The organism is Actinomadura sp. 9N215 (assembly GCF_044326345.1).
GTDB lineage: Bacteria > Actinomycetota > Actinomycetes > Streptosporangiales > Streptosporangiaceae > Spirillospora.
Window position 1 is genome coordinate 57,672 of sequence record NZ_JBIRBA010000013.1, and the last position, 194,058, is coordinate 251,729.

The 194,058-nt window shown below is 73.7% G+C and carries 166 protein-coding genes and 3 pseudogenes (1 of these 169 cut by a window edge); 95 read left to right on the plus strand and 74 right to left on the minus strand.

Annotated features, from left to right (window positions below; all coding sequences use genetic code 11):
* The 8 genes in view from ACH34T_RS22060 to ACH34T_RS22095 are tightly spaced (at most 46 nt apart) and all read right to left on the minus strand, a layout consistent with a single transcriptional unit that may run on beyond the window.
* Positions 1-1,751 carry the 5' portion of a bifunctional aldolase/short-chain dehydrogenase gene (locus ACH34T_RS22060; protein ID WP_395994085.1) on the minus strand. 301 nt of this gene lie to the left of the window's left edge, so only the first 1,751 of its 2,052 coding nucleotides appear in the window; the start codon lies at positions 1,749-1,751; its stop codon lies beyond the left edge, outside the window.
* A complete protein-coding gene (locus tag ACH34T_RS22065; protein WP_395994086.1) occupies positions 1,751-4,861 on the minus strand; it encodes a family 78 glycoside hydrolase catalytic domain in 3,111 nt (1,036 codons plus the stop codon). The genes ACH34T_RS22060 and ACH34T_RS22065 overlap by 1 nt, the downstream gene beginning before the upstream one ends.
* Positions 4,861-6,027, minus strand: coding sequence for an L-rhamnose isomerase (gene rhaI / locus ACH34T_RS22070; protein ID WP_395994087.1), 1,167 nt, complete (start codon positions 6,025-6,027; stop codon positions 4,861-4,863). The genes ACH34T_RS22065 and rhaI overlap by 1 nt, the downstream gene beginning before the upstream one ends.
* Before the next feature lie 10 nt (positions 6,028-6,037).
* The gene (locus ACH34T_RS22075; protein ID WP_395994088.1) at positions 6,038-6,367 is read right to left on the minus strand and encodes an L-rhamnose mutarotase; all 330 of its coding nucleotides are present in this window, start codon (positions 6,365-6,367) and stop codon (positions 6,038-6,040) included.
* Positions 6,368-6,374: 7 nt separating this feature from the next.
* Entirely contained in the window at positions 6,375-7,460 is a 1,086-nt protein-coding gene (gene rhaS / locus ACH34T_RS22080) for a rhamnose ABC transporter substrate-binding protein (RefSeq protein ID WP_395994089.1), read from the minus strand.
* A gap of 46 nt (positions 7,461-7,506) precedes the next feature.
* Positions 7,507-8,499 carry an ABC transporter permease gene (locus ACH34T_RS22085; RefSeq protein WP_395994090.1) on the minus strand — a complete coding sequence of 331 codons (993 nt, stop codon included), beginning with the start codon at positions 8,497-8,499 and terminating at the stop codon, positions 7,507-7,509.
* Positions 8,496-9,587, minus strand: a complete 1,092-nt coding sequence (locus tag ACH34T_RS22090; protein ID WP_395994091.1) for an ABC transporter permease — start codon at positions 9,585-9,587, stop codon at positions 8,496-8,498. The genes ACH34T_RS22085 and ACH34T_RS22090 overlap by 4 nt, the downstream gene beginning before the upstream one ends.
* A 5-nt stretch (positions 9,588-9,592) precedes the next feature.
* Complete coding sequence (locus ACH34T_RS22095) at positions 9,593-11,131, minus strand: sugar ABC transporter ATP-binding protein (RefSeq protein ID WP_395994092.1); 1,539 nt, start codon at positions 11,129-11,131, stop codon at positions 9,593-9,595.
* Between the two features lie 297 nt (positions 11,132-11,428).
* Between ACH34T_RS22095 and ACH34T_RS22100 the strand changes: the two genes are divergently transcribed.
* The 8 genes from ACH34T_RS22100 (at position 11,429) to ACH34T_RS22135 (ending at position 23,941) form a co-directional block, all read left to right on the plus strand.
* Positions 11,429-12,490, plus strand: coding sequence for a LacI family DNA-binding transcriptional regulator (locus ACH34T_RS22100; RefSeq protein ID WP_395994093.1), 1,062 nt, complete (start codon positions 11,429-11,431; stop codon positions 12,488-12,490).
* The gene (locus ACH34T_RS22105; protein WP_395994094.1) at positions 12,490-13,203 is read left to right on the plus strand and encodes a (Fe-S)-binding protein; all 714 of its coding nucleotides are present in this window, start codon (positions 12,490-12,492) and stop codon (positions 13,201-13,203) included. The genes ACH34T_RS22100 and ACH34T_RS22105 overlap by 1 nt, the downstream gene beginning before the upstream one ends.
* 29 nt (positions 13,204-13,232) lie before the next feature.
* Complete coding sequence (locus tag ACH34T_RS22110; RefSeq protein ID WP_395994246.1) at positions 13,233-14,678, plus strand: LutB/LldF family L-lactate oxidation iron-sulfur protein; 1,446 nt, start codon at positions 13,233-13,235, stop codon at positions 14,676-14,678.
* Positions 14,675-15,295 carry a lactate utilization protein C gene (locus tag ACH34T_RS22115; RefSeq protein ID WP_395994095.1) on the plus strand — a complete coding sequence of 207 codons (621 nt, stop codon included), beginning with the start codon at positions 14,675-14,677 and terminating at the stop codon, positions 15,293-15,295. Before ACH34T_RS22110 ends, ACH34T_RS22115 begins: the two co-directional genes overlap by 4 nt.
* Positions 15,292-16,737 (plus strand): rhamnulokinase family protein, encoded by a 1,446-nt coding sequence (locus ACH34T_RS22120; RefSeq protein WP_395994096.1) that lies wholly within the window; start codon positions 15,292-15,294, stop codon positions 16,735-16,737. The genes ACH34T_RS22115 and ACH34T_RS22120 overlap by 4 nt, the downstream gene beginning before the upstream one ends.
* A gap of 271 nt (positions 16,738-17,008) precedes the next feature.
* The gene (locus tag ACH34T_RS22125) at positions 17,009-19,996 is read left to right on the plus strand and encodes an AAA family ATPase (RefSeq protein ID WP_395994097.1); all 2,988 of its coding nucleotides are present in this window, start codon (positions 17,009-17,011) and stop codon (positions 19,994-19,996) included.
* A 230-nt stretch (positions 19,997-20,226) separates the two neighbouring features.
* The gene (locus ACH34T_RS22130; protein ID WP_395994098.1) at positions 20,227-21,321 is read left to right on the plus strand and encodes an alpha/beta fold hydrolase; all 1,095 of its coding nucleotides are present in this window, start codon (positions 20,227-20,229) and stop codon (positions 21,319-21,321) included.
* Between the two features lie 49 nt (positions 21,322-21,370).
* On the plus strand, positions 21,371-23,941 hold the full coding sequence (locus ACH34T_RS22135; RefSeq protein WP_395994099.1) for a GMC oxidoreductase: 2,571 nt from the start codon (positions 21,371-21,373) through the stop codon (positions 23,939-23,941).
* A 275-nt stretch (positions 23,942-24,216) separates the two neighbouring features.
* On the opposite strand, the gene ACH34T_RS22140 is transcribed toward ACH34T_RS22135, so the two are convergent.
* Positions 24,217-24,645, minus strand: a complete 429-nt coding sequence (locus tag ACH34T_RS22140; protein ID WP_395994100.1) for a PPOX class F420-dependent oxidoreductase — start codon at positions 24,643-24,645, stop codon at positions 24,217-24,219.
* Between the two features lie 74 nt (positions 24,646-24,719).
* Complete coding sequence (locus tag ACH34T_RS22145) at positions 24,720-25,508, minus strand: hypothetical protein (protein WP_395994101.1); 789 nt, start codon at positions 25,506-25,508, stop codon at positions 24,720-24,722.
* 295 nt (positions 25,509-25,803) lie between these two features.
* On the opposite strand from ACH34T_RS22145, the gene ACH34T_RS22150 reads away from it, so the two are divergent.
* The 3 genes from ACH34T_RS22150 (at position 25,804) to ACH34T_RS22160 (ending at position 27,953) form a co-directional block, all read left to right on the plus strand.
* Positions 25,804-26,403, plus strand: coding sequence for a sigma-70 family RNA polymerase sigma factor (locus ACH34T_RS22150; protein ID WP_395994102.1), 600 nt, complete (start codon positions 25,804-25,806; stop codon positions 26,401-26,403).
* A complete protein-coding gene (locus ACH34T_RS22155; protein ID WP_395994103.1) occupies positions 26,400-27,152 on the plus strand; it encodes a zf-HC2 domain-containing protein in 753 nt (250 codons plus the stop codon). Before ACH34T_RS22150 ends, ACH34T_RS22155 begins: the two co-directional genes overlap by 4 nt.
* 90 nt (positions 27,153-27,242) lie before the next feature.
* Positions 27,243-27,953 carry a hypothetical protein gene (locus ACH34T_RS22160; protein ID WP_395994104.1) on the plus strand — a complete coding sequence of 237 codons (711 nt, stop codon included), beginning with the start codon at positions 27,243-27,245 and terminating at the stop codon, positions 27,951-27,953.
* A gap of 45 nt (positions 27,954-27,998) precedes the next feature.
* On the opposite strand, the gene ACH34T_RS22165 is transcribed toward ACH34T_RS22160, so the two are convergent.
* On the minus strand, positions 27,999-28,793 hold the full coding sequence (locus tag ACH34T_RS22165) for an ABC transporter permease (protein ID WP_395994105.1): 795 nt from the start codon (positions 28,791-28,793) through the stop codon (positions 27,999-28,001).
* Entirely contained in the window at positions 28,790-29,767 is a 978-nt protein-coding gene (locus ACH34T_RS22170; RefSeq protein WP_395994106.1) for an ATP-binding cassette domain-containing protein, read from the minus strand. The genes ACH34T_RS22165 and ACH34T_RS22170 overlap by 4 nt, the downstream gene beginning before the upstream one ends.
* Before the next feature lie 94 nt (positions 29,768-29,861).
* Here ACH34T_RS22170 and ACH34T_RS22175 point away from each other — a divergent pair, with 94 nt between their 5' ends.
* A complete protein-coding gene (locus tag ACH34T_RS22175) occupies positions 29,862-30,614 on the plus strand; it encodes a TetR/AcrR family transcriptional regulator (protein ID WP_395994107.1) in 753 nt (250 codons plus the stop codon).
* On the opposite strand, the gene hrpB is transcribed toward ACH34T_RS22175, so the two are convergent.
* Positions 30,598-33,198, minus strand: a complete 2,601-nt coding sequence (hrpB, locus tag ACH34T_RS22180) for an ATP-dependent helicase HrpB (RefSeq protein ID WP_395994108.1) — start codon at positions 33,196-33,198, stop codon at positions 30,598-30,600. The genes ACH34T_RS22175 and hrpB overlap by 17 nt on opposite strands.
* A 299-nt stretch (positions 33,199-33,497) precedes the next feature.
* Here hrpB and ACH34T_RS22185 point away from each other — a divergent pair, with 299 nt between their 5' ends.
* The gene (locus tag ACH34T_RS22185) at positions 33,498-34,268 is read left to right on the plus strand and encodes an NERD domain-containing protein (RefSeq protein WP_395994109.1); all 771 of its coding nucleotides are present in this window, start codon (positions 33,498-33,500) and stop codon (positions 34,266-34,268) included.
* A 46-nt stretch (positions 34,269-34,314) separates the two neighbouring features.
* Here the strand turns inward: ACH34T_RS22185 and ACH34T_RS22190 are convergent, their stop codons facing one another.
* Both ACH34T_RS22190 and ACH34T_RS22195 read right to left on the minus strand, forming a co-directional pair.
* Positions 34,315-34,773 carry a hypothetical protein gene (locus ACH34T_RS22190; protein WP_395994247.1) on the minus strand — a complete coding sequence of 153 codons (459 nt, stop codon included), beginning with the start codon at positions 34,771-34,773 and terminating at the stop codon, positions 34,315-34,317.
* Between the two features lie 43 nt (positions 34,774-34,816).
* Positions 34,817-35,179: a hypothetical protein gene (locus tag ACH34T_RS22195; protein ID WP_395994110.1), complete on the minus strand. Its 363-nt coding sequence runs from the start codon at positions 35,177-35,179 to the stop codon at positions 34,817-34,819.
* A gap of 55 nt (positions 35,180-35,234) precedes the next feature.
* On the opposite strand from ACH34T_RS22195, the gene ACH34T_RS22200 reads away from it, so the two are divergent.
* On the plus strand, positions 35,235-35,963 hold the full coding sequence (locus ACH34T_RS22200) for a histidine phosphatase family protein (protein WP_395994111.1): 729 nt from the start codon (positions 35,235-35,237) through the stop codon (positions 35,961-35,963).
* A gap of 23 nt (positions 35,964-35,986) precedes the next feature.
* On the opposite strand, the gene ACH34T_RS22205 is transcribed toward ACH34T_RS22200, so the two are convergent.
* The gene (locus ACH34T_RS22205; RefSeq protein ID WP_395994112.1) at positions 35,987-37,459 is read right to left on the minus strand and encodes a GAF domain-containing protein; all 1,473 of its coding nucleotides are present in this window, start codon (positions 37,457-37,459) and stop codon (positions 35,987-35,989) included.
* Positions 37,460-37,824: 365 nt separating this feature from the next.
* On the opposite strand from ACH34T_RS22205, the gene ACH34T_RS22210 reads away from it, so the two are divergent.
* The 3 genes from ACH34T_RS22210 (at position 37,825) to ACH34T_RS22220 (ending at position 39,829) form a co-directional block, all read left to right on the plus strand.
* A complete protein-coding gene (locus ACH34T_RS22210; protein WP_395994113.1) occupies positions 37,825-37,995 on the plus strand; it encodes a hypothetical protein in 171 nt (56 codons plus the stop codon).
* Positions 37,996-38,079: 84 nt separating this feature from the next.
* The gene (locus ACH34T_RS22215) at positions 38,080-38,718 is read left to right on the plus strand and encodes a hypothetical protein (RefSeq protein ID WP_395994114.1); all 639 of its coding nucleotides are present in this window, start codon (positions 38,080-38,082) and stop codon (positions 38,716-38,718) included.
* Between the two features lie 43 nt (positions 38,719-38,761).
* Positions 38,762-39,829, plus strand: coding sequence for a threonine aldolase family protein (locus ACH34T_RS22220; protein WP_395994115.1), 1,068 nt, complete (start codon positions 38,762-38,764; stop codon positions 39,827-39,829).
* A 34-nt stretch (positions 39,830-39,863) separates the two neighbouring features.
* On the opposite strand, the gene ACH34T_RS22225 is transcribed toward ACH34T_RS22220, so the two are convergent.
* Positions 39,864-40,505, minus strand: coding sequence for a hypothetical protein (locus tag ACH34T_RS22225; protein WP_395994116.1), 642 nt, complete (start codon positions 40,503-40,505; stop codon positions 39,864-39,866).
* Positions 40,506-40,545: 40 nt separating this feature from the next.
* A complete protein-coding gene (locus ACH34T_RS22230) occupies positions 40,546-41,202 on the minus strand; it encodes a TetR/AcrR family transcriptional regulator (RefSeq protein ID WP_395994117.1) in 657 nt (218 codons plus the stop codon).
* A 159-nt stretch (positions 41,203-41,361) separates the two neighbouring features.
* Between ACH34T_RS22230 and ACH34T_RS22235 the strand changes: the two genes are divergently transcribed.
* Entirely contained in the window at positions 41,362-42,288 is a 927-nt protein-coding gene (locus ACH34T_RS22235) for an oxygenase MpaB family protein (RefSeq protein ID WP_395994118.1), read from the plus strand.
* A gap of 172 nt (positions 42,289-42,460) precedes the next feature.
* Here the strand turns inward: ACH34T_RS22235 and cqsA are convergent, their stop codons facing one another.
* Positions 42,461-43,660, minus strand: a complete 1,200-nt coding sequence (gene cqsA / locus ACH34T_RS22240; protein ID WP_395994119.1) for an alpha-hydroxyketone-type quorum-sensing autoinducer synthase — start codon at positions 43,658-43,660, stop codon at positions 42,461-42,463.
* Positions 43,661-43,932: 272 nt separating this feature from the next.
* On the opposite strand from cqsA, the gene ACH34T_RS22245 reads away from it, so the two are divergent.
* Positions 43,933-45,027 (plus strand): YbhN family protein, encoded by a 1,095-nt coding sequence (locus ACH34T_RS22245; RefSeq protein WP_395994120.1) that lies wholly within the window; start codon positions 43,933-43,935, stop codon positions 45,025-45,027.
* A 35-nt stretch (positions 45,028-45,062) separates the two neighbouring features.
* Here the strand turns inward: ACH34T_RS22245 and ACH34T_RS22250 are convergent, their stop codons facing one another.
* The 4 genes from ACH34T_RS22250 to ACH34T_RS22265 all read right to left on the minus strand — a co-directional run bounded on the left by ACH34T_RS22250 (position 45,063) and on the right by ACH34T_RS22265 (position 49,210).
* On the minus strand, positions 45,063-45,878 hold the full coding sequence (locus ACH34T_RS22250; protein ID WP_395994121.1) for an SGNH/GDSL hydrolase family protein: 816 nt from the start codon (positions 45,876-45,878) through the stop codon (positions 45,063-45,065).
* Between the two features lie 204 nt (positions 45,879-46,082).
* Positions 46,083-46,946, minus strand: coding sequence for an SDR family NAD(P)-dependent oxidoreductase (locus tag ACH34T_RS22255; RefSeq protein ID WP_395994122.1), 864 nt, complete (start codon positions 46,944-46,946; stop codon positions 46,083-46,085).
* Positions 46,943-48,304 (minus strand): cation:dicarboxylate symporter family transporter, encoded by a 1,362-nt coding sequence (locus ACH34T_RS22260; RefSeq protein ID WP_395994123.1) that lies wholly within the window; start codon positions 48,302-48,304, stop codon positions 46,943-46,945. The genes ACH34T_RS22255 and ACH34T_RS22260 overlap by 4 nt, the downstream gene beginning before the upstream one ends.
* A 129-nt stretch (positions 48,305-48,433) precedes the next feature.
* A complete protein-coding gene (locus ACH34T_RS22265) occupies positions 48,434-49,210 on the minus strand; it encodes an IclR family transcriptional regulator C-terminal domain-containing protein (protein ID WP_395994124.1) in 777 nt (258 codons plus the stop codon).
* Between the two features lie 140 nt (positions 49,211-49,350).
* Between ACH34T_RS22265 and ACH34T_RS22270 the strand changes: the two genes are divergently transcribed.
* The 4 genes from ACH34T_RS22270 to ACH34T_RS22285 all read left to right on the plus strand — a co-directional run bounded on the left by ACH34T_RS22270 (position 49,351) and on the right by ACH34T_RS22285 (position 52,946).
* On the plus strand, positions 49,351-50,010 hold the full coding sequence (locus tag ACH34T_RS22270; RefSeq protein WP_395994125.1) for a hypothetical protein: 660 nt from the start codon (positions 49,351-49,353) through the stop codon (positions 50,008-50,010).
* A gap of 26 nt (positions 50,011-50,036) precedes the next feature.
* Positions 50,037-50,600 carry a carboxymuconolactone decarboxylase family protein gene (locus ACH34T_RS22275; RefSeq protein ID WP_395994126.1) on the plus strand — a complete coding sequence of 188 codons (564 nt, stop codon included), beginning with the start codon at positions 50,037-50,039 and terminating at the stop codon, positions 50,598-50,600.
* 190 nt (positions 50,601-50,790) lie between these two features.
* Positions 50,791-52,308, plus strand: a complete 1,518-nt coding sequence (locus tag ACH34T_RS22280; RefSeq protein WP_395994127.1) for a hypothetical protein — start codon at positions 50,791-50,793, stop codon at positions 52,306-52,308.
* On the plus strand, positions 52,305-52,946 hold the full coding sequence (locus tag ACH34T_RS22285) for an NUDIX hydrolase (protein ID WP_395994128.1): 642 nt from the start codon (positions 52,305-52,307) through the stop codon (positions 52,944-52,946). The genes ACH34T_RS22280 and ACH34T_RS22285 overlap by 4 nt, the downstream gene beginning before the upstream one ends.
* Here the strand turns inward: ACH34T_RS22285 and ACH34T_RS22290 are convergent.
* Complete coding sequence (locus tag ACH34T_RS22290) at positions 52,912-53,211, minus strand: PGPGW domain-containing protein (RefSeq protein WP_395994129.1); 300 nt, start codon at positions 53,209-53,211, stop codon at positions 52,912-52,914. The genes ACH34T_RS22285 and ACH34T_RS22290 overlap by 35 nt on opposite strands.
* Before the next feature lie 311 nt (positions 53,212-53,522).
* On the opposite strand from ACH34T_RS22290, the gene ACH34T_RS22295 reads away from it, so the two are divergent.
* The gene (locus tag ACH34T_RS22295) at positions 53,523-54,035 is read left to right on the plus strand and encodes an NUDIX domain-containing protein (protein ID WP_395994130.1); all 513 of its coding nucleotides are present in this window, start codon (positions 53,523-53,525) and stop codon (positions 54,033-54,035) included.
* Between the two features lie 36 nt (positions 54,036-54,071).
* Here the strand turns inward: ACH34T_RS22295 and ACH34T_RS22300 are convergent, their stop codons facing one another.
* The gene (locus tag ACH34T_RS22300; RefSeq protein WP_395994131.1) at positions 54,072-54,851 is read right to left on the minus strand and encodes an excalibur calcium-binding domain-containing protein; all 780 of its coding nucleotides are present in this window, start codon (positions 54,849-54,851) and stop codon (positions 54,072-54,074) included.
* Positions 54,852-55,004: 153 nt separating this feature from the next.
* On the opposite strand from ACH34T_RS22300, the gene ACH34T_RS22305 reads away from it, so the two are divergent.
* Positions 55,005-55,433 carry a PPOX class F420-dependent oxidoreductase gene (locus ACH34T_RS22305; protein WP_395994132.1) on the plus strand — a complete coding sequence of 143 codons (429 nt, stop codon included), beginning with the start codon at positions 55,005-55,007 and terminating at the stop codon, positions 55,431-55,433.
* Here ACH34T_RS22305 and ACH34T_RS22310 read toward each other — a convergent pair.
* Complete coding sequence (locus ACH34T_RS22310) at positions 55,430-56,194, minus strand: AraC family transcriptional regulator (protein ID WP_395994133.1); 765 nt, start codon at positions 56,192-56,194, stop codon at positions 55,430-55,432. The genes ACH34T_RS22305 and ACH34T_RS22310 overlap by 4 nt on opposite strands.
* Positions 56,195-56,249: 55 nt before the next feature.
* On the opposite strand from ACH34T_RS22310, the gene ACH34T_RS22315 reads away from it, so the two are divergent.
* Positions 56,250-57,428, plus strand: a complete 1,179-nt coding sequence (locus ACH34T_RS22315; RefSeq protein ID WP_395994134.1) for an MFS transporter — start codon at positions 56,250-56,252, stop codon at positions 57,426-57,428.
* Positions 57,425-58,243 carry an alpha/beta fold hydrolase gene (locus ACH34T_RS22320; RefSeq protein ID WP_395994135.1) on the plus strand — a complete coding sequence of 273 codons (819 nt, stop codon included), beginning with the start codon at positions 57,425-57,427 and terminating at the stop codon, positions 58,241-58,243. Before ACH34T_RS22315 ends, ACH34T_RS22320 begins: the two co-directional genes overlap by 4 nt.
* On the opposite strand, the gene ACH34T_RS22325 is transcribed toward ACH34T_RS22320, so the two are convergent.
* Positions 58,215-58,379 carry a sigma factor gene (locus ACH34T_RS22325; RefSeq protein ID WP_395994136.1) on the minus strand — a complete coding sequence of 55 codons (165 nt, stop codon included), beginning with the start codon at positions 58,377-58,379 and terminating at the stop codon, positions 58,215-58,217. The genes ACH34T_RS22320 and ACH34T_RS22325 overlap by 29 nt on opposite strands.
* Before the next feature lie 133 nt (positions 58,380-58,512).
* Between ACH34T_RS22325 and ACH34T_RS22330 the strand changes: the two genes are divergently transcribed.
* Positions 58,513-59,955: an ATP-binding protein gene (locus ACH34T_RS22330; RefSeq protein ID WP_395994137.1), complete on the plus strand. Its 1,443-nt coding sequence runs from the start codon at positions 58,513-58,515 to the stop codon at positions 59,953-59,955.
* A 76-nt stretch (positions 59,956-60,031) separates the two neighbouring features.
* The gene (locus ACH34T_RS22335; protein ID WP_395994138.1) at positions 60,032-60,187 is read left to right on the plus strand and encodes a hypothetical protein; all 156 of its coding nucleotides are present in this window, start codon (positions 60,032-60,034) and stop codon (positions 60,185-60,187) included.
* 121 nt (positions 60,188-60,308) lie between these two features.
* Here the strand turns inward: ACH34T_RS22335 and ACH34T_RS22340 are convergent, their stop codons facing one another.
* Both ACH34T_RS22340 and ACH34T_RS22345 read right to left on the minus strand, forming a co-directional pair.
* On the minus strand, positions 60,309-61,565 hold the full coding sequence (locus ACH34T_RS22340) for a cytochrome P450 (protein ID WP_395994139.1): 1,257 nt from the start codon (positions 61,563-61,565) through the stop codon (positions 60,309-60,311).
* Positions 61,566-61,582: 17 nt separating this feature from the next.
* The gene (locus ACH34T_RS22345; protein ID WP_395994140.1) at positions 61,583-62,455 is read right to left on the minus strand and encodes an SAM-dependent methyltransferase; all 873 of its coding nucleotides are present in this window, start codon (positions 62,453-62,455) and stop codon (positions 61,583-61,585) included.
* A gap of 594 nt (positions 62,456-63,049) precedes the next feature.
* Between ACH34T_RS22345 and ACH34T_RS22350 the strand changes: the two genes are divergently transcribed.
* Both ACH34T_RS22350 and ACH34T_RS22355 read left to right on the plus strand, forming a co-directional pair.
* Positions 63,050-63,541 carry a hypothetical protein gene (locus tag ACH34T_RS22350; protein WP_395994141.1) on the plus strand — a complete coding sequence of 164 codons (492 nt, stop codon included), beginning with the start codon at positions 63,050-63,052 and terminating at the stop codon, positions 63,539-63,541.
* 724 nt (positions 63,542-64,265) lie between these two features.
* Positions 64,266-65,633 carry a PQQ-binding-like beta-propeller repeat protein gene (locus ACH34T_RS22355; protein WP_395994142.1) on the plus strand — a complete coding sequence of 456 codons (1,368 nt, stop codon included), beginning with the start codon at positions 64,266-64,268 and terminating at the stop codon, positions 65,631-65,633.
* A 37-nt stretch (positions 65,634-65,670) separates the two neighbouring features.
* Here the strand turns inward: ACH34T_RS22355 and ACH34T_RS22360 are convergent, their stop codons facing one another.
* The 4 genes from ACH34T_RS22360 to ACH34T_RS22375 all read right to left on the minus strand — a co-directional run bounded on the left by ACH34T_RS22360 (position 65,671) and on the right by ACH34T_RS22375 (position 70,274).
* Complete coding sequence (locus ACH34T_RS22360; protein WP_395994143.1) at positions 65,671-66,654, minus strand: phosphotransferase family protein; 984 nt, start codon at positions 66,652-66,654, stop codon at positions 65,671-65,673.
* Positions 66,651-69,116, minus strand: a complete 2,466-nt coding sequence (locus ACH34T_RS22365; protein ID WP_395994144.1) for a hypothetical protein — start codon at positions 69,114-69,116, stop codon at positions 66,651-66,653. Before ACH34T_RS22365 ends, ACH34T_RS22360 begins: the two co-directional genes overlap by 4 nt.
* A 154-nt stretch (positions 69,117-69,270) precedes the next feature.
* Positions 69,271-69,465: a DUF397 domain-containing protein gene (locus ACH34T_RS22370; protein ID WP_395994145.1), complete on the minus strand. Its 195-nt coding sequence runs from the start codon at positions 69,463-69,465 to the stop codon at positions 69,271-69,273.
* Complete coding sequence (locus ACH34T_RS22375; RefSeq protein WP_395994146.1) at positions 69,462-70,274, minus strand: helix-turn-helix transcriptional regulator; 813 nt, start codon at positions 70,272-70,274, stop codon at positions 69,462-69,464. The genes ACH34T_RS22370 and ACH34T_RS22375 overlap by 4 nt, the downstream gene beginning before the upstream one ends.
* 108 nt (positions 70,275-70,382) lie before the next feature.
* On the opposite strand from ACH34T_RS22375, the gene ACH34T_RS22380 reads away from it, so the two are divergent.
* Positions 70,383-70,808, plus strand: a complete 426-nt coding sequence (locus ACH34T_RS22380; protein ID WP_395994147.1) for an ATP-binding protein — start codon at positions 70,383-70,385, stop codon at positions 70,806-70,808.
* A gap of 191 nt (positions 70,809-70,999) precedes the next feature.
* Here ACH34T_RS22380 and ACH34T_RS22385 read toward each other — a convergent pair whose 3' ends face one another.
* The 6 genes from ACH34T_RS22385 to ACH34T_RS22410 form a co-directional block, all read right to left on the minus strand.
* Complete coding sequence (locus ACH34T_RS22385) at positions 71,000-71,263, minus strand: helix-turn-helix domain-containing protein (protein WP_395994148.1); 264 nt, start codon at positions 71,261-71,263, stop codon at positions 71,000-71,002.
* 20 nt (positions 71,264-71,283) lie between these two features.
* On the minus strand, positions 71,284-71,604 hold the full coding sequence (locus ACH34T_RS22390; protein WP_395994149.1) for a helix-turn-helix transcriptional regulator: 321 nt from the start codon (positions 71,602-71,604) through the stop codon (positions 71,284-71,286).
* Positions 71,601-72,227: a hypothetical protein gene (locus ACH34T_RS22395; RefSeq protein ID WP_395994150.1), complete on the minus strand. Its 627-nt coding sequence runs from the start codon at positions 72,225-72,227 to the stop codon at positions 71,601-71,603. The genes ACH34T_RS22390 and ACH34T_RS22395 overlap by 4 nt, the downstream gene beginning before the upstream one ends.
* A gap of 575 nt (positions 72,228-72,802) precedes the next feature.
* Positions 72,803-73,522: a DUF6082 family protein gene (locus ACH34T_RS22400; protein WP_395994151.1), complete on the minus strand. Its 720-nt coding sequence runs from the start codon at positions 73,520-73,522 to the stop codon at positions 72,803-72,805.
* 14 nt (positions 73,523-73,536) lie between these two features.
* The gene (locus ACH34T_RS22405; protein WP_395994152.1) at positions 73,537-74,142 is read right to left on the minus strand and encodes a DUF6879 family protein; all 606 of its coding nucleotides are present in this window, start codon (positions 74,140-74,142) and stop codon (positions 73,537-73,539) included.
* Positions 74,135-74,269 (minus strand): hypothetical protein, encoded by a 135-nt coding sequence (locus tag ACH34T_RS22410; protein WP_395994153.1) that lies wholly within the window; start codon positions 74,267-74,269, stop codon positions 74,135-74,137. The genes ACH34T_RS22405 and ACH34T_RS22410 overlap by 8 nt, the downstream gene beginning before the upstream one ends.
* Positions 74,270-74,786: 517 nt before the next feature.
* On the opposite strand from ACH34T_RS22410, the gene ACH34T_RS22415 reads away from it, so the two are divergent.
* From ACH34T_RS22415 to ACH34T_RS22455, 9 genes and pseudogenes are all read left to right on the plus strand, one after another.
* Positions 74,787-79,052 (plus strand): AAA domain-containing protein, encoded by a 4,266-nt coding sequence (locus tag ACH34T_RS22415; protein ID WP_395994154.1) that lies wholly within the window; start codon positions 74,787-74,789, stop codon positions 79,050-79,052.
* Between the two features lie 11 nt (positions 79,053-79,063).
* Positions 79,064-82,183 (plus strand): BTAD domain-containing putative transcriptional regulator, encoded by a 3,120-nt coding sequence (locus ACH34T_RS22420; protein ID WP_395994155.1) that lies wholly within the window; start codon positions 79,064-79,066, stop codon positions 82,181-82,183.
* 67 nt (positions 82,184-82,250) lie between these two features.
* Positions 82,251-83,798, plus strand: a complete 1,548-nt coding sequence (locus ACH34T_RS22425; protein WP_395994156.1) for an MFS transporter — start codon at positions 82,251-82,253, stop codon at positions 83,796-83,798.
* 100 nt (positions 83,799-83,898) lie between these two features.
* Positions 83,899-84,825, plus strand: a complete 927-nt coding sequence (locus ACH34T_RS22430; RefSeq protein ID WP_395994157.1) for an SPFH domain-containing protein — start codon at positions 83,899-83,901, stop codon at positions 84,823-84,825.
* Positions 84,826-84,837: 12 nt separating this feature from the next.
* A complete protein-coding gene (locus ACH34T_RS22435) occupies positions 84,838-85,101 on the plus strand; it encodes a hypothetical protein (RefSeq protein WP_395994158.1) in 264 nt (87 codons plus the stop codon).
* 2 nt (positions 85,102-85,103) lie between these two features.
* Positions 85,104-85,730 (plus strand): GPP34 family phosphoprotein, encoded by a 627-nt coding sequence (locus ACH34T_RS22440; protein ID WP_395994159.1) that lies wholly within the window; start codon positions 85,104-85,106, stop codon positions 85,728-85,730.
* A gap of 182 nt (positions 85,731-85,912) precedes the next feature.
* On the plus strand, positions 85,913-86,614 hold the full coding sequence (locus ACH34T_RS22445; RefSeq protein WP_395994160.1) for a lysophospholipid acyltransferase family protein: 702 nt from the start codon (positions 85,913-85,915) through the stop codon (positions 86,612-86,614).
* Between the two features lie 84 nt (positions 86,615-86,698).
* Positions 86,699-87,061, plus strand: a pseudogene (locus ACH34T_RS22450) (ATP-binding protein); the annotation flags it as partial.
* Between the two features lie 81 nt (positions 87,062-87,142).
* Entirely contained in the window at positions 87,143-87,547 is a 405-nt protein-coding gene (locus ACH34T_RS22455) for an ankyrin repeat domain-containing protein (RefSeq protein ID WP_395994248.1), read from the plus strand.
* A gap of 112 nt (positions 87,548-87,659) precedes the next feature.
* Here the strand turns inward: ACH34T_RS22455 and ACH34T_RS22460 are convergent, their stop codons facing one another.
* Positions 87,660-89,129, minus strand: coding sequence for an MFS transporter (locus ACH34T_RS22460; RefSeq protein ID WP_395994161.1), 1,470 nt, complete (start codon positions 89,127-89,129; stop codon positions 87,660-87,662).
* A gap of 115 nt (positions 89,130-89,244) precedes the next feature.
* On the opposite strand from ACH34T_RS22460, the gene ACH34T_RS22465 reads away from it, so the two are divergent.
* Positions 89,245-89,823 (plus strand): TetR/AcrR family transcriptional regulator C-terminal ligand-binding domain-containing protein, encoded by a 579-nt coding sequence (locus ACH34T_RS22465; protein WP_395994162.1) that lies wholly within the window; start codon positions 89,245-89,247, stop codon positions 89,821-89,823.
* A 69-nt stretch (positions 89,824-89,892) separates the two neighbouring features.
* On the opposite strand, the gene ACH34T_RS22470 is transcribed toward ACH34T_RS22465, so the two are convergent.
* Positions 89,893-90,972 carry a mechanosensitive ion channel family protein gene (locus ACH34T_RS22470; protein WP_395994163.1) on the minus strand — a complete coding sequence of 360 codons (1,080 nt, stop codon included), beginning with the start codon at positions 90,970-90,972 and terminating at the stop codon, positions 89,893-89,895.
* Between the two features lie 186 nt (positions 90,973-91,158).
* Between ACH34T_RS22470 and ACH34T_RS22475 the strand changes: the two genes are divergently transcribed.
* Positions 91,159-92,823 carry a CocE/NonD family hydrolase gene (locus ACH34T_RS22475; RefSeq protein WP_395994164.1) on the plus strand — a complete coding sequence of 555 codons (1,665 nt, stop codon included), beginning with the start codon at positions 91,159-91,161 and terminating at the stop codon, positions 92,821-92,823.
* A gap of 15 nt (positions 92,824-92,838) precedes the next feature.
* Here ACH34T_RS22475 and ACH34T_RS22480 read toward each other — a convergent pair whose 3' ends face one another.
* Both ACH34T_RS22480 and ACH34T_RS22485 read right to left on the minus strand, forming a co-directional pair.
* Positions 92,839-93,294: a peroxiredoxin gene (locus tag ACH34T_RS22480; RefSeq protein ID WP_395994165.1), complete on the minus strand. Its 456-nt coding sequence runs from the start codon at positions 93,292-93,294 to the stop codon at positions 92,839-92,841.
* Between the two features lie 10 nt (positions 93,295-93,304).
* On the minus strand, positions 93,305-93,913 hold the full coding sequence (locus ACH34T_RS22485) for a histone deacetylase (RefSeq protein ID WP_395994166.1): 609 nt from the start codon (positions 93,911-93,913) through the stop codon (positions 93,305-93,307).
* Between the two features lie 166 nt (positions 93,914-94,079).
* On the opposite strand from ACH34T_RS22485, the gene ACH34T_RS22490 reads away from it, so the two are divergent.
* From ACH34T_RS22490 to ACH34T_RS22515, 6 genes are all read left to right on the plus strand, one after another.
* The gene (locus tag ACH34T_RS22490) at positions 94,080-95,336 is read left to right on the plus strand and encodes a glycosyltransferase (RefSeq protein WP_395994167.1); all 1,257 of its coding nucleotides are present in this window, start codon (positions 94,080-94,082) and stop codon (positions 95,334-95,336) included.
* 247 nt (positions 95,337-95,583) lie between these two features.
* Positions 95,584-98,562, plus strand: coding sequence for an AAA family ATPase (locus tag ACH34T_RS22495; RefSeq protein ID WP_395994168.1), 2,979 nt, complete (start codon positions 95,584-95,586; stop codon positions 98,560-98,562).
* A 212-nt stretch (positions 98,563-98,774) separates the two neighbouring features.
* Positions 98,775-101,330 carry a class III lanthionine synthetase LanKC gene (gene lanKC / locus ACH34T_RS22500; RefSeq protein WP_395994169.1) on the plus strand — a complete coding sequence of 852 codons (2,556 nt, stop codon included), beginning with the start codon at positions 98,775-98,777 and terminating at the stop codon, positions 101,328-101,330.
* Between the two features lie 5 nt (positions 101,331-101,335).
* Positions 101,336-101,446, plus strand: a complete 111-nt coding sequence (locus ACH34T_RS22505; RefSeq protein WP_132170370.1) for a SapB/AmfS family lanthipeptide — start codon at positions 101,336-101,338, stop codon at positions 101,444-101,446.
* A gap of 61 nt (positions 101,447-101,507) precedes the next feature.
* Positions 101,508-103,190, plus strand: a complete 1,683-nt coding sequence (locus tag ACH34T_RS22510; protein WP_395994170.1) for an ATP-binding cassette domain-containing protein — start codon at positions 101,508-101,510, stop codon at positions 103,188-103,190.
* Positions 103,187-105,076 carry an ATP-binding cassette domain-containing protein gene (locus ACH34T_RS22515; protein WP_395994171.1) on the plus strand — a complete coding sequence of 630 codons (1,890 nt, stop codon included), beginning with the start codon at positions 103,187-103,189 and terminating at the stop codon, positions 105,074-105,076. Before ACH34T_RS22510 ends, ACH34T_RS22515 begins: the two co-directional genes overlap by 4 nt.
* On the opposite strand, the pseudogene ACH34T_RS22520 reads toward ACH34T_RS22515, so the two are convergent.
* Both ACH34T_RS22520 and ACH34T_RS22525 read right to left on the minus strand, forming a co-directional pair.
* Positions 105,008-105,532: pseudogene (locus ACH34T_RS22520) on the minus strand (response regulator); the annotation flags it as partial. The gene ACH34T_RS22515 and the pseudogene ACH34T_RS22520 overlap by 69 nt on opposite strands.
* Before the next feature lie 289 nt (positions 105,533-105,821).
* On the minus strand, positions 105,822-106,775 hold the full coding sequence (locus tag ACH34T_RS22525; protein ID WP_395994172.1) for an ornithine cyclodeaminase family protein: 954 nt from the start codon (positions 106,773-106,775) through the stop codon (positions 105,822-105,824).
* A 294-nt stretch (positions 106,776-107,069) separates the two neighbouring features.
* On the opposite strand from ACH34T_RS22525, the gene ACH34T_RS22530 reads away from it, so the two are divergent.
* Together ACH34T_RS22530 and ACH34T_RS22535 are read left to right on the plus strand one after the other, a co-directional pair.
* Positions 107,070-108,050: a S1 family peptidase gene (locus ACH34T_RS22530; RefSeq protein ID WP_395994173.1), complete on the plus strand. Its 981-nt coding sequence runs from the start codon at positions 107,070-107,072 to the stop codon at positions 108,048-108,050.
* A gap of 201 nt (positions 108,051-108,251) precedes the next feature.
* The gene (locus ACH34T_RS22535) at positions 108,252-109,322 is read left to right on the plus strand and encodes a S1 family peptidase (RefSeq protein WP_395994174.1); all 1,071 of its coding nucleotides are present in this window, start codon (positions 108,252-108,254) and stop codon (positions 109,320-109,322) included.
* A gap of 154 nt (positions 109,323-109,476) precedes the next feature.
* On the opposite strand, the gene ACH34T_RS22540 is transcribed toward ACH34T_RS22535, so the two are convergent.
* The gene (locus ACH34T_RS22540) at positions 109,477-110,217 is read right to left on the minus strand and encodes a thioesterase II family protein (RefSeq protein WP_395994175.1); all 741 of its coding nucleotides are present in this window, start codon (positions 110,215-110,217) and stop codon (positions 109,477-109,479) included.
* Positions 110,218-110,454: 237 nt separating this feature from the next.
* On the opposite strand from ACH34T_RS22540, the gene sbnB reads away from it, so the two are divergent.
* Positions 110,455-111,480, plus strand: coding sequence for a 2,3-diaminopropionate biosynthesis protein SbnB (sbnB, locus tag ACH34T_RS22545; RefSeq protein WP_395994176.1), 1,026 nt, complete (start codon positions 110,455-110,457; stop codon positions 111,478-111,480).
* A gap of 73 nt (positions 111,481-111,553) precedes the next feature.
* Here the strand turns inward: sbnB and ACH34T_RS22550 are convergent, their stop codons facing one another.
* From ACH34T_RS22550 to ACH34T_RS22560, 3 genes are all read right to left on the minus strand, one after another.
* Positions 111,554-113,227, minus strand: a complete 1,674-nt coding sequence (locus ACH34T_RS22550) for a hypothetical protein (protein WP_395994177.1) — start codon at positions 113,225-113,227, stop codon at positions 111,554-111,556.
* A 160-nt stretch (positions 113,228-113,387) separates the two neighbouring features.
* The gene (locus ACH34T_RS22555) at positions 113,388-114,302 is read right to left on the minus strand and encodes an NADP-dependent oxidoreductase (RefSeq protein WP_395994178.1); all 915 of its coding nucleotides are present in this window, start codon (positions 114,300-114,302) and stop codon (positions 113,388-113,390) included.
* Between the two features lie 103 nt (positions 114,303-114,405).
* Entirely contained in the window at positions 114,406-114,990 is a 585-nt protein-coding gene (locus tag ACH34T_RS22560) for a Uma2 family endonuclease (RefSeq protein ID WP_395994179.1), read from the minus strand.
* 146 nt (positions 114,991-115,136) lie between these two features.
* On the opposite strand from ACH34T_RS22560, the gene ACH34T_RS22565 reads away from it, so the two are divergent.
* The 4 genes from ACH34T_RS22565 (at position 115,137) to ACH34T_RS22580 (ending at position 118,510) form a co-directional block, all read left to right on the plus strand.
* Positions 115,137-115,379, plus strand: a complete 243-nt coding sequence (locus tag ACH34T_RS22565; protein ID WP_395994180.1) for a hypothetical protein — start codon at positions 115,137-115,139, stop codon at positions 115,377-115,379.
* Between the two features lie 89 nt (positions 115,380-115,468).
* Positions 115,469-116,557: an acyl-CoA dehydrogenase family protein gene (locus ACH34T_RS22570; protein ID WP_395994181.1), complete on the plus strand. Its 1,089-nt coding sequence runs from the start codon at positions 115,469-115,471 to the stop codon at positions 116,555-116,557.
* 80 nt (positions 116,558-116,637) lie between these two features.
* Positions 116,638-117,654 carry an ADP-ribosylglycohydrolase family protein gene (locus ACH34T_RS22575; protein WP_395994182.1) on the plus strand — a complete coding sequence of 339 codons (1,017 nt, stop codon included), beginning with the start codon at positions 116,638-116,640 and terminating at the stop codon, positions 117,652-117,654.
* 55 nt (positions 117,655-117,709) lie between these two features.
* Complete coding sequence (locus ACH34T_RS22580; RefSeq protein ID WP_395994183.1) at positions 117,710-118,510, plus strand: alpha/beta fold hydrolase; 801 nt, start codon at positions 117,710-117,712, stop codon at positions 118,508-118,510.
* A gap of 21 nt (positions 118,511-118,531) precedes the next feature.
* Here the strand turns inward: ACH34T_RS22580 and ACH34T_RS22585 are convergent, their stop codons facing one another.
* Together ACH34T_RS22585 and ACH34T_RS22590 are read right to left on the minus strand one after the other, a co-directional pair.
* Positions 118,532-118,951, minus strand: coding sequence for a TIGR03668 family PPOX class F420-dependent oxidoreductase (locus ACH34T_RS22585; protein ID WP_395994184.1), 420 nt, complete (start codon positions 118,949-118,951; stop codon positions 118,532-118,534).
* 26 nt (positions 118,952-118,977) lie between these two features.
* Positions 118,978-119,622 (minus strand): class II aldolase/adducin family protein, encoded by a 645-nt coding sequence (locus ACH34T_RS22590; RefSeq protein ID WP_395994185.1) that lies wholly within the window; start codon positions 119,620-119,622, stop codon positions 118,978-118,980.
* A gap of 69 nt (positions 119,623-119,691) precedes the next feature.
* On the opposite strand from ACH34T_RS22590, the gene ACH34T_RS22595 reads away from it, so the two are divergent.
* Positions 119,692-120,669: a carbohydrate kinase family protein gene (locus ACH34T_RS22595; RefSeq protein WP_395994186.1), complete on the plus strand. Its 978-nt coding sequence runs from the start codon at positions 119,692-119,694 to the stop codon at positions 120,667-120,669.
* Positions 120,670-120,682: 13 nt separating this feature from the next.
* Here the strand turns inward: ACH34T_RS22595 and ACH34T_RS22600 are convergent, their stop codons facing one another.
* Positions 120,683-121,384: an ACT domain-containing protein gene (locus ACH34T_RS22600; RefSeq protein ID WP_395994187.1), complete on the minus strand. Its 702-nt coding sequence runs from the start codon at positions 121,382-121,384 to the stop codon at positions 120,683-120,685.
* Positions 121,385-121,577: 193 nt separating this feature from the next.
* Between ACH34T_RS22600 and grpE the strand changes: the two genes are divergently transcribed.
* The 10 genes from grpE to ACH34T_RS22650 all read left to right on the plus strand — a co-directional run bounded on the left by grpE (position 121,578) and on the right by ACH34T_RS22650 (position 137,794).
* Positions 121,578-122,354: a nucleotide exchange factor GrpE gene (gene grpE, locus ACH34T_RS22605; protein WP_395994188.1), complete on the plus strand. Its 777-nt coding sequence runs from the start codon at positions 121,578-121,580 to the stop codon at positions 122,352-122,354.
* A gap of 7 nt (positions 122,355-122,361) precedes the next feature.
* On the plus strand, positions 122,362-123,945 hold the full coding sequence (locus tag ACH34T_RS22610) for an Hsp70 family protein (protein WP_395994189.1): 1,584 nt from the start codon (positions 122,362-122,364) through the stop codon (positions 123,943-123,945).
* Between the two features lie 14 nt (positions 123,946-123,959).
* Complete coding sequence (locus tag ACH34T_RS22615) at positions 123,960-126,587, plus strand: hypothetical protein (protein ID WP_395994190.1); 2,628 nt, start codon at positions 123,960-123,962, stop codon at positions 126,585-126,587.
* Positions 126,584-127,849, plus strand: coding sequence for a hypothetical protein (locus ACH34T_RS22620; protein WP_395994191.1), 1,266 nt, complete (start codon positions 126,584-126,586; stop codon positions 127,847-127,849). Before ACH34T_RS22615 ends, ACH34T_RS22620 begins: the two co-directional genes overlap by 4 nt.
* Before the next feature lie 2 nt (positions 127,850-127,851).
* Complete coding sequence (locus ACH34T_RS22625; RefSeq protein ID WP_395994192.1) at positions 127,852-130,119, plus strand: hypothetical protein; 2,268 nt, start codon at positions 127,852-127,854, stop codon at positions 130,117-130,119.
* A 4-nt stretch (positions 130,120-130,123) separates the two neighbouring features.
* The gene (locus tag ACH34T_RS22630) at positions 130,124-131,884 is read left to right on the plus strand and encodes a hypothetical protein (RefSeq protein WP_395994193.1); all 1,761 of its coding nucleotides are present in this window, start codon (positions 130,124-130,126) and stop codon (positions 131,882-131,884) included.
* Positions 131,885-132,190: 306 nt separating this feature from the next.
* Entirely contained in the window at positions 132,191-133,420 is a 1,230-nt protein-coding gene (locus ACH34T_RS22635; protein ID WP_395994194.1) for a multidrug effflux MFS transporter, read from the plus strand.
* Positions 133,421-133,683: 263 nt separating this feature from the next.
* The gene (locus ACH34T_RS22640) at positions 133,684-134,769 is read left to right on the plus strand and encodes a S1C family serine protease (RefSeq protein WP_395994195.1); all 1,086 of its coding nucleotides are present in this window, start codon (positions 133,684-133,686) and stop codon (positions 134,767-134,769) included.
* A gap of 58 nt (positions 134,770-134,827) precedes the next feature.
* Entirely contained in the window at positions 134,828-137,116 is a 2,289-nt protein-coding gene (locus ACH34T_RS22645; protein WP_395994196.1) for an FdhF/YdeP family oxidoreductase, read from the plus strand.
* A 9-nt stretch (positions 137,117-137,125) separates the two neighbouring features.
* Positions 137,126-137,794 (plus strand): DUF1707 domain-containing protein, encoded by a 669-nt coding sequence (locus tag ACH34T_RS22650; protein WP_395994197.1) that lies wholly within the window; start codon positions 137,126-137,128, stop codon positions 137,792-137,794.
* An 18-nt stretch (positions 137,795-137,812) separates the two neighbouring features.
* On the opposite strand, the gene ACH34T_RS22655 is transcribed toward ACH34T_RS22650, so the two are convergent.
* Positions 137,813-138,511, minus strand: coding sequence for a TetR/AcrR family transcriptional regulator (locus ACH34T_RS22655; RefSeq protein WP_395994198.1), 699 nt, complete (start codon positions 138,509-138,511; stop codon positions 137,813-137,815).
* A gap of 103 nt (positions 138,512-138,614) precedes the next feature.
* Between ACH34T_RS22655 and ACH34T_RS22660 the strand changes: the two genes are divergently transcribed.
* Complete coding sequence (locus tag ACH34T_RS22660) at positions 138,615-139,628, plus strand: alcohol dehydrogenase catalytic domain-containing protein (RefSeq protein ID WP_395994199.1); 1,014 nt, start codon at positions 138,615-138,617, stop codon at positions 139,626-139,628.
* On the opposite strand, the gene ACH34T_RS22665 is transcribed toward ACH34T_RS22660, so the two are convergent.
* Both ACH34T_RS22665 and ACH34T_RS22670 read right to left on the minus strand, forming a co-directional pair.
* Positions 139,612-141,009 carry an amidase gene (locus ACH34T_RS22665; protein ID WP_395994200.1) on the minus strand — a complete coding sequence of 466 codons (1,398 nt, stop codon included), beginning with the start codon at positions 141,007-141,009 and terminating at the stop codon, positions 139,612-139,614. The genes ACH34T_RS22660 and ACH34T_RS22665 overlap by 17 nt on opposite strands.
* Positions 141,010-141,011: 2 nt before the next feature.
* Positions 141,012-142,034, minus strand: a complete 1,023-nt coding sequence (locus ACH34T_RS22670) for a D-2-hydroxyacid dehydrogenase (protein WP_395994201.1) — start codon at positions 142,032-142,034, stop codon at positions 141,012-141,014.
* A gap of 305 nt (positions 142,035-142,339) precedes the next feature.
* Between ACH34T_RS22670 and ACH34T_RS22675 the strand changes: the two genes are divergently transcribed.
* The 5 genes from ACH34T_RS22675 (at position 142,340) to ACH34T_RS22695 (ending at position 146,452) form a co-directional block, all read left to right on the plus strand.
* Positions 142,340-142,822 (plus strand): DUF3830 family protein, encoded by a 483-nt coding sequence (locus tag ACH34T_RS22675; RefSeq protein ID WP_395994249.1) that lies wholly within the window; start codon positions 142,340-142,342, stop codon positions 142,820-142,822.
* Between the two features lie 16 nt (positions 142,823-142,838).
* Positions 142,839-143,600: an Asp/Glu racemase gene (locus ACH34T_RS22680; RefSeq protein ID WP_395994250.1), complete on the plus strand. Its 762-nt coding sequence runs from the start codon at positions 142,839-142,841 to the stop codon at positions 143,598-143,600.
* A 29-nt stretch (positions 143,601-143,629) separates the two neighbouring features.
* On the plus strand, positions 143,630-144,427 hold the full coding sequence (locus ACH34T_RS22685; RefSeq protein ID WP_395994202.1) for a maleate cis-trans isomerase: 798 nt from the start codon (positions 143,630-143,632) through the stop codon (positions 144,425-144,427).
* A gap of 17 nt (positions 144,428-144,444) precedes the next feature.
* Positions 144,445-145,104: a GntR family transcriptional regulator gene (locus ACH34T_RS22690; protein ID WP_395994203.1), complete on the plus strand. Its 660-nt coding sequence runs from the start codon at positions 144,445-144,447 to the stop codon at positions 145,102-145,104.
* A gap of 94 nt (positions 145,105-145,198) precedes the next feature.
* Positions 145,199-146,452, plus strand: coding sequence for an aspartate aminotransferase family protein (locus tag ACH34T_RS22695; protein WP_395994204.1), 1,254 nt, complete (start codon positions 145,199-145,201; stop codon positions 146,450-146,452).
* 52 nt (positions 146,453-146,504) lie between these two features.
* On the opposite strand, the gene ACH34T_RS22700 is transcribed toward ACH34T_RS22695, so the two are convergent.
* Together ACH34T_RS22700 and ACH34T_RS22705 are read right to left on the minus strand one after the other, a co-directional pair.
* A complete protein-coding gene (locus ACH34T_RS22700) occupies positions 146,505-147,650 on the minus strand; it encodes a CaiB/BaiF CoA transferase family protein (RefSeq protein ID WP_395994205.1) in 1,146 nt (381 codons plus the stop codon).
* A gap of 100 nt (positions 147,651-147,750) precedes the next feature.
* The gene (locus ACH34T_RS22705) at positions 147,751-149,229 is read right to left on the minus strand and encodes a hypothetical protein (protein WP_395994206.1); all 1,479 of its coding nucleotides are present in this window, start codon (positions 149,227-149,229) and stop codon (positions 147,751-147,753) included.
* Positions 149,230-149,654: 425 nt separating this feature from the next.
* On the opposite strand from ACH34T_RS22705, the gene ACH34T_RS22710 reads away from it, so the two are divergent.
* Positions 149,655-151,418, plus strand: a complete 1,764-nt coding sequence (locus ACH34T_RS22710) for a protein kinase (protein ID WP_395994207.1) — start codon at positions 149,655-149,657, stop codon at positions 151,416-151,418.
* Here ACH34T_RS22710 and ACH34T_RS22715 read toward each other — a convergent pair.
* The 3 genes from ACH34T_RS22715 to ACH34T_RS22725 form a co-directional block, all read right to left on the minus strand.
* Positions 151,415-153,490 carry a fibronectin type III domain-containing protein gene (locus tag ACH34T_RS22715; RefSeq protein WP_395994208.1) on the minus strand — a complete coding sequence of 692 codons (2,076 nt, stop codon included), beginning with the start codon at positions 153,488-153,490 and terminating at the stop codon, positions 151,415-151,417. The two genes, ACH34T_RS22710 and ACH34T_RS22715, sit on opposite strands and share 4 nt — an antisense overlap.
* 89 nt (positions 153,491-153,579) lie before the next feature.
* Positions 153,580-154,518 (minus strand): threonine/serine dehydratase, encoded by a 939-nt coding sequence (locus ACH34T_RS22720; protein WP_395994209.1) that lies wholly within the window; start codon positions 154,516-154,518, stop codon positions 153,580-153,582.
* Complete coding sequence (locus tag ACH34T_RS22725; RefSeq protein WP_395994210.1) at positions 154,515-154,715, minus strand: hypothetical protein; 201 nt, start codon at positions 154,713-154,715, stop codon at positions 154,515-154,517. Before ACH34T_RS22725 ends, ACH34T_RS22720 begins: the two co-directional genes overlap by 4 nt.
* A gap of 18 nt (positions 154,716-154,733) precedes the next feature.
* Between ACH34T_RS22725 and ACH34T_RS22730 the strand changes: the two genes are divergently transcribed.
* Positions 154,734-155,387: a hypothetical protein gene (locus ACH34T_RS22730; RefSeq protein WP_395994211.1), complete on the plus strand. Its 654-nt coding sequence runs from the start codon at positions 154,734-154,736 to the stop codon at positions 155,385-155,387.
* On the opposite strand, the gene ACH34T_RS22735 is transcribed toward ACH34T_RS22730, so the two are convergent.
* From ACH34T_RS22735 to ACH34T_RS22750, 4 genes are read right to left on the minus strand one after another with little or no spacing between them, the layout of a single operon-like run.
* Positions 155,368-157,569: a DUF3488 and transglutaminase-like domain-containing protein gene (locus ACH34T_RS22735; protein WP_395994212.1), complete on the minus strand. Its 2,202-nt coding sequence runs from the start codon at positions 157,567-157,569 to the stop codon at positions 155,368-155,370. The genes ACH34T_RS22730 and ACH34T_RS22735 overlap by 20 nt on opposite strands.
* A complete protein-coding gene (locus ACH34T_RS22740) occupies positions 157,566-158,696 on the minus strand; it encodes a DUF58 domain-containing protein (RefSeq protein WP_395994213.1) in 1,131 nt (376 codons plus the stop codon). Before ACH34T_RS22740 ends, ACH34T_RS22735 begins: the two co-directional genes overlap by 4 nt.
* 1 nt (position 158,697) lies before the next feature.
* Positions 158,698-159,681, minus strand: coding sequence for an AAA family ATPase (locus tag ACH34T_RS22745; RefSeq protein WP_395994214.1), 984 nt, complete (start codon positions 159,679-159,681; stop codon positions 158,698-158,700).
* Positions 159,681-161,717, minus strand: a complete 2,037-nt coding sequence (locus ACH34T_RS22750) for a fibronectin type III domain-containing protein (RefSeq protein WP_395994215.1) — start codon at positions 161,715-161,717, stop codon at positions 159,681-159,683. Before ACH34T_RS22750 ends, ACH34T_RS22745 begins: the two co-directional genes overlap by 1 nt.
* Before the next feature lie 375 nt (positions 161,718-162,092).
* Here ACH34T_RS22750 and ACH34T_RS22755 point away from each other — a divergent pair, with 375 nt between their 5' ends.
* From ACH34T_RS22755 to ACH34T_RS22780, 6 genes are read left to right on the plus strand one after another with little or no spacing between them, the layout of a single operon-like run.
* Positions 162,093-162,851: a M50 family metallopeptidase gene (locus ACH34T_RS22755; RefSeq protein ID WP_395994216.1), complete on the plus strand. Its 759-nt coding sequence runs from the start codon at positions 162,093-162,095 to the stop codon at positions 162,849-162,851.
* Between the two features lie 47 nt (positions 162,852-162,898).
* Positions 162,899-164,197 (plus strand): SWIM zinc finger family protein, encoded by a 1,299-nt coding sequence (locus ACH34T_RS22760; protein ID WP_395994217.1) that lies wholly within the window; start codon positions 162,899-162,901, stop codon positions 164,195-164,197.
* The gene (locus tag ACH34T_RS22765) at positions 164,194-165,702 is read left to right on the plus strand and encodes a DUF5691 domain-containing protein (RefSeq protein WP_395994218.1); all 1,509 of its coding nucleotides are present in this window, start codon (positions 164,194-164,196) and stop codon (positions 165,700-165,702) included. Before ACH34T_RS22760 ends, ACH34T_RS22765 begins: the two co-directional genes overlap by 4 nt.
* Entirely contained in the window at positions 165,699-166,829 is a 1,131-nt protein-coding gene (locus ACH34T_RS22770) for an AAA family ATPase (RefSeq protein WP_395994220.1), read from the plus strand. Before ACH34T_RS22765 ends, ACH34T_RS22770 begins: the two co-directional genes overlap by 4 nt.
* Entirely contained in the window at positions 166,790-169,126 is a 2,337-nt protein-coding gene (locus tag ACH34T_RS22775) for a DUF5682 family protein (protein WP_395994221.1), read from the plus strand. The genes ACH34T_RS22770 and ACH34T_RS22775 overlap by 40 nt, the downstream gene beginning before the upstream one ends.
* On the plus strand, positions 169,123-170,313 hold the full coding sequence (locus ACH34T_RS22780) for a VWA domain-containing protein (protein ID WP_395994222.1): 1,191 nt from the start codon (positions 169,123-169,125) through the stop codon (positions 170,311-170,313). The genes ACH34T_RS22775 and ACH34T_RS22780 overlap by 4 nt, the downstream gene beginning before the upstream one ends.
* 11 nt (positions 170,314-170,324) lie before the next feature.
* Here the strand turns inward: ACH34T_RS22780 and ACH34T_RS22785 are convergent, their stop codons facing one another.
* Positions 170,325-171,824 carry a serine/threonine-protein kinase gene (locus ACH34T_RS22785; RefSeq protein ID WP_395994223.1) on the minus strand — a complete coding sequence of 500 codons (1,500 nt, stop codon included), beginning with the start codon at positions 171,822-171,824 and terminating at the stop codon, positions 170,325-170,327.
* Positions 171,825-171,958: 134 nt separating this feature from the next.
* On the opposite strand from ACH34T_RS22785, the gene ACH34T_RS22790 reads away from it, so the two are divergent.
* The 3 genes from ACH34T_RS22790 to ACH34T_RS22800 are packed head-to-tail and all read left to right on the plus strand — an operon-like array spanning position 171,959 to position 174,502.
* Complete coding sequence (locus ACH34T_RS22790; RefSeq protein ID WP_395994224.1) at positions 171,959-173,035, plus strand: DUF6777 domain-containing protein; 1,077 nt, start codon at positions 171,959-171,961, stop codon at positions 173,033-173,035.
* Positions 173,036-173,054: 19 nt separating this feature from the next.
* A complete protein-coding gene (locus ACH34T_RS22795; protein ID WP_395994225.1) occupies positions 173,055-173,462 on the plus strand; it encodes an ArsR/SmtB family transcription factor in 408 nt (135 codons plus the stop codon).
* Complete coding sequence (locus tag ACH34T_RS22800; RefSeq protein WP_395994226.1) at positions 173,459-174,502, plus strand: cation diffusion facilitator family transporter; 1,044 nt, start codon at positions 173,459-173,461, stop codon at positions 174,500-174,502. Before ACH34T_RS22795 ends, ACH34T_RS22800 begins: the two co-directional genes overlap by 4 nt.
* A gap of 159 nt (positions 174,503-174,661) precedes the next feature.
* Here ACH34T_RS22800 and ACH34T_RS22805 read toward each other — a convergent pair whose 3' ends face one another.
* On the minus strand, positions 174,662-175,549 hold the full coding sequence (locus ACH34T_RS22805) for an amidohydrolase family protein (protein WP_395994227.1): 888 nt from the start codon (positions 175,547-175,549) through the stop codon (positions 174,662-174,664).
* 75 nt (positions 175,550-175,624) lie between these two features.
* Positions 175,625-176,572 carry an alpha/beta hydrolase gene (locus tag ACH34T_RS22810; RefSeq protein WP_395994228.1) on the minus strand — a complete coding sequence of 316 codons (948 nt, stop codon included), beginning with the start codon at positions 176,570-176,572 and terminating at the stop codon, positions 175,625-175,627.
* Positions 176,573-176,724: 152 nt separating this feature from the next.
* Here ACH34T_RS22810 and ACH34T_RS22815 point away from each other — a divergent pair, with 152 nt between their 5' ends.
* Complete coding sequence (locus ACH34T_RS22815) at positions 176,725-177,711, plus strand: diacylglycerol/lipid kinase family protein (protein ID WP_395994229.1); 987 nt, start codon at positions 176,725-176,727, stop codon at positions 177,709-177,711.
* Positions 177,712-177,822: 111 nt separating this feature from the next.
* Here the strand turns inward: ACH34T_RS22815 and ACH34T_RS22820 are convergent, their stop codons facing one another.
* Positions 177,823-178,932: a P1 family peptidase gene (locus ACH34T_RS22820; RefSeq protein WP_395994230.1), complete on the minus strand. Its 1,110-nt coding sequence runs from the start codon at positions 178,930-178,932 to the stop codon at positions 177,823-177,825.
* On the minus strand, positions 178,929-179,564 hold the full coding sequence (locus ACH34T_RS22825) for a TetR/AcrR family transcriptional regulator (protein WP_395994231.1): 636 nt from the start codon (positions 179,562-179,564) through the stop codon (positions 178,929-178,931). Before ACH34T_RS22825 ends, ACH34T_RS22820 begins: the two co-directional genes overlap by 4 nt.
* Before the next feature lie 149 nt (positions 179,565-179,713).
* Here ACH34T_RS22825 and ACH34T_RS22830 point away from each other — a divergent pair.
* Positions 179,714-181,000: pseudogene (locus ACH34T_RS22830) on the plus strand (APC family permease); the annotation flags it as partial.
* Positions 181,001-181,056: 56 nt separating this feature from the next.
* On the opposite strand, the gene ACH34T_RS22835 reads toward ACH34T_RS22830, so the two are convergent.
* Both ACH34T_RS22835 and ACH34T_RS22840 read right to left on the minus strand, forming a co-directional pair.
* On the minus strand, positions 181,057-181,719 hold the full coding sequence (locus tag ACH34T_RS22835; RefSeq protein ID WP_395994232.1) for a PadR family transcriptional regulator: 663 nt from the start codon (positions 181,717-181,719) through the stop codon (positions 181,057-181,059).
* A gap of 68 nt (positions 181,720-181,787) precedes the next feature.
* Entirely contained in the window at positions 181,788-182,660 is an 873-nt protein-coding gene (locus ACH34T_RS22840; protein ID WP_395994233.1) for an aldo/keto reductase, read from the minus strand.
* Between the two features lie 80 nt (positions 182,661-182,740).
* On the opposite strand from ACH34T_RS22840, the gene ACH34T_RS22845 reads away from it, so the two are divergent.
* Positions 182,741-183,406, plus strand: coding sequence for a DNA-binding response regulator (locus ACH34T_RS22845; protein ID WP_395994234.1), 666 nt, complete (start codon positions 182,741-182,743; stop codon positions 183,404-183,406).
* A gap of 25 nt (positions 183,407-183,431) precedes the next feature.
* Here the strand turns inward: ACH34T_RS22845 and ACH34T_RS22850 are convergent, their stop codons facing one another.
* On the minus strand, positions 183,432-183,824 hold the full coding sequence (locus ACH34T_RS22850) for a hypothetical protein (protein ID WP_395994235.1): 393 nt from the start codon (positions 183,822-183,824) through the stop codon (positions 183,432-183,434).
* Positions 183,824-185,740, minus strand: coding sequence for a DUF4132 domain-containing protein (locus tag ACH34T_RS22855; protein WP_395994236.1), 1,917 nt, complete (start codon positions 185,738-185,740; stop codon positions 183,824-183,826). The genes ACH34T_RS22850 and ACH34T_RS22855 overlap by 1 nt, the downstream gene beginning before the upstream one ends.
* 111 nt (positions 185,741-185,851) lie before the next feature.
* On the opposite strand from ACH34T_RS22855, the gene ACH34T_RS22860 reads away from it, so the two are divergent.
* The 4 genes from ACH34T_RS22860 to ACH34T_RS22875 are packed head-to-tail and all read left to right on the plus strand — an operon-like array spanning position 185,852 to position 189,458.
* The gene (locus ACH34T_RS22860) at positions 185,852-187,321 is read left to right on the plus strand and encodes a flavin-containing monooxygenase (protein WP_395994237.1); all 1,470 of its coding nucleotides are present in this window, start codon (positions 185,852-185,854) and stop codon (positions 187,319-187,321) included.
* Positions 187,322-187,364: 43 nt separating this feature from the next.
* Positions 187,365-188,132 carry an SDR family NAD(P)-dependent oxidoreductase gene (locus ACH34T_RS22865; protein ID WP_395994238.1) on the plus strand — a complete coding sequence of 256 codons (768 nt, stop codon included), beginning with the start codon at positions 187,365-187,367 and terminating at the stop codon, positions 188,130-188,132.
* Between the two features lie 50 nt (positions 188,133-188,182).
* Positions 188,183-189,127 (plus strand): NAD-dependent epimerase/dehydratase family protein, encoded by a 945-nt coding sequence (locus ACH34T_RS22870; RefSeq protein WP_395994239.1) that lies wholly within the window; start codon positions 188,183-188,185, stop codon positions 189,125-189,127.
* A 10-nt stretch (positions 189,128-189,137) separates the two neighbouring features.
* Complete coding sequence (locus ACH34T_RS22875) at positions 189,138-189,458, plus strand: GroES family chaperonin (RefSeq protein ID WP_395994240.1); 321 nt, start codon at positions 189,138-189,140, stop codon at positions 189,456-189,458.
* A 99-nt stretch (positions 189,459-189,557) separates the two neighbouring features.
* Here ACH34T_RS22875 and ACH34T_RS22880 read toward each other — a convergent pair whose 3' ends face one another.
* Positions 189,558-190,610 (minus strand): SMP-30/gluconolactonase/LRE family protein, encoded by a 1,053-nt coding sequence (locus tag ACH34T_RS22880; RefSeq protein ID WP_395994241.1) that lies wholly within the window; start codon positions 190,608-190,610, stop codon positions 189,558-189,560.
* Positions 190,611-190,713: 103 nt separating this feature from the next.
* Here ACH34T_RS22880 and ACH34T_RS22885 point away from each other — a divergent pair, with 103 nt between their 5' ends.
* From ACH34T_RS22885 to ACH34T_RS22900, 4 genes are all read left to right on the plus strand, one after another.
* A complete protein-coding gene (locus ACH34T_RS22885; RefSeq protein WP_395994242.1) occupies positions 190,714-191,166 on the plus strand; it encodes a MarR family winged helix-turn-helix transcriptional regulator in 453 nt (150 codons plus the stop codon).
* Between the two features lie 91 nt (positions 191,167-191,257).
* On the plus strand, positions 191,258-191,626 hold the full coding sequence (locus tag ACH34T_RS22890) for a PH domain-containing protein (RefSeq protein WP_395994243.1): 369 nt from the start codon (positions 191,258-191,260) through the stop codon (positions 191,624-191,626).
* Between the two features lie 126 nt (positions 191,627-191,752).
* Positions 191,753-193,222, plus strand: a complete 1,470-nt coding sequence (locus ACH34T_RS22895; protein WP_395994244.1) for an MFS transporter — start codon at positions 191,753-191,755, stop codon at positions 193,220-193,222.
* A gap of 20 nt (positions 193,223-193,242) precedes the next feature.
* Positions 193,243-194,022 carry an RNA polymerase subunit sigma-70 gene (locus ACH34T_RS22900; protein WP_395994245.1) on the plus strand — a complete coding sequence of 260 codons (780 nt, stop codon included), beginning with the start codon at positions 193,243-193,245 and terminating at the stop codon, positions 194,020-194,022.
* The last annotated feature ends 36 nt before the right edge of the window (positions 194,023-194,058 follow it).

Sequence of the window (194,058 nt, forward strand, 5' to 3'; positions counted from 1 at the left end):
ACCTGGTGCGCCTGGTCGGCCTTCGTCGCGCCGTAGGCGATGTTGTTCGGCCCGGCGAACACCCCGTTCTTGGAAGAGACGTACACGATGTCGCCGCCCATCCCCTGCTCGACCAGCACGCGGGCGGTCTCGCGGGACACGAGGAACGAGCCGCGCGCCATGACGTCGTGCTGGAGGTCCCAGTCGGCGGCGGACGTCTCCAGCAGCGGCTTGGAGATCGACAGCCCGGCGTTGTTGACGACGAGGTCGACGCCGCCGAACGCCAGCACCGCGTCCCGGACGGCCGCCGCGATCTCGTCCTCGGAGGTGACGTCGGCGGCGACCGCGACGGCCGCGTCGGCGGCCCGCGGCGCATTCGCGCCGATCTCGGCGGCGACCTTCTCGGCGGCCGCGGCGTCCCGGTCGGCGACGACGACGCAGGCGCCCTCGGCGGCGAGGCGGCGGGCGGTGGCCGCGCCGATGCCGGAGCCGCCGCCGGTGACCAGCGCGACCCGCGCGGCGAGCGGCTTCGGCGCGGGCATCCGGCGGAGCTTGGCCTCCTCAAGCTCCCAGTACTCGATGCGGAACTTCTCCGCCTCCGGGATCGGCGCGTACTCCGACAGCGCCTCCGCGCCGCGCATCACGTTGATCGCGTTGACGTAGAACTCTCCGGCGACCCGCGCGGTCTGCTTGTTCGCGCCGAAGGAGAACATGCCGACGCCGGGGACGAGGACGATCGCCGGGTCCGCACCCCGCATCGGCGGGGAATCGGCGGCGGCGTGGCGCGCGTAGTAGGCGGCGTACTCCTCGCGGTAGGCGGCGTGGAGTTCCTTGAGCCGGGCCTTGGCGTCGTCGAGCGGCGCGTCCGGCGGCAGGTCCAGGACCATCGGGGCGACCTTCGTCCGCAGGAAATGGTCCGGGCAGGACGTGCCCAGCGCGGCGAGCCGCGGATGCTCGGCGCGGGACACGAAGTCGAGCACCGTCTCGCCGTCGGTGAAATGCCCCACCTGCGGACGGTCCGTCGACGCCAGCCCGCGCAGCAGCGGGAACAGCGCGGCCGCCCGGGCGCGCCGCTCCTCCTCCTGCAGCGCCGGATGGACGACCTCGCCGAACGGGTCGGGCCTGCCGTGCTCGGCGATGTACGCCTCCGCGGTGCGGATGATGTCCAGCGAGTTGGCCTGGCACTTTTCGCTCGTCTCGCCCCACGCGGTGATGCCGTGCCCGCCGAGGATCACGCCGATCGCCCGCGGGTTCGCCCGCTTGATCTCGGCGATGTCGAGGCCGAGGCGGAAGCCGGGACGCCGCCACGGCGCCCACGCCACCCGGTCGCCGAAGATCCGCCGGGTCAGCTCCTCGCCGTCCGCCGCCGTCGCGATCGCGATGCCGGAGTCGGGATGCAGGTGGTCGACGTGCGCGGCGTCGACCAGGCCGTGCATGGCGGTGTCGATCGACGGGGCCGCGCCGCCCTTGCCGTGCAGGCAGTAGTCGAACGCGGCGACCATCTCGTCCTCGCGCTCGATCCCCGGATAGACGCCGGTCAGCGCGCGCAGGCGATCCAGGCGGAGGGCGGCAAGGCCGCTCTCGGCCAGCGTTCCCAGGTCGCCGCCGGACCCCTTCACCCACATCAGCTCGACCGGCGACGCGGTCACCGGGTCCTCCACCACCGCCTTGGCTGACGCGTTCCCGCCGGCGTAGTTGGTGTTGCGCGGGTCGGACCCGAGCGCGTGCGAACGCTCGATCAGCTGCCGGACCTCGGGCGGACTGCCCGTCATCAGCCTCTCCTCACCTGGAATCGATGGGTGCCGGGACCGGCCTCGAAACGGCCGGCGCCGAGCGCGCGTGCGCCGTCCAGCGCGACGGCGGTGGCCGGCAGGCGCACCTCGGCCATCGCGCCGACCGGCACCTCGGCGCGGAACGCCAGCCGCCCGCGTTCCCGCCGCCAGCTCACGGCGGCGCGGCCCCGGACCGTGTCGACCGACGCCTCCGCGTGGGCGAGCCCGGCGGGCAGGCAGGGCCGCATCAGGATCCGCCGGAACCCGGGCGCGGCCGGCTCGATGCCCGCCACGTACCGGTAGAACCACTCGTCGACCGTGCCGAGGAAGCCGTGGCCGCGCGAGCGCGAGCCGAGGTGCCACATCTCCCACAGCGATGTCGCGCCGTTGGCGAACCAGAACCCCCAGCTCGGCTCGGTCGTCTGCGTCGCCACCCGGTACGCGAGGTCGGCGTGGCCGTGGTCGCACAGCACCGGCAGCAGGTACTTGGTGCCGAGCACGCCGGTGTCGAGGTGGCCTTCGCGCGTCTCGGCCACGTCGTGGACCAGGTTCGCCACGACCGCCTTGACGTGCTCGGACGGCACCAGCCCGAACGCCAGCGCCAGCACGTTCGGCGTCTGCCGGTAGGCGTCGTCGGCCCGGTAGAGGCCGCGCCCGGCGTCCAGGTACGCCGCGTTGAACGCGCGGGACACCTCGGCGGCCTTGCCGCGCAGCCGCCGCGCGTCGGCGTCCTTGCCCAGCTCAGCGGCGATCTCGGCGAGCTGGACATGCGTGCGGTACACGTACGCGGTGCCCATGAGCGCGTTCACGGCGCCGCTCTGCGCGGACGGCGCGTTGTAGTCGCCCCACTCGTCGGTGCTCAGGCCCCGGCCGTCGAGCCGTCCCGCCTCGTACGCGGCGTACCGGACGAGCGAGTCGTAGTACTCGGCCAGCGCCCAGCGGGCGTCGTAGTACCGGTGCAGGTTCCACACGGTCGCGACGTACTGGTTGGCCCAGGACGGCGACGGCGGACGGAACCCGGGACGCGGCTGCGGCGCCCACGACGCGATGTTGCCGTCCTCGCCCTGGGTGTCGCGGATGTCGGTGAGCCACTTGGCGTAGAAGCGGCGCATGTCGTAGTTGGCGAACGCGGAGTCCTCCATCAGGCCCGCGTCGCCGGTCCACGGCAGCTTCTCCTCCATCGAGCCGTCGGTCGGCACCGACACGTGGTTGTTGAGGAGGGTGGAGCGGGCGGCCTCGTGGATCTGGTTCAGCAGGCCGTTCGCGCAGGTGAAGCGGCCTGTACTGGCCACGGCGGTGTGCAGGCGCAGGGCGCGCAGGGCGTCCCGTCCGGGCGTGCCGGGGTAGCCGCGCACCTCGACGAACTGGAAGCCCTTGTAGCTGAACGACGGCTGCCAGACCTCGGTGCCCTTGCCGCTCAGCACGTAGGTGTCGGTCTGGTCGCGCCCGCCGGGGTGGACGGTGCCGTCCGCGGTGAGCCGTTCGCCGTGCCGCAGCCGGACCTCCGTCCCGGCCGGGCCCCGGACCTTCAGCCGGACGATGCCCGCGATGTTGACGCCGAAGTCGTACACGTGCACGCCGGGCGCGGGATGGGTGATCTCGACCGGGCGGATCGAGTCGGTGATCTTGATCGGCTCGATCGCCTGGGCCCGCACCTCGACTCCGGCGGTCTTGATCGGCTTGGCGGGCGTCCAGCCCTTGTCGTCGAAACCGGGCGCCGACCAGCCGGGGACGGCCAGCCGCGCGTCGTAGTGCTCGGTGTCCGGGGTGACCGCGCCCGCGAACGCCGGGCCCGGGGCGGTCTTCCAGGTGCCGTCGCCGACGACCGCGGCGCCGTCCGCGACCAGCCGGAACAGCAGCCGCTGGCGGCCGTCCCAGCCCGTGCCGGGCTCCGGCACCGGATCGCCTGGCCCCATCTTCCCGGTGCCCATCCCGCCGAACCAGCCGCGCCCCAGCGCCACCCCGACCGCGTTGCGGCCCCTGACCAGGTGGCGCGTGACGTCATGGGTGACGTAGCCGACGCGGCGCGCGTAGTCGGTCCACGCCGGGTCGAGCATGTGGTCGCCGACGCGTTCGCCGTTGACGAACAGCTCGTGGTATCCCAGCCCGCAGATGTACGCGCGCGCCCGCGACGGCCGCGCCCGCAGCGTGAACTCCTTGCGCAGCAGCGGGTTGAACGGCCGGGGGAACGCGACCCCGTTGGTGATCTTCAGCTCGCCGTCCGCGACCGTGCCGCCGCTCCACCGGTACGGCGCGCGGCCGGTGAAGTCGTCGTCGAACGGCGCGCCGCCGGTGACGGTGATCCGCCGCAGCACCCCGGCCTCGCGGCCGTCGGTGCGCAGCCCGATGGTGCCGGACGCGAACGTGTCGTCGGACAGGGTGTCCACGAGCGTGCCGTCCACGTAGGTGCGGATGGTGCCGCCTTGCGCGTCGATCGCGACCTTCAGCGGCGTGCCGATCAGCCGGTCGACGGGGACGGGCACGCTCTTCAGCACGCTCCAGGAGCCGTTGACCAGCTTGTGCGGCCGCAGCAGCGACCCCTCGGCGAGCTGCCACATGTAGCCGTTGGACCCGCCGTCGGCGCGGAAGAACAGGCCGAACGCCAGCTCGGTGACGGTGAGGTCGGCCTCCAGGCGGAAGTCGTCCCAGAGCGGCGCCGAGGAGCCCGGCCAGATCCAGCCCGTCCCCCAGTCGCCGACGCCCGTCTCCCACCAGCCCCGGTCGCTCCAGCCGGACGCGCCGCCCGCCGCGTCCCAGGCGCGCACCCGCCACTCGTACCGGCGGCCGGGCACCAGCCCGGGGCCGCCGTACACGATGTTCCGCGTCTGGGCCGAGGCGACACGGCCGCTGTCCCAGACGACGTCCCGGCCGGACGAGACCACGACCTGGTACGCCGTCTGCGCGTCGCCGCGGCGCGACGACGCCAGCAGCCAGCCGAGGCGGGGCGCGGGCTCGTCCATGCCCAGCGGGTTCGGCGCGTCCTGCACGTCGAGCGCGGTCACCCGCAGCCCGCCACCGGACGCCGCCGACGCCGCCGACGCCGTCCCGGGGGCGCCGAGCGCCGCCCCGGTCACGGCCGTGGCCCCCAGGAAACCTCTTCGTGAGATCATCACGCGCCCCATCCCGCCGCCTGCCCGGCCGTCCGCTCGGCGCGGACCTTCTCGAAGTAGCCGGACGCCTTGTACGCGGCGACCGGGTCCGGATGCAGCCCCATCTCCTCGCGCAGCTCCGCGAGCAGCGGCCGGACGTCGGTGTCGTAGGCGTCCATGAACACCGCGTTCGCGGCGAGCACGTCACCCGACGCCTGCGCGGCGGCCAGCGCCTCGGCGTCCACGAGCAACGCCTTCGCCGTCGCCTCCTGGACGTTCATCACCGAGCGGATCTGCCCCTGGATCTTCGGCTCGATGTTGTGGCACTGATCGAGCATGAACGCCACGCCCGTCTCGGCGTCGTAGCCGCCGCCCCGCACCACCTCGTACATGATCCGGAACAGCTGGAACGGGTCGGCCGCGCCGACCATCAGGTCGTCGTCGGCGTAGAAGCGGGAGTTGAAGTCGAACCCGCCGAGCTTCCCCTCGCGCAGCAGGAACGCCACGATGAACTCGATGTTCGTGCCCGGCGCGTGATGCCCGGTGTCGACGACCACCTGCGCCTTCGGGCCGAGCTTCACGCAGTGCGCGTAGGACGCGCCCCAGTCCGGCAGGTCGGTCATGTAGAACGCGGGCTCGAACAGCTTGTACTCCAGCAGGAACCGCTGGCCGTCGCCGAGCCGCTCGTACACGGCGGCGAGGGCCTCGGCCAGCCGGTCCTGGCGGGCGCGGATGTCGTCCTGCCCCGGATAGTTCGTGCCGTCGGAGAACCACAGCTTCAGGTCGCGGGAACCCGTCACGTCCATGATGTCGACGGCTTCGAGCAACTGGTCGAGGGCCTTGCGGCGGACGGCCGGATCGGGGTTGGTGACGCTGCCGAGCATGTAGTCGTCGTCCTGGAAGACGTTGGTGTTGACGGCGCCGATCCGCACCCCCCTCTCCTCGGCGTGCGCGGCCAGCGCGGCGTAGTCGTCCACCCGGTCCCAGGGGATGTGGACGGCGACGCGCGGCGCGACGCCGGTGAAGCGGTGCACCTGCGCGGCGTCGTCGATCTTCTCCTGCGGGGTGCGCGGCACGCCCTGCTGGGCGAAGACCTTGAACCGGGTCCCCGAGTTCCCGTACGCCCAGGAGGGAGTCTCGATCTGCTGGCGGCGCAGGGCGTCCTTCACCGCGCTGGAGTCGTTCACGTGTGACCTCTCAATCCAGGTGGAAGATCTCGGGGAGCGGCCGGATCCCGTCGTCGGGACGGCCGTCGAGGTCCTCGAAGTACGGCGCCATCTCCGCCTGCCAGCGCGCGTTGACCTCCGTGCGGGCCATCGCCTCCTGCGCGGCCTCGAAGTCGTCGGTCTCCAGGTAGCCGACGAGGAGGCCGTCCTCGCGCAGGAACAGCGAGTAGTTGTGCCAGCCGGTGTCGCGCAGCGCGTTGCGCAGGTCGGGCCAGACCGCCTGGTGGCGTCGCTTGTACTCCTCCAGGCGGTCCTGCCTGACCTTCAGCAGGAAGCAGACGCGCTTCGTGCGTTCGGGCATCGACGGGTCAGAAGTGGTACTGGTCGATGTTCTTGGCGTCGAACACGGTCGGCGGGCCGAGGATCACCTCGCCGTTGGCGCCGATCGCGCGCTCGCCGAGCCTGCCCGCCTTGAACTTCTCGCCCTGCGCGCCGGTGATCTGGCCGGACGCCAGCGCCGCCGCCGCGTAGGACGCGAGGTAGCCGAGGTTCTTCGGGTCCCACAGCTCGAACTGCTTGACGGTGCCGTCCTTGACGAACTTGCGCATCTGGTCGGGGGTGCCGAGCCCGGTCAGCACGACCTTGCCCTTGTACTTGGACCCGGAGATGTAGCGGGCCGCGGCGGCGATGCCGACGGTGGTGGGCGAGATGATGCCCTTCAGGTTCGGGTACGCCTGGAGCAGCCCCTGCGTCTGCTGGAACGACTTCTGGTCGTCGTCGTCGCCGTAGGCGACCTTGACGAGCTTCATGCCGGCGTACTCCGGCTTCGTCAGCTCGTCCTTCATGAACTTGATCCAGGTGTTCTGGTTGGTGGCGTTCGCGGTCGCCGACAGGATCGCGATCTCGCCCTTGTGGCCGAGCTGCTGGGCGAGCAGCCGGACCTCGCTGCGTCCGATCTCCTCCGAGCTGGCCTGGTTGATGAACAGGTCGCGGCACTGCGGGTTGGTGTCGGAGTCGTAGGCGACGATCTTGATGTCCTTGGACATCGCCTGCTTCAGCGGTCCGCACACCGCGTTCTCGTCGTTGGCGGCGATGAGGATCGCGTCGTGCCGCTGCTGGATGAGCGTGTTGATGTAGGACACCTGCGAGGACGCCGACGCGTCGGACGGCCCGACCTCCTTGGCCGCCGCCCCGAACTCCTTGGCCGCCGCGATCCCGGCGTTGTCGACGATCGTCTCGTACGGGTTGTTGACCTGCTTCGGCAGGAACGCCAGCTTCAGGTCCTTCTTCAGCGGCGCGTTCGGGTCGGCGGACGCCTTCCCGCCGGCCTTGGCGTCCCCGGAGCCGGACGAGGAGTCCTTGGTGGTCCCGCCGCAGCCGGCCAGGCCGAGCGCCAGGACGCTCGCCGCGGCGACGGCCGCCAGCCGGCGCGGGGCGCGCAGACGAATGGTCATCAGGGTGCCTTTCGATCTCTACGGGGTGGGATGAACGCGGCGGGGGTCATGGGGTCGCGGCCGGTCTCGCCGCCGGTCGCGCGGCCTGGCGTCTGCCCTGCGTCTCGCGGACGACGGCGATCAGCCGCGGGGTGAGGACGCTGACGATGAGCAGCAGCCCGGTCACGATCGACTGCACCTCGGTGGACACGTCGTTGAGCATCAGCAGGTTGCGGAGCAACCCGATCAGCAGCACGGCGGCGATGACGCCGCCGAGGGTGCCCTTGCCGCCGTCGAAGTCGACGCCGCCGAGCAGCACCGCCGCGATGACGGTGAGCTCCAGGCCGAGGCCGTTGTCGGCGCGGGCGCTGCCGTAGCGGAGCGTGTAGACGATCCCGGCGAACCCGGCGACCAGCCCCGACACGACGAACAGGAGTAGCTTGATCCGCTTGACGCGGATGCCGGCGAAGTAGGCGGCGTCCTCCTGCGCGCCGATCGCGAACAGGGACCGTCCGATGCCGGTGGCGTGCAGCACGACGCCGGTCACGACGGCGAGCAGCACGAACAGCGCGATCGGGTACGGGATCGGCGTGCCCGGGATGGACGACGTCGCAAGGTCGGTGTAGGTGGCCGGGAACTCGGAGATGGCGCCGGTGCCGAGCGTCACGTACGCGAGGCCCCGGTAGAGGGTCATCGTGCCGATCGTCACGGCCAGGGACGGCAGCCCCAGCTTCGTGACGAGCAGCCCGTTGACGAGCCCGCAGACGACGCCGACCGCGAGCACCAGCGGGATGATCGCCTCGATGGCCATGCCGCCGTCCCACAGCTTGCCGGTCAGCGCGCTGCACAGCCCGAGGACGGACGCGACCGACAGGTCGACCTGGCCGCAGACGACCAGCAGCGTCATCGGCAGCGCGATCAGCGCGATCTCGCTGAGGTCGTCGAGCGCGAACGACAGGTTGTCGTTGTTGGCGAAGTCGGGCGAGAACCCGGCGCCGCCCGCGAACACGACGACCAGCAGCGCGGTGACGGCGGTCTCCCACCGCAGCAGGCGGCTCATGACCGGCCCTCCCCCTTCGCGTCGGCGCGCACGTCCCGGTGCGCGGTGGATTCAAGGGATCGCTGTCTCAGCGCCCGGGTGACGCGGAGCGCCAGCAGCCGGTCGACGCTGATGGCGAGCAGCAGCAGGACGCCGGTGATCGCGTCCTGCCAGAACGAGTTGACCTTCAGCACCACCAGGACGCTGCCGATGGTGGTGAGCAGCAGCGCGCCGAGCGCGGCCCCGTACACGGTGCCGACGCCGCCGGTGATCGCGACGCCGCCGACGACGACGGCGCTGACGACGGTCAGCTCCCAGCCGTGCGCGGCGTCCGCGACGACGGTGCCGAACCGGGCGAGCCACAGCACCCCGGCGAGCCCGGCGAGCGCGCCGCTGACCAGGTAGGCGGTGAGGACACGGCGGCGGATCGGGACCCCGGCGAGCATCGCCGCCTCCGGGCTGGACCCGATCGCGTAGAACTCGCGTCCGGACGAGTACGACCGCAGGTAGTACCCGACCGCCAGCATCACCACCACGGTGATGATCGGCAGGTACGGGACCCCGAGGACGCCGTCGTTGCCGAGGCTCAGCACCGAGGACGGCAGGTCGGCGGCGCCGATCTGCTCGCCGTGCGCGATGCGGTAGTCGAGCCCCTGGATCACGTACAGGGTGCCGAGGGTGACGACGAGGGCCGGCACCCGGCAGAAGCTGACGAGCAGCCCGTTCACCAGGCCGCACGCGAGCCCGATCCCGACGCCGACCAGCACGACGAGGACGACGTTGCGGTCCCCGGCCGACGCGAACTTCCCGGACGTGAACGCCACCAGCCCGACCACCGACCCGACCGACAGGTCGATGTTGCGGGTGACGACGACCATGCTCTGCCCGACGGCGAGCAGCACCAGGATCGAGGCGTTGAGGAAGATGTCCTCGACGCCCTGGTGCGACAGGAACCGCGGGTTCGCGATCGTGGTGGCCACGACGAGGACGGCGAGCGCGCCGAGGATGCTCAGCTCGCGGGCGCGCAGCACCGTCTCGACCAGGCGCCGGCCGCCGCCCGGCGGCCCGCCCGAGCCCGGCTTGGCCGTGGACTGTGCGAGTGCGGTCATCGGTTTCAAGCCGCCTTTCCGGTGCCGGCGCGGCCGGTCGCGGCGGCCATCACGCTCTCCTCAGTCGCGTCCGCGCGGGGGATCTCGGCGGTGAGCCGGCCCTCGTGCATGACCAGGACGCGGTCGGCCATGCCGAGCACCTCCGGCAGGTCGGACGAGATCATCAGCACCGCGAGGTCCCGCGCGGCGAGCTCGGACAGCAGCCGGTGCACCTCGGCCTTGGTGCCGACGTCGATGCCGCGGGTGGGCTCGTCCACGATCAGGACGGTCGGCTCGGTGGCCAGCCACTTGGCGAGCACGACCTTCTGCTGGTTGCCGCCGGACAGGACGCCGACGGCGTCGCTCAGCCGGGCGTACTTGAGCTGGAGCCGCAGCCCCCAGTCGGCGGCGCGGTCCCGCTCGACCCTCCGGGAGATCAGACCGCCGCGGCCGGTCTCGCGGCGGAGCGCCTTCAGCCGGGTGAGGCCCATGTTGCGCTCGATGGACATGTCCATGACGAGGCCCTGCTGGCGGCGGTCCTCCGGGACGAGCGCGAGCCCGGCCGACATCGCGGCGGTGGGGCTGCCCGGCGGCAGCGCGCGGCCCGCGACCTCGACGCCGCCAGCGTCCCAGCGGTCGACGCCGAAGACCGCGCGGGCGACCTCGCTGCGGCCGGCGCCGACGAGCCCGGCCAGCGCGACGATCTCGCCGCGGCGGACCTCGAAGGACACGTCGGTGAACGCGCCCTCGCGGGTCAGCCGGGAGACCTTCAGCGCGACCTCGCCCGGCGTCACGTCCTGCTTGGGGTAGAGGGCGTCGAGGTCGCGGCCAACCATCCGGCGGACGAGGTCGTCCGGCGTGATGTCCGCGGTCGGGTCGGTGCCGACGTAGGCGCCGTCCCGCAGGGTCGTGACGCGCTGGCAGAGCTCGAAGATCTCCTCCAGCCGGTGCGAGATGAACAGGACCGCGCAGCCCTGCTCCCGCAGCGTGCGGGTGACGGCGAACAGCCGGGCGACCTCCTGGCCGGTGAGCGCGGCGGTCGGCTCGTCCATGATCAGGACGCGCGCGTCCCGGGAGATGGCCTTGGCGATCTCGACGACCTGCTGGTCGGCGATGGACAGGCCGCGGGCGGGCTGCCGCGGGTCCAGCGCGACGCCGAGCCGGCCGAACAGCGTCGCGGTCTCGGCGTGCATGGCGCGGCGGTCGACCCGGCCGAGCGGGCCGCGCGGCTGGCGGCCCATGAAGATGTTCTCGGCGACCGACAGGTCGGGGAACAGCGTGGGCTCCTGGTAGATGACGGCGACCCCGGCGGCCTGCGCGTCGGCGGGCCCGCCGAAGGCGACGGGCGCGCCGTCCACCCGTACCTCGCCCGCGTCCGGACGATGCACGCCTGCGAACGTTTTTACGACCGTCGACTTGCCCGCGCCGTTCTCCCCGGCCAGGGCGTGCACCTCGCCCGCGCGCAGCTCCAGCGTCACGCCCTGCAGGGCGCGCACCGCGCCGAACGACTTGCTCACGTTGACCAGCGCCAATGTCGGCGGCGCCGACCGGGCGGGTGCACTCATCGCGGCCCTCCTCGCGGAGCACGTCGGAAACGTTCCGATGAAAAACGTTTTAACAAGATGTTGCGGAGGACGCTAGATGTGAGCCGAAGCACTCGTCAAGAGGGAACCCGGCGGCCGGGCGGTCTAAGATCACCGGAAGCCCCGTGTTCACGGGGCCGAGGGAGTTTTGCAAGTCGTCCGCGGCCGGGACGGCCGCCCCGGTTTCCGGCCTCGTGGTCCCGACAGCGGGGTTGACACGTTTTAATGCGATGACCCAAAGTGAGCCGCACACCAGCGGACGGACCGGGAGCGAGCAGAGTGGGCACAGACGGCGCCGGGCGTCCTGAGAACCTCAGCAGGACGGTCGGCATCAAGCAGGTCGCGGCGCACGCCGGCGTCTCGCCGGGCACCGTGTCCAACGTGCTCAACCGTCCCGAGCGGGTGGCCGAGTCGACCCGGACGCGGGTCGAGGAGTCCATCAGGGAGCTCGGGTTCGTCCGCAACGGGTCGGCGTCCACGCTGCGCGCCGGGCACAGCAGCACGATCGGGCTGATGGTCCTCGACCTCGCCAACCCGTTCTTCACCGACGTGGCCCGCGGCGTCGAGGACACCGCGAGCGAGCGCGGCTACGCGGTGATCCTGTCGTCGTCCGGCGAGTCGGACGCGCGGGAGCAGCGCAACCTGCGGGTGTTCGCCGAGCAGCGGGTCCGCGGCGTGCTGCTGACGCCGGTCGGCGACGACGGCGAGGCCGCGTGGCGGCTGCGCGAGCGGAACGTCCCGGTGGTGCTGCTCGACCATCCGACGCCCCGCGCGAACCAGTGCTCCGTCGCCGTCGACGACGTCTCGGGCGGCGAGCTGGCGGCCGGCGAGCTGCTGGCCGGCGGCGCCCGCACGCTGGCGTTCGTCACCGGCCCTCCGGTGCTGCGGCAGTGCGCCGACCGGCGCAAGGGCGCGCTGCGGGCGCTGCGCGCCGCCGGGCTCGGCCGCGAGGCGATGCGGGAGGTGGCCGTCGGCGCGATGAACGCGCGGGCCGGGCAGGAGGCGGCGCGGCGGCTCCTGGAGGCGGGCCCGCCGCTGCCCGACGGGATCTTCTGCGCGAACGACCTGCTGGCGCTCGGCGTCCTGCGCGTCCTGCTGCAGGCGGGGCTGAAGGTGCCGGCTGACATCGCGCTGATCGGGTACGACGACATCGAGTTCACGGCCGCCGCAGCGGTCCCGCTGAGCTCGGTGCGGCAGCCCACCTACCAGCTCGGCAAGATCGCGACGGAGCTGCTGCTGGAGGAGTGCGACGACCCGGCCGGGCACGCCCACCAGCAGGTCATGTTCCAGCCGGAGCTGGTGGTGCGCGAGTCCAGCCGCCGTGCGGGAGGAGGCGCCTGATGCGGGTCGCGCTGTTCCTGACCTGCGTGAACGACACGCTGTACCCGGGGACGGGCAAGGCGGCGGTGCGGCTGCTCCGGCGGCTCGGCCACGACGTGGAGTTCCCGTCCGGGCAGACGTGCTGCGGGCAGATGCACCTCAACACCGGGTACCGGCGGCAGGCCCGGCACATGGTGAAGGGGTTCGCGGAGACGTTCGAGCCCTACGACGCGGTCGTGACGCCGTCCGCGTCGTGCGGCGCGATGATCCGCGACTGGCATCCGCGGCTCGCGCCCCGCTCCGCCGGGGTCGCGTCCCGCGTCTACGAGCTGTCGGAGTTCCTGGTGGACGTGCTGGGCGTCACCGACGTCGGCGCGTACTTCCCGCACCGCGTCACGTACCACCCGACCTGCCACTCGCTGCGGATGCTGCACGCCGGCGACCGTCCGCTGCAGCTGCTGCGCGAGGTCCGCGGCATCGACCTGGTCGACCTGCCGGACGCCGCCGAGTGCTGCGGGTTCGGCGGGACGTTCGCGCTGAAGAACGCCGAGGTGTCGGCCGCGATGTGCGCGGACAAGGTCACCGCCGTCCGGGAGACGAGGGCGGAGGCGCTCTGCGCGGCCGACAACTCCTGCCTGATGCACATCGGCGGCGCGCTCACCCGCACGCGCGCGGGGGTGCGGACCGTCCACCTGGCCGAGATCCTCGCCTCCACCGAGGAGGACCCGTCATGACCTCCTCCGCGATGCCGACCTATGTGGGGATGCCGTCGTTCCCGGACGCGGCGCGCCGCGCGGTCGCCGACCCGCGCCTGCGCGGCAACCTCGCGCACGCGACCACCACGATCCGGGGCCGCCGCGCGGCGGCCGTCGCCGAGCTGGACGACTGGCCCGCCCTGCGCGAGGCGGGCAAGCAGATCAAGGACCACGTCCTGGAGAACCTCGGCCACTACCTGCGGGAACTGGAGGCGAAGGTCGCTGAAGCGGGCGGAACGGTCCACTGGGCGCGGGACGCCGCCGAGGCCAACCGCATCGTCGCCGACCTGGTGAAGGCGACGGGCGAGACCGAGGTCGTCAAGGTCAAGTCGATGGCCACGCAGGAGATCGGGCTCAACGAGTTCCTCGCCGAGGAGGGCGTCACCGCCTACGAGACCGACCTGGCGGAGCTGATCGTCCAGCTCGGGGACGACCGCCCGTCGCACATCCTCGTGCCCGCCATCCACCGCAACAGGTCCGACATCCGCGACATCTTCCTGCGCGCCATGAAGGACGCGCCGCCCGGGCTGACCGACGCGCCCGCCGAGCTGGCGGAGGCGGCGCGGCGGCATCTGCGCGCCAAGTTCCTGTCGGCGAAGGTCGGGGTGTCGGGGGTGAACTTCGCCGTCGCCGACACCGGGACGCTCGTCGTCCTGGAGTCGGAGGGCAACGGCCGGATGTGCCTGACGCTCCCCGAGACGCTGATCTCGGTGATGGGCGTGGAGAAGATCGTGCCGTCCTGGCGGGACCTGGAGGTCTTCCTGCAACTGCTGCCCCGCTCGTCCACGGCGGAGCGGATGAACCCGTACACCTCCGCCTGGACGGGCGTCCATCCCGGCGACGGGCCGCGCGACTTCCACCTCGTCCTGCTCGACAACGGCCGCACCGCCACCCTCGCCGACGAGGTGGGACGGCAGGCGTTGCGCTGCATCCGCTGCTCCGCGTGCCTGAACGTGTGCCCCGTCTACCAGCGGGCGGGCGGCCACGCCTACGGGTCGCCGTATCCGGGGCCGATCGGCGCGATCCTGTCGCCGCAGATCAGGGGCATCGGGTCGGCGGTCGACGCGTCGCTGCCCTACGCGTCGACGCTGTGCGGGGCGTGCTTCGAGGCGTGCCCGGTCGCGATCGACATCCCGGAGGTGCTCGTCCACCTGCGGGCCCGCGCGGTGGAGAAGGGGCCGCGGCACCCGCTCGAAAAGGTCGCGATGACCGCGGCCGGATGGACGCTCCGCTCCCCCACCCGGCTCGCCCTCGCGCAGCGGGCGGCGTCGGCGAGCCGCCGCGTCGTGGCGCGCGGCGGCCGGATCCGGCGGCTGCCCGGGCCGCTGAGCGCCTGGACGGAGACGCGCGACGCGCCCGCCCCGCCGCCCGAGTCGTTCCGCGCCTGGTGGGCCCGGACGGACGGCGGCCGCACGGAGACGGACGGCGGCCGCACGGAGGAGGGCGAAGGGTGAGCGCCCGCGAGGAGATCCTGCGACGGGTCGACCGGGCGACGCCGGCCCGCCCGGCCGCCGAGGTCGCCGCCGCCTACGCCCGCATCGACCGCGGCTACCTGCGCCGCCACCACGATGACGCCGTCCTCGACCTGTTCGCCGAGCGGGTCGCCGACTACCGCGCGACGGTCCTGCGCGTCCCGGCGTCCGACGTGCCGGGGACGGTCGCGGAGCTGCTGGCCGCGCGGCCCGGCCCCTACGGCGTCCCGTCCGATCTGCCCGGCGAGTGGATCTCCGCGTCGGACGCCTCGTTCGTGCGCGACCCGTCCGTCGCCGCGCTCGACGGCCTCGCGGGCGCGGTCACGGGCTGCGCCGCCGCGATCGCCGAGACCGGGACGATCGTCCTCGACCACGGCGCGGGCCAGGGGCCGCGTGCGCTGTCGCTCGTCCCCGACCGCCACCTGATCATCGTGCTCGCCGGGCAGGTCGCCCCGGACGTGCCCGAGGCGCTGGAGCGGCTCGACCCGCTCCGGCCGCTGACGTTCGTGTCCGGGCCGTCCGCGACGAGCGACATCGAACTGTCCCGCGTGGAGGGCGTGCACGGGCCCCGCACGCTGGAGGTGCTGGTCGTCCAATGAGCGAGGCGACTTTCGCGGCGGTCGACCTGGGGGCGTCCAGCGGGCGGGTGATGGCCGGACGCGTCGGCCCCGGCACGCTCGAACTGGACGAGGTCCGCCGCTTCCCGAACCGTCCCGTCCGGGTGAACGGCACGCTGCACTGGGACATCCTCGGCCTGTACAGGAACGTCCTCGACGGGCTGCGCGCCGTGCCGTCCGGGCTGACCTCGGTCGGCATCGACTCGTGGGCCGTCGACTACGGCCTCCTCGATGCGGGCGGCACGCTGCTGCGCAACCCCGTCCACTACCGCGACGCCCGCACCGAAGGCGTGCTGGACCGCGTCCGCGCCGAGGTGGGCGACGACGTCCTGTACCAGGCGTCCGGCGTGCAGTTCCTCCCGTTCAACACGATCTACCAGCTCGCGGCGGACGACCTGACCGGGGCGAGCATGCTGCTCCTCGTCCCCGACCTCCTCGCCTACTGGCTCACCGGCGAGATCGGCGCGGAGCGGACGAACGCGTCCACGACCGGTCTCCTCGACGTCCGCACCGGCGCCTGGTCGCGGGACCTCATCACCCGCCTCGGCCTCCCCGCGCGGATCTTCCCGCCGCTCCGCGACCCGGGCGACGCCATCGGAACCCTCCGCAAGGACGTGGCCGACGAGACGGGCCACCCGTCCCTCCAGGTCACCGCCGTCGGCTCGCACGACACGGCGTCCGCCGTCGCCGCCGTCCCGGCCGAGACCGGCCGGTTCGCCTACATCTCCTGCGGCACCTGGTCGCTGGTCGGCGTCGAACTGGACGCGCCCGTCCTGACCGAGGCGAGCCGCGAGGCGAACTTCACCAACGAGGGCGGCGTCGACGGGACGGTCCGCTACCTGCGCAACGTGATGGGCCTGTGGCTCCTCCAGGAGTCGCTGCGGGCGTGGGGCAGCCCCGACCTGCCCGCCCTGCTCTCCGAGGCGGCACGGGCGCCGGGCCTGCGGTCGCTCATCGACCCCGACGACCCGGAGTTCCTCCCGCCCGGCGACATGCCCGCCCGCATCGCCGCGCACTGCCGCCGCCGCGGCTTCCCCGAGCCGGCCGGGCCCGCCGCTACCGTCCGCTGCGTCCTGGACAGCCTCGCCCTCGCGCACCGGGCCGCGCTCCGGCAGGCCGCGGCGCTGTCCGGCGCCGGGATCGAGGTCGTCCACCTGGTGGGCGGCGGCAGCCGCAACGACCTGCTGTGCCGCCTCACCGCCGACGCCGCCGGGCTCCCCGTGGTCGCCGGGCCGGTGGAGGCGACCGCGCTCGGCAACGTCCTGGCGCAGGCCCGCGCGCACGGCGTCGTCGGCGGGCTCGCCGACTCCCGCGCCCTGGTCGCCGCGACCCAGCCGCTGCGCCGCTACGTCCCGTCCGGCGGCGGCGCCCGCTGGGACGAGGCCGCCGCCCGCCTCGGGCTGGAGCGCCGGCGCGTAAGGTAGCCATGTCACGACGGCGGAACGATTTACCGCATCGAGGTTGACAGGCGGCCCGTCAGGACTGTTGATAGCAGGGAGACATCACGCTGAAGGACAGGGTGGGACGACAGGGTGACCGAAGCAGGACCGCCTGTGGTGTGCCAGGTGGGCCGAAGCGTGCTGTCCCTGCTTATTGACGTTCGACCCGATAGGGTAAAACCCGCCAATTCTCAGTAACCGCAACGAGAAGCATGATCACGGCGTATCGACCGCCTGTCACTGTTGGGGTGTGGACATGGAGGGTCGTACCGGCCACGGCGACATAGCGTCCCTTGACAACGCGGCGTTGCCGGACGGCGTCCCGCTCGTCGGACGGCAGGACGTCCTCCGCGCGTTCGAGGAGGCCCTGGACGCGACCGCGGCCGACACGTTCCGTTTCCTGGCGCTGGTCGGCGAGCCGGGCGCGGGCAAGACCCGCCTGCTCAACGAGCTGTCGGGCGCCGCGGAGAGCCGCAAACTCCGCGCCCTCGCCGGCCGCGCCGCCGAGTTCGAGCAGGAGATGCCGTTCGGCGCCGTCGTCGACGCCCTCGACGACCACCTCGAAGAGCACATCGGCGACCTCAGCCCCAGCAGCGTGCGGCTGCTGGCGCCGGTGTTCCCCGCGCTGTCCGCCGCCGCGCTCCACGACGGGCACCCCGCCGGGCCTGCCGGTCCCGGCGGCCCGCCGGTCACCACCCCGGTCGCCCGCTACCAGCTGTACCGCGCCGTGCGGCACCTGCTGGACGAGGTCGCCGCGCCGTCGGGCCTGGTGCTGATCCTCGACGACGTCCACTGGGCCGACGACGCCACGATCGAGCTGCTCGACCATCTCGTCCGGCATCCGCCGCGCGCCCGCGTCCTGATCGCGCTCGCCTACCGGCCCGCGCAGGCGTCGGCCAGGCTCGGCGCGCTCGTCCAGGCGTCCCTGCAGGCCGTCGGCGGGAACCGGCTGCCGGTGCGGCCGCTCACCCAGGACGAGGTCGCCGAGCTGCTCGGCCCCGGGGTCAGCGGGACGCGCTGCCGCGAGCTGTACAAGGCCAGCGGCGGCAACCCCTTCTACCTGGAGGCGCTGGCCCGCACCCGGGAGCCGCTCGCCGCGGGCGACACCGAGGGGGAGCTGCCGCCCGCCGTCCGCGCGGCGCTGCAGCTGGAGCTGAGCGGTCTGTCGCCGAACGCGCTGCTGGTCGCGCAGAGCGCGGCGGTCGCGGCCGACGAGTTCACCCCGCTCCTCGCCGCCGCCGCGGCCGAGGTCGGCGAGGGCGAGGCGCTCACGGCGCTGGACGAGCTGGTCGCCCGCGACATCGTGCGGCCCCGGGCCGAGCGGTTCCGGTTCCGGCATCCGCTCGTCCGGCACGCCGCGTACCGGTCGGCGGCGGCGGGGTGGCGGCTCGCAGCGCACGGCCGGATCGCCGCCTACCTCACCGAGATCGGCGCGCCCGCCGCCGTGCGCGCCGGACACCTGGAGCGCTCTGGCCGCGTCGGCGACCGGGACGCCGTCGCGACCCTGGTCGAGGCCGCGCGCGCGTTCGCCACGCAGGCCCCGACGACCGCCGCGCACTGGCTGAAGTCCGCGCTCGGCCTGATGCCGACGACCGGCGCCGCCGCGGAGGAGGCCGAGGACGCCGCCGACCCGGCGCTGCCGTCCAGGCTGGAGCTGATGATGGAGCTGGCGCGGGTGCAGACGGTCGGCGGGCACCTCACCGAGGGCCGCGAGACCGCGCGGAACGTGCTGCGGATGCTGCCGCCCGACGACTACGAGCGGCGCGCCCGCGCGGCCCGGCTCGCCGCGCTGATGGAACGGCAGCTCGACCGCCCGCACGAGGCGCGCGCGCTCCTGCTCGACGAGCTGCGCCGCATGCCAGACCCGCGCTCCCCCGCCGCCGTCCCGCTGCGGATGCGGCTCGTCGCGGAGCGGATGATGCGCATCGACTTCCGCGCCGCGCAGGCCGTCCTGGACCTGATGCCCGACAACTCCGACGACTGGGAGCCCAGCCTGAAGCTGGCGGTCGCCTCGCTGCGCCCGATGCCCGCCCTGGCCGCCGGACGCATCCAGGACGCGCTCCGCTACCTGGAGGCCGCCGACCGGCTCGTCAACGCCGCCCCCGACGAGCACGTCGCCGAGTGGATGGACGCGATCGCCTGGCTGTGCTGGGCGGAGACGTTCATGGGCCAGTTCCACAACGCCGCCGACCGGTTCCAGCGCGCGGTCACCATCGCCCGCGCCACCGGGCAGCTGTACATCGTCACGAACCTGATGTCGGGCCTCGCCCGCGCCTACGGGATGCTCGGCCGCCTGGAGGAGGCGGCGGCCGCGGCCGAGGAGGCGGTCGAGGAGGCCCGGCTGCTGAACTCCGGGCAGCAGCTGGTGTTCGCGCTCACCCAGCAGAGCCTGGTGACGGGCTGGTCCGGCGACAACGACACCGCGCTGCGGCACGCCGATGAGGCCATCGAGGTCGGCGCGGGCGTCGGCGAGTGGTGGGGGTCGATGGCCCGCTACGCGCGCGCGACCGCGCTGATCGGGCTCGGCCGGCTCGACGAGGCGGCCGAGGCGGTGGAGCGCGCGGTCAGCGGCCCCCTCGACCAGCGCACCCAGCTGTCGCTCAACGAGATGATGGCGGGCGTCGAGGCCGGGCGGGGCCGCGCCGACGCGGCGGCCGACTGGGTGAAGCGCTCCGAGCACCTGATCATCCCGGGCATGGAGGCGCACAACGCGCTGGCCCGGCTGGCCCGCGCGCACGCCCTGCAGCCCACCGACGCCGCCGAGGCGGCGCGGGAGGCGCTCGCCGCGGCGGAGACGTTCGAGGAGGCCGGACACCGGATCGACGTGGGCCGGGCGCGGCTGCGCGCGGCGCAGGCGCACGCCGAGGCCGGCGACCGGCCCGCCGCGCGCGAGCAGCTGCGGCTCGCCGCCGAGATCTTCTCCGGGTGCGGTGCGCGGGCGCTGCACGCGCAGGTCGTCCGGGAGCAGCGGCGGCTCGGCGTGCGGGTGCCGGCCAAGGGCGGCTCGGGCGGCCGGAACTCCCGGCTGCCCGGCGGGCTGTCCAAGCGCGAGTACGAGGTCGCGTCGCTGGTCGTCGAGGGCTGCACGAACTCGCAGATCGCCGACCGGCTGTACGTCAGCATCCGCACGGTCGAGACGCACCTGTCGCACATCTTCGCCAAGTTCGGGGTGAGCTCGCGGGTCGGCGTGGTGAACGCGCTCACCCGCGGCGTCCCCGATCCCGGCGCCCCCGGCCCCGAATAGGCGGCCTGGTCCCGGAAGCGGCGGTCACGGATGATCTCGTCCTCCGTGACCAGGTTGTCCGGTTTCAGAACTTCCGCGCGGCGCGGGCCGTCACAGTACTAACGGATGTCGACACGAACCCGTCCCGTCCCTGCTCATCAGGTTCCGGGGAAGAAGTACGGGTTTACCACGATGCCCCGTATCGGCGGCTCACAGCATCATCGTTGCGAGAAAAGTGGAGGTGACCAGAGATGGAACGAGTGATCCCCCGGTTCACGTTCGCCGGCGTGAAGGATGCGGACATATCGACGTATCCGGTCACGACCGAGGACGGCCTCGGGCTGCAGCTGACCCGGTTCCTGCGCGAGAAGAGCGAGGACGTCGTCCTGCTCGTGCACGGTCTCACCTCCTCCAGCGACCTGTTCATCATGCCGGAGATCCCCAACCTGGCGTCCCACCTGCTCGACAACGGGTACACCGACGTGTGGGCGCTCGACTTCCGGATGAGCGGCCGCTACCCGTACGACACCGAGACGCACCGCTTCAGCCTGGACGACATCGCCCTGTACGACTTCCCGCCGGCGCTCGCGGAGCTGCGCCGGCACATCGGGGACCGCAGGGTGCACGTCATCGCGCACTGCCTCGGCGCGGTGTCGTTCTCGATGGGCCTTTTCGCCGGGACGGTCACCGGCGTCACCACCCTGACCTGCAACAGCGTGTCGCTGACCCCCCGGGTGCCGGCGTTCTCGAAGCTCAAGCTCGGCCTCGGCACCTGGTTCATGGAGTACGTCGTCGGGCTGCCGTTCCTCGACCCGAGGTTCGGGGAGGCGCCGCGGTTCACGCGCCCGTGGATGGTGTCGCAGACGGTGTCGCTGTTCCACCGCGAGTGCGACGTCCGCGCCTGCCACATGCAGAGCTTCCAGTGGGGGGCGGGCAAGCCGGCGATGTACGAGCACGACAACCTGCTGCCCGAGACGCACCAGCGGGTCGCCGACATCTGCGCCGCGTCCGGGCTGAACTACTACCGGCACGTCCGCAAGATGGTCAAGGCCGGCCGCTCGGTGAAGTTCGCGCCGGGGGACGCGCGCTACGCGAGGCTCCCGGACGACTACCTGACGAAGGCGTCCGACGTGAAGACGCCCCTGCTGCTGCTCGCGCCGGGCAGCAACCGCGTCTTCACCGACTCCAACGTCCACCTGCACAGGATCCTGGAGAAGGCCGCGCCGGGACGCCACGAACTGGCCGTGCTGCCCGGCTACGGGCACCTCGATCCCCTGATCGGCAAGAACTCGCACATCGACGTCTTTCCGCGGATCGTCGACTTCCTCAAGCGCCACAGCGCATGAAGACGCCAGCGACGACGACGCCCACGACGGCAGTGGAAGGTTCGGTTCGATGAGTGACGACATCAAGGGTGACGACGTGGAGCACGTCGACGCGGTCGTGGTCGGGTCCGGGTTCGGCGGATCCGTCGCCGCGTACCGGCTGGCGGAGGCCGGACGGTCGGTCGTCCTGCTGGAGCGCGGGCAGCCGTACCCGCCGGGCTCCTTCCCCCGCTCGCCCGCCGAGATGGGCCGCGCGTTCTGGGACCCGGACGCCGGGCTGTACGGCATGTTCGACGTGTGGAGCTTCAAGGGCTGCGACTCGGTCGTGTCCTCGGGCCTCGGCGGCGGCTCGCTGATCTACGCGAACGTGCTGCTGCGCAAGGACGAGCACTGGTTCGTCACCGACGGCCCCGGCGGCTCCCAGGAGCCGTGGCCGATCTCCCGCGCCGACCTCGACCCGCACTACGACGTGGTCGAGGAGATGATGGGCGCGACGCCGTACCCGCTCGACCAGGTGCCGTTCGACGACACCCCGAAGACGCACGCGATGCAGGACGCGGCCGCCGAGCTGGGGCTGCAGTGCACGCTGCCGCCGCTCGCGGTGAGCTTCGCCGCCCACCCCGGCGGCAGGCCCGCGATGAGCCTGCCCATCGTGGACGCCGGGTACGGCAACATCCACGGCGCCCAGCGGCGGACGTGCCGGATGTGCGGCGAGTGCGACATCGGCTGCAACGAGGGCGCCAAGAACAGCCTCGACCACACCTACCTGTCGGCCGCGGCGCACCACGGCGCCGACGTCCGCACGTCCCACGAGGTGAAGGCGCTGCGGCCGCGTCCCGGCGGCGGGTACGAGGTCGACTACGTCCAGCACGAGCCGCCGCCGGCCCTGTCGCTGCGCAAGCGGCGCCGCCTGCCCCTCCGGACGATCACCTGCGACCGGCTGGTCCTGGGCGCCGGGACGTACGGCACGACGTTCCTGCTGATGAAGTCGCGGGACGCGTTCCCGGGGCTCAGCGACGCGCTCGGCACCCGGTTCAGCGGCAACGGCGACCTGCTGACGTTCCTGATGCGCGCCACCGACCGCAACCGGGTCCGGCCGCTGAACGCCAGCCGCGGCCCGGTGATCACCACTGCGATCCGGCTGCCGGACGAGCTGGACGGCGTGCCCGGCGCGGGCCCCGGCGCCTACATCCAGGACGGCGGCTACCCCGGCTTCGCCGACTGGATCGTCGACGGCTTCGACGTCGGCAACGACCTCGAACGCGCCGTGAAGTTCCTGTGGGACCGGTTCACCGCGCTGTTCCGGGAGGCGCCCGACACCAACCTGTCCAAGGAGATCTCGGACCTGATCGGCGACGGCGCGCTCACGGTCAGCTCGCTGCCGCTGCTCGGCATGGGACGCGACACCGCCGACGGCCGGCTGCGGCTCAAGGACGGGCGGCTCGCCGCCGAGTACACGGCGGAGACCAGCGAGGAGCTGTTCACCCGGGTCCGCAAGACGATGCGGGGCATCGCGGACGTCCTCGGCGCCGACTACTCCGACAACCCGATGTGGTTCCGCAAGCGCATCATCACCGTCCATCCTCTCGGCGGCGCCCCGATGGGCGCCCACCCAGGCGAGGGCGTCTGCGACGCCTTCGGCGAGGTGTTCGGGTTCCCGGGTCTCTACATCGCCGACGGGGCGGCGATGCCGGGGCCGGTGGGCCCGAACCCCTCGCTCACCATCGCCGCGCAGGCCGACCGCCTGGCCACGCGGCTGCTGGAGGACGCGTCCGCACAAGGGCGTGCGGGCGGCCCGGCCGCCACCGCCCCGTCTGCCACGGGGGCCGAGCCGGCTGGGGGATCCGGCTCGCCAGGCGGGGCGGGGCAGGATCCGGAGGGGCAGGATCCGGAGGGGGAGGATCCGGAGGGGGAGGATCCGGAGGGGAACGTCCCGGCCGAGCACGGCTCGGCGGGGCACGGCTCGGCGGCGTACGGTCCGGTCTCGGGGGACCGCGGGGGGTCGCGGGGACCCTCTACCGCGGCACCGGACCGTACGTCGCTGTGGTTCACCGAGGAGATGAAGGGTCACGTCACCTACGGCGAGACCGATCCGCGGACCGGCGCGAAGTCTCCGGATCGGCGGCCGCTGTCGTTCCGCCTGACGATCACGGCGGACGACACCGACCGGTTCGTCCGCGAGCCGGAGCACGAGGCGCGCGCCGAAGGCTGGGTCGACGCGCCCGGTCACGGGGACCGGCGCCACGTCGAGCACGGCACGTTCAACCTGTTCGTCGACCCCTCGCCGGGCGCGAACGACGAGGACAGGCGGCTGATGAAGTACCGCCTGTTCTACGTCGACGGCGACGGCAACCGCCGCACGCTGAGCGGCGTGAAGAACGTCCTGCACGGCCCGCCGACGCGGATCTGGCCGGACACGTCGACGCTGTACGTCCGGCTCCTGGACGGCCACGTCGGCGCGGAGGAAGAGGACGGCGCGGAGATCGTCGCGGCGGGTGTGCTGCACATCCGGCTGACGGACTTCGCCCGCCAGCTCACCACGTTCCGGACCTCGGGCCCGGACGGCGCGGAGACGCTGCTGAACTTCGGCAGGTTCTTCGCGGGCGAGCTGTGGGAGGTGTACGGCCCGGATCCCGCCTAGGCGGGGGCGGGTTCCACTGGGAAAGGCTCCGTGGGGGGGCCAAGAACGTGCAGGCCGAGGGAACTGCGGGGTGCTCTCGGCCTGCACCCTTTTTCGCCGGGGGTCGCGCGGGGGGTCGCGCGGCCTCCGGCCCCATTCCGCAATCAGCACCCGCGACGCGGCGAGACCGCAGAACCTCCAGCGCGGCGAGGCCGTCCGGGACGCGGCCCCTGAGCGCGTCCCGGACGGCCTCGTGCAGGCCGAGGTCCGGCAGGGCGGACGGGCGGGGACCCGGGTCAGCCTCGGACCTGCCCGTAGAGGCGTTCGACGTGCAGGCGGACGACGAGGCGGCCGTCCTCGGCCATGACGCGCCGGTACTCGTCCCAGTCGGGGTGGTCGCCGCGGATGTCGCGGTACACCTCGACGAGCTCGGCCACCGCGGCGTCGCCGGGGTCGGCGGCGACGGCCGACAGCTCGGCGGTGCCCTCGGCGACCGCGTACGACCCGCCGTCCTGGGTGCTGACGTGCAGGCTCGCCCGCGGGTCCCGGGCCAGGTTGCGGGCCTTGGCCCGGTTCGCCGTGATCGAGATCCGGACGAGCCGCCGGTCCACGTCGAAGTGGTAGTTGATGTTGGACGACTGGGGCCGCCCGTCCCGCTTGAGGGTGATCAGCACCCCGAGGTCGTGCCCCGCCACCAGCTTGGCCAGTACAGCGTCGTCCGCCATCGTCCGCCTTCCGCAGAATTCCGGTTCGCAGGCGTCAACCGCGCGCCGGCCCGATCGCTTCCCGCCGGGCGGGCCTATCTGGCGGCGAGGGCCGGGAAGTCGAGGACGCGGGCGTCCGGGGCGGGCCGGTCGCCCGGCGGCGCGCCCCGTCCGTCCCCGCCTTCGCCCCGCTCGTCCGGCAGGCCGTTCCGGCGGACCGTGCGGCCGGTCAGGATGTGGCCGCGGAAGGCCGCGCCCTTCGCGGTCACCTTGATGGCCTGGAACGCCTCCGGCGGCAGCGCGCAGAACCCGGTCCGCACGACGTCCTCGAACAGCGAGTCGGAGACGATGTAGGCGAGGTCGCGTGCCGCGTCGTCGACCAGCAGGCGGCGCAGCGGCGCGGCGTCCAGCAGCCGCTGGACGACGATGGGCGCGTCGCCTGCGGGCCCGAACGGCCCGGCCGTCAGCGTGCCGTGGTGCAGCGAGAGCCGCACCCGCAGGCGGCGCCGGCCCACCGCGCCGTGCTCGCCGCGGTCGTCGTCGTCGTGGTCGTCGTCGTGGTCGTCGCCCGTCTCGCGGTTGAGGTCGCGCAGCGCCTCGGCGAGGCCGATGACGAACTCGCCGGCCACCGCGGCGGGGTCGGTCCCGTCCGGCAGCGTGGCGAGCTCCCCGTCCCCGCCGACCTGCTTGTCCCAGCGGCCGCGGTCGAGCCCGGCGCCGTGCGCGGCGCGGTCGAGCGCTTCGGACAGGTCGCGCTGCGCGAGCAGTTGCTCGCGGGTGTCGCGCTTGCTGTACCCCTGGATGTCCACCGCCAGCAGCAGGCGGTAGCTCAGTCGTGTGTTGCCGTTCCCTTTCACTATGCCGATCCGCCCCTCGGTCCTCATCTGGGCAAATGGGCCTGATGCCCGCATTCGCTCCAATGTGTGGAGTGAGCGTTGCCCTTCCGTGGACCGCCGCGACGGATTCCCGTGCCGACCGTCGGGAGTAGGACGCGGCGCGCCCGCCGTCCGCGCCAGGGGGAAGGAAAAGGTGTCGAACCAGTAAGGCTCGGGTTGGAAAATCCTCCCCGGCAGGGGCCCCGTTGAACCTCCGCCGACCCGGGGCCCGTACTGCCTCCCAACGTGACACCTGGCTCACGGTCACCGCGCCGTCCGCCCCCGCTTCAGCCGGAGACCCCCGATGGCCCACAGATCACCGACCGCCGTGTCGGCCCCGCGAGAACGTCCCGCCGGACCGTGGAGCTGGTTCCGCGGCCCGCAGCCCTCGGGCGCCGTGGACGACCAGGTGATCGTGACCGAGCTGTACCGCGTGTATGGCCGTCCGCTGCTGTCCTTCGTGCTCCGCCTCACCGGCGGGGACCGGCACTGGGCCGAGGACGTCGTGCAGGAGACCATGATCCGCGCATGGCGCAGCGCCCACCAGCTCGACGAGAACGCGACCTCGCTGCTGCCGTGGCTGGCGACGGTCGCCCGCCGGATCGTCATCGACGACCAGCGCCGCAAGAACGCCAGGCCGCAGGAGGCGGGCGAGGGCCCGCTGGAGAACATGCGCGTCCCCGACGGGTTGGAGGATCTGCTGCGCTCCGTCGTCGTGTCCGAAGCACTCCTCGCGCTGTCCCCGGCCCACCGCGAGATCCTCAACGAGACCTTCTTCCGGGACCGCTCCGTGAACGAGGCCGCCAAGCAGCTCGGCATCCCCGTGGGCACGGTGAAGTCCCGGGTCTACTACGCGCTCAGGGCGCTGCGCGTCGCCCTGGAGGAAAGGGGCGTGACGCCATGAGCGCGGACATGCTGCACATCGACGTCGGCGCCTACGCCCTCGGCCTCCTGGAGGAGCCCGACCGGCGCGCCTTCGAGACCCACATGGCGGGGTGCGCCGCCTGCCGGACGGAGCTGAGCGAGCTGCGCGGCATCGCGCAGACGCTGGACGGCATCGGCCCGATCGCCGAGCCGGCGGACGCGCCGACCGCGCCCCCGCCGCCCGAGCCCGCGGTGGTGTCCGACCTGCTGCGGCACCGGATCCGCCGGGAGCGGCGGCACCGCTCGACGCGGGTGCTCGCCGCGGCCGCCGCCGGGGTCGTGCTGCTCGGCGGGGCGCTCGGCACCGGGTACACGCTGGGCGCCGACCGCGGCCGCGCCGCGTCCGGGCCGGACGCCGGGACGGCCGCCCTGATGCGCGACGCGCACCGCATGTCGGCCACCGACGCGGGCACCGGCGCCGCCGGCACGGTCGCGATGCAGGACAGGGCGTGGGGCAGCCGGATCGGGCTGGACCTCAGCAAGGTCCGCGGTCCGCTGGAATGCGAGCTGGTCGCCGTGGACCGGTCGGGCCGCGCGCACACGGTCGCGGGCTGGGCCGTCCCGGCGGCGGGGTACGGGCTGCCCGGGTCCGCGCAGCCGCGCCTCACCGTGCAGGGCGGGACGGCGCTGCGGGCCGGCGAGATCAGCCGGTTCGAGGTCCGCACGACGGGCGGGACGACGGGCGGGACGGCGGGCGCGGGCCGGACCCTGCTGACGATCCCGGCCTAGCGCCCGCCCAGAGCTTGCGGCGCGTCCCCACGGCTCGGCCGCACCGGCCGCGGGGGCGCGCCGCTCCTTCGCGTCTCATACGCTGGCGTCGTGAGTGCGACCAGGCCGTCCGCCGGTCCGGGGCTGATGCTGCCGGGCCTCCGCGAGGTGTACGCGGCGTTCGTCCGGGAGGCGGACGCGCTCGCGGCGCTGCCGGGCCCGCTGGAGGCGGAGGCGTGGACGTCCGCGCGGCTCGGCGCCCTGGAGGCCGCCGCCCCGGACGCGCGGGCGCGGCGCGCCGCGCTCGGCGACCTGATCACCTGCCTGCGGGCCGCCGCGACGCCCGGGGCGCGGGCGTTCCTGAGCACGCTCGCCGCGATCGGCCCCGTGGAGGGGCGGAAGGCGGCGGGCCGGGCGGCGGACGGGCTCGGCGACGTCCCGGCGGCGCCGTGGGAGGGGTCGCTCGGACGGGTCGTCCCCGGCCAGGCGTGGCTCGTCCAGGAGGGGCCGCTGGACGGCGACCGTCTCGTCTGCGAGTTCCGCTACGAAGGCGCGGGGACTTCGGGCCTGCATGCGGTGGCGGTTCGGCTCGGCCACGGCGACGCGGCCGCCGAGGTCGTCATCGTCGGGGACGTCCCGGCGCTGATGGCGGCGGCGCGGCAAGCGATGCGGGCCGAGCTCTGCGTCGTCCAGCCGTACGAGGCCGCGGCGGTGGGGCCGAGGCTCCGCGCCGCGCTGAACCGCGACGACGCGGAGCCCCTGCCCGAGGCGTCCTACCCGGCGATGGCGCTCGCCCGCCACCGCGCCGCCCTGCTGCCCTAGCCCGCTGCCGCCCATGGCCGCTTGCGCAGCGGCGGCGGCTGCCGCCTAGCGGCCCAGGGCGTGGTAGCGGCGGACCGACAGCGGGGCGAACACCGCGGCGATCACCAGCGGCCACACCACCGCCATCAGGACGCTGTGCTGCGCCGCCCACGACCCGCCGGACACCGGGTCGCCGAACAGGTCCCGGCACGCCGTCACGGTCGCCGACATGGGGTTCCACTCGGCGATCGCGCCGAGCCAGCCCGGCATGGTGCTCGGCGCGACCAGCGCGCTGGACAGGAACCCGATCGGCCACACCAGCAGCTGGACGGTCGCGACCGACTCCGGCCCCTTCGCCATCAGGCCCAGGTAGATCCCGAGCCAGATCAGCGAGAACCGCAGGAGCAGCAGGAGCCCGAGCCCGGCGAGGGCCTTGGCCGCGCCGTCGTGGACGCGCCAGCCGATCGCGACGCCGCACGCCGCCATCACGGCCAGCGCGACGACCGAGTGCAGCATGTCGGCGGTGGCACGGCCGACGACGACGGCGGACGAGGCCATCGGCATCGCGCGGAACCGGTCGGCGACCCCCTTGGCGGCGTCGCTCGCGATCGCGGTGAACGTCGTCTCGACGCCGAACGCCATCGTCAGCGCGAACATGCCGGGGACGATGAACTCCCGGTAGTTCCCGCCGCCCGGGACGTCCATCTGGCCGCCGAACAGGTAGCCCATCATCAGCACGACCATGACGGGGAACAGCAGCGCCATGGCGACCTCGCCGGGCCGCCGCGCCCAGTGCGCGAGGGCCCGCGCGGTCAGGACCCGGCCGTCGGCGACGGCCCAGCGGAGCGTCTGGACGCTCACGAGCGCACCTCCTGTTCGTCGGTGTCGGTGAGGTGCAGGAAGACCTCGTCCAGGGTGGGGCGGCGCAGGCCGATGTCTGCGACCCGCAGGGCGGCGTCGTCCAAAGCCCGGACGGTCTCGGTGAGCGCGGTCGCCCGTCCGGTCACGGGGGCGCCGACGCGCAGGGCCTCGGCGTCCACGTCGACCTCGCCGGACGCGACCCGTCCGACGATCTCGGCGGCGGCGGTGAGCGAGGCGGGATCGTCCAGGACGACCTCGATGCGGTCGCCGCCGAGCCGCGCCTTGAGGGCGTCCGGGGTGCCCTCGGCGATGACGCGGCCGTGGTCGATCACCGAGATGCCGTCGGCGAGCCGGTCGGCCTCCTCCAGGTACTGGGTGGTGAGCAGCACGGTCGTGCCGCCGCCGACGAGGGTGCGGATCGCGTCCCACACCTCGTTTCGGCCGCGCGGGTCGAGGCCGGTGGTCGGCTCGTCCAGGAACAGCACCGGCGGCGCGAGGATCATGGACGCGGCCAGGTCGAGGCGGCGCCGCATGCCGCCGGAGTACTCGCCCGCGGGCTTGGCGGCGGCGTCGGTCAGCCGGAACCGCCACAGCAGCTCGTCGGCCCGCCGCCGCGCCTCCTTCGCGCCGAGGTGGTAGAGGCGGCCGAACATGACGACGTTCTGGCGCCCGCTCAGCAACTCGTCGACCGCCGCGTGCTGCCCGACGAGCCCGATCCTGGTGCGCACCTCGGCGGCCTCGCGCAGGACGTCGTGCCCGGCGACGCGGGCGGTGCCGCCGTCCGGCCTGGCCAGCGTGGCCAGGACGCGGACGGCGGTGGTCTTGCCCGCGCCGTTCGGGCCGAGCAGCCCGTGCACGGTGCCGGCGGGCACGTGCAGATCGAGCCCGGCCAGTGCTTCCGTGCCGTTCTTGCCGGGGTCGCCGTAGCGCTTGCGCAGTCCTTCGGCGACGACCGCGAACCGTGGTTCCGCCACGCGTCCTCCAAAACTATGTACGCAGTACGGATTTACCATCGCGGACAATATAACGTACGACGTACAGAGTTTCATCCCTGAGAGGATCGGCGGTGTGACGACCGAGTACAGCGGGGGCGGCGACCCCAGGCGCAGCCTGGAACTCCTGTGGGGCGTGCGGGAGCGGCCGAAGCGCGGCCCGAAGCCGCGGCTGACCGCCGACCAGATCGTCCGGACCGCGATCGAGGTGGCCGACGCCGACGGCCTGGACGCCCTGTCCATCCGCCGCATCGCCGACGAGCTGGGCGTCTCCCCCATGTCGATCTACACCTACGTGCCCGGCAAGGCCGAGCTGATCGACGTCATGCTCGACCGCGCGTTCGGCGAGCTGACCCCGCCGGCCCAGGACACGTGGCGGGCCCGGCTGGAGCACATCGCGCGCGAGAACTGGGCGCTGTTCCACCGCCATCCGTGGCTGCTGCAGGTCACGGTGGTGCGGCCGCCGATGGGGCCGAACACGATCGGCAAGTACGAGTTCGAGCTGCGCGCCGTGGACGGCGTCGGCCTCACCGACCTGGAGATGGACCAGGTCGCCGCGCTGATCACCGGCTTCGCCGCGAGCGCCGCCCGCGTCTCGGTCAACGCCGCCGAGGCCGAGCGCCGCAGCGGCATCAGCGACGCGCAGTGGTGGGAGGCCACCGCGCCCTTCCTCGACAGGTACGTGGACGAAGCCGACTACCCCGTCGGCACCCGCGTCGGCACCGCCGCCGGGCAGGAGTACAACTCCGCCGTCGCCCCGCGCCGCGCCTTCGAGTTCGGGCTGGCCCGCATCCTGGACGGCATCGAGGTCCTCATCGACTCCCGCTAGAGCGGCGCCCGCTGGTGCGCTTCGTGGGCACGGCCTGGGTCGGGTCTTCGGGCCAGGGATGCTTGGGATAGCGTCCGCGCAGCTCCGCCCGGACCGCCTTGTAGCCCTCGCGCCAGAACGACGCGAGGTCGGCGGTGACCGCCGCCGGGCGTCCGGCCGGGGACAGCAGGTGGACGACCAGCGGCACCCGCCCGTCCGCGTGGCGCGGCGCCGCGTCCCACCCGAACAGCTCCTGGAGCTTGACCGCCAGGACGGGCCGCTCCTGCGCGTAGTCGACCCGGATCCGCGACCCGGACGGGACCTCGACCCGCTCGGGCGCGTACTCGTCCAGCCTCCTCGCCTGCTCCCACGGCAGCAGACCGCGCAGCATGGCGGCGACGTCGACCCTGGCCAGGTCGGCCCGGCGCCGCGCGCCCGCGAGCCATTCCGGGACGCGTTCCAGCAGCGCCGCGTCGTCGACCGGCGGCCACGGCTCCCCCAGCGCCGCGTGCAGGAACGCCAGCCGGTCGCGGAGGGCGCGGGCGGCGGGCGTCCAGGTCAGCACGCCGAGGCCGTCGGCGCGGACGCCGTCCAGCAGCGCCGCCCGCACCAGCTCGGGGTCGGGGTCGCGCAGGGGCCGGGCGTCCAGTTCGATCGCGCCGAGCCGCTCGACCCGGCGGGCCACGACGTCGCCGTCCCGCCAGGCGACCTCCTCGGCCGTCTCCAGCAGCGGCGCGGCGGCGAACCGCGCGACGTCCTCGTCGATCACGACGGCCTGCCGGACGCGCGCCGACGCCGCCCCGGCGGGCCGGTCGGCCGCCGCGACCGCCAGCCACTCCGGCCGCGCCCCGGCCAGCGCGGACCCGTCCGCGAGCAGCGCGCCCGTCCCGGACGCCATCAGGTGGCCGCTCCCCCGCCGCGCCCGCGCCACCCGTTCCGGGAACGCCAGCGCCACCACGATCCCCGCCGCGTGATCGTCTCCGCGCTCCGCCCGGGGCTCCGCCGTGGTCGTGACGGATCTGTGCAGGCGGCGGGCCTCGTCGCGCCAGCGTCCCGCGTGGGCGTCGGCGGGACGGCCTGAACGGCGCAGGTCACGCCACACGGCGGTGAGGTCGTCGCCGGACGCGCGCGGGGGCGGCTCGGACAGCAGCGCGACGATCTCGGCGGCGCGCCGGGCGCCGACCTCGGGCGCGCCGTCGATCAGCGCACGGGCCAGCCGGGGATGGAGCCCGACGCGGGCCAGCCGGCGCCCGCGATCGGTGACGTGCCCGTCATGGACTGCGTGGTCTCGGGAGACGCGGACGGCGCCGGAGGCGCCTCGGGGGGCGTGGGGGGTCGACCCCCCTCGGGAGACGCGGACGGCGCCGAGGGCGTCGAGGGTGGCGCGGGCGGCGTCGAGCGCGGCGCGCGGCGGCGGGTCGAGGAGGGCGAGGCCGGACGCGTCCGGGTCGCCCCAGCAGGCGGCCTGGAGCGCGAAGCCGGTGAGGTCGGCCAGTTCGATCTCGGGGCGGGGCCTGGCGGGCAGGCGGTCGTGCTCGGCCTGCGTCCAGCAGCGGTAGACCGCGCCGGGCGCCTCCCGTCCGGCGCGGCCGGCGCGCTGGTCGGCGGTCGCGCGGGACGCGCGGACGGTGGTGAGCGCGCCGAGGCCGCGGGCGTGGTCGGTGCGGGGCTCGCGGGCGAGGCCGGAGTCGACGACCGTCCGGACGCCGGGGACGGTGAGGCTCGACTCGGCGACCGACGTGGCGAGGACGATCCGCCGCCGGGACGCGGGCGCCAGCACCGCGTCCTGCACCGGCCGCGGCGCCTGGCCGTGGACCTGCAGGACGTCGGCGGGCACGCCGCCGAGCAGCCCGGCGACGCGGGCGATCTCACCGGCGCCGGGCAGGAAGCACAGCACGTCGCCGTCGCGTTCGGCGAGCGCGCGGCGGACGGTGGCGGCGACGTGCGCGAGGAGCGCAGGGTCGACGCGCATGCCGTGCGGCGGCGGGACGGGACGCGGCGGCGGCGCCCAGACCGTCTCCACCGGATGCAGCGCCGCGTCGGTCTCGACGACCGGGGCGTCGCCGAGGAGACGCGCCCACGGGCCGGTGTCGGCGGTCGCGGACGCGGCGACGATCCGCAGGTCGGGCCGCAGCGCCGCGCGGACGTCGAGCAGGAACGCCAGCGCGGTGTCGGCGTCCAGGTGCCGTTCGTGGCACTCGTCCAGGATCACCGTGCCGACGCCGCCGAGTTCGGCGTCGGATTGGAGGCGCCGCAGGACGACCCCGGTGGTGACGACGTCGACCCGGCTGCCAGGCCGTGTCTCGCCGCGGACGGTGAGCCCGACCCGTCCTCCGACGCGTTCGCCGAGGAGCCACGCCATGCGGCGGGCGGCGGCGCGGGCGGCGAGCCGCCGGGGCTCCAGGACCAGCACCTTCCCCGCGGCGGGCGAGCCGCCGAGGGCCAGCCCGGCGAGGGCGAGCGGGACCAGGGTGGTCTTGCCGGTGCCGGGCGGCGCCGCCAGCACCGCCGTGCCGTGGCCGTCCAGGGCCGCGCGGAGGGCGGGGACGGCGCGGGCGGCGGGAAGGCTCTCGGCGGCGTCGATGTGCACCGCCCCAGTCTGCACTCCCCGGGTCCTGGACCGTGCCGTGCGTCATCGCCCATGCGGGGAATGCGACGACAAATGAAAAAGGCTCTGTTCGTTGCGGGGTAAGTTGCACCGACCCTTTCAGCCATTCACGGGAAGCCATCTGAAGTTTTCCCCGGATTCGACGCGGCAACCCCGCCAAAAGGCCAGGTCGGCAATGCTTTCAAGGGCTAGAAGTTGCTTCCACGTTTGATTTACGTCACCTCGTGAACTGTGGCGGCATTGCGCGGGTATCCCCATAATGAGGGCGTCATAGCAGGGTGCTGGGGAGGTTCGTCATGATCGGCAGCTCGATCTATCTGAGGGACAGGGCGGCGTTCACCGGCGGTTCACCTCAGGCGGTATACGAGGAGCTCTGGCAGCGCGGCCGTAAAGGCAGATTGCGGACCCGCGCAATTCTGGCGGCCGCGACGCTGATACTGTGCGGGCTGCTGGTCAACGCCGTATTCGGAATCGTGATGGCCCTGCTGGTGGCGTCCGCCGACCTGTTCGTGCATTGGCGCGTGCATCACGCGTCCAGTGTGTGGCGGCGCGGGCTGCGCGGCGAGGAGCGGATGAACCGGGTGCTGCGCCACACGCTGGAGCGGCGCGGGCACCGGGTGCTGTACGGGCGGATCGTCCCCGGCCACGGGCCGGCCGACGAGCTCGTGGTCGGGCCGGGCGGCGTGTGGCTGGTGCACAACGAGGCCTGGCATCCCGACGCGGAGATCTCCCACCACGGCGGACGGCTGTTCATCGACGGCCGGACCCAGACCAAGCTGGTGGGCGGGCTGACCGCGCGGGCCGACGCCGCCGCCGAGCTGATCTCACGGGTTGCGGAGGTGCCCGTGAAGGTGAGGCCGGTGCTGGCCGTGCACGGCGGCCGCCTCGTCCGGACCCCGTTCGCCGCGGACGGGATCACGTTCGCGCCGCCGCTGCGGCTGATCCGCTGGATCGGCCGCAACCCGTCCGCCGACTTCTCCGACGACGAGGTGGAGGCGATCGCCAGGGCCGCCGTTCGCGTGCTGCCGATCGGCGGCCGGCTCACCCCGCCCGCGACCGCCGCCTGACGTCCCGCCGACCGTGACGGTCATCAGACACCTGTGGCCGGAGGGCTCACTCGCCGCCGCCCACAGGGCGCCCACCGCCCGCCTCGGGCCCGCCACCCAGGCGGGCGGTGCGGCGCAACCACAGCAGGCCCACGACCGGCAGCACCAGCGGGACGAACCCGTAGCCGCGCCCGTACCCGGACCAGACGGTCTCGTCGGGGAACGCGCCGGAGTCGGCGATGCTGAGCGTGCCCACCACCAGCACCCCGGCCAGCTCGGTCGCGCACGCGGCGACGGCGACCCTGAACGACGTCCGCCCGCCGCGCGCCAGCGCGACCGTCGCCAGGACGTAGACGGCCGCGGCGAACGCCGACAGCGCGTAGGCGACCGGCGCGTCGGAGAACCGGGTGGCGATCTGGACGCCCGCCCGCGCGCCCGCCGCGAGCGCGAAGACGGCGTAGACGGCGACCAGGAGCCGTCCCGGCCCGCGTCCGGTGCCGGGACGCGCCGTGCCGCCCGTGCGGATCTCGGCGCCGGCGCGGGCGTCGTCGTCCGCACGGGCCCGGCGGTCAACCACCGCCGCCCCACAGCTGATCGAGCCGGACGACCATGACCGCGACGGCGACCCCGGCGACGACGAGCACGGCGGAGCCCCACCGGGTGCGCTCCAGCAGGCCCCATCCGGCGCCCGCGACGGGAATCAGCAGCACGCCGAGCAGGTAGCCGACGAACGTGGCGGACCCGTCGGGCCCCTCGTCGCCCGACAGCTTGACGAACCCGACGACGGCCTGCGCGACCAGCAGGACCTCCAGGACGCCGAGCGCGGCGAGATGGCCGGCGTCCATCGCCCGGTTGCGCAGGGCGGTCACCACGGCGTACGCGGCGGTCAGCAGCGCCACCGCGATGATCGCGGTGGTCAGGACGTCCGTCACGGACAAAAGAGTACTACCGGCTGTAGAGGACGGCGCACGCGGTGGGCATGGCAGCATGGCGGGCGTGAACGCGCTGCAGTGGCTGACCCTGACCCGGCACGGTGAGAGCACCGGCAACCTCGCGTACCAGGCGGTGCTCGGCACCGACGCCGAGGAGGCCGGCATCCAGGAGCGGGACGCGGACGTGCCGCTGTCGGACGCCGGCCGCGCGCAGGCGGCCACGCTCGGCCGCTGGCTCGCCGCGCTGCCCCCCGACGAGCGCCCGACCATGGTCGTCGCGTCGCCCTACCTGCGCACCCTCGACACGGCGAGGATCGCGCTGGCGCAGACGCCGTACGCCGCGCCGCACGACCCGGACGGCCTGCGCCCGGTGGTCGACGAGCGGATCCGCGACCGCGAGCAGGGCGCGCTGCAGGGCCTCACCGAGCTCGGCGTCCGCCGCCGGTTCCCGGACGAGGCCGACCGGTTGCGCCGCCTCGGCAAGTTCTACTACCGGCCGCCGGGCGGCGAGTCGTGGGCCGACCTGGCGCTGCGGCTGCGCAGCTTCTACCGCGACCTGGAGGCCGACGCGGCCGGCGGCCGGGTGCTGGTCGTCACGCACGACGCGATCGTGGTGATGACCCGCTACCTGGTGGAGGGCCTGTCGGAGCGGGAGATCCTGGAGATCGAGAAGACCCCGATCGCGAACGCGTCGGTGACGCGGTGGCGGCAGGACGGCTCCGGCCTGCGGGCCGTCACCTACAACGACCGCGCGCACCTCGTCGACGCGGGCGTCTCCCCCTGAGCCTCCAGGCGTCCCCTGAACCTCTAGGCGTCGCCGTTGAGGAGGCGGTCGCTGCGGGAGGCGACGGCGGGCAGCCGCGAGTCCCCGGGCGGGAGGACGGCGCGGAGCCGTTCCAGGGCCTCCAGGTCGGCGCGGCCGGGTTCGGTCTGCGCGTAGGTCCACAGCGCGTCGGCGCCGCCCCGGTCGAGCGCCTGCCGCCGGACCCGCACGGCCAGCTCGTCGCGTTCGGCGCGGACGGCGGGCGCGTCCGAGCCGGGCAGCAGCTCCCCGGTGTAGATCCGGACGGCGCCGGCGACGTCGCCGTCGTCCAGCAGCCGCCGGAGGGTGAGGAAGTCGGCCTCGACCGCGCAGTCGAGCCGGTAGGGGCGGGCGCGGACGACGTCGCCGAACTGCTGGCGGAGCCGGTGGATCTCGGGCCGGACCGTCGAGGGGCTGCCGTCGTCGCCGTACAGGCACAGCGCCAGCCGGTCGCCGGTCAGGCCGCGCGGGTGCAGCGCGAGCAGGGCGAGGATCTCGGCGTGCCGCAGCGTCAGCGTCAGCGGACCGCCGTCGAGGCGGGCGTGCGGGCGGCCGTCGCCGAGGAAGGACAGCGTCAGCAGCGGCCCTTCGCCTGCGGGTAACACCGGGCCGTCGTCCGGCGCCGCGTCCGGGGCGCGCGGCGCCGCCCCCCGCCGCGGGCGGACGGCCGGCGGGCGCAGCAGGAACGCCCCGCCGAGCGATTCGGCGACGGCGGCGCGGCCGTCCGGCAGCGTGATCGTCGCACCGCACTCGGGGGCGGGCACGCGCCGCCCGCGCCACCCGGCCAGGTCGGGTTCGCCGGGGGCGGCCCCGATGATCCGCCCGGTCGCGGTGACGAGGACGCCGCCCTCCCGCAGGCCCCGCAGGTGCGGCAGGAGCCGTTCGCGGAGCCGCTCGTCGCGCTGCCGCATCTCGTTCTCCAGCCGGGACTCGGCGAGCCTGGCGGCCGCGGCGACGAGCGCGACGGTCGCCGGATGCAGCGCCTCCACGGTGGCGCTGACGTCGATGCAGCCGATCACCTGCCCCGAGTCGGGGTCGGTGATCGGCGCGCCGGCGCACGACCAGCGGTGCAGGACGTGCGCGACGTGCTCGGCGGCGTACACGTACTCGGGCCGCCCGGTGGCGAGCGCGAGGCCGATGCCGTTGGTCCCGACGGCGTCCTCCGACCAGCGGAAGCCCTCCGTCAGGCCGATCGCGTCGGCGGCGCGGCGCACGGCGCGCGGGCCCTGCGTCCACAGCACGTGCCCGGCGTCGTCGGTGATCACCATCAGGTGCTCGGTCTCGTCGGCGACGTGCCGGAGCAGGCCCTCCAGCAGCGGCAGGTGCGGGTCGAGCGGATGGGCGACGCGGGCGTCGGCGAGGACGTCGCGGTCGAACACCAGCGGCGCCGCCCGCACGCCGGCGTCGACGCCGGCGCGCCGGGAGCGGCGCCACGAGTCGGAGATCGGCGGCCGGACGGCCACCAGATTCTGCGTCACCAGCAGTCCTTTCCCCCGGAGAGAACCTGGCGTGTCTGAGGATCGGCCCATCGGCGGGGCGGCGCAACCGCTTTCTGAGATTCTCTCGCGACCACTTCCGGCACGGTGAGTGACAGGTTGATCGCAACGTGCATGCAACGTGGGAGCGCCTAGGGTACCGGCACTGGGAGCCGAGGGGCTGTCCAGGGGCCTCGTCGTCCCGTACGCGTGTCCGGGGGGAACGCGCGCGGGACGGCGGGGCCAGGGGCCGTACGACGGAGTGACTCGCGTGCGGCCGCCACACTCCGGGAGACGCGGGGGGCGTCTCCCGGACGCGCCGCGCGATTCCGGCAACCCCCCGGCTTCACGGGGAGGACGAAGAACGCATGCTCTGCCTGACCTGTCACCGGGTGCGCCCGGCGCTCGACCGGACGGACTACACCGCCGAACGCGCCCTGCTCATCGTCCGCCGCGGGCTGTGCACCTGCCGGACGCCGATGCCGGTGGAGCGGGTGATCCCCGCCGCCGTGCGAAAACAGGCCGGGACGCCGAAATAAACCCTATGAGTCCACAAATGTTCATAGGCGGTTCGCCTAGAGTTTAGGGGGATTCCATCCGAACCGTCCCCTGGAGGGAGCGCCATGACCGTGATCCTGGGTCTCGTCCGCCGCGCCGCCGCCGAGGCGGAGCGTCATCTGCGCGAGGGCGTGGGCCTTCTCGCCAGACTCGGGCGGGATCTGGAACGGTCGGCGGAACTCGGGCGGATCCTCCCCGCCCTCACCGAACGCCTCAAGATACTAGAGGACGCCGTCCGCGACCAGGACGCCGAGCTGCGCGCGGTCCGGGCCGAGCTGCGCGGGGTGCGCGGCGAGCTCGACTCGCTGGTCGGACAGCTCAACGACCGGCTGCTGCCGCGCATCGACGAGCGGATGGACGACGCCGAGCGCGACCTCGCCGCCGTCGCCACCAGCCTGATCCGCACCGGCCGCGACACCGCGGGCAACGGCAACCGGCTGGAGGCCGCCGAACGGCGCATCGCCGACCTGCGCACCAAGATCGCGCAGCTGGAGCAGCGGACCGGGCTGTGGCGCGACCTCCAGGCCAACATGGCCCGGCTCGGCGATGACCTGGACTCCATGCGCGCCCGGATGGCGCTCCGCGCCGCCGACCCGCCCACCGTCCTCCAGCCCCCACCCACCACCAGTCAAACGACGAGCTCCGCTCGGCCTTCCGCTGACGCGCCCGCGCCGGTGCAGAACATCACCGACCGTCCCGCGTAGCCCGCGCAGCGGGGACGGAGCGGACGTCCTGGACAATGAACGCATGACGCAGCCGCCGAGCGATCACAGCAGCCGTCCGTCCGCCGCCCGGGCGTTCGCGAGCGACAACCAGGCGAGCGTCCACCCGGACGTCCTCGCGGCGCTGGCCGCCGTCAACGACGGGCACCAGCCCGCCTACGGCGACGACGCCGTCACCGCCCGGCTCCGCGACGTCGTCCGGCGGCACTTCGGCGAGCAGGCCGAGGTGTTCCCGATGTTCAACGGCACGGGCGCCAACGTCGTGTCGCTGCAGGCCATGTCGGAGCCGTGGAGCTCGGTGGTCTGCCCGGAGTCCGCGCACATCGCCACCGACGAGTGCGGCGCCGCCGAGAAGGTCGCGGGCCTGAAGCTGGTCACGGTCCCGGCGCGGGACGGCAAGCTGACGCCCGAGCTGGTCGAGGCGCACGCCACCGGGTTCGGCAACGTCCAGCGGCGGCAGCCCGCCGTCGTGTCGATCACCCAGAGCACCGAGCTGGGCACCGTCTACACGCCGGCGGAGACCGCGGCGGTCGCGGCCGCGGCGCGCGAGCGCGGCATGTCCCTGCACATGGACGGCGCGCGGATCGCCAACGCCGCCGCCTCGCTCGGCGTGCCGCTGCGCGCCGTCACCACCGACGCGGGCGTGGACGTGCTGTCGTTCGGCGGCACCAAGAACGGGCTGCTGCTCGGCGAGGCGATCGTCGTCCTGAACCCGGACGCGGTCCGCGGGATCCTCTACCTGCGCAAGTCGAGCATGCAGCTGGCGTCCAAGATGCGGTACGTGTCCGCGCAGCTCGTCGCGCTGCTGGACGGCGACCTGTGGCGGCGCAACGCCGCCCGCGCCAACGCCATGGCCCGCCGCCTCGAGGCCGCCGCCCGCGCCGTCCCGGGCGTCGAGATCACGCAGTCCGTGGACGCGAACTCGGTGTTCGCGATCGTCCCGAAGGACGCGGCGGAGCGGCTCCGCAAGCGCTTCCCGTTCTACACCTGGGACGAGCGGACGGGCGAGGTCCGCTGGGTGTGCTCGTTCGACACCACCGAACAGGACGTCGACGCATTCGCCGCCGCGCTCGCCGAGGAGCTGTCCGCCTGACCCGCCCGCCTTTCCCTGCGGGCGGCGGGCCGTGTCACGCGATGGGCTGCCTCCGGCAGGCCCTGCCGCGGACAGCGGCGAGACCCGCCAACCAGCCCCGCCTCCGGACCCGCCCCGGCGGCGTTCCCGCCGGAGACGTCCCGCACGTCCGCCCCGTCCCGACCTCCGCTGCGGGCGACCGTCCGGCCTCCGCGGCGGAGGGCCACCCGGACTCCGCGACAGGCGGCCCTTCGGACTCCGCGACAGGCGAGCGTTCGGTCTCCGCGTCCGGGCGCGCCCACAGGTCCGGCGGCAGTGCCCGCGACGCGTGCTCGGCCTGCTCCGGTGTCATGCCCAGCCGGTGCCCGCGCTCGACGGCGGCCGCGAGCCGCGGGTTCTGCGCGTGCGCGCCCAGCACCGTCCGCAGCGCCGGGTGGCGCTCCGCGGTGCGCCGCCACGCGTTCCGCACGGCGGCGGCGAGATCGCCGGCGGCCGCCTCCAACTCGTCGTCCAGGTTGGCGCCGAACGCGTGGAACCAGCGCGCGTACATGGCGAGCAGGAGCCCGTCCTCGTCACCGAAGACCGCTTCGATCTCCGCGCGGCGGCGGGCGGGGAGCCGTCCGGTCCGGGCGGTGGACGGGTCGGCGAGGATCCCGTCGATCACCGCCTTGCGCCGGCGGTATTCGTCCAATGACATCGATGCACCAATCCGTTCTCCGACCGGACGCCGGACGGGTTCAAGGCTCGCGGCCCGCGACCAGGTGTGCGGGCAGCGCGTCGTCGCGCAGGCATAGGTGGAGGATGATCCTCGTCACCGTCTGCGCCGCCTCCTCGTCGCCGAGGAGGCTCCAGGGCGGGCGGTGCAGGCCCTCGATGAGCCCGCAGATCACGATGGCGAGCCGGGCGAAGTCCACGTCCGGCCGGAGGCCGGGCAGATCCTGGAAGGCGGTCAGCGTCTCGCGCAGCCGGGCGATGAGGTCGTCCCGGATCCTCTCCTCAAGCCCGCCCAGCTCGGGATGGTCGATGCAGGCGTCCGACCAGGCGTGCAGCAGCCCGGCCGCGCCGCGCCTGCGCCGCACCGCGAACCGCATCGAGTCGATGAGCACCGCGACGGGGTCATCGGCCAGGTCCGCGGCGTTCACCACCTCGGTGATCTCGCCCACCCGCTGGGCGACCACCGCCAGGAGCAGGTCGCGCTTGCTGCCGAAGCGCGCGTAGACGGTGCCCACCGAGGTGCCGGCCGCCGAGGCGATCCGCTCGACGGACGTTCCCCGCCAGCCGGTGTCGCCGAAGCACTCGTCCGCCGCCCGCAGCAGGGCGACGTGGCTCCGGCGGCTCCGCTGCTGCCGGGGAGCGCCGGCTCCCCGCGGGAAGATCCAGTCGTCGGTGTCCACCGGGCTCCCGTCACAGAATATGAACTCGAATCCAGAATACGGATTCAGGTTTTGCGGCGTCAACCGGCGCCGGTCAGCGCCACTAATTGGACGTGCGACAACTCTTGTTTCTTGTCTCAACTCCGCTACGCTCGGAGCAAGTGAGCATCAGGAGGTGCGATGCCCGCCACGCCCCCGCCGCGCGCGACCGCGCCCGCCCCGCACACCGCCGCCCGCGCTCAGCGCGCCGCCGCCCGCGCCCCGCTCGGGCCCGGGACGCTCCTCTGGCGTCACGCCGCCGACCTGCGGTCGCTGCTGCCCGGGGCCGCCGCCGGGCTCATGCAGCTCATGCATCCCGCGATCGGCGCCGGCGTGAGCGAGCACTCCGCGTTCTTCGACGCGCCGTTCGACCGCATCCACCGGTCCGTCCCGCAGATCTGGGCGACGATCCTCGCCCCGGACGGCGACGCCCGCGCGCACGCCGTCCGCGACCTGCACCGCGCCATCGGCGGCGTCGACGAGCACGCGCGCCGCTACCACGCCCTCGAACCCGAGACGTTCTGGTGGGCGCACGCCACCTTCACCTGGGAGATCTTCAAGGCGGCCGAGACGTTCCACCCCGGCACCCTCACTGCCGAGGACCACGAGCGCATGTACGCCGAGACCGTCACCTGGTACTCCCGCTACGGCGTCAGCATGCGTCCCGTCCCCGCCGACTACGCGGCCTTCCAGTCCAAATTCTGGCACGTCTGCGCCGAACGGCTCGAACTCACCCCGGCCGCGGCCCGCGCCCTGGAGATCGCCAAGCACGGGTCCGACACCGTCACGCTGCTGCCCGTCGGCGGGCCCCGCGTCGACCGCGCCGGACGCCTCGTCATCGAGCGCCCGCTCCGGCTGATCACCTTCGGCTGCCTGCCGCCGATCGTCCGGGGCCGCTTCGACATCCCGTGGAGCGCCCTCGACCAGGCCAGGTTCGCCGCCCTCGCGCTGGCCCACCGGCACGGCTACCGCATGATGCCCACCGGCATCAACCACTGGGCGCTGCGCAGCATGCTCCGCTACATCGGCGCCCAGACCCGCCAGGACCGCTACCAGCCGGCGGCCTGACCCGTCCGCGATCACGAACGCGCCCGCCGGTCACGAACGGCCCCCGCCGGGTCAGGAGCGGCCCCCGCCGGTCAGAAGCGGCCCGCGCCGATCAGGAGCGGCCCCCGCCGGTCACGAACAGCCCCCGACGGTCAGAAGCGGTGCCCGCCGGTGACGAACGGGGCCCGCCGGGTCAGGAGCGGCCCGCGCCGTGGCGGGCGGACCGGCCGGTCCGGCCCGCGCGCGGCGGGGCCTCCACCTGGTTCCGCACCTGCGCGAACACCGACAGGATCCGGCGGACGTCGCCGTCGGTGAGGCCCGCGTGCGCGGACAGGCGCACCAGCGTCCGGCCCGCCGACGCCGTCGGCGGGAACAGCGCCGCGGTGTAGATCCCGCGCGTGACCAGCGCGTCGCGGAGGACGGTGGCGTCGGCCTCCGACCCCTTCTCCAGCGCGATGATCGGCGTGTCCGACTCGACGAGCCGGTAGCCGAGCTCGGCCAGCCCGTCCCGCAGGCGGCGCGTGACGGCGTGCAGCCGGTCGCGGCGGCGGTTCTCGTCCCGGACGACCTTCAGCGCGGCCGCGAGGCCCGCGACGTCGTGCGGCAGCAGCGTCGAGCTGAACACGGACGGGAGCGCGGTGTGGGTGAAGTAGTCGGCGAAGCCGGGACGGTCGCAGGCGATCAGCCCGGCGCGCCCAGGCAGCGCCTTGGCCAGGCTCGCGGTGCGGAAGTCGACGCGGCCGGTCAGCCCGAGCGCGGCGACGAGGCCCTCGCCGCGCTTGCCGTGCGTGCCGAGCGAGTGCGACTCGTCCACGACGAGGAGGCAGCCGTGGTCCTCGGCGATCTCCACCAGGCCGGGCAGCGGGGCCACCGTGCCGTCGGTGCTGTAGACGGCGTCCGCGACGATCACCCCGGAGCCGCCCAGCTCGATCCGGCGGCGCAGGTGGGCGAGGTCGTTGTGGCGGAAGTACGCCAGCTCGGCGCCCGCGGCGCGCGCGCCCTCCCACAGCGACATGTGGGCGAGGACGTCCAGGTAGACGGGCACGTCCGGGCCGGCGACCACCTGCAGCAGCCCGGTGTTGGCCGCCCAGCCCGACGGGCACAGCACCCCGGCGCGGGCGCCCATGTGCCGGGCGAACTCCGCGCCGAGGGCGATCTGGGGGTGGTCGTCGGGCAGGCACGGGCCCGGCACCGGCGCGGCGCCGTCCGCCGACCGGAGGCTGGCGATCATGGCGTCGGCGATCGCGGGATGTTCGGCGATCGCGAGATAGTCGCTACAGGTCAAGACGATCGCCCGGTCGCCGGGGGCCTTGGCCGGCCAGGGCCTGCGTCCGCCCCTGCTGCCCCGGAAGTCCCTGATGCGTTCGCCCAGGCGCTGGTGAGCGCTGGTCATGGTCGTCACTCTCCCCCGGTCGTCCCAATCCTCGGCCATGCGACCGTCACTTCCTGTAGTCGATCCTAACCATAGTGTGAAAAGAATTGATGACGTGGACCAAAGAGGCGTGCCGGGCGGGAAAACTTCCCACAGGCGCCCTATGGACGGCGGGGCCTCCGGCGGGCCCCGGCGGGCCCCGGCGGGGCGGCGGGCGTGAACGTCCTCCATCGTTCGCGTCGAGCAGGCCTGGCGGTCGCGTACTCTTCAACCAAATAGCCGATCACTGAGGTGTGGAGACGATCGCCGCCGGCGCTGAACGCGCGGCGCCCGCCGAACTCCCCGGCCCCGGCCCCGGCGGAGGCGCCGCGACACCCGCCCCGCTCCAACGCGTCCGCAGGTCCCGTTGGACCGTTCTCGGGGTCCTGCTCGCCGCTGTCGCCGCCTCGGCGCTGCTGACCGCCGCCCCGCCGAGCCCGACGGTCGTCGACGGCGCCATGTCGGCGCTGACGCGGATGCGGTGGGAGTTCCTGCCGGTGCTCGTCCTGCTGTCGGTGCTGCACTTCGTCTGCTCCGCGGTCGCGCTGCGCGGCGCGTCCGGACGGCCGATCCCGCTGTACGAGACGACGCTGGCGCAGTTCACCGCCGCGGCCGCCAACCGTGTCACGCCGGGCGGGCTCGGCGCGGTGGCCGTCAACACCCGCTACCTCGTCTGCCGCGGGCTGCCGCTGCCGCGGGCCGCGATCGCGGTGGGCGTCCTGCAGGTGGCGGGCGTCCCGGCGGACCTGCTGCTGATGGGCGCGGTCGTCGGGCTCGGCGGCGGCAACGGCCGGGTGCTGGACGCGCTGGGCCGGCACGCGGCCGAGGCGGCCGGGCTCGTCCCGCCCGTCCCGCTGCTCATCGCCGGGGGCGTGCTGGCGCCGGCCGCGGTGCTGCTGGGCCGCCGCGCCGCCCGCACCGCCGCGGCCGGACGCGACGACGGCGGGCCGGACACCGGCGGGCGGGGCATGGTCGGACAGGCCGTCGGCGGCCTCACCGACCTGTGCCGGCGTCCGCGCGACCTCGCGGTGACGCTGGCCGCGTCCGCCGCGACCACGTTCGTCCTCGGTCTGGCGTTCGCGCTCAGCGTCCTCGCCGTGCCCGGGACGGGCGCGGGCCCGGCCGACGTCCTCGCGCTGGTCGCCGCCTACCTGGTGGGCGCCGCGGCGGGCTCGGCGATACCCGCGCCCGGCGGCGTCGGCTCCACCGAGGCGGCGCTGGTCGCCGCGCTGGCGGCGCTCGGCGTCGCGGCCGGACCGGCGCTGCACGCCGTGCTGCTGTTCCGGGCGGTCACGTTCTGGGCGCCGGTCCCGGTGGGCCTGCTCACCTGCCGGACGCTCCGCAGGTGAGCGCCTTTACGTTGTAGATCACTAAGGGTCGCGGATCAGGCGTCCTGTTCCACGGCCGCCCGGGCCGAGGCCTTCAGGGCGGGGAGGTAGCCGAGGCGGTGACCCAGCGCGGTCGGGTGGTAGGAGTCGTCGATCGGGATCGTGACCGAGTTCAGCCAGTCGTCGCCGGAGCACAACTCGTGCCCCGAGAACTCGTCGCGGACGTCCGACCAGGTGAAGCCGGCGCCGCCCGCGGCCTTGGCGATCACGCCGTCCAGCGTGTCGGCGGCCTGGTTGAGCGCGGTGCGCTTGGCGTTGCTCAGCCCCACGCACACGTTGACGATCTTGTAGAGCCGGGGGTAGCCGAGCACCACCACTCGGGCGGACGGCGCCTTGGCCCGGATCTGCGAGTACACCGAGTCGAGGCGTCCGGGCAGCGTGCCCTTCATGTAGGTCTCGGCCTGCGCGACCCTGCTCTTGCAGGTCGAGTCCGACCCCAGCACGCAGGTCTGCATGACGTCGGCGAACCCGGCGTCGTTGCCGCCGACCGTGATGCTGACCAGCGTGGTCGAGGAGCTGAGCGCGCCGAGCTGGCCGCTGGCGACGGTCGCGGTCGTCGCACCCGAGCAGGCGACGAACTTGAACGACGACGTGCTGTTCGCCGCCGCCCACAGCTCCGCGTAGGCGTTGGCGCTGCGCTTGCACGCGCCGCTGGCCGGGTCGTAGCTGCCGGCCCCGGTGCCGGACGAGTAGGAATCACCGAGCGCGACGTAGTTCGGGCCCGCCGCCGAGGCGGACGCGGGCCAGACAAGTGAACCGGCGGCGAAGGTCACCGCACCGAAAGCGGCGAGACAGTGGCGGGAGAGGCGCATCTGCACTCCGGACGACGTATCGAATTGTGTCGCCCGCCTTATACCCTGCGCGCCATTCTCCGAAGCCCACGAACTGATCAACTTGATTTGTCACTATTCGCCATTGAAATCATGATTTATTCGGAATGGAACGGCCGTGCGGAGGTCGCTGGCGTCCCGTCCGTCCTCCGCGGTCTCTGGCGGCGCTCCGGTCCCGCGCCGGTGTCAGTCGCAGCGGGCGGTCATGCCGCCGTCCACGACCAGTTCGGTACCGGTGATGAAGCGGGCCTCGTCGGACGCGAGGAAGAGCGCGGCGCGGGCGGTGTCGCGTCCGTCGCCCATGAAGCCGAGCGGAATGCGGCTCTGGCGTTGCCTCAGCAGTTCCTCGACGTCGCCTCCGGCGCGCTGCCGGGCGAGGCGCGCCTCGACCAGCGGCGTGTGCAGCTGGCCGGGGACGACGGTGTTCACGCGGATGCCGTCCGCGGCGTGCTGGACGGCGGTGACACGCGAGAGCTGGACCACCCCCGCCTTCGCCGCGGCGTAGGCGACCTGCGGCGAGCCGGTGTAGCGGATGCCGGACGTCGAGGCGACGTTCACGATGGCGCCTGAGCGCTGCTCGCGCATGACGGGGATGACGTGCCGGCAGGCCAGGTAGGCGGTCTTGAGGTTGAGGTCGAACTGGGCGTCCCACGCGTCCTCGTCGAGTTCGGCGGGGCCGCCGGGACGGGACCCGCCGACATTGCTGACCAGGACGTCCACCCGGCCGAAGGACGCGCGGCACGCCTCGACCATCCCGCGGACGGCCTCACCGTCGGTGACGTCGCATTCGTGCGGCAGGACCTCTCCCGCCCCTCCCCCGGCGTCGCGGACCAGGTCCATCGTGCGGGCGAGGGCCTCGGCGTCCTTGTCGACGGCGAGCACCCGGGCGCCCTCGGCCGCGAAGATCACCGCGGTGGCGCGGCCGTTGCCCCAGCCGGGGCCGACGCTGCCCGCGCCGGTGACGATCGCGGCCTTACCGCTCAGCCGTCCGGTGCCGCTGGGCTGTGCAGTGCCGCTGGGCTGTGCGGTGCCGGTCGGACGTCCGGTCACGCGCTGCCCCCGGCGGCGGCCGGGGCGCTTCCGCCGGCCGCCGTCGGGACCGGGTCGGTGGGCGCGGAGTCGTCGGCGGGGGTGCCGCCGGCGAGGATCAGCCTGGCCCGGTCGCGGTCGAAGACGCCCTCCCACCTGCTGACGACGATGCTGGCCAGCATCTGCCCGCACAGGCTCACCAGGCCGCGCCCCATGGACAGGAACCGGTCGACGCCGAAGATGAGCATGATCCCGGCGATGGGGATGACGCCGGTGGTGGAGAGGCTCGCGGCGAGCAGGACGAACCCCGCCCCCGCGATCCCCGCGCCGCCCTTGGACGTGATCAGGAAGACCGCGAGCAGGCCGAGCTGCTGCCAGACCGACATGCTGATGTCGAACGCCTGCGCGATGTAGAGGCCGGCGAACCCCATGTAGAGGCAGACGCCGTCGGAGTTGAACGCGTACCCGGACGGCACGACCAGCCCCACGATGGGCTTCGGGCAGCCGAGCCGCTCCAGCTTCTCGATCAGCTGCGGCATGACCGCCTCGTAGTTGGCCGTGCCGAGGGTGATCAGCAGCTCGTCCTTGAAGTAGCGGTAGAGCGGGAGGATGCGGATGCCGCACAGCCTGGCGACCACGCCGAGGACGACGAGGCAGAACACGAACCCCGTGGCCCAGAACAGGCCGACGAAGGTGCCGAGGCTGGTCAGCGTCTTGGTGCCGAACTTGCCCGTGGTGTAGGCCATCGCGCCGAACGCGCCGACCGGGGCCAGGTACATGATCAGCCGGACGATGCCGAACACCGCCTCGCCGACCCGCTCCACGCCGCGGGCGATCGGGGCGGCGCGCTCGCCCATCATCTTGAGGGCGATGGCGAACAGCACGGACACGAGCAGGATCTGCAGGACGTTGCCGTCCACGAAGGCGCTGACGACGCTCTCCGGGATGATGTTGACGAGGAAGTCGTACCAGTGCTGGTTCTGGCCCTCGGCGGCGTACTCGCTCGCCTTGCCGGTGAGCTTGATGGCGTCCGGGTCGGCGTGGACGCCGTCGCCCGGGCGCAGCACGTCCATCACCACCAAGCCCATGACCAGCGCGATCGTGGTGATGACCTCGAAGTAGACGAGGGCCTTGACGCCGACGCGGCCCATGCCGGCGAGCGCGCCCGCGGAGGCGATCCCGGTCACGATGGTGCAGAAGATCACCGGGCCGACGAGCATCCGGATCAGCGAGATGAAGCCGTCGCCGAGCGGCTGCATGGCCGCCCCGGTGTCCGGCGCGACGAGCCCGAGCAGGGCCCCGAGCGCGAGGGCGACCAGCACCGTCAGCCAGAGCTTCGTGGTGAAGGCGGCCCGCAGGGCGGACGTGGCACTGGACATGACAGTACTCACCTCTGTTCGTCAGTCGCACAGGTGTACGCCGGTTAGAGAGCGAGTGTGACCGACACGCCGACGCAGGTCAAGACTTCGGCAGAGCCTGTATGCCTCGGCTTCAGCCGCCCGTACGCCTCAGCTTGAGGGGACGAAATCGATGTCGCGGGAGATCGCGTCCGCCGCCTGGACGACCAGCGGGACGAACCGCTCGTGCAACTCGGCGACCGAGACCCGGCCCGCGTTGGCCGACACGTTGATGGCCGCGATCACCGCGCCGGACCCGTCGCGCACCGGCGCCGCCGCCGAGCGCACGCCCTCCTCGCGCTCGCCGTCCACGACCGCGTAGCCCTGCTCGCGCACCTTGGCGAGCTCGGCCGCCAGCGCGTCCGGGTCGGTGATCGTGTGCGGGGTGAGCTGGTCGAGCCGCATCTCGCGGAGGCGGTCGCGGAGGCGGTCCGGCGGGAGCGCGGCGAGCAGCACCCGTCCCATGGACGTCGGGTGGGCCGGCAGCCGCGAGCCCACGTTCAGGACGATCGACATGCTGCGCTTGGCCGGCACGCGGGCGACGTAGACGATCTCCTCGCCGTCCAGGGTGGCCGCCGAGCACGACTCCCGCACCTCCTCCGCCAGCCGGCGCATGTGCGGCTGGGCGCGCTCCCAGATCGGCAGCGAGGCGAGATACCCGTACCCGAGGCGCAGGACGCGCGGCAGGAGCCGGTACCTGCGGTCGTCCACCTCGGCGAACCCGAGCCGGACGCAGGTCAGCAGGATGCGCCGGGCGGTCGCCCGGGACAGGCCGGTGAGCTCGGCGGCCTCGCTCACGGTCAGCATCGGATGGTCCGCCGAGAAGGCCTCCAGTACGCGGAACGCCTTCTCGACGGAGTCGATCACATCCGGGTCCTGCCTTGACATTCCTTGACTCCCGACTCCAAAGTAATCTACCGACGCACGAACGTTCGTCAGTAGAACAGATTCCGGCGGACAGCATCCAGTCTCCGGCACCCGGGACGATCCCCGGCACCGGAACGCCGCCGAACGACGGAAGGCCCATCGTGACGGAAGGTCTGCTCTACGTCCTGTCGCAACCGCGCGACGGCGACGAGGCCGGGTTCCACGACTGGTACGACAACGAGCACGGCCCCGCCAGGCTCGCCCTGCCGGGCGTCCATCGAGGTCACCGGTACCGCGCCGCGGACGGCGAGGCGCCGTCCTGGCTCGCATGGTACGACCTCGACCTGGACGTTCTCCAGACGCCCGGCTACCGGCGGCTGCGCGAGGAGCGCAGCGCGCGGGAGACCGCCGTCATGTCCGCGCTGGAGACCCTCGACCGCCGCGTCTACGCGCTGCGGGACGACCGGGGCACGCCGTCCGCCGCGCCGCCGCCGCTCCTGGTGGCGCGGGCCATGACGATCGAGCCCGCGCGGGAGCCCGACTTCCACGCCTGGTACGCCGAGGAGCACATCCCGACCCTGCACGCGCTCCCCGGCTGGCGCAGGACCCGCCGCTACGTCCTCGTCGACGGCCGGGCGCCCCGCTTCCTCGCCCTGCACGAGATCGACGACCCCGGCGTCTTCGCCACCGACGCCTACCGCGCCGCGACCAGCACCCCGTGGCGCGCCGAGATCATGCGCGCCGTCACCGCCGAGGAACGCCGCACCTTCGCCTACCACAGCACCTTCCGGACCAGCGGCACACCCGCCAACGCTCAATGAACCACCACACTCACCGGGGGACCTTCATGCCTGCACGCGTCGACGCGTTCCGGCCGGCGGACCTGACCGCCGAACAGCGCGAGCTCTACGACCGGCTGCTCGACAGCGCCCGCGCCACCGGCAGCCGGCCGTTCCCGCTCGCCGACGAGGAGGGCCGGCTGCGCGGCCCGTTCAACGGCATGCTGCTCAGCCCGGAACTCGGCAACGCGCTGCAGGAGCTCGGCACCGTCGTCCGCTACGGGACGGGTTTCACCCCGCGGCAGAAGGAACTGGCGATCCTCGCCGTGGCCGCGCACGAGCACTCGGAGTACGAGTGGGCCGTGCACACCCACGCGGCGGTCCAGGCCGGCCTCACCGAGGAGCAGATCGCCGCCATCCGCGCGGACGCCGACTGCCGCCTCGACGACCCGCTGGAGTCGACCGTCCTCGCCGCCGCCCGCGAGCTCGTGGCCAGCGGCGACCTCACCGACGACAGCTTCACCGCGGCCACCGGCACCCTCGGCCTCACGCGCCTGTACGAGCTGGTCACCCTCGTCGGCTACTACCGGATGGTCGCCGACCAGCTCCGCGTCCTCCGCGTCACCGATTGACGCCCGACTCTCCCCCGGCCCCCGGCCGCCCGAAAACGCGTCGAGAATCATTCGCCCGCATTCATGAGAATTCGGTGCGGACCGCGACCGGATGGCCACGGCCGGTCATAGACGGCGAACGCGGCACAGCGCGGGCATCCGTCGACTTAGGGTTGTCGGGCGATGTTTCCGGGACCAAAGGGAGTGCCAGATGTCGGTCGCGCATGTCGGGAACGTCAGCTTCAAGAGGTTGATGTCCGGGGATCTGCGCCAGACGATCACGGCCGTGCCGCAGTCGCTCGACAATCAGTGGTTCGACCGGGAACTCCTCGACCGGGCGCGGCGGGAGGGCGGGGTCGGCAGGGCCATTCTGCGGGAACAGGCCCGGAGGTCGCGGCGCGAATACCTGCGCGCCCTCCTGAACGCCGAGAAAGTCCTGATCAACCGCGCCTTTCTCTACAACAACCCGCAGGTCTACCAGGATTTCGCGAAGCGGGGACGCGACCACGACGCCTTCCGCCAGATGCTGGAACGCGAGGCGATCATCCCGCTGCTGCTGACGGAGGACGGCCCGCTCCCCGCGGAGAATCCGGACTTCCAGGTCACCGAAGGGCTCGCGGCCTGGCGCGAGGTGGCGGAGAACACCATGATGTCGTGCCTGCGCATGTCCTGGGACGACACCGAGAACGCCGCGCTCACCAAGGCCGTGTACAAGGCGTTCGGCGCGTTCTTCACGGGCTTCGTCCAGTTCGAGGTACCGGCCCTGCAGCGTGACTTCGACCTCGCCGAGGACGAGGCGGTCAGCGCGCTCGCCCGGCTCAAGGAGGTCGGACGCTGGGTGTACGACGAGCTGGACGCCGGGCGGCCGGTGGTGCGGCAGGGGCTCTACGAGAGGTTCGTCGTCGGCGAGGGCGGCGACGTCGCGGCGCGCCAGTACGACCCCGGTCAGCCGCACATGGCCATCGTGAAGCAGCTGATCGACCTGAAGTACGCCACGAACCTGGCGGACGCGATCGACGTCTTCACCCTGACGCCGAGCGACTCGCCGCGGCGCACCGCGCTGCAGGAGGCGCTCCAGTTCCGGCGGCGGCAGGCCGACCCCGCCGGGGAGACGGACGCCGAAGAGCTCATCACGCTGCTGCGGAACCTGGCGTTCGAGAACGTCCAGGCGCTGCTGGAGGCGGTGCCCACGCTGGACCGCCTGTCCCTGGCCGACATCTGGCAGGTCCGCAACGAGGAGGAATGGCGGACGTACAACGCGGCGCTGGCGGGCGTCATCAACGCGCCGTCCATCGAGGCCCTCGCCGACCCGGTCACCGGGATCGTCGAGATCAGCCGGGCGTACCTCACGATGCTCAACAAGGCGGAGCAGATCCGCGACGACCGCTCCGGCGAGCGGTTCGGCGGCCTGACCGAGATCGCCATCGACATCGGCTCGCTCACCGTGAACGTCCTCTACCTGCCCGACAACAGCATCGACCATGAGATCATCGGCGAGGTCGCCCACCTGGCCGGGAAGCGGGCGGCGAGGGTCACGCTCCGGCTGGGCCTCGGCAGGCTCCTGGCGAACAGGTCGCGGCACCGGATCGAGACGACCGCGCAGCTCCTCGACCTGCGGATGGACGACCCGTACCGGGAGGCGAAGAAACTGATCGAGTACCTGACGACGCGGGGGTCGGCGCGGGGCGGCAACGACGACGGCACGGACCTGTCGAACGAGGGTCAGTGACCACCCCGCACGAGGAGTACGAGAAGCTCCGCCGGGACTGGCCAGACCTGTTCGCCAACCCGCCGGGCGCGTGGACCCCGATCCTCGACGACTTCCCGTCCGAAGGCGGCCCGTACGGCGTCTGCTACCGCGACCAGTACGTCCTGCTCCTGCGCGACCCGGTCACGTTCCCGGACGGCCGGACCGGCGGCTACCTGCGGGCACTGCACTCCACCGGGCAGGCGGGGGCCGCCGTCCTCCCGTCGTGCGACGGCGGCGTCGTCCTGATGCGGCACTTCAGGCACGCCACCCGGCAGTGGCACTGGGAGATCCCCCGCGGCTCGCCGCAGCCGGGCGAGACGCCGGAGCAGACGGCCCGCCGGGAACTGCACGAGGAGATCGGCGTGCCGGCGCGGTCGATCGAGTTCCTCGGCGACCTCTACGCCGACACCGGCGTCGCCGGCAGCAAGGCCGGTCTCTTCTGGGCGGACGTCGACCACCCGCACGACTCGCACCTCGAAGAGGGCATCGACCGGATCGAGCTGGTGGCCCCGGCGCGGCTCGACCTCATGCTGGACCGCGGCGAGATCACCGACTCGTTCACCCTGGCGGCCCTGCTGCACGCTAGGCGGCGTGGCCTCGCCCCGTTCGCGTCCTGACCCGGTGCCAGCCGGCGCGGGCCCAGCCGTTCACGCGCCGGCTGATCCGGCGGGCGGTGGGGAACTCGGTGCCGAGCAGCCCCAGCCCGGCGAGGATCGCCACCACGCCCGGTCCCGGCAGCACCAGCATCACGACGCCCGCGACGATCATCGCCGTCCCGGCGACGGCGACCGCGGCCTTCCGCAGCAGCCGCACCGGCCCCGCGCGCCGCGGCGCCGCCGGTTCGGACTCCGCGTCAGGCGGGTGCGTAGCGATCGTGGTCATGGCGCCTCCCCCGTCACAGGCTCTGCCCTATCGACGAACCGGAACGCCCCCGAAGATCCCGAACCCCGTCCGCTGTGGCCAGGACCACAGCGCACGGCCCGGCGGGCGCGGCATGCGGGCGCGGCAGGCGCGCGCGGCAGGCGGGCGCGGCAGGCGGGCGCGGCAGGCGGGCGCGCGCGGCGGGCGTACGGGCGTACGGGCGTGCGCGCGCGGCGGGCGTACGGGCGTGGCGGGCGTGGCGGGCGTGCGCGCGCGGCGTCCGCGGCGGGCGCGGCGGGTGGCGGTCGGGGGTGGCGGCTAGCATTCGGGCAATGAAGATCCGGTTCGCCGCTCTGCGGGCGCGTGGACGCGGCGGCCCGGTGGCGCACCGGCTGGCCGCGCGCGCCTGGCTGCGGCTCGGCGGGCGGGCGCAGTGGCGGCTCGCCCGGCTCCGGCACCGGACGTTCCTGGTGTACGCGGGCGGGATCGTCCGGGACGACCGGGGGCGGATCCTGCTGCTGCGGCACCGGCTCTGGCCCGCGTACCGCGCGTGGGGCCTGCCCGGCGGCTACGTCGACGCCGGCGAGCGGCTGGAGGACGGCGTCGCCCGCGAGGTGCGGGAGGAGACGTCCCTGGACGTGAAGGTCACCGGCCCGCCGGCGGCGATCGCCAGCGGCTTCCGCCACCGGGTCGAGGCGTACTACGAGGCCCGCGTGATCGGCGGGCGCCTCGCCCTGGACGCGGCGGAGATCCTGGAGGCCCGCTGGTACCCCCTGGACGACCTGCCGGACAAGATGTCCCCCCGCCTCCGCACCCTGATCACCTCACTCACCCCACCCCCCTAGGCCCGGCGCGCGGGGCTGCGGCGGGCGCGGCCGCGGCTACCCACCGGAATTCGGCGCTGAGGGCTCTTCGCTCGTCCCGGGCTCCGAAGGGCCCGGGTCGGACGGCGGCTCGCTGGGTTCCGACGGCTCCTCGCTGGGCACGTCGCTCGGCACGTCGCTCGGCTCCTCGCTGGGCGGCTCGCTCGGCGGCGTGCTCGGCTCCTCGGTCGGCTCGTCGCTCGGCGGCGTCCCGCCGAACCCGGGCTCGCAGTCGATACCGTCATGATCGCGATCTTGGTACCAGTCGTACTCGGGATCCACGCCCCGGTAGTAGGGCCCGTACCCGTGGGCGTTGGCCTCCGCGCACGTGTCGAAGCGCGGGTCGAGGCCGTCCGCCGGGCCCGGCGGCGCGACGGCGCCGGGCTCGCAGTCGACGCCGTCGTGATCACGGTCGTGGTACCAGCTGTATTCGGGGTCCCAGCCCTTGACGTAGGGACCGTACCCGTGGGCGTTGGCCTCCGCGCAGGTGGCGAAGCGCGGGTCGACGCCGTCCGCCGCGCCCGGCAGCGGAGTCGACGGATCGCGGGGCTCCCTCGGAGCCGGTGTCGGCGGGGTCGGCGGCGGGGAGGCGGGCGGCGCGCTCGTCTCGCGCGGGGCGGTCTTCTCGGCGTCCTCGGAGTCCGACCCGCACGAGGTGAGGAAGCCGAGGAGCAGGATCGCGGCTAGGGCGGCGAGAACCGGCAGAAGACCCCTGCGCCTTGGACGACGGCCGCGGAAGCGGAAGCGGAGGCGGGGGTGCGCGGCGCGGCCGGGCGGTGGATGCGATGGCTCTGGCATGGTGCGACCTTGTGAGTGGAGTCCGCCGCACCCTGAATCTCAGTTCATCGCAAACTTCCCGATAGTGACAGAAGCGGCGGGCCTCGCGGCGGCCAATATTCCGCCAATTGCTCCGCTTGACCTCAAGATGAGTCGAGGTTCCATCCTGGGGCAATGATCCTCACAGAGCTCGAACGCGAATATCTCGCCACCCAGCGCCTCGCCCGGCTGGCCACGGTCGGGCCCAAGGGCGACCCGCAGAACAATCCCGTCGGATACGAGTACAACGCCGATCTGGGCACCTTCGACATCCGGGGCTGGAACCTCGCGAAGTCCCGCAAGTACCGCAATCTCCGCGGCAACGACCAGGTGGCGCTCGTCATCGACGACCTGGCGTCCGTCCAGCCCTGGCGCGTGCGCGGCATCGAGGTCCGCGGGCGCGCCGAGACGCTCGTCGAGGACGCCCCCGAAGGCTCCTACTTCGGCGCGGACCTGATCCGCGTCCACCCGCTGACGATCTTCAGCTGGGGCATCGATCCCGCCGTCGAGGGCATGACCAAGCGCACCTTCCAAGACCGCGCCGCCGAGGAGCGCACCGCCTAGGGACGACGGCCCGGCGCGTCCGGCGGACGGGACGCGACGCGTCCGGGCGTCGCGCCGAAGGCGTGGCGGAAGGCCTCGATGAAGGCGCTCGGGCCGGCGTAGCCGCAGGCCGCGGCGACGCCGGTCACCGACGCGCCGGTCGCGAGAAGGATCAGCGCGCGGTGGAGGCGGACCTGCGCCCGCCACTGCGGGAACGTCATCGACGTCTCCAGCCGGAACAGCCTGCTCAGGGTCCGCTCGGACGCGCCGACCGCGCGGCCGAACTCGGCGAGGGTCCGCCGGTCGGCGGGGTCGTCGGCGAGCGCGGCGGCGATGGAGCGGAGCCGGTCGTCCACCGGGACCGGCAGGTGCAGCGGGAGTTCCTCCACGCGGCGCAGCTGGTCCAGCGCGACCCGCTCCAGGTTGCGCCGGGGCCCGGCGGTCAGGCCGTCCTCGGCGGTCAGCGCGATGATGACCTCGCGCAGCAGCGGGGACACCGCGAGCACCGTCGGCCCGCCGAACGCCGGCTCGTCCCGCGTGAAGTTCACGGTGCGCAGCTGGGTCGGCCCGTGCGCCTGGTGGGAGTGCGGCACCCCGGACGGCAGCCACACCGCCCGGTGCGGCGGCACGACCCACATGCCCGCGCCGGTCGACACCTGCAGGACGCCGTGACTGGGGTAGACGAGCTGGTGGTGCTCATGATCGTGCCAGCCGACGCGCTCCCGGTGAGCGAGCGGCAGCAACGAGGCGGGCCGGTCGGCAGGTTGGCGGGTTTTCGACATATGCCAGCAGAATACCGATAGCCCCCACCCGTGAGCGTTCACGATGCTGGACGGCATGGCAACGAGCATGCGGCGCACCGAGACGGCCGAGCACAGCGCGCCGCCGGTGGTGCGGCGGATGTGGCTCTGGGCCGCCGCCCACGCGGTCGACGACTTCTACCAGGGCCTCGTGCCCGCGAGCGTGCCCTACTTCGTCCTCGAACGGCATTACAGCTACGTCGCCGCGAGCGGCCTCACCCTCGCCGCCACGCTGGGCAGCGCCCTGCCGCAGCCGCTGATCGGCATCGCCGTCGACCGGCTGCGGCTGCCCCGGCTCGCGGCCGCGGGGGTCCTGCTGGCGGGGGCGGGGTTCGCGCTGTCCGGGACGGCCGGGTCGTACGCGGTCGTGTGGGTGCTCCTCCTGCTGTCCGGGCTCGGGGTGGCGATGTTCCACCCGGCGGCGGGCAAGGCCGCCCGGGAGGCCGCCGGCGACAGCGTCACGGGGATGAGCGTGTTCGCCGCGGGCGGCAGCGTGGGCTTCTTCCTGGCGCCCGTCCTCGCGACGCCGGCGCTGGTCGCCTGGGGGGCGGGCGGCACCGTCGTGTTCCTGCCCCCGGCCGTGCTGGTCGCGTTCGTCCTGGCCAGGAACGTCCGCCGGGCGCGGGACGGCGCCGTCCCGGCACCGGACGGGCCCGCCCTGTGGCGGCCGTTCGCCGTCCTCACCGCGATCTCGGTGGTCCGCTCCGCCGTGTTCGCGGCGGTCGCCACCTTCATCGGCCTGTACTGGATCCGGCACCTGGACGGGTCGCAGGCCATGGCCGGGACGGCGCTCGCGTGCTTCCTCGGCGGCGGCGTCGCCGGGACCGTCCTCGGCGGGCGCCTCGCCGACCGGATCGGCCTCGTCCGGACGGTACGGCTCGGCGCCGTCCTGGTCACGCCGGCGCTGGCCGGCCTGCGGCTGGCGCCGGGGCCGCTGCTGCCGCTGCCGTTCGCCGTCCTGGTGGGGCTGACGCTGAACGTCCCGTTCGCGGTCCTGGTCCGGCTCGGCCAGGACTACCTGCCCGGACGTCCCGGCACCGCGGCCGGGGTGACGCTCGGGCTCAGCGTCAGCGCCGGCGGCCTCCTGACCCCGGTCTTCGGGCTGGCCGCCGACGCGCACGGCGCGCAGGCGGTCTTCACCCTGCTCTGCTTCGTCCCCGCCGTCGCCTACCTGCTGGGACTGTTCCTGACCCCGCCTCCAGAAAGGCTCACATGACCCCGTTCGCCTTCCACGGCGGAGACGGCCACGGCGGCCACGCCCTATTCGCCGACATCGACGGTTCCGGGCGGCCGCTCGTCCTCCTGCACGCCGGCGGCCCGGACCGGCACAGCCTCCGTCCCCTGGCCCGGCTGCTCGCCGACCTGGCCACGGTGATCCTGCCGGACGTCCGCGGCTATGGCGCGTCGGTCTGCGCCGACCCCGCCCTGCACACCTGGGACCAGTACACCCGCGACCTGCTCGCCCTGCTCGACGCGCTCGGCCACCGCCGCGCCGTGCTGGCCGGCGCGGGCCTCGGCTCGACGATCGCGCTGCGCACCGCCCTGCGCGTCCCGGACCGGGTGGACGCGGCGATCCTGCTCGGCGTCGAGGACATCGAGGAGGACGCCGCCGCCAAGGCCGCCGAGATCGCCTTCCTCGACGCCTTCGCCGCCCGCGCCGCCGCCGACGGCCTGGAGGCCGCGTGGGAACCGATCCTGGAGCGGTTCCCGCCGGTCGTCGGCGCGATGGTGCGCGACGCCGTCCCGCGCAGCAACCGGGCCAGCGTCGTCGCGGCCGCCGCCATCGCGCACGACCGCTCTTTCGCCTCGGTCGCCGACCTCGCCGGCGTCGCCGCCCCCGTCCTGGTGTTCCCGGGCACGGACGCCCGCCACCCGCGGGCCCTCGCCGAACGCTGCGCCCGGACGATCCCCCACGCGACCCTCACCCCGGTCTCCATCTCAAATCAACTGAAAACAGCGGAAGACCTAGCCACCGCCACCGCCCCGACCATCCGATACTTCCTCACCTCCCTACCACCCGAACCGCCCTAGCCCGCGCGCCCTCCCGCTCGCGGTAGCGCGCCGAGCCGCGCCACAACGCCAGGAAGGTCTCTCGCACCACGTCGTCGATCAGCGCCTGGTCCGCGCAACGATTGCGCAGCCGCAGCCGCGAACGACGAGCTCGCATCCCGAACGGACCGGGGAGAAATCCTGTCGCAGCGCGTGGACGCCGCCCTTACGCTGGGCCCGCGTCCGCGGACGACTCGGGCGGTTGCCCCACGGCCCCGCGCCACCACGGAACCCGACCGATCGGGGGGATCATGTCCGACTCCGGCACCGGCGACCGGCAGCTCGACCTGGCCGGCGCGCGATCGCTGGCGGCCAGCGTGCAGCGACTGCTGAGGGCGGCCGGGGAGCAGGTCGAAGAGGCCAATGCCCGATCGCCGCTGGTGACCCGGTTGACGGATCATCTCGGCTGTCCGTTCCCCGACGTCCTCACGGTCGAGCAGACGTACAGGATCTGGGAGCACGCCAGCCTGCAGCGCGGTATCGACGCCTACCTCGCCGGGCATTCGCCGGACGCCGAATGGTTCGGAATCTCGGGCGCAGACCGGCGTTTCGAGAGCCTCGACAGCATGCTCACCGGAGCTCTGCGCACCGGCGGGTTCCAGCTCGGCCGGCCCGACTACGCGACCGCGGCGACCGGCGCGGCGGAGACCATGGAGGTCGTCGAGCTCGGCCTGGTCACGACCGCGGGCCCGGACGGCACCCCGATCGTGGTCGGGATGCAGAGCACCGCCGCCTACGACGAGCAATGCGTGCTGACGGTCTTCGCCAAAGAGCGGGCGACCGCCAGGGCCGTGCGGGACGAGGTGGATCGGCTCAAGGACGAGCACGACGTGCTCCGCGGCCGTTTCGTGAGCTTCACCGCCAGCGAGCACAACGAGAACGAACTCGTCACCTTCCTGCCCCGGCAGGGCCCGGCCGCGACGGACGTGATCCTGCCCGACGGGCGCCTGGAGGGTATCGAGTCGCACATCGTGGGCATCGCCGAGCACGCGGAGCGGCTGCTGGCGGCCGGGCAGCATCTCAAGCGGGGCCTGCTGCTGCACGGGCCGCCGGGGGTCGGGAAGACGCACACGGTCCGCTACCTCATCGGCCGGCTGTCCGGGTACACGGTCGTCCAGCTGACCGGTCACGCGGTGCGGTTCCTTGACCAGGCGGTTGCGCTGGCCCGCAGGCTCCAACCGGCTGTGATCGTGCTTGAGGACGTGGACCTGGTGGCGGAGGGCCGCGAGTCGCACGACAGCTCCCCGCTGCTGTTCTCCCTGCTGGACGCGATGGACGGCCTCGCCGAGGACGCCAACGTGGTGATGGTGCTCACCACCAACCGGGTCAACGTGCTGGAGCGGGCGCTGACCGAGCGGCCAGGACGGGTCGACCTGGCGGTGGAGATTCCCCGTCCGGACGCCGCGGGCCGGTTGCGGCTGCTCCGGCTGTACGCCCGCGACCTGCGGATCGAGGCCGACCTCGACCGGATGGTCACCGCGACCGAGGGGGTGACCGCGTCCTTCATCAAGGAGATGCTGCGCCGCGCCGTGCTGACGGCGCTGCGCGAGGCGGAGACCGTCGAGGCCCTCACGGACGCGCACTTCGAGGCGGCGCTGGCCGGGATGACGGCTCCGGGACAGTCGCTGACCCCGGGCCTTCTCGGCGCCCCCCTCGACGACCCGGACGACCTCCGACACGAGGACGACAGCTGAGCCCGCCCCCGCTGACAGACGCCCGGGATCCGTGAGACCACCGATATGGACCTGTGATCTGAGACTGGGGCGATGGGTGCGCGACGCCATCCCGCGCGGCGACCGGGTCAGCGCCGTCGCGGCCACCTCCATCGCGCACGACCGATCCTTCGCTACGGTCGCCGAACTCGCCGACGTCGCCGCCCCGGCCATCCGGGATTTCCTCGTCTCCCTGCCAGACCAGCCGAGCTAGTGCGCAAAGCTCCTGGACGCCACCGTTCGCGGCTTCGCGAAGCGCCGCTTCAGCGCGTTCGGCGTATGGGCAATTGATGCTCCGGTAGAGCCGGATCGCCTCCCGGGAGCGGCGCCTTCCTCTAGGCGGCCCCGTCCGAGAGGGAGGCGGGTAAGTGTTTGATGCCGTTGAGGAAGTTCGACCGCAGCCGGTCGGGAGGGCCCGCGGCGTGGACGGCGGGCGCACGGCTGAGCAGTTCCCGGAAAATGGCGGTGATCTCGCTGCGCGCCAGATGCGCGCCCAGGCAGTAGTGCGGTCCGGGGGCGCCGAAGCCGAGGTGCGGATTGGGCGAACGGGTGATGTCGAACCGGTCGGGGTCGTCGAACACGGTCTCGTCGCGGTTGGCCGACCAGTAGTACAGGAGCAGTTTGTCGCCCGTGCTGAAATGGTGGCCGTTCAATTCGCAGTCCCGGGTCGCGGTGCGCCTCATGTAGATGATGGGCGAGGCGACTCGGACGATCTCGTCCGCCGCCGTGGCCGCGTACCGTTCGAAGTCTCCGGCCCACAGCCGTTTCTGCTCCGGATGCTCGGTGAGGAGCATGAGCCCGTGCGAGATCGCCGTGCGGGTGGTCTCGTTGCCGGCCTGCAGGAGAATGCCGAAAAAGGAGCCGAGTTCCCCGCCGGTCAGTTTCTCGCCGTCGACATTGGCGTTGACGAGCCTGGACGTCAGATCGTCGCCGTCGGGGGCGCCGGCGCGTTCGGCGGCCAGGTCCTTGACCATGTCCGCCAGTTCGGCGGCGGCCGTGAGGAGGGTGACGGGCTCGGTCTCCGTCCTGTCCGGGGTGTACTCGGGGTCGCCCGCGCCGAGAATGATGTTGGTGCGCTCGGCGACGAACCGGTGCCGGCTCTCCGGGACGCCCATCATCCCGCAGATGATGGTCAGCGGCAGCCGCTCGGCGACGTCGGTGACGAAGTCGAACGTGCCGTGCTCCGGCAGCCCGTCGACGATCTCGGCCGCCACCTGCCGGATCTGGGCGTCCAGCCGCTGGATCATGCTCGGGGTGAACGCCCGGGACACGATCCGGCGCAGCCGGGCATGCCGCGGATCGTCCATGTTGATCATCGAGTCGAAGAACTCCATCAACCGCGGCGGCCGATCGAACACCATCACGCCCTCGGCGCTGGAGAAGTCCTCCGGCCTCCGGCTGGCCTCCGCGACGTCGGCGTGGCGCGTCACCGCGTAGAAGCCCGGCCCCGGCCTCGCCCACCGAATCCGCGGCTCCGCGAAGAACGCGATCGGCCTCTCCCGCCGCAGCACGCGGAACGCCGCCGCGCGATCGGCGTACGGCGCGGCCCAGAAGGCACCCTTGGACAGATCGATGTCGGACAACCCGGGCACATCGCCTCCTCGTACCGTCAGGGTTTGCGGCCCACTCCCGCGTACACCGGGATCCGGCCGCCGTAGCCGGGCGCCTCCTCGACCGTCCGCTCCGGCGGGGCGGTGAGCCGGACGACGTCCGATCCGTCCGGGTCGGGCTCGTCGGGACGCCGGTCGGTCAGCCACACCAGCCCCGGGTCGACCAGGTCGTCCCCCTTGAACAGGTCCTCGATCTCCTGATGCGTCCGCAGGTGGACGGGGCTCGCGGTGCGCCGGTAGATCTCCCTGGCCCGCTCGGTCTGTTCGGGCCGGGCCTTCTCCACCAGGTCCCCGGTCAGATGGGAGACGACCAGGTGACTCCCCGCGGCGGTCGCGTCGCGGTACTCCGCCACGATGGCCCACGGGTCGTCGGCGCCGTCGACGAAATGCAAGATCGACACCAGGATCACCGCCACCGGACGGCTGAAGTCCAGTAGCTCCCGTGTCGTCTCGTGCCGCAGGACGGTGTCCGGCCGCCGCAGGTCCGCCTCGATCACGCCGACGTTGCCCGGATCGCGTATCAGCGCCCGGCTGTGCGCGCAGACCATCGAGTCCCAGTCGACGTAGACGACGCGGGCGTCCGAGTTCGCCGCCAGCGCCACCTGGTGCACGTTGCTCCGGGTGGGCAGTCCGGCGCCCAGGTCGAGGAACTGCGTGATCCCCGCCTCCGTGGCCAGATACCGGACGGCCCGCATCAGAAACGCCCGATTGGCCCGCGCCGCGACCGGCGATCCCGGCAGCACGGCGATGACCTTCTCGGCTGCCTCTCTGTCGGCGGCGTAGTTGTCCTTTTCGCCCAGGTAGTAGTCGTACATCCGAGCGACGTTGGGCACCGTGACATCGACACCCGACGGCGGGCTGTCTTCCCCCATGGACGGACCCTTTCGTCCAAGCAGAGCGGCAGACACTGACGAACTCATCATGGCAGGGACACCAAACCCCAACAATCTAAAAGATGAGGCTGGAATTGCGGGTCTGCGGAAATCGGGCTGACGAGGTCGGCGCCTGGTGGTCCGCGGCCCCCGTGGCCACCGCCCGCAGTGGCCTGGGGGCCCGTTCGCGGTGGCCCGCACCGTCCCGAGACCACGAGATCACCATGGCCCCCCACCACGCGGGCGGCTCTCCCACAGGGCGGCGATCGGACGGGACCGCCCAGTGAGGCTCACCTCGCAATGGGTCACAACTCGCAGGCCGTCATGGACGCGAACGACCCAGGAAAGGACGTCGAAGGGCGAGTGGCCCCGTATCGCCCGGCGGCGCGACAACCGCGCAGGGTGGCCGCGGTGGCCGCACCGGGCCGCGAGAACTTTACGAACAAAGCGCGGACCCCGACAACGACCGTGGTAAGAAGGGCAAGGCCACCACAAATCACGAACCGCCAACGATGGCGGCGCTCCCGACTGTGATTCGGTTTCGGCGAGCGCACTGTTCGATACGGCAGCGAGGCGAAAGAGATACCCGGATCAATGAACTATTCGCTCGTTGAGATTCGCGATAACAACATCCTGGCCTTGCGGTACTTCCTGCTGGAAGGGCCGGAAGCGTGGGCGCCGCTGCAACGCGAGCTGCAGGAGGACGACGAGACCGCGGCCGGTTACGTGTCGCTGCTCCTCGGGGCGTTCAGCGTCGCGGTGCGCCGGAGGTTCCCCGCGACCCCCACCGCGGCGGAGATCATGCGCTTCGTCACCGACTTCCGGATCAGCCGCGAGGACGCGGACCTGATCAACCCGCTCGTGGTCGAGGACGTGATCCGCCGCGCCGTCGACACGTCTCCGCTGGACGAGGACGAGCCGGAGGACCTGACGGCCGTCCTGAGCATCAAGGCCCACATCCTGCTCTTCCTCGTCGCCGAGGCCGACTTCTCCGCGACCGAGCTGGAGCGGTTCATCGAGGAGGTCGTCGACTACACCAGGGAGTGGCTCGTCGCACGCCGGGCCGAGATGCTCGCGGGGCGGTGAGACAGGAAAGATTCCGTCGCGCCGGGTGGGCGCCGCACTTGCGCCGGGCCCGCGTCCCCGGACGTGCGCGGCGCCGAGCGGACGACCTCCAGCGGTGCACAGGACGGTCGACACCGACCTGCCCCGGCATCGGAACCCGACCGGGCAGAGAGATCCTGTCCGATTCCGGCACCGGCGACCGGCGGCTCGACCTGGTCGGCGCGCGAAGGCCGGCGGCCTCACCACCGACCGGTCAAGCTGCTGCCGGAGCGAGCCCTGACCGAACGTCCCGGGCGGGTCGAGCAGGCGGGTCGACCGGGCGGGTAGACGAATGAGCCGCCCGCCGATGACGCCCCGGGGATCATGCCCTGAGTGACTCGTTGGGTTCCAAGTCGGCGAGTATGCCGATGCCCCTCGTCGAGCCGCGACTAGTATTCCTGCCGCCCATTCGGGAAAGCCCCTCGCCGGCGAGCGCGGAAGCCGCGCGGCGGCCGGAGATGGCCGCGGCCAGATGATCGCTCGCCCCAGGCTGAGAACAATGGGGCCGGTGCCCGAACCGGAAGAGTCTCGTCCAGACCACGGCACTCCGGGCGGCGACCGTGGTAGGAAAGTTCGGTGCATCGCCCGGCCCCCGCCGGGACGATCGGCCCGCCATTCAGCGACATGCTGGAAATCCAAGCCTAACGAGACCCGGGTCGCCGGCACGACCGGATCACTGTTCTTCGAGCGGTCATAGGAACTACGGATGCCTTCGCAATTTACGGACTCCCCTTACCTGGCTCCTCCTCCGCCGTCAAAGGCGTGGGGCAAGTGGCGGCTGATTTACCTGGCCTTTCCGGCGTTCATGATCTTCGTCGCGGTCATGGTCGTGCGGAGCGTCGTGTTCGGCGGTGAGGAGTCTTCGGGTCCCAAGGGCGAACTGCTGTGGTGGCTGGACGCCAAGGCGGCGCCGCTGCAGCCGCATGGGCCGGTGGGGTGGCCGTCCGGGGACGTGTTCGCGATCGCCGCCGGGCGGCAGGTCACCGGGTACGGGATCGCGGACGGGAAGAAGCGGTGGGCGGTGCCGCTCCCCGGGGACGTTTGCGCCGCGTCCACGCAGATGGCGAGCGGACGGGTCGCTGTGCTGCACGGTGCCGGGGGTGGCACGTGCGACCGCGTCCAGGTCGTGGACGTCCAGCGCGGGAAGGCCGTGTGGCAGCGGCCGCTGCCGCTGTGGGACTCCAGCGGGACGAAGGGCACCCAGGTCGTCATCGCGAACGGCGCCGTCGCGGTGCAGCGGGAGGACGAGGGCATCAACGCGTTCCGGCTCCGGGACGGCAGGCCCCTGTGGCGGCGCATCGGTCTCTTCAACGGCTGCCTGTACTCGGCCGTCGGCGGCGGGCGGGCGCTGGTCGCCGAGCAGACGTGCGGGGGCGGCACGTCCGGCGCCGTCCAGCTGCTCGGCGCGGCGGACGGGCGGCCGCGCTGGACCCGTCCGCTCGGCGAGGACATCGGCGTGACCGGCATCTTCTCCACGGACCCCGTCGTCATCGGCATCGGGGAGACCTACGACGGGGAGACCACGCAGGTGCTCATGCTCGACGACGCCGGTGCTCCGGCCGGACGGGTGAAGCTGGACAAGTACAGCGGCCAGCGGAGCGTCCACTGCGCGAGCGGCGAGGTCACCCGGTGCGACGGCATCGTCCTCAGCGGCACCACCGTGTACCTGCGCGCGAAGACCGACGACTTCGGCCCGCAGAAGGTCACCGCCTACGACCTGGCCAGCGGCCGCGACCTGTGGACGAGCAAGGTCACCGGCCGGGCGGAGCTGGTCCCGGTGGGCTTCCACGGCGGGCGGCTCATCGCGGCGCACCCGCCGGTCCCCGCGCGCAAGCGGGGGTATTCCGGCGACCCGAGCGCCGTCCTGGCCCTCGACCCGCGGACCGGGAAGGACACCGAGCTGATGACGGTGTCCGAGTCGATGACCGGCATCGACGCGATGATCAGGGGCGAGGCGCGGCTGTACTGGGCGGACGGCCGCCTCATCCTGCTCCGGTACGGCCCGCGCCCCGGCGACGGCCCCGTCCTCGCCGCCTTCGGCCCCCCAAACCCCGCCCCCGCCCGCAAACAATGAGCCCGCCCGCAAACAATGGCCCGCCCGCGTCCGCTGATCATCCAGCGCGCAGAGCGGCCTCGACGGTGCGGGCATCGATCAGGTCGGGCTGGTCCCAGTGCCGTCTCGCCGCGTTGACCTTCGCGGTCATCGTTCTGATGAGCTGATCCTCCGGGTACGGATAGGGGCCGTTCCGCGCGAAGAGCTGCGAGTAGCGGACCGAGTCGACGATCACCGACTTGATCCGCTCGTGGGTGAGGTAGGCGGCGATGTCCCGCCTCCAGCTGGCCGTGTGCTCGCGCGACGAAACGGAGACCCAGCGCTCGATGAGCGTGTTCTGTTCGCTTGGCAGGTACCCCATCTTGTGGAGGTGCACGGCGAGGTCGTAGACGGGGTCGCCCCAGAGCGCCAGCTCCCAGTCGAGGAACGTGGTCGTGCCGCCGCCGACGATCATGTTCCGGCGGTGGACGTCGGCGTGGACGCAGGTGAAGGGACGCGCGGTGAGGCCGCGCCAGAGGTCGCCCACCGGGGCGAGGGGGTCGGCCGGGATGGCCAGCGCGGCGAAGAGATCGGCGTACTGGGCGCTGTAGGTGTCGTACACGCGCTGGGTCAGGGCGGACAGGCGCCGCGCGAACGCGGTCGTGTCCCCGTCGGCCGGCCAGGACTCGGGGACGTCCGGCAGCCGGGGAACGCGGGCGAGCTGGACGAACAGCCGGATGACGTCGTCCAGCACGTGGGCGGGAACGGCGACGCCGCGTGGCGCCACGTCGTTGAGCACATCGCCGGCGATGAACTCGTGCACTTGGAACGGCGGGTCGGCGGACGTGTGCAGCACGCGCGGGGCATGCCGGACGTGCGGGGAAACGGCGGTCAGGACCCGGTCCTCGCGCCACGGCCGCAGATCCATCATGTCGGCGCCGCGGATCGGGATCCGGACGATGACCGGCCCGTCGGGGGTGTCGACGCGGATGTTGTCGTTGTAGTACCCGGTCGCGGAGTCGCCGTGCGCGCGCGCCCGCTCGTACAGTTCCCGCCAGGTCACGCACCCTCCAGCAGTGCCGTCACGAGTTCCCCCGCCCGGATCTCCAACGATGCAAGCAGGCCGGGCGGCCGGATCTGGGCGCGGGCGCGACCGGTCACCTCGCCGATGTCGTCGCCCGCGGCGTCCAAGGCGTCCAGCAGAAGGCCGCCGACCATGATCAGGGTGGGGTAGACCTCGGCGCCGACGAGTTCGGCGACCGCCCAGCGCGCGGACGCGGCCGCCCGGGCGGGCTCGCCGGTGCGGGCGTGCAGGAAGGCGCGGAAGAGTTCCGCGCGGGCCCGGCCCGAGCGGTAGCGCGCCCGGTCCAGGGCCTCGGCGGCCGTCTGGAACGACGCCGCGGACGGGGCGTGCTGCCCGAGGCGGAGCTGGGCGACGGCGAGCGCGGTGTAGGCCTTGCCGATCTCATGGTGGGCGCCCAGCTCGGACTGCGTCTTGATGGCGTCGGCGGCGAGATCGATGGCGCTCGACGGGTCGGTCCAGGCCAGCAGTTCCGCCCTGTTGGTCTGGATGTTGGCCTGCTCGATCACGGCGCCCGCCCGCTCGTAGAGGTCGGACGCGGTCTCCAGGGCGCGGCCGGACGCGTCGAGGTCGAACGCGAACCGGTGCCCGAGATGCTGGAGCCGGGCCACGTCGCCGCGAAGCACGAAATCGTCGTCTGGCGCATCGGCGAGGATCTGCTCGGTGATGGAGAGCGAGTCGTCGAAGCGGCCCTGGCACATGTCCAGGTCGGCCACGCAGAAACCGGCCCGCAGACGGACGGGACCGGCATGCTCGTTCCAGATCCGGCGGAAGAGGTCCTGGGCTTCGCTGGTGGCGCCCGCGATCCGCCGCCCGTGCGCGCCCGCGAGCGCCAGACGCGCTCCTGGCGTGTCGTGCAGGGACCAGTCGATGGACGGGGTGAGCCGCGTGGCGGCCTCCGCGTCCCCGAGCAGGACCGCCGACTCGGCGTCCAGGCAGCGGGCCGTCTGGGCGAGCTCGGCGCTCCCCTCACCGGCGTCCAGGTACTCGCGCAGGTCGCGGGCAACGCCGTCGACTCCCTGCTTGCCGCCGTACAGCATGGCGCGGTCCGCGTACGCCAGGATGTCCGCGCCGGTGAAGGCGCCGCCGTGCAGGCCGCAGAACGCCGCCTCGCGCACGGCCCGCACTTTCGTGGCGACCCCGTCCTCGGCGGTCTGGTCCTGTGCGGCACGGGCGTCCCACACGTCCTTGAGAAGGGCCTGGACGTCCCGGACGGTCTCCTGCGACAGCCGCTTGTACAGCGCCGCCTTCATGAGCTGGTGCAGGCGGTTGCCCCGAGTTCCGGCCGGATAGACGAAGGAGTACGCCGTCAGCGACTCCCACGCCATCCGGTGCCGGGGCAGGTCGAAGGCGTCCGCCATCGCCTGGAAGATCTCGAAGTCGAAGAGGCGGGTGACGCTCAGCAGTTCCAGGGTGCGGATCTCGTCGGCGGCGACGTGGGTGAGGAAGCGGTTCAGGATCTCCTCCGACGACACCGCGGCGGACTGGCGCGCCGTCGTCCGGGTGTCGACGGCCAGGTGCAGGTAGAACGGGAGCCCCTGGCTGGCGGTCGCGATGGCGTGGCGCGCCGCCTCGTCCGCGATGCCGCCGCCGGCGAGAAGCTCAAGCCGGGCCTCCATCGGCAGCCCGTCCACCCTCTGGACGCGGACCACCTCCGCCCATCCGGGGTCGTGCGACGCCCAGCCGAGACGCTCACGGCTCGCCACGACCACGACCCCGCGGTCGAGCTGGGCGATCAGATCCCGGAGCCAGACGTCCTGCGCGGCGGACCGTCCGGCCCGCGCCGGGGCGGGGACCAGCGCCTCGTAGGCGTCCACGAAGACGACGTAGGAACGGTCGGAGCCGTCCCGCAGGTCCTCGGCGAACAGGTACGTCACCGCGTCGGCCAGCTCGGCGTTGGTCAGGTCGTCCAACCGGCTGAGCGTTTCGTCGGCCTTGATCCGGTGCCGCTGCCGCATCCCGGTCGTCGCCTTGCCGAGCAGGCGCAGCAGCCCGACGCCGGTGCCGAAGACCGGCACGCCCGCCGCGCCGTCGAGGATCTGGGAGAGCGCCTCGCTCTGGTCCACGAACGGAAGGTCACGCGACGACAGCCGCAGGTGCGGATGCAGCCGCTGCCACAGCACGGCGTAGGCGATGTCGAAACGGTCGAACTTGACGCCCTGCCGTCCGAGTTCCACGCGCAGGACCGCGAGGGCGTCCTCCTGCTGCCGCATCGCCGGGACCTGGAGGTCGATCGTCGCCGTCCGGCACGTCTCAGCGCAGCGCTGCCTGAGCTCCTGCAGCAACCGCGACTTGCCGATGCCGCCGACCCCCACCACGTTGAACACGCGAGGGGCTTCCAGGTGGTCGTCCAGCAGTTCGCCGAACGCGTCCATCACCTGTTCCCTGTCCACGAACGGCCGGTGCAACGCGGCCACCCGCCGGAAACGAGGTTCGAGGGGCATGACACGACTCCCGAGGGCGAGGATGAATCTCTCCGCCCGGCGGGGACGGACGGCAACAAGTCCCAAACCGACGATAACGGCTCCCCGTCCCCATTCACTGCCGGTCTCGGGGCGAGCGTCCGAGCCGCCCGCCCCGAGACCGGACTCAAGTCGGCTAGACCCGGTCGAGCAAGCCCTGCTTGATCCGTCCCACCAACACCGCGAATTCCGCACCGGTCACATCAAGCCGCCCACCATTCGGATCCTTGGAGTCCCTGATTGCAACGCCGCTGATCAGGTCGCCGACCTCGACGCACACTTCGTCGGTGGAAGCACCGCTGTACGAGCTCTTGCGCCAGGTGATCGTCATGCGAACTCCTTCATGATCTGTTCGATCAGGGCACGGGAATCGCCCTCGGACAAGGCTTTCGCCCCGATCAGTTCGAAGTCTAGGGCGATCTCGCGAACCTCCGTAGGGTCCTGAACCAGCCGGCCACCGTGGAACGCACTGGTGTAGGCGACGTCTCTGCGCTCCAGGCTCATGACCTGGAACGGCCCGTTCAGCCCGAGGTGCCAACCGGCCGATCGGGCGATGATCCGGATGCTTATCCTCGGACGCTCGCCCAGCTCCAGCAGGCGCTGGAGCTGGGCACTCATGACGTCGGGCCCTACCACCGGACGGTCCAGCGCGTCCTGGTCGAGGAGAATCATGATCAGGGGGTGATCCTCCCTGCCGGTGATCAGCTCCTGTCGCGCCATGCGCTCCGCGAGCGCCTTCTCGATGTCGTTGACGCGCGCCATGGATAGGCCAGCGCGAGCGTAGCCCGCTGTCTGGAGAGGAACGGGAATGATCTGTCCCTGGTAGATGCGGAGGACCTTGGCCATCACCTCGTACTCGATGGTCTGGCGGAACCAGTCCGGACTGTGGAGCGACCGCGCGAACGTCAGCAGGCGCTCGAAGTGCCCTCCTGTCTCCCATGCCTTGTCGAGGGCCCTGGCCTGGTCCAGGTCGATGCAGGCCCGGCCCGCCTCCAGGTTTGAAACGTGGGATCGGACGCAGTGAATGATCTTGCCGACCTGGGTACCGGTGATCCCTCGTTTCTGGCGGTAAAACCGCAGGTCGTAGGCCAGCCAGGCGTAGAGCGAGGACGCTGGATCGAGCTCGTCCGCTGCACTCATCGACATCTCCCGGGGGTTGAGATGTTTACGAATACAGCCCACTCTAGTCACCGGTGGTGATCCTGGAGGCACGAATCGTGAAACCTTCCAGGAAGGGGCGGGCGAACGATGATCGCGACGCCGAACTGTCTGGTGGTCCCGATGCCGGCCTCGAAGGCAGCGCCGGGCATGGCACGCCAGCTCACCCAAACACGTCTGTACATGTGGGGCTATGAGCACATTTTGGACGATGCATTCCTTATCGCATCGGAATTGCTCACCAACGCCGTGGCCGCCACGCCCGGCAAGGAGATCCGGTACCAGTGCAGCCGCGACACCGCCGGTGTCCTCATCGCCGTGTGGGACTCCAGTCCGGACGTTCCGCGGCCACGGCCGGTGGCCGACCTGACGATCGACCCCCTCGACGACTCCGAAGAGGGGTGGGACGACACCGGCGGCCGGGGGCTCCCCATCGTTGCGGCCCTCTCCATCGAGTACGGCCACACCCCCGACCCGTCCAACGGCAAATGGGTCTGGGCCCGCCTCAAGCCATGATCCCGGCACGACCGGACCGAGGCGCACCACCCGACGGCGGGCGATGCGCCGCGCGGCGTCGGATCGTCCGCCGAATGTTCAACAAGGCCATATCCACGACGCAGAACGGCCCCTGGCGTTCGCCAGGGGCCGTTCTGCGTCCTCTCACGACGAATCTTGTGAGCGGCGCACCGCAGGGTGGCGGTGGCCGGTCAGGCTTGGCGTTGTTGAAGGTCGGCGAGGTATTCGTTGAGTTGAGCAGGAGTGATCCTGCGTGCGCGTTTCCGGATGAGCAGCGACTTGAGTTCACCGGTCCGCAGCAGCGCGAAAACCGAATCACGGCTGATACCGAGGCAGTGTGCTACGTCCATGACCGTGAGGAGACGTTCCGGCGGCAGGTCATGGTGTGCCTCGTCCCCATCCGGGTGTCGTCGGGTTGCGATGTGGTTGCGTTCGCGGTCTGCATTGTCGGTCACCTTCCTCTTTTCGTGGGTGCTCAACCCGTCCGGGCGGCGAAGTCCGCACCGTCGTCCACGTGGTCGCCGTAGACCGGGACGGCATCAATGTGCAGCGCCTTCAGGAGCCCGGCGGTGGGGACCTGGTAGCGGTGGCCCAACCTCATGACCGGGCAGGGGAAATCATGGCGGCGCACGAGTTTGTAGGCCGTGCCGATACTGATGCCCAGAGCGCGCCCGGCGGTCCGCAGATCGACGACTGTCGGCAAATCGAACAGCTCGGGAAAGGTCACGGGAATGACGTGGCCCGGCCGTTTCCCGGATAGCGGGCCATCCGCGCCCGTTACGGGCGTCATCGTCATGCCGCGTCTCCCCTTACTCGGCGACGCAGCGGAAGGGGATGGCCGGGGTCGGCCGGGGCGGCGTCGTTCCGGACCAGGAGGTACCCGGCCAGGCGGCCCTCCGCGCGAGCGCGACGTTGCCGGCATGCGTGATAGCGAAGACCCATACGCTCGGCGATCGCGCCGAGACGCTCGCCTTCGATACGCGTCCGGTTGATCAGGTCGGCCTCGGATACGGAGGGAACGCCTTCATGGACGGCCTCGACGAGGGGCCGGATGTCATGGTCCTGCAGTTCCCGCTCCGCCGCGATCAGAGCGAGTTCCTCGCTCGGGATCTCCCGCTCGTCGCGGGAACGCGCCCGCCAGGCGCGACGGAACGTCGACCACCACAGGAAGGCGCCGACCTTGGCCCGCCCGGCGTCCACGTCCCGCAGTTCCTCGAGGAAACCCGCGACGACTTCGGCCTCCATCTCCCCAAATCGGCTGCCGGTGCCGCGGGTGAGGCGGCTGACGATCTTGCGAAGTCCGGGGAGCATCATCCAGACCGCTTCGAGTTGCCACCGCTCGTCCCCGCCCTGCGCGAGGGTCACCAGTTCGGTCCACACCGCGTCCTGGAGGTCGGACGGCGTGTCGCGGGCGAGCATGAGCGCACGCGCCCGGCCGAGTTCCAGCGGACCGTCGTACCCCTGGTGCCCGGTGAGCGCGAGGGTCGACTCCCGGAATTGAGCTTCGATCGCGTCGAGAAGACGCCCTGAACGCGACTCGGACAAATCTACCTCCCACCATCTGCGGAGAAGGCGACCTCGTCGCCCGGCTCCGTCAACTTCTCCTCTGAGAGAAGGCAGCGGTTCGGAGGCAGAATTTAACAGCGACCGAAAGAATTTTGAAGACAATCATCCGGCAGGCGGGACATGCGCGTCCAGCAAACTAGCATTTGATGCATAAATCGACAGAAGTTCGCGCGCATCTGCGGCGATCTCGGCGGAGGAACGACGCTGCAACGCCACCGAATCGGCGGCCCGGCTCGGCTCGGCATCACTGTCGATAGGTTCAAGCGGGGTGGCGGCCGCAGCGTTCCGGTAGACGATGCGCGCCTGAGAGAGTGGTCGATGTCGAGGGTGCATCGGCAAAAGCGCAACGAGCCCGCTCCCTGCATTTCGTCGTGGCGACCCGCGCCCGCGACACCCTCCTCATCACCCCGAGCCAGTTCTGGGCGGGCTCAGCGTCCGGGTCCCTGGCGTGTCCGGCGGGTGAGCGCGCGGGCGAGCATCGCGGTGAGGGCCGCCACCGCCGCCGCACCGGCCATGAGCGTCCAGGGACGGCGGGAGCGGGAGCGGTCGGGTGGCGGCTCGGGAGCCCCGCTGTACTCCTCATCGAGGATCTGGTGGAAGCGGCGGGCGCGCTTCGTCTCCGAGGTGCTCATGCGTACCTGGCGGGCTTCGCGCCAGTAGGCGCGTCCGGGGCGGGCGCTGAACATCTCGCGGGAGATGGCTCGCAGGCGCGTTTCAGGAAGTGCCTTCGTCTCGAAGGACATCTGCCATTCAGAGATGATCATGTTGATGTACATGAGCTGGCGCCTGGCCTTGCGGTCGTCGTCCGGCGGTACCGGGCCCCATGCCTCATCGAGGTCGGGGTCGTCCATCGCCATTTTGAGCAATTCGGCTATCGCGATGCGCCGCGCCTCTTCACGTGCGATCTTCGTTTCACGCGCCTGGAACATGAGGGTGGCCACGATTCCGGCCAGGGCGACCGCGGCCACGAGCGCCGATGCCGCGCCATAGGTCTGGCCGATGAAGCTCAGCCGTTCCCAGCGGGCGGTCGGGCCTTCGAACGCGCGCAGCGCCCACGGGGAGGCGCCGATGAGGCCGACGACCACAAGGGTGAGGAGGCTGAGGCTGAGATTTCTCAGCCTCCTACGGCCCATGCGAACGGACGGCATCCATGAACAATAGTTCAGACCGCGGGCGCCGGTAGCGTGGCCACTTCCCGCTCAAAGAAGTCGAGCAGCGATTCGCCCTTGCCGAACAGGCGGGCGATCTCCGCCGCGGCCGTGCTGATCGTGTCGGGAACGCTGATGCGTTTGGCTCCGTTCGGCGTCCAGTCCGGCAGATAGCGGACTTCGTACAGGACGCGCCCGCCGATGACCACGACCTCGGGCACCTGGCGCTGGATTTCGAGCGACGCGAGTTCGGCGGCCGGGAGCACGCTCAACTCGAAACCCGCCTCCGCGAGCATCCGCAGCGCGTACAGCTCCCACTGGACGTACGGGGTCAGGGGACGCTCGACCACGCGGACGCGCTTGATCTTCAAGCCCTGCCGCCTGTTGCGGAGGGCCTCGGCGCGCACGGCCTCGCGGTCCTGCTCAAGGAGGTCCAAGGCGCGCTGCCAGTCTCCGGAGGAGAAGGCCTCCCAGCTGGGATCGTCCACCTCGCGGAAGGTCTGGGAGCGTTCGAGTTTCCAGACCACGCCCCGCAGACCCGCCGCCTGACGGGCGAAGTCACCGTGGTAGGCCGCGTGATCCAGCTCGTCGCCAGGGATCTCGGGAATCCGGTCAAGCATCTCTGATTTCCGGTTTGGCGGCGGCGAGCAGGCGACCGGAGATGATCACCAGGCGCTCGTCGGAGCCGATGCGCACGCCCGGCGGGAGCCGATCGCCGTACGCGTCCGTGGCGTCGCGGCCGATCACGGCGATGTCGCCGTTGTCCAGCTCCCAGATCTCCGGCAGTCCTGAGTCGTGCGGCTGTCTCCCACCTCGGCGGCCGTCTTGCCCAGCCGTCGCTGGAACCCCGCGCCGTGATCGGCTTCCCACGGTCTGGCCATGATGTGACTCACTTCCAGTCGCTGGCGTCAGCAGAAATTTCCCACGGGAATGAGAGAGCGACAAGACTTGTCTAAAACGTCCAGTCGGAGGTGAGTTTGCATGCAAAGGTCGATTTGGACAGCCGAAATCCCGGATGGGATGACGATCAGCGCTCCTCGCTCGTCAGCGGCTTTGCCGCATATCCACCCGCTCTTTGGAAGTCCGGCGGACGCTTTCCAAAACTGCATCGGCCCGGATTCAGGGGGCCTCTTCCGGTCAGTCGAGTGACGAGCGCGACCAGGGGTCCACGGCCGATGGCGCGGACGGCAACCGAGGTGGGTCGGCGTGCGTCCCATCTGGGCATGCTTTACGGCGTTTAAGGTGAAATGAGAGTGATGCCGGGGTGTCGGTAGGCAGGGACGTGGTGATGCGGGAGCGGATCGGGCATCTTTATGACTATCTGAGCGCGCTTGCGCAGGAGGTTTACGCCAAGCCCGTCCGGCATGTCGGGGAGCATGATGTGGCTGCTTCGCCGGACGAGTTGCCTGCCCATCCCGCGGTGCGTGTCGGGGCGGCGGCCGGGGACGCGTGGTTGCGTGTCGGGAAGGTGCCGAAGCCGCTGCCGCCCGGGCTTCCCTTTGAGCTGCGTGAACTGTTCCGCGGCGTGGTGCGGGACGATCCGTACGTCCCGCCGGAGGTTCCGGATGATCTCGTCTCGGACGACGTCGCCGGTGCGTTCGAGCGGTGGCGGGAGAGTGTGTGGGCGCCTTGGGCGGAGGCGGCGCGGGACGCCGTCGCTGCGCGGCAGCTGTACGAGACGTTGTTCCGGCTGCGGCAGCGGATGCGGACGGACGAGGCCACCCATGAGCTGGTGTGGGGCCACGGCGTTCTGGGGTGGAGGCAAGGTGGGCACCGCGTGTGCCATCCGCTGCTGATCACGCGGGCTCGGATCGCGTTCGACGAGCGGTCCGGTGAGATCTCGATCGTGCCGGACGGGCTCCCCGCACTGGAGCTGGACTGCCTGCAAGGCCTCGGCATCGCCGGGCTCGACCAGCTCAACGCGGTCGTGGAGCATGTACGGGACACGGCCGTCGATCCGTGGGCGCGGGACGAGACACGTGCGCTGTACCGGCGGATTCTCGCGCCGCTCGGGCTGGACGACCGGCTCGACGAGGGCCCGGGGCTGCCGGAGGCCGGAGACGCGCCGGTCGTCGCGGCGACGTGGCGGTTGTTCGTCCGCAGGCGCCGGGTGATGTTCCTGCGGTTCTTCGAGCAGCTCAAGGCCGCCGTCGCCGATGGAGAGCGGCTGCCCGCCCCGATGGTGGCGCTCGCGGCCGGGGAGGACGCGGCGCGGGAGGCCGTCGCGGCCGGGGACGCGGATTGGGCGCCGGTCGCCGAGCGGCTGCTGCTGCCCCTCGCCGCGAACGACGAGCAGGAGCAGATCGCCCGCAAGCTCACCCGGCACAGCGGCGTGACCGTGCAGGGCCCGCCCGGCACGGGCAAGAGCCACACCATCGCCAACCTCGTCTCGCATCTGGTCGCGCACGGCAAGCGCGTCCTGGTCACGGCGCACAAGGATCAGGCGCTCGCCGTTTTGCGGGAGAAGATCCCGGCGGAGCTGCGGGACCTGTCGCTGGCGGTGCTGGGGGCGTCGTCGGCGGATCTCACGGAGTTGCAGCGGTCCGTCCAGGCGATCACGGCGGCGGCCGATGGCGTCGATGAGGAGCGGGAGGAGCGGGCTACGGCCGCGCTCCGGGAGAGGCTCGACCAGGTGCGGGGGGACGTGGCGCTGCTGCGCAAGCGGCTCCGCGAGTCGCTGGAGCGCGAGCGGCAGAGCCTGGAGGTTGGCGGGTTCCGGCGGACGGCGGCGGAGGTCGCCGAATGGCTGGCCGAGCACGAGGACGAGCTCGCCGAAGTCCCCGATCCGCTCACGACCGCGTCCGAGTGCCCGCTGGACGTGCGCGAACTCACCGAGCTCTACACGCTCGCCGCCGGGATCGGGCGGCAGGACGCGGTCGCCGCGACGCTCGACCTGCCTCCCGCCCGGCGGCTCCCCGCGGGCTCCGGTCTCACCGCCCGGTGGGACGAGCTGCGCAGGCTCGGCGAGATCCTGGCCGGGCTCCAGGAGCACGGTGCCGATCTCGGCCGCGTCGACGGGGTCGGGCCGGACGAGTTGGCGGCGCTGGCCGAGGAGTGCGGGCACGCCGCCCGGACGCTCGGGACGCTGCAGGAGCCGTGGGTGGCGCGGCTGCGGGGACAGGTCGTCCAGAATCCGCGGTGGCGCGAGCTGTGGGCGGGGCACGCGCGGCGGCTGTCCGAGGACACCGCGGAATGCGGGCGGCTCCGCGCCACGATCGCCGGGTCGCTGATCGAGCTGTCGGCCGCGCCGTATCGGGAGACGCTCGCGCTGCTGGAGCAGGCGCGGGCGCGTTTCGCCCAGGGCAAGCGGGTGTCGCCGCTGGTGCAGCGCGGGCTCGCCCAGTTCCTCAGGACGACGCGGCTGGACGGCGAGCCGCCGCGGACGGCCGCCGACATCGACAAGATCGCCGCGTTCGCGGAGCTGCGCAGGCGCCGCGAGACGGCCGCCCGGCTGTGGCACGAGGAGCTGGTCGCGGCGCTCGGCGCGCCCGTCCCGCCGGGCGAGGGCGCGGTCGAGATCTGGATCGACGCGGAGGCACAGAAGATCCATGCCGCGCTGGCCTGGGAGATCGAGCACTGGCCGCGGCTGCGTTCGCGGCTGGCGCGCGTGATCACGGACGACGCGGTTCCGGCGCGTCCCGTCCCGGACGATCTGCACCGGTTCGCGACCGTGCTCGGCGGGTTGCAGGCGCGGGTCCGGCAGCGGCAGGTGAACGCGGATTTCGAGTCGCTGGCCGCTTTCCTCGGTGAGGCCCGGGGACGGGACGGCGCCAGCCCCCTCTGGACCGACCTGGTGAACGCGCTGGAACGCCGCGACGCCGGGCCCTGGGACGCCGCGCTCGCGACCGCGGCACGGCTGGCGGCGTTGCGTCCCCAGGTGGAGCGGCTCAACGAGCTGCACGGACGGCTCGCCGCCGTCGCGCCGCGGTGGGCGCGGCGCATCCTGGAGACCGGCGGCGACGGCTGCGGCGACCCGGCGCGGCTCGATTCGCTGTGGCGGTGGCGGCAGGCCGAGACCTGGCTCCGCGAGATCATCGACGCCGACGACCTCGGGCAGGTGCAGCGGCGCCTGGACGAGGTCCGGGAGGAGCAGCGCCGCCTCACCCTGGAGCTGACGCGGCGGTCGGCGTGGCTCGCGATGAAGCGGGGACTCGGGGACACGCAGCGGCAGGCCCTCGTCGGCTGGCTGCAGACGCTCCGCAAGATCGGCAAGGGCACGGGCGTCAACGCGAACAAGTGGCGCGCGGAGGCGCGGCGGCTGATGCCGGAGGCGATGGGCGCGGTCCCGGTGTGGATCATGCCGTACTACCGGGTGGCCGAGTCGTTCGACCCCGCCGCCGCTCCCCCGTTCGACGTCGTCATCGTGGACGAGAGCAGCCAGTGCGACGTGTTCGCCATCGGGCTGCTCGGCCTCGGCCACAAGGTCGTGGTGGTGGGCGACGACAAGCAGATCAGCCCGTCCGCCGTGGGCGTCCGCCGCGACCGCGTGGACGAGCTGATCCGCACCCACCTGCCGGACTTCCCCAATGCGCTGCTGCTGGACATGGAGTCGAGCCTCTACGACGCGTCCGCGCGGCTGTTCCCGGGCGTGGTGCGGCTGCGGGAGCATTTCCGCTGCCTGCCCCGCATCATCGAGTTCTCCTCGCAGCACTACTACGGCGGTGAGATCCAGCCGCTGCGCGAGGAGGCCGCCGACCGACTGCCGGGGCCCGCCGTCCGCGCCGTGCACGTCCCGGACGGCGTCCGCCGGGACCTGGCGATCGGGAACGTCAACGAGGCGGAGGCGGACGCGGTCGTCGACCAGGTCGTCCAGTGCTGCTCCGACCCCGCCTACGACGGCCGGACCATGGGCGTCATCTCCCTGCTCGGGACGAGCCGCCAGGCGCAGCTCATCGACGAGCGGCTGCTCGGCAAGCTCGGCCCGGAGGAGTACGAGCGCCGCCTGCTGCGCTGCGGCGACTCCTACAGCTTCCAGGGCGACGAGCGCGACGTCGTCTTCATCAGCGTGGTGTCGGACGGGGAGGGCGCGCCGTTCACCGCCCGGCGGTACGAGCAGCGGATCAATGTGGCCGCCAGCCGCGCCCGCGACCAGATGTGGGTGTTCCACAGCGTCCAGCCGCACCGGCTGCACCCGGAGGACCAGCGGGCGAAGCTGATCCGCTACGCCGCCGACGGGCAGCGCTCCGCCGATCTCGCCCGCGACCTGGAGGCCCGCTGCGAGTCCGAGTTCGAGCGCCGCGTCCTGCGGATGCTGCTGGCACGCGGCTACGTCGTCACGCCGCAGCATCCCGTGGGGAACCTGCGCATCGACCTGGTCGTCCGCGGCGGCGGGCACAAGCTCGCGATCGAGTGCGACGGCGACAAGTTCCACGGCCCCGACCAGTGGGAGGACGATCTGCGCCGCCAGGCCGTCCTCGAACGGCTCGGCTGGCGCTTCTGGCGCGTCCGCGGCAGCGTATTCCACCGCGACCCGGAAACCGCGATGTCCCCGCTCTGGCCCCTGTTGGACTCGCTCGGCATCAAACCGTGAAGAATCGGGGTATGCGGTTTGGCGTTCTGGGGCCGGTGGAGGTTCGCGCCGGCGGGGCGGTCGTGCCGGTGGGCGGGCCCACGGTGCGGGCGCTGCTGGCGATGCTGCTGCTGGACGCGGGACGGGTCGTCCCGGCGGAGCGGCTCATCGACGGGCTGTACGGGGAGGTGCCGCCGAGCGGGGCCGCCAACGCGTTGCAGTCGCAGGTGTCGCGGCTCCGGCGGGGGCTGGGGGACGCGGGGATCGTGGAGGGCCGTCCGGCCGGGTACCGGATCGTCGCCGACGGCGATGACGTCGACGTCCACCGGTTCGAGCGGCTGGCGCGGGACGGGCGCCGGGCGCTGGGCGAGGGGCGGTACGGCGCGGCGGCCGAGGCGTTCGAGGAGGCGCTCGGGCTGTGGCGGGGGGCGGCGCTGGCCGATGTGAGCGCGCCGTTCGCGGAGGCGCGGGCGGCGCGGCTGGAGGAGGCGCGGGCGGCGGTCGTGGAGGGGTGCGCGGAGGCGCGGATCCAGGGCGGGGACGCCGAGGCGGCGGTCCCGGCGCTGCGCGCGCTGGTGGACGCGCAGCCGCTGCGGGAGCGGGCGCGGGCGCTGCTCATGCGGGCGTTGCACGGGTGCGGGCGGCAGGCTGAGGCGCTCGCGGTGTTCGAGGACGGGCGGCGGGCGCTGGCGGAGGAGCTGGGCGCCGATCCGTCGCGGGAGCTCGCGGACGTGCACCTGGCGATCCTGCGGGGCGAGCTCGGCGGGGCGGCCGCCGGCCGGGGCGGGGCCGTCAGGGCGAGTCTTCCGGCGCAGCTCACGAGCTTCGTGGGGCGGGAGGAGGAGCTGCGGCGGGTCGGGAAGATGCTCGCGGACGGGCGGCTCGTCACGCTGCTCGGGCCCGGCGGGGCGGGCAAGACGCGGCTGGCGGTCGAGGCGGCGGGACGGGAGGGTGGCGACGTCTGCTTCGTCGACCTGGCGCCGGTCGGGCCGGACGAGGTGGCGAAGGCGCTGCTCGGGGCGCTCGGGCTGCGGGAGGGCGCGATGCGGCCGGTGCAGGGCGAGCAGCCGGACGCGGCGGAGCGGCTGGTCACGGCGCTGCACGGGCGGCGGACGCTGCTCGTCCTGGACAACTGCGAGCACGTCGTCGAGCCGGTCGCGAAACTCGCGCACCGGCTGCTGAGCGCGTGCCCCGAGCTGCGGGTGCTGGCGACCAGCCGGGAGGCCCTCGGGATCACGGGCGAGGCGCTGCGGCCGCTGCCGCCGCTGGAGCTGCCGCCCGGCGGCACGCGGGCGGACGAGGCGGCGGCCTATCCCGCGGTGCGGCTGTTCCTCGACCGGGCCGAGGCGGTGCGGCCAGGGTTCGCGCTCGACGACGGCAACGCCGACGTAGTGGTGGGGATCTGCCGGGCGCTGGACGGGCTGCCGCTCGCGATCGAGCTGGCGGCGGCGCGGCTGCGGTCGCTGCCGGTCGGCGAGGTCGCGACGCGGCTGGACGACCGGTTCCGGCTGCTGTCGCGCGGCGACCGGAGCGCCCCGCCGCGGCACCGGACGCTGCGCGCGGTCGTCGAGTGGAGCTGGGCCCTGCTGGACGAGGCGGAGCAGACGCTCGCGCGGCGGCTCACGGTGTTCGCGGGCGGGTTCACGCTGGAGGCCGCGGTGGGCGTCTGCGCCCTGGCCGACGCGGACGAGCTGGTCGCGGAGCTGGCCGACAAGTCGCTGCTGCACGGCGACGGCGCCCGGTACCGGATGCTCGACACCGTCCGCGCGTTCTGCGCGGAGCGGCTCGCGGAGGCCGGTGAGGCGGACCGGTACGAGCGGGCCCACGCCGAGTACTTCCTCGGCCTGGCCCGGCGCGCCGACCCGCACCTGCGGGGCGCGGAGCAGCTCGACTGGCTCGGGCTGCTCGCCGCCGAGCACGGGAACCTGCACGCGGCGCTGCGGTGGTCCGTCCGGCGGGACCGGGAGCTCGGGCTGGGGCTGACGGCGTCGCTGACGTGGTACTGGTGGCTGCGCGGCCGCGTGGAGGGCTCGCCGCTGGCGTCGGAGCTGCTGGACGTGATCGGCGACGACGTGCCGGAGGGCCTTGAGGAGGAGTACGTCCTCTGCGTCACCACCGCGGTGTCGGGCGGCGCCAGGGGCGAGCGGGCGGTGGCGCTGCTCGACCGGGCCGAGGCGCTCCTGCGCCGCGTCCAGCGCCCGCTGGCCTATCCGGTGGCGATCGTCATGTGGGCGCTGACGGCCGGGCCCGACCGCACCGACCACGAGATCTTCGCCATGCAGGTCGGGGACGACCCGTGGTCGCAGGCGCTGGTGCGGATGAGCGACGTGTTCCTCGCCCAGGCCGACGGCGACGTCGCGGAGATGGAGCGGGCGGGCGCGGACGCGCTGCGCGGCTTCCGGGCGTGCGGCGACCGCTGGGGCATCGCCAACTCGCTGGACCCGCTCGCCCAGGCGGCCGGGCGGCGCGGCGACCGGGAGCGGGCGCTCGCGCTGCTGGACGAGGCGGTGGCGCTCATGGAGCAGCTCGGCGCGCTCGACGACACGGCCGACCTGTGCTACCAGCGCGGCTTCGTGCACATCCTCGGCCGCGACCTGGACGCGGCCCGCGCCGAGTTCGAGCGCGGGCTCGACCTGGCCCACCGGGCCGGCACCCCCGACAAGATCGCCGGCGGGTACCAGGGGCTCGGCGAGGTGGCGCGGCTGCGCGGAGACGCCGCCGGGGCGCGCCGGCTGTACGAGACCGCGCTGACCGGCTACGCCTCCGAGCGGTTCATCGCCGGCGCCGTGCGGGGCGCGGCGCTGGTCGGGCTGGGCTGGGTGGCGGCGGCGGAGGGCGACCACGCGCGGGCGCGGGAGCTGTTCTTCGAGGCGTTCGACCTGTCGATCGACCATCCGGTCTTCATGTACCAGTCGATGGCGGGGGTCGGGCTGGCGGGCGCGGCGGTCGCGGACGGCGACGGCGGGCGGGCGGCGGCGCTGCTCGGCGCGGCGGCGGCGCTCCAGGGCGTCCAGATCGCCGGAGACCCGGACACGGAGCGGGTGTCGTCCGGGGCCCGCGCGCTGGTGGGCGACGCCGCGTACGAGGCGGCGTTCGCGGAGGGCGCCGCGCTGCCGCGCGATCAGGCCCGCGCCCTCCTCGCCGCCCGCTGACGGGTGGGGGCCGGGCTGTCAGCGGACGGTGCGGAGACGGTCAGCGCCCGCCGCGAACGTGGCGGGCATGAACACCTCGGCCCGCAAGTGGGGCACGTTCGCGATCTGCCTCCTGGTCGCGCTCGTCCCGAACATCGACCTCACCGCGCTCAACCAGGCCGTCCCGCACCTGAGCGCCGACCTGCGCCCCTCGTCCACCCAGATCCTGTGGATCGCGGACGCCTACGGGTTCGCGCTCGCCGCGCTGCTGATCACCATGGGCGGCGTCGGCGACCGCGTCGGGCACAAGAAGCTGCTGCTGATCGGCACCGCGCTGTTCGCCGCCGCGTCCGCCGTGACCGCCTACGCGCCGAGCGCGGAGCTGCTGATCGCGGCCCGCGCCGTGCTGGGCGTCGCGGGCGCGACGCTGATGCCGTCGTGCCTGTCGCTGATCCGCCGCGCGTTCACCGAGCCGAAGGAGCGGACGATGGCGATCGGCGCGTTCATGGGCGTCGCCGGGCTCGCGGTCGGGCTCGGGCCCGTCCTCGGCGGCGCGCTGCTCGACCACTTCTGGTGGGGCTCCGTCTTCCTGATCAACGTGCCGATCATGGCGGTGGCGCTGGTCGCGGGCGCGGTCGTGCTGCGGGAGTCGCGGGACCCGGTGCCCGGACGGCTCGACCTGCCCAGCGTGCCGCTGTCGGTCGCCGGCGTCGTCGGCCTCGTGTACGCGATCAAGGAGGCGGCGGTGCACGGCCCGGACCAGGCGCGGATCTACGCGGCGGCGGTGGCGGGCGTGCTGGCGCTGGCGGCGTTCCTGGTCCGGCAGACGCGGCTGGACGAGCCGCTGATCGACGTCCGGCTGTTCCGGAGCGCCGCGTTCACCGGCTCGGTCGCCACGAACATGTTCGCGATGTTCGCGCTGGTCGCGCAGTCGCTGATCTTCTCGCTGTTCTTCCAGCTCGCGCTGGGCTGGTCGCCGCTGAAGGCGGGCCTCGCCGGGCTGCCGGGCGCGGCGGGGGCGATGGTCGGCGGCGCCGTGCTCGCGGCGCCGCTGATCGGCGTGCTCGGGCGGGCCCGCGTCGTCGCGGCCGGGATGCTGCTGGCCGCCTGCGGTTTCGCGCTGTACCTGACGTTCGGGCTGCACACCTCGTACTGGGCGATGATCCCCGCGATGCTGCTGGGCGGGATCGGGATGGGCATGGGCCTCACGGTCACCGGCGACACCGTGCTGGCGACCGTCCCGAAGGACCGCTCCGGGGCGGCGTCGGCGATCTCGGAGACCGCGATGGAGCTGGGCGGCGCGCTCGGCATGGCGATCCTCGGCAGCGTCCTGAACGCGGTGTACCGGAACGTGCTGGACCTGCCGGCCGGCGTGCCCGCACCCGCCGAGTCCGCCGCCCGCGACTCCCTCGGCGCGGCCCTGCAGACCGCCGCGCGGCTCCCCGGCACGCTCGGGACCCAGGTCGGCGACGCCGCGCGGGAGGCGTTCGTGGACGGCATGCACGCCGCGCTCGTGTGCAGCGCCGGGTTCGCCGCCCTGGTCGCGGTCTTCGCGCTGGTCACGCTCCGCAACGTGCCGAAGGTGATCCCGGAGTCGGCGGAGGACGGGGAGCCCGGCCTGGTCACCGCCCCCTGAACCAGGGACCCCCGCGCCCCGGCGCCGTGGTCCCGGGCTAGGAAAAGTGATATCACTTTGCTAGATTGGTGATAACCAATGGAGGCGAAGGGGGACGGCGATGGCAGAACCGGCGGCCAAGGTCGAGATGCCGCGACCGAAGATCGAGGAGCGGCCGGCGACGGACCGCGGCGGGTGGGCGATGCTCGGGCTCGCCCTGGCGCTGATCCTGCTCGCCGCCGCCGTGGTGCTGGCGGGCGTGCTCGTGGGCGTGGCGGGCGGCGGGGGCGTCGCCATCGCGGCGGGCGCCGTCGCGGGGGCGCTGCTCGTGCTGGCCGGGCTGGTCGTCGCCGCAGGCCTGACGGCCGTCGCGCCGGGCGAGGCCCGGGTGCTGCAGCTGCTCGGACGGTACTACGGCACCGTCCGCACCGACGGACTCCGCTGGGTGAACCCGCTGACCGAGCGGCAGCGCGTCTCGACGCGGATCCGCAACCACGAGACGGGCCACGCCAAGGTCAACGACCTGGACGGCAACCCGATCGAGATCTCCGCCGTGGTCGTGTGGCAGGTCGCCGACACCGCGCGGGCGGTGTTCGAGGTCGACGACTTCGTCGAGTTCGTGGCGTTCCAGACGGAGGCGGCCGTCCGGCACATCGCGGGCAGCTTCCCCTACGACGCCCACGACCGGACCTCGCTGCGCGAGAACGCCGACGAGATCACCGCGCAGATGTCGGAGGAGCTGGCGCAGCGCGTCGCGTCCGCGGGCGTCGACATCATCGAGTCGCGGATCACGCGGCTGGCGTACGCGCCGGAGATCGCGCACGCGATGCTGCGCCGGCAGCAGGCAGGCGCGGTCGTCGCGGCGCGGACGCGGATCGTCGAGGGCGCGGTGGGCATGGTGCAGCTGGCGCTGGACCGGCTGGCCGAGGAGCACGTCGTCGACCTGGACGAGGAGCGCAAGGCGACGATGGTCAGCAACCTGCTGGTCGTGCTGTGCGCCGACCGCGACGCCCAGCCGGTGGTGAACACCGGGAGCCTCTACCAGTGACCGCCCCTACCAGTGGCTGAGCGCAAGAAGATCCTGCTGCGCCTCGACCCGGCCGTGCACGACGCGCTGGCACGGTGGGCCGGGGACGAGCTGCGCAGCACCAACGCGCAGATCGAGTTCCTGCTGCGGCGGGCGCTCGGCGACGCGGGCCGGATGCCCGGGTCGGCGGGACGGATGCGCGGACGGGGACGCCCCCGCAAGGCGGGGACCGAGCACGAGGACGAACACGAGCACGACCCGCCCGGCCCGGAGCGCGGCGGCGGGAGCGAGGACTAGCCATGGTCGATGTTCCGGAATCGCTGCCGGCGCGGATGTTCCTGCTGGCCTACGACACCACCAAGCACAGGATGACGGAGCGCGGCGCGCGGCTCGGCTACGTGCTGCGCGCGGCCGCCCTGACCGAGCTCTACCTGGACGGCAGGCTCGGCGAGGAGCGGCGCAGGCCCGTCCCTGGGACGCCGGGCGAGGACCCGTACGGCGTGCTGGCGCAGATCGCGGCGTCGCGGCCGCGGTCGTGGCAGCACTGGGTGCGCAAGGACGGCAAGGCGCTCGTGGGGACGGTCCGGGACGAGCTCGTCCGCGGGGGCTGGATCCGGGTGCGGACGCGCAAGGTCTTCGGCCTGTTCCCGCGCGAGGAGATCACCGTCAAGGACCCAAGGGTGGTGAAGACGCTGTGGGGCGGGGCGTCGTCCGCGCTGCGGGGGCGTCCGGTCGCCCATGTGAACAGCTACGACGCGGCGGCGGTGGCGCTCGCGGCGGCGGGCAGGCTGAAGACCGTCCTGCCGGGACCCGACCGGCGGCGGCACAAGCGGCGGATCGACGAGCTGACGGCGCGGACGGGTCCCGCGGCCGCGGCGGTCCGCCGGGTGATCGGCGCGGAGGACGCCGCCGCGGCCGCCGGCTGACGACCGGGCGAACGGGCGAACGGCGAACGGCCGCGAGCGCGGGGCTCCCACTCGGGCTCCCGTGCGAGCCGCCGCGCGGGCTTCCCGCGCCGCAAGTGCGGGCCCCTACAAGGTCGGGCGGCCCGAACTTGTACCGGGCGCCAGCCGCGGCCGGGAACGCGCCGACCATAACCTCGACGTACATGGAACCCGAGCGCCTGATCTACCCGCTGCTGAAGCACGTCCTCATGGGACCCGCGATGCGCGTCGCGTTCCTGCCCCGGGTCAGCGGCCTCGCGCACGTCCCGCGGATCGGGCCGGTGATCCTGGCGGCGAACCATCTGGCGTTCCTGGACTCGTTCGTCCTGCCGCTGATGGTCCCGCGGCGGGTCCACTTCCTCGGCAAGCACGAGTACTTCATCGGGACGGGCGTGAAGGGCCGCGCCGTCGCGACGCTCTTCCGCGGTCTCGGGGCCATCGCGGTCGACCGGTCCGGCGGGCGGTCGGCGGCCGCCGCGCTCGACACGTCGGCGGCGGTGCTGGAACGCGGCGGCGTGTTCGCGATCCATCCGGAGGGCACACGGTCGCCGGACGGCCGGCTGTACCGGGGCCGGACGGGCGTCGCGCGGCTCGCGATGCGGACCGGCGCGCCCGTCGTGCCGGTCGCGATCGAGGGCACCGACCGGGTGCAGCCGCTGGGGCGGGCCGTCCCGAAGCCCGGGCGGATCGGGCTGCGCATCGGCGAGCCGATGGGCTTCGGCGGGCGGGACGACGGCGTCCCGCGCGGCAAGGCGGCGCGGCAGGTCACCGACGAGATCATGGAGGCGATCCAGCGGCTGTCGGGCCAGGAGTACGTGGACGACTACGCGCCCGCCCGTCCGGCCCCTGACCCGCCCGGCCGCTGAAGCCGTCCGGGCCCCGGGCGGTCCGATGTTTGAGGGCGGCCGGAAGGGCACGAACATCAGGGACGGAACACGGACGGAGAGGACGTGGAGATCAGCATCGACCTCCAGTTCCCCCGGGACGCGGCGAGCGTCCCGGCGACGCGGAGGCTGCTGGACGCGGCCCTGACCGCCCTCGGCGTGGAGCCCGGGATCCGCGGCGACATCGAGGTGATGCTGACCGAGGCGTGCACGAACGTGATCCAGCACGCCGCGAACGGCGCCGGGTACACGGTGCGGACCACGATCCAGGACCGCCGCTGCGTGATCAAGGTGATCGACTCGGGGCACGGGTTCGACGCCGAGGCCGTCCCGGACCCCGGACCGGCGGACGAGCGGGGCCGCGGGCTGCTGCTCATGCGGGCGCTGGCCGACGACGTCCGGTTCCGCTCGCTGCCCGAGGACGGCGCGCTCGTCGCCCTGGAGAAGCACCTGCGGTACGGGGAGGACAGCTTCGGCGGGCTGCTCACGGCGGACAGTAGTGTTCCGCTCATGACCGAGGCCGATCCGGAGATGGAAGAGCTCGCGACCCGGCTGTTCGAGATGGCGCGCGGCGGCCGGACCGCGGAGCTCGCCGAGTACGTCGACGCCGGGGTGCCGGTGAACCTGTCCAACGACAGGGGCGACACGCTGCTGATGCTGGCCGCCTACCACGGGCACGCCGGGACCGTCCGGGCGCTCGCGGCGCGCGGGGCCGACCCCGAGCGCGCCAACGACCGGGGCCAGCGGCCGCTCGCCGGCGCGGTGTTCAAGAAGGAGCCGGACGTGGTGCGGGCCCTGCTCGACGCGGGCGCCGACCCGCGGGCCGGGTCGCCGTCCGCCGTCGACACGGCGAGGATGTTCGGCAACGCCGAGTTCCTCGCCTGGTTCGACGAGACGCCTCCCCCGCCCGCCTGAGCCGACCCGCCGACCGCCCGGCCGTCAGCGCCGCCGGACCCGGCCGCCGTCAGCACCGCAGGACCCGGCGGCCGTCAGCGCCGCCGGACCCGGCCGCCGTCAGCGAACCGCGTCAGCGCCTGACGCGCAGCACCAGCAGCGCCACCAGGACGGACGCCGCCGCGAACACCCCGCCGGTCGCGAACGCCGCGTCCATCCCGTCGACGGTCTCGCCCACGTCCCCGCCGCCGGACGCGACAGCCCCGTGGACGGTGACCATGACGGCCGAGCCGAACGACGCGCCCGACCACAGCATGGCCTGCGCGACGCCGGAGGCGGCCCCCGCGTCCTCGGGTCCGACGCTCGCGAGGATCGTGGCGTTCAGCGGCATGATCGACATCCCGCCGCCCGTGCCCATGAGCAGGAACGGGCCGAGCAGCCCGGCGGCGTAGCCGTCGCCGGGCGAGAGCGCGGCCAGCCACAGCAGCCCGATCGCGACGAGCGCGGTCCCGGCGACGACCAGCCGGCGGGCGCCGAGGCGCGGCAGCAGGTGCGGGACGGTCCTGACGGTCGCGAACTGCATCCCGACCAGCGGCAGGAACGCCAGCCCCGCGCGCAGCGGCCCGTAGCCGAGGACCTGCTGCAGGTACTGGGTGAGGAAGAAGAACGCCCCCATCATCCCCGCGACCAGCAGGAACTGCGTCAGATAGGACGCGGCGCGGTCGCGTCCGGCCAGCAGCCACAGCGGCATGACCGGCTCGCGGGCCCGCCGCTCGACGGCGACGAACCCGGCGAGCAGGACGGCCGCCGTCCCGAACGCGGCGAGGGCCGGGCGGTCGTCCCAGCCGTCCGACCCGACCCGGATCAGCGCGTAGACCAGCGCGGTCATCCCGCCGGTGGACGCGACGGCGCCCGCGACGTCGAACCGGCCGGAGCGGCCGATGCCGAACCGGCCGGAGCGGCCGGGACGGCGTGCGGTCTCGGTGAGGACGCGGGGCGCGAGCAGCGCCAGCGCGACGCCCACCGGGACGTTGACGAAGAACACCCACCGCCAGGACCCGGCCCCGGTCAGCACGCCGCCGGCGAGCATGCCGGCGGCGGCGCCGGCGCCGGTCACGGCGGAGAAGACGCTCAGCGCGCGGACGCGGGCCTGGCCCTGGAAGTTCGTGGCGATCAGCGCCATCGCGCTCGGCGCGGCGACGGCGGCGGCGACGCCCTGCGCGGTGCGGGCGGCGAGCAGCCACCAGCCCTCGGTGGCGAACCCGCCGAGCAGCGACGCGGCGGTGAACAGGACGATCCCGGCGGTGAAGGCGCGGCGGCGTCCGAAGACGTCCCCGGCCCGGCCGCCGAGGAGCAGCAGCCCGCCGAATGCGAGCATGTACGAGTTCTGGATCCAGGCGAGGCCGCCGGTCGACATCCCGAGCCCGTCGCGGACCTGCGGGAGCGCGATGGTGACGATGGACGTGTCCACGCCGATCATGAGCTGGCAGCCGACGATGACGGCGAGGACGATGCCTGGGCGATGATGGACGCGCGGTGCGACGGCGTCGGGGGAAGCGGTGAACTCCCCCGGCTCGGCCGTCCGCCGGTTCGATGCGGTCAAGGCCGACCTTTCGAGCTACGGAGATTTAAGGAACGGCGACGTACACTATGTGGGGAACGTACCACCGATTCGCATCAGAAGGAACGCTAGCGTTCACTATTTTGGGGAGCGCGCCGTGAGCCCGGCCACCCGCCGCCGCGGCGGCGACCTGGAGGCGGCGATCTACGACGCCGTGTTCGAGCAGCTGGAGGCCGTCGGCTACCGCCGGCTGACCATGGAGGGCATCGCGGCCGCCGCCCGCACCGGCAAGGCCGCCCTCTACCGGCGCTGGCCGTCCAAGGACGAGCTGATCACCGACGCGCTCAAGCACGTCCTGCCGGGGCCGCCAGGCCCGCCCTCCACCGGGAAGGTGCGCGAGGACATGCTGGCCGCCGTCACCGTCCTGCGCGACACGCTGACGGCCTGCCGCGGCGCCGCGTTCAAGGTGCTGAAGGAGGAGGGCCAGGGCGGCAAGGGCATCCTGCACGACGTCGTCCGCCAGCGCGTGAGCCAGCCCGTCAAGGACGTCCTGTACCAGGCGCTGGTGGCGGCCGCCGAGCGCGGCGAGATCCGTCCCGAGGCCGCGACCAGGCAGATCGCGAACGTCGGCCCGGCCGTGATCGTCTACCACACCCTGACCGAGGGCGGCACGATCACCGACGCCCACCTGGAGTCGGTCGTCGACGACGTCCTGATGCCCCTCATCCGCCGCTGACGCACGCCGATCCGCGGCTGACGCACACCGGTTCGCGGCTGGCGGACGCCGGTCCGCGGCTGACGGACGTCAGAGGGGCAGCTCGTCCCTGCGGGACGGACCGTCCGTCCGGGGCAGTTCGCGGGACGCCTCGTCGACGACGACGCGGTGGTGCCAGTAGGGCGGGGCGACGCCCTCCTCGCGGAGGGCGCGGTGCAGACGCTTCAGGAACTCGTGCTTGATGAGGAACTGGTCGCCGAACTCCGTCGACCGCAGGATGACGTGGAACCCCACGGTCGCGTCGTTGAAGTCGTCGAACCGGACGAGGACGCTCGTGTCCTCCACGCCGCCCTGCACGTCCTTCATCACGTCCTGGCCGACCTCCATGATGAGCTGCTCCACGCGGTCCAGGTCGACCTCGTAGGCCACCTTCGCGTAGACCATGATCGACATGTCCTGCGCGGGGCGGTGGTAGTTGGTGAGGATCGTGTCGGAGAACCGCTGGTTCGGGATGACCTCGATGTTGTCCGACAGCGTCCGGATGGAGGTGTTGCGCCAGTTGATGTCGACGACGTACCCCTCCTGGCCGGTGGACAGCTTGATGTAGTCGCCGGGCTCGATCGTCTTGGACGCCAGCACGTGCACGCCCGCGAACAGGTTCGCCAGGGTGTCCTGGAGGGCGAGCGCGACCGCGAGGCCGCCGACGCCGAGGGCGCCGAGCAGCGGCGAGATCGAGACCCCGAGGCTCTGCAGCATCACCAGGATCCCGACGCCGATCACCACCACCTTGGCGATGTTGGCGAAGATCGTCACATTGGCGGCGACGCCCTGCTTGGCCAGCGCGTACGAGCCGACCGAGCTCGCGATCAGCCGGGCCAGCGCCACCGACACCACGAAGATCGTCACGGCGGTGAGCACCTTGCCGGTCACGTCCAGCGTGCCGCGCGGCAGCTCGAGCACCTTCACCGCGATCCACAGGCCGAGGATCACCGAGACGGGGACGGCCAGGTCCTTGACCAACCGGGCGGCCATGTCGTCCCAGGCCCACCGGGTGTCGCCGGCCCGCCTGAACAGCCGTCCGGTCAGCAACCGCAGAAGGATCGCGATCGCCAGGGCGCCCGCCAGCACGATCGCGGCGGCGATGATCCGCTCCCAGCTCAGGTCACCCATGACGCGTGCATCTCCCCTTCCGCCGGACGGGGCCCGGGCGGGCCCTCGACGACCCCGCGGGCCGCCCATTTCCGTCCGTTTTGCCATGTTGTGCGCCCCTGATGGTAGTGAAGACCCGGAGCGTGCGAGGCACATCACGGGCTCCCGGGACGGGGATCTACCTGCGAGGCGATTACGATCGATCAAGTGGTAGGCGTCGGAATGATGCGCCGGCTCGGGGTCACGGCGCTGGGACTGCGGAACGGCCCCCACCGCGTCACGGTCGAGCGCGACCTGGAGGTCCCGGCCGGCGACGGCGTCACGCTGCTGGCCGACCACTACGCGCCCGCCGGCGTCGAGCGGGCGCCGACGGTGCTCGTCCGGTCCCCGTACGGGAGGCGCGGGCCGTTCGGGCTGCTGTGCGGGCAGGGGTTCGCGTCGCACGGGTTCCAGGTCGTGGTGCAGAGCGTCCGCGGCGGCTTCGGGTCCGGCGGCGTGTTCGAGGCCCTCGACGAGCGCGAGGACGGCCTCGCCACCGTCGAGTGGCTGAAATCACAGCCCTGGTTCGGCGGGACGTTCGCCATGCACGGCCCGAGCTACCTCGGCTACGTCCAGTGGGCCGTGGCCGCGGACGCCGGGCCGGAGCTGAAGGCGCTGTCCATGCAGGTCACGGCGTCCACGTTCCGGGACGCCGTGCACGTCGGCGGGACGTTCGCGCTGGAGTCGGCCCTCATCTGGGTGGACATGACCGCGCGGATGAAGAACTCGCTGTCCGGCATCTCCGCCGCCGTGCTGTCGCCGCGCCGCGCCCGCCGGGCCACGCTGTCCGGACGCCCCCTCGCCGAGCTCGACAAGCTCGCGACCGGCGAGCAGCAGCGCTTCTTCCAGGACCTCCTCGTCAACGGCCCCGACACCCCGTTCTGGGACAAGCGCGACTTCTCCCCGACCGTCTCGCAGGTCACGGCCCCGGTGAACATGACCGGCGGCTGGTACGACATCTTCCTGCCCTGGCAGATCAAGGACTACGCCGCCCTCCGCGCCGCCGGGCGCCGCCCGTACCTGACGATCGGCCCGTGGTTCCACGCCGATCCGCGGATGATGCGCGACTCGGTCGGCGAGTCCATCGCCTGGTTCCGCGCGCACCTGCTGGACGACCCGTCCGAGCTGCGGGAACAGGCCGTCCGGCTGTACATCACGGGTGCGGGCGAATGGCGCGAGTTCCCCGACTGGCCCGTCCCCGGGATGCGCGAGGAGCGCTGGCACCTGCAACCCGGCGGCGCCCTCTCCCCCGGCGCGCCGCCCGAGTCGGAGCCCGACGCCTACCGCTACGACCCGAACCACCCGACGCCGTTCCTCGGCGGCCCGACGCTGCTCGGCGAGAACCACCCGTCCACGGACCAGAAGCGGCTGGAGCGGCGGCGCGACGTGCTGACCTACACCTCCGAGGTCCTCGACGACGACCTGGAGATCATCGGCCCGGTCACCGCCGACCTGCACGTCCGGTCGAACCGGGAGCACACCGACTTCGTCGTCCGGCTGTGCGACGTCACCCCGGACGGCGAGTCGCTGAACCTGTGCGAGGGGATGCGGCGGCTCGTCCCCGGCACCCCGGAGCCCGGGGAGGACGGCGTCCGGCACGTCGCCATCGAACTGTGGCCCGCCGGTCACCGTTTTCTGCGCGGCCACCGCGTCCGCGTGCAGGTCGCCAGCGGCGCCTATCCGCGCGTCGCCCGCAACCCCGGCACCGGCGCCCCCATCGGCACCGCCACCGAGATGCTCACCGCCGACCAGGAGATCTTCCACTCGCCCGCGCACCCGTCCACCGTCAACCTGCCCGTCGTCGCCCGGACCGGCGGTCAGGACGACGGCTGACGCACCGCCCGGCGGTCAAGACGACCGCTGACGCAGCGCGGCCAGCGCCTTGTCGGCGTGGACGCCCATCCGGATCTCGCTCTTGACGACCGCGAGGACGCGGCGGTCGGTGTCGATCACGAAGGTCCGGCGCCTGGTCGGCATGAGCGCGAGGCCCCGCTTGACGCCGAAGCGGGCGCGGACCTCGCCGGACGGGTCCGACAGCAGCGGGTAGCCGAAGGAGTGCTTGTCGGCGAACTCCTTCTGCTTGGCGACCGCGTCGGCGCTGATGCCGACCGGGTGGGCGCCGACGGCGGCGAGCTCGGCGACCAGGTCGCGGAAGTGGCAGGCCTCGGCGGTGCAGCCGGGGGTCATGGCGGCCGGGTAGAAGAACAGGACGACCGGGCCCCGCTCCAGCAGGCCGGTCAGCGTGCGCGGTTCGCCCGTCTCGTCGGGCAGTTCGAAGTCGTCGACGACGTCACCGGCGTTCATGGTCCCGAACCTAGCCGAGAAGGGCGGTGATGTCCCCGGCCGTCCACGCGCCGCGGGCGCCGGGGCGGGCGGCCAGGTATGCGCCGGCGCGTCCGGCGGACCAGCCGTGCGCCTCGCGCAGGCCGTTGCCGAGCATCGTGAGGTACGGGGCCGTCGGCGCGTTCGGCGGGTGCCGGTCGGACGACGTGAACGTCAGCATCGGGTGGCCGCCGCGCTCCCCCACCTTCAGGACGGTCTCGTACCGCCCCGGCCCGAGGCGCTGGCGGCCCCGGGCGACCGCCTCGGACAGGTCGTGGTCGGCGCCCACGTCGCGCCGCATCTCCTGGGACAGGACGTCGCAGAACTGGCGGCGGGTCAGCAGGTACGCGCGGGCGGCGGCGCGGCCGGGCAGGCCGGGGTCGTAGAACGCCATCCCGCCGCCCCAGACCAGGGACGTGTACCCGAAGTAGATCCCGCCGGGCACCGTGACCGCCCGCTCGGCCCGGGCGGGACGCGGGTCGCGGCAGCCCGTGTAGTGCCGGTTCCCGCCCTCCGGACGGCCGCCGGACAGGTAGCAGCGGAACCTCTGCCGGAAGAGGTTCGACCCGTACGCCACGTACCAGAGCGGTTCGTCGTCCATATCGTCCAGTATCCCCACAGGTCGGCGGCGGTGCGCGGCGCGCACGGGGCGGGAGATCCGATTCGCGAGGTTTGACGGGTGCCGCGATCGGATAGAAACTGGCCAAGCAGGTGTCTACGACGCAGATACCTCCGTGCTTCCCCTGTGTTGTCCCGGAGGATCCGCCATGCACCGGCCGCTCAACATCGCTCTCGTGTCCGCCTCCGACCTCGACGGCGAACACCTGGAGTCCGTCCACGTCCGGGATCTCGCTCGTTCGCTCACCCGTCCGCTTTCGGCCGACGGGAAGCCGAACCAGGTCACGGTCTACGCCCGGCGTCAGGACAAGTCCGCCCGCACCCGGGTCAGGCTGGCGCCGCGCGCCGCGCTCGTCCACCTCGACGCCGGGCCCGCCCGCCCGCTCACCGACGACGAGCTGCTGAAGCACGTCAGCGACTTCGCCGACGGGCTGCGCCGCCGCTGGTCAGGGGCCGGGCGCCCCGACATTGTGCACGCCCACGGCTGGGTCGGCGGGCTCGCCGCCTGCGCCGTCGCCCGCGAGCTCGGCATCCCGTTCGCGCAGAGCTACCACGGCGTCGCCGCCGCCGAGCGCCGCGCCGGGAACCGGGTGCACCCGCACCGCGACCGGCTGGAGAAGGCCATCGGCCGCGACGCCGACGTCGTCCTCGCCGGGCACGCGGAGGAGGCGGGCGCGCTCGTCCGGATGGGCGTGCCGCGCCCGAGCGTCTCCGTCGTCCCCTACGGCGTGGACGGCGAGCACTTCGCGCAGGTCGGCCCGGCGATGCCGCGCGGCGACCGGCGCCGGCTCGTGATGATCTGCGGCGACCTGGAGGCCGGGGACGTCGCCACCGCGCTGCGCGCCCTGGTGCACGTCCCGAACGCCGAGCTCGCCGTCGCCGGCGGCCCGGTCCGCGAGGAGCTGGAGAACGACCCGGTCGTGCACCGGCTGGTGCTGCTCGCGAAGGAGCTGCACGTCAACGACCGGGTGATCTTCCTCGGGCGGCTGCCCCGCAAGGCGCTGCCGAAGCTGCTGCGGACGGCGAGCCTCGCGCTGTGCCTGACCCCCCACCAGCCCTGCCCGGCGGTGCCGCTGGAGGCGATGGCGTGCGGCGTCCCCGTCGTCGCGACCCCGGCGGGCGGGAACGCCGACGAGGTGCTCGACCACATCACCGGCCTGCACGTCCCGGCGGGACGTCCGGTCGTGATCGGACGCGCGATCCGGCACCTGCTCACCGAGGAGACCACGCTGCACGGCTACTCCATCGCCGCCGCCGACCGCGCCCGCTCCCGGTACTCCCTGGAGCGGATCGCCGCCGAGACGCTCCGCGCCTACCAGCGGGTCCTTCCCGTTCCGGAGCCCGAGGAGGCGCCGCAGGACGAGGCGGAGCACGACACCGGCCGAACCCCCGCCCTGGCCGGCTGACGCACCGTCCTCCAGCCCCCGCCCGCCACCAACCGAACGACGAGCTCCGCTCGGCCCCCGACCGCGGGCCCCGGATCCCTCCCCGGACCCGGGGCCCGTCAACGTCCGGCCCCTCTCGCGCCCGCCCCGCTCGCGCCCGCCCCGCTCGCGCCCGCCCGCTCGCGCCCGGCCCCCATTCGGGCCGTTGGTTTCGGGGGTGTCGTGTCCCGGCTGGTGGATAATGGTCTTTGACCGGAAGGGGCCGTTTGTGCTGATCGGCAGGGCCGCGGAGTTCGCGGAGCTGACCGGCGCGCTGGCGCGGGCCGCCGCGGGCAGCGCCGGGGTCGTGCTCGTCAGCGGGGACGCGGGCGTCGGCAAGACGCACCTGGTGGCCGCGCTGACCCGCGCCGCCCGCGACGACGGCTGCGCGGTGCTCGTCGGGCAGTGCGCCGAGCTGGGCGAGAGCATGCCGTACCTGCCGCTCGCGGACGCGCTGTGGACCGCCGCGCAGGCCGGCGCGCCGGAGTCGGACGCGGTCCGCGCCGCGCTCGACGCCCGGCCCGTCCTCGGCCGGCTGCTGCCCGACAGCGGCGCCGACCCCGGCGCCGTGACGGAGCTCGGCCAGCAGCAGCTGTTCGGGGCGGCGCTCGGGCTGCTCGGCGAGCTGGGGCAGGAGCGGCCCGTCCTGCTCGTCCTGGAGGACCTGCACTGGGCCGACCGGTCGACCCGGCACCTGCTGACGTTCCTGTGCCGCGTCCTGCAACGCGAGCGCGTGTGCCTCGTCGGCACCTACCGGTCGGACGACCTGCACCGGCGGCACCCGCTGCGGCCGGTGGTGGCGGAGCTGCTGCGGCTGCCGAACGTGACCGGCGTCGCGGTCGCCCCGTTCCGGCCCGGCGAGACCGCCGCGTACCTGGCCGAGCTGTCCCGCGGGGGCGCGCCGGTGACGACGGACGTCGTCGAGCGGGTGCACCGCCGCTCGGAGGGCAACCCGTTCTACGCCGCCGAGCTGTACTCCGCCGGGCTCGACGTCCCCGGCGGCGGCGAGCCCGCTGAGTTTCCGTCCGCGCTGCCGTCCGCGCTCGCCGACCTGCTGCTGTCGCGGATGGAGCGGCTGTCGGACGGCGGGCAGCGTGTCGTGCGGGTCGCGGCGGTCGCCGGGCGCCGCATCGACGACGAGCTGGCCCGCCGCGTGTCCGGGCTGGACGAGGCGGCGGTCGGCGAGGCGCTCCGCGAGGTCGTGTCGCACCAGCTGCTCGTCCCGTCCGGGACCGGGTACACGTTCCGGCACGCGCTGCTGCGCGAGGCCGTCTACGCCGACCTGCTGCCGGGCGAGCGGACCCGGCTGCACGCCGACTTCGCGCGGCTGCTCGCCGGCCTCCCGGACGGGACGCGCGGCTCGGCGGCGGAGCTGGCCCACCACAGCCTCGCCGCGCACGACCTGCCCGCCGCGTTCGCCGCGTCCGTCCGGGCGGGGCGGGAGGCGCGGCGGCTCGGCGCGCCCGCCGAGGCGTTCGAGCACTTCGAGCGGGCGCTGGAGCTGTGGGACGCGGTCCCGGACCCGGAGGCCGCCGCGGGCACCGACCGGATCCGGCTGTCGCTGACCGCCGCGAAGGAGTCGTGGCGGGCCGGGGAGCCGCGGCGGGCCGTGCACCGGCTCCGCCGGCTGGCCGACGTCGTGGGCTCCGCCGACCCGGCGGACCGGCGGCTCGGCTCCGAGATCCGCGAGCAACTGGCGACGTGCCTGAACGACATCGACGAGCTGGAGGAGTCCCGGGCGACCGCGCGGGCGGCGGTGACGATGCTCGCGGACGACCCGGAGTCCGTCGAGCGCGCCTGGGCGCTCGCCACCTACGCCCGCGCGCTGCTCTACCGCGACCCGGACACCGAGATGCCGGAGTTCGCGGAGAAGGCCGTCGCGGAGGCCCGCGCCGCCGGGGCCACCGGCGCCGAGGCGGCGCTGCTGGTGACGCTCGGGCTGTACCGGGAGTCGCGGGAGGCCGACCCGGGGGTGGTGGAGCTGTTCGCGCGGGCCCGCGACCTGGCCGAGGCGTCCGGCGACAGCCCGCTGGCGGCGACGCGCGCCAGGTTCCACCACAGCCGGGCGATGTTCGACCGCGGCGACCTCGCGGGCGCGGCGCGCTGCGCCGACGAGGGCGTGCGGTACGTGCTGGACAACGGCCTCCGCTGGAGCACGTACGGGATCATCATGCGGTCCCTGCGGTACCTGATCCACTACACGACCGGGGACTGGACGGAGGCGAACCGGCTGGCGGACGAGTTCGCCGTCCAGGTCGTCCGCCCGGCCGAGGCGCAGATCTCCGCGTACGCGCTGTTCGTCGAGGTCGCGCAGGGCTCCCCGAGGGCGGACGAGCGGCTGCGGTGGATCGAGCCGCAGCTGCGGGAGGACCTGTTCCTCAACTACCTCGCCCGGGGCCTCGCGGCCGAGCACGCCCTGTGGCGGGGCGATCCGCACGCGGCGGTCGAGCACGTCGAGAACGTCCTCGGCACCCCGTACGGCGAGACGGACGGCGCGATCCGCCTCGCGGCGACGGGCCTGTGGGCGCACGCCGAGATCGCGGCCCGCGCCCGCGCGGCCGGCGACGACGGCGCGGTGCGGGCGGCGGCCGAGGCGGCCGACGCGCTGCTGCGCCGCGCCACCACGGTCTTCACGGTCAACACCGACGGGGTCCCCCGCACCTGGTTCGGGCTCGAAGGGCACGCCTGGCTGGCCCGCGCCAGGGCCGAGCGGCGCCGCGTGGACGGCGTCCTCGACGCGGACCTGTGGCGCAGGTCCGCCGGCCTGTTCACCTACGGCGACGCGGACGGCGGGTTCGTCTACGAGGTGGCGCGGTCGCGGTGGCGGCTGGCCGAGGCGCTCGCCGAGAACGGCGACCGGGAGGCGGCCGCGGCGGAGTGGCGGTCGGCCGTCGAGAGCGCCCGGCGGCTCGGCGCCGAGCCGCTGCTGGCCGGGCTGCGCGACCTCGGGACCCGCGCCCGGCTCGGTTCCACCGACGGCGGCGGCGCGGCGACGTCCGGCGGGTCGGGACCGCTCGCGTCGCTGACCGGGCGGGAGCGCGAGGTGCTGAAGCTGGTCGCGGACGGGCTCGGCAACCGGGAGATCGCGGCGAGGCTGTTCATCTCGCCGAAGACGGCGAGCGTCCACGTCTCCAACATCCTCGCCAAGCTGAACGTCGCCACCCGCACCCAGGCCGCCGCCGTCGCGCACCGCGAAGGCCTCGGCTGACGGTCCGGCTGGTCGCCGTCCGGCTGACCGCCGCCTCCGGCACCCGCTCACGGTCCGGCTGGTCGCGCGCCGGTACGGTGACGGGCGCGTGCGCCGGACGGTAGATCTTCACGGGTCATTCGTTATTTCCGGTACTGGCCTATACCGGACTGGACTGGAACGCTTTTCCACTGTGAGCGCCAACGGGCCGGCGCGCAGAAGGGAATCCCGCAGTGGACAAGGGGTACGAGCTTTACTGCCTCGCGGACAAGCTGTTCTACGACGCGCCACCCGTCACCCGCAGCACGGACTTCGAAATCACCGGACGTGATCTCCCGGCGGGCTGGGAGAAGATTTTCGGCGACGAGTGGGTCGTCTACGACCCGCCGCAGAGCCGCACCCCGCTCCAGGGCTGGAAAGTGCATGTCTCGGGGTGCGCGGAAAGCGCGTCCGAGATCCTGAGCGGCGCCTGGGAGTACTGCGTCGACAACGATATCGAGTTCAAGCATCTGCGCGGGCCGGGCACGCTCCGGATGCGGAACGCCAAGTACGCGCCGCGCGGCGCGAGCGGGAAACTCGTCACGATCTACCCCGAGGACGAGCACGAGCTGGAGCGGGTGCTGGCCGAGCTCGGCACCCGGCTGGACGGCCTGCCGGGCCCCTACATCCTCAGTGACCTGCGGATCGGCGGCGGTCCTCTGCACGTCAGGTACGGCGGCTTCGCCGAGCGGCGCTGTCTGGACGAGCAGGGCAAGCTCGTCCCCGCGCTGGAGAACGGCGCCGGGGAACTGATTCCCGACCGCCGCGAACCGGTTTTCTCCGTCCCCGGATGGGTGACGCTCCCCACGTGCCTGGAACCGCATCTCAAAGCGCGCTCCGCCACGACGACGACCGATCTGCCGTACCAGATCAGCAAGGCCCTGCATTTCTCCAACGGCGGCGGAGTATATGAGGGGACTGATACCCGTTCCGGGCGGAAGGTGGTCCTGAAAGAGGGCCGCCCCCATGCGGGGCTCGCCGCCGACGGAGCGGACGCCGTCACCCGCCTCGAACGGGAGCGCGACATTCTCCGGAAGCTCGACGGAATCGACGGAGTGCCCGCCGCGCTGGACTGGTTCACGCTCGGCGAGCACAGTTTCCTCGTCCAGGAGTTCATCGAGGGGCGGACGCTCAACACGTTCTTCGCGGAACGGCATCCGATGCTCGACCCCGAGCCGGACCCGGAGAAGACCGCCGCCTACACGGAATGGGCGCTGCGCGTCCACGCGGGCGTCGAGCGGGTGGTCGCCGCGATCCACGAGCGGGGCGTGGCGTTCAACGACCTGCACATGTTCAACGTGATGGTCCGCCCGGACGACTCCGCCGCGCTGATCGACTTCGAGACGGCGGCGCCCGCGTCCGACCGCGGCCGGCAGACCCTCGCGAACCCGGCGTTCCTCGCCCCGCCGGACCGGCGCGGCACGGAGGTCGACGACTACAGCCTGGCGTGCCTGCGGCTCGCGCTGTTCGTCCCGCTGACCACCCTGTTCGTGATCGACCGGGGCAAGGCGGCGCAGCTCGCCGACCTGATCGCCGCCAACTTCCCGGTGCCGCGGCCGTTCCTCGACGAGGCGGTGGAGCAGATCACGCGGGGCGCCGGTCCCGCGGCGGCGCCCGAGTTCGTCCCGGACACGCGCGGCTGGGAACGCGTCAGGGACGATCTCTCCCAGGCGATCCTCGCGAGCGCCACGCCCGACCGTACCGACCGGCTGTTCCCGGGCGACCCCGAGCAGTTCGACGGCGCGTCGCTCGGCCTCGCGCACGGCGCCGCTGGCGTCCTGTACGCGCTGGACGCGACCGGCGCCGGCCGCTTCCCCGCGCACGAGGAATGGCTGGCCGCGCGGGTCGCCGACCCGAAGCGCGGCACCGGCATCGGCCTGTACGACGGGCTGCTCGGCGCCGCGTACACACTGGCCCGCCTAGGGCGCGGCGAGGACGCCCTCACCGCCGCGGACCACTGCCTGAACGAGCGGTGGGAGCGGCTCGGCGACGACCTGTACGGCGGCCTGCCCGGCGTCGCGCTGGCGCTGGACGACCTCGCCGACACGACCGGCGAGACGTCCCTGCACGACGACGCGCGCCGCGCCGCCGAGATCGTGGCCGGACGGGCGGCCGGCGGCCCGAGCGCGCGCCCCGGCCTGCTGCACGGCGGAGCGGGCGCGGCGCTGATGTTCGTCCGGTCCTACGAGCGGACCGGCGACGCGGGCCTGCTCGACCTCGCCGCCATCGCGCTGCGCCGCGACCTCGCCGCCTGCGTCACCGACCACAACGGCGCGCTGCACGTCGACCAGGGCAGCCGGGTGCTGCCGTACCTCGGGCGCGGCAGCGTCGGGATCGGGCTCGTCCTGGACGAGTACCTCGCGCTCCGCCCGGACGAGGAGTTCAAGCAAGCACAGCACGGGATCCGCGTCGCGGCGATGTCGCGGTACTACGCGCAGCCGAGCCTGTTCGGCGGGCGCGCCGGGATGCTGCTCTACCTGGCCCGGCACGGCCGCGACGACCCGAGGGTGGCGGGGCACGTCCGCGACCTGGCGTGGCACGCGCTGCCGTACGCGGGCGGGCTGGCGTTCCCGGGCGAGCACATGTACCGCCTGTCCATGGACCTCGCGACCGGCACGGCCGGAGTGCTGCTCGCGCTCGGCGCGGCCCTGCACGACCCGGCCCCCGCCCTGCCGTTCCTCCGAACGGCCTGCGATCTCGCCGTGGGAACCCTCACGGCGTCCACCTCTATCCAGCCCGAAAGGAGGTGAAGAACATGGCGCTTCTCGACCTTCAGGGGATGACGAGCGAGAACGGCGGCGGCGGCGGCAACAGCAGCCTCAGCATCCTCTGCCACAGCTCGCACAGTGTCACGATCTGCCTGTAACGGCGATCGGCGGCCATGGCCCCGTGACCGGGGCCATGGCCGTCCTCTTTCTGGAGACCGCATGACCACGCTTCCCGCCGCGGCCGGCGCGAACCGGCTGCTCCTGCGCACGGCCGGGCGCGCCCGCGGATGGACCGCGCTCGTGGCCGCCGCGGCGCTGGCGGACGCGGCCGCCGCCGTGCTGCTCCCGTACGCGCTGGCCCGCGCGATCGACGCGGTCCCGCCCGGCGGGGCCCCGGCGGCGGCCGCGGTGTGGCCGTGCGTCGCGCTCGTGGCGGCGTGCGCCACGGCGGAGGTGCTGTCGGAGCTCGCGACCGGCTGCGCGGCCGCGCGGTCGACGGCCTGGCTGCGGCACACGCTGGTCAGGCACGTCCTGGCGGTCGGCCCGGCGCTGCGCGTCCCGCCGGGCGACGTCGCCGGGCGCGTGGTCGGCGGCGCGGCCGAGGCCGGCGTGGCGCCCGCCGCCGCCCCGGAGGCCGCGGTGGGGGTGGTGCCCGCGGTCGGGGCGCTGGTCGCGCTGTTCCTGATCGACTGGCGGGTCGCGGTGACGATCGCCGTGGCGCTGCCCGCGATCCTGCTGCTGCTGCGCGCGTTCGTCCGCGACATCAGCGCGACCGTGCACCGGTACATGACCGTCCAGGGGACGATCGCGGGACGGCTCGCCGAGGCGCTCGCCGGATGCCGGACGATCGCCGCCGCCGGCACCGTCGACCGCGAGACCGTCCGCGTCCTGGAACCGCTGCCCGGGCTGCGCGCCGAGGGCGAGACGATGTGGCGGGTCCAGGGCGGCATCGCGGCACGCGGGATGCTGGCGCTGCTGCTCCTGCAGATCGCGGCCGTCGGGGTCGCGGGCGCGGAGCTCGCGGCGGGCCGGGTCACGCCGGGCGAGCTGGTCGCGACCGTCCAGTACGCGGGGCTCGCCGCCGGGTTCGGGCCCGTCCTCACGCAGCTGCTCCGCCTCGGCCGCGCCCGCGCCGGCGCCGCCCGCGCCGCCGAGATCCTCGCGCTCCCCGCGCCGGACCACGGCCCCGACTCCCTCCCGGCCGGCCCCGGGCGCCTGGACTTCCGCGGCGTCACCGCCGCCGGCGGCGCGCTGGACGGCCTGGACCTGACCGTCCCCGGCGGCCTCGCCGTCGCCGTCACCGGACGGTCCGGCACGTCGGAGCTCGCCGCGCTCGCCGGGCGCCTCGCCGACCCCGACCGCGGCGAGGTCCTGCTGGACGGCACGCCCCTCCCCCGCCTCACCCGGGGCGCGCTGCGCCGCGAGGTCGGCTACGCGTTCGCGCGGCCCGCGCTGTTCGGCGGCACCGTCCAGGACGCGCTCGCGTTCGGGCCTTCGCGGCCGCCGCCGGCGTGGCTGCGCGAGTCGGCGCGGGCCGCCCGCGCCGACGACTTCATCCGCCGCCTCCCGGACGGCTACGCGACCCCGCTCGCCGACGCGCCGATGTCGGGCGGTGAGCTGCAGCGGATGGGCCTCGCGCGGGCGTTCGCGCACGCCGGGCGCGTCCTCGTGCTTGACGACGCGACGTCCAGCCTCGACACCGTCACCGAGCTGCAGATCACCGACGCGCTGCTGGACCGGCTCGCCGGCCGCACCCGGCTGATCATCACGCACCGGGCGTCGACGGCGGCCCGCGCCGACCTCGTCGCGTGGCTGGAGGACGGCCGCGTCCGCGCCCTGGCCCCGCACGCGAAACTCTGGCGCGACCCGGACTACCGCGCCCTGTTCGGGGGCGCCGGATGAGGAGCAGGCGGGACGCCGCGCGGGTGCTGCGGCGGACGGCCGGGGCCGCCGTCCGGGCTCAGCCGAGGGCCGTCGCGCGGGCGGCGGCATGGTCGCTGGTCGAGGCGGTGCCGACGGCGGTGTTCGGCCGCGCCGTGGCCGAGGCCGTCGACGCGTTCGCGACGGGACGCACCGCGGAGGCCTCGCTCTGGCTCTGCGTCCTCGCCGTCGCGGCGGCGGCCGGGGCGTTCGGGAGCCACCGCCTGTATCCGGCGCTCGCCGCGATCGTGGAGCCGTTCCGCGACGACCTCGTCCGCCGGGTCGCGGACGGGGCGCTGCGCCGGTCGCTGCGCGGGCGGCCCGACACGGGCGCGGTCGCGCGGCTCACGCACCAGGTGGAGATCGTCCGGGACACGTTCGGCGGCCTGCTCGTCGTCGTCCGCGGGTTCCTGTTCACGACCGGGGCCGCGCTGGTCGGCCTGGTCACGCTGATGCCCGAGGTGGCGCTGCTGGTGGTGCCGCCGCTGGTGCTGGGGCTGGCGCTGTTCAGTGCGGTGTTCGGCGCGGCGGCCGTCCGGCAGCGGAACCTGGTGGTCGGCGAGGAGGAGATCGCCGAGCGCACGACGGCGCTGGCCGAGGGCCTGCGGGACGCCGTCGCCTGCGGCGGCGAGGAGACGCTGCGCGACGAGCTGGGCGCCGCCGTGGAGGCGCAGGCCGCGGCGGGGCGCGCGGTCGCGCGGTTCGCGGCGCTGCGCGCGGTGTCGCTCGCGGTGAGCGGATGGTTGCCGCTGCTGCTCGTCCTTGCGGCGGCGCCGTGGCTGATGCGGCGCGGCGCCACCCCGGGGGTCCTGATCGGCGCGCTGACCTACGTCCTGCACGGGCTACAGCCGGCGCTGCGGACGCTCGTGCACGGCATGGGCGGCAGCGGGCTGCGGCTGGCGGTGACGCTGGCCCGCATCCTGGAGACGAGCGCGCCCGCGCCGCCCGCCCGGCCGGACGCGGCGCCGCCGGTCGCGGACGCCCCGGCCGTCGAGCTGCGCGGGGTTTCGTTCGCGTACGGGGAGGGCGCGCGGCCGGTGATCGAGGACCTGGACCTCGTCGTCCCGCGCGGCGACCACCTCGCCGTGGTGGGGCCGAGCGGCATCGGGAAGTCGACGCTCGCCGCCCTCGTCGCGGGACTCGCCGCCCCGACCGCGGGCGAGGTGCTGGTGGAGGGCCTGCCGCCGGGCGACCCCGACCGGCGGGTGCTCATCCCGCAGGAGGCGTACGTGTTCAGCGGCTCCCTGCACGACAACCTCACCTACCACGCGCCGGACGCCGCACCGGACGAGGTGGACCGCGCCGTGGACGAGGTCGGGCTGACGCGCCTCGTCCGGGAGCTGGGCGGGTACGCCGCGACCGTCGTCCCGGCGGACCTCTCGGAGGCGGACCGGCAGCTCATCGCGCTATGCCGCGCCTATCTAGCGCCGCAGCCGATCGTCATCCTGGACGAGGCCGCCTACCGGCTCGACGCGTCCGCGGAGGCGCGGGCGGAGGAGGCGTTCGCGCGCCGCCCCGGCACGCTGATCGTCATCGCGCACCGGATCAGCTCGGCGGCGCGGGCGCGGCGCGTCCTGGTCCTGGACGGGACGCGCGCCAGGACCGGACGGCACGCCGACCTGCCCGCGGTCTCCCCCCTCTACCGCGACCTCGTCGGCCGCTGGAGCGCGGGTTCCCGGTGGGGGGACGACTCTCCACACCCCCCGGGACGAACCGGTTCAGAGCCACCCGGCCTCCTCGGCGATCCGGATGGCGTGGACCCGGTTCTGCGCGCCGACCTTGCGGTTGATGCGGGACAGGTGGTTGCGGACGGTGCCGATCGTCAGGACGAGGTCCTCGGCGATCTGGGCCGCGGACGCGCCCCGTGACGCGAGCGCGAGCACCTCGACCTCCCGTTCGGTGAGCGGGCTCCGCACCGAGCCGAGCTCGGTGAAGGCCATCTCGGGGTCGATGACGCGCGACCCGTTCGCGGCCCGCCGGATCGCGTCCACCAGGTCGCCGGGCGAGGTGTCCTTCAGCACGAGGCCGGCCGCGCCCGCCGCCACCGCGCGGCGCAGGTCGCCGGTACGGCGGCGCCCCGACATCAGGATGGTGTGGCACTCGGGCACCGCCTCGCGGAGCGCGCACGCGGCGGCGAAGCCGTCCAGTCCCGGCAGCCCGACGTCGACCAGCGCGACGTCGGGCCGCCGTCTGCGCGCCGTCGGAAGCGTCTGCTCACCGGTCCCGATCGCGGCGACGACATCGAGGTCTTTCACGTGCTCGAATAATGCGACCAGCCCGCCGCGGAGGAGGGGCGCCCCCTCGGCGAGAAGAACCCGAATCATTTTCGTCTCCTAGGTCTCGGCGCGCGGCGATACGCGGCCGTGCCGCCGTGGCCGGAAAAAAAGCTTTCACCGAATCGAATTCTGGCCAGGGGGTCAGGCGGAGAACGAGTGGGAAGACCAGGCTGGGCAGGACGATAACGATCTTCCATGGGGGCCACCTAGACGGGGCGATAGTCAGGCGGATGACCTACCGCGTGGAGTCAACACTATTCATGGCGTCATTGTAAAGAGCGAAACAAACCACTATTCCGGACGCACATATACCGCGAAATAGCAGAGTTACACGTGATCAAGAAAGAAAGTCGAACTCCGTCCCGGCGCCCGCCGCGCGGGCCGCCTGGAACGCCGCCCAGCTCACCGCGAGGTCCTGCCAGGGCAGTCCCACCGGGGCGTAGACCGTGATCTCGCCGCCGCGCACCCGTCCCGGCACCTGGCCGCGCAGCAGGTCACGGAGAGTTCCGGCCGCGTGCTTAACGTCAAGTCCGGCTCCGGCCAGCACGCCCATCTCGACGGCGAGCGGCACGTCGTCGACGACGACGCGGGCGCCCTCCAGCAGATCGGCGGACAGTTCCGCCTTCCCGGGCTCGTCCGCGCCGAGGGAGGTGATGTGCGTCCCGCGCGTCACGTCCGCGGCGTGCAGGATCGGGCGGCGCGCCCACGTCGCCATGACGACGACGCCCGCGTCCGCGACGGCGGCGCGCGGGTCCGCCGCGACCTCCGCGGGGACGCCGAGCCGGGCGCCGTGCCGTTCGGCGAACCCGGCGGCGCGGCCGGCGTCCAGGTCGCAGACGGTGAGGCCGCGCACCCGCCGCAGCTCCGGCAGCCCCCGCATCACCAGCTCCGCCTGCGCCCCGGCGCCGATCACCGTGACCGTGTCCGCGTCGGGACGGGCCAGCGCATGCGTGCCGAGGGCGGCGGCGAGCCCGGTCCGCCACGCGGTCACGGTGGCCGAGTCGAGCTGCGCCAGCAGCTCGCCGGTGCCGAGGTCGTGCAGGCAGACGACGCCGCGCAGCGCGGGCCTGCTGCCCGGGAACTTGGCGTTGACCTTCACCGTGTAGGCGGGGATCTCCTCGATCAGGCCGGGCAGCAGCGCGGTCGCGGCGCCCTGGCCCGGCAGCCGACCGACCACCCGGACGGCGTCCTCTGCGTCCTCCCCCGCCGTGAAGCCGCGGCGCAGCGCGTCCAGGCAGTCGGCGGGGTCGAGCAGCGCTTCAAGGTCGGAACGGGTCAAAAGGAGCGTCACCGGACCATTCTCCCGTCTCGACCGCCGCAGCGTCACTACCCGGACGGCCCGGCCGCACTCCCCCCGGCCGCCCCCCGGCCGCACTCCGTCGCCCGCGCTCCCCCGTCCGCGCCAGCGAAACGTTAAACAAGACATCATGCCCAGGACGGGGCGCGGCTCCCGCACCCATTGTGACAATCAGGGTCCGGGTGATTAGTCACTTTCTAGCCTTACGTGCGCGTTCAGCGGTCTTTCAGCATGTCGGTGACCTCCGGTGCGCCGTCCGGGCGTGCCCGCTCCCCCTGGAGGCTCACCGTGACCACCCGTCCCACGCGCACGCGGGGCGCCGTCGCCGCCATGGCGGCGTCCGGGCTCCTGGCGGCCTCCCTCGTCGCCGCGCCCGCCGCGAGCGCGTCCCCCGGAAACGCCGCGCAGGCCGTGCGCGCCGCCGGGGCCGTCCCCCCGCCCTCCGCCGTCCCCCCGCCCACCGCCGCGCGCTCCGGCGTCCCGCCGAAGATCAGTGCGCCGCTGAAGAAGGTCATGGCCGCGCTCAAGCGCGACGCCGCCGTACCCGGCACCGCCTGGGGCGTGGACCCCGCCGCCGGCCAGGTCGTCCTCACCATGGACGGCACCGTGAAAGGCGCCGGACTGAAGAAGGTGAAGGCGGCCGCGAGCGCGCACGGCGCGGCCGTCCGCACCGAACGGGTCCCCGGGAGGTTCCGCCTCTTCACCCTGGGCGGCGACCCGATCTTCTCCAAGTCCGGCCGCTGCACGCTGAGCTTCAACGTCAGGAAGGCGAGCGCGTATTACTTCCTGACGGCGGGCCACTGCGTCGCGTCGGCCACGGCCTGGTACGCCGACCCCGGCCTGACGAAGCTGCTCGGCCACAGCACGAGCAGCAGCTTCCCCGGCGACGACTACGGACTCGTCAAGTACGCGTCCGCCCCCGAGGACACGCGGGGCGGCGTCCGGTTCGGCGGCGAGTTCTACGACATCACCGGCGTCGGCAACCCCACGATCGGGCAGGTCGTGACGCGCGTCACCGGCACCACCGGCGTCCAGACCGGGCAGGTCACGGCGCTGAACCAGACGGTCAACTACCCGGAGGGCACCGTCAGCGGCATGATCCGCACCACGCTGTGCTCCGAGCCGGGCGACAGCGGCGCGCCCGTGTTCTCCGACCATCTCGCGATCGGTCTGATCTCGGGAGGCAGCGGCAACTGCTCCTCCGGCGGGACGACGTTCGTCCAGCCGATCGGCGAGCCGCTTCAGGCATACGGATTGGAGATCTACTGAAACCTCGTCGAATCACGTTCCAATGGTCCGGATGATCAGCCGCGTTCCGGTTCTGACCACGGATCCATCGTCAGGGTGACAAGCGCTCTGTCCTGAATTGGTCACTATCTGCGTCTTACGTCTGCCTTGACGGTTCCAACACGATGTCCAGGACCTCCGGCGCACCAGCAGGGTGCGCCCAACCCCCCGTGGAGGCAATAAGTGAAGATCACCAAGAGGCGTGTGCTCACCGCCGCCGTCACCACGGCGTCGGCCGGTCTGGTGGCGGGCTCCCTCGCCGTCGCTCCCAGCCTGACCACGACGTCGGCCGCCGCTCCCGTCGCGGCCGCGGCCCCCGCAGGACCCGGCGAGCTGTCGACGACGCTCGCCAAGCAGCTCGGCGCCCGCTCCGCGGGCTCCTACCTCAAGGGCGGCAAGCTCGTCGTCACGGTCACCGACGCCAAGGCCGCCGACACCGTGCGCGCCGCGGGTGCCGTACCGCAGACCGTCTCGCGCAACGGCTCGTACCTGAAGAAGGTCATGGCCTCGCTCAAGCGCGACGCGACGATCCCGGGCACCGCCTGGGCCGTCGACTCGGCGTCCAACCAGGTGCTGCTCACGATGGACAGCAGCGTCACCGGCGCGAAGCTGCGGAAGGTCCAGGCCGCCGCCGCCAAGCACGGCGCGGCCGTCCGCACCGAGCGCGTCGCGGGCACGTTCCAGAAGTTCACCAAGGGCGGCGAGGCCATCCGCACCGGCGGCTCGCGCTGCTCGCTGGGCTTCAACGCCAAGAAGGGAAACGAGTACTTCTTCATCACCGCCGGGCACTGCACCAACATCGGCTCGACGTGGACGGACAGCGCCGGGCAGACGCTCGGCACCACCGCCGGCAGCAGCTTCCCCGGCAACGACTACGGCATCGTCAAGTACTCGTCCACGCCCACTGACACGCAGGGCGGCGTCCACCTGTACGGCCAGGGCACCCAGGACATCACCAGCGCGGGCAGCGCGACGGTCGGGCAGCGGGTCACGCGCAGCGGCAGCACCACCCAGGTGCACAGCGGCAGCGTCAACGCCCTCAACCAGACGGTGAACTACCAGGAGGGCAGCGTCAGCGGCCTCATCCGCACCAACGTGTGCGCCGAGCCCGGCGACAGCGGCGGCTCGCTGTTCGCCGGGACCACCGCGCTCGGTCTGACCTCCGGCGGCAGCGGCAACTGCTCGTCCGGCGGGACGACGTTCTTCCAGCCCGTCACCGAGCCGATGCAGGTGTACGGCGTGGAGGTCTACTGATCCGACCCCACCGGGATCCGCCGCTCCCTTCTCGGACCGGCCGGTCCCACGGCACCTGAATAGGCGGGCCGCCTCCGCACGGACTCCCGTGGAGGCGGCCCGCCGCTTTCGGCTGTTCGAGGGCCGTGCCGCCGCCGTCGGCGGGCGGCGGGACTCAGCGGGCGGCGGGGACGCCGAGCGTCCGGAGCACCTCCGCCATGACGTCGTGCGCCCGTTCGGTCAGGTAGAAGTGGTCGCCCGGCAGGGTCGTCATCGCGAACGGGCCGTCGGTGACGTCCGCCCACCCGGCGGCCTGCTCCGCGGACACGTGCGGGTCGGCGTCCCCGATGATCGCGGTGATCGGCACGGTCAGCCGGGTGCCCGCCGCCCGGTGGACGTACTTCTCCAGCAGCGCGAAGTCGTTCCGGACGTACGGCAGCACCAGCGCGCGGAGCTCCGCGTCCCGCAGGGCGTCGGCGTCGGTGCCGCCGAGCTTCAGCATCTCGGCGACGAGGGCGTCGTCGTCCCGCTCGGACACCGGGACGTCGTCGCGGTCGTGCGGCGGGCGCGTCCCGGACACGAACAGGTGCACCGGCGCGGTGCCCCGCTCCTGGAGCAGCCGCGTCACCTCGTACGCCAGCACGGCGCCCATGCTGTGCCCGAACACCGCGGCGGGACGGTCGATCAGCGGCGCCATCGCCCCCGCGACGAGCCGGGCGACCTGGTGCGCGTCGTCGATCAGCGGGTCCGCCATCCGGTCGGCGCGGCCCGGGTACTGGACAGCGTGCACCTCCACCGCCGGGTTGATCTCCTTGGCCCACGGCCGGAAGAACACCGCGGACCCGCCCGCGTGCGGCAGGCAGAACAGCCGCAGCGACGCCCAGGGGCGGCTCTCGGCGCAGCGCAACCAGGTCACGTGATCAACTCCTCCTCGTGGGCCGCGGGAGCCGGCGGGCCTCGGGGGCGCGGACTCCGCAGCCACCCACCCTAAGGCCCCGCCGCCGCCGGCCCGCGACCGTGTCCGGCGGTGTTCAACTGCGCCGCCGTCGAAGGCGGCGGCGCCTTGAACGCGGAGAGGAGGCTGCGCGAGCATGCGGGAACGACCGCGCCGATCCCCGCCCCGGCTGATCATCTACCGACACGGAGTTCATCCATGACGCAGGCCCCACCCTTCTCGGTCATCTCCGGCGCCCAGGTCCACGACGCGGTCGCCGGACGGGAGCGGCAGGTCATCGAGATGGTCGAGACGGCCTACCGCCTGCACGGCGAGGGCCTCACGGTCAACCCCGACTCCTACTTCCTGCGCTTCCCCGACCGGCCGTCCGACCGGATCATCGCGCTGCCCGCGTCCGTCAAGGGCGACGTCGGCGTGCACGGCATCAAGTGGATCTCCAGCTTCCCCGGCAACGTCGCGAACGGCATCCCGCGCGCGTCCGCCGTGCTGATCCTGAACGACGCCGAGTCCGGCTACCCGTTCGCGTGCCTGGAGAGCTCGATCATCTCCGCGTCGCGCACCGCCGCATCCGCCGCGCTCGCCGCCGGGGCGCTCGCCGACGCCCGCGGCGACCGGCCCCGCCGGGTCGGCTTCATCGGCGCCGGGCTCATCGCCCGCTACGTCCACACCTATCTCGCCGCGCACGGCTTCGCGTTCGACGCTCTCGGCGTCCACGACCTGTCCGCCGAGCACGCCGAGGGCTTCACGGGCTACCTGCGGCGCACCGAGGACGGCGACGTCACCGTCCACGACACGGCCGAGGCGCTCATCCGCTCCTCCGACCTGGTCGTCTTCGCCACCGTCGCCGGCGAACCCCACGTCACCGACCCGTCCTGGTTCGCGCACGGTCCCCTCGTCCTGCACGTCTCCCTCCGCGACCTGTCCCCCGAGATCATCCTGTCGTCCTACAACGTCGTGGACGACGTCGAGCACTGCCTGAAGGCGAACACGTCCCCCCACCTGGCCGAACAGCGGGCAGGCAACCGCGACTTCGTCGCCGGGACGCTCTACGACGTCCTCACCGGCAAGACCGTCCCGCCCGCGGACGGGCCGGTCGTCTTCTCCCCGTTCGGGCTGGGCGTCCTCGACCTCGCGGTCGCCCGCCACGTCTACGACCAGGTCGCGGCGTCCGGCGCGCTGCACACCGTGCCCGGCTTCTTCCACGACCTGAGCCGGCACGGCTGACGCCCCACGGCGGGAAGCGCGCGACCGCGGTCCCGGACGCCTGCGAGGGCGCCCGAGACCGCGGCTGCCGGCGTCAGCGCAGGCCGTAGGCGCGGGTCACGGTCTGCTGGACCGCGTTCCCCGATCCGTCGGCGGCCTTGAAACGCAGGGCCACGAAACCGTTGTGCGTGGTGGGATGGGCGACGTTGGCGGTGAAGCGGTCGGTGCCGTTGGGTGTCAGCGGCACCGTCGTCCAGGTGGCGCCGTCGTTGAACGACGCCTCCAGCGAGGACGACGTCACCGCGGTGCCGTTCACGGCCCGCTCGACGACGACGTCCAGCGGGAACGTGGCGCCGGACGGCGCCCGCCCGCTGCCGTCGTAGTTCCCGGTGATCCGCGGCTGGAGCAGGCGGCGCATGTCGTCGAACGGGTCACCGGGCCGCTCGGCGGACGGGAACGTCCAGCTCGCGTTGACCTTCGTGGCGTACTTCGACCAGGCGGCCGTGCGCTGCAGGGCCAGGTCGAGCCGGTAGGCGGCGGACGCGGGTGGCACGGTCCAGTCGCCGGCCAGCGGGTTGGTGCTCACACCGACCTGCTGCCCGTTGCGGTAGAGGGTGAGCGTGCCGGTGGTGCTCCTGGAGATGTTGCCGCTGAAGTTCTCGTGACCCACCTGTCCGGTGTCCGTCACCAGCGGACGGGCGATGATCTGCCCTTGGCCGTGCCCGACGGGCATGGTGGGCCCGAACGCGGCCTTGTTCCACGTCTCGGAGTAGGTGCCGCCCGCCTTGAACACGCGCGGCTCGGACTGTCGCTCGGCCACCTGGAGGGTGTCCAGGACGTAGAGGTAGTTCCCCGTCCACCGCACGCCCTCCGCGGTGTAGTAGACCCGCTGCGTGCTGGGCGCGCTGGCGGGCGTCGTCAGCCCCAGCGCCTCGCCGCCGATGCCGTCGAAGCCGACGGCCGTGGAGTGCGGGCCGGCCTCCTCGGACGGCACCCCCTGCGAGGCGTAGGTGGTGTTCACCAGGGCCAGGCTGTCCTCGGTGGCGGTGAACGTCAGGTCGGCGGGGATGCGGCCGGACACCGGGAACGCCAGTTTGTAGGCGCGCGGCGACGGCAGCGTGGTCAGCGGTTCGGTCTGGCTCTCCACGTACGCGAAGTGGTAGGGCCGGGTGGTCGTCGCCGACGGCCAGGCGCGCAGGCTGATGTCGGGCCTGCCGCTGATGGACGTGGAGAGCTCCTGCCCGGCGATCGTCTGCACGAGCTTGGCGTGGCTCTGGAACTCGGTGGCGGTCGGGGACGGGCTGACCGCCTTGATCTCCGTCGCCGTCCTGGCGTCCAGGGTGAGATCGACGTCGGCGCCCACCGTCAGCGTGGGGTTGCCGTAGAGGGCCAGGTCCCGGGGGTCGAAGATCGGGCCGGTGATCACGAGCCCGGTCAGGCTGTAGTCCCCGGCCGGGACGACGCCGGTGAGCGTGCCGCCGGACTCGGTGAGCACGTACTCCGAGCCGGTGGCCAGGTCGATCAGCCTCGCCAGCGGAGCCAGCGCCTTGCCGTCCAGGTCGAAGCCGCGGATGGTGATCGTGTGGTCGGCGGCCGCGCTCGCGCGCGCGGGGACCTTGGTCTTGGCGTGTCCGAGGTGGAAGAGGGGTCCGGATAAGAACCCGTCGGACGGCGGCCCCGCGGGGCCGTCCGCCGCGGCGGGCTGTAGGGGGACGAGCAGTGCCGCGAGCGCGGCCGTGCTGATCAGGGCTGTTCTCCAGCGCCTCACCGAAGTTCCCTTCTGTGCATGACAGCAGGTCGTGAGTGGGCGCAGAACCGGACGGAGAGATCCTCGAAAGGATCGCACCTGCGGGGAGTTCCGTCCCGGATAACAAGATCATCCTAGCCTTGATCTCCGGCCCGTCCGCGTGGCATAACTCACACCGTCCTCAGATTTCGAGGACGACCTTGCCGGGGATGCCCTTGTTCTTGGCCTGGAACGCCTGACGGGTCTCGGCCAGCGGATAGACCGCCCCGACATGGGCGCGCAGCTCGCCCGCCCCGGCCCGCCTCGCCAGCTCGGAGAGCTGGTCGCGGTCCGGCTCGACGATGAAGAACACGGCCCGCCCGTCCTCCGGCCGGACCGGGGGCGGCGCGGTGATCGAGACGAGCGCGCCGCCCGGCCTGACCCGGCTCGCGGACCGCGCGAGCAGGTCGCCGCCGATGGTGTCGAAGACCAGGTCGACGGGGCCGACGGCGTCCTCGAAGCGCTGCTTCTCCAGGTCGACGAAGGTGTGCGCGCCCATCTCCGCCGCGAGGTCGGCGGCCCGTCCCCGGCCGGTGGCGACGACACGCGCCCCCGCCCGGCGCGCCAGCTGGACGGCCAGAACCCCGGTGCCGCCGCCCGCACCGTGGATGACGGCCGTCTGCCCCGCCTCCAGACCGCCGTGCACGAAGAGCCCCTGCCAGGCCGTCAGCCCCGACAGCGGCAGCGCGGCCGCGTCGGTGAAGGCGAGGGACGACGGCACCGGCGCCAGGTTGCGCGCCTCCACCGCCACGTATTCGGCCGCCGCGCCGTCCCGGTGCCAGTCGGTCAGGCCGAAGACGCGGTCGCCCACCGCGAACCCGGCGGTGCCGTAACCGACCTCGGCGACCTCCCCGGCGACGTCGTGCGCGGGGATGGACGGCGTCCGGTCCCGTCCGGCCCGGTCGACCCAGGTGCCGGGCCAGTCGAGCTCGTCCGGGACGAACCCGGCCGCCCGCACCCGCACCACCACGTCCCCGGTGGCCGCCTGCGGCATCGCCACGTCCTCCACCACGAGCCCGCCACTACCGCCACGCTCATGAATCCGTACAGCCCTCATCGTGTCCCCCTCGCTCTGGACCTACGTCCCCAGGGAGACGACACACCACCCAGACCTGTGACAGCCACGTGCCAGGTGGTAGGTGGTAGGTGGTAGGGCCTGGTCAATCGAACCGCGAAGTATCCAGCTCGATCTCGAACGGCTCGGGCAGCAGAAGTTTCTCCCCAATCGGCGCGTGGTCGACATGCCTGTACTCCTTGCCGTCCGACCCGCTGAAGAGGATCACTCTCTCCTCCTTACGGTCCACCAGGAGGTACAGCGGGATGCGCGCACGTGCGTAGCCGTCCCGCTTCGGGCCCCGGTCCCGTTCCGGGTTGGTGGACGTCACCTCGACCACCATGGCGATGCCGTCGGCTTCTACGGGCATCCACGAAGAGGCACCACGGAAAAGTTCGAGGTCCGCGAGAGCGAACGTGGCGTCTGGGATCACGTAATTTCTCGGGTGTCCACTGGCGCCAGGCAGGGTCAGGCCCTTGTTGCCCGAGCAGTGGAAAGCACGTGGGGAGTTCCGCACGATCTGCAAGTTGATCTCGGCGATGCACTGCTCGTGCCCGCCTAGGGGGGGTGGGGTCACGACGATCTCTCCGTCGATCAGTTCGGCTCGGTAGCCCTCGGGGGTGTCGAAGGAGAGGAAGTCGGCCAAAAGCTTGTCCGCCGGCGCCTGAGGCTCATCAACCATCACAACCATGCCCTGCTCCTTTCCTCGCGAACGAGCGTATAAGCAGAGCGCCACCTTTCGCATACAGATCGTAGCCACCCGACCTTACGCTCCCAGCGTACGGCCCGTTTACGCACCGTGCAGATAAGTGAGGGCGGAGCGGGCACGGTTCGTCTATGGATGAGCGAAAGGGACGGCGTGGGGACGTTCAGGAGCTGACGGACTTCGAGCTGATCGTGTACGAGACCGTGGCCGAGATCGACAAGGACGGCGGGGCCGCCGACTTCGACGCGATCGGACGGCTGGTCGGCGGGCCCGAGGAGGATCTGTGGGCCGCGCTCGGGCATCTGGTGTCGATCAACCACCTGCGTTCGACCAGCAGGGGGTACGTGCTGGGGTCGCACGACTGGGCGCCCTGACCTCGTCCCGCTGGGTGGGAACCGGCGGTGCGGCGGGCGGCGGGCGCGCGGCAGGATGGCGCCGGGATCAGCTTGGGGAGGCCGCCGGGATGGAGCTCGCCGTCACCGAGGAGCAGCGGGAGCTGCGGCAGGCGCTGCGGCGCTTCTTCGCCGAGCGTTCCCCGTCCGGCGAGGTGCGGCGGCTGATGGAGACGGCCGAGGGCTACGACCCCGGGATGTGGACGCTGATGGCGGAGCAGCTCGGGCTGCAGGGCCTCGCGATCCCGGCGGAGCACGGCGGCGCGGGGTACGGGATGCGGGAGCTGGCCGTCGTGTTCGAGGAGATGGGACGGGCCGTGGTGTGCGCGCCGTTCCTCGCCACGGTCACGGCCGCGGCGGCGCTTGAGGCCGGGGACGGCGGCCATGACCTGCTGCCCGGCGTCGCGGACGGGTCGACGATCGCGACGCTCGCGGTGGCCGAGGACGACGGGCGCTGGGATCCCGGAGCGGTGAGGACCGTGTTCGAGGACGGGGTGCTGCGCGGAGGCAAGCGCTTCGTCCTGGACGGGCACGTCGCCGACCTGGTGCTCGTCGCGGCGAGGGACGGCGACGGTGTCGGCCTGTTCGCGGTGACGGGTGAGGCGGGACTCGTCCGGGAGCCGGTTCCGACGCTCGATCAGACGCGGAAGCTGGCGCGGGTCGGGCTCGACGGGGTCGCGGCCCGCAGGGTGGGCGGGGCGGAGGCCGTCGCGCGGGCGCTCGACGTGGCGGCCGTGGCGCTGGCCGCCGAGCAGCTCGGCGGCGCGCAGAAGGCCCTCGACATGACGGTCGAGTACGCGAAGGTCCGGCACCAGTTCGGGCGTCCGATCGGGTCGTTCCAGGCGGTCAAGCACCGGTGCGCGGACATGTTCGTGCTGGTCGAGTCGGCGCGGTCGGCGGTGCTGAACGCGGCGGCCGTCGCGGACGGGAACCCGGACGGCCTGCCCGCCGCCGCCGCGCTCGCCAAGGCGTACTGCTCGGACGCGTTCTTCCACACGGCGGGCGAGGCGATCCAGCTGCACGGCGGCATCGGGTTCACGTGGGAGCACGACGCGCACCTGTACTTCAAGCGGGCGCAGGGGTCGCGGCAGCTGTTCGGCGCCCCCGACCGGCATCGGGAGCGCCTCGCCGCGATGGCCGGGCTCACGGGCACGGCCTGACGCCCGGCGGCCCTCACGGGTACGGCGTGACGTCCGGCGGGCATCGCGAGGCGCGGACGGATTGAGGAAGAATGCCCGCCATGAGGCGGGCGAGCGGGGCGATGTTCGGGCTGGCGTACGGGGATTCCATGGGCGCGCCGACGGAATTCCTCACCATGAAGCAGATACGTCAGCGTTTCGGTGAGCACGGGCCAACGCAGCTGAACGGCGACCCCGCGCTGGTCACCGACGACACGCAGATGGCGATCGCGGTGGGTCTCGCCATGCTGGACGCTCTGGCGAATCCTCCTTTCACACCGGATCTGATAACACCGATGTGGCGGCGACGTTTCGTCGACTGGCTGAACAGCCCCGACAACAATCGGGCGCCCGGGCACACGTGCCTGCGGGCGTGCAGAGGGCTGGCCGCCGGGAAACCGTGGGTGGACGCCACCGTCGCGGGCTCGAAGGGCTGCGGAGCGAACATGCGGGTGGCGCCGGTGGGTCTCGCGCCCGGTCTGTCGGACGAGACGCGGGCCGGTGCGTCCCAGCTCCAAGCCGCCCTTACGCACGGCCATCCGACCGGGCTGGCCGCCAGTGAGCTGACCGCGTTCGCCGTCCGGTGGCTGGCCGATGGGATGGATCCGTCCGACCTGCCGGGCGCGCTCCGCGCCCGATGCCACGAGCAGCGCACCGTGTACCACGAGCGCTGGCTCGGCGCCCTGTGGCGGCAGCCCGGCGTGGACGCCCCGGAGACGTTCATCGCCCGCGGCTGGGACGAGTGCCTCGAACGGCTCGACGCCCTGGACGCCGCCCTCGTCCTCGGCGACCGGACGTCCGACCCCTGCGAGATCACCGGGGCGGGCTGGACGGCCGAGGAGGCCATGGCGACCGGCCTGCTGTGCTTCCTGCTGTTCCCGGACGAGCCCGTCCAGGCGATCTGGCGCGGGGCCGCCAGCTCCGGCGACTCCGACTCGATCGCCTCCCTGGCGGGGGCGTTCGCGGGCGCGCGGCTCGGGATGGACGCCTGGCCCGCCGGGTGGTCCGGCCGTATCGAGTACGCCGATCAGCTGACCAAGATCGGCAAAGCCTGGGATGATCGCTTGACCTGGTCGTAGCATCGAAGCTAATCTCCTTAGCTATAGAGCTACGCAGAACGGCAAGGAGCATGCGATGAGCGAGCAGACCCGGTACCTCGACCTTCCCGGCGGAAAGCTCGCCTATGACGACGACGGCGACGGCCCGCTCGTCGTCTGCCTGCCGTCCATGCTCGACCTGCGGTCGCAGTTCAGGTTCCTCAAGCCGCTGCTGCTCGACGCCGGCAACCGCGTCGTGACCGTCGACCAGCGCGGGATGGGCGACACCAGCGCCGGCTGGCCCGAGTACGGGAGCACGCCGCTCGCCCACGACCTGCTCGCGCTGCTGCGGCACCTGGACGCCGGGCCCGCCCTCGTCTACGGCTGCTCGAACGGCGCCGCCGCCGGCGTGTGGGTCGCCGCCGAGGCGCCCGAGCTGGTCAGGGGCCTGGTCCTCGCGGGGCCGTTCGTCCGGGACGGCAAGTCGGGGTTCTCGCAGAAGCTGACCATCGCGCTCATGCGGGTCCCGGGGCTGGCGGTGCCGCTCTACATGTCGTACTACCCGAAGTGGGTGCCGACGCCGCCCGCGGACTTCGCCGAGCACAAGGCGAAGCTGAAGGCGAGCTTCAAGCGGCCGGGACGCGCCAAGGTCATCGCCGACTACCTGGACATGTCGCACGCCGAGTCCGAGGCGCGGCTCGACCGGGTCACCGCGCCCACGCTGGTCATCATGGGGACGGCCGACATCGACTGGCCCGACCCCGTCGCGGAGGCCGAGTGGGTCAAGGAAAGGCTGAACGGACAGCTCGTCCTGGTGGACGGCGCCGGGCACCAGCCGCACGTGGACTTCCCCGAGAAGATCGCCGACGCCGTCCTGACCTTCGAGCGCTCGCTCTAGACCCGGCGGGCTTGCCCCGGGTCAGGACGCCGTCCAGCCCGTCCAGGCCTCGATGGTGACGACGATGACCGGCCCCTCGGGCGGACGCTCGCGGTACTGGGCGTAGCGTCCGGCCAGGAGCCGGACGGGCTCGGCCATCCGCGCGGGATCCTCGACGATCTGGGCGTGGCCGTCCACGCGGACCCACCACAGGCGTTCCCAGTCGTCCTCGTAGTGGTCGGCCAGGAGCGCGACACGCGGGTTGGCGCGGATGTTGGCCAGCCGCCGCAGGTCCCTGGTGCTCTTCGGCTTGTGGTCGACGGCCGTGTAGACCGCGCCCCGGTGGACGGCGAACGCCACCGGGACGAGATGCGGCCGCGCGTCCTCCCCCACGGTCGCCAGCCGCACGACCGGGACCGTCGTCAGCAGCCGGCGCGCCTCGTCCGGCGAAAGCTTCGGCACCCCCTCAGCCTGCCACGACCGGCCCCCTATGCGGGCGGGAACTCCGGTGGGGCGAGGCCGCGCTCGACCACCTTCGCCAGTTCCTCGCCGGTCAGGACGCGCGGCTCGCCGATCGTCCTGGCCCGGACGTAGACGCCGCAGAGCCATTCGAGGAGCCGCGCGTTCTCGAACGCCTCGTCCAGGTCGCGGCCGATCGTGACGCCGCCGTGGTTGGCCATCAGCGCGGCGCGCCTGCCGCCGGCCATGGCGGCGCGGACGTTGTCCGCAAGCTCGGGCGTCCCGTAGGTGGCGTACGGGGCGACCTTCACGACGCCGCCGAGGAGCAGCGTGTTGTAGTGGATCGGCGGCAGTTCGGACATCGTCGTCGCGACGACGGCCCCGTACGTGGAGTGGGTGTGCACGATCGCCGCCGCCGGGGTGGCCTCGTAGAGCGCGAGGTGCATCGGGGTCTCGGACGACGGCGTCCGCTCACCCTCGGCCAGCCGGCCGGACAGGGTGACGACCGGGCAGTCGGCGGGCTCCATCCGGTCGAGCATCATCCCGCCCGGCGTGACCGCGACCAGGTCGCCCGACCGGACGCTGATGTTGCCCGACGACCCGATGACCAGACCGGTTTCGGCCAGCCGCCGACCGATCACACATAGTTCGTCCCTTTCGCCCGACAACAGCATGCGAATACCTCTCACGTTCTCTGGCCACCACGGTTACGCTACGCCTGACGATCTTCGAGGGGGCCGGTCATGGCGGTTGTAACACTGGGCGCGCACATCCTGGACGTGCTCGCCCGGCCCGTGCCGGGCGTCCCCGCCGGGCAGGACACCGTCCCCGGCGAGCCGGACACCGTCGGCGGTCCTGGCACCGTCGTCGTCGACGAGATCAGGGCGACCGCCGCCGGTTCCGCCGCGGGCACCGCGGTGGCGCTCGCGAGGCTCGGCAACGACGTCGTCTCCGTCGGCGCGATCGGCGACGACGACCTCGGCGACCTGCTCGTCGCGATCATGACCCGGAACGGGGTGGACGTGCGCGGGCTCGTCCGGCGCACGGCCGCCCAGACGGCCGCGTCGATCCTGCCGATCGGCCCCGACGGGCGCCGTGGCGGCCGGCCGATCCTGCACGCCCCCGGCGCCAACCTGACCCTCACCGCCGGCGCGGTCGGCCCGGGCCTGCTCGGCGCGGCGAGGCTCGTGCACCTCGGCGGCCCGGACGTCACGTCCGGGCTCAACGACCCGGCGTTCTTCGCGATGCTCGCCGCCGCGCGCGAGACCGGCACCGTCGTGACCATGGACGTGCTGTCGACCGTCCCCGGCCTCCTCGCCGGCGCCGCCGCGTTCCTCCCCCACGTCGATCATTTCCTGCCGAACGAGGCGCAGGCCGCCGCGATGACCGGCGAGGACGACCCCGAGAAGGCCGCCGGGGCCCTGCTCGCCCAAGGCCCGGCGACGGTGGTCGTCACGCTCGGCGGCGACGGCAGCCTCGTCGCCACCCGCGCCGCCGGCGGCCCCGAGGTGCGCCGGCTGCCCGCGCTGCCCGTCGACGTCGTCGACACGACCGGCTGCGGCGACGCCTACTGCGCCGGGTTCGTCACCGGGCTCGCGCACGGACGGGACGTCCTGGAATCGGCGCGCTGGGGCGCCGCGGCCGCCGCGACCGTCGCGCAGGGCCTAGGCTCCGACGCCTGCCTCACCGGCCTCGACGACGTCCTCCGCATGCTGAAATGAGCCACCGGGTCAGTCAGACGGGAGACCGTCCGGAGCGGTCGCCGGTCAGCACCGCGTCCGCCGCGCCCGCGAGCTGCTCCAGGCGGAACACCTCCGTCCGGTGGAACGGGGGCGCGCCCGTCCGGGCGACGAGGAGCGCGAGGGTGCCCTTGGCCAGCGGGCACACCGCGAACTGCGTGCCGTCCGGCGCCGTGAAGGCGCGCGGGCGCAGCGGCAGCAGCTCCGGCAGATCGGCGTCCGTGCTCCCCACCGCGGGGGGACGGCCCGCGACGCCCTCCGAGACGTCCCCGGCGCCCGGCCCGCCGCCCACGCTCGCGTGGACCAGCACTGCGCCGCCCCCGGCGGTCAGCTCGGCGAGGCCCGCCCAGCCGGCGCTCAGGATGGCCGGGACCGCGTCCGCGAGGATCTCCTCGCCGCGCTCCGGGACGGCCGCGACCTGCCCGATCACGGCGGCGTCCGGGAACGCGCCCTGCGGCTCGACGGTCGGCCAGACCCCGACGACCTCCACCCCCGGCACCGAGCCGAGCCCCTCGCTCAGCCGATCGATGCCCCCGCCCGCGGGCCAGGCGACCGTGAAGTCGTCCATCGCCCGGCCGTTGTCGCGCTCCAGCACCGCCATCTGCACGACGTCCGCGCCCGCGGCCCCCAGCGTGCGCGCCACCCGCCCCAGCGACCCGGGACGGTCCGGCAGGCGGATGCGTATCCGCAGCAACATCGCCACCTCCAGTTCCCCTCTGCGGCCCCCAGCCTCCGCGAAGCCCGTTTCCCTCGTGTTACCCAGAAGTGACGACGCGGGAAAACGGCGCCGTGGCCGGTGCTGGAATGGCGGGCACGGGTCAAACTAGAGTCCAGTGAAGGTCACCAGCTGGCCTGCCGCCTCATGCCGCCCACCATTAAGGTAACTGCACGTGTCGAGGGACGGGGAACCCCGAGTAAGCGCGGAATCCGGAGCCGGGCCGGAACCGGAGCCGTCGCCGGAGCCGCGGCCTGGCCCCGGCGCGCCGGGCGACCCGGACGGCGAGGCGTTCCGCGCCGACGTCAGGGACGCCCTCACCGGGCTCGCCGCCCGCCTCGACCGCGAGCACGAGCGCGCCGCGCACCGCGAGGCCGTCATCGACCGGCTGCACGAGGAGAACCAGCGGCTCAGGCGCGGCGAGCTGCAGTCCATGCTGGAGCCGGTCCGCGCCGCGCTGTACCGGCTGCACGACCAGGCGCGCCGCGAGTCGGGCCGGCTCGCCGCGCCGGGCCTCGCCGACCCGCCCGACCCGCGCGGCACCGCGCTGCTGCTGGCGGCCGTCGCCGACGACGTCGCGGACGCGCTGGCCCGGCTCGGCGTCGAGCGGTTCACGGTCGAGCCGGGCGCGCCGTACGACGCGGCGCGGCACCGTCCGGTCGCGGTCACGCCCGTCGACGACCCGCTGCGCGACGGCACCGTCACGGGCGTCGAGTCCGACGGGTTCGAGCAGAGCGGGAAGGTGCTGCGCAAGGCGGCGGTCAGCGTCGGGAGGCTGGACGCCAAGCGCGGCACGTCCGGAACGGAGGCGGAGGCGGGGTCGAACGGAGCCGGGCGCGCCGTCAAGGCCGCCTCAAGTCACCGCCACAGCGCCGGCAACGGCGAGACGATGACACCTGACCCACAAACGCCTGACACGCAAACGCCCGACACGCAGATGACCGATGGGTGAGAGGGACATGGCTGTCTACGGGATCGACCTGGGAACCACGTACTCCTGCATTGCCTCCATCGACGACGTGGGGCGGCCGGCGGTCCTGCGGAACCTGGAGGGCACGGACACCACCCCGTCCGTCGTGTACTTCGAGAGCGGCGAGAACGTCGTCGTCGGCGCCACCGCGAAGGACACCGCGGTCCTGGAGCCCGACAACGTCGTCAGCCTCATCAAGCGGGACATGGGCCGCGACGTGACCCGTCCCATCCACGGGATCGACTTCACGCCGGAGGAGCTGTCGGCGTTCATCCTGCTGAAGCTGGCGACGGACGCGCGCACCACGACCGGCGAGGAGACCCGCGACGTCGTCGTCACCGTCCCGGCGTACTTCGGCGCCGCCGAGCGCGACGCGACGCGCAAGGCGGGCCGGATCGCCGGGCTGAACGTCATCGACATCGTGTCCGAGCCGATCGCCGCCGCGATCACCTACGGCGTCCTCAACCCCGAGCAGGACCGCACCATCCTCGTGTACGACCTCGGCGGCGGGACGTTCGACACCACCGTCATCGCGCTGCGCGGCGGGCACATCGAGGTGGTGTGCACCGACGGCGACCACGAGCTCGGCGGCGCCGACTGGGACGCGCGGCTCGTCGAGCACCTCGCCGAGCGCTTCCGCGCCGAGCACCCCGACGCGGGCGACCCCCTGGACGACAAGCAGACCGAGCAGCAGCTCCGCCGCGACGCCGAGGACGCCAAGAAGGCGCTCACGACCCGCACCGCGCACACCGTCCGCGTCATGCACGGCGGACGGGTCGCGTCGGTCGAGGTGACGCGCGAGAAGCTGGAGGAGCTGACCAAGGACCTCCTCGACCGCACCGTCGAGATCACCGGCCGGACGCTGTCCACCGCCGCCGAGAAGGGCGTGGACGACTACGACGACCTCGTCCTCGTCGGCGGGTCCACGAAGATGCCGGTCGTCGCGGCGCGGCTGGAGACCGAGCTGGGCCTGCCGCCCCGCCTCCAGGACCCCGACCTCGCCGTCGCCAAGGGCGCCGCGCTGTACGCGTTCGAGGAGACGTACCGGCGGTTCGTCCGGGAGGGCGCCGCCGAGCAGGCCGAGGAGATGGCGAGCCGGGCCGGCCTGTCCGCGGAGCAGCAGAAGCAGATCGCCGGACGGCAGATCAAGACGGTCGCGTCGCACGCGTTCGGGATCGTGGTCGTCGACCGGGAGACGGGCGCGGAGAGCGTCGCGCACCTGGTGCACGCCAACGACGAGCTGCCCGCCGCGAAGACCGAGGACTTCTTCACCGTGTACGACGACCAGGCGTCCGCCGACATCCGGGTGATGGAGCAGGCCGGGGTCGTCGAGTCCGGCGACCTGATCGACAACACCGAGATCGCGACCGGGGAGATCCGCGTCCCGCCGGGCAAGAAGGCGGGCTGGCCGATCGGCGTGACGTTCGCGCTCGACTCGTCCGGGCTGCTGAACGTCACGGCCGTGGAGAAGGAGACCGGGGAGCGGCTCGAACTGAAGGTGGACGTCGGCGGCATGTCCGAGGAGGAGGTCGAGCGCTCCCGGAAGGCCCTCTCCAGGGTCCAGGTCAGCTGAGCCGGGAGGCGCCCGTGGCGTTCGACGACGACTACCGGCGGGAGGTGCTGGAGCCCGCGCGGGCGGCGGGCGACCAGCCTCCCGAGGACCTGCGCGTCCGCTACGCCCTCCCCGAACCTCTCACCGGCCCGGTGGTCGCCGCGCGGGTCAAGGAGGTCAGGCAGTGCTGGCGGCGGGCGCGCGGGCAGTTGAAGTACCGCAAGCTGATCGACCGGCTTGAGGCCGAGCACCGCGAGCTGGCGCCGCTGTTCGCCGCCGCCGAGCGCGGCGACCTGCGCCCGCTGGAGGCGCGGCTGCGCGGCGGCGTGGAGCGCACCGAGCGGCGCCGCACCGACGCCCGCGCCCGGCTCGCGGACGCGGCCGGGACGCTGCGGATGGCCACGCCCGCCGAGGTCGAGGGCATCGCCCGCACCGGCGGCGTGACCCGCGCCGAGCTGGAGCGGGCCGCCGCCGACGACGGCATCGAGATCCGCGAGCCCGACGCGCTGCCGTCCGCGTCGCCGTACCCGGCGTACCGGAAGGTGCAGGAGTCCCTGGACGTCCTCGGCCACCGGCACCTCGCCGACTTCGTGTTCGGCGCGCGGCTCACCGGCCGGATCAGGCTGCTGGACGGCTTCGCCGCGCCCGGCGGGAACCTCAGGCTCGACCAGGACGCGGTCGCCGCGGCCGCCGCGGAGTGGGCGCGCCGCAGCCGCGACACCAGCACCACGCACGCCGACACGATCCTCGCCGCGCTGCGCTCCGACGCCCCGCTCTCCGACCTGGTGCTGTACGACGTCGTCGACCGGCTCCGCGAGCGGCTGCGGCAGCGGGCGTCCGAACGGGCCCTGCTCGGGTACGCGACGGACGATCTCGGCATCGACCGGCGCGACGCCCGCCGCATGGTGTTCGCCGTCGTCCGCGAGACGGGCCCGGCGGGCGGCCTCGCCGGACGGCTCCGTGCCCTGCTCGACGCGGGCGAGGTGTTCGCGGCGGCGGAACTGGCGGACGCGGCGAACGTGCCCCGCGAGCCGGGGGCCGAGCCGGCGGAGGAGGAGGTCCTCGCAGCGGAGGCCAGGCACAGGCTCGACACGGCGCTGCGCCTCCGCGAGACCGCCGCCGCCGCCGACGACCCGGACCGCGCCCACCGCCTCCTCGACGACGCGCTCCGGCTCGTCCGCGACCTGCCCGGCGCCGCGGCCCACCGGCACCGGCTGCCGCCGCGTCCCGTCCCTTCGGTCCGGGCGGACATCGACACGGGCGCCGACGCGGGCACCGGCGCGGGGGCCGTGCGGCTCTCGTGGGAGCCGTCGCCGTCCACGGCGGGCGAGATCGAGTACCAGGTCGTCCGGCAGGTGGGGCGGCCGCCGCGCGACGTGCGGGACGGCACCGGCATCGGCGGTGTCCTGGACGAGCGCCCGCCCGTCAACGAGCAGGTGTTCTACGGGGTGTTCGCCACGCGCGGGGACGCCGTCGCCGCGCCGGCGGTGGCGGGCCCGGTGGTCGTGCGGCCCGAGCCGGGCCAGGTCGAGCTGCTCGCCGGGGACGGCCAGGTCACCGGACGGTGGCGGTGCCCGGCGGAGGCGGCGCGGGTCGTCGTCGTCCGGGAGGGCGGGAACGTGACGGCGGGGCGCGACGGGTTCCGCGAACGCGTGCCCAACGGCCGCACGCACCACTACCGGATCGCCGCCGTCTACCTCGACCCGTCCGGCCGGGAGGTCGTGACGGACGGGGTGCGCGCGTCGGTCACGCCGAGCGCGGCGCCCGAGCCGGTGTACGACCTGGCCGCCGAGACCGACCCGTCCGACCCGTCGCTGGTCACGGTCCGGTTCGACCCGCCGGGGAACGGGACCGTGGAACTGGTGCTGTCGGACGGGCCGCCGCCGTGGCCGCGCAGCGCGCTCGTCCCGCTGGAGGAGGTCAGGCGGGAGACGCGGCGGCTGGCGTGCACGCCGGTGCCGGGCGGGCTCGCGGTGCGGCCGGGCGCGAGCGGATGGCTGCTCGCGGTGTCGGTCGCGGAGGGCGGCGCCGCGATCGGCGCGTACCACCGGCACGTGAACCTGCCGCCGCCGCGCCGCCTCGTCGCCGAGCGGCGCGGCGACCACGTGCACGTCGGGTTCGACTGGCCGCCGGACGTCGCCGAGATCGACCTCGTCTACCGGATCGGCCGGGACGCCCTGCAGATCGCCGACCCGCCGGCGGCGGAGGTCGTGACCCGCGCCGCCTACGACACGCAGGGCGGCATCCGGCTGCCCGTCCCCGAGGACGAGCCCGTCGAGCTGTCGGTCGCCGCGGCCGGGACCGTCGGCGGGTCCCGGGTGACGGGGCAGCCGGTGACGGCCCTGGTCGCGGCCCGCGCGATCGTCCGGTACGACGTGCTGCGGTCGGGCCCGCCGTGGCGGCGGTACCTGACGATCCGGCTGACGTCGTCGCGCCCGCTGCGGGTGGCGCGGCTGGCGCTGGTGCTGCGCGCCGGGCGGGTCATGCCGCACCGCGCCGCCGACGGCGAGACGCTCGGCGCGTGGGAGCAGGTGCCGGTGCCCGGGGAGCTGTCCCTCGCCGCGCCGGACGCGTCCGGGCCGTACTGGCTGCGCTGCTTCGCCGACGACGACGTCGTCGAGCTGAGCGATCCGCCCGTCCGCCGGCTCCAGGTCACCCGATGACCAGGCCGCTCGCCCGCGTGGGCATCCCCGGGGTGCCGTCCAGGCAGCGCACTCCCAGGAACGGCGTGACGTGCCCGTACTGCTTCGAGTCGGTCGCGCCGCACCGGATCCTGTTCCGGTGCCGCGGGCAGGCGGGGCGGCGGCAGGGCTGCGCGCCCGTCCTGGACGAGGCGCTCGCCGCCTACACGGGGTCGACGGCGGGCGCGTCGCTGCCTCCCGTCTTCACGTCCGGGGGCAAGGGGTCCGGGCGCAAGGGCCGCGCCGAATGCCCCGGGTGCGGCCTCGCGACCGGCAACCGGGCCTGCCCGGAGTGCCACAACCCGCTGCCGTCCGCGTACTGCGACTCGCCGGGCCGGATCGTCGCGCTGGTCGGCGCGAAGAACGCGGGCAAGAGCACGTACATCGCCGTGCTGCTGCACGAGCTGATGAACCGGGTCGGGACGGAGCTGGACGCGTCGCTGGTCGCCTGCGACGACCGCACGATCGAGCGGTACAAGCGCGACTTCGCGCGTCCGCTGCTGGAGGAACGGCGGCTGCTGCCGACGACGGCCAGCGCCGCGACCGGCCCCCGCGAACCGCTGGTGTACCTGCTCACGCGCACTCGCCGGGGGCGTTTCGCGCGCCCCCGCAACGACTCGCTCGCGCTCGTGCTGTTCGATACCGCGGGCGAGGACCTGCGCAGCCGCGAGGTCACCGACCTGCACCTGCGGTACCTGGAGGCGGCGGACGCGATCGTCTTCCTCGTCGACCCGCTGGAGCTGCCCGGCGCCCGGACGGGCGTGCGCGACGCGGTGCCCGCGCCGCACGGGGCCGGGGACGATCCCGACAGCGAACCGCTGAACATCATCGCGCGCGTCACCGACACGCTGCGGCAGCGGCACGGGACCCGTCCGGGCGAGCCGCTGCCCGTGCCGGTCGCGGTCGCGCTCACCAAGATCGACGTGCTGCGGCCCGGGCTGCTGCGGCAGTCGGCGCTGCACCGCTCAAGGTCGGGGTCGGGCGTCCTGGACCTGGACGACAGGGACGCGGTGAACGAGCAGGTCAGGGCACTGTTGCACGACTGGCAGGCCGGGCAGCTCGACACCTACCTCGGGCAGCAGTACGCCGACCACGCGCTGTTCGGGCTGTCGGCGCTCGGCGGCGTCCCCGAGCGGGACCGGGTCGGGGCGGGCGGGGTCCGTCCGTACCGGGCGGAGGATCCGCTGCTGTGGCTGCTGTACCGGTTCGGGATGCTCGACGGCGTCCGTCCTGGAGGGCCGTAGCGGTGGCCTGGCAGCTGCACTACACGTCCGCGCGGCGCGGGCCGACCGGCCGGGCCGGGTTCCAGTTCACGGCCGAGACGCCAGGACTGCCGGACGGGGTCCGGGCGGGCGTGACGCCGTACCTGTCGTACCGTCCGCCGCCCGACGCGCCGCTGTCGCCGGACGAGTCCGAGCTGGGCGGGTTCCCCGTGTCGCTGCTGTACGACCGGGTGGACGGCCGGCCGCTGCTGCTGCGCTGCCGCTACCTCGGCCGCGACTACTCGGGCCGCTACGGCAATTTCTTCGCGCACGCCGTCGTCGCCGAGCCGGACGAGCTGGAGGGCCTGCGTCCGGCCGAGCTGTGGCACGCCCCGCACTGGGCGCACGATCCCGCGCCGGAGAGCGTCCTCGCTCCGCTGGACGAGCTGACCCCCGGCACGGCGCTCGACCCGGACGCGCTCGCCGCGTGGCTCGCGGCGTCGGGCCCCGGCGACCCGTACGCGCTGCTCGGCCATCTCGTCGACGCCGTCGCGGACGTCCTGGGCCGGGGCCACGGCCGCGTCGTGCTGGTCGCCGACGACGTGGAGCTGATCGCGCGGTGGATCGCGGTCGTGTCGTACTCGCTGCCGGTCGCGGCGGCGGCGCGGCTGTCGTTCGTCACCTACACCGCCGACCCGGACGGCGCCGCGCAGCGCCTGGTCGGCACGACGCCCGCGATCTGGGCGGGCGCGCAGCACCACGCGTCGCACGCGTCCGCGTTCGACCTCCGTAACGGCACCCCGTCCGGCCTTGCGAGCCGGTTCGCGCGGACGGTCGCGGGCTGCTGGCGCGACGCCGACTTCGGCGGCCTGGACGCGCTCGGCGAGCTGGCCCCGCTGAACGACCCCGAGCAGGAGGGCGCCGCCGCGCTGCTGGCCCTGTGCCGGGGCGACGCGACCGTCACGGCGGACGAGGAGGCCGCGGCGGCGGAGCTGATGTCGCGGCGCGGAGCGAAGATCCCGGAGTGGGTGTGGCGCGATCTGGTGCCCGGGGTGCCGTCCATGGGGCTGGACCTGGCGCTCGCCGTCCACGAGCGGGCGCGGGCGGCGGGCGCGGTCGAGGTCGCGCGGCAGTGCTCGCTCCGCGTCACCGACCGGGTCCTGGCCGCGCTGGCGGAGGCGTCCGGCCTGGCCGCGGTGGTGGCGGCGGCCGGGGTGGCCGAGCGGGCCGGGGTGCCCCTCGACCCGGCGGACGTCGCGGCCTCGGCGGCGCGCTGCGCCCGGCACGGCGCCGGCGACCTGGGCGAGGCGCTCGCCGGCTGTCCCGCCGCGCTCCGCGACGCCCTGCTGGACGGCGTGATCTCCGGCCTCGCGGACGCCGGCGAGCGGGAACGGGCGGCGGCCCTCACGCCCGGGACCTGCGACCTCCTCTACGCGCACACCGAGCGGCTGCGCGCCGCGCCCGCCGTCGCGTGCCCGGTGCTGGCGTCGGTCGGGCGGCGGAGCCCCGGACGCAGGATCGCCGTCACCGGCGAGCTGCTCCGGCTGGACGGCGACGACCTCGACGGCGGCGAACTCGACGCGACCCTCCGCGAGGTCTGGGACACGCCACCGTCCGCGACCGAATGCGCCGGCCTGCTGGACGCGCACGGGAAGGCCATGGCGGACCGTCCCGCGCTGGCCGGGCTGCCGTCCCGGACGTTCACCAGGCTCGCGTTCCCCGGCGGCGACCGGCTCTCCGACCCGGAGGCGCTGCGGCTCGCGGACCGGGTCCGCGCGCTCATGCCGGACGGCCGGGCGGGGCGGGACGCGGCCCTCGTCCAGGCGTACGCGAAGGCGATCACCGCGGGGCCGTCCCGTGCCGCGAAGGCCCTGGACGGCATCGCGGCCGCGGAGGGCGCCACCTCGCAGCTCGCCGGGGAGGCGTTCGTCGGGGCCGCGCGGCGGCTGGCCCGGCGCCCGCCGGCGTTCCGGGCGGAGCTGCTGGCCGGGCTGTCCGGCGCCGCCCGCGCCCGGCTCGGCGCGCAGTGGACCGCCGAGCTGCCCGCGCGCGCCCGCGCCGGCCGCGCCCCGCTGCGCGGCGCCGAGATCGAGCAGCGCAACGAGCTCGTCGAGGTCGTCCTGCGGCTGAAGGCGGGCGGACGCGCCGAACCGGCCCTGGAGGCGTGGGCGCGGGCCGCCGCCGGACGGTGGCTCGCCGCCAAGCAGCTCGACTCCCACCTGGCGCGCAGCCCCGAGCTCCGGGCGGCGCTGCGGGACCTCCTCGCGGAGCCGGACCCGGCCCCCAAGGGGTCCGCCCGCAAGGGGAGGTGAGCCCGTGCATCCCATCATCGTGCTGCTGCTGATCGCCGTGTGGGGCGCCGCGATGTGGCTCGGGTTCATGTACGTGTTCCCGGTGCTGTTCGCCGGGACGCTGGTCGTCGCCGGGGTGGCCGCGCTCGGCCTGTACTACCTGCACGCGTGCCGGACGCTCGCGCCGTCCACCCTCGAAGGGCCGTCACCGGTCGCGGAACCGAAGATCTCCTACCGCCACTACCTGCTGGGCCAGGTGTGGCGCGACTGGTGGACGATCAGCCGGACCGTCGTCCCGCAGGTGTACCGCACGGCCAGGGGCATCATCGTCCAGCTGACGCGGGTGCTGCTCGGCGGGTTCTGGGGGTTCTTCGTGTTCCCCATCTGGCTGGCGCTGTGCACGGGCATCGTCGCCGCGGCCGTTCCCGCGTCGGGGTTCGTGCTGGCGCTGACCGTCCTGTACGGGGTCGTCGCCGCGTTCGGGCTCGCGGTCTGGCTGGTGTGCGTGCTCGTCCTCGCCGCCGTGGAGCGCGTGTTCATGGCGTACGGGCGGATCCTGCAGACCTGCCCGCACCCGTTCTGCTACGAGCGGATCGGCCTGCCTGAGTACGAATGCCCGGGATGCGGCGCCCGGCACCGGCATCTCGCGCCCGGGTCGGGCGGCGCGTTCCGGCACGTGTGCCGCTGCGGGGCGCGGCTGCCCACGACCGTCCCGCTCGGACGGTTCCGGCTGGCCGCGTACTGCCCGCACTGCGGCGGACGGCTGCCCGAGCGGATCGGACGCGTCCGCGTGGAACCCCTGCCGTTCGTCGGGGGCCCGGCCGCCGGGAAGACGACGTTCATGGTCCTCGGGATCCGGGCCCTGCACGCGCACGCGCGCGCGGTGCACGGACGGCTCGCGTTCGTCGAGCAGCGGCACGCGCAGGCGTACGCGGGCGCGATCCACGAGTTCCAGCGCGGCGGACGTCTCGCCAAGACCGGCCCGGAGCTGCCCCTGGCGACCATGGTGGACATCGACCTGCCCGGACGCGCACGCCGCATCCTCTACCTGTTCGACCCGGCGGGCGAGCACTACACCGGCGCCACAGAGGTCGAATCGCTGCGCTACCTGGACCACAGCGAGGCGCTGCTGTTCGTCGTCGACCCGTTCGCCCTGCCCCAGCTGCGCAGGTCCCTGACCGGAGAAGAGAGGGCGTTCGCCGACGAGGCCGCCGCGTCGTCGGAGGAGGACCCCGCCGACACCTTGCAGCGGGTGCTGAACGAGCTGCGCTCGCGTCCCGACCAGGGGCACCAGAAACGCGTCGCCGTCATCGTCACCAAGACCGACCTGCTGGCCCGCACGGAGATCGGCCGCTGCCTCGCCGGGGACGCCGACCTGCGCGAATGGCTCGGACGGGTCGGGCTCGGCAACACCGTCCGGACGCTCGACCAGGTCGCCGGGCAGGTGCGGTACTTCGCGTCCGGCCTCGCGACCGAGCCCGCGGACGTCGCCGACCTGCTGGGCTGGGTGACGGGGCTGGCCGCCTCGTCCAACGGCGACCACCCGCCCGCTGGCGCCCTGCCCTCCGGCCGGCAGCCCCCGGACGAGGAGCCGTCCGACACTGCGCCCGAGCTTCCCGGGACGGCCCCGCTGCGCGCCCCGTGGCCGGTGCGCGGGCGCGGCTCGACCCGCGTGCCGGTGGGGTACACGGTCGGGCGCTGGGCGGTCCTGTCCGGCCTGTCCGTCCTGACCGTGGGAACGGTGACGGGCGCGGTCGTGGCCGCCGCCGAACGCTTCCCCTTCTAGCCCAGGGGGGCGACCCCCTGGAACCCCCGTCACCGGCCGGTGAACCGTTTCCCGAGCCGCTGGCGCGTCTCGTGAAACGGCCCCCCGGCCGGCGGGTCGTGCGGCCTCCGGCGCTGGGCGCCTCCGGCCGCACGACCCGTGGCCCCGGCTGAGCTCTGGTCCAAGGATCGGGATCTGGCGCGTCCAAGAAGGTGTGACGAAGGCCACTTCCTGACGTGGAAGATAACGGTCCGTCATTTGCTTGAACGTCTCGGACGTCCAGATCAGGGCGGCCCCCGCCTGCATCCCCCACGGACGGAGACCCCCATGACGGAGACGGCCGCGTCGGCAGCCGAGACCTCGCGGCCCCGTCCGGCGGACCGCCGGCTCCGGCTGATCATGGTGCTCGGCGCGCTGACGGCCCTCGCGCCCCTGTCGATCGACATGTACCTGCCCGCGCTGCCCACGCTCACCGAGGACCTGTCGACGGGCGCGATGCAGACCCAGCTCACGCTGACGGCGTGCATCGTCGGGCTCGCCGTGGGGCAGGCCGTCGCGGGGCCGCTGAGCGACGCGTTCGGACGCCGCCGCCCGCTGCTGATCGGGCTCGCCGCGTACGCCGTCGCGTCGCTGCTGTGCGCGGCCGCGCCGACCGTGGAGACGCTCATCGCGCTGCGGCTGGTGCAGGGCGCGGCCGGCGCCGCCGGGATCGTCATCGCGCGCGCGATCGTCCAGGACCTCTACGACGGCGTCGCCGCCGCCAAGTTCTTCGCGCTGCTGATGCTGGTCAACGGGCTGGCGCCGATCCTCGCGCCCGTGTTCGGCGGGCAGCTGCTGCGGCTCATGCCGTGGCCGGGCGTGTTCGCCGTCCTCGCCGGGATCGGGGTGGCGCTGTTCCTCGGCTCGCTGCTCGGGCTCAAGGAGACGCTGCCGCCCGAGGCCCGCGAGACGGGCGGGCTGCGGGCCACCGCGACGACGTTCCGCGCGCTCGCCGCGGACCGGTCGTTCGTCGGGTACGCGCTGGCGAGCGGCCTGGCGTTCGCCGCGCTGTTCACCTACATCTCCGGGTCGCCGTTCGTGCTGCAGGACATCTACGACCTGTCGCCGCAGGAGTTCAGCGCCGTCTTCGCCCTGAACTCCGTCGGGATCGTGGCCGCCGGGCAGGTCAGCGGCATGCTCGCCGGACGGGTCGCGCTGCGCCGGCTGCTCGCCGCCGGGCTCGCCCTCGTCGCCGCCGGCGGGGCCGGGCTGCTGGCGGCGGTGCTCGCCGGCGGCCTCCCCTGGGTGCTGGCCGCGCTGTTCCTGGTCGCCTGCGGGGAGGGCCTCATCGGGCCGAACGCGACCGCGCTGGCGCTGTCGGGACGCCCGCCGCGGGTGGCCGGGAGCGCCTCGGCGCTGCTCGGCGTGACGCAGTTCGCGCTGGGCGGGGCCGCCGCGCCGCTGGCCGGGCTCGCCGGGCCGGACACCGCCGTCCCGATGGCCGCGTCGATCGCGGCGCTGGGGCTGCTGGCGGCGGCCGTCACCGCGGCGATGACCCGGCCGCCCGCCGCCGCCTGACCCCCTGCCGCCCGTCCGTCGCCCCGCGCCCGCCCGCCGCACTCGCCCCGCCACCCCCGACTAATCCCCAAGAATCGGGAATTATTGGAGGAACTTCTCGGAGACCCGAAGACCGGAGCGAAGCGAGGATCTTCGGGCCGACTCCGCGGGGGTCTGGGGGTTGTCCCCCAGAAAGGCAGGGCCCGAAGACCGGAGCGAAGCGAGGATCCTCGGGCCTCCTCCCAGGGGGTCTGGGGGGCGCCCCCCAGAAAGGCAGGGCCGAGGTGAGCGAGGACAGCGTGCGACGCGGCGCCCGTACCGCGATCCCGATACTCCTGGTCGCGCTGCTGTCCCTGCTCGCCCCCGGCTGCCGCCTGATGGACGGCGAGGATGCGGGCGACGTGCCGCCGCCCGTCACCGAGACCGCCACCAAGCACGCCAAGCCCAGCGGACGCAAGCCCGGCGTCGTCAACATCGAGACCGAGCAGTCGCTGAACGGCACCCGCGCCGCCGGGACGGGCATCGTGCTCGACACGTCCGGCCTCGTCCTGACCAACAACCACGTGATCCAGGGCGCCACCAGGATCAAGGGCACCGACACCGACAACCGCCGCACCTACACCGCGCAGGTCGTCGGGTACGACCGCGCGGGGGACGTCGCGGTGATCAGGCTGACCGGCGCGTTCGGGCTCAAGGCGGCCGTGTTCGCGTCCGCGGCCGGGGTGGCGGTCGGCGACCCGGTCACCGCGGTCGGGAACGCGGGCGGCAAGGGCGGCGCGCCCACCGTCGTCACCGGCAGGGTCACCGCGCTGGAGCAGTCCGTCACCGCCCGTGACGACACCAACGGCACGTCCGAGCGGCTGAGCGGCCTGATCGAGACCAGCGCCCCGATCAAGCCGGGCGACTCGGGCGGGCCGCTGCTGAACACCTCGGGCAAGGTCATCGGCATCAACACCGCCGCGTCCGCCGGGCTCGCGATGGACGGGTCCAAGCCGACGAAGAACCATCGCGGGTACGCCATCCCGTCCGACACGGCGCTGGGCGTCGCCCGGCAGATCCAGCGCGGCGAGCCGTCGTCCACCGTGCACATCGGCCCGACGGCCATGCTCGGCGTCAAGGTCCGCGCCGGCGGCGGCTCGCCGGGCGTGATCGTCGCCGAGGTCGTGCCCGGCTCCCCCGCCGCGACCGCCGGCGTCCCGGTCGGCGCCGCGATCGTCAGCCTCGGCGGCCAGGCCGTCGACTCCCCCGGCACGCTGACCGGGCTTGTCCTCGCGCGCCGTCCGGGCGAGGTCGTCCGCCTGGAGTGGACCACCGCCCAGGGCGTCCTCATGGCCGCCGAGATCCGCCTGACGGAGGGCCCTCCCCAATGACCGCCGCCCGTCCACGTGCGACAGTGGGGGCGACCAGCCGAGCAGGAGGATGTCTGAGATGAGCCGCAAGGCGCCCGCCGACGATTTCGACGACGCGGGCCTCGGCGTTTCGCAGCCGAAGGAGTGGGCGGCGGGCGTGCCCGGGATCACGGCCGCGCTGCGCCAGTCGTACGAGCAGATGGGCGTGCGGCGCACCGCGCTGACGCTGATGCGCGTCAACCAGAAGCAGGGGTTCGACTGCCCGGGCTGCGCGTGGCCGGAGGGCGACCACCGGCACCTCGCCGAGTTCTGCGAGAACGGGGCGAAGGCCGTCGCGGAGGAGGCCACGACCCGGCGGATCACCCGCGAGTTCTTCGCCCGGCACAGCGTGTCGGAGCTGGCGGAGCGGTCCGACCACTGGCTCGGCCAGCAGGGGCGGCTGACCGAGCCGATGCTGAAGCGCGCCGGGTCCGAGCACTACGAGCCCGTGCCGTGGGACGAGGCGTTCCGGCTGCTGGCGGCCGAGCTGACCGCCCTCGATTCGCCGGACGAGGCCGTCTTCTACACCTCCGGGCGGACGAGCAACGAGGCCGCGTTCGCCTACCAGCTGTTCGCCCGCGCCTTCGGCACCAACAACCTCCCCGACTGCAGCAACATGTGCCACGAGTCGTCCGGGTCGGCGCTGAGCGAGACGATCGGCGTCGGCAAGGGCTCGGTGCTGCTGGACGACCTCCACCAGGCCGATCTGATCTTCGTCGTCGGCCAGAACCCCGGCACGAACCACCCGCGGATGCTGTCCGCGCTGGAACGGGCCAAGCAGGAGGGCGCCCGGATCGTCGCGGTGAACCCGCTGCCCGAGGCGGGGCTGATGCGGTTCAAGAACCCGCAGCGCAGGTCCGGCCTGGCGGGGCGGGGCACGGCGCTCGCCGACCGGTTCCTGCAGATCCGGCTGAACGGCGACCTGGCGCTGTTCCAGGCCCTCAACCGGATGCTCCTCGAATCGGACGCGCCCGATGCCGTCGACCGCGACTTCCTCGCCGCGCACACCCACGGGTTCGAGGAGTTCGAGAAGCACGTCCTCGGCCTGGACTGGGACGACGTCCTGGACGCGACCGGCCTGACCCGCGACGAGATCGCGGCGGCGCTCGGCGACGTCCTCGCCGCGAAGAAGATCATCGTGTGCTGGGCGATGGGCCTGACGCAGCACCGCAACTCCGTCCCGACGATTCGCGAGATCGTCAACTTCCTGCTGCTGCGCGGCAACATCGGGCGTCCCGGCGCGGGCGTCTGCCCGGTGCGCGGCCACTCCAACGTCCAGGGCGACCGGACGATGGGCATCTGGGAGAAGCCGAAGCCGGAGTTCCTGGACGCGCTCGCCGCCGAGTTCGGGTTCGAGCCGCCGCGCGAGCACGGCGTCGACACCGTGGACGCGATCCGCGCCATGCGGGACGGCCGCGCGAAGGTGTTCCTCGGGATGGGCGGCAACTTCGTCCGCGCGACGCCCGACTCCGCCGTGACCGAGGCGGCGCTGCGCTCCTGCCGGCTGACCGCGCAGGTGTCGACCAAGCTCAACCGCTCGCACGCGGTGGCGGGCGAGGCGGCGCTGATCCTGCCGACGCTGGGCCGCACCGAACGGGACGTCCAGAAGTCGGGGCCGCAGTTCGTCTCCGTCGAGGACTCGATGGGCATGGTGCACGCGTCCCGGGGCCGCCTCGCCCCGGCGTCCCCGCACCTGCTGTCGGAGGTGTCGATCGTCTGCCGCCTCGCGACGGCGGCCCTGCCCGGCCCGGACATCGGCTGGGACGCGATGGAGCGCGACTACGACGTCGTCCGCGACCGCATCTCGCGGGTCGTCCCCGGCTTCGGCGACTTCAACGCCCGCGTCCGGGAGCCCGGCGGGTTCACGCTCCCGCACGCGCCGCGCGACGAGCGCAGGTTCCCGACCGCGACCGGCAAGGCCAACCTGACGGTGAACGAGCTGGACGTCCTGCGGATCCCGGACGGGCGGCTGCTGCTGCAGACCGTCCGGAGCCACGACCAGTACAACACCACGATCTACGGCCTGGACGACCGCTACCGCGGCATCAAGGCCGGGCGCCGCGTCGTGTTCGTCAACCCGTCCGACCTGACCGCCCTCGGCCTGGACGACGGCGCCGTGGTCGACCTGGTCTCCGAGTGGTCCGACGGCGTGGAGCGGCGGGCGCCGTCGTTCCGGGTCGTGTCCTACCCGACGGCGCGGGGCTGCGCGGCGGCGTACTTCCCGGAGACGAACGTCCTCGTCCCGCTCGACAGCACCGCCGACGTCAGCAACACGCCGACGTCCAAGTCGATCATCGTCCGGCTGGAGCGCCCAGACCCCGCGGGCTAGGCTCTGGGCATGACGAACCTCCCCGAGCCCGCCGGGACCCCCGGCCCGCCGGAGATGCGCGCCGGCGACGCGGACCGCGAGCGCGTCGCGCAGGTGCTGCGCGAGGCGGCCGGCGACGGGCGGCTGACGCTGGCGGAGCTCGACGAGCGGCTCGACGCGGTGTACGCGGCCAAGACCTACGGGGAGCTGGAGCCGATCACCCGCGACCTGCCGGCGCCCGGCACGGCGATGCCCCCGGCCCCGGCGGCCGGGGCGTCCGGGCCCGACTGGAGCCCGGTGCAGGGCGCGCCGACGTGGAAGACCGGGGTCGGCATCATGAGCGGGTTCACCCGGGCGGGCGTGTGGAACGTCCCCCGGAGGTTCCGGGCGTTCGCGTTCTGGGGCGGCGGCAAGATCGACCTGCGCGAGGCGCGGTTCGACGAGCCGGTGACCACGATCCGCGCGCTCGCGATCATGGGCGGGTTCGAGGTCATCGTCCCGGACGACATCACCGTGCACGTCAAGGGGCTCGGGATCATGGGCGGGTTCGACAACCGCGCCAGCGGGCCCGGCGCGCCCGGCTCGCCGACGGTCGTCGTCAAAGGCCTGGCGTTCTGGGGCGGCGTCGGCGTGAAGCGCCGCAGGTCGAGCAGGCAGAAGCGGCGCGAGAAGGAGCTGAAGCGCCCCAAGGGCGACTGACGCCCGGAGCTCCGGAGGCTAGGGGGCCGCGCCGGCGATGCGGTCGAGCCATTCGCCGAGCATCGCCGTCTCCGCCGCGGTCAGCCCCGGCGGGGGTTCGGCGCGCAGCGCGGCGCGCAGGGCCACGGCGCGGGCGGCGGCGGCCGAGGGCGTCCCGTCCTCCGGCTCGCCGGACGGGACGGTGACCGCGGCGAGGACCGCCTCCCGCGTCCGGGCCGACAGCTCGCCGTCGCCCTCGCCGGCGATCAGCGCCAGCGTGACCCCGGCCCCGGCGGCGTGGATCATCGCGGCGGCGGTGTCGACGGGGACGCGGAGCCGTCCGGCGCGGGCGACGGCGCCGACCAGCCCGAGCAGGATGTCGTGCGCCTCCTTCACGACGGGCGGCTGGCGGGACGCCCCGTACATCAGCGTGTAGAACGCGGGGTTCGTCCGGCCGTACCCGACGTGCAGGTCCCAGCCGTGCCGCAGGTCGTCGACCGGGTCGCCCGTGCTCTCCTGCGCGCGCTTGCTCGCGAGGTACTCCTCGAACCCGTACGCGGCGACGGCGTCGAACAGTCCCTGCTTGTCGCCGAAGTAGTGGTAGAGCGTCGGCGCGCCGACCCCGGCGGCGGTGCAGACGGCGCGCGTCGAGACGGGTTCGCCGCCCGCCTCGTTGAGCAGCCGCGCGGCCGCGCGGACGATCCGCTCCCGCGTTCCGGGGTCCTTCTGAGCAGTCACAACATCGATGTTACAGAGATCGGCCGAGCGCTGCTTGCGGTCGCAGAAATCATCGCTATAGTTAGATCTATATCAACGCTATGAGAGATGGGGGGACGCAACCATGCGCAGCGCCGTTCTTTCCGCACCGGGCAAGCCGCTGGACGTCGTCGAGCGCGCGGTGCCCGAACCGGGGCCGGGCGAGATCCTGGTGAAGGTCACCGCGTGCGGGATGTGCTTCTCCGAGATCAACCACTGGCGGGGCCACTACCCGTTCGGGACGTTCCCGACCGTCCCCGGGCACGAGATCAGCGGCGTCGTCGCCGCGCTCGGCCAGGGCGTCGACTGGCCGGAGGCCGGCACCCCGGTCGGCGCGTCCTGGGTGCACGCGTCCTGCGGGCGCTGCGACCAGTGCGCGCGCGGCGACCAGATCCTCTGCACCGGAGCGCCCCGGCAGGCGACGGGCGTCAACCGCGACGGCGGCTACACCGAGTACTTCGTGGGCCGCGCCGGTTTCGTCACCCCCCTGCCGGACGGCTTCGACCCGGTCGCGGGCGCCCCGCTGATGTGCGCCGGGATCACCGCGTTCACCGGCCTCCGGCGGGCCGGCGCCACGGCCGGATCGAAGGTCGCCGTGGTCGGCACCGGCGGCGTGGGGACGCTGGCCGTCCGGTTCGCCGCCGCGATGGGCGCCCGGGTCGCCGTCGTGTCCCGGACGCGCCGCGCCGAGCGGCGGTCCCTGGACGCCGGCGCCGAACTGTTCGTCGCGACCGCCGACCAGGACCCGGCCGAGGCGCTGCGGGCCTGGGGCGGCGCGGACCTGGTGATGAACACCGCGCCCAGCACCGGGACCGGGCTGGCGGCCTTCGACGGGCTGCGTCCCGACGGCACGCTGCTCTACATCGGCTTCGACGCCGGGAACGTCACCCTGCCCCCGATCGGGCTCGTCCTGGACCGGAGGCGGGTGATGGGCGTGCCGTCCGGCTCCCCGCACGACCTGCGGGACACGCTCGGCTTCGCCGTCGCGCACGGGATCGTCCCGGAGGTCACGCCCGTCACGCTGGACGACGCGCCCCGCGTCCTCACCGAGATGGACGAGGGCAGGCACCAGGGCCGCGCCGTCATCGCGTTCGGGTGAACCGCTTCCAGGGCCGCGCCTTCTCGTAGGCGGCGCAGGCGGCCATGACCAGGGCGTCGGCGTGGCGGGCGCCGACGACCTGGAGGCCGATCGGCAGGCCACCGGACGTGAACCCGCACGGCAGGCTCGCGGCGGGCTGCTGCGTCATGTTGAACGGGTAGGTGAACGGGGTCCAGCTCGTCCAGCGGCGGGCCGCCGACCCGGGCGGGACCTCGACGCCCGCCTCGAACGCGGCGATCGGCATCGTCGGGGTGAGCAGCAGGTCGTACCGCTCGTGGAACAGGCCCATGAGGCGCCCCAGGTCCATGCGGCGGGCCGTCGCGGTCAGGTACTCGACGGCCGAGTACCGCGCGCCCTGCCCGCAGATCTCCCGCAGCCCGGGGTCGAGCCGCGCGCGGGCCTCGGGCGACAGCCTCTCCACGACCTTGGCGGCGCCCGCGAACCACAGGACCTCGAACTCCTCGACCGGGTCGGCGAAGCCGGGATCGGCCTGCTCGACCTTGGCGCCGAGCTCGGTGAACGCCTCGGCGGCGGCCGCGACGGACGCCGCGATCTCCGGATCGACCTCCGCGAACCCGAGGTCGGGGCTGAACGCGATGCGCAGGCCGGTCAGGTCGTCCGGGCCGACGTCGGCGAACGTCACGTCCGGCGGGGGCAGCGCCGACCAGTCGCGGCCGTCGGCGCCGCAGACCGCGTCGAGCAGCAGCGCCGCGTCCGCGACCGTGTTGGTCATCGGGCCGGTGTGCGCGAGCGTCCCGAACGCGCTCGCCGGGTAGTGCGGGATGCGGCCGTAGGTCGGCTTGATGGTGAAGGTGCCGGTGAACGCGGCGGGGATGCGGACCGAGCCGCCGCCGTCCGTGCCGAGCGCGAGCGGGGCCATGCCCGCCGCGACGGCCGCCGCCGCGCCGCCGGACGACCCGCCGGGCGTGCGGGACGGGTCCCACGGGTTGCGGGTGACGCCGTCGACCGGGTTGTCGGTCACGCCCTTCCACGCGAACTCCGGCGTGGTCGTCTTGCCGACGAACACCGCGCCCTGCTCGCGGAGGCGGGCGACGGCCGGGGAGTCCTCGTCCCACGGGCCCGACGGGTCGGCGGTCGCGGAGCCGCGCAGGGTCGGCCAGCCGCGGGTGAGCAGGATGTCCTTGATCGAGACGGGCACGCCGTCCAGCGGGCCGAGCGTCGCGCCGCGCGCCCGGCGGTCCGCCGCGGCGCGGGCCATGTCGAGCGTGGTCTCCTCGTCGACGAGGCAGAACGCGTTGAGCTCGCGGTCGTCCCGCGCGATGCGGGCGAGGACGGCCTCGGCGGCCTCCACCGGCGAGAGCGTCCCGGCCCCGTACGCGTCGAGCAGTTCGGTCGCGGTCAGGTCGGCCGCGTCGGTCATGGCTACCCCCTCTGGAACGCGCCGGCGTGCGCGCCGGCCTGGGAGCCGACGTAGCCGAGCCGCTTGTCCACGACGTTGCGCAGCGGACGGCCGGACACGTAGCGGCCGAGGTTGTCGGCGAACAGCCGGACCAGCTCGTCCCGCCAGCCGGCCACGTCGCCCGACATGTGCGGGGAGACGATCACGTTCGGCATGTCCCACAGCGGCGACGAGGACGGGAGCGGCTCGTCCTCGAACACGTCGAGCGCCGCGCCCGCGATGCGGCCGTCGAGCAGCGCCTTGACGAGGTCGGCCTCGGCCACCAGCGCGCCGCGCCCCACGTTGACGAGCCGCGCGGACGGGCGCATCCGGTCCAGCGCCGCGGTGTCGATCATGCCGCGGGTCTGCGGGGTGAGCGGCGCCGCCAGGATCACGTAGTCGGCGGTGGTGAGCAGCTCGTCCAGCCGGTCCACCGGGCGGACGGCGCCGAAGTCGGGATCGGCGTCGCGGGCGGTGCGGCCCGCGCCGGAGACGGCCAGTCCCGCGGCCGACAGGCGGCGGGCGATCGCCCGGCCGATCGGGCCGGTGCCGACGACCAGCGCGCGGGCGCCGGTGATCCCCTCGGTCTCGCGGTGCCGCCAGCGCCGCTCCCCCTGGAGCCGGACGGTCGTGTGCAGATCTTTCGCGAACGCGAGCACCAGCCCGAGCACGTATTCCGCTATCGGCTCGTCGAAGACCCCGCGCGAGTTGGTGACGACGGCGTCGCCCTCGACCAGGCCGGGGAACAGCAGCCGGTCGACCCCGGCGCTCGCGATGTGCACCCAGCCCGGCCCGCCGCCGGACGGCCACGCATCGGCCAGGGCGTCGGACAGGAAGTCCCACATGAAAAGGACGTCCGCGCCGGGAAGGGCGTCCGCGAGCTCCGGCTCGCGCACGTACCGGACGCGTCCGAGGCGCTCCACGGCGGCCATACCGGGCGGCGGGACGTCCCCCGTCAGCACCACCACGTCGGGCGGCCCGCCGGGTGCGGGCGGAACATGCTCCATCGGCGCCACTTCCAGGTGTGCGGATTCTTGCGCGTGCGGATTTTTACACGAAGGCATCTTGGGGAGGCATTGACACGCTAGGAACCGTTCGTAGGATTGTCAACAATCAGCGTGGTGCACCGCGTCCCCGGTCACCGCACTGAGACGTGTGCTGCAAGACCGTCGCAACCCGCTGCCCACGCAAGGCCAGGACGGATCCCAGAGCGCTCTAACAGCTCCTCCTGGAGCCAAACACGGAGAGTCCTTTCGGGTGGCGACGCCTTCGCCCACCCCTGTGCACGGGGAGGTCCAGCATGCCCAAGCTCATGACCATCACACTGGAGCGCCGCGGCGTCTCGTGCGTCGCGGAACTGCTGGAGAAGGACGCACCGCGGACCTGCGAGGCGGTCTGGCGGGCCCTGCCCCTCGGCGGCGACGCCTACCACGCCAAGTACGCCCGCAACGAGGTGTACACGATGGTCGAGCGGTTCTCCGAGGAAGAGGTCGGCCTGGAGAACCCCACCGTCACCCCGATTCCGGGCGACGTCGTCTACTTCTCGTTCGCCGGCGGCATGCTCGACCGGCGGTTCAAGGAGGAGAAGAACATCCACGCCCTGCCCGGCGTCATCGATCTCGCGATCTTCTACGGCCGCAACAACCTGCTGCTGAACGGCGACGTCGGCTGGGTGCCGGGCAACGTGTACGCGACCATCGTCGACGGCCTCGACCGGATGGCCGAGGCCTGCAACGACGTCTGGCGCTCCGGCGGGGTCGGCGAGCGCCTGGTCTACGCCCGTGCAGACTCTTAGAGCGGTGGCCACGCACATGACATTCGACCCGACGCTGGTCGTCGGCCCCGAGCTGCTCGCCCAGCACGGCGTGGGCGTGGTCGCGCCGTTCGACTTCGCCCTCGACCGCGAGCTGTGGCGGTGGACGCCCGACGACGTGTCCCTGTTCATGACCCGGCTGCCGTACGTGCCGGTGCCGGTCACCGTCGAGATGGCGTCCGCGCTGTCGGACCAGTCGATCGTCCGGCAGGCCACGCGGGACGTCCTGGCCCCCGAGCCGCTCGCCGTCGCCTACGCCTGCGCCTCCGGCAGCTTCATCCGCGGCAAGGCGGGCGAGCTGCAGCTGCACCAGACGATGCTGTCGGCGGGCGCGCCGGTGTCGACGACGACGTCCGGCGCGCTGGTGGAGTCGCTGCGGCTGCTCAACGTCAACCGGATCGCGGTCGTCACCCCGTACATCGACGCGGTCACCGAACGGCTCGTCTCGTTCCTGGACGAGTACGGCATCGAGGTCGTGTCGTCCGTCGGGATGGGGCTGCTCAGCCACATCTGGAAGGTCGGCTACGGCGAGATCGTGTCGGCGGTGTCGGCGGTCGACGGCCCGGAGGCCGAGGCCGTGTACATCAGCTGCACGAACGTGCCCACCTACGACATCATCGCCCCGCTGGAACAGATGATCGGCAAGCCGGTCCTCACCGCCAACCAGGTCACGATGTGCACGGCGCTGCGCGCCATGGGCCGGTCGGCGGCCGGCCCGGGGCAGTCGCTGGTGCAGCTGGCCCCGTCCACGGCCGCCTGATCGCCATGAGCGTTAGGATTGCTGATTCCATGCACCAGAACGGGTTGAGCGCCGGTTTCCTCTACCCCGGTCACAGCGCCGAGGACGACTACCCGGCCATCGAGCGGGCCCTGGGCGACGTGCGCCTGCCGGTCGTGCACACGCTGATGCGCGAGGACGCCCACCGCGTCGACGCGCTGCTCGACATCGGCGGCTCCGACGTCCTCGGCGACGGCGCGAGCGCGCTGCGCGGCCTGGGCGTCCAGGCGGCCGTGTGGGCCTGCACCAGCGGGAGCTTCGTGTTCGGCTGGGACGGCGCCGAGCGGCAGGTCGCGGGCGTCGCCGAGGCGGCGGGCGTGCCGGCGTCGAGCACGTCGTTCGCGTTCGTGAACGCGGCGCGCGCGCTCGGCCTGACCCGGGTCGCGATCGCGGCGACCTACCCGTCCGACGTCGCCGAGCGGTTCGTCGCGTTCCTCGGCCACGCCGGCGTCGAGGCGGTGGCGCTGTCCTGCCGGGGCATCATCACCGCCGCCGAGGTCGGCACCCTCGGCCGCGACGAGGTGCTCGCGTTCGTCGCGGCCAACGACCATCCGGACGCCGAGGCGGTGCTGGTGCCCGACACCGCGCTGCACACCGTGTCCTGGCTCGACGAGCTGGAGGCCCGCGTCGGCAAGCCGGTGCTGACCGCCAACCAGGTGAGCGTGTGGGAGGGGCTGCGGCTCGCGTCCGGCCCCGGGGGGATCTCGCCGCGCACCGGGCTGGGCCGGCTGTTCGCCGTCCCCGCAGCCGTCTCCGCCGGCGCCGCCGGGCCGGGCTCCGAGCAGGGACGACATACCTCGCAGCTATGACGAAAGGGGCCCGCGGCATGGGCCGTTTGGGTGAGCTGGAACCTGTCCCCCGCAAGTCGACCGTCGAGATCGTCTCGGACGAGCTGCGCTCGGCGATCATGTACGGGTCGCTGGAGCCCGGTGCGCAGCTCGGCGAGGCCGAGCTGGCCGGGCGGCTCGGCATCAGCCGCGGCCCGTTGCGCGAGGCGATGCAGCGGCTCGTCCAGGAGGGCCTGCTGGTCAGCGAGCCGCACCGCGGGCTGTTCGTGATCACCCTGGACGAGGGCGACGTGGAGGACGTCTACCTCGCCCGGCTCGCGATCGAGCGCGAGGCCTGCCAGCTGATCATGGAGCGGAACCGCGGGGAGGCGGTGGCCCGGCTCACCGACGCCCTGGACGCCCTGGTCGACGCGGCGAGCGAGCGCGACCGGATCGCGATGAGCGACGCCGACCAGGCGTTCCACGAGGTGCTCGTCAGCTCGTCGGGCAGCCCGCGGCTGGAGCGGATGGCGCACACCCTGCTGGTCGAGACCCGGATGTGCCTGAACGCGCTGCAGGACACCTATCCGGAGCCGTCGGAGCTGGTCGAGGAGCACCGGCGGCTGGTCGACGCGATCGGCGACGGCGAGGAGGACCGGCTGCTGACCCTCATCGAGGAGCACATGACCGACTCCATCGACCGGCTCCGCGTCTCCTAGCACCCCGCGGGCCGGCTGGACATCGAGGCCGGAGCCCGCCTACATTGCAGATTGTCGACAATCTACCGGACGGACCGGAAGGACCAGAGGACGCATGGCAACGCTGTCTCCCCTGCTCAAGCAGGCGACCCCAGTCCTGGCCGAGCGCGGCGAGGGCGTCTACCTCTACGACACCGAAGGCCGCCGGCATCTGGACTTCACCGCCGGAATCGGCGTCACCAGCACCGGCCACTGCCACCCGCGCGTGGTCGAGGCCGCGCAGAAGCAGGTCGGCACCCTGATCCACGGGCAGTACACGACCGTGATGCACGAGCCGCTGCTGCGGCTGACCGAGGCGCTCGGCGAGGTGCTGCCCGAGGGCCTCGACTCGCTGTTCTACCTGAACAGCGGCAGCGAGGCCGTCGAGGCGTCCATCCGGCTGGCCCGGCACGCCACCGGACGGCAGAACATCGTCGTCTTCCACGGCTCGTTCCACGGCCGGACGATGGGCGCCGCCGCGCTCACCACGGCGGGCACCAAGTTCCGCGCCGGGATCGGCCCGCTGATGCCCGGCGCCGCCATCGCGCCGTTCCCGCAGGCCTACCGCTACGGGTGGTCCGAGGAGGAGGCGACCCGGTTCGCCCTCCGCGAGCTGGACTACCTCCTCGTCACCGCGAGCCCCGCCTCCGATACGGCCGCTTTCGTCGTGGAACCCGTGCTCGGCGAGGGCGGCTACATCCCGGCGCCTCCCGCCTTCCTGGAGGGACTGCGGGAGCGCGCCGACCGGCACGGCATCCTGCTGATCGTGGACGAGGTCCAGACCGGCTTCGGCCGGACGGGCCGCTTCTGGGGCCACGAGCACGCGGCGGCGCGTCCCGACGTCCTCATCACCGCCAAGGGCCTGGCCAGCGGGTTCCCGCTGTCGGCGATCGCCGCGCCCACCGCGCTGATGGAGAAGGCCCGCCCCGGCTCGCAGGGCGGCACCTACGGCGGCAACGCGGTCGCCTGCGCCGCCGCGCTCGCGACGCTGCGGGTCGTCCAGGACGAGGACCTCGTCGGCAACTCCGCCCGGCAGGGCGCGCGGCTGAACGACGGCCTCCGCAAGGTCGCCGCCGACCATCCGGTGATCGGGGACGTGCGCGGCCTCGGGCTGATGCAGGCCGCCGAGTTCACGACCCCGGGCGGCGAGCCCGACGCCGAGACGGCGCAGCGGGCGCACAAGGCCGCCACTGAGCGGGGCCTGCTGCTGCTGACGTGCGGCGCGTACGGCAACGTCGTCCGGATGATCCCGCCGCTGATCGTCACCGAGGCGCAGATCGAAGACGCGCTCGGCCTCTGGTCGGCGGCCGTCACGGACGCCGTCCGCTGAGCCCTCGCGGCGTCCTGGCGCCCGTCGCCACCGCGAACGGGGATGAGGCGGGTCAGGCCTGGGCTACGGCGCCTTCCTTGAGGAGGGTCTCGGCGTCGTCGAAGCCTAGGTCGGCCAAGACGGCGCGGGTCTGGCCGCCCGGGAGGACGGGGACGCCGTCCGTCTCGGCGGGCGTACGGGAGAATCGGGGCGCCGGGGCCGGCTGACGGTGCCCCGCGAGGGCCGGGAAGACGTCCCGGGACGTGTTGTACGGGTGCTCGGCCGCCTCCGTCATCGACAGGACGGGCGCCACGCACGCGTCGCTCGGGACGAAGACCTCCGTCCACTCGTCGCGGGTCCTCGTGCGGAAGACGGCGGCGAAGCGGTCGCGGAGGACGGGCCAGCCCGCGCGGTCGTGCTGGGCGGGCAGGTCCTCGCCGTCCAGGCCGAGGAGGCGGAGGAACTCGGCGTAGAACTGCGGCTCTATGGCACCGACGGCCATGTGCCGGCCGTCGGACGTCTCGTACACGTCGTACCAGGGGGCGCCGGTGTCGAGTATGTTGACGCCGCGGCGGTCCTCCCAGAGGCCGCCCGCGAGGAAGCCGTGGACGAACGTGGACAGGTGCGCGGCGCCGTCCACGATGGCGGCGTCGACGACCTGCCCGCGGCCGCTCGTCCTCGACTCCAGGAGCGCGGACAGGACACCGACGACCAGGTACATGCTGCCGCCCGCGAAGTCGCCGAGCAGGTTGATCGGGACCTGCGGCGGGCCGTCCGCGCGGCCGATGGCGTGCAGGGCGCCGGTGACGGCGATGTAGGCGACGTCGTGCCCGGCGGTCGCGGACAGCGGGCCCTCCTGGCCCCAGCCGGTCATGCGGCCGTAGACGAGCCGCGGGTTGCGGGCGAGGCAGTCGTCCGGGCCGACGCCGAGCCGCTCGGTGACGCCGGGCCTGAACCCCTCGATGAGCACGTCGGACCTCTCGACCAGGCGGAGCACGACGTCCCTGCCGCGGTCGCTCTTGAGGTCGACCGCGATGGAGCGCTTGCCGCGGTTGGTGAAGTCGGTGCCGCCCGCGCTCGCGCCGTCGCGGACGGCCGACGCGCGGTCCACCCGGATGACGTCGGCGCCGAGGTCGGCCAGCAGCATCGCGGCGAACGGCCCGGGACCGATCCCGGCCAGCTCGATCACCCGCACTCCGGAGAGGGGCCCGTTGCCCATCAGCGACTCCCTGAATCTCGTTCGGCCTCCAGTGTGCCCGATCCCGGTAAGTGCGTCCTGACCCGGGGCGCGTATCGGGGGGCCGTTCAGCGGGCGCGCCTCAGCGGGCGGTGAGGGTGATCGGGGCGGTGCGGGCGCCGGGCGCGACGAGGAGGCGGTTCCGCGTGGTCGCCCGGTCGACGCCCTTCGCGTGCGGGACGAGTCCGCGCCCGGCGGCGGCCAGGTAGTACCAGCGGCCGTCCGGTGACCGCCACCAGGTCCCGCTCACCGGACGGCGGGCGTCGCACGGGCCCGTGGCCCGGTCCTTGGCGGCGAGCAGCGTCGCGCGGGCGGTGGCGCCGCCGCCGGTGTGGGTCATGCGGGTGCACACCCAGTCGGCGTGCTTCCCGCCGTGCGGGAGCGGTCCCGACCAGAAGTTCCACGCCATCGCCTCGGCGACCGGCTTGGACGTGCGTGTCTGGCAGGCCAGCCGGTTCCAGATCTTCTGGCCTTCCGAGCCGAGCCGGGCGGGCGGCTCCGTCCGGGCCGGGCGGGCGGCGGGCGAGCGGTAGGTGAGGACGGCGGCGCGCGGGCCGCCGAGGTCGCCGACCGTCCTCGTGCCGAGGTGGAAGAGCGGGCCGCGACCGCAGCCGGTGCGGGCGCGGGCCGGTGCGGTCACGCCGGACGACGTCGCGAGCCGTCCTCCCGCGAGGGTCGCGGGCGACCGGGCGTCCCAGGGGGCGAGGAGGTAGCGGCCGCCGCCGAGCGCGATCGGGGCGGACGGGTCGTCCCCGGCGGCGGTGACGTCGAGGCCGCGCGGCGTGTACCGGGCGAGGCTGTCGCCGTGCCGCAGCACGGCGAGGGGCACGCCGCCGACGCGGCCCGCGTAGAGGAGCCGCGGGACGCCGCCGGGACGGCGGGCGGCGGGCGCGGCCTCCCACGCGGCGACGGCGCGTCCGGTGAACGCGCGGTCGCGGACGAGGTCGCCGCGGGCGGGCCAGGCGTCGAGGGTGCGGTCGCGCGTCCAGGCGTCCGGCGCGGCGGAGACGAGGCGCGGGCCGCGGGCCGCGGGCACCGGCGGCTCATCGCGGCCCGTCACCACCAGCGCGGCGACCAGGGCGGCGGTGAGGGCGCCGGCGGCGGCGAGCGGCACCGCCGAGCGGGTCCGGACGGGACGGAGCGCGGGCTCGAACCGCCCGGACCGCCGGACGCCGGGCGTCGGGACGTCGTCGGCGGCGCGGATCACCGGCCACGGGTCGCGGACGCGCAGCTCGATCAGCTGGTCCCGGACGGCGTACCGCGGCATGCCCTCCAGATGGTGCAGCACGTACGCGACCCGGACGTGCGGGTCGAGCCTGGCCAGCGCGGCGGTGAGCGCGGGGTCGGGCAGCTGCGCGGGCAGCGCGCGGAGCCAGGGCCCGAGCCCGATCCGGAGCCGCCGGGACGGGCGCAGCGCCCGGCGCAGCACGCGGGTGCGGCGGCGGGCGAACCCGGCGGGCGAGCGGTCGCGGGCGCCGCGGGCGGTGCCGTCCACGATCCGGCGCGCGATCGCCAGCCGGTAGACGCGCTTGCCCTTCCCCGGCAGTACGAAATACGCCATCCGGACAAGGTCGCAATATGCCGAATTCGTGGTCGGCGTCTCCGTCTCCGGATTCGCCAGGACATCGTCCGTCACGGCGGGCCACTCCCTCTGCGGCGTTCCTTCGTCGCGGAGCTCGAGGTTAGGACGCGCGGGAACACCGCTGACGCGGAATTGGGAGAACGATTAATCGGCCTATTGAAAATGGCCGCCGATCCCTTTGCGGACGCGGCGCGGGCGCGGGCGTCCGGGCGCGGGCGGCGGGCGTGCCGCGGCGGACCGTTCGGGCGAGAGGCACCGCGCCCGTTTCGTCCCCGTACTACGCTGGTGACCTCCGGGGGAACCGCCCCGGGCCGCAGGACATCGAAAGATCGCGCCCCCCGCCGCGACCCGGACGAGCAACGGAGAAGGACGTCCCGACCCATGAGCCCCCTGACCTTCCGCCCATGAGCGAGGACGTTCCGGGCTACCGGGTGCTGGAGCAGGTCGGCGAGGGCGGCTTCAGCGTCGTGTACCGCGCCCACCAGGAGCACCTCGACCGGATGGTCGCGCTGAAGGTCCTGTCGATCGGGTCCGTCGACGACGCGGCGATGCGGCGCTTCCAGCGGGAGAGCAAGATCACCGGCCGGCTGTCCGGCCACCCCAACATCGTGACCGTGCTGGACACCGGCACCACCCGCTCCGGCCGCCCCTACATCGCGATGGAGTACTTCGAGCACGGCGCGCTCACCGACCGGCTCGCGCGGGAGGGGCCGCTGCCCGTCGCGGACGTGCTGCGCATCGGGGTGAAGATGGCGGGCGCGCTCGCCGCCACCCATGAGACCGACGTCCTGCACCGCGACGTCAAGCCGCAGAACGTGCTGCTGTCGCGGTACGGGGAGCCGGCGCTCGCCGACTTCGGCATCGCGCGCCTCGTCGACACCTTCGACGCCACCCACACGCAGGCGTTCACGCCGCACCACGCGGCGCCGGAGGTGCTGGAGGGGCGGCAGCCGGGCGTCGGCTCCGACATCTACTCGCTCGGCTCGACCCTGTACCAGCTCCTCGCCGGCCAGCCCGCGTTCAAGGGCCCGCCCGGCGAGGGCATCGCGCCGCTGATGCTGCGGATCCTGAACGACGCGCCGCCGCCGATCCCGCGCGGCGACGTCCCGCCGCAGGTGTCGGACGTCATCGGACGCTCGATGGCGAAGACGCCCGAGCAGCGGTTCGCGACCGCCGTCGAGTTCGCGCAGGCCCTCCAGGGCGTGCAGGCGGAGCTGGGCCTGCCGGTGACGGACGTGGCGCACAGCAGCGGGTCCGTGCTGCCGGCGCCGCGTCCGGACGGGGGCGGCGGGACCGGGTCGCCGTCGTCGGGCTTCTCCTCGTCCGGTGCCGGGGCGGGGCCGCGGCTCTCGTTCCCGGACGCGTCCGGGCCGCCGCTCGTCCCGGAGTGGGCGCCGACCGCGCTGGGGCCGTCCGCGCCGTCCAGGCCGGCGGCGTCGTCCATGCCGTCCGTGCCCGCCGCGCCGCGGGCCCAGGCGCCCGCCGCGCCCGCGCCGCCGTCCCCGTGGCATCCCGACGGCACCCCGCCGCACACGCCGGACGCGCTCCTCCCGCAGGACGCCCCAGCGCCGCGGCCTGGCGGCGACCCGTGGGCGACCGGCGCCCGCACGACGCCGCACACCACACCGCACGCGAACCCGCAGCGGCTCACCCAGGACCAGCCGGGCGACGGCCCGCGCCGCGGCCTGATCGTCGCGGCGGGCGTCGCGCTCGCCGGCGGGCTGGCCCTCGGCGTCGGGGCGCTCGCGCTGAGCGGCGACGGGTCGGGCGGCAAGGAGCCGTCCGGGAGCTCACCTGAGCCGTCCACGCCCGCGCCGCAGGGGCAGGCGACGGGCGTCCCGGCGGAGCCGATCACGCCCGCGCAGCTCGCGGCGGCGCGCCCGCGCAAGCTGGTCGCGCGGCCGGTCGGGCGGACGGCCGCGCTCATCTGGACGCTGCCGCCCGCGGCGCGGGAGCTGCCGCTTCTGATCCAGCAGCAGCCCGCGGGCACGACCCCGATCGTGGCGGTCAAGGCCGGCTCCAGCTCGGCGACCGTGCCGGGCCTGCGGCCGAAGACCGCCTACTGCTTCAAGCTCGGCGCCGTGCTGCGCCTCAACGACGGCAGGGCACCGGACGTGTCGTGGTCGGCCCCCGCGTGCATCAACAAGGCGAAGAAGAAGCGGCCCTAGCGGCACTTCCACACGGGGAGCCCGGCGAAGCTCTTCCAGTCGCCCGGCGTGTTGACCAGGTACCCGATGACGTACCCGGTCCTGCCCCCGTAGGTGATCTTGGCGTACAGGTCGCCGGCGAGGGCGTCGTTCCGCTTGTAGTACACGCCCTTCTCCTGGCAGTTCACGGTGACCATCTCGCCGTTGTTGTCGTTCATGGTGGCGACGGTCGTGCCGCCGTTGGCGTCCGGGACGTTCCTGACGTAGCCGTTGGAGTTCTCGTTGCGCTCCACCGGATACCGGGTCGCGGGGCCGGTCAGTCCCGCCTGCCGGGTCGCGCCCGGCCCGGTTCCGGCGCCGTTCACGGCGGCGACCGTGAAGGTGTAGGAGCCGTTCGTCCAGATCTCGCCGAGGGTCGCGGACGTGCCCGCGACCGTCCGGCTGCCCTTGACCGGACCGTCCCAGGCGACCTTGTACGTGGTGGTGTCCGCGCCGGGCGGGGCCGTCCAGGACACCCTCGCCCCGGACGCGGTGGCCTGCGCCTGGAGGCCGGTCGGCGCGCCGGGGGTCACGCACGGCCGGACGGGGTCGCTCGCCGCCGACACCTGTTCGCGCGTCCGGCCGTGGGCGTCCCTGTAGCGGACGGCCACCCGGAACCGGTACTCGCGGCCGCATTCGCCGCCCGTCACCGTGAACGTGAACGGTCCCGCGCCCGCCCCGATCGTCTCCGGCGCGGCCGACAGCCCGGACGGGACGTCCTTCAGCACGTACCCGATGACGCCGTCGCCCTGCGAGGGCTGGAAGTCGACGCGCATCGTCCCCGCGCCGGGCGTGACGGACACGTTCGACGGCGCGCTCGGCGGCTCCCCGGGACGCGGCGGGCGCGGCGCCGACGGCGGCTGCCCGCGCGGCGGCGGGGCGTCCCCGTCGCCGGGCAGCGGGATCGTGCGGCGCTTCGGCCCGCCCGCGACCCTGTCCTTGTATTTGTCGATGCCCTTGTGCACGCCCTGCCGGTCGACGACCACGGCGCGCGGACCGGACGGGTCGTTCGCCCACAGCAGCCCGTCGCGGACGAACACGTCCAGCGTGGACGGCCGTCCCGTCACCGGGATCGGGCGCTGGAACCGGTTGGCGGCGGAGTCGTACACGATCAGGGCCCCGGCGGTCTCGTCCGGGATATAGACCTTCGCGCCGAGCATCTGCGGCGGCCGGTACCGGTGCTTCGGCATCGCCAGCCGCGTGCTGGAGTACCGCCCGGTGTCGGAGTCGACGGTCACCAGGGACCCGGTTCCGGGCACGAGCAGCGGGACGGTCTTGCCCTCGGTGTGCGCGGGGGCGAGCACGCCGCCGCGCCCGGCCTCCCGCACGGTCGTCGGCAGGCCGACGGTGAGCCGCGCCCCGGACGACTTGACGACGGTGGCGGTCGCGGCGGTGGAGTCGGTGACGACGGGGTCGCCGGCCGCGATGGTCAGCGCCAGGCTGTCGCCGGGCGCGCCGACCTTGACGGGCGGCTGGAGGCGTCCGTCTACGAACGCCGACACCTCGCCCTTCTGCGACACCGGCACCCACAGCGCGCCCTGCGCGTCGATCCCGGCCTGCCCGAGGATCGGCGGCAGGGCGGCGGACGCGCCGACCGGGTTCAGCCCGACCGGGTCGATCTGCTGCACGACGCCCTTGACGGAGTCGACCGTGTACGCCTTGCCCGCGCCCGCGAGGACCTGGATGCCCTTGCCGAGAGGGCGGCTCCGCCCGATGTTCAGCTGGGCCGGGTCGAGCCGGCTGACGACGCCCGTGTCGAGGTCGACGAGCAGCACGGTGGATCCGTCCTGGACGACCTCGACGTTGTGGCCGCGCATAGGCGCGACGACGCCGGTCTTGCCGTCCACCTTGCCCGCGAGGCCGTTGACGTGCACGACGATGCCCTTGCTCCGCGCGCTGAGCCAGGCGCCGACGTCGGCGACGCGGTACTTGGCGCTCGCGACGCCGACCCCGTACACGGCGGCGGCGATCCCGAGCACGCCGACGAGCCCCACCGCGACCTGCCCCGTCAGCCGGTCACGCCGGAACAGCACCCACACGCCCGCCCCCCGCACGTTCTGATCACCCTCCCCCCGGTCCGACGGGACAAGGTAGCGGATCAGATCCCGCTGACGCCCGCGTTTCCGCAGGTAAGGGCCTTATGTCAGGTTTCTTGCAGTGCGGCGGCGAACGTGTCGGCGGTGATGTTGCGTCCGGACAGGATCACCACGAGACGGCCCGTGACCTCGGTCTTTCCGGCGAGCACGGCGGCGACGCCGGCTGCGCCCGCGCCCTCGGCGACGAGCCCGTGCTCGCGGAACAGCCAGCGCATCGCCGTCCGGATCTGGTCATCGGTGACGGACGTCAGCCCGGCGTGGCGGCCGATCACCTGGGGAGTCACGCAGCCGGGTTCGAGATTGCCGGTCAGCGCGTCGGCCAGCGACTCGCCGACGCCGACCTCGACGACGCGTCCGGCCGGCACCGACGCGGACACGCCGCGCGACACGGCCGACTCCACGCCGACGAGGCGCACGTCCCCGCGCTCGCGCGCCCACAGGGTGAGCCCGGCGAGGAACCCGCCGCCGCCGACCGGCACGACGACAGTGAGCGGCCCGTCCACCTGCGCGTCGAGCTCCCGCCCGAGGGTGCCCTGGCCCGCGATGACCACCGGGTCGTTGTAGGGCGAGACGTAGTGGCCGGGCAGGGACAGGGCGTGCGCCTCGGCCTCCTCGTAGGTCGTCCCGTGCCGGACGAGCCGCACCGGATGCCCGCCGAGCTTGTCGACCTTCGCCCGCGACGCCCGCGTCGACACGACCACGGTGACGTCCGCGCCGGACCTCGCCGCCGCGTGGCCCATGCCGAGGCCGTGGTTGCCCGCGCTCGCCGTGACGGCCGCGACGCCGTCCGGCAGCGCCGCCAGGGCCGCGAACGCGCCCCTGACCTTGAACGAGCCGGTCGGCTGGAACGTCTCCAGCTTCAGCGCCGCGCCGGGCGCCAGGCCGGGGGACGGCACCAGCGGCGTCGGCGCGAGCTCGGCGGACACGACACGCCAGGCGCGGTCGAGGTCGTCCGGGCCTGGCGGGCGGACGGCGCGCACGCTCACGCCCCCTCGCCGGGCGGCGACTCGCCGAGCCGCTCGTGCAGGCGCCGCCGGACCTCGTCCGGCGTGTAGGCGCGGCGCCGCCGCTCGGACCGGACGATCACGGCCCCGGTCGCCGCCACGCCCAGCACCCCGGCCAGACCCAGCGTTTTCCAAAGACCGGGCGCCTTCCACAACCCCAGCGTTTTCCACCATCGCATCCGGCTACGGTATCGATCATGCCTGGTACGAGCATCTCCCTCGACGAGGCCGCCGACCTGACCCGCACGGGCGACGTGTGGCTGTTCCGCGGCCGGACGGTCGCGGACCGCGCCATCCAGATGACGACGAACAGCCCCGTCAACCATGTCGGGATGTCGCTGGTCATCGACGACCTGCCGCCGCTGATGTGGCACGCCGAGCTCGGCCGGTCGCTGCGGGACAGGTGGACGGGCGGGCACCACCGCGGCGCGCAGCTCCACGACCTGCGCGACGCCGTCCTGGCGTGGGGGAACCGGTACGGGCAGCGGGCGTGGCTGCGGCAGCTGGACCCGCCGCCGTCCAGGGGGACGGAGGACGCGGCGCTGCGGGCCGTGGCTCGGCTGGACGGCACGCCGTTCCCTTCGACGTCCAGGCTGGCGACGCGGTGGCTGCGCGGGCGGGTGCCGGTCCGGCGTCCCGCGGAGTGGGAGGCGCGCGGCGGCGCCGACGCCATGGAGACGGCGTTCTGCGCGGAGATCGTCGCGGTGACGTACCAGTCGATGGGGCTGCTGCCGAAGGGCCGCCGCCCGAACTGGTTCGACCCGGGCCGGTTCTGGAGCGGCGACGATCTGGAGCTGGAGACGGGCGCCGTCCTCGGCGGCGAGATCGCCGTCAGCCTCCCTTTGTCTTGACGCTGCTCGTCGTAACGCTGCGGCGGTCTTTCAGGGACCGCGGGTGGAGGCGGCGGCGGAACCGGCGGACGCGTCCGGCCTTGGCGGTGACGAGGCGTCCGAGCTCGTCGGTGTGCCGCCAGGCGCGGTCGGCGGCGTCCGGCTCCGGGTGGGACGCGGCGAAGCGGCTGCGGTTGACGAGGTCGGCGAGCGGGCGCAGGTGCCCGTCCGCGTCGTCGCCGACGTTGGACACCCCATAGCACGCGACCTCGTGCGCGGTCAGCGTCCGGGCGGTGGACAGGCCGACGTCCGCGAGGTGGTCGAGCGCCTGGTGCCAGGCGCCGGTGATGCGGGCGGCGGGCGTCCCCGTCCGGCGGCGACGCCTGCGCAAGGCGGGGGCGAGCAGGACGGCGAACACGTACCCGATGAGCAGGACGGCCACCGCGATCGAAGCGAACACCCACCACGGTGTGGGCTCGCCGCCAGTCGCGGCCGGTTTCTCAGGGCCCTTCTGCGGCGTGTTGCCCGGCCCTTGGCCGCGCTGCTGCGACGCCGCGTTCTTCTGCGCCTGCTCCAGCTTCTGCTCCGTCTCCCCTGCCGCGACCGCGTCGTTCTTCTTGGAGCGGCGCGCGTTGTCGGGGAGCGGGTTGAAGCGGATCCAGCCGAGACCGTCGAACTTGAGCTCGGGCCACGCCATCACGTCCCCGGAACGGACCTGGACGGTGTCGCCCACCCGGTTCCCGCCGTCGAAGCCCACCACGACCCGGGACGGCAGCCCGAGCGTCCTGGCGAGCAGCGCGTACGCGGTCGCGAAGTGCTCGGGCGTGCCCCGGCGGCCCTCGCCGAGGAAGTAGTCCAGCTGCCGGTAGCTGTGGCCGGGCGGCGCGGTCACGTCGTACCTGGCGTACCGCTTGAGGTACTCGGCGAGCATCGCGGCCTTCTGGATCGGCGACACCGCGCCCTGCGTCGCCGCGTCCGCGAACTTGCGGAACTCGGCGATCTGGACGGGCGGCTCCTTCGCGCCCGGCCCCCAGGGCAGTTCCCGCGCGGCCTTCGCCTCGGCGTCGACGGCGATCGCGGCGTCGGCGAGGTCTTCGGCGGTCCATTCCGGCACGACGGACTCGACCCGGTACGTCTGGCCCGGGCTGAGCGGCCGCGCGGCGGCGAGCGCGCCGCTGCCCGGGTCGACGACGACCGGGAGGCCGTCGACCTGCCGGGGCCGGTCGGCGGCGGGCACCCACACGCCCGGCAGGTCCCGGATGGTGATCCGCTGCGCGACCTCGTGTTTCTTCCCCGGCCGCGGCCCTTCCGGCACGCGCCTCCCGGTCGGCACGAACCGGGCGGTCGACGACCACGTCACGCCGTCGAACCGGTCGAGGACGGCGAGCCGCGCGATCTCGTTCCGCCGCGCCTGGACGGTGAACATCACCTGGTCGGGGCTCAGCAGCCAGCCGCCGACGCGGTCGAGCGGGCTGACGCTGTCGCGCTGCTGCGGCGGCGGGGCCCGTACCTGCTCGCGCGGGTTGTACGGATCGGCGCTCACCGGGACGACCGGCCCGGCCGCGAACGCCAGCCCGCCGAGCAGCGCGGCGGCGGGCACGCCGACGACGAGCGGCCGCCACGCGACACGTCCTCCGGCGAGATCCGCGCGGACGAGGACCAGCACCGCCACCAGCACCACGGTCGCGGCGGCGAGCGGCACGTTGGAGCCCGGGCCGTCCACCCCGAGCAGCAGGGACACCGCCCACACGGCGAGGGCCGGGACGCACGGGACGGCCCGCAGCGACGTCCGCAGCGCCAGCTCGGCGGACGCGAACGCCGCCAGCCACACCACCACGTTCACCAGGACGAGCAGCTCCGGCTTCGCCGGTGCGGGCAGCAGCGTCGTCAGGATCGACTTCCACGAGCTGAGCACGCCTTCGCGGAGCGCCTGCGGCAGCGTCCCGCCGCTGAGCGCGGGCCGCAGGACGGTGACCGCGACCGTGCCCGCCCACGCGACCACGGTCAGCACCAGCGAGATCCACAGCGGCCACGGACCCTTGTCCTTGCGCGGGCCCGAAAGCAGCGCGCACAGGACGGTCGGCACGGCCGCGGCGACGGCGGCGACAGGCAGCACCGGGCCGAGCCCGAAGACGCGCTGGAACGACAACCCGGCGACGGCGACCAGGCAGGACGTCACGGCGAGCGAGACGTAGCGCGTCACCGGACGCTCCCCAGCCGCCGCCACGCGTCCGCCAGACCGTCCAGGTCACCGAAGTCGACCAGGTGGACGCCGGGCGGCGCGGACGCGGGCCCCTCCGGACGGACCCGCAGCACCACCACCCGGTCGAACCGGCTCCGGACGGACGCGATCCGCCCCAGCTCCGCCGCACCCGACGTGACGACGACGAGCGACCCGCCCCCGCGCACACGGCGCACCGCGTCCACGGTGGACCGCGGCCCGGCCTGCGTCGTCACGGAGGTGAGCTTGTCGAGGACGATCTCCATGTCGTCGGGCCCGCCCCGCGTGTCGGCGAGCGGACCGTTCCCGGTCAGGATCCGGACCGGGAAGTTCGCCGCCGCCGCGCCCGCAGCGACCGACGCCGCCGCGTCCACGGCCAGCTCGAAGTCGTCCGGCTCGGGCCACGACTCCGGCCGCGCCTCCAGCACGACCGTGGTCGTGGGCAGGCTGGCGTCCACCAGCTGGCGGACCATGAGCGTGCCCGTCCGCGCCGACGACTTCCAGTGGATGTGGCGCAGCTCGTCGCCGATCACGTACTCGCGCAGGGCGTGGAACGTCGCCGTCCCGGCCGGGGACCTGTCGCTGGTCGGGCCCTCCAGGTGGTGGGCGCGGCCGGACGGCAGCAGCGGCAGCCGCACCGTCCGCGGCCGGACGAGCAGGATCTGCGGCGCCCCGTACTCGCGGACCCGCCGGGCCAGCCGCAGCGGGTCGGCCCGCACCAGCCGCAGCGGCCCCACGGGGATCTCGCCGCGCCGCTCCGTCGGCAGCCGGTACGTCACCGAGCGCGTCCCGCCGGGGCGCAGGCGCGGAACGTCCACGGCGACGGACTCCGCGCCCGCCGCGTCATGCGCGCTGAGCCCGCGCGCGCCGCGACCCTTGTTCGTCACGTGCAGGACGCCCACGGCCGGTTCGCCGCGCTCCACCTTCGTCGGCGCGATCTCCCGGCGGACGTCCAGCTTCGGCTGCGGCAGCGTCCACAGTGCGGCGGCCGCGACCGCGACGAGCCCGGTGACCGCGAGCATCGCGGGCTCCGGATAGCCGAGCCACCAGCCCGCCGCGTACAGCGGCGCCGACACGGCCGCCGTCCCCCATCCGAGCGGCGTCAGCACGTCACACCCCAGCCGCCTGCGGCGTCGGCACGTTCTGCAGCGCTTCGCCGACGATGTCCGCGCCGGTGCGGCCGCGCAGCTCCGCCTCCGGCGTCACGATCAGCCGGTGCGCGATCACCGGGACGGCGAGCGCCTTCACGTCCTCCGGGACGATGTACGACCGTCCGGCCGCCGCCGCCCGCACCCGCGCCGCGCGCAGCAGCGCGATGCTGGCCCGCGGGCTCGCGCCGAGCCGCAGGTCGGGGTGCTCGCGGGTCGCCGCGACGACCCGCACCAGGTAGTCGTAGAGCGGCGCCGCGACATGCAGCCGCTGCGCGAAGTCGATCATCCGGGCGAGGTCCTCGCGGGCCATCACCGGCGGCATCTGGTCGAGCATCGCGCCGGTCGGCGCGCCCGCGAGCAGCGTCACCTCCGCCTGGTGGTCGGGGTAGCCCATGGAGATCCGCATCAGAAACCGGTCGAGCTGCGCCTCGGGGAGCGGGTACGTGCCGTCCATGTCGACGGGGTTCTGCGTCGCGATCACCATGAACGGGCGCGGCACCGGATGCGGCGTGCCCTCCACCGTCACCCGGCGCTCCTCCATGACCTCCAGCAGCGCCGACTGCGTCTTCGGCGATCCGCGGTTGATCTCGTCAGCGACGGCGAGGTTGGCGAAGATCGGCCCGGCGTGGAACTCGAACGCGCTCGTCCCCTGGTTGAAGATCGACACGCCGGTGATGTCGCTGGGCAGCAGGTCGGGCGTGAACTGGATCCGCGTCCACTTCGCCTCCACCGACGCCGACATCGCCCGCGCCAGCGTCGTCTTGCCGACGCCCGGGACGTCCTCGACCAGCAGATGGCCCTCGGACAGCAGGCAGATCAGCGCCAGCTCCACCTTCTCCCGCTTGCCGCGCACCACCCGCTCGATGTTGCCCGCCAGCGCCGCGAACATCTGCGCGAACCGGCCGACCAGGGCCTCCGCGTCCATTCCCGCGTTCTCGGTCATCAGACGCACCCCCACAGCGTCGACGAGAAGGTCCCCGAGTTCGACCCCGGGGTGGCCACGTACAGGTCGCTGACCCAGCGCACCTTGCCGTCGTATTCGATCTTGTCCCAGATGGCGCTCTTGCGGCTGGCGTCGTTGTCGTCGGTGACTCCGGTGCCCTGCTGCTGGCAGATCACCTTCACCGCGCCGGTGAAGCCCTTCGGGAACTCGCCGTCCTGCGCGTACGTGGTGCCCGGCCCGGAGCGCAGATTGGTGGTGGTGCTGTCGTTGTGGTGCCCGTTGTAGGTCTGGGCGTGCGCGGCGGGGTCGAGGTTCGCGGTGGCGCTCACCGGCGTGGACGAGCCCGCGCCGTTGCGGGCGGTCACGGTGAGCGTGTAGGTCCGTCCGTTGGTCAGGCCCCTGACCTCGTGCGAGGTGTTCTTTCCGCTGGCCGGGCCGCCGCCGTCCCAGGTGATCTCGTAGGTGACGTCGTAGCCGGACGACTTGCCCCAGGTCAGGTCGGCGCCGTGGTTGACGGGCTTGGCGTTCAGCGACGTCGGCGGGCCGGGGGCCGTGCAGGCGGTGGCGCCGACCTCGCCGGACTCGCTGTAGGCGGGCCTGCCGTCCTTGCCCTTGTACTCGGCGGCCACCTTGTAGATGTGGGTCGTCGTGTCGCAGGTCAGGCCGCCGACCTTGAACGTCCCGCCGGAACTGGTCGCCGGGAACTGGGCCGGGCTGGCGCCCGCGACGGGTGCGCCCGACCGGTCCAGCAGGACGAACCTGGTCACCGGGTAGACGCCCTGCGGCTGCGCGGCGGGCGTGAACCGCACGTTGACGGAGCCGTTGTCGCCGGACGCGGCGGGCGTCGGCGGGTCGGGGGCGCTCGGGTCCTTCTTCACCGGCGGCCTGCCCTGCGGCGGGACGGTGTTCGACCCGCCGCTGCCGCCACCGGACCCGTTGCGGTTGCCTTGCCCGCCGCCGGGGTTCTGCTGGACGGGCAGCGGACGCCGCGCGCCACCCGGGATCTTGTCCTCGTACTTCTTGATGCGCTTGACGCCGCCGTTCGAGTCGAACGCGAACGCGACCGCGCCGTTCGGGTCGTTCACCCACAGCAGGTGGTCGCGGACGAGGACCTCGATCGTCCCGCCGGGCCGCGTCGCCGTGATCGGCCGCTCCCAGGCGCCCCGGTCGGTGTTGAAGACCAGCAGCTGCCCGGACGTGCGGTCGGGCAGGTAGACGCGGGGACCGAGCACGTGCGGCGGCTCGAAGGCGTGGTCCGGCATGCGCAGCGCGACCGACTCGACGCGTCCGACGCCGGTGTCCAGCAGGTACAGCGCGCCGCCCGCGCCGAGCATCGGGACGATCTGCCCGTCGGCGACGGCCGGGACCTTGACGCCGTGCCGCGTCTTAGCGACGGGCGCGGGCAGGTTGATCCGCTGCGTGCCCTCGGGCCGGACGATCAGCGCTGTCGCGGACGTGCTGTCGACGACCACCGGCCGCCCCGCGGCGATCGTCAGCGCGAGACGGTCGCCTGGCTTGCCCACGGCGACAGGCGCGGCCTTGCCGCCGTCCCGGAACGGGACGACCTCGCCCGTCTGCGGGACGGGCACCCACAGCGCCCCGTCGGCGTCGATGCCCGCCTGGCCGAGCGGCGCGGTGAGCGTCGCGGACGGCCCGACCGGTGTGAGCTTCAGCGGGTCGATCCGCTGGACGGAGCCCTTGACCGCGTCGATCGTGTACGCGGCCCCGGCCCCGGCGACGACCTGCAGCCCCGGCCCGCCGACCGGACGGCTGCCCGTGATCTTGAGCTGGGACGGGTCGATCCGGCTCACGACGCCGGTGTCCTGGTCGACCAGCAGCACGGTCGTGCCGTCCTGGACGATCTTGATGTTGTGGCCGCGCATCTGCGGGACCACGGCCGCCTTCCCATCGACCTTGCCCGCCAGCCCGTTGGCGTGCACGACGATGCCCTTGGCGCTCGCGCTCAGCCAGGCGCCGACGTCCGCGAGCTTGTACCGGGCGCTGGCCGTGCCCACCCCGTACACGAGCGCGCTCACGCAGAGCACCCCGACGAGCCCGGCCGCGATCTGCCCCGTCAAACTGTCGCGCCGGAAATAATGGAATATTCCGCGCCGCCCATGGGCGGGCGCGGAGGATCGGTCCCCGTTCAATCCCCGTCACCCTCTCGTCGCGCCGCTGATCGGGAGCCACCAACCTCGGCGCGAAGGGCACCATAACCGTAATGAGGGGCGCGCCGTAACGGGATTCACGAAGATCTCACCTGGTGATACGGCGTAACACGGCGGGTTACGGGTGGCGCGGCATGACATAGGTCACATCTGCGGACCCCGCCGGATCCGCACCGCGCCGAACCGAACGCGAACGTTATCCGCGACGTCCTAAGGTTGGGCATCGCGACGACGACTTCCGAGGTGGACGTGGACGACATCAGCATCGGCGACCTGTGGGACCGCGTGACGGGCACCCAGCCCGACCCCCCGTTGTGGCTGGTCGTCCTCGTCGGCGTGGTGGCGCTCGGCTCGGTCGTCCACGGGCCCACCTGGCGGATCGCGCGGAACACCGTGACGATCGCGCACGAGGGCGGGCACGCGCTGATCGCCCTGGTCACCGGCCGGAAGCTGGACGGCATCAAGCTGCACTCCGACACCTCGGGCGTGACCGTCTCGCGCGGCAAGCCGCACGGCCCCGGCATGATCTTCACGGCGATGGCGGGGTATCTGACGCCGCCGCTGCTCGGCCTGTTCTTCGCGCTGCTCCTCGCCGACGGCCGCATCACGCTGATGCTGTGGTTCTCGCTGGCCCTGCTCGCGGGGATGCTCGTCATGATCCGCAACGCCTACGGCGCGCTGTCGGTGATCGTCACCGGCGCGGTCATCTTCGCGGTGTCGTGGCTGGGCAGCGCCGAGGTGCAGGCCGGGTTCGCCTACCTGGCGGCCTGGTTCCTGCTGCTGGCGGCGACCCGTCCGGTGATCGAGCTGCAGCGGATGCGCGCCCAGCGGATGGCGCCGAGCTCGGACGCCGACCAGCTCGCGAACCTCACCGGCGTCCCCGGCCTGGCGTGGGTGGGCCTGTTCGGCGCGACCGCGCTGGTCGCGCTGCTGGCCGGAGGCGTCCTCCTCGTCCCGGACGGCCTGTCCATGCCCGACTTCTCCGGCACGTCCGCGCCGTGATCGGCGGCTGCTGCGGTTTGTCCTAGGGCGCCGATAGTTTCGATGGTGTGAGCGATCGATGGGACCGGCGGCAGGTGCTCGGCCTCGCGCCCGACGCGCCGTCCGCGAAGGCGGCGGGCGGCGTCGCCAAGCCGGGCAGGTGGGCCGGGACGGGCTGCGACGGCGAGGCCGTGTGGGGCGAGTGCCAGGGCAGCGGCAAGTCCGTCTACCGGACGTCCGCCGACCTGACCGAGCCCGCGTTCCGGTGCACCTGCCCGAGCCGTAAGTTCCCCTGCAAGCACGCGCTGGGGCTGCTCCTGCTCTGGGCGGACGGGACGGTCGGCCCCGGGCCGCGTCCGGCATGGACGGCCGAGTGGATCGAGGAGCGGCGGGAGCGCGCTGACAAGACGGCGCAGCGGCGTGCCGTGTCGGCCGCCAAAACCAGGGACCCGAAGACCGTCGAGCGGCGGGAGCGGCGCGTCGACGACGGGCTCGCCGAGCTCGACCAGTGGCTCCGCGACCAGGTCGCGCACGGCCTCGCGCAGGCGGAGAAGGCCCCCTACCGGGTGTGGGACGATGCGGCCCGGCGGCTCGTCGACGCGCAGGCGGGCGCGCTGGCCGGGCAGGTCAAGGGCCTCGCGGCGATCCCCCGTCAGCCCGGCTGGCCCGACCGGCTGCTGGAGGAGTACGCGCTGCTGCGGCTGCTGGTGCGGGCGTACCGGCGGCGTGACGAGCTGTCGAACGGGCTGCGCGGCACCGTCCGGTCGCATGTCGGGTTCACCGTCCCGCAGGAGGACGTGCTGGCGGGCGGGGAGCGCGTCCGGGACGACTGGTGGGTGACCGGCTCGCGCGACACCGCGCAGGACCTCCTGACGACGCGCCGGATATGGCTGCTGGGGCGGCGGACGCGGCGTCCGGCGCTCGTGTTGTCCTTCGCCGCGCCGGGCATGTCCCTGGACGCGTCGCTCCTCGTGGGCACGGAGGTCGACGCGGAGCTGGCGTTCTATCCGGGTTCGCCGCCGCTGCGGGCCCTGGTCGCCGAGCGGCACGGGGCGGCGGCGCCGGGCAGGCCCGCCGGGACGTCCGTCCAGGGGTTCCTGGACGAGCACGCCGCCGCCGTCGCGCGGGACCCGTGGCTCGGCCGCTGGCCCGTGACGCTGGAGGACGTGCGCCTGGCCCGGTCCGCGAACGGCGACCTGGCCGTGGTCGACGGCGCCGGTGACGCGCTGCCGCTCCGGCTGGGCGACCCGTGGCGGCTGCTCGCGCTGTCGGGCGGCGGTCCGGTCACGCTGGCCGGCGAGTGGAGCGCGCGCGGCCTGCGCCCGCTGGCCGCATGGCACGACGACGAGGGGACGGTGGTCCTGTGACCGCGTGGAACGAGCACGTCACCGCCGCGCTGCTCGGCACGGAGCGCCGCGACCCGCCCGTCCTGCCGGACGCGCCCGCCGACATGGGCGACAAGCCCGGGCGGCTGCTCGACCAGGCGGCGGTGCTGGCCGTCCGGCGGCGGGCGGGGCTGGTCCCTTCGGTCGAGGCGCCCGAGCCGGTGGCGCTCGCCCCGGTGGAGGACGTCCCGGTCGTGCCGGGCCCGGCGGCGGCGCGGCTGCGGCGGATCCTCAGCGGCGAGCAGATCCGGGTGCTGCCCGAATGGCTGGACGCGGTGGCCCGCCGCGGCTTCCGCGTCCCCGCGCAATCGCTGCCCGACCTGCTCGAACGCGGGCGCGGCGACCGGATCCTGCGGCCGCCGATCGCGCGGGCTGCCGGGCGGCGCGGCGTGTGGCTGGCCCTGCAGAACACCGACTGGGCGTACCTGGTGGGCTCCGGCGACGATCCCGGCGGCGGCCCCGAGGTGTGGGAGACGGGCACGCGCAACCGGCGCGTGGCCTACCTGACCGGGCTCCGCGCCACCGAGCCGGCCAAGGCGCGGGAGCTGCTGCGCGCGACGTGGGCGACGGAGCCCGCGCCCGACCGGGCGGCGTTCCTCGCGACGTTCGAGCACGGGCTGTCGCCGGACGACGAGGAGTTCCTCGAATCGGCGCTGGAGGATCGCGGCAAGGACGTCAGGCAGCTCGCGTCCGACCTGCTCGCCCGCATGCCCGGATCGGCGTACGGGGAGCGGATGGCCGCGCGCGCCCGCGCCTGCCTCACCGCCGAGACACGCGTCGCGCGCGGCCGGAAGCAGACCTGGATCCGCGTCGAGCCGCCGCACGCCCACGGCGACGACCTGGCGCGCGACGGCGTCCCGTTCCATCCGAGCGGATCGTTCGCGCCGCGGAGCGGCGGCGCGCCGGTCGGCACGCGGGCGGCGTGGCTGCGCGAGATCCTCGCCCGCACGCCCCTGTCGACCTGGACGGAGCTGTTCGCGCTGCCACCGATGGAGATCGTGTGTCTCCCGGTCTCGGAGTCCGAGGGGCGGGACGTCCACATCGGGTGGGCCCGCGCCGCGCTCGGCCAGCGCGACGCCGGCTGGGCCCGCGCGCTGCTCAAGGGCGGCGTCATGGTGGACGAGCCCGAGGCGCTCGCCGACCTGCTGTCCGTCCTGCCTGAGGCGGAGCGCGACGCGGCGGCGGCCGACCTGATCAGGTGGGTGGAGGGGCAGCCCGACCTGCTGCGGGTGCTGGAGCGCGTGCCCGGGCCGTGGACGGGCGCGCTCGCGTCGGCGGTCGTCGCGACGCTCGCCGCCTCGGCGGAGCGGGCCACCCGGCGCGACGAGCACCTGATCACGCAGCTGTGCCGGATCGCCGACCTGCGGCTCGACCCGGCCGCCGCGTCCCGGCTCGACGTCCTGGAACCGGCGGTCCCGCGGGCCGTGACCGAACTGACCGCCACCTTGCGATTCCGCGACGAGATGCTGAAGGAGCTCAACCAGTGACCGAAGAGAATGCGCCGGGGGGCCTGGGGGGTCGTCCCGCCGGAGAGGCGGACGCCGTTCTGCGGCCGCACGCCGAGCAGGAGCACGCCGGGGAGCTGGCGCGGCTGGCCGAGCACGACGACCGGCCCCGCCCGCCCGGCTGGCGGCTGTCGCCGTGGGCCGTCACCACGTACCTGCTGGGCGGCGAGCTGCCCGACGGCACGGCGATCAGCCCGAAGTACGTGGGGCCGCGCCGGCTGATGGAGGTCGCGGTCGCGACGCTCGCCACCGACCGGGCGCTGCTGCTGCTCGGCGTGCCGGGGACGGCGAAGACGTGGGTGTCGGAGCATCTCGCGGCCGCCGTCAGCGGCGACTCCACGCTGCTCGTCCAGGGGACGGCGGGCACGTCGGAGGAGGCCGTCCGGTACGGGTGGAACTACGCGCGGCTGCTCGCCGAGGGGCCGTCCGAGAAGGCGCTGGTGGAGAGCCCGATGATGCGGGCGATGCGGCGCGGCACGGTCGCCCGCGTCGAGGAGCTGACCCGGATGCCGTCGGACGTCCAGGACAGCCTGATCACCGTCCTGTCGGAGAAGACGCTGCCCGTCCCGGAGCTGAACACCGAGGTGCAGGCGCGCAAGGGCTTCACGGTCATCGCGACCGCGAACGACCGCGACCGGGGCGTGAACGAGCTGTCCAGCGCGCTGCGCCGCCGGTTCAACACGGTCGTGCTGCCGCTGCCCGAGTCCGTCGAGGACGAGGTCGACATCGTGGCCCGCCGCGTCGACCAGATCGGCGCCGGCCTTGAGTTGCCCGAGTCCCCGGCGGGGCTGGAGGAGATCCGCCGCGTCGTCACCGTGTTCCGCGAGCTGCGCTCCGGTGTGACGGGCGACGGGCGGACCAAGCTCAAGTCGCCCAGCGCGACGCTCAGCACCGCCGAGGCCATCTCGGTGATCACGAGCGGGCTGGCGCTGGCCGCGCACTTCGGCGACGGCGTGCTGCGCGCCGCGGACGTGGCGGGCGGGATCGTGGGCGCCGTCGTCCAGGACCCGGTGTCCGACCGGGTGGTGTGGCAGGAGTACCTGGAGGCCGTCGTGCGGGACCGTCCGGAATGGCGGGACTTCTACCGCGCCTGCCGGGAGGTGTCTTGAGCCACGTCGAGGTCTACGGGGTCCGGCACCACGGGCCCGGCTCGGCGCGGGCGCTGCGCGGCGCCCTGGAGGAGTTCAAGCCGGACGCGGTGCTCATCGAGGGCCCGCCCGAGGCCGACCCGATCGTGGAGCTGGCCGGCGACCCGGGCATGGTGCCGCCGGTCGCGCTGCTCGCCTACTCCCCCGCCACGTCGCCGGACTCCGGTAAGGGCGACGGCGGCGACCGGAAGGCGGCGTTCTGGCCGTTCGCCGAGTTCAGCCCGGAATGGCAGGCGATCCGGTACGGGCTCGGCGCGGGCGTGCCCGTCCGCTTCTGCGATCTTCCGGCGGCGCACCAGCTCGTCCCGACCGGCGAGGACGAAGCGGAGAAGGCCGAAGAGGGCGGTGAGGCGGCGGAGGAGGGGATCCGGCTCGACCCGCTCGGCTGGCTCGCGAAGGCCGCCGGGTACGACGACGCCGAACGCTGGTGGGACGACGTCGTCGAGCACCGCGGCGGCGGGCGCCTGCCCGAGGAGGCGCCGTTCCCCGCGATCGCGGAGGCCATGACGGAGCTGCGCGAGCAGCTGGCCGGGCTGCCGGAGGGGGCGGCGTCCGCCGGGCTGCCGCCCGGGCATCTGCGGCGCGAGGAGCAGCGCGAGGCCCATATGCGGCGGACGCTGCGCCGCACCCTCAAGGAGGGGCACGAGCGGGTCGCGGTGGTATGCGGGGCGTGGCACGTCCCGGCCCTGCGGGCGAAGGTCCCGGCGGCGCACGACGACCGGACGCTGCGCGGCCTGCCCAAGGCCAAGATCGCGATGACGTGGGTGCCGTGGACGCACGGGCGGCTCGCGGGGCACTCCGGCTACGGGGCCGGGGTCCGGTCGCCCGGCTGGTACCACCATCTTTTCGCGGCGCGGGACCGTCCGATCGAGCGGTGGCTGACGGCCGCCGCCCGCGTCCTGCGCGACGAGGACCTGCACGTCTCGTCCGCGCACGTGATCGAGGCGGTGCGGCTGGCCGAGGCGCTCGCCGCGCTGCGCGGCCGTCCCCTCGCCGGGCTGGACGAGGTGACCGAGGCGACGCGGGCGGTGCTGTGCGAGGGCGCCGACCTGCCCGTCGAGCTGATCCAGAAGCGGATGGTGGTCGGGGAGCGGCTCGGCGCCGTCCCGGAGCGGACGCCGATGGTGCCGCTCCAGCGCGACCTTCAGGCCGAGCAGCGGCGGCTGCGGCTCAAGCCGTCCGCGCTCGACAAGGAGCAGGACCTCGACCTGCGCAAACCGACCGATCTTGAGCGCAGCCGGCTGCTGCACCGGCTCCGCCTCCTGGACGTCGACTGGGGCGTCCCTGCCGACACCGGCCGCTCCAAGGGCACGTTCCGCGAGACGTGGACGCTCGTCTGGCGTCCCGAGTTCGACGTCGAGCTGATCGAGGCGAGCGCGTGGGGCACGACCGTCCGCGGCGCGACGACGGCCCGGGCCAAGGCGCTCGCCACCCAGGCGACCGCGCTCGCCGACCTGACGTCCGTGGCTGAGCGCTGCCTGCTCGCCGATCTCGGCGACGCGCTGCCCACCGTCATGCAGGCGCTCGCCGACCGGGCCGCCGTCGACACGGACGTCGCGCACCTGATGTCGGCGATGCCCGCGCTGGTCAGGGCGCTGCGGTACGGGGATGTGCGCGGCACGTCCACGGGCCCGCTCCGCACGGTCGTGGACGGCCTCGTGGTCCGCGTCTGCGTCGGCCTGCCACCGGCGATCACCGGCCTGGACGACGACGCCGCCCGCGAGTTCCTCGGCCACGTCGACGCCGTGCACGGCGCGCTGGCGCTGCTCGCCGACGACGACCACATCGAGCGCTGGCGCCGCACGCTGGAGGGCCTGCTCTCCCGTCCCGACACCCTGCACGGCCTGATCGAGGGGCGCCTCACCCGCCTCCTCCTCGACGCGGGCCGCCTGCACGACGTCCCCGACCGGATGGCGCGGGCCGTGTCCACGGGCACCCCGCCCGCCCGGGCCGCCGCCTGGGTCGAGGGCTTCCTGTCCGGAGGCGCCCTGCTGCTCATGCACGACGAGACGCTCCTCCGCCTCGTCGACGGCTGGATCTCCGGGCTGCCCGGCGACTCGTTCACCGACGTCCTGCCGCTGCTGCGCCGCACCTTCGGGGCGTACGCGTCCGCGGAGCGCCGCGCCATCGGCGAGCAGTTGCGCCGCCTCGACCGCGCGCCCGCGGCTTCGTCCCGTCCGCCCGAGGACGACGTCGACGGGGCCCGCGCCGCCCCGGCCACCGCCACGACCCTGCACATCCTCGGATGGGAGCGATGACCGTGACCGATGGGGCGATGCCCGAGAACGAGCGGCTGCGGCGGTGGCGGCTGGTGCTCGGCGGCGAGAAGTCCGACGGGACGGGCGTGTCGCTCGCCGGCGACGACGTGCGGATGGACGGCGCGCTGGAGAAGCTCTACGGGACCGGCGACGACGACGGACGCCCCCGGCCGGGACGGCGGAGCGCCGGGCTCGGCGATTCCGCGCCCTCGGTGGCGCGGTGGCTCGGCGACATCCGCGCGTACTTCCCGTCCAGCGTGGTGCAGGTCATGCAGAAGGACGCGATCGAGCGCCTCGACCTGACCCGGCTGCTGATCGAGCCCGAGATGCTGGACGCCGTCGAACCGGACGTCCACCTGGTCGGGACGCTGCTGTCGCTGAACAAGGTGCTGCCCGACCGGGCCCGCGAGTCGGCGCGCGCGGTGGTGCGGAAGGTCGTCCACGACCTGGAGCGGCGGCTCGCGCAGAAGACGCGGTCGGCGGTCGGCGGCGCGCTGGACCGGTCGGCGCGGGTGCTGCGGCCGAAGCGGCTCGCCGACGTCGACTGGGAGCGGACGATCCGCGCGAACCTGCGGAACTACCTGCCCGAGCACGGGACGCTCGTCCCGGAGCGGCTGATCGGGTACGGGCGGCGGCAGCAGGCCGTCAAGCGGGACGTGGTCCTGGCGATCGACCAGAGCGGGTCGATGGCGGCGTCGGTGGTGTACGCGAGCGTGTTCGGCGCGGTGCTGGCGTCGATGCGGTCGCTGCGGACGTCCCTCGTCGTGTTCGACACGAACGTCGTCGACCTGACCGACCAGCTGCACGACCCGGTGGAGGTGCTGTTCGGCACCCAGCTCGGCGGCGGCACCGACATCAACCGGGCCGTCGCGTACTGCCAGAGCCTCGTGACGCGCCCGAACGACACGATCCTCGTGCTGATCAGCGACCTCTACGAGGGCGGGATCCGGGACGAGCTGCTGCGGCGGGTGGCGGCGCTGACGGCGGCGGGCGTGCAGGTCGTCGTGCTGCTCGCGCTGTCGGACGAGGGCGCGCCCGCCTACGACCACGAGAACGCGGCGGCGCTGGCCGCGCTGGACGTCCCGGCGTTCGCGTGCACGCCGGACGCGTTCCCCGGCCTGATGGCCGCCGCGATCGAGCGCCGCGACCTGAAGGAATGGTCGGAGCGACACCCCGGCTCGGCGTGAGCCCGGCCGCGTCAGCGGGGTGAGCGGGACAGGCCGCGTGCCAGCAGGATCACGACGATCGCGGTCAGCACGGCGTGCCCGGCCAGCGCGGACGCCTGGATCTGGACGAGCGCGCCCCACGCGCCCCACATCGCGATGCGGGCGACGCGCGCGGCCATCACCGTCCACGCGGCGGGGCGGCTGCCGCGCCAGGCGAGGATCACCGCCACCAGCGTGACCACGGCCACCACCGCGAACGACGCGGCCACGACGGGCAGCAGGGCGCCCCGGTCGCCCTCGGTGAGGGACGGCATGGCGATGAGGACGGCGAGCGCGGCGACGTCCAGGGCGGCGAGCAGCCCGGCGAGGACCAGCCCGGCGCTCAACGCCGGGCTCCGCCGCAGCGTCCGGTGCGGCGCGGGCGGCTGGGACGGCAGGGACGGCTGTGGCGGGGCCGGCGGGACCGCCTGCGGCCACTCCGATCGCCGCGGCTCCGAGTCGTGGACGAACGGCGCCGTGCCCGGCGGCGTCCTGTCCGGGGGCGGTTGCCGGATCGTTGCCGGGTCGGCGTCCCGGAAGGTCTCGCCGCCCGGCGCGGACGGCGGCGAGGGCGCGGGCTGGGCGGCGGCGGGGCCGGGCAGGCGTTCGTGCGCGGTCCCCAGCCGGGCGTGCCGCTCGCGTTCGCCGAGGAGCCAGAGCAGGACGTCCTCCGAGGACGGGCGGGCCTTCGGGTCCTTGGCGAGGCAGGCGGCGGCGACGTCGGCGAGCGGGCCGGGCAGGGCGCTCAGGTCGGGCGTCTCGTTCATGATCCGGTACATGACGGCGGGCAGCGGACCGCCGGCGAACGGATCGCGCCCGGTGGCGGCGAACAGCAGGGTGCCCGCCCAGGCGAACAGGTCCGTCGCGGGGACGACCCGGCCGGTGAACTGCTCCGGCGCCATGTACGCGGGGGTGCCGACGACCTGGCTGGTCATGGTGGCGTTCGTGTCGAACGCGCGGGCGATGCCGAAGTCGATCACGCGCGGGCCGTCCGGGCCCATCAGGACGTTCTGCGGCTTGAGGTCGCGGTGCACCACGTTCGCGCGGTGGATCGCCGACAGCGCCGTCACCGAGCTGATCGCGAGGCGGTCGAGGTCGGCGCCGGTGCGCGGGCCCCGCTCCTGGACGAGGCTGCGCAGCGAAGGGCCGGGCACGTACTCGCTGACGATGTAGGGCCGGTCGCCGGCCGTGTCGGCGTCGAGCATCTGCGCGGTGCAGAACCCGGCGACGCGCTGGAGGAGGGCCAGCTCGCGGACGAACCGCTCCCGCGCGTCGGCGTTGCCGAGCAGCCGCGCGTGCAGGAGCTTGACGGCGACGCGATGGGACGCGTTCCGGGGGCCGTGGGGGGCCGTCCCTCCGCGGGGGGCGGGCCCGGGCCCGGCGGGACGGCCGAGGTAGACGACACCCTGGCCGCCGGTGCCGATCCGGCCGAGCAGCTCCCAGCCGCCGAGCCGGGTGGGATCGGCGGCGGTGAGGGGAATCCGGCTCGCCATTCACAACCCCCGTGCCCCGATACCGGCCGGGGCGGCCGGTGGAAAATTTGAGCATTTGCCGGGCACAAATCCGCTCCGCCCGGCATCAAAGAGTATAGGTTCGGCTGGCCCGGAGCGGGAGAGGAAGCAGGCTTGTGATCCATTCGCTAATTGCCCGGCGCGGGGTTTCCGCGGCGCCGGTCGCGGGGGCGGCCGCGGCGCTGGTGCTGGCGGCGGGGACGCTGTCCGGCTGCGGGGACGCCGGCTCAACCATCACCCGCCTGACGGTCGGAACGCCGGGCCCCGATCCGTACACGCAGGTGGCCGCCACCGACCGGACGGACGTCAAGGAACGGCCGCGCGCGGGCGGGACGAAGGACGGCGACTCCCCAGGACTGTACGGCGGGACGCGCCAGGCGTCGACCTGCGACCAGCGGAAGCTCGTCGCGTTCCTGCAGGCCAACCCCGGCAAGGCGCGGGCGTGGGCGGACGTGCAGGGCATCCCGGCCGCCGACATCCCGCGGTACGTGTCGCGGCTGACCCCGGTGCTGCTGCGCACCGACACGCTCGTCACGAACCACGGGTACCGCGACGGGAAGGCGACGAGCGGGCCCGCCGTCCTGCAAGCCGGAATGGGTGTTTTGATCAATGGCTACGGAGTGCCCGCGGTTAAGTGCAATTGCGGGAATCCTTTGACCCGGCCAGAGCAAAAGGTCTCCACCGGGAAGGCGTCCTACACTGGCCGATCCTGGCCGGGATTCGAGAAGCGGAATGTGACCGAGGTCCGCCCGCGGGGTTCCCGGAAGGGCACGATCGTCACGTTCGTCCTCGTCGATCCGGAGGGCACGATGGGGTTCCAGCGGCCCCGCGCCACCGAGGGCGAGTCGGACGGCCCGCCGATCGCGCTGCCGGCCACCGAGACCGAGGCCCCGGCAGACGACTCGCCGTCGCCGTCCGACTCCGGGCTGGAGTCGCCGGGCCCCGAGTCGCCCGGCCCGGAATCGCCCGGCACGGAGCCGACCGGCACGCAGTCGCCCGGCACCGGGGAGACGCCCACGCCCGGCGCGCCCCCGGACGGCCCTGGCGACGGCGGAGGCCCCGAGCCCGGCGATCCGCAGAACGGCGGCGGCGCCGGGGGCGAGGGCACGGGCGGGATGGCGCCACCCGCCGGGCCGCCGCACGGCCCGATCTCCCTCCCGCCGTCCCGGGGGCCGGTTCCGGCGGTCTCCTGACGGCATGTAGTCTGCTCATATGAGCAGCCAATCAGACGTCGCCGCGGTGATGGCCGGGCCCGAGGCCTGCGTCGTCCGCGTGGTCGACCCCGAGAAGGTCGCCGACGTCACCGCAGCCCTGCCGGGCGCGGAGACGATCACCGAGCTGGCGCAGGTCTTCGGGCTGCTGTCCGACCCCGGACGGCTGCGGGTGATCACCGCGCTGCTCGAAGGGGGCGAGATGTGCGTGTGCGACATCGCCGCGTCCTGCGGGCACTCGGAGTCGGCGGTCTCGCATTCGCTGCGGCTGCTGCGCGCCAACCGCGTCGTCCGGGTCCGCCGGGCCGGGCGGATGGCCTACTACCGGCTGGACGACTCGCACGTCCGGATGCTGCTCGATCTCGCCCTCGCCCACGTCGGCCACGCGGAGGAAGGCGACCGCGCATGATCGGAGACAGGGACACCGAACCGGGCCGCCCCGACGGCGACGCGCACGGCCACGGACATGGCCACGGTCACGGGCACGGGCACAACGTGTCGCCGAACGCCGACCGGCGGCTGCTCGGCGGCGCGCTCGCGCTGATCGTCGTCTACATGGCGGGCGAGGTCGTGATCGGCCTGATCGCGAGCTCGCTGGCGCTGATCACCGACGCCGCGCACATGATGACCGACGCGTTCGCGATCGCGCTGGCGCTGGTCGCGATGCGCATCGCCGCGCGCCCGCCGCGGGCCGGCTTCACCTACGGCCTGCGCCGCGCCGAGATCCTCTCCGCGCAGCTGAACGGGCTGACGCTGATCCTGCTCACCGTCTACTTCCTGTACGAGGGCGTCCGGCGGCTGGTCGAGCCGCACGACGTCGCGGGCCAGTTCGTGTTCTGGACGGCCGTGGCGGGCGTCGCCGTCAACGTCGCCGCCACCGTGCTGATCAGCCGGGCCGACCGGCGCAGCCTGAACGTCGAGGGCGCGTTCCAGCACATCCTCAACGACCTGTTCGCGTTCATCTCCACCGCGATCGCGGGCCTCGTCGTGTGGACGACCGGTTTCAACCGGGCGGACGCGATCGCCTCGCTGGTCGTGGCTGCGCTGATGCTGAAGGCCGGGTACGGGCTGCTGCGGGACGCGGGCCGCGTGCTCATGGAGGCCGCGCCCGCCGGGCTCGACCCGTCCGAGCTGGGCACCAGGCTCGCCGGGCGGCCGTGCGTCGAGGAGGTGCACGACCTGCACGTGTGGGAGGTCAGCTCCGGGTATCCGGCGCTGTCGGCGCACGTGCTCGTCGACACCAAGGGCGACTGCCACGCCGTCCGCCGCGACCTGCAGGAACTCCTCCGCGACTCGTACGGGATCACGCACTCGACGCTGGAGGTCGACCATGTGGACGACCCGCCGGGCGGCGGGCACGGCCACTGCGACGACCCGCACGGCCCCCGCCACGTGGCCGACTCCGGCGAGCCCCACGAACACGCCGGCGGCGCACCCTGCGACCACTGAGCCCCGCCGCCAGTCGAACCCGTGAGACCCGCGATCAGCCGGGGCCGTGAGGCCCGCGGTCGGACGAGGCCGTGAGGCCCGCGGTCGGACGAGGCCGTGAGGAGTGCGGTCGGACGAGGCCGTGAGGCCCGCGGTCAGCCGGGGCCGTGAGGAGTGCGGTCAGTGGAGGGCGAGGAGTGCGGCGGGGCCGTGCCAGCAGACGGCGCGCAGCCAGTCGTCGCCGAGTCCGAGCGCGGCCAGCGACTCCAGCTGGTGCGCGTAAGCGTAGGGGATGTTGGGGAAGTCGGTGCCGAGCAGGACGCGCCCGGCGAGGCCGAGGTCGCGCAGCCGGGGCAGGAGCGCGTCCGGGAACGGGGCCAGCGCGGCGAACCGCGTGAAGATCATCGTCGTGTCCAGGTGGACGCGGTCGTGCCGGTCGGCGAGGGCGAGGAAGCCGTCGAACTCGGGTGCGCCAAGGTGCGCCACGATCGCGGTGAGGCGCGGATGGCGGGCGAGGACCTCGCCGAACGGCCCGGGCCCGGTGTAGCCGTTCGCGACGGGCCCCGACCCGGCGTGGACGAGCGCGGGAACGCCCGCGTCGGCGAGCATCCCCCACACCGGGTCGAGCTCCTTGGCGCGCGGATCGAACCCGCCGACCTGGAGGTGGACCTTGAAGATGCGGGCGCCGCCGTCCAAGGCCCGGCGGACGTAATCCTCGACGCGGGGCTCGGGGTAGAACGTCGCGGTCTGGACGCATTCGGGGACGCGCGCGGCGAACCCGGCGGCCCACTCGTTCAGCGACTCCGCCATGCCCGGACGGTGCGGATACACCAGCGACGTGAACGCCCGGACGCCGAGCCCCCGCAGGAACGCCAGCCGCTCCTCCTCCGAGTCGCGGTACCGGATGGGCCACTCGCCGCCGATCAGCGGCCCGGCCTCGTCGAAGTAGCTCCACACCGCGCTCATCAGCCGCTGCGGCATGAAGTGGACGTGGACGTCGATGACGCCGGGCAGCCCGAGCGCCCGCCAGAACGCCGGGACGTCCGGATCAGAACGAGGTTCGGTCACGTCCCCGACCCTAGCCGCTGCCCGGACGTCCCCGACCCCGGCCGGATGTCAGCGCGTCCCGGCCACGGCCGGGGATCAGGTGATCTCGGCCAGCAGGGCGGGCAGCGTCGCGCGGAGCTCCCGGCGCCAGTACGGCCAGGTGTGGGTGCCGCGGTAGAAGTGCGTCGAGACCGGGACGCCGATCTTCCGGAGCTTCCCGGCGAACTCCTGCGAGACCGTGTGGGCGAGCGACTCCACGACGTCCCGTCCGGGGGCGGGGCGGGAGTCGCAGGGCCCGCGGGTCCCGTCGCCGGAGCTCACGTGGACGCGGACGCCGGCGAGCCGGTCGGCCAGGTCGTACGGGTTGTGCTGCCGCCACACGACGCGCTGCTCCTCGGGGTCGCCCCACACGTCCGTCCAGTCGAGGGAGGGCGCGCCGATCGCGACGCCCAGCTGGACGAGGTCGGCGACGTCCAGCCCGGCCGGGTCGCGGTACAGCGTGTGGACGAGCCCGCTGAACGAGGCGGCCGCCCGGAACAGGCCGCGGTGCCTGGCCGCGTACGCCAGCGCGCCGAGCCCGCCCATCGCGTTTCCGGCGACGGCGCGGTCCGGTCCGGCGCGGTATCCGCGTTCCAGGATCTGCCGCAGCTCGGCCAAGTGAAAGGTCTCCCACTTCGGTGCGCCGCCGTCGCCGCGATTCCACCAGTCGGTGTAATTGCCGCACGGGTCGCCGTCCGGCATGACGACGATGACATCGGCGTCCTCGGTGAGTTCCTCGACGTCGGTGTGGTCGGTCCAGGCGGTGTGGCCGGCCGTCCCGTGCCCGGCGCCGTGCAGCAGCCAGAGGACGGGCCAGCGCCGCGACGCCTCCCGTGACCAGCGGCGGGGCAGCAGGAGCCGGGCGCGTCCCGAGCCGGCGAGGACAGGCGACCTGACCGTCAGATCGAGGACGCGGCGGCGCGGCCCGCGCTCCCCGACCACGGCGGCGCCGTCGTCGGCGACGCCCGCGGCGGACCCCGCTCCCAGCGACTCGCGCAGTCCCATGATTGGCCCCGGTCATTCAGATGTGCCTCGCCTGTAATGGTTCCCAGTCAGGGCCATGTTTCAACGGCGAATAATCGGTTGATAAAGCCTCGGCCGGAGTTCCGGCCCGAATCGTCCCCGGTAGGGTGACGCCGAAGAGGGGGTGCGGAGCGTTGCGGAGCAAGGCGGAGCTGGAGTCGGCCGTCGCGGGCGGCGGGCCCGCCGCGCTGGTGATCAATTCCCGGTCGCGGCGGGGCCGCCGGCTCTACGGCCGGGTCCGCCGGATGCTGCGCGAGGCGGGCCTCGACTTCGTCCACGTGTTCCCGGTGACCGACCCGTCCCGGCTGCGGGAGCTGTTCGCCGACGTCCTCGCGATGGAGCCCGTCCTCGTCGTCGTCGGCGGCGGGGACGGCACGGTCGCCGAGGCCGTCGGGCACCTCGCGCACCGCGACATCGCGCTCGGCGTCCTCCCGCTCGGCACCACGAACAACTTCGCGCGCAGCCTGGAGCTGCCGATGGACCTGCCCGGCGCCGTCCGTACCCTCGCCGTCGGCCGGCCCGCCGGCGGCAAGGTCGCCGACGTCGACGTCGGCTGGTTCGAGAGCACCGGCGATCCGCAGGGCGAGGGGCCGGGCGGCGACCGGGAGCACATCTTCGCGAACATGGTGAGCCTCGGCCTGTCGGTCGAGGTCGCCGAGCACGTCCCGCACGCGCTGAAGGGGTTCCTGGGCCGTCCGGCGTACGCGCTGACGGCGGCGCGGCTGCTGGCGGGGCACGAGGCGTTCACCGCCAGGATCACGATCGACGGGGAGACCCGCGAGCTCGCCACGCACCAGCTGAACGTCGCGAACGGCGCGCACCAGAGCGGGCAGCGCATCGCCCGCGACGCCAGCCCGGACGACCGGCTGCTGGCCGTCTACCGGCTGGGCGACGAGCGGCGGCTGCGGCTGGTGTCGGCGACGGCCCGGCACGTGCTGACCGGGCCGTGGCGGACGCTGGACGAGGACGCGTTCCTCACCACCGCGCACGTCGAGATCGAGACCGATCCGCCGCTGCGGGTGGACGTGGACGGCGAGATCCGCGGCCGCACCCCGGTGTCGATCCGGCTGCGCGGCAACGCGCTGCGCGTGATCGTCCCGCAGACGTTCGTCGACACCTGACCCGCACGTCCGCACCTGACTCGCGCACGTCGGCACCTGACCCGCGCACGTCGGCACCTGACCCGCGCGTCGGCCTGATCCGCGCGTCGGCACCTGGCCCGGGCGGGCCGGTCAGAGCAGGCGGCGGGCGGTGAGCAGGTCCCGCAGCCGGTCGTGCGGGAGGGCCGGGGAGCGGAGGCCGTCCCGTCCGACCATGGTGCGGGCGGCGAGCAGGACGTTCAGCACGGCCTCCTCGACGACCTGCACGACGGCCTCGTAGAACGGGTTGATCTGGTTCCACTGGACGAACCGCAGCGTGTCGTAGCGGGGCTCGGGGTCCGGGAAGCCGCCGCTGATCGCGCCCGGGTTGGCGTTGGAGAACGCCAGGAAGATGTCGCCGGACGAGTGCCCCCCGTAGGTTCCCGTCAGGGCGAGGCCCATCGGGACGCGGCGGGCGAGCGCGGTGCACTGGCCGGGCAGCAGCGGCGCGTCCGTCGCGATGACGACGATGACCGAGCCGGAGCCGGGCGGGGCGAGCCAGTCGTCGTCCTCGATCGGGTTGTCGTCGGCGAGGTCGGCGCCCACCGGCACCCCGCGCACGGTGAGCTGCCGCCGCGACCCGAAGTTGGCCTGGACGAACGCGCCGACCGTGAAGGCGTCGGACCCGTACTCCACGACCCGCGAGGACGTGCCGCTGCCGCCCTTGAACCCGTAGCAGTTCATGCCCGTCCCGCCGCCGACGGAGCCCTCCTCGACGGGGCCGCCGGACGCCGCGTCGATCGCGGCGATCGCGTGCTCCGGCCGGACGTGGTCGCCGTCGATGTCGTTGAGGTAGCCGTCCCAGGTCTCGGCGACGACGGGCAGCATCCACTCCCGCGCGTCGGGCCGCTCGCGCAGCGACCAGTCGATCACGCCGCGGTGGCAGGCGCCGACCGCGTGCGTGTTGGTGATCAGCACGGGGAGGGTCAGCGCGCCGGTCTCGGCGATCCAGTGCGATCCGGTCATCTCGCCGTTGCCGTTGAGGGAGTACATCCCGGCCGCGCACGGGTCGAGGAAACCGGCCCGGCCGCGCGGCAGCAGCGCGGTCACTCCGGTGCGGACGGGGCCGGCGCCGGGGCGCAGCGGACCGTCTCCGGAGATCAGCGTGGTGTAGCCGACCTCCACTCCGGGAACGTCGGTGATCGCGTTATTCGGGCCTGGCGTGCCGGGCATCGGCAGGCCGAACGAGCGGGCGCGGGTCATCGGTCACCTTCCTGGTCGACGGCCCCGGGGGCGTCGAGGTCGCAGCGGGTGGCGTCGGACGCGCAGGCCAGCAGGAGGCTCACGGCCCGCGCGGGGTCGAGGGTGGGCACGGCCATGGTGATGTGCAATCCGAACCCGTCCTCCAGCGCGACGAGATTCCGGGCGATCGTGCCGGCGTCGCGGGTCAGGGTGAACGCGCCGGTGGCGGAGCCCGCCTCCAGGATCCCGGCGTAGATGCCGACCTGCCGCTCGTACAGCCGGATGTGCTCGGCGGCGTACGACGGGTCGCGGCGGGCGACGGCGCCGAGCTCGTACAGCAGCACGCACAGGTCGTCGCCCGGGCCCGACGGCAGGCCGCTGCGGATCATCGCGATGAGCCGCCGGCGCGGGTCGGGCTCGTCCCGGACGGCGTCCTCCCGGGCGGCGCAGAACCGTTCGACGGCCTCGCGCTGCACCTCCCGCAGCAGGTCGGTGAGCGTCGGGAAGTAGTACAGGACGGAGCCGGGCGACATCTCGGCCTCCGCGGCCACGTCGCGCAGCCGCAGATCGAGCATGCCGCGGCCGAGCACCGCGCGGCGGGCGGCGGCCACGAGGTCGGCGCGCCGTTCGTGGGCCTTGCTGGGTCGTGCCATGCCGACATTCTCCGAAGATCGTTCAGACAATGCAAGTCAGGATCTCGTCACTGAAAGCCGAGACCAAGATGTTATGCCCTCAGTTCTTGACCAGGTGGGAGGGGGTTCTTTGATACTCGTTCGACGAATTGTAGTCCAGGAGGTGCCCCATGGCAGCACCCGAGGTCCGCCCACCGGCCGCCGCCGGCCGCCCGCCCGCGCTGCGCCGCGGGCTACGCACAATCGGCGCCCTGCTCATCGTCCTGTCGGCGATCACACCCGCGTCCTCCGTGTTCATCATCGCGCCGGGGGTGCTGTCCCAGGCGGGCACCGGCGCGTTCCTGAGCTTCGCCGCCGCCGGCGTCGTCGGGATCTTCATGGCCTTCGTGTACGCCGAGCTGGCGTCCGCGTACCCCCTCACCGGCGGCGAGTACGCGATCGTCGGCCGCACCCTCGGCCGGCCCGCCGGCTTCGTGGTGCTCGGCCTGATCCTCATCACCCAGCTGCTGATCCTCGCGGTGATCGCGCTCGGGGTCGGCACCTACCTCGGCGTCCTGATCGACGGCCTCAACGGCCCGATCGTCGCGGCGATCACGGTCGCGGGCGCCACCCTCATCGCGATCTTCGACATCAAGGTCAACGCGGTGGTCACCGGGATCTTCCTGGCCATCGAGATGATCGCGCTGGTCGTGCTGGCCGGGCTCGGCTTCCTGAACGTGGAGCGCCCGGTCACCGACCTGATCGCGGACCCGGTCGTGGCGGTGGACGGCGGGGGCCTCACCGCCGCGTCCGCGGGGCTGATCGCGGCGGCCACCGCCGTCGCGATCTTCTCCTACAACGGCTACGGCTCGGCGGTGTACTTCGGCGAGGAGACCCACGACGCGCACCGGGCCGTGGCCAGGACCGTCCTGTGGGCGCTCGGGATCACGGTGGCGGCGGAGCTGATCCCCATCACCGCCGTCCTGATGGGGTCGCCCGACATCGAGCAGCTGCTGGGCTCGGAGAACATGATGGAGTACTTCATCACCGAGCGCGGCGGCGACACCCTCAACACCGTGATCAGCCTGGCCATCGCGCTCGCCATCCTGAACGCGGTGATCGCCATCATGCTGCTCACCGCCCGGCTGATCTTCAGCTCGGGACGGGACCGCACCTGGACGCCGAAGATCGACGCCGCGGTCGCCTCGATCCACCCGCGCTTCGGCACCCCGTGGATCGCGACGATCGTCACCGGGGTGCTCAGCGCCGCCGCGTGCTTCCTGGACGAGAAGTTCCTGCTCGTCGTCACCGGGACGTCCCTCGTCGCGGTGTACGGCGCGCTGTGCCTGGCGGTGATCGTCGGCCGCCGGAACGGGACCACGGCGCACGCCGGGTACCGGATGCCGTGGTTCCCGGTCGCGCCCGTCGCCGCGCTCGCCGCGCTCGGCTACGTCATCTACCAGAGCGCCAAGGACCCGGAGATCGGACGGCCGAGCCTGTTCGTGACCATCGGCGTGATCGCGGTGTCGGCCGCCTACTTCGCGCTGGTCCTGCGCCGCCGCGGCGGCTGGAGGCTGACCGGCGCCGCCGACGACGAGGCGGACGGCGACGAGCCCGGCGGCGGCGAGCCCGGCGGGGACGGGGCGCCGTCGTCGGCCATGACGTAGGCGCCGGATTCGAGGCGTCCGATCAGGCGCCGCGTCCAGTCCGCGGCGGAGTCGGCGGAGTGCACCCACCAGCCGAGGAGCTCGCGGAGGTGGTCGTCCGGGTCCTGCGCGTCCAGGTGCGGGGACACGGACGACCGCCAGCCCGCCAGGCCGTCCAGCCGCTCGCGCAGCAGCCGGACGGCCTCGGCGCGCGGCAGCTCGGTGAGGAACCCGAGCCCGGCCGTCAGCAGCTCCGGATGCCGGACGTCGACGGTCGCGAGGGCGTGCCGCAGCAGCCGGAGGAACTCGGCGCGGCCCGCCTCGGTGATCTCGTAGTCGGTGTGCGGCGGCCCGGCGTCGCTCTCCTCCACGTCGTGCGCGCGGAGCATGCCCTCCTTGGCGAGCTGCCGCAGCGCGTGGTAGATCGAGCCGGGGTTCACGTGGGCCCACTCGTCGGAGCCCCACGAGATCAGCTCGCGGCGGACCTCGTACCCGTGCGCCCGCCCGCACCGCCGCACGCCGCCGAGCACCAGCAGCCGCGTCGCCGACATCCCGCGCCTCCCTGACCGTAAGTGCGTTTCAGGGTAGGCGCTTTCGTCGGCAATCGGTGACGGAACGGCTAGCCGCGCAGCTCGGCGAGGTCGTCCGGGGTGAGGGCGACATCGGCGGCGGCGAGGTTCTCCTCAAGGTGGTCCGGGGAGCCGGTGCCTGGGATCGCGAGCATCACCGGCGAGAGCGCGAGCAGCCCCGCCAGCAGCACCTGCGGGACGGTCGCGCCGTGCCGCGCCGCGATCGCGTTGGCGCGTTCGTCGTCGGGGATGCCGAACCCGCCGAGCGGGAAGTAGGGCGCGTACGCGATGACCTCGCGCTCGCAGACGGCGAGAAGCTCGACGTCCTGCGGCCGCGTGACGTCGAACCGGTTCTGGATCGCCGCGACCGGCGCGATCTCCCGGGCCTCGGCGAGCTGCGCCGCGCTGACGTGGCTGAGGCCGAGGTGCCGGATCACGCCCTCCTCGCGCAGGGCCGCCAGCACCGCGAAACGCTCCCCGATGGACTCGTCCGCCGGGGTCTCCATCCCGCCGGGACGCAGGTACACGAGGTCGAGATGGTCGCGTCCCAGCTCCCGCAGGTTCCGCTCGACCTCGGCGCGCAGCCCGGACGCGGGGATCGTCCCGGACGGGTGCGGCTCGCCCGGCCCCCGGTACGGCCCGACCTTGGTGGCGATGACCAGGCCGTCCGGGTAGGGGGCGAGCGCCGCGCGGATCATCTCGTTGGCGGCGGGCCCGTCCTGCGCGTAGTAGAACGCGGCCGTGTCGATGTGGTCGACGCCCAGCTCGACGGCCCTGCGCAGGATCTTCAGTCCGGTGTCGCGGTCGTTCGCGGGGCCGTCGAGGCGGCTCATCGGCAGGCGCATCGCGCCGAAGCCCATCCGGGCGACCCGCAGGTCGCCGCCGATCTCGAAATGCCCGCCCGTGCTGATCTGTGTCGTCATGCGCCCCACTGTGCTGCGGTCCCCCGGCCTGGACGAACGGCTGGCAGCTTGCTGCCAGCCGCGTGGCAGACTGGATCACGATGAGCGCCGACCTGGACCGGAACGTCGTGCTGCGCGGCGAGGCCGAACTGGCCGAGCGCGCCGGGCGGCTGTTCCTGGCGTGTGAGGAGTTCGCCTGCGCCGCCACCGACCTGAACACCTGGGCGATGCCCGGATACCGGGAGCGGATCGTCGCCAAGCGGTACGAGGCCAAGCCGCCGCCCGTCACGTACAAGCTGCACAACCCGGCGGCGCTCGCGGACGAGGCGTCCGAACGGCATCTCGTGGAGATCAACAGGGCGGGCGCCCGCGTCCGGATCTGCACGACCGCCCTCCCCCACGAGACGATCATCGTGGACCGGCGGGTCGCCATCCTCGCGGGCCCGCCGGCGGGCGGCGTCCGCGAGTACACGGTCGTGCGGTCGCCGAGCGTGGTCCGCGGCGTCGTCTCGCTGTTCGAGGCGACCTGGGACAAGGCCACCGACCTGGACGACTATCGCCGCGACCGTCCACCCGCCCTGTCCGACGAGAGCGTCCGCATCCTGCGCCTCCTCGCGGACGGCCTGAAGGACGAGTCCGCGGCGCGCAGGCTCGGCATGTCGCTCCGCACCTACCGCCGCCGCGTCGCCGAGATCCTCACGCTCCTGGACGCCGACTCCCGCTTCCAGGCGGGCCTCCGCGCCCACGAGTTCGGCCTGATCGGCTGATCCCGCCGGTCAGCCGCCCGGCCGGTCAGCCGCCCGCCAGCGGGACGAGCTTGACGAAGACCAGGTCGGGGTCGGCGGTGAGGTCGACCTCCTCGTCGAGGTCCTCGACCTGGCGGTCGCCCGCGAGGACGAAGAAGCCGTTGGCGAGGAAGGCGCGCTCGGCGATGCCGGCCTGGCGCTCCCAGTCGATGCGGCGGGGCTCGCGGAGGCGGTAGCCGTTCAGCTCCGTCTCGGCGTCGTCCGGGCGGACGAGGCCGTGGAACCGGCCGGACGGGCGGGCGTTGTGCCGGGCCACCTCCTCGCGGACCCGGAGCCTGATCAGCTCCCGGACGGTCATCGCCGCCGGGAGCCCGGCCAGGTGGAACTCCGCGACGGGCCTGCCGGTCGCGGTCTCGTCCCGGAACGTCACGGCGGGCATCAGGCGCCTCGCTTGATCTGGTGCAGGATCGTACGATCCGTGATCTTGTGGTCGGCGGCGAGCAGGAACGCCTTGCTGAGGATGAGCGAGAGGCGCTCGTCCTCGAACGGCAGGTAGAGCGTGCCCTTGCTCCTGCCCCTGGCCTGGACGATGCACAGGTACGAGTCGTCCGGCTCCATCAGGATGTTCGCCGACCCCAGGTGGATCTTGTACGTGCGCAGCTCGCCCCGGACGGCCAGGTAGCGGCCGTCGATCCGGCAGCGGTCGGCGACCTTCGTGCGGGGCAGGACGCGCTCCAGCGCCGCGCGGCGGATCTCCGCGTTCGCGGTCAGCGCGCCGAACGTCGTCTCGCGCCAGTACGCGGCGAACCGGTCCTCGCCGCGGTCGGCCCAGTCCGCGTCGGCGGCGATGGACGTCACGCCGACGAACAGGTCGACGTCCCGCATCGCCTCGCTGAACACGACCGGCGGGACGTCCGCGAGCGGCGCGTCCGCCCAGCCGCGGCCCTCCTTGCGCTCGAACCTGACCTGGTCGGTGGCGGCGTACTCCGGCGCCCAGTCGGCGTCGTCCGCCGGGTCGTGGTAGAAGCACGCGCGCCACTCGCCGCCGTCGCCGCCGAACACGGCACGCGCCTCCCCGTTGTAGCCGCCCTCGAACCGGCCGAGGAAGTTGGCCTGCCAGCCGCGTTCCTTGAACAGCGCGTACAGCCGCCGGTAGCGGACGATGTGCGCGGCGAACCGGTTGGAGTACGTCCCGGTCTCCTGTTCGGCCGGGGTGAGCAGGTAGATCTCGCGGAACGCCTGCTTGAACGGCTGCCGGACCTGCCCGTCGACGATCCGCTCGCGCCAGGCGCGGACGCCTTCGGTCGTCGCCCTGATCGGGTGCCAGAGCCTCACCCGGGCGGGGTTCCCGTCCGGCGGGGTCATGGCGGCGTGCCAGGCGCCGTTCCCGTCCTGGAACTCCCAGATGAGGCCGCGGACGAGGACGCCGGTGATCGGGTGGTCGCGGTAGTGCTCGCGCCATTCGCCGTAGGGCCAGGCGCGGTCGTCCGACATCAGGGACTCGATGCGCGCCCGCTCGCCGGCCAGCGTCGCCCGCACCTCCTTGGCCAGGGCCTTCAGCGCCTTCAGCTCGTCGGCGAAGCCGTCCTTGACCGCGGCCGGGGCCGTCCTGGACGCCTTCCCGTCCGCGCCGGTGAACGTCAGCCGGACGGTCGCCGCGTCCTCGACCGCCAGCCGGACCGTGTGCGCGCCGAGCGTGCGCTCCAGCGAGCCGTCCGGCCGCAGGCCGTGGGACGGGACGCTGCGCTCGACGAGCTGCGCGGGCGTGATGCCCTGCCGTTCGGCGGCCGTCCGGAGCGCGATGTCGAGCTGCTTCCGCAGCGCCCGGTTCCTGATCTTCGTCTGGAGCCGCGACAGCGACTCCAGCGCGGCGGTGTCCTCGGCGGCGCCGAGCGCGTTGATCGCCGCGCCCGCGAGCTTGAAGTCCTCGTAGAGGTCGCCGGCGCGGGTGCCGGCGCGCAGCGCCAGCCCGCCGAGGAGCGGCAGCGTCGCGGGCCCGCCGGTCAGGGCCGCCGCCCACACGACGCCGCGCGCGAGGTCCCCGTGGTCCTGATGGACCAGATAGTGGTAGTGGAAGTGGTGCCCGTCGATCCAGGCAGCGTGCGCGCCGTCCTCGCGGCTGCACTGCGGCTCGCCCTCGACCAGCGCGCGCAGGCACGCGGCGACGGTGTCGCGCGCGGCGGCCGCGTCCGCGAGCGCGACGCACGTTCGGCGCCACTTCGCCGAGGGACGCGGCGACGACAGCCTCCCCAGATGCCGGACGAACCGCACGAACTCGCCCGTCGGCCCTGGCTCGGCACGCTCGCGCAGCGCCGCCGCCCACGCGTCGCGCTCGGGGATCATTCCGTAGAGCATGGCGCGATCGTGGCAGGGGCCGCCGACAAAACCGCGAACCCGGTGTTTGTCCGGCGCCCTCGCGGTCTTCTACGCTCGGGGAGACCGCGGCGAACGAGGTTCGGGACGGCCATGGCGCACAGCGTGGTGATCATCGGGAGCGGGTTCGGCGGGATCGGGATGGCGATCCGGCTCCGGGCGGCCGGGATCCGCGACGTGTTGATCCTGGAGAAGGCGGCCGGGCTCGGCGGCACGTGGCGCGACAACACCTATCCGGGCGCGGCCTGCGACGTCCCGTCCCACCTGTACTCGTTCTCGTTCGAGCGGAAGACGGACTGGTCGCGGCGCTTCCCGCCGCAGCCGGAGATCCTCGACTACCTGTGGCACTGCGCGCGCAAGTACCGCGTCCTGGAGAGGGTGCGGTTCGGGACGGAGGTGACCGCCGCGCGCTTCGACGAGGACGCGGCGCTCTGGCGGATCTCCACGACGTCCGGCGAGCTGGCGGCGCGGGTGCTGGTGTCGGCGTGCGGGCAGCTGAACCGGCCCGTCCTGCCGCCGATCGAGGGACGCGAGTCGTTCGCCGGGCGCAGCTTCCACTCCGCCCGCTGGGATCACGGCGCCGACCTGCGGGGACGGCGGATCGCGGTGGTCGGGACAGGCGCGAGCGCGATCCAGCTCGTCCCGGAGATCGCGAGGGAGGCGGCGGAGCTGCGGCTGTTCCAGCGGTCCGCGCCGTACGTGATCGACAAGCCGGACCGGCCGTACCGGGGGTGGGAGAAGGCCGTCCTGGCGCACGTGCCCGGGGTGTACGAGCTGAGCCGCGCCCGCGTCTACGCGCTGTACGAGTCGCGGGCGCTGGGTTTCGTGAAGTACCCGAGGCTGATGGGGATGCTGGAGAAGCGGTTCAAGGACACGCTGAAGGACGGCGTCGCCGACCCCGCCCTGCGGGACGCGCTGATCCCCGGCTACCCGATGGGCTGCAAACGGATCCTGATCTCCAGCGACTACTATCCGGCATTGGCGCTGCCGAACGTGGACCTCGTCACCGACCCGATCGAGGCCGTCACGCCGTCCGGCGTCAGGACCGCGCGACGCGCCTACGACGTGGACGTCATCGTGTACGCGACCGGGTTCCGCACCACCGGGTTCCTCTCCCCCATGAAGATCGTCGGACGGGACGGGCGCGAGCTGAACGAGGCCTGGCGGGACGGCGCGCAGGCCCACCTCGGCATCACCGTCAGCGGCTTCCCGAACCTGTTCCTGCTGTACGGCCCGTACACCAACCTCGGGCACAACTCGATCATCTACATGCTGGAGTCGCAGTTCCGGTACGTCCTCGGGTGCGTGCGGGCGCTGCGCCGCGCCGGGCTCGACTGGATCGACGTCCGGCCTGACGTGCAGGACGCGTTCACCCGCGAGATGCGGGAGCGGCTCCGCTCGACGGTGTGGGAGTCGGGCTGCCGGAGCTGGTACATGACCGCGGACGGCAAGGTCGTCAACAACTGGCCCGGGTTCACGTTCGCGTACCGGCGCGCGACCCGCCGTCCCGACCCGCGGCACTTCCGCGCCCGCCGGACCGCCCGCCGGGCCGCCACCCGGTAGCCCCGCGGGCGGCGGGGGCGGCGGGACGCTTAGGCTCGATGGCATGCCGACCGCCTTCATCACCGGCGCGACCGCGGGCATCGGTGCCGCCTTCGCCCGCCGCCTCGCCTCCGACGGATTCGACCTGGTCCTGCTGGCCCGCGACGCCGAGCGGCTGGAGCGGACCGCCGCCGGGCTGCGCGACAGGTACGCCGTGCGGGCCGAGGCGCTGCCCGCCGACCTGTCCGCGGAGGACGGCCTCGCGGCGGCGGAGGAACGCGTCCGCGACGACGTCGATCTGCTGATCAACAACGCCGGGTTCGGGCACGGGGGCGTCTTCCTGGACGTCCCGGTGTCGGACGAGGTGACCATGCTGAAGGTGCACTGCGAGGCCGTCCTGCGGCTCACGCACGCCGTGCTCCCCGGCATGCTGGACCGCGGCCGGGGCGGCGTCGTCAACGTGGCGTCGGCGGCGGCGTTCGCGACGCGCGGCACGTACGGGGCGTCCAAGGCGTGGGTGGTGAGCTTCAGCCAGGGCGTCGCCGCCGACATCGGACGGCGGACGGACGGCGGGGTCCGGGTGATGGCGCTGTGTCCCGGCTACGTGCGCACCGAGTTCCACGACCGCGCCCAGATGGACATGTCAGGCCTGCCGGAGTTCATGTGGCTCGACAAGGACGACGTCGTGGCCGCCGCGCTCCGCGACCTCCGGCGCGGCGTCCTGGTCAGCGTCCCGGGCCCGCAGTACAAGGCACTCGTCGGCGCGAGCCGGCTCCTGCCGCGGGGGCTCGTCGCGCGCGTGTCGTCCAATATGGGACGCAAGTACAAGTAAGCGCCCGCCCGGGGTTCCGGGGGTGCGGCCGGCTGAGGTAGACACGGCCCATGCGGGTGCTGGTGACAGGGGCGGCGGGCTACATCGGATACGCGGTCGGGCGGCGGCTGGTCGCCGCCGGTCACGACGTCGACGGGCTGGTGCGGCGGGAGACGGGCATGCGGGCCGACGCGGGCTTGCGACGGGACGCGGACGTGCCGGACGGGATCCGTCCCGTCCGCGGCGACCTCCTCGATCCGGACGGGCTTCCCGAAGGGCCGTACGACGGCGTGTGCCATCTCGCGGCGCTCACCCGCGTCCGCGAGTCGTTCGACGCCCCGCTGCGCTACTTCACCGCCAACGTCCAGGGCACGGTGAACCTGCTGGAGGCCGTGGACGCGGACCGCGTCGTGTACGGGTCGACGGCCGCCGTCTACGGGACGCCGGAGCGGCAGCCGATCCCGGAGAGCGAGCACACCGCGCCCACCAGCCCGTACGGCGCGTCGAAGCTGGCCGCTGAGCAGGCCGTCCGGTACCACGCGCGGACGGGCGCGATCGGCGCCGTCGTCCTGCGCACGTTCAACGTCGCCGGATCGGTCGACGGACGGGCCGACCCCGACGAGACGCGGCTGATCCCGAAGGCCCTCGCCGTGGCGGCCGGGCACGAGCCGCACCTGGAGATCAACGGCGACGGGCTGGCCGTCCGCGAGTACCTGCACGTGGACGATCTCGCCGCCGCCTACGTCCGGGCGCTGGAGGCGGTCCGGCCCGGCGAGGAGCGGGTCTACAACGTCGGGAGCGGCGCCGGCGCGGCCGTCCACGAGGTCGTCGCCGCCGTGGAGGAGGTGACGGGACGTCCCGTGCCCACGCTGCGGCGCCCCGCGCGGCCCGAGGTGCCGGTGCTGATCTGCGACGCGTCCGCCGTCCGGGCGGAGCTCGGCTGGCGTCCCGAGCGCTCCGCGCTGCCGGACGTCATCGCCTGCTCATGGAACGCCCTTACGCGGATACGCGACTAAACTCCCCAGCGTGTCCGAGCCGAAGTTCGAAGTCCAGATGCTCCACGACCGGGTCATGATCAAGGTCGAGAAGGACAGCGGGGAGCGCCGCAGCACCGGCGGGATCGTGATCCCCGCGACGGTCGAGGAGGCGAACCGCCTGGTCTGGGGCGAGGTCTGCGGGGTCGGCCACCACGTCCGCGTCGTCAAGCCCGGCGACCGCGTCCTGTTCCACCCGGGCGACCAGTTCGAGGTCGAGATCCAGGGCGAGAACTACCTCGTCATGCGCGAGCGGGACCTGCACGCCATCGCCAGCGAACGCCCCGAGCACGGCACCGGCCTCTACCTGTAACCGCCCTTCCGCAAGCCGGTCACAAGCAAAGGCCGGTCACAGGCGGAGGCCGGTCACAGGCGGAGGCCGGTCGAACGCGCCGCGGCGGCGCCGGTCGCGTCAGAGGCCGTGGACGGCGGCGACGGTGAAGGGGATCTCCGGTGTCCCGTCGCCGAGCGGGCCGCCCTTGTCGAACTGCGAGCGCACCACGTACAGGGTTCCGCGGCTGCGGACGAGCGTCGTCGGGAGCTGGAGCGACGCGTCCGCCAGCGCGCGCTCGCGGCGGGCCCCCGCGCCGTCGCGCGCGACACGCCAGCGGGTGATCGCGTTGTCGACGTTGTGGACCGTCCACAGCCGTCCGTGCTGGAGTTCCAGGCCGTCGGCGTTGCGCAGGTCGCCGCCGTGCAGGACGGACCTGCGGACGGCGCCGGACGCCGCGTCCAGCCGGTACAGGTCGCCGCCGTGCATGTCGGCGGTGAGCAGGAAGCGTCCGGCGGGATCGGCGACGATGCCGTTCAGGGTGAAGTCGCCGGGGCCGTGCGGTTCGAGGACGTCGGCGAGGTCGAAGCGCGGCGCCAGCGTGGCGCGTCCGCCGCGGGCCGCCGCCAGGTCCCGGGGCGTGACGCGGTAGACGACGGACCGGGCGCTGTCGGTGATGTAGGCGCTGCCGTCCGGGGCGATGGCCAGGTCGTTGACGAACCGGGCGCCGTCGCCTGGGACGTCGAACCGGGCCAGCAGGCGGCGGCTCCGGGTGTCGTACACCGAGACCCCGGCCGTGGAGTCGGTCACCCACAGCCGTCCCGCCCGGTCGGCCTTGAGGCCGTTGGCGGTGCGGCGGCCGTCGGCGCCCGCCGGGAGGAACACCTCGGCGACGCGCCGGCCCGGCGTCATCCGGTAGACGGTGCCGTCCTGGAACGACCCCGCGTACATGGCACCAGTACGGGGATCGGCGGCGATGCCCTCGGGATACACGCGGTCACCCGGCAACACGTAGGCGGCGACGACCCGCGCGCGGGACGCCGATATGTGGAGGGCCGCACCCGCCGCCGAGGCGGCTGCCGGTGCGGCTGCCGCTGGGGCGGCTGCCGTCGGGGGCGCCGTCACGGACGCGGGCAGCACGGCCACGGCGAGCGCGGCTGCGGCGACGGTGGGGAAGCGGTGAAGGCGGAACATAGGTCTCCGTTCGAGCCATCTCATTCGGATGCGTACATACATTAATTAGAGCTCGAATGATCGTCAACAGTCTTTCCTTCGACCGGCTCGGTAGCATGCGGAAATGACCTCGATGCCCACGTCGGAGCGGATCGGCTCCCATCTCAAGCGCGCCGAGCAGGCGCTCAACGGGGCCAAGCAGGCGGCGGTCAGACCGAGCGGGCTCACGGTGCCGCAGTACGCCGCGCTGCTCCTGCTGGACGAGAACCCCGGCATGTCCGCCGCCGCGCTCGCCAGGGCCTGCGCGGTCACCCCGCCGACGATGAACACCGTCCTGAAGAACCTTCAGGAGCGCGGGCTGATCGAGCGCACCCCGCACGAGTGGCACCGCAACATCCTGGAGACCCGGCTCACCGCCGACGGCGAGGCGGTGCTCGCGGACGCCGACGTGCGCGCGGTGCGGGTCGAGCGGGGCCTCGCCGCCGCGTTCACCGACGCGGAGCGCGCGACGCTCACCGAACTGCTCGGCCGCTGCGTCGAGTTCCTCGAAGGCGCGCGGACCACCGGCGGCGACTGAGACACTCCCCTACGAACCGGAACGAAAACGACTTCGCGTCGGACCGGACGCCACCTCGCGCCGGAACGACCGCGACGACTCGGGAGGACGCATGGGCGACGAGGTCCAGCACGACAGGTCGGGCCAGCTCAAGCAGATCGAGAGCGGGCTGCTGCCCGGCGAGCAGATCATCGCCGTCTACGACGCGGTGGGCGCGGGGACCGGGTTCATCGGCCTCACCGACCGGCGGGTGATCATCCAGGACAAGAGCTTCGCCGGCAAGAAGTTCGCCATCACCAGCGTCCCCTACTCCAAGATCACCTCGGTGAGCGTGGTCAGCAACAAGTCGTGGGCCGGGTCGTACTTCTCCACCGGCTCGATCGCGATCAACGTCGGCACGCACACCTACGAGGTCGAGTTCCGCGGCAGCGACAAGAGCCACCACGTCCACAACGTGATCCTGCAGCACATCTCGGCCTGACCGCGCCCGCCGCGCGGCCCCTCCATGCGGGCGGCGTGCGCGCGGCCGATGAGTTCCGGTCTCCCGGCCGGTACCACAGGCGAGGGATCTTCCGCCCTCGCCCGTACCGGACGGCCGGGAGGCCAGATGCGCAGGATTTCCCCCGAGGGCTGGGTGCTCGCCCTGACCTCGGCGGCGGCACTGACGATCATGCTGGACATGCTGGTGGTGACCACCGCGCTCAGCACGATCAGGACCGGGCTCGGCGCCTCGATCGAGACCCTCGAATGGACGGTCAACGCCTACACGCTCCCGCTCGCGGCGCTGCTCATGACGGCGTCCGTCCTCGGCGACCGGTACGGGCGCCGCCGGCTGCTGGTCGCGGGCGTCGCCGTCTTCACGGCCGCGTCGGCGGCGTGCGCGCTCGCGCCGGGCGTCGGCGCGCTGATCGCCGCGCGGGCCGCGCAGGGCGTCGGGTCGGCGATGGTCATGCCGCACGCCATGGCGCTGCTCGGCGCCGCGTACCCGGCCGAGCGGCGCGCCCGCGCGCTCGGGATCTTCAGCGGGGTGACGGGGCTCGGCACGCTCGGCGGCCCGCTCGTCGGCGGCGCGATCGTCGAGGGCCTGGCCTGGCAGTGGATCTTCTGGCTGAACGTGCCGATCGGGCTCGCGCTGATCCCGCTGATCAGGGCGCGCGTCCCGGAGAGCCGGGGCGCCGGGCGGCGGATGGACCCGGTCGGCGTCGTCCTCGTGACGGGCGGCGCGCTCGGGCTCGTCTGGGGGCTCGTCCGCGGGAACGCCGCCGGCTGGGGCGGCCCCGAGGTCGCGGGCGCCTTCGCCGCCGGGGCCGTGCTGACCACGGCGTTCGTCGTGTGGGAGCGGCGCGCCGCCGCGCCGATGCTGCCGATGGGCTACTTCCGGACGCCCGCGTTCGCCGCCGGGAACGCGGCCGGCTTCCTCCTCTACGGCTCGATCTTCGGCGCGACGTTCTTCTTCGCGCAGTTCCTGCAGAACGGGCTCGGCCACGGCCCGCTCGGCACCGGGCTGCGCCTCGCGCCCTGGACCGTCACCCTGTTCCTGTTCGCGCCGCTCGCCGGACGCCTGGTCGCCCGCGTCGGCGAGCGGGCCCTCGTCACCGGCGGCCTGCTGGTCGCGGCGGCCGGGCTCGCGTGGATCGCGCTCATCGCCTCGCCCCGGACGGGATATCCGGGGCTCGTCCCACCGCTGGTGCTCGTCGGGGCCGGGGTGTCGCTCGCGATGCCGGCCGCGCAGAACGCCGTGATCGGGTCGGTCCCGGCGATCGGCGTCGCGTCCGGGACGTTCAACACGCTCCGCCAGTTCGGCGGGACGTTCGGGATCGCGGTGTCCGCCGCCGTGTTCGCCTCCGCCGGCGGGTACGGTTCGGCCAGGGCGTTCACCGACGGGTTCGCGGCCGCGACGTGGGTCCTCGCCGCGCTCGCGCTCGGCGCCGCGATCGCGGGGCTGGGCACGCCCGGCCGCCGCGGCCCCCGCCGTGTCCCGGCCGGGGTGTCCGCGCGGGGTGCTGCGCCCGCGGCGGCCGATCCGTCCGATCCGTCCGATCCGTCCGATCCGTCTGGGAGCCTGACGACCCGATGAGCCGACCCGATGGGAGGACCATGACGAGCGGCGACGAGTTCGCCCGCCTGACCGCCCCGTACCGGCGGGAGCTGCTGGCGCACTGCCGCCGGATGCTCGGCTCCGTCCACGACGCCGAGGACGTGGTGCAGGAGACGCTGCTGCGGGCGTGGCGCGCCCACGGCACGTTCGACGAGTCGCGGGGCCCGCTGCGCGCCTGGCTGTACCGGATCGCGACGAACGCGTGCCTGGACGCGCTCGCCCGCTCGGCGCGGCGCCCCCGGCCGTCGCCGGCCGGCGGGGGTGGCGACGGGCCCTGCGGGCAGCTCGGCCCGCCGCCGGACGGGGACGCCTGGCTCCCGCCGTGGCCGAGCGCCCTCGACCCCGCCGCCGTCGCCGTCTCCCGCGACAGCGTCCGGCGCGCGTTCGTCGCCGCGCTGCAGCTGCTGCCGCCCCGGCAGCGGGCGGTGCTCATGCTCCGGGACGTCCTGTCGTGGCGCGCCGCGGAGGTCGCCGAGGCGCTCGGGACGTCCACGACCGCGGTGAACAGCGTCCTGCAGCGGGCCCGGGCGACCCTCGCGGAAGCCGACACCGGCCGTCTCACCGAGCCCACGGAGCCGGACGCCCGGCTGCTCCTCGACCACTACGTCACCGCGTTCGAGAACGCCGACGTCGCCGCGATCACGGCGATGCTGCGCTGCTGCGCGACGGGCCGGTCGCGCAGATGCCGCCGCACGCGGCCCGGGTCCGCGGCCGTCCGGGCGGCGCCCGCGTCGGCGCGGCGCCACGGCCCGCCGCAGGAACCGCGGGTCAGACGATGATCTTCACGGTGGAGCCGGCGCGGCCCTTGGTGACGC

Excerpts from the sequence above, each read along its gene's own strand:
- ACH34T_RS22065 (WP_395994086.1), bottom strand. The coding sequence starts at position 4,861 with ATGATCTCACGAAGAGGTTTCCTGGGGGCCACGGCCGTGACCGGGGCG.
- ACH34T_RS22075 (WP_395994088.1), bottom strand. The coding sequence starts at position 6,367 with ATGCCCGAACGCACGAAGCGCGTCTGCTTCCTGCTGAAGGTCAGGCAG.
- rhaS (WP_395994089.1), bottom strand. The coding sequence starts at position 7,460 with ATGACCATTCGTCTGCGCGCCCCGCGCCGGCTGGCGGCCGTCGCCGCG.
- ACH34T_RS22085 (WP_395994090.1), bottom strand. The coding sequence starts at position 8,499 with ATGAGCCGCCTGCTGCGGTGGGAGACCGCCGTCACCGCGCTGCTGGTC.
- ACH34T_RS22090 (WP_395994091.1), bottom strand. The coding sequence starts at position 9,587 with ATGACCGCACTCGCACAGTCCACGGCCAAGCCGGGCTCGGGCGGGCCG.
- ACH34T_RS22095 (WP_395994092.1), bottom strand. The coding sequence starts at position 11,131 with ATGAGTGCACCCGCCCGGTCGGCGCCGCCGACATTGGCGCTGGTCAAC.
- ACH34T_RS22105 (WP_395994094.1), top strand. The coding sequence starts at position 12,490 with ATGCGGGTCGCGCTGTTCCTGACCTGCGTGAACGACACGCTGTACCCG.
- ACH34T_RS22110 (WP_395994246.1), top strand. The coding sequence starts at position 13,233 with ATGCCGTCGTTCCCGGACGCGGCGCGCCGCGCGGTCGCCGACCCGCGC.
- ACH34T_RS22120 (WP_395994096.1), top strand. The coding sequence starts at position 15,292 with ATGAGCGAGGCGACTTTCGCGGCGGTCGACCTGGGGGCGTCCAGCGGG.
- ACH34T_RS22125 (WP_395994097.1), top strand. The coding sequence starts at position 17,009 with ATGGAGGGTCGTACCGGCCACGGCGACATAGCGTCCCTTGACAACGCG.
- ACH34T_RS22130 (WP_395994098.1), top strand. The coding sequence starts at position 20,227 with ATGGAACGAGTGATCCCCCGGTTCACGTTCGCCGGCGTGAAGGATGCG.
- ACH34T_RS22135 (WP_395994099.1), top strand. The coding sequence starts at position 21,371 with ATGAGTGACGACATCAAGGGTGACGACGTGGAGCACGTCGACGCGGTC.
- ACH34T_RS22140 (WP_395994100.1), bottom strand. The coding sequence starts at position 24,645 with ATGGCGGACGACGCTGTACTGGCCAAGCTGGTGGCGGGGCACGACCTC.
- ACH34T_RS22145 (WP_395994101.1), bottom strand. The coding sequence starts at position 25,508 with ATGAGGACCGAGGGGCGGATCGGCATAGTGAAAGGGAACGGCAACACA.
- ACH34T_RS22150 (WP_395994102.1), top strand. The coding sequence starts at position 25,804 with ATGGCCCACAGATCACCGACCGCCGTGTCGGCCCCGCGAGAACGTCCC.
- ACH34T_RS22155 (WP_395994103.1), top strand. The coding sequence starts at position 26,400 with ATGAGCGCGGACATGCTGCACATCGACGTCGGCGCCTACGCCCTCGGC.
- ACH34T_RS22185 (WP_395994109.1), top strand. The coding sequence starts at position 33,498 with ATGATCGGCAGCTCGATCTATCTGAGGGACAGGGCGGCGTTCACCGGC.
- ACH34T_RS22200 (WP_395994111.1), top strand. The coding sequence starts at position 35,235 with ATGGCGGGCGTGAACGCGCTGCAGTGGCTGACCCTGACCCGGCACGGT.
- ACH34T_RS22210 (WP_395994113.1), top strand. The coding sequence starts at position 37,825 with ATGCTCTGCCTGACCTGTCACCGGGTGCGCCCGGCGCTCGACCGGACG.
- ACH34T_RS22215 (WP_395994114.1), top strand. The coding sequence starts at position 38,080 with ATGACCGTGATCCTGGGTCTCGTCCGCCGCGCCGCCGCCGAGGCGGAG.
- ACH34T_RS22220 (WP_395994115.1), top strand. The coding sequence starts at position 38,762 with ATGACGCAGCCGCCGAGCGATCACAGCAGCCGTCCGTCCGCCGCCCGG.
- ACH34T_RS22225 (WP_395994116.1), bottom strand. The coding sequence starts at position 40,505 with ATGTCATTGGACGAATACCGCCGGCGCAAGGCGGTGATCGACGGGATC.
- ACH34T_RS22235 (WP_395994118.1), top strand. The coding sequence starts at position 41,362 with ATGCCCGCCACGCCCCCGCCGCGCGCGACCGCGCCCGCCCCGCACACC.
- cqsA (WP_395994119.1), bottom strand. The coding sequence starts at position 43,660 with ATGACCAGCGCTCACCAGCGCCTGGGCGAACGCATCAGGGACTTCCGG.
- ACH34T_RS22250 (WP_395994121.1), bottom strand. The coding sequence starts at position 45,878 with ATGCGCCTCTCCCGCCACTGTCTCGCCGCTTTCGGTGCGGTGACCTTC.
- ACH34T_RS22260 (WP_395994123.1), bottom strand. The coding sequence starts at position 48,304 with ATGTCCAGTGCCACGTCCGCCCTGCGGGCCGCCTTCACCACGAAGCTC.
- ACH34T_RS22265 (WP_395994124.1), bottom strand. The coding sequence starts at position 49,210 with ATGTCAAGGCAGGACCCGGATGTGATCGACTCCGTCGAGAAGGCGTTC.
- ACH34T_RS22275 (WP_395994126.1), top strand. The coding sequence starts at position 50,037 with ATGCCTGCACGCGTCGACGCGTTCCGGCCGGCGGACCTGACCGCCGAA.
- ACH34T_RS22280 (WP_395994127.1), top strand. The coding sequence starts at position 50,791 with ATGTCGGTCGCGCATGTCGGGAACGTCAGCTTCAAGAGGTTGATGTCC.
- ACH34T_RS22290 (WP_395994129.1), bottom strand. The coding sequence starts at position 53,211 with ATGACCACGATCGCTACGCACCCGCCTGACGCGGAGTCCGAACCGGCG.
- ACH34T_RS22295 (WP_395994130.1), top strand. The coding sequence starts at position 53,523 with ATGAAGATCCGGTTCGCCGCTCTGCGGGCGCGTGGACGCGGCGGCCCG.
- ACH34T_RS22300 (WP_395994131.1), bottom strand. The coding sequence starts at position 54,851 with ATGCCAGAGCCATCGCATCCACCGCCCGGCCGCGCCGCGCACCCCCGC.
- ACH34T_RS22305 (WP_395994132.1), top strand. The coding sequence starts at position 55,005 with ATGATCCTCACAGAGCTCGAACGCGAATATCTCGCCACCCAGCGCCTC.
- ACH34T_RS22310 (WP_395994133.1), bottom strand. The coding sequence starts at position 56,194 with ATGTCGAAAACCCGCCAACCTGCCGACCGGCCCGCCTCGTTGCTGCCG.
- ACH34T_RS22315 (WP_395994134.1), top strand. The coding sequence starts at position 56,250 with ATGGCAACGAGCATGCGGCGCACCGAGACGGCCGAGCACAGCGCGCCG.
- ACH34T_RS22320 (WP_395994135.1), top strand. The coding sequence starts at position 57,425 with ATGACCCCGTTCGCCTTCCACGGCGGAGACGGCCACGGCGGCCACGCC.
- ACH34T_RS22325 (WP_395994136.1), bottom strand. The coding sequence starts at position 58,379 with ATGCGAGCTCGTCGTTCGCGGCTGCGGCTGCGCAATCGTTGCGCGGAC.
- ACH34T_RS22330 (WP_395994137.1), top strand. The coding sequence starts at position 58,513 with ATGTCCGACTCCGGCACCGGCGACCGGCAGCTCGACCTGGCCGGCGCG.
- ACH34T_RS22345 (WP_395994140.1), bottom strand. The coding sequence starts at position 62,455 with ATGGGGGAAGACAGCCCGCCGTCGGGTGTCGATGTCACGGTGCCCAAC.
- ACH34T_RS22350 (WP_395994141.1), top strand. The coding sequence starts at position 63,050 with ATGAACTATTCGCTCGTTGAGATTCGCGATAACAACATCCTGGCCTTG.
- ACH34T_RS22355 (WP_395994142.1), top strand. The coding sequence starts at position 64,266 with ATGCCTTCGCAATTTACGGACTCCCCTTACCTGGCTCCTCCTCCGCCG.
- ACH34T_RS22365 (WP_395994144.1), bottom strand. The coding sequence starts at position 69,116 with ATGCCCCTCGAACCTCGTTTCCGGCGGGTGGCCGCGTTGCACCGGCCG.
- ACH34T_RS22370 (WP_395994145.1), bottom strand. The coding sequence starts at position 69,465 with ATGACGATCACCTGGCGCAAGAGCTCGTACAGCGGTGCTTCCACCGAC.
- ACH34T_RS22375 (WP_395994146.1), bottom strand. The coding sequence starts at position 70,274 with ATGAGTGCAGCGGACGAGCTCGATCCAGCGTCCTCGCTCTACGCCTGG.
- ACH34T_RS22380 (WP_395994147.1), top strand. The coding sequence starts at position 70,383 with ATGATCGCGACGCCGAACTGTCTGGTGGTCCCGATGCCGGCCTCGAAG.
- ACH34T_RS22390 (WP_395994149.1), bottom strand. The coding sequence starts at position 71,604 with ATGACGATGACGCCCGTAACGGGCGCGGATGGCCCGCTATCCGGGAAA.
- ACH34T_RS22395 (WP_395994150.1), bottom strand. The coding sequence starts at position 72,227 with ATGCTCGCCCGCGACACGCCGTCCGACCTCCAGGACGCGGTGTGGACC.
- ACH34T_RS22400 (WP_395994151.1), bottom strand. The coding sequence starts at position 73,522 with ATGCCGTCCGTTCGCATGGGCCGTAGGAGGCTGAGAAATCTCAGCCTC.
- ACH34T_RS22405 (WP_395994152.1), bottom strand. The coding sequence starts at position 74,142 with ATGCTTGACCGGATTCCCGAGATCCCTGGCGACGAGCTGGATCACGCG.
- ACH34T_RS22420 (WP_395994155.1), top strand. The coding sequence starts at position 79,064 with ATGCGGTTTGGCGTTCTGGGGCCGGTGGAGGTTCGCGCCGGCGGGGCG.
- ACH34T_RS22425 (WP_395994156.1), top strand. The coding sequence starts at position 82,251 with ATGAACACCTCGGCCCGCAAGTGGGGCACGTTCGCGATCTGCCTCCTG.
- ACH34T_RS22430 (WP_395994157.1), top strand. The coding sequence starts at position 83,899 with ATGGCAGAACCGGCGGCCAAGGTCGAGATGCCGCGACCGAAGATCGAG.
- ACH34T_RS22440 (WP_395994159.1), top strand. The coding sequence starts at position 85,104 with ATGGTCGATGTTCCGGAATCGCTGCCGGCGCGGATGTTCCTGCTGGCC.
- ACH34T_RS22445 (WP_395994160.1), top strand. The coding sequence starts at position 85,913 with ATGGAACCCGAGCGCCTGATCTACCCGCTGCTGAAGCACGTCCTCATG.
- ACH34T_RS22455 (WP_395994248.1), top strand. The coding sequence starts at position 87,143 with ATGACCGAGGCCGATCCGGAGATGGAAGAGCTCGCGACCCGGCTGTTC.
- ACH34T_RS22470 (WP_395994163.1), bottom strand. The coding sequence starts at position 90,972 with ATGGGTGACCTGAGCTGGGAGCGGATCATCGCCGCCGCGATCGTGCTG.
- ACH34T_RS22480 (WP_395994165.1), bottom strand. The coding sequence starts at position 93,294 with ATGAACGCCGGTGACGTCGTCGACGACTTCGAACTGCCCGACGAGACG.
- ACH34T_RS22485 (WP_395994166.1), bottom strand. The coding sequence starts at position 93,913 with ATGGACGACGAACCGCTCTGGTACGTGGCGTACGGGTCGAACCTCTTC.
- ACH34T_RS22490 (WP_395994167.1), top strand. The coding sequence starts at position 94,080 with ATGCACCGGCCGCTCAACATCGCTCTCGTGTCCGCCTCCGACCTCGAC.
- ACH34T_RS22505 (WP_132170370.1), top strand. The coding sequence starts at position 101,336 with ATGGCGCTTCTCGACCTTCAGGGGATGACGAGCGAGAACGGCGGCGGC.
- ACH34T_RS22510 (WP_395994170.1), top strand. The coding sequence starts at position 101,508 with ATGACCACGCTTCCCGCCGCGGCCGGCGCGAACCGGCTGCTCCTGCGC.
- ACH34T_RS22515 (WP_395994171.1), top strand. The coding sequence starts at position 103,187 with ATGAGGAGCAGGCGGGACGCCGCGCGGGTGCTGCGGCGGACGGCCGGG.
- sbnB (WP_395994176.1), top strand. The coding sequence starts at position 110,455 with ATGACGCAGGCCCCACCCTTCTCGGTCATCTCCGGCGCCCAGGTCCAC.
- ACH34T_RS22555 (WP_395994178.1), bottom strand. The coding sequence starts at position 114,302 with ATGAGGGCTGTACGGATTCATGAGCGTGGCGGTAGTGGCGGGCTCGTG.
- ACH34T_RS22560 (WP_395994179.1), bottom strand. The coding sequence starts at position 114,990 with ATGGTTGTGATGGTTGATGAGCCTCAGGCGCCGGCGGACAAGCTTTTG.
- ACH34T_RS22565 (WP_395994180.1), top strand. The coding sequence starts at position 115,137 with ATGGATGAGCGAAAGGGACGGCGTGGGGACGTTCAGGAGCTGACGGAC.
- ACH34T_RS22570 (WP_395994181.1), top strand. The coding sequence starts at position 115,469 with ATGGAGCTCGCCGTCACCGAGGAGCAGCGGGAGCTGCGGCAGGCGCTG.
- ACH34T_RS22575 (WP_395994182.1), top strand. The coding sequence starts at position 116,638 with ATGAGGCGGGCGAGCGGGGCGATGTTCGGGCTGGCGTACGGGGATTCC.
- ACH34T_RS22580 (WP_395994183.1), top strand. The coding sequence starts at position 117,710 with ATGAGCGAGCAGACCCGGTACCTCGACCTTCCCGGCGGAAAGCTCGCC.
- ACH34T_RS22590 (WP_395994185.1), bottom strand. The coding sequence starts at position 119,622 with ATGCTGTTGTCGGGCGAAAGGGACGAACTATGTGTGATCGGTCGGCGG.
- ACH34T_RS22595 (WP_395994186.1), top strand. The coding sequence starts at position 119,692 with ATGGCGGTTGTAACACTGGGCGCGCACATCCTGGACGTGCTCGCCCGG.
- ACH34T_RS22600 (WP_395994187.1), bottom strand. The coding sequence starts at position 121,384 with ATGTTGCTGCGGATACGCATCCGCCTGCCGGACCGTCCCGGGTCGCTG.
- ACH34T_RS22610 (WP_395994189.1), top strand. The coding sequence starts at position 122,362 with ATGGCTGTCTACGGGATCGACCTGGGAACCACGTACTCCTGCATTGCC.
- ACH34T_RS22620 (WP_395994191.1), top strand. The coding sequence starts at position 126,584 with ATGACCAGGCCGCTCGCCCGCGTGGGCATCCCCGGGGTGCCGTCCAGG.
- ACH34T_RS22635 (WP_395994194.1), top strand. The coding sequence starts at position 132,191 with ATGACGGAGACGGCCGCGTCGGCAGCCGAGACCTCGCGGCCCCGTCCG.
- ACH34T_RS22645 (WP_395994196.1), top strand. The coding sequence starts at position 134,828 with ATGAGCCGCAAGGCGCCCGCCGACGATTTCGACGACGCGGGCCTCGGC.
- ACH34T_RS22650 (WP_395994197.1), top strand. The coding sequence starts at position 137,126 with ATGACGAACCTCCCCGAGCCCGCCGGGACCCCCGGCCCGCCGGAGATG.
- ACH34T_RS22660 (WP_395994199.1), top strand. The coding sequence starts at position 138,615 with ATGCGCAGCGCCGTTCTTTCCGCACCGGGCAAGCCGCTGGACGTCGTC.
- ACH34T_RS22665 (WP_395994200.1), bottom strand. The coding sequence starts at position 141,009 with ATGACCGACGCGGCCGACCTGACCGCGACCGAACTGCTCGACGCGTAC.
- ACH34T_RS22670 (WP_395994201.1), bottom strand. The coding sequence starts at position 142,034 with ATGGAGCATGTTCCGCCCGCACCCGGCGGGCCGCCCGACGTGGTGGTG.
- ACH34T_RS22675 (WP_395994249.1), top strand. The coding sequence starts at position 142,340 with ATGACCATCACACTGGAGCGCCGCGGCGTCTCGTGCGTCGCGGAACTG.
- ACH34T_RS22680 (WP_395994250.1), top strand. The coding sequence starts at position 142,839 with ATGACATTCGACCCGACGCTGGTCGTCGGCCCCGAGCTGCTCGCCCAG.
- ACH34T_RS22685 (WP_395994202.1), top strand. The coding sequence starts at position 143,630 with ATGCACCAGAACGGGTTGAGCGCCGGTTTCCTCTACCCCGGTCACAGC.
- ACH34T_RS22690 (WP_395994203.1), top strand. The coding sequence starts at position 144,445 with ATGGGCCGTTTGGGTGAGCTGGAACCTGTCCCCCGCAAGTCGACCGTC.
- ACH34T_RS22695 (WP_395994204.1), top strand. The coding sequence starts at position 145,199 with ATGGCAACGCTGTCTCCCCTGCTCAAGCAGGCGACCCCAGTCCTGGCC.
- ACH34T_RS22700 (WP_395994205.1), bottom strand. The coding sequence starts at position 147,650 with ATGGGCAACGGGCCCCTCTCCGGAGTGCGGGTGATCGAGCTGGCCGGG.
- ACH34T_RS22705 (WP_395994206.1), bottom strand. The coding sequence starts at position 149,229 with ATGGCGTATTTCGTACTGCCGGGGAAGGGCAAGCGCGTCTACCGGCTG.
- ACH34T_RS22710 (WP_395994207.1), top strand. The coding sequence starts at position 149,655 with ATGAGCGAGGACGTTCCGGGCTACCGGGTGCTGGAGCAGGTCGGCGAG.
- ACH34T_RS22725 (WP_395994210.1), bottom strand. The coding sequence starts at position 154,715 with ATGCGATGGTGGAAAACGCTGGGGTTGTGGAAGGCGCCCGGTCTTTGG.
- ACH34T_RS22730 (WP_395994211.1), top strand. The coding sequence starts at position 154,734 with ATGCCTGGTACGAGCATCTCCCTCGACGAGGCCGCCGACCTGACCCGC.
- ACH34T_RS22745 (WP_395994214.1), bottom strand. The coding sequence starts at position 159,681 with ATGACCGAGAACGCGGGAATGGACGCGGAGGCCCTGGTCGGCCGGTTC.
- ACH34T_RS22775 (WP_395994221.1), top strand. The coding sequence starts at position 166,790 with ATGGCGGGACTTCTACCGCGCCTGCCGGGAGGTGTCTTGAGCCACGTC.
- ACH34T_RS22780 (WP_395994222.1), top strand. The coding sequence starts at position 169,123 with ATGACCGTGACCGATGGGGCGATGCCCGAGAACGAGCGGCTGCGGCGG.
- ACH34T_RS22785 (WP_395994223.1), bottom strand. The coding sequence starts at position 171,824 with ATGGCGAGCCGGATTCCCCTCACCGCCGCCGATCCCACCCGGCTCGGC.
- ACH34T_RS22795 (WP_395994225.1), top strand. The coding sequence starts at position 173,055 with ATGAGCAGCCAATCAGACGTCGCCGCGGTGATGGCCGGGCCCGAGGCC.
- ACH34T_RS22800 (WP_395994226.1), top strand. The coding sequence starts at position 173,459 with ATGATCGGAGACAGGGACACCGAACCGGGCCGCCCCGACGGCGACGCG.
- ACH34T_RS22810 (WP_395994228.1), bottom strand. The coding sequence starts at position 176,572 with ATGGGACTGCGCGAGTCGCTGGGAGCGGGGTCCGCCGCGGGCGTCGCC.
- ACH34T_RS22820 (WP_395994230.1), bottom strand. The coding sequence starts at position 178,932 with ATGACCCGCGCCCGCTCGTTCGGCCTGCCGATGCCCGGCACGCCAGGC.
- ACH34T_RS22825 (WP_395994231.1), bottom strand. The coding sequence starts at position 179,564 with ATGGCACGACCCAGCAAGGCCCACGAACGGCGCGCCGACCTCGTGGCC.
- ACH34T_RS22835 (WP_395994232.1), bottom strand. The coding sequence starts at position 181,719 with ATGTCGGCGACGCGGCTGCTGGTGCTCGGCGGCGTGCGGCGGTGCGGG.
- ACH34T_RS22840 (WP_395994233.1), bottom strand. The coding sequence starts at position 182,660 with ATGACGACACAGATCAGCACGGGCGGGCATTTCGAGATCGGCGGCGAC.
- ACH34T_RS22845 (WP_395994234.1), top strand. The coding sequence starts at position 182,741 with ATGAGCGCCGACCTGGACCGGAACGTCGTGCTGCGCGGCGAGGCCGAA.
- ACH34T_RS22850 (WP_395994235.1), bottom strand. The coding sequence starts at position 183,824 with ATGCCCGCCGTGACGTTCCGGGACGAGACCGCGACCGGCAGGCCCGTC.
- ACH34T_RS22855 (WP_395994236.1), bottom strand. The coding sequence starts at position 185,740 with ATGCTCTACGGAATGATCCCCGAGCGCGACGCGTGGGCGGCGGCGCTG.
- ACH34T_RS22860 (WP_395994237.1), top strand. The coding sequence starts at position 185,852 with ATGGCGCACAGCGTGGTGATCATCGGGAGCGGGTTCGGCGGGATCGGG.
- ACH34T_RS22865 (WP_395994238.1), top strand. The coding sequence starts at position 187,365 with ATGCCGACCGCCTTCATCACCGGCGCGACCGCGGGCATCGGTGCCGCC.
- ACH34T_RS22870 (WP_395994239.1), top strand. The coding sequence starts at position 188,183 with ATGCGGGTGCTGGTGACAGGGGCGGCGGGCTACATCGGATACGCGGTC.
- ACH34T_RS22880 (WP_395994241.1), bottom strand. The coding sequence starts at position 190,610 with ATGTTCCGCCTTCACCGCTTCCCCACCGTCGCCGCAGCCGCGCTCGCC.
- ACH34T_RS22885 (WP_395994242.1), top strand. The coding sequence starts at position 190,714 with ATGACCTCGATGCCCACGTCGGAGCGGATCGGCTCCCATCTCAAGCGC.
- ACH34T_RS22890 (WP_395994243.1), top strand. The coding sequence starts at position 191,258 with ATGGGCGACGAGGTCCAGCACGACAGGTCGGGCCAGCTCAAGCAGATC.
- ACH34T_RS22895 (WP_395994244.1), top strand. The coding sequence starts at position 191,753 with ATGCGCAGGATTTCCCCCGAGGGCTGGGTGCTCGCCCTGACCTCGGCG.
- ACH34T_RS22900 (WP_395994245.1), top strand. The coding sequence starts at position 193,243 with ATGACGAGCGGCGACGAGTTCGCCCGCCTGACCGCCCCGTACCGGCGG.